The sequence below is a fragment of the Rickettsia endosymbiont of Cantharis rufa genome (assembly GCF_964026445.1).
In the GTDB taxonomy this organism is placed as follows: Bacteria; Pseudomonadota; Alphaproteobacteria; order Rickettsiales; family Rickettsiaceae; genus Rickettsia.
Genome location: NZ_OZ032150.1, coordinates 346,030 through 576,715, shown reverse-complemented (window position 1 = coordinate 576,715; position 230,686 = coordinate 346,030). Strand labels below are relative to the sequence as shown.

The following is a 230,686-nucleotide window of genomic DNA, read 5'->3' as shown; positions in this document are numbered from 1 at the left end:
TCATCGGAACTCTTATTGAACGTATAGCCTTTTAATATTCACATCTGTAAAATGGAGGTGCGACCAATTCATCAATAGAGATTTCGGGTAATAGTGTCTTGAACGGCATTTTTAAATTGCTAAATTGTCTATTATTATTTTATTATTAATTGCTAAATTGTACCAATTATGGTACATTATTACAATGCTCAATATATCAAAAACTCTTACAAAGAAGAAAAGGGGTGGAGCTATGAATAAAATTAATCCAAAACATTTAGATTCTAATTTTGATGATTTTCTTGATAAAATTGGAATATTAGAAGAAGTGGCAGTAATAGCTCATAAGCGTATTCTTGCAGAGCAAATTATGGAGCAAAAACATATAACAAAGTCAGAAATGGCAGAAAAAATTGAAACTAGTAGATCAGCTGTAGATAGATTTTTAAACCCTAATAATCCTAATGTTACCCTTGATACTTTAGACCGCGCTGCTATAGCTCTAGGAATGAAATTAAATATTTCTTTAAGCTAATGAATTTCGATTTTTCAGGGCTGTTTTGATTAAATCATCAATAGAAATTTCGGGATTTTGGATAATGAGCCCCTGCACGGTGTTTTGGGCTTCAAACCTAGAAAAGCCTAGATTTACTAAAGCTTTTATTACTTCGTTACTTGCGACGGGGGTGATATTTTTGATATTTAAGCTATCTTTAATAATAGCAGGGCCACTTGATATTTTTGCTACTTTACCTTTCAGCTCTAACACTATACGCTCGGCAAGTTTAGCTCCTACTCCTGATATTGCTTTAAACATATCTTTATCTTCATTATTTATAGCAATTTGGATATCCGCAGGCGTAAGTCTTGATAAGATAGACAAAGCCATTCTTGTACCTATACCGTTCACGGATTGCAGTAAATTAAAAAAACTCTTCTCTTCTAGAGTCAAAAAACCGTAAAGATGGATATGTTCCTCTCTAACATGGGTTTCGATAAATAGTTTGTAAAACTCCCCTTCAGCAAGTTTACCTAAAGTCTTACCCGGGGCATAGACTAAGTACCCTACCCCGTTTACGTCAATTATAACGTAATCATCACCTTGGGAATCAATCTTACCACTTAATTTACCGATCATATAATTATTTTTTCTTTCTACTATATATTAAAACTAACATCGGTAAAGCAGTAATAATTGCAGCTAAAATATAATGAATAACGGGCGGTCTATCCATCATATGACATTGCCCGTCATTAGGAATCGTTTGAGCCAAAATCATATAAGCAACTATTACCGTTATCGCTATATATAAAAAAGTAAGGAGCAAATATTTTATAAAATTTTTCATGTCAATAATCTATAATATTTATACAATGGTAGTCTAGCATATTGATAATAATATCAATAAAAAACTATAAAGCCAAGAGCTGGTTTATTACAATAAGTAGAACACTTATAAAGGTATTAGAAGCGTCTAAAAGTCCAGAGTCAAACGAAGCTATTGATAAAGAGAAAAGAGAACAAAAACTTGAACAACAACTTAAAGAAGAATATCGAAATCTTTCTTATCTTGAAGCTGGATGGGTAACTCTTGGCATAAACACCGGTAATAAAAAATATGATGATTTAAATAAAGAATATTTAGAACTACAATTACCACTTGCTGATAATAATTTAGGCATAATGCAAAGAATTACGGCGGCAGTCGAAGATGGTGCTAGTGCATTACAATTTACATGGGAAGAAGCACAAGTTCTGCCAGATCTTATAACAGAATATAATAACCTGAAAGATGCCAAAAATGCGGCTAATCAATCAAGCTCTATTGAAGCTACTAGCAAGATGATAGCGGACGCAGCACCTCTTATAAAAAAAAGTTTCTTCTATTTTACATTCTGAATCGATATCTAATGCGTCAAAAGAAACCATCTTGCAATCTACTGTTGTGCTATACGTACTTACACCAATTTTAAATAAAAGACTTGCTAAGGTAACTAAAAAAAACTTTCAGACCTCAGAGCTAGAAAAAATAAATGTGTTAGGGGGATTAAGCCCTAGATTCTTCAGGGAATTAACTACATTAGGAGTAGATTTAGCATCTAATGCACTAAGTGGTGATTTAAATCCAAAAGTACAAGAAGTATATAAAAATATTAAACAAAAAAAAACTCCCGGGTCTCAGGCAAATATATTAAAGAACATCCATGACATTATCACTTCAGATAAAGTAAATCCTCTTCTTAAAGAAAATCTAGTAGAATTTTTAAAAAAGCCTGAGAATCAAAAAGAATTAACTCAGGTTAAAGAAAATATTTTAAACAACAAAGTACAAAAATTCGTTGCACCTGAATTTCTTAAAAATACCATAGAACTGATTGCAAATTCTAGTGATAAATTAATAGAAAGTACTCCATTTGCTATAGAAGCTTTTAGGTAATTTAAAGAAAACCAACTTTGAACTAATACCAACCTAGGACTAGAGGGAGTAAACACTGAATTAAAAAAAGAGTTATTACAGGCAAAAAAACTGAAGTAATAAAGTTAGTAAATAATGCTAAAAAAGCTATCGATAATTTAGCTCCTATATTAAAAGAGGAGCTTCCTAAATACCTAGATACTAATAAACAAGATATATTGAGTATATTAGGTAATCCTATAGTAGCAGAAAAAATAAAATCATCGGCCATAAAACCGGAACTCATACGTAAAGCCCTAGATACATCAATGCTTTTTTAGCAGGCGCTTTGCCCTCGTTTACTAAGCTTGCTAGCCCTAGCCTCGCTGAAAGTGAGAAAGTTGCTGATATAATACAAAAAGCCCAGTTAATTAAATCACTTCCAAAAGAAGAAAAATCAAAAGAAGTAAAAGGATTGATTAATTCAGTAATACAACTACAAAATGATAGTTCAGAGATAAAGAAAGTTATTCAACAAGAGCTTCTTGAACTGTTAGAAAAACATGCTAATACTTTAGGACCAGTAGTAAATTAGTTCCTAAAAGAAACTTCTATAGGACAAAAATTAAAATTAGGTTGAGAAAAGCTAGTTAATATAGCAAGTGAACATGCTCCTGACTTAATTAATATTGCTGATAAATTTAGTAAGGGTAAATATATTTCTATGATAGGATCAGTATTAAAGTTATCAACAGATCCAAAAGTTTTAGGAGTGATTGCAGAAAGTGCAATTAATTTAGGAAAATATAAGGTACTTGAACCGAACACAGCCAAACTGTTAGAAAAAGAGGAGAAGAAAGCAAACAAACTAGCCGAACTAGATAATAAAGCGTTGTTGCATGACTCGAAGTAGGTATTGTTACGTGGATACTACCTGTCATTGCGAGGAGGTATTGTTGCGTGGACCGATAAAACCCACTGTGTCACCCCGTGGCTTGACCTATAGTACTGGACATTTTTTAAAAAGCCCTCGGTGTCATTCCCGCGGAAGCGGGAATCAAGGGTAAAACGAGATAAATTGAGCTTTTGAAAAATCTTAATTTCAAAGATTTTTTACTTTTCAAATTAAGCTTTAAGAAGGCTTTAAAGTAATGGATTCCCGCCTTCGAGGGAATGACATAGAATAAAAATTGTTCGGTACTATAGGCTTGACCGCGGGGTCCATAAAAACAATAAAAAATACTAATAATTTTAGTATTTTTCTGGATCCCGTGGTCAAGCCACGGGATGACAGCGGTGAAATTGATTCACACAACAGGACTTCGCCTTTGCGGAAATGACATTAAAAACTACACAAACTTATAATAAGTCTGATTCTTATCACCTTTACTTATTAAAAGTTTATGTTCTAAACCGTAAATTAAATCTCTACTAGCCGTTGCCGTAGAAATATTTTTATGTACAACTAATATAATCTTTTCTAGAAAACCATTTATCCATTAAATTAACCTTGGCAAATTCCATTCTGGCTAAAGGAGTACTCGCTTCATATACTACATTATTACTATATAATCTTAATGTTACAACTATTTGATTAAGCATAAACTCGATAAATAACGTTGATTCACCGAGTTTATAACATTTGCTTAAGACACTATAATATTCGTTTTGATTATTTCTAATTAAACTTTCAACGGAAATATGCTCAAAAATTTTATTAGTTTGCATTAATAATAATTGTTGCCATAACCTACCGATGCGTCCATTACCATCTGAAAAAGGATGAATAAACTCAAACTCATAATGAAATATACAAGCCTTAATTATTCCGGAAGTACCGTCATTTTTATTTATAAAATCAAATAAATCCTGCATTAATAAAGTGGTCGCGCCCCCGTATTGCAGCTTAGCATGAATAGTCTATAATCCTCAAACAGTAATAAGAGAGAATTATAGTTAAGGAGTTATGACAAGAATATATGTTAAGTGTAGATCAAGAATAGATGTTAAGTGTAGATATTATAACGACACAGAAAAAGTAGTAAAGGCGGGATATTCAATTTCAAAACAACAGAGATATCAATGCAAGCAGTGTAATCGATATTTTTAACTGTAATATATTAATAATGCCTCTAAGCCTGGAGTCAAGACTCAGATAGTAGATATGTCAATCAATGGCTCTGGAGTTAGGGATACAGTAAGAGTATTAAAAGTGGGTATCAATACGGTTATCCGTGTTTTAAAAAAATCTAGCGTTAAAAAAGATAAATCATTCTATCAATACGATAGAAGTAATTATTGCTCCTGAAATAGATGAACAATGGTCTTATGTACAGAATAAATCCAAACAAAGATGGCTTTGGTATTCTTTGGATAAGATTTTGTTAAAAGTAGTTGCTTATACTTTTGGTACAAGATGTGATAGCACATCAGAATCATTACTGAAAAAAACCGGAGGATTTTAAGGTTACTTTTTACTTTACAGATGGATGGGGAAGTTATGCTAGGTTATTAGATCCCAAAAAACACATTGTTAGTAAAAAATATACTCAACGGATAGAACGGGGTAACTTAAATCTTAGAACAAGATGCAAAAGACTGACACGTAAAACAATTTGTTTTTCCAAGTCATTGGATATTCATGATAAAGTCATCGGAACTCTTATTGAACGTATAGCATTTAATATCCACATCTGTAAAATGGAGGTGCGGCCCCCACTACCCAATCCCTCTCGATTGTAGTTTTCCCCAAATCCTTCGCTAGTTCATCATTCTGTTCCTTAAGTCTATTAATTTGCTCTTGATATTCACTAACTACCTTGGCTGGCTCAAATGCTATCGCTGCATTTGATAAAACTACTTCTTTCAATGTGATATGCTATTGCTGCTAACCTCATATTTAGATGATAACTGTGATATTGTTACATCCTCTTTTAATAATTCTAACACTATCCTTGTCTTCTCTTTAGCACTGAAATTCCGTATCTGTTTTCTTGTCATTTTATATCCTATAAGTTATTGCCTGCATTCTAACTTATTACCAAGATACACCAACTATTTTTTGTCCAATTTTTTCAGTTCATTATAGATATCTCTGTTGTTTTGAAATTGAATATCCCGCCTTTACTACTTTTTCTGTGTCGTTACAATATCTACACTTAACATATATTCTTGCCATAACTCCTTAACTATAATTCTCTCTTATTACTGTTTGAGGATTATAGACTATTCACGCTAAACTGCAATACGGGGGCACGACCGCATTATTTACTTCTAAAATATCTTTTTCAGGAGCGAGCACGCGCTTGCCGTTTATTATATCGGTTATCTGCTCTACGCTTAAACTATTTCCTTCAATTGCTAAAGAAGAATGGATAGTTTTAATTTGATTATTTTTGCGAAGTTTTACAGGTTGAGAGTATAGCGTGCTACCTGCTAAAATACCGAGCTCATAAGAAATATCTTGTGGTAATCCCAAGATTTTACTAGTTATTTGAAAAGGTGTTTGTTGTTCATGATATGATACTATCACTGTCTATATTATTTGATACAATTAATAAGACTATCTGCCACAATATCCTCCATCACTCCGATTTTACGGTCTTTTAATTCAACGATATTATTTGCGGCTTTTTTAGGACCGATTATAATTTGATAAGGCGAGCCGATAAGGTCGTGCGTAGCGAATTTACTGCCGGAACGTGCTTCGGTATCGTCATACAATACTTCTATATTTTGATCTGATAACTCTTTATAAGCTTTTGCCGCAAGCTCTACGCATTTACTATCATGAATATTTAAATTAATTAAAGAAACTTTAAAGGGAGCAATGCTAGAAGGCCATATGATACCTTTCTCATCACAATTTGCTTCTATGATAGCCGCCACTAACCTTGAAATACCTATGCCGTAAGAACTCATTTCAACAGGAGTAAGTTTACCATGCTCATCATTAATAAGAGCATTCATATTAACCGAATATTTTGAGCCAATATAAAAAATATGCCCAACTTCTATCCCTTTACTGCTAGTTATTTCTTGTCCAGATATAGGTAATTTATTCACGTCATGCTTTTCTTCGACGGCTGCGTACCAGCCTTTAATTTCCTCTACATCAATATCAGAATTATCTTTTAACGCCTTAAATCTTTTATCGTAATAAATAGTACTTTCACCAGTTTCAGCAATAATATGAAATTCATGGCTTAAATTACCGCCTATCGGACCATTATCAGCAATAACAGGAATAGCAAATACGCCTAAATCCCTGAAAGTATTAATATAAACCTTATACATTTGATTATAAGTTTTTACGGCATTTTCTTCGTTTATATCAAAAGAATAAGCATCTTTCATAAGAAACTCTCGTCCTCTCATAACACCAAAACGTGGTCTAATCTCATCACGAAATTTCCATTGGATATGATAAAGGTTTTTTGGCAAATCCTTATATGACTTAATATTATGACGAAAAATATCCGTAATCATATCTTCGTTAGTTGGGCCAAATAGTAAGGTATTATCGTGACGATCTTGAAATTTTAACATTTCCTTACCGTAATTATCAAAACGCCCCGATTCCATCCATAAATGTGCCGGTTGAATGCAAGGCATTAAGACTTCTAAAGCTCCCGCTTTATCCATATTCGAGCGTACTATATTCTCGATATTCATAAGTACCTTTAAACCGAGTGGAAGCCAAGTATAAATCCCTGCTGCTTGTTGTCTAATCATTCCGCTTCTAAGCATTAATTTATGCGAAGTTACTTGAGCTTCACTTGGTTCTTCCTTTAAAACAGGCAAAAAATATTTTGATAATAACATAGAATTTTTTTAGTTTAATATATAAGCTTGTCATTCTGCGACTCCATATATCATTCTCGCGGAAGCGGGAATCCAGGGTAAAGCGTGATAAATCGAGCTTTTAATTTTAAAAACTTACCGTATTTATGTTTTTTTCTGGATTCCCGCTTTCGCGGGAATGACATCTGTATCCACACAATACCACACAGGAATGACATCACACTATAACAACAAATCACGGCATGATAAAATCGTATTCTACTTTTTAGCAGTAAGGTTTAAAAACTCATGACGATATTTCTGCTGCTCAGCAAATATACCCGTATAATGCATTGTATTCATAAAGCTATTATCTTGCATAACACCGCGCATTGACATACAGCTATGCAGAGCAGAAATCTTAACGGCAACGCCAAGCGGCTTTAAATTCTCTTGCACACTTTCTGCTATCTGTACCGTCATTTTTTCTTGAATTTGTAATCTTTTAGAAAAAACATTTACTATTCGTGCTAGCTTACTTATGCCAACAATGCAATTATCGGGAATATAAGCTATATGTACCGTACCGTTAAAAGGCAACATATGATGTTCGCAAAAAGAGGCGAATCTTATGCCTTCCAACGAAATAAAATCTTGAAAATTACAAGTATCGTAAAATTTTGTATTTAATATTTCCGCTACATCCTTTTCATAACCGGAAAATATTTCCGTATAGCTGTTAATGACCCTATCAGGCGTTTTAAGTAACCCTTCTCTATTTGGATCTTCGCCGATAAATTTTAATAATGTTCTTACCGCTTCCTTAGCTTCTTCTCTAGACGGTTTGGTCATATTCTAATTTTATGCTTTTAAAAAACATTACTTTAACACAAATATATACAAACATCAAGCCGCCTACTATAGAAATCAACCCTCCCCCGCCCATCATTCCCATTAATAGCTTAGCTGACATCGGCATAACGCTATTTGGATCCTTACGCATAACCCCGTAACCACCAGCAAGTGCCAGCCCGACTATATGCAGAATCTGCCCGAATGTTAGGAGGTAGACGGCTATACTCATTATGTCATTCCTGCGTTTCTTTATATCATTCCCGCGGGAGCGGGAATCCATTCTTTCTAATATTTTTTTCTGGATTCCCGCTCCTGCGGGAATGATATTTATACCCAAATAACTATACCCCATGCAAGCAATACTGATCCCTACTATAGAGCCATGATAATGAGCAGGAATTACTACGTTTATACCTGTGATATTCATTGCAATAAGCCCACCGAGTAAGAATAAAGTAATGGAGCAAAGTAAGGTGGTTTTGATTACTTTGTCATTTGATGTCATTCCCGCGAGAGCGGGAATCCATTCTTTTTTTTCTAGATTCCCGCTCTCGCGAGAATGACATAAAGGTGCGTGGAAATAACACACTAACTCAATCCCCATACCGACCAAACATAAAACAGGAGCAATGCCGCCTAGATATTTCATATGATTTGTATAGAATTCTTTAAATGCTCCGTCGATAATGTCATAAGACACATGGCCGAATATAGTAATAATACCAAAAATGAAATTCAAATAAAGTGAGAATAGATAAAATTTTTGGAATTTTAATTCTCTAGCTATTAACTCTCTAAATAAAATAACCCAAATAAATATTAATATTTGGGTATATATAAATTGTAATAAATGACCACCGCTCCAAAAAAGTAATTCATAATAAAATTCTATCTCAATTGGAATAATTTCAATAATATTTTGCAAGCCGTTATAAGACCATCCAAAACAAACGAAACTTAAAATAAACATTATAATAGTTGATAATATGGTAAAATTAACTAGACTATTTAAGTTCGTCCAATCGAAGAGGTATAAAATATTTATTGCATATAATATCAGCGTAACGCCAAATAAGCTTAATCCCCAAATAAATATTATATTCTCAAGCATTGGTATATAATTATTAATCACCGGATTATGCCCTGCTATTGGGGAAATAGCGATCAGGAGAGTAGATAGAGAAGCGAGTTTGCACAGTATGTCGTTCCCGCGGAAGTGGGGATCTAGAAAAAAAAGAATAGGTTCTCGCTTTCGCGGGAATGACATAGAGGATTGCGGGTATGACAAAGACCAAACACTAGCAGTAATAGACAATAACCAAATTAATACTGACAAATTAACATGAATAATTAAAGCGGATTTGAAAATATGCGGATTCGGAAAAAAGCTTGATAATTGTGGGGTACGTAATACCACTAAAATAATTGAGTATAAACCTGCAAGCCCCAAGGATAAAATACCAAGTTTGAGCCAAGAATTAGTTAAGCTATTATTTCGTAATTGAGTAGTGAAATTCATGATAATAAAAAAAATCCTCTTGATTAAAATTCAATTTATTAAGAAATTAACTATTTTTCTTGTAAAAATAAAAGAATTTGTATATAATGCAATACTATAAAATATATTATTGATAGTAGCGTATTATCACCTGCTATTATTTTTTTACCTTATTGCAATTACTTAATTCTTTCTTAAATTTAATATCTTAATAGGGTAAAAATATGCAGAAATAATACTACAAGGTTATGACCTAGGAGGCTTACATAATCAAGAAAATATAGCAACTGTTTATAAAGAAAAAGATATACTGACTTATCTTAATCAAAAAACTCTTTCGGCTAGAGAAATATTTATTTATGCTCGCGGCAATCAGTATTTTTCTGAAGAAAATTTACTTTCACCACCAAATTTAAAATTAGCTCTAAAGAATGATGCTAGTGAATTTGCTCAAAATACAGAAGAAAGTAAACCTAATATTGCACATATATTTTCCTACCATTCAGGTACTGCTCAACATAATATACAAGATGTTAAAGGAAATATTGTGGTGTGTACTTATGCTCCTGCCACTCACACCACAAACGGTTATATAAATGAGTTATTATTTAATATAAAAAAATAACTTTGATAATTTAAATGACTTTATCGTAAAAAATTTACCCTTATTAACAGCGATCGGTTTTGGTATTAGCTATAGCTAGATGACGTTGTATATCCTCTTATTTTTGATAATAGCCTTATCAAAACAATGGATATGACTAGTTTTTCTACATTTTTGCAAGAACAATATATAAAAGTACACGAATTTTATACAAATCTTCAAGGAAAATTTGCGGGTGAACATCCGGAATTATTTCCTGAGTATAATTTCTCTCATAAAATGTCCTACTCAGCAGAAGAATTAAAAAAAGCTTTTAATATAATATTGAATTTAAATAGTGAGAAGTTAAGCTTGCCTGAAATAGAACATCTTCTAGGCCGCACCTCCATTTTGCAGATGTGGATATTAAATGCTATACGTTCAATAAGAGTTCCGATGACTTTATCATGAATATCCAATGACTTGGAAAAACAAATTGTTTTACGTGTCAGTCTTTTGCATCTTGTTCTAAGATTTAAGTTACCCCGTTCTATCCGTTGAGTATATTTTTTACTAACAATGTGTTTTTTGGGATCTAATAACCTAGCATAACTTCCCCATCCATCTGTAAAGTAAAAAGTAACCTTAAAATCCTCCGGTTTTTTTCAGTAATGATTCTGATGTGCTATCACATCTTGTACCAAAAGTATAAGCAACTACTTTTAACAAAATCTTATCCAAAGAATATCAAAGCCATCTTTGTTTGGATTTATTCTGTACATAAGACCATTGTTCATCTATTTCAGGAGCAATAATTACTTCTATCGTATTGATAGAATGATTTATCTTTTTTAACGCTAGATTTTTTTAAAACACGGATAACCGTATTGATACCCACTTTTAATACTCTTACTGTATCCCTAACTCCAGAGCCATTGATTGACATATCTACTATCTGAGCCTTGACTCCAGGCTTAGAGGCATTATTAATATATTACAGTTGAAAATATCGATTACACTGCTTGCATTGATATCTCTGTTGTTTTGAAATTGAATATCCCGCCTTTACTACTTTTTCTGTGTCGTTACAATATCTACACTTAACATCTATTCTTGCCATAACTCCTTAACTATAATTCTCTCTTATTACTGTTTGAGGATTATAGACTATTCATGCTAAGCTGCAATACGGGGGGCGCGACCTGCTTTCTTATAATCTAGCATATTAACCTCTTAATTTTTTTGTGGATTATATAGAAAAAAATTGATAATATCAATAGATAATTAATTTTTTAATGTTATTTAATAAGTAAGTAAAACTCAACGTCATTATTTAGCGATATTGGCTTTATTGCATGACTCGAATTCTTAATATCTCCTCTGCGAAAATAAAGCTTTGTTATGCAGATACTAAATCATCATGAGATAAGTGACTAAAAGAAGCGCGGCAATTACGAAAAAGTCGATCCATGCGGGCAATGCTAAATTGTATGTTTGAATATTAAGAAAAAGTATAATGGATTTAGTGGTGGGTTTGAGAAGACTTGAACTTCTGACCTCACGCTTATCAGGCGTGTGCTCTAACCAGCTGAGCTACAAACCCACAATTAAAGGATATTGTGGATGTGGTGAGCTCGCCGGGATTCGAACCCGGGACCCTTTGATTAAAAGTCAAATGCTCTACCAACTGAGCTACGAGCTCTTAAATATATTTGTACCTGATGTCGTCCCCGCGTAGGCGGGGATCCAGAAAAATAACTTCAATATTGATACAGAAGTTACATGTTTGTATAGAATAAACCTATAAAAACAAGTTTTTTATAGGTTTTACTGGATTCCCGCCTACGCGGGAATGGCATATAAATGAGTTATGCAATAACACCAGCAAGGCTACAGGATGACACCTAAGCATAAAATATATTCAAAAATTATGTTTTACTTTATCGCCGAAAAAGGCTAATCTGTCAACAATTATTTTTTAATTTAAATATAGGCAGTTTATGCGGCATCAGGACGTGGCTATAATTATTCCCTCAAGACTAAGTTCAACTAGGCTTAAACAAAAACCTTTACAACTTATCGGCTCTATAACTTTAATCGAGAGAGTATTTAAACAAGTAATTCAGGCGGACTTTGAACATACATACGTTGCGACCGACTCGGAAGAGATAGCAAACATTATTAAAAAAGCTGGGGGGAAAGTAATATTCACGGATAGTGCTATCCCAACCGGTACTGACCGTACTTACGAAGCTTTTAAATTAATTCCAAATAATCAAAATATTAATTACATAGTTAATGTACAGGGAGATATGCCTTTCATTGAACCTAGCTCTATTTTGAAAATTATAGAGTATTTAAAAAACAGCGAATACGATATTGTTACACCGGTAGTAAAAGTAGATAGGGGATCAGTGGAAGCTAGTAGTAATATTACCGTAGCCGTTGACTCGGCGGGGAAAGCATTGTATTTTTCGCGTAGTCTTATTCCAAACGGTACAGAAGAATTTTTATATCATGTAGGCATGTATGGCTTTCGTAAAAGTGCTTTAGAAAAATTTGTATCTCTTAAGCCAACTTTTTTAGAAAAAACAGAACGTTTAGAACAATTACGTATTCTTGAAAATGGTATGACTATAGGTACATGTCTAGTTGATAATGTTCCTATTTCCGTAGATACGGAAGAAGATTTAAAAAAAGCAATAAAATTTTACGAAAATATTAGTAAAATAGGTTTATAATAAATAATGGTACGTTTCATTTTTGTTACCGGCGGCGTTGTTTCGTCACTCGGTAAAGGTCTAACCGCCGCATCTCTTGCTATGCTATTGCAAGCGAAAGGATTTAAAGTGTGCGTACGAAAACTAGATCCATATCTTAATGTTGACCCCGGAACTATGAATCCTCACGAACACGGAGAAGTATATGTAACGGATGACGGAGCAGAAACCGATCTAGATCTTGGGCATTATGAACGTTTTACCGGAGTTTCCTCATGCAAGTTTGATAGCATAACGACAGGAGCGATATACTCAAAATTACTTAAAGATGAACGTCTAGGAAATTACACCGGCGTCACTGTTCAAGTTATCCCGCATGTTACGAATATAATAAAAGATTTTATACTCTCAAGCACCAAGGGTTTTGATTTTATTATTTGTGAAATAGGCGGTACGGTTGGTGATATTGAGGGTTTACCGTTTTTTGAAGCTATAAGGCAAATCGGTAATGAATTAAAAAGCAGAAATTGTTTATTTATTCACTTAACATTATTACCTTATGTTAAAACCGCCCGTGAATTAAAAACAAAACCTACTCAACACTCAGTTAAGGAATTACGCTCTATAGGTATTTCGCCTAATATGTTATTGTGTCGTGCAGAACGTAACATTTCAAAACGTGAAATGGATAAAATAGCTTTATTTTGTAATATAGAGTCTGAACATGTTATTCCAGCAATAGATCAAAAAAATATATATTTAGTACCGATTGCATATCACAATTCAGGTCTTGACAATAAAGTATTAAAATTTTTTAATACTAATGTTATGCCGTCTAAATTAGATAAGTGGTATGAGATAATTGATAGGCTGAAAAATTCTAACTCTAAAGTAAGAATTGCTATAATAGCTAAATATCATAAATTAAAAGATGCTTATAAATCAGTAATCGAAGCACTTGACCATGCCGGTATTTATTATAAATATAAAATTGATCTAGTATGGATAAATGCTGAAAGTCTAACTGAAGAGGGTATTAATAAAAAATTATTAGGCGTGGATGGAATTTTAGTTCCGGGAGGATTTGGAGAACGAGCAACTGAAGGAAAAATTATAGCAATAAAATATGCTCGCACTAATAACATACCTTTTTTAGGTATATGTCTCGGTATGCAACTTGCGATGATTGAAATAGCTCAAAATTTAATCGGTATTAAAGATGCAGTAACGGAAGAATTTAAAGTAGACGGTACAAAAATTATTGAGAAAATAAATAAAAGCTGTGAAAACTCGAAAATAACTATAGAAAATGTAAAAAAGACTATGCGGCTCGGTTCTTACCCTTGTAGTTTAATACCGAATACGATTGCAGCTAATGCTTATAACAAACTTGAAATAAACGAAAGACATCGTCATAGATATAAATTAAACAATGATTTTCAAAATATTTTTGAAAAAAACGGGATAGTATTTAGCGGTTTTTCTGAAGATAAACAAATTGTAGAAATAATTGAATTACCTTTTTTAAGATGGTTTGTGGGAGTACAATTTCATCCCGAGTTTAAATCTAAGCCATTTGAAGCTCATCCGTTATTTATTCAGTTTGTTAAAGCTGCAATTGAGTATACTCAGAAATAAAATAAAAAAGAGTTACACAAAGTTCAACGAGTATAAAAATAATCAACAATATATGGGGTTATTTTAAAAGACCTTGACATAATTTTTATTATAATCTAGGTTGCATTAGATTTCTTTCTAAATTCGCTTATAAGAAGGAATTTGAAGGAGACACGGAACACAGAACCACAGCGTACACACTAGTACACGAGGATTCGAGTACCGGATCGACGTACAAATTACCTCTAGAAGTAGAGTTTGGGAAGAAATCTAAAAAAATAAGCTCATAGTAAATTAATGGGTACCGTGAATTCTAATTTCACAATGTGGAACAGGGCGAGAAATAGTAGATTTAGACATATCGTATGGCCGATTAGATCGTATGAATTAACCAAATTCATTCCGATGGCTTTACTAATGTTCTTTATCTTACTTAATCAAAACTTAGTTCGTAGTATTAAAGATAGTTTTGTTGTTACCTTAATTAGCTCAGAAGTATTGAGTTTTATTAAACTTTGGGGTGAAATGCCCATGGGTATTTTATTTGTTATTCTTTATTCTAAACTCTGTAATATTATTACTACAGAGCAGGTTTTTAGAATAATTACCGGTACTTTTTTATTTTTCTTCGCAATTTTTGGTTTTGTTCTATTCCCATATAGAGATTTCTTCCATCCCGATCCTGAGTTAATCAAGCACTATACAACACTTCTTCCTCATTTAAAATGGTTTTTAATAATTTGGGGGCAGTGGAGTTTAGTATTATTTTATATTATGGGGGAACTATGGCCAGTAATAGTATTTACCCTTTTATATTGGCAGCTTGCAAATAAAATTACTAAAATCGAAGAAGCACCAAGATTTTACTCATTTTTTACTTTATTTGGACAAACTAATTTACTTATCTCAGGAACTATAATTATTTATTTTGCTAAGAGCAATCATTTCTTACTACCTTTATTTTCCCATCTGCATGATTCAAATGAGATTCTTTTAAAATCATTCATTACGGTTATTTTAATATCCGGATTAATTTGTCTAGCTCTCCATAAATTTATTGATAAGTCAGTTGTAGAAACCGACAAAAATATTAAATTTAAAAATCAAAGAACAGATGTATTAAAATTAAGCTTAGTCGAAAGTGCGAAAGTAATATTAACTTCTAAATATCTTGGCCTTATTTGTCTTCTTGTAATGTCTTATTCTATGAGTATTAGCTTAATAGAAGGGTTATGGATGTCAAAAATAAAACAACTTTACCCTACAACAAAAGATTTTATTTCATATCACGGTGAAGTGTTTTTTTGGACAGGAGTACTTACTTTAGTTAGTGCATTTTTAGGGAGTAGTTTAATTAGAATATGCGGTTGGTTTTGGGGAGCTATTATAACACCAATTATGATGTTTGGAGCAGGCGTTATGTTCTTTTCATTTACAGTTTTTGAAAATCACTTAGAAAATATCGTAAACACTCTTGGCTATAGTTCACCGCTTGTTGTTATAGTTTTTATCGGCGGGCTTTGGCATGTACTTTCTAAATCCGTAAAATATTCGCTTTTCGATGCTACTAAAGAAATGGTTTATATTCCACTTGATAGTGAAATGAAAACTAAAGGTAAAGCAGCTGTTGATGTGATGGGTACTAAAATCGGTAAATCCATAGGTGCTATTATTCAATTTATATCTTTTAGCATTTTCCCAAACGCAGTACATAACGATATAGCCGGATTATTAATGTTTAGCTTTATTATCGTATGTCTATTATGGCTATACGGCGTAAAAGTTTTATCGAAACATTATAATAAGATGATACAACACTAAACTCTTACTAAGAGCGGTTCATGATTTAATATAATATGCTCGATAAATGTAGCAACACTAATAATATACCCAATTACATACTTATCTCTCCGGATATTAGTACCCAATTCCTATCACAATATGTAGAAACGTCTTCAATAGATTCAAATATATCTTTCAGAGAAATAGAGTAAGAGGAGTCGAGTCTTGAACCTCTATTCTATCTATATGAAAAAAAACGTTGCCCCTCGTTAATCCAGCCCGATTCTTTTAAATAATTTTCTAAATTTGTAACTGCTTTGCACATTGACTCTCCTGGTTTAGATACGAAAGAAACACATCCTTTTATCATTTCTTTAATAAACTGCTTTGTAGGAGACATATTTACTTCTTTAAATCCACTATTTTTATGCTGTTCAAATAATAGTTTTGCATGCTTTTTATTACTATAGTTTTTTTTTGAAACTGATGCTTAATTCCGTCACCATGCACAATAAAAAATTCAATAGATGGCTTTATATGATCACATAGATAATCTATTGTACCTTGCTTTGATACTGCCGTAAAATCAGGTGCTACTTTTATTGGAGCTACTTTTACCATAGAAAATAAATTTGTTAGGTTTAAAAGCATAACTAATCCGAGTAATTTCATAATTAAATCCTAAATATTAAAAGACATTAATTAGGGAGATTACTGGAAATTAAAAAAGTTATTACTAATTATTAAAATATATATTATAAATATTTAATAATTGTGATTTTTAAAACAAGTAATTCTTTATAGTTTTAGTATTTTTTGAATCCTCGCTTTTGCAGGGGGTTTTGTTATAACGCTGAGTTTTGAAATTCCTCTCCTGCTAATTCTGTATCAAGCAAATCAAAAGCCTCATCCAAATAATTACTTACCTCATTTTCTGACTCTACTTCCGAATAATCTTCGACTAACCCTAGATTTTGACAAATAGTAACAAGTTTAGCTTTTAAAGCATAACTCTCTTGATTTTCAATATAATCTAATATTATTTTTGAAACAGCTTGGCTACTATCTTTTGCTTTTTCATATTTATTTTTTAGGTTCTGTAATCTATCAACATATACTCTTAACGTCTCTACTTCTTTACTTTGATATATTAAGCCTTCTATTTTTTCAATTCGTTTTATTAGCCGCTCTGCCTTTTCATGCGGTTCTTTACATTGTCTTACTAAATTTGCTTTTGTAAAATTAGTATTAGTATTAGTATGTATTAATAGTGAAAGAATAATTTTGTTTTCTACTGAGTTACGACCACAGTAATGTAATATTTCACTCATCTGTTTATAGTCATTCACCCTAGCATCATATTCAAGTAACATTTTGGCTTTTTCAAAATTACCTGTAACATCTAAAGCAGTATTACCATTCTCATCTTGTATATTAGGATCAACATTTTTTTGAAGTAACTCTTTGAGGTTTGCTAAGTCAGTTACATAATGTAGGGTACTTTTGTTTTTTGCGCTATCTACCACATCAAAACTAACATCTTTACTGTTCTTACTATTAAGATTATTGTTAATACTAATACGTAAATCATGAAACACATCTGGAGCGGTTTTGCATTTTTTTGTATTACCCCCCCTTCCTATACAGGATTTAAAAACATTTATTAACTTAGAAATTTTAGGCATAGTTATCTTCTTTTTTTGATTATTTTATTAAAATTTAATATTTCATGGTATTTCGTTGACTCGGCATTATGTTAATCTATTTTAATGAAGTCAATGTAATTAGTTAATTTTTATAAATTAATCAATTAACCATATAATTTTTAAAATTTAAAAATTCTTTTTTCTTCAATCTATTTGTAATATAGTAAATAGGTATATTTAATTATTGTAGAGGGGCGAATGAAAAAAAATCCAAAAATCTCATTAATAGGAGGCGGTAACATAGGTGGTACGCTTGCTCACTTAATTAGCCTTAGAGAACTCGGTGATATCGTATTATTTGATGTGGCTGAAGGGGTACCGCAAGGAAAAGCATTGGATCTCATGCAAGCCGGAACTTTGCTAGGCTCTGATAGCCAAATAAAAGGTACAAATGACTATAAAGATATTGAAGGGTCTGATGCCATAATTATTACTGCCGGTTTACCAAGAAAACCAGGAATGGGTAGAGACGATTTAATTAGCATTAACACCGGTATTATGAAAAATGTTGCAGAGAATGTTAAAAAATACACTCCTGATGCCTTTGTAATAGTAATTACTAACCCGCTTGACGTTATGGTATATGTCATGCTTAAAGAAAGCGGACTACCTCATAATAAAGTGATAGGTATGGCAGGCGTACTTGACTCATCAAGATTTAACCTTTTTCTTGCTGAAGAATTTAAAGTTTCGGTAAACAGCGTTAATAGTATAGTTCTCGGCGGTCACGGTGATGCGATGGTACCTCTTGCAAAATATTCTACAGTATCGGGCATACCGCTACCTGACTTGATAAAAATGGGCTTATCGAGTAATGAGCGTATTGAAAAAATAATCGATCGTACTAGAAACGGCGGTGGTGAGATTGTTGCATTACTTAAAAAAGGTTCTGCTTATTATGCACCCGCAGCCTCAGCAATAGAAATGCTTGAAGCATATTTAAAAGATAAACGTCAGATTCTAACTTGCGCCGCTTATTTGCAAGGTGAGTACGATGTACATGATTTATATGTTGGCGTGCCTATTATTATAGGTAAAGAAGGAGTAGAAAAAATAATAGAACTACAGTTAACTAAAGAAGAGAAAGCATTATTCGATAAATCAGTCGAGGGAGTTAAAAAACTCATTGAGACGGTGAAATAAATTATAAGGTTATATTTTTAAACATAATTGAAGCACAAATGCAACAAAATTTAAAATATTGAATTAATACTAATTATTAGTATTGTTAATTTAACATAAATGGTATTACAGTTTGGTTTATTTTTATTAATGGAGGAAAATTATGAAAAACAAAAATGAATTAGACAGGCTAATAAGAAATCTTTATTTAATAAAAAACACTAATTTAAATAATATTTTAGAAGCAGATAAATTAGCTATAGCACATACAACCAACTTCATAGAAGCTCTAATAAATAAAATAGATCCTAGAGCACCAGGACCTTATGTTTCTCAGCAAAAGGCTAATTTCAAAGTAGCAAATGATAAAAATATACAAGGGGGGCAGAAAGAAATTTATTTAAAAAACCTACCTATTAGTATCGGTAAAGTTGAAGGCTTTAAGGAAGACGAAAAAGGTAGGAAAACAAAGGCTCAACTCGACGTCCTAGTATCCCCCTCAGATTTTTCAGAATTATTAAGACTAAGTAATTCATTACCGGTCACTAAAGAACAAGGACTAGAAATAACAGACAATATTAATCTATTACAATTGATGGAAGAAATTGTTCAGAAAGTAGGTAAAAAGAACTTAAATATACAGCAAGATACAAAAGTACTTACCTCTCAAAAAAATGAGCAAGCTATAACACACGGTCAACAAAAAGTAGAGCTTAACCTTAAAGAAGAGATAATAAAGCTAAGGGAAGCAGTTCAAGAGACAACCAAAAATCCAACTAATAACGAAGAATTTAATAAGACATCAAAAGAAATTTTAGATTTGATTAATAATATTAACTCTCATCAACCCGCTAGATTACAGGCAGCTAGAAATAAAATCCTGAGTAGCGGAAAAAGTCCTAATACTAAAAATACAAAAATAGCGGGATTTTTTCTTGAACAACATGAATGGGATAAATTTCAAGAATTAAGAGAAAGATTACAAAAAATAAAGGAGCCTAGAGAAAAATTAGATGAAATGAAAAATTTTTATGATGTGATTAATTCATTAGATAAAAATATCATTCTAGGATTAATGAAAGAGAGACAAAAAGTTCAACAAGCTTCCAATCAAAAAGCACAAGAGATTATAAGAAGTAAATTTTTATACCTCGATAATGCTCAGGATTTTTCAGACGGTTTACAAAATTTATTTGAGGAGTTAAAAAATAAAGAAGAGGCAGGGGAACAAGAACTTATAGAAACTTCTAAGGATATACTCAGTAAAAGTATATCAGTAAATAAAAATTACTTTCGTAATACTGATAATTCAAGCGAATTAGATTTGCAATATAAGATGCTGTTAATAGATCATGCAGATAATATCTCTCAAAATATAAAGGAGACTCTAGTCTTATATGCCGGAAGTAATAACGATAATAAGATTGATATATTATCTAAAGAATTAGCAAATAAATTTAAAAATATATCAAATTTAATAAAGCAAAATGAATCGGTGCTACAAAGAGAAACAAGTAAATATTCTCCTTCTTTAGAAACTATGCCTGAAGATTCTGTACCTGAGTTGTCACCGGCAATAGTACATTCCTCAACAGAATTTTTTGCAAAATTGGAAAACTCATTCAATGAACTAGAACAATTCACTGATAAAATATTAATAGATGCCGGCAAATCTTATACACAACAAGCAAATATTAATCCTAAATCTAATAATGTTTCTAGATCTTCTTCTATTGATTCGGGAATCGGCTCAAGTCAAGAAGAACTGTCTACTACATTTGGAAAAAGCAGCTCTACTAATTTAATTGAGGCTCTTGATTTAGCGCAGGCGAAAATTTTATCAAATTCAAATACAGCAAAAGATAAGTTAACGGCAATAAAAGAATTACAAAAATCTACCCAACAAAAAGAAGTAAGTAATGAAAGACTTACTCAGGAGGAAATAGATAATATTTACAAGACACTAGGTATATTTGAAGAAATTAAGGAATATGAAAAGAGTGAAAATACACGTGAGCCTCGCATATTAAATAAAAATTATTATAAGCTAACTGATCCTCGTGAGGAGCGTAGAAGCGATAATGTCGCTTTAGAGTGGGATGATACCGGAATGTTAACTACTGACAATGATTTAGAGTGGGATGATACCGGAATGTTGCCTCCTTCCCAAAGTAGTGCCGTTTTAGACAAATTAAAAGAAGCAGTAGACGGTTATATATCCGAGCTACAAAATGAAAAGCTATCTAAAGAAACAACTCCGAAACAGGTTAATATAGATAATGTTTTACCTAAAATACGCGACTTGTTTAATGATGAGTTATCTAAAGAAACAACTCCGAAACAGGTTAATATAGATAATGTTTTACCTAAAATACGCGACTTGTTTAATGATGAGTTATCTAAAGAAACAACTCCGAAACAGGTTAATATAGATAATGTTTTACCTAAAATACGCGACTTGTTTAATGATGAGTTATCTAAAGAAACAACTCCGAAACAGGTTAATATAGATAATGTTTTACCTAAAATACGCGACTTGTTTAATGATGAGTTATCTAAAGAAACAACTCCGAAATACACTAAACAATCAACCCAAGATAAACCTAAAATATCCACAGGAGCAGTTATCGGTCTAAAAGATAGAATAGCAAAATTTGAAGTAGACTCTGATAGCAAAATCAAAAAATACTGGACAGAAGAAAAGAAACAGACTGTAGAGAAACATTCTCAATATACTCAAGATAAAGATACTATATATCATACAACACCTAAAAAATTGAATATTAACGAAATAACTCATGATTTTAAGTTAAAAGATAACACAAAAGACTTAAAAGATAAGTTTGAAGAAGGCTTTGGTAGTAACATAACAAGATACTGGACATCACCGGAGGAATGGGATAAATGGAAGAAAGAGAAGCAGAAAGGTACAGGGAAAGAGAATGAGCTAATAAGATCTCGTACAAAATTCGCAATAGAGCATTCTAAATATGCTCAATCTAAAGATAATGCACCTAAAAGGCAAATTAAGACTTATATAGAAGCTAGTGAAGATATACATATAAAGGAAGGTAATACACAAAGCTTAAGAGACAAATTTGAAAACTTAGCAAAAGAAGCGAGGCAAATTGGAACACAGGCACAGCAAAAATCCAAATCTTCGAGTAATCCTAGCATAAAACCTACAGGTCGCGGTAAAGACGGAAGAAATATCTAAAGCAATTGATGTTATTCTTGTTTTTGGGTCTGCTGCGTAACTCGTTTATGTCATTCCCGCGTAGGCGGGAATCTAGTAAAACACATAAAAAAATAAGTTTTTTATGTGTTTATTTTGTCAATATTAAGACTATTTCTAGATTCCTGCTTTCGCAGGAATGACATCGGGTAGGTTTTTCGATCCATGCAAGGATAACATTCTACGTAAAACCAATACTGTACTAGTTAATATTACAAGCAAAAATATGAAAAAGCTTAAAGTTAGGGATAGCGACTTAAAATTTTGCCATAATAACATGCTAAAGAAAGGAGTAGTTGAGGATAGAATAATACCACCAAAAGAATGAGATAAACTATAAAGCCTCATTTTAATATTAGTCTTAAATAAAGATTGAACAATAATTTGTAGCGGCACCGCATAAAATGCTGCAAGCCCTATTAATATAACGGGACAGAGAATATTAAATATTTGTTTATATAGCATTATTTGCATTCCTAAAGCAACAATAATGCTGGCAAATAAAGCCCATGCAATCTGTCTTAAAGGATTTATTTTATCGGCAAGTAATCCTGCAAAAACGGCTGATATTCCATAAGTAATAATAAGAGCTATATTTATAAATTTTATTTCAGGATGATTTATAAAAGCTATTTTTGCTAAAAAAACTCCTAAGAAAATTACCAAAAAGTGGTACGCTCCTCCGATGGCACCATTTACTAGTAATGCTATTATAAAAGATAGTTTATTATCTTTTATAATTTGCCACACGGTACTTTTTGATGACGCTCTTAAAAACCCGCTACTTTCTTTAAAAAATCTTCTCATCAAAATAGCAAATAAGCCGAATATTGCACCAATAAGAAAATTAAACCGCCATAAATACAGGATACCGGGATTACTAGCGTAATAATAAGCTATAGCCGCAAGTAATGCACCTATTTGACTACAACATGAAACTATCCCTATATTTAAATTTTTCCTATTATTTCCTGTTTGTTCAGCTACATAAACCTTTATTCCATCAACTTCTCCGGCAAGACTTGCTAAAAATACCATTCGGCATAATGTTAGTATTACTGTAGCAAAAATACCTATCATCTCAAAGGAAGGGGTAATAGCAATTAATCCGGTAGAAATGCTACTTATGAACATGGATATTTTGATAGATTTAGTACGTCCGTATTTATCTCCGATAAATCCAAAAATTAAAGACCCTAAAGGTCGTACTATAGCAGCTGCACTAAGAACGGCAAAAAAACCAAGTAGCTGCTTATCCTGCTCTATATTAGGCAAAAAACTTTGTGCAAGAATACTAGCCGATAAACCGAATAAAGCATAATCGTAATAACGGATGATCGTTGTAAAAAATGCAACTAAAAGGGCTGGGTTGAACATATAATATTTTCTTTTTGCGGCAACATCATATGATACCAACTCTTTAGGCTGTGTGAAAGAAAATTAATTTAATATATTTTACTATTGTAGTTTTAATTATAATATTTTATATTTGGTGTATATTTAATTTTAACTATTTAAAGAATATGCACTCAGAGTACAGAGTTGCTATATCTGAAAATGACAAAATAAATATTCCTGCAAAAATTCGTGATCAATTGCATCTTTCTTCAGGAGATCAGTTAATGCTAATACTTGATAAAGGATTAACATTAATTCCTCTAAAAAATAAAATTAAAGAATTTCAAGCATTAGTAAAGGCTCTGTCCAAGTAATCATACGCGTCATGTTAAGGAGTGTTTATAAGTTTAAGAGAAGATAAAGTAGATTTTTTTGTTTTCCTATATTTATCTTTTAAACAAAAATTTACCCAAGCTATTCGTAAATTTTTAAAGAAGTGGTAGCGCCCCCGTATTGCAGCTTAGCATGAATAGTCTATAATCCTCAAACAGTAATAAGAGAGAATTATAGTTAAGGAGTTATGGCAAGAATAGATGTTAAGTGTAGATCAAGAATAGATGTTAAGTGTAGATATTGTAACGACACAGAAAAAGTAGTAAAGGCGGGATATTCAATTTCAAAACAACAGAGATATCAATGCAAGCAGTGTAATCGATATTTTTAACTGTAATATATTAATAATGCCTCTAAGCCTGGAGTCAAGACTCAGATAGTAGATATGTCAATCAATGGCTCTGGAGTTAGGGATACAGTAAGAGTATTAAAAGTGGGTATCAATACGGTTATCCGTGTTTTAAAAAAATCTAGCGTTAAAAAAGATAAATCATTCTATCAATACGATAGAAGTAATTATTGCTCCTGAAATAGATGAACAATGGCCTTATGTACAGAATAAATCCAAACAAAGATGGCTTTGATATTCTTTGGATAAGATTTTGTTAAAAGTAGTTGCTTATACTTTTGGTACAAGATGTGATAGCACATCAGAATCATTACTGAAAAAAAACCGGAGGATTTTAAGGTTACTTTTTACTTTACAGATGGATGGGGAAGTTATGCTAGGTTATTAGATCCCAAAAAACACATTGTTAGTAAAAAATATACTCAACGGATAGAACGGGGTAACTTAAATCTTAGAACAAGATGCAAAAGACTGACACGTAAAACAATTTGTTTTTCCAAGTCATTGGATATTCATGATAAAGTCATCGGAACTCTTATTGAACGTATAGCCTTTTAATATCCACATCTGTAAAATGGAGGTGCGACCAACTTCCTGATTTATTTTTGATATAAGGCAGTTAGATATAGCATGAAAAATTATAATGCCACATAGCTTAGCATAAAGCTCACATAATGCCCTAGATGAATCACTTTTTCCTTTAAGAGATTCTATTTAAAATGACTTTTATATAACCTAAATAATAACTCAATTTGCCATCTTGCTCTATATATCGTTGCTATATGCTTGATACTGACTTGACTCTCAGGAATATTAGTAATAAATATTGACCAATCAAGTAAATTTTGATTTCTTTGAGAAGACTTATAGCCACGTGCTTTTGCAAGTGTATTCGCCTTCCTTTTCCTGATATCAGATTGTTCTTTTGTAAGCTTATGGCAGACGATCCTAACCGGTAGTAATGATTCCTTGCTAAGTAAAATATCACCTTGTCAAAAAGTTACTTTCTCTAATAACTCAAGTAAATCTAATTTATTTCTAGCTCTATCATATATATTAGTATCAGTCTTGTAACGACTAATAAAATAAGCGCCTTTAGCACTTAAGGAACTAAAAGACTTAGGAACAAAATACCCTAAATCTGCTATCAATAAATCATTAGGATTAATATCCTGTAAATAATCTTTATAACCTTGATCTGATCGTGCCCCCGCAAGAATATCTATGTTACTTATTGTTTGTGTTGAATAATTATATAATGTGCAGCTTGATCGAAGCTTTTACTCTACGCTCATGATCCTTAAATCCTGACCCATGCCCCTTATATAATCTTTCCATATTGTCGGGCAATTTTATATTGCTGCTATCAAGTAACTTAACGTTATTAAATTTCTGTAATATCCCGCAATCAAGCTTAAAACTATTTGCAAATAAACCGATATTTTCTCATACATACTCCTCATAAAATCCACTGCAGAGTTACTAAATCTGAAATCTAGGCCTTGCTTACTTATTATTACTGATTCTTCATGTAATAATTGACACATTCTTTCTATGTTACAATCAGCATCACTCAAATTACCCAATACTAATGCTTGTGCAAACGAACAGCCGGTTAATCCTCTTCTCCCCTTGATAAAACCGCTGCTAATTGCAACTCTGATAGCTGTTTCTGTTAAAAACTCTTTGACTCTATTCGGTAGTTTTGTTATATTTTTCATTGTATAAGTCCCTGGCCGCACCTCCATTTTGCAGATGTGGATATTAAAAGGCTATACGTTCAATAAGAGTTCCGATGACTTTATCATGAATATCCAATGACTTGGAAAAACAAATTGTTTTACGTGTCAGTCTTTTGCATCTTGTTCTAAGATTTAAGTTACCCCGTTCTATCCGTTGAGTATATTTTTTACTAACAATGTGTTTTTTGGGATCTAATAACCTAGCATAACTTCCCCATCCATCTGTAAAGTAAAAAGTAACCTTAAAATCCTCCGGTTTTTTTCAGTAATGATTCTGATGTGCTATCACATCTTGTACCAAAAGTATAAGCAACTACTTTTAACAAAATCTTATCCAAAGAATATCAAAGCCATCTTTGTTTGGATTTATTCTGTACATAAGGCCATTGTTCATCTATTTCAGGAGCAATAATTACTTCTATCGTATTGATAGAATGATTTATCTTTTTTAACGCTAGATTTTTTTAAAACACGGATAACCGTATTGATACCCACTTTTAATACTCTTACTGTATCCCTAACTCCAGAGCCATTGATTGACATATCTACTATCTGAGTCTTGACTCCAGGCTTAGAGGCATTATTAATATATTACAGTTGAAAATATCGATTACACTGCTTGCATTGATATCTCTGTTGTTTTGAAATTGAATATCCCGCCTTTACTACTTTTTCTGTGTCGTTATAATATCTACACTTAACATCTATTCTTGATCTACACTTAACATCTATTCTTGTCATAACTCCTTAACTATAATTCTCTCTTATTACTGTTTGAGGATTATAGACTATTCATGCTAAGCTGCAATACGGGGGCACGACCTCATTTTTCGACCGCTGTTGACAAGGTAGAGTTAGATTTAAGAGAGTCAGCAATTAATTTCGCACCTTCAACCCCTATTTGGTTACCATAAAGATAAAGAGTTGTACCGTCCTTTCTTAGGCTATCAGCTTGCACCTGTAATCCTCTTTTTTCTAGAAATTCTATTAATCTCTCATGCGGCGTTTTTGTTGCTGCTACTTCTTGCGGTACTTTCAATTTAAACATAATTATATCCTTATTAAATTCTATAAATCTAATATTTTATTAAAAATTAGCTTATAGATAGAATCTAAATGGAGAGTTTTAAGAATGCAATAGAAATTTAATTAGAGGTATGAATAGATGAGTTGAGGTTGTTTTAAGAAGAATACAAAGTTAGTTGTTATAATATTTAAAATTCGGGGTTTATAAAGAGATTTAATATAAAAATTAGACATTTTGAAACATACAGGGAGTATTTAAGGTTTTTGCTGAATTTCAAAAAGCTTTGAAACACTTATAGGAACTGGTGGAGATGAAGGGAATCGAACCCTTGACCCTCTGCGTGCAAAGCAGATGCTCTACCCCTGAGCTACATCCCCGATTATTTATTGGTGAGGTCTTTGGAAGTGAAAATATTAAGATAAACTTTTAACTAGCCCCCAAGGTAACGGTTGTCCGTGACTCCCTACGACTAAATCTCCGGAAGATTCATATTCGGCAGCGAGAAAAGAATTTTGAGCAGCAATAAGCTTTACCGGTTTGATTTTCTGACCGTTATGAAAATATTCTTTCGCTTGTTCCCTAGATGTCGGGTTATTTTTGGAAGCGGTTTTTGCTTTAGCTTTAGACATATACTATTAATTTTTTTCTTAAACTTGTGAGGAATATAAAACTTTTTCCTAAACTTGTCAATAACTACCGTCAATTATTATTTGGCATTTCCTAGAAAAAGTTACGTCATTGCGAGAAGAATTACAATGCAACTCGACGGAGCAATCCAGTTAAAAATTCTGATTTATAGAATTTTTTTAATCTTTTTCTGGATTGCCGCGTTGCTTCGCTCCTCGCAATGACGGTTCGGATATCCACGCAGCCTACTGCTGCTCGCAATGACGTTTTGATATCTACACAAGCAAGCCTTTCATAGGAATAACACCCGCTCTCCTTACTGATTAATTCTTGCTGCACAGATTCTTTAGAATATTTCTTTCAACTTTTCTACTCTATCGATTAAATATAAAAGCTGTTCTTTTGTAATTTTATAGTTTTTATCATATCTCGCATCAACATATGCTTTTTGAAGAAACTCAAAACATTCTTTTTGTTCGGGAGTTGCTATAGGAAACACTTGCAATAACTTACTATTATAATTTTTTGCCATACTCCCTAATTCTTCTATATCATGCAATTTAGGTTTATAATTAGAAAAAACTAATAAGATAGTGCTATACAAACTTTCGGTAGCTTGATGTAGTTAAAAGCGCATTTATTTAAATTACCTTTTAGTAAAATATTATGAACATCAATAAGACATTCATTAGCATGTTTAAACCATTCTTTATGGTAATCCTTAGCAATTTCTTTCAACTCGCTCCAAGGTAAATCTTTAGCTTCGCTTAAGGTAAATTCCTCGCTATCGTATAAAAGAATACCTTCTTTTTTTATATCCGTATAAAAATAACGTCCTTTTTCTAACTGCCTATTTACTTCATCTGTTGATTCAAGAATTGGTCGCACCTCCATTTTGCAGATGTGGATATTAAAAAGCTATACGTTCAATAAGAGTTCCGATGACTTTATCATGAATATCCAATGACTTGGAAAAACAAATTGTTTTACGTGCCAGTCTTTTGCATCTTGTTCTAAGATTTAAGTTACCCCGTTCTATCCGTTGAGTATATTTTTTACTAACAATGTGTTTTTTGGGATCTAATAACCTAGCATAACTTCCCCATCCATCTGTAAAGTAAAAAGTAACCTTAAAATCCTCCGGTTTTTTTCAGTAATGATTCTGATGTGCTATCACATCTTGTACCAAAAGTATAAGCAACTACTTTTAACAAAATCTTATCCAAAGAATATCAAAGCCATCTTTGTTTGGATTTATTCTGTACATAAGGCCATTGTTCATCTATTTCAAGAGCAATAATTACTTCTATCGTATTGATAGAATGATTTATCTTTTTTAACGCTAGATTTTTTTAAAACACGGATAACCGTATTGATACCCACTTTTAATACTCTTACTGTATCCCTAACTCCAGAGCCATTGATTGACATATCTACTATCTGAGCCTTGACTCCAGGCTTAGAGGCATTATTAATATATTACAGTTAAAAATATCGATTACACTGCTTGCATTGATATCTCTGTTGTTTTGAAATTGAATATCCCGCCTTTACTACTTTTTCTGTGTCGTTATAATATCTACACTTAACATCTATTCTTGATCTACACTTAACATATATTCTTGTCATAACTCCTTAACTATAATTCTCTCTTATTACTGTTTGAGGATTATAGATTATTCATGCTAAGCTGCAATACGGGGGGCGACCAAGAATTATTGATATGCGTGAGTCATATGGGATAATTTGAGGCTTTATTACCCCTGTCTTTTTTAATTTTGTGTATATTGTATCTTTTAATCTTAAAGCAATATATCCTTTATATTTACCTTTCTTCAGGATTATCAAAATATCAGTATCACTGTGATAACCGTTAGGTAAATCACGCACCCAATCGCCTCTAGCAAACGAACCATATAAGGTAATCATAGCGATTTTATTTTGTGCAATATCTAAAATTTGGCTTACTATATAATTAAGTCTAACTAGGATATGCAGAGATCGATCGGGTAAAGTTGTTTTCATCGTTATTGCTCAACAAATATAGATTTTGTCATTGTAAGCACTAGTCGTCATTACGAGGAAATTACGGAAGTAATTGACGAAGCAACCCAGTTAAAAATGAATAGCATTTTTTGTTATTTTTCTAGATTGTCACATCGCTTCGCTCCTCGCAATGACGGTTCGGATATCCACACAACAATGCCTCACGGGAATGACATAGAGTAAAAATCGTAGGGTATTATAGGTCTTCATCTACTCATTTGCACCATGACAATATTTATATTTTTTGCCTGAACCGCATGGGCATGGCTCATTACGAGATACCCTACCCCAGCTAGTATGGTCTTCAGGGTTTCTAGCTTTAGGGTCAATACGTGATATAACAGGTTTAAGATCGGTCTCAATGCTACTTCCTGCATTATATTTACTAAATGCCGGATCTTCCCGACTTTCTTGCATATTTTTCTGGAGCTTTTTATGCTCAAGCGAAACATCTTCTTTTTGAATATGCTTTAAGTCGATATGGAAGTGATATACGGTTTGAACAAGTAATTCTTTTAAATTATTAAGCATCTGCTCGAATAAATTAAACGCTTCTCTTTTATATTCGCTAAGAGGGTCTTTTTGTGCATAAGCTCTAAGTGATATACCTTGTCTTAAATGATCTAAGCTATATAAATGATCTTTCCAAACTTGATCAAGATTCGTTAGCAAAATATATTTTACGGCATTATGCATTAACTCGCTACTATAAGCTTCTTCTTTCGACTTATATATATCATGAGCCATTTGTATAACGACTTTGGTAATTTCTTCTTCCGTTACGTCATTTTTACTTATTAAACTATGATCAAATTTTATAGAAAAGACCCGATGTAATTCTACGCTTAAATTTTCTATATCCCAATCTTCTCTGTAAGACCCTGTCGGCATGAAAGTTAGTACTATCTTTTTGGCTAGTTCCTCGGTAGCATTATTTAAGAAACCATAATTATCTTTGGATTTGATAATTTCGGTGCGTTGCTCATATATTATTTTACGCTGGTCATTCATTACATCATCAAAACGTAATAAATTTTTACGTAACTCGTAGTTATGCCCTTCTACTTTTTGCTGAGCTTTCTCAAGTGAGCGACTGATCATTGGATGGTGGATAGCCTCTCCGTCTTTTAGTCCGAGCGTTCTAAGAACCCCTGATATACGATCCGATGCAAAAATACGCATTAAGTCATCATCAAGCGATAGGAAAAATTTAGTCTTACCAGGATCACCTTGTCTCCCTGATCTTCCTCTTAGCTGATTATCTATCCTGCGGCTTTCATGCCTTTCCGTACCTATCACAAATAACCCGCCTGCTTCAATAACCTGCTTTTTTTCTTCAGCAATTTGGGCTTTTATTTCAGCTATTTTAGCTTCATAACTATGATCTTTATCTAGCTGCTCTATTAACATCTCAGGGTTACCGCCAAGCATAATATCAGTACCACGCCCAGCCATGTTGGTTGCAATCGTTACCGCCTTAAACCTGCCTGCTTGAGCAATAATAAAAGCTTCCTGCTCATGGAACTTAGCATTTAATACTTTATGAGGGATTTTTTCTTTATTTAAAATGTTTGAAAGTTCTTCTGACTTTTCTATGCTTATCGTACCGACAAGTATAGGCTGACCCCGATCGTAACAATCTTTAATCAGTTTTAAGATAGCATCATATTTTTCTTTTTTACTGCCGTAAATTTCATCATCAAGATCAAGCCTTGTTACCTTATTATGGGTTGGAACTGCAACCACATCGAGGTTATATATGTCTTTTAGTTCCGGTGCTTCGGTCATAGCCGTACCGGTCATACCCGATAATTTAGGATAATTGCGGAAGTAATTTTGGAAAGTAATAGATGCCAAAGTTTGGTTTTCATTTTGAATCTTCACATTTTCTTTTGCTTCTAACGCTTGATGTAGCCCCTCTGAATATCTACGCCCTTCCATTACACGACCGGTAAACTCGTCTATAATCATTACTTTACCGTCTCTTATTAAATAATCTACATCAACAGTAAACATATTATGAGCTCTTAAGGCTTGGTTAACATAATGTACTAAAGTCAAATTCTCAAAATCATATAAACCGGAATCAGATTTTATAATATCCTCTTTACTTAAAAGCGATTCTATATGCGTAATGCCTGTTTCCGTTAAATTGATAGTCTTTAACTTTTCATCTCTTTCAAAATCGCTTGCATTAAGCATGCGTATAATTTTATCAATTTTACCGTATAATTCTGAATTATCATTAACCGGACCCGATATAACAAGCGGCGTTCTAGCTTCATCTATTAAAATCGAATCAACTTCATCGATAATAACAAAATTAAAAGGACGAAGTACTCGCTCTTGTATGCTATACTTCATATTATCTCTTAAATAGTCGAAACCGAGTTCATTATTTGTTGCATGGGTAATATCGGCATTATAGGCAGCTCGTTTTGCTTCATCAGGCATACCGCCAACAATACATCCAACCGATAAATCTAAAAAATTATAAATTTTACCCATGGAGGCAGAATCACGGCTTACTAAATAATCATTCACGGTTACAATATGCACTCCTTTTTCGGTCAAAGCATTTAAGTAAGCAGGAAGCGTTGCAACTAAGGTCTTACCCTCACCGGTACGCATCTCGGTAATCACGCCTCGATGTAATATAAGGCCTCCTATAAGCTGGACGTCAAAATGACGCATACCGCAAACTCTTCTAGCTGCTTCCCTAACTACTGCAAATGCTTCATATACTATATCATCTAAAGTTGCTCCGTTTTTAAGCTTTTCTTTAAACTCCGCAGTTTTATTCTTTAACTCCTCATCCGATAATTTTTGTATAATAGGCTCAAGCGAGTTGATTTTCGTAATCTCGGAAAATAGTTTTTTTACATTACGATCATTCGCTGTACCGAAAAGTTTTTTTAATATAGAAAGCATTAAAATCCTTAAATAATATTTTGTATTTAAAATATAGGTGATTTTACAAAATTATCAAATAATTAATGCCCTCAATATTGAGCAACCCGTAATTTTACTACATAAATATTTGTAAATTATTATTAATAAATAAAATATTATCAAATAGCTGTTGACGGTTGGGCATTATTTTTATAAAATTTAAGCTTATGTTAAACACAATATATGAGTCATAAATGAAAAAATTATCTGTTATATTTTTATCAGTTAGCATGCTGTCCGGTATTGCTTTTGCCGATACAAAAGATAAAGTAGTAGCTACCTATAAAGGCGGTGAAGTGAAAGAATCACAAGTTATGAAAGAATTTAAGCCGCAGCTTAATCTTCAATCAGGTGAAACAATCAAAAACTTTGATGATTTTCCGCCGCAGGATCAGGAAAAATTAATAAAAATTTATGTTAATAACCTTTTATTAAAAGAAGAAGTTGCTAAGTCAAATATTACTTCTTCTAAGGAATTTCAAGAAAAACTTGAAAACGCAAAAAATCAATTAGCTCAACAAGAATTACTAGCAAATTACATAAAATCTAATATTACAGACAAGATATTCGATGACGAGTATAATAAATATGTCGGTAATCTTAAAGGTAAAGAGCAGATACAAGTTGCTCATATTTTAGTTAAGTCCCAAAAAGAAGCTAATGATATTAAAACCAGATTAAGCAAAGGTGAAAATTTTGCTAAACTTGCAGAAAAGCTATCTATTGATAAAGCTTCAGGTGCAAATGGTGGAGTTATAGGTTACATTCTATTAAATCAACCAGGACAGTTAGTACCGGAATTTGAAAAGAAAGCTTTTGCTTTAAAAGTAAACGAAGTTTCAGCTCCCGTAAAAACCGATTTCGGTTGGCATATTATCAAAGTACTTGAGAAAAAGTCCGTGCCTATCCCGACAAAAGAAGAAGCAAAAGTAACTATTGATAATATATTAGCTTCAGAAATACTAAAGAAATATATTTCTGATTTAGAAGCTAAATCTGATTTAAAAATCATATTACCTAAAGCAGATAGCAAAGCCGGAGGGTAATTTATTTAATATCATTCCTGCGAAAGCAGGAATTCAGGGTAAAGAGAGATAAATCGAGCTTTTAATTTTGAAAATCTATTGTGTATGTACCGTTTAATTACTGGATTCCCGCTTTCGCATGAATTAAAATGATGACATAGGGTTCGCACAACAACGTCTCTATGCAAGCATAACGTTATAACTCCCCCTCAATCACAGCAAATGCTACACATACAGGGTAATCATCAGAAAGAGAAAGGTGAATATTAAAAGAAGGGTATTTTTTTGTATAGTTTGAACTAACTTCTACTATAGGCTTGCCTAAATCATCATTTAGTATAGTAATATCTTTAAAGTTTATGCCCTGACCGATTCCGACCCCAAAAGCTTTACTAACAGCTTCTTTAGCAGCAAAACGTTTTGCTAAAAAGGTAGCATGACTTGTTTTATCTAATAAAGTAAACTGTCTTAATTCCCTTGAGGCTAGAATTCTTTTAGCAAAAAGTTTCGGATATGAATGTAATATTTTTTTGATTCTAGGAATTTGTACTATATCAGTACCGATACCGATAAGCATTTACTTATCTGTATCATAATCTTCATCACTTTCATCAATAAAGATTTGATCATCTAAATCAGAGTAATCATCATTTATACAAACTTCAGCTAAATATTCATTAAATTTTTCTTCTACATCTTCTGATTCATCTTGATTAACAAGAGGTTCTATCATAGTTCTTGTACGTAGACTGTTTATTAAGTCTTGTTCTAACTGTTCTACCGATACTTTTCCGGCAGCAATTCTACGTAGTGAAATAACAGGAGGTTTATCACGCTTTTCTTTTTTGGTTTGACTAGCTTCTACTTTATAATTTAATAATTTAGCATATCTAGTTGCTAAGACAACAAGCCTAAACCTATCAGGTATAACTTTATTACAATCTTCTGCCGTAATTCTTGCCATAATTTTTCTCCGTTAACATAATGAATTTGCTGGCTTTATGTTGTACCAGACATTTTTAAAAAGCCCTTGATGTCATCTCTACGAAAGTAGGGATCCATGCTAAAAAATCTTGATTTCAAAGATTTCTTTATTCTATATTTTTTTTAAATAAGTCTTCTTAAAGCTTTGTTTAACTGGATTCCTGCTTTCGCAGGAATGACATCAACTCAAACCGCACAATAATAAACAAGCTATATTATACTCTTTTTATATCTGCACCGCAATTACTTAATTTCTTTTCTAAATCTTGGAATCCACGATCTAAGTGATATATTCGGTGTAGTACGGTTTTGCTATTAGTACTAAGACCGGCGAGTATTAGTGATACTGAAGCTCTAAGGTCACTTGCCATAACTTTTGCCCCCTTTAGCGTTTCAACACCTCGGACGATAGCCTTATTACCTCGCACAGTTATATCTGCCCCCATTCTACACAACTCCGGTACATGCATAAAACGGTTTTCAAAAATATTTTCGGTGATCATTGAAACACCGTTACTAATCGCCATAAGACTCATAAATTGTGCTTGCAAATCGGTAGCAAAGCCTGGGTACGGATTGGTTTCTAAATCAACTGAGTTTAGCTTCCCTTCATAAGTTACTTGAACCCCGTTATCGATCGGTACAACTTTTATACCGGTTTCGATAAGTTTTAAAGCTATATTTTCTATAATATGATAATCAATCCCACAAATTTTTAAGTCACCTTTAGTAATTGCTGCTGCGAACATATAAGTACCGGCTTCAATACGGTCAGAGAGTACCCTATAACTCGCTTTATTTAATGAATCTTTACCCTTAATTGTTATTTCACTAGTGCCGACACCTGTAATATCTGCTCCCATTTTAATAAGGCAATTACATAAATCAACTATTTCCGGCTCCCGGCCGCAATTAAAAAGCAGTGTCTCGCCTTCTGCTAAAACAGCCGCAAGTATTGCATTAATAGTAGCCCCGACGGAAACTTTATCAAAAACAAAATGAGTACCTTTCAAGCGTCCTTTACTTGAAGCATTAATATAACCGTCTTCAATTTCAATTGTAGCCCCCATAGACTTTAAAACCGCAATATGCAAATCTACTTGCCTTGCTCCGATAGCACAACCGCCCGGAAGTGATACTTTTGCTTTACCGTATTTAGTAAGCAAAGGGCCAAGCACCCAAATCGATGCTCTCATTTTACGAACTATTTCATAATCTGCGGTAAAGTTATTTATACTTCCGGTATTAATTATAAGTTTAAATTCATCTTGGTGTTCTACTATTTCAATATCTGCTCCATGACTTCTTAGCAAGTTTTTCATAGTACTAACATCCGTTAACTTTGGAACGTTAGTAATGTGCAGTTTATCGGTAAGAATAGAAGCTGTCATAATAGGTAGCACGGCATTTTTAGCACCGCTAATATTAATACTACCTCTGAGAGGTTTACCGCCGTGAATAATTAATTTTTGCATAAGTTTTATAAAAATGTTTCCGGTGTCACCCCGTGGCTTGACCACGGGGTCCAGCATAAAGCAAGATAAATTAAGTTTTTAATTTTAAAAATTTACTATATTTAGACTTTTTAAGTACTGAATCCCGTGGTGGGGCCACGGGATGACGCTGATTATCTTTAAAGGATACAGCTAAATATCAATCGCTTCAGACAAGATGAATTTAGGGGATAGCCTGCGCAGCGTACAAAAAGTACGTGAGCACAGGCTATACCCACAAAATTCGCTTATGTCAAGTGATTGAGATGACGCTGTACTATACATCCAAATTCACGACGTTTAAAGCATTCTCTTGGATAAATAATCTACGAGGTTCAACAACATCACCCATTAAAGTAGAAAAAATCACCTCTGCATCGTCTTCTTGAGCAACTCTTACTTGTAATAAAGTTCTTCTGTCAGGGTTAAGCGTAGTGTCCCATAACTGATCGGAATTCATCTCACCAAGTCCTTTGAAACGCTGAATGCTTATACCCTTTTTTCCGCACTCTATAATAGTATTTAATAGCCTACTCGGTGTTAAAATATCAAATTCTTGATTTTTTACCGTAAGCTTTAATTGCTTATCAAATATATCAAAAATTGTTAAAGCAAGCTTTGATATTTGTATAAACTCAAATGATTCCAACTGCTCTTTCAACAATATTTTACTTTCTTTTAAGCCTCTGCTAAAACGGAAGAACTCTATTTTATTTTCATGTTTTAAAACTTCCCAATTAGTTTTATCAGGCGACTCTTCTAAGCTATTTAAAGCATCTAAAGCTTTTTTAAGGCTTAAATCACTTTCAACCTCAAATATTTTATTATTAAGTAAGTCATTAATTGCAAGAATTTCAGTAATTGAGCGATTAAATTTTTTGCTAGCATGATCAAGCAAGTCGTTAAACTTTACTACTTTACTAATTAGCTCTTCTAAATTATCACCTACCAACTTCTCTTTACCGTCTAGAGTTAAGGTTGCATCATTGATAGTTGATTTTATCAAATAATCTTGCAAAGCTTGCTCATTCTTTAAATAAAGCTCGGCTGCTCCTTTTTTCACTTTATAAAGAGGTGGCTGTGCTATATATAGATAACCTTTATTTATTAGCTCCGGCATATGACGATAGAAAAACGTAAGCAGCAAAGTTCTAATGTGCGATCCATCAACATCAGCATCGGTCATAATAATAACTTTATGGTATCTAAGTTTTTCAAGTGAAAATTCTCGCTCAACACTAATTCCAAGAGCCGTAATTAACGTACCGATTTGATCAGAACCAAGCATTTTATCAAATCTTGCACGTTCAACATTTAAAATTTTACCACGTAGAGGTAATATAGCCTGAATTTTACTATCCCTACCCTGTTTTGCAGTACCACCCGCAGAATCTCCCTCAACTATAAACAGTTCTGAAGCTGCCGGATCTTTTGAATGGCAATCCGCAAGTTTACCTGGCAAATTTGATACTTCTAAGACTGATTTTCTTCTAGTTAGCTCTCTTGCTTTTCTAGCAGCTTCACGAGCGTTAGCTGCTTCCATAATCTTGTTTATAATTAGCTTAGCTTCGGCAGGATGCTCTTCAAACCATTCGAGTACTTTAGTATAGACGGCATTTTCAACAACCGGTCGTACTTCGGAGCTTACTAGCTTATCCTTTGTCTGAGAGGAAAATTTAGGATCGGGAACTTGAACTGATAATACACAACACAATCCTTCTCGAATATCTTCGCCACTGAAATCATTTTTAGTTTTTTTGTTAAGACCTGTGTTATTAAGATAAGAAGTAACCGCCCTAGTTATACCTGATTTAAAAGCACTGAGATGCGTACCGCCGTCACGCTGCCTAATATTATTAGTAAAACATAAAATATTTTCATGATAAGAATCATTCCAATGCATGGCAAGCTCAACTCGTATACCTGAGTCTGGATTATCACCATTAACTATTATACATTGATGAACGGTATGTTTGGCTCTATCTATATATTTCACATAGGCTTCTATACCACCCGTATAATAAAACTCTGTTTCCTTAGCTTCTTCAAAGCGGTTATCGACGAGTAAAATCTTTATTCCTGAATTTAAAAAAGCAAGCTCCCTTAAACGATGTTCTATAGTTGCAAAATCAAATTCTATATTGGTAAATGTTTCTACAGAAGGGAAAAAAGTAACTTCCGTACCCTTTTTATCAATATTTTCTTTGACTAGCGCAAGCGGAGCTTCTGTTATTCCGTTGTTAAATCTAATTAAGTATTCCTTATTATTACGCCAAATACGCAGCTCAAGCCATTCAGAAAGAGCATTTACTACAGATACACCAACGCCGTGCAAACCACCGGAAACTTTATAGGAGTTCTGGTCAAACTTACCGCCAGCATGAAGCTGCGTCATAATTACTTCAGCTGCCGATATTCCCTCTTCTTCGTGAATTTCAACAGGTATACCTCGTCCATTATCGGATACGGTAACCGAGCCGTTTTTATTTAAGGTTACCTGTACTAAATCACAATAACCAGCAAGCGACTCATCGATAGCGTTGTCGACTACTTCATAAATCATATGATGTAGACCAGACCCATCACCCACGTCACCGATATACATTCCAGGTCTTTTCTTTACCGCTTCAAGACCTTTTAAAACCTTTATAGAATCAGCACCATATGATGATTCATTAAATTTTTCTTCAATTTCCGACATAATCCGACACAATATTTATTTGTTGCTAGAAACAATAAAAATAACTATAATGTAACTTATTAGAATAGTAAAGTTTCTTGATTTAAAATTAGTGGGATTATCTCACCGATGTCATTCCCGCGTAGGCGGGAATCTAGTCTAAGGTGAGATAAATCGAGCTTTTAATTTAAAATATTTACCGTTTTTATACTTTTTTTCTGAATTCCCGCTTCCGCGGAAATGACACTGAAACAATACCAAATTAATGAAATAACAATGAATACATTAAAGTTAAAAAATATTTTCGATGTAATGGATGATTATGACGTATTTTTATTTGATCTTTGGGGAGTAATAATCGAAGGAGGACATACCTACCCTAATGTTGTACAAAATATTAATAAACTTATTGAACGGAAAAAAGTATATTTTGTCACTAATGCTCCACGAAATATTTTTTCACTTCATCGAACAATTAAATCTTGGGGATTAAATGCAAAGCCGGAAATGATCATTAGCTCAGGTGAAATAGCAGTAGAAATGATTTTAGAAAGCAAAGAGCGCTTCGGTATTGAAAAACCGGTAATATATCATTTGGGACATTTAGAAAATGATATATTAAATGGCATACAATGCCCTATTACCTATGATATCAACAAAGCTAATATTTTCCTAATGACTATTTACAGGGATGAAAACGAAAATTTAGATTTAAACGAGTTTGATGAATTATTTAAAATCGTCATAGAACGTAAAATGATCAATATATGCGCTAACCCTGACCTTGGAATAAATCAGCTCGGTGTTTATAGATATTGCAGCGGCTATTATGCCGAAAAAATAAAGCAACTTGGCGGACAAGTAATTTATAGCGGCAAGCCGCATGCAGAAATATATAGCAAGGTTTTTAAAGAATGTCATAGTACCTCTAAGGAACATATTTTAATGATAGGGGACACTTTTTACACTGATATACTTGCAGCAAATCGCCTCGGTATAGACTCCGCCCTAGTGTTAACCGGAAACTCTAGAGAATATCATATTAATTTTGATAATATTGAGAAAAAACTAGTTAGCTTAACAAAAGCTGCTGTTAAGCAATCTATTATACCTAGTTTTGTTGTGAGTTTGTCGTAGGGTTGTCATCGTGAAGAGGCATTATATGTCATTCCTGCGAAAGCAGGAATCCAGAATAAAGCGAGATAAATCAAGCTTTTAATTTTAAAAATTTGCTGTATTTATGCTTTTTCTCTGGATTCCCGCTTCCGCGAGCATGACATAAAAAGATAAAAATGGCATCAAAACCCTATTGATATTATCCTCATAATCTGCTATAGAGTAAAACTTAAGCGGTCGTGGCGAAATTGGTAGACGCGCAGCATTGAGGGTGCTGTTCTGTAAAAAGATTGGAAGTTCAAATCTTCTCGACCGCACCATTCGCCGGTTTTTCACAAAGTCAAATTAGCGACTTCTTGCTGTGGGCTGCTCTTTTCTTTGTTCTGAGATCATTGCTCTAAAATTTTTCTGTTTTGGTACTTCGGATTTTATATTTACTCCTAGCTTTTTCTTATTAGCAAATGTTTGCGCCGATTGTACAAATGATGCGAGGATTTTTTTATCACGTATCATTTCTTCAACTGAATATGTAAGCTTTCGTTCAGACACTTCAGGATGAAATTGAAGGGTACGAATTGGAGCTCCAAACTGTGATTCCGTTGCTTCTATTTCTCCATGTTTGGTGGTAGCTGTTACTTTTAGCAATTCTTTTTTATCTATCAATCTATCTTTTCCACCTACTTCTTTTACTATATTATTATGACTACCCCAAAAACTTTGACCAGATATTTCTTTTACGATAGAATTCGTTTTTATTATTGATGCTAATTCTGAAGTAGGCTCAATAATCATAGAATCGTGTTTATGATAAGGCATATCAGTTATTTTGCCTTTAAGATAGGTATTAATAACTTGATGCCCCCGCAAATTCCCATTATGGGTATCCCTTTTTTATTGCTACTTCTACCATAATTGTTTCAGCAAGAGAACGTGCAAAATTAAATTTGCCATCTTCTGAGGTTACTTCTCCCCCAAATTGCTTAGCTACTTCCGGATTAACTGAAAAATTATTACCGGGAATTACTAAAGCATCCTTGTCAGCTAAAAGTTCTTTTGCTTTTTTCTCACTTCATTTATTACCTCTTCGTTAATCTTCTTCTCTTTATTAGCTGAGTCAGGTATTATTTTTCTATAATCAATATATTCTAGATCTCCACCTTGATAAATAAGCTTATTTTTTACTTCATTTTCAACTTCTCCCCCCAACTTGGGAATTATAGCTTAATACAATTTTAGGTATCGGTGGTAAATCTTCAAAACACTCTGTTTTTGTAATTCTTGTATATGCAGTATCATTAAGCTCTTCTGCGCGTTTAGTTAATACCTCGGAAATTTTCGTATTTTCTAATAATTTGCTCCAATATAAAGGGGTATTTCCAGCCTTATCGGTTAATATTCACTGTGTGATTAGATTTTAAATAATGATCTAGACATTTATCAAATACCTCTTTCTTTCCTTGTTGTGCTGGTAAACATCAAAAGAGTTTCACCGTTACTATTTTTTAAATTAAAGATTTTTTCTACTGTTTGTTCTTTAGTATTTTCTATAAATAGTAGAGCTATATCTACATTTCCTTTATGCCCCAATAGAATATCTGGAGCAGTATCACCGTTTTTATTCGTAAGCTCAATATCAGCATTTTTATCTATTAAAGACCTAATAATGTCTAAATCTTTAGTCTTTATGGCTGAAAATAAAATTGGAGCACCATCTTTATCCACTTGGTTAACGTCGACTCCTTTATCTAATAAAGCCTTAACCATCTTCACTTTTTCTTACTTTATAGCTCTTAAAATAATGGGATTTCTCTCTAAGTCCAATGCATTGGGATTAGCTCTTTTATTTATTAAAGCATTGAATATATCTAAGTTATTGCTATTTATAGCTTTTAGAGGAATAGGATTTTTGCCGGGAGGTTGAAAGTTAGGGTCAGCTCCTTTATCTAATAAAGCATTAAGGATACCTAACTTCTTTGTTGCTATAGCCTTTAAAATTATATGGTTTCCCGCTTCATCCAATGCATTGGGATTAGCGCCGTAATCTAATAAAGCATTAACAATATCTAAATTTTTATTGCTTATAGCAGAATAAATACAAGGATTATCATTTTTCATCTAATGTATTAGGATTAACCCCTGCTTGTAATAACTTTTGAACCTTTTTTAAATCGCTATCCTGAATTTCCTCAATCAATAACTCTTTCTGTTTATTCATAATTCCCCCTTTTAATATCCTAGAGGGTATCAGTAAATAAATTTTAACCGATAATTTAATTCTTTTCGACTAGCAATTATAAGATTTTTTTTGAAATAGGGACTGTTATTTCTGTAAAAATCTTATCAATTTTCGCTAAAAAAGCTCTTTAATTATTAATTAAATTTAATCTACTGATACCCTTTTAATAAGAATATATTAATTTAAGGATATAATTAATATATTAGAGATGTCAATATTATTCAACATGGATCGTTTGCTAAATAAAAACTATTGCTTATTTGTACTCTGTGATTTATATTGATTATCAAATTGTACACCACTTTGCGTTATACCTAACTAAATCAGTTTTAAATAATTATAACAAGTATACTCCGAAGTAAAATGAAGAGTTGGTATACGAAGATCAACTTCAAAAAGAGCAAGGAATCCACAAGACGAGGAACGGAGCGTATACTTAATACGTGAGTATCGTAGCTCTTGTAGGATGACGTAGCCAATTTTTGAAGTTCTATCTTAGTATATAAGATAAACTATTAGGTAAATAGGTTATGCCTAATTTCAATATATTTAAAAGCATCTTACCTGATCATCACGATCAATTTGCTGAGATTTTTGATCAAATTAACGATCTGATTGAGGATCACAATTATGATGCTGCTGCAAACAGACTGACCAAGCTTCATTATGCCGATTTAGCAGATTTCTTAGATAATCTTAACAATAAAACATACAGGGTAATTATTCCTTTATTACAGGATGAAATTAAGCCCGAAACTCTAGTATCGTTAAATGCTTATAGTAAGCCTCTAATAATAGAAACTTTAGGCATAAAAAAATCTGCAGAGTTAATTAATAAACTAGTTATAGAAGATGCTATTGAAGTAGTAATTGATCTAGACGATGATATAAAAGACCTTATCCTAGATAATCTCACTGAAGAAAAAAAACACCAAATTACCGTAGGTTGTACATACCCTGAAAATACGGTAGGTAGAGTAATTGAGCGAGATTTTATTAATCTTCAAGAAGGATGGACGGTCGAAGAATCATTAAATTTTATCAAGAACGTAAAACATGACTTTTATGCTGCAATCGTCACAGATAATAAATTACGCCCTATCGGTATTATTTCTCTCAGTACGCTAATTAAGCACAAAAAAAATGAATTAATAAAAGATTTGATGAACAAAGGTTTTAAGCTCGCAGATGCTTTTACCGACTTAAATGAACTAAGTTTTATTTTTAGACAATATGCTTTAACTATTGTACCGGTAGTAAATAAAAGCGGTAAGCTAGTCGGTAGCGTATCAATCGATAATATAATTTATATTATCGAAGAACAAGCTGAAAAGGATATATTATCATTAAGCGGGGTACACACTCAAGATACTTTCTTCAATGTATTTTATACCGTTAAACATCGTTTTCCTTGGCTGTTTGTTAATCTAATCACTGCCTGCATGACCTCGCTTATAATTAACCATTTTAACGATACTATTGCAAAACTTGTAACGCTTGCAGCCACTATGCCTATCGTAGCTTCAATGGGTGGAAATGCCGGAACACAAGCTATGACCGTTACGGTTAGAGCCCTTGCTAATAAGGATATCCATTATAATAATGTCAATAAAGTTATATTAAAAGAAATAGCCGTATCGGCTTTTAACGGTTTTGTACTTGCAATTATCGGAGCAGGACTTAGCTTTGTGATGTTGTTTGATTTAAATCTTAGTGTAATTTTTGCTATTGCAGTTATTTTAAATTTCTTAGTAGCCGGATTATTCGGCTCTGCTATTCCTATAGTACTGCATTATTTTGATATCGACCCCGCTGCAGGCTCCGGCGTATTCCTAACAACCATAACCGATGCCTTAGGTTTCTTAACTTTCTTAAGCCTTGCTCATATTTTTTTAGTGTAATTGTTTATTAGATATCTTTCCAAACCAGCTTATAGAGAAGAATTTAAAGGAGACAACTCAGTACCGCAGCGTACGTAGAAGTACGTAAGGATGCGAGTCTAGACTCGACGTATAAATACCTCTAGAAGCGAGGTTTGGAAAGATATTTATTCAAATAAAAATATGTGGTCGTGCCTCCGTATTGCAGTTTAGCATGAATAGTCTATAATCCTCAAACAGTAATAAGAGAGAATTATAGTTAAGGAGTTATGGCAAGAATAGATGTTAAGTGTAGATCAAGAATAGATGTTAAGTGTAGATATTGTAACGACACAGAAAAAGTAGTAAAGGCGGGATATTCAATTTCAAAACAACAGAGATATCAATGCAAGCAGTGTAATCGATATTTTTAACTGTAATATATTAATAATGCCTCTAAGCCTGGAGTCAAGACTCAGATAGTAGATATGTCAATCAATGGCTCTGGAGTTAGGGATACAGTAAGAGTATTAAAAGTGGGTATCAATACGGTTATCCGTGTTTTAAAAAAATCTAGCGTTAAAAAAGATAAATCATTCTATCAATACGATAGAAGTAATTATTGCTCCTGAAATAGATGAACAATGGCCTTATGTACAGAATAAATCCAAACAAAGATGGCTTTGGTATTCTTTGGATAAGATTTTGTTAAAAGTAGTTGCTTATACTTTTGGTACAAGATGTGATAGCACATCAGAATCATTACTGAAAAAAACCGGAGGATTTTAAGGTTACTTTTTACTTTACAGATGGATAGGGAAGTTATGCTAGGTTATTAGATCCCAAAAAACACATTGTTAGTAAAAAATATACTCAACGGATAGAACGGGGTAACTTAAATCTTAGAACAAGATGCAAAAGACTGACACGTAAAACAATTTGTTTTTCCAAGTCATTGGATATTCATGATAAAGTCATCGGAACTCTTATTGAACGTATAGCCTTTTAATATCCACATCTGTAAAATGGAGGTGCGATTAAATATGTGTATATTACAGCAAGCAGTAACTATAGCTCCAAGACATTTACATATACCACAACTTGTATCATGGTTTTCAAAATCGGTAATATTATTAACATTATTCTCATAAGATACGTGATTATCTCTCTGTATGTTCTGATTATTATTATTAATATTCGACTCTTTGAACAATAAATTTGCAACAGTAAATATTAACTCACCCTGTGATGCAGTTAGATTAGTATTATTTAGGAGCTAGCTTGTGCATACTCTTGTACTTCTAAACTATTACGGTTTGACATAGTTACATTTTGACTTTAGAATTAATATTTTAAATTATATAATAATAATCTTTAATCTGCAGCTATTTATTATTGCAATTTTTTAATTAATAGCTCACTAATTATAATTAGAGGCTATCTGTAAATAAAGTTTATGGAAGATTTAAACCCTTGGAAAGAAAAGTTTGAAATTTGTGTTTATAGTAAAAAACTACTTGATAAACTCAAATCTTTAAATACTAAAGTAAAAAATCCTATAGATATCCTTGAAATCAAAAAAGGTATCTACTATTCCCGCAAATATCACGGTTCTCAGATGCGTCAATCAGGCGAGCCTTATTATTCACACCCGATTGAGGTAACAATTATGCTTGCTGAATTTGTAGCTGAAGAAGCCCCTAAACTTTATAACGTTATTATGCTGCAAGCCGCTTTACTTCATGATACTATTGAAGACACCGAATTAACTGAAGAAGCAATTACCGAAATTTTTGGACTGGAAGTAGCAAAACACGTAGAGGGTCTAACTAGAATTAAATCTTACGGAAAGATAAGTAGCGGAGAAAGCTTAAACTTATTAATTAAAGAGAAAAGATACAATACAGCATTAATAAAATTATTTGACCGAATTCATAATGTACAAACTTTGGGGGTTAAATCACCTGAGAAAGCTAGAAAAATTATTGAAGATACTTTAATAAATTTTCTTTTGGTCGCTGCTAATATAAATTATAGATTAGAACGAGAATTTGCTGAGTTATGCCTAAAAGTTTTTAATATCGAACTTGAAAGACAAAAAGCTTTTTCTAATAATAAGTCTCTGCTTCCTCCTCTAGCTTTATAAAATGATTTACTCCAAATGTATAACCGATTAGAATTGGAATAATAAAGAATAATAATCCCCAGTGATTAAAATAATCTATCAAGTAAATTGTTCCAAAAGAAGAAACTGCAAACATTAAAGCTCTTGATAAAGCAAATATAAAACTACCGCATGTAAAACGTTTTAATACCGGAAATCTTGCATAAAACACTGCACCTGCCGGAAAAGTAGTAGGTGCAAATACTGCAATAAATAATTGGAATAAAAGTAATTCGATAGTAGTTGAAATATTATTTAGTAAGATAGGGGACATAATAGCTACAATAGAAAATATTATTAATCTTACTTTGAGGATTTTTAAAGGATGTATTTTACAAACCACATAAGTAACAATTATTGTACTTATTAATTCTGTACCACAAACAATAAAATTTTGATGAATTACTTGGGCAGCACTGTAATTAAATGAGTTTTTTAGCATATTACCGCAATAAATATAAACAATATAAAACCATAACGGGGCTCCACAGTGTATAAAAAAGAAGGCTATTGCTGTTGTTTTATTAATTTTTTCACTCCAAATAGGGCTTGATTTTAGCCGATTACTGTCTATCCCCGCTTGTGCTACAGTTTTCTTTATTCGTCTTTTTGCATCAATGAAATCCGGAGTCTCTCTAAGATTTGTCCTTGCAACAGCACCAACTATAGCAATAGCTGCTCCAAACCAAAATGCAATACGCCAGTCAAATCCAAAAGAAGTAACAAGCGTTCCTACTGCCAATGCCACAGTTGCACCTAAAGTTACAAAAACAACAAGCGAGGCCACCACCCAATAACGTTGAGGAATTTTTGTCATTTCAGTTAGATAAAGCTCAGCCCCTACTACCTCTCCCATAGAAGACATACCCTGAGCGATCCGACACGCAGTTACTACAAAAGTTGCCGTAATACCAATTTCCGCATAAGTTTTCAAATTAGCCATTATAAGACAACAGAGCGACATTAAAAAAGTTGTAATAATAACCGTTGCCTTACGACCTATAGTATCTCCTATCCAACCGAATATTAAAGCGCCGATAGGTCTAAATACATATGTGGAGCAATATGCAATGGCAGAATATAGAGAAGCAGCTCGTGCATCGGCTTCAGGAAAAAATAGCTCGTTAAGAAGTACCGCCATATGTACATAGAGCATAAGATCAAAATATTCAAGAAATGTGCCTATCGATAGTAGCCCTATAGCTTCTTTTTGATTACTGGCTAAACTTTTTTGCTCTTTTGTGTAACTCAACATATTTTCTTTACAAATTAGTTAAAATTAATAAAGAATTATACTGTTTTATATAAAAGCAAAAGTCAATTTAAAAAAAATTAGATCTTAAGTTATGAATCCGATAACTTTAGTACAATATCTTTTTGAACGATGCCAATAAATTTCTAATTTAATACTTGCAATTTATCTTATAATTACTTATATTCAGATTCGCTTAGATTAAAAAGCACTAGGGGCGTTTTAATGTAATTAATTTTGATCCCCTTAAACTTTTTATGTTAAAACGCCGTTATTAGAAGGTATCGGTAAATAAATTTTAACCGATAATTTAAGCGGGTGTAGCTCAGGGGTAGAGCGCTACCTTGCCAAGGTCGAAGTCGAGGGTTCGAATCCCTTCACCCGCTCCAGTGATTTTTCCCGTTTTATGTCATTACCGCGTGGCGTTGTTGCGTGTATACCAAAACCGTCATTGCGAGGGTCGAAGCGACGCCGCAATCCAGAAAAAGATTAGAAAAACTCTATGAATCAGAATTTTTAACTGGATTTCTTAGTCGAATTACTACGTAATTCTTCTCGCAATGACGAAAAATCAGTCTAGGCAACAACACCCTTTCGCAAATGACATCAGTAAGTTTATCATAAATTCAATCTTCTAAACTATATTTTTTCTTAATATCTTCTAATAAAATTACTTCTTTTTCCCTTTCTATACGTGATAAAGCAATTAATAAATCAGCTTTTTCTTCTGTATAATTTTTTACATCAACGATTTTAGTTGTCTTAGATATAATTAGTTTTTGATTATTTATAACTAGCATAAACTATAATTAACTTATACATTATTTATTTTACCCTTGCATTAAAGCGTTTAGCTAGCTATTTTTATTCTATTGAATTTTTTATATTTGGTAATTTAAAGGAAGTAACATATGTCAGCAAGTACGCAGGATAATCAGGTAAACACTAACGATACCATAGAAATACAGGAAACTGAGGTAGTGCCTGTAGAAACAAGTTCTCTACAATCGGGGTTAACAAGCTTAATACCGATGGTTTTAATTTTTGCCGTATTTTACTTCTTATTATTACGTCCACAAGAAAAACGTCGCAAGGAAAGAGAGAAGCTAGTCGGCGAAGTTAAAAAAGGCGAAGAAGTTCTAACAAATAGCGGCATTTACGGTATTGTGACTAAAGTAAATGAAAATGATAATAATATTGAAATCGAGATAGCCAAAGATGTACGTATTAAAGCTTTAAAAAGTGCTATTGTTGATATAACCAGTCGCTCAAAAGATGTTCCGGTAAAAAAAGAAGATGATAAAGATAATAAAAAGGATAAGAGGGTAAGCGGTGCAAAATCTTCCTAAATGGAAAATTTTTCTTTCTATTATATGTACAATATTTGCGATTATTTGTGCTTTACCTAATTTCATGCGGGTAAACTATAAGTTTCTGCCTCATGATTCAGTAAATCTAGGTCTTGACCTTAGAGGAGGAGCTCATTTATTACTCGATGTTGATTTTGATGCCTATTTAAATGATTCAATGGAAAATCTATCTGATAATTTGCGTAAAAATTTCCGTGACGATAAAATCGGTTATAAAAATCTGTTAGTTAAACAAAATAGCATCCAATTAGAATTAAGAACGCCTAAGGAATTAAAGCAGTTAAAGAAAATAATTAACAAAATTGATTCTGAAATTATAGTCGAAGTTAGTGAAAATAAAATAAAGCTTAGTTATAGTGAATCTAGGTTAAATGACTTACTTAATAAGGTAGTAGACCAATCTATTGAAATCGTTCGTATGAGAGTTGATAGTACCGGCACTAAAGAACCAACACTACAGAAGCAAGGCGATAAGCATATATTACTGCAAGTTCCAGGAGAAAAAAATCCTTCTTACCTGAAGAATATATTGGGAAAAACTGCAAAACTAACTTTTCATTTAGTTGATGAAAATGCCAATATCGAAGAAGCAGTAAAGGGACATGTTCCGGTAGGTTCAATGCTAGTTAAGGGAGATAGCGAAAGTCATGATGGGTATTCTGTAGTTATAAAGAAAAAAGTTGTTTTAGGTGGTGATCAACTGACCACGGCTTCAGCTTCTTTTGACCAAAATTCGCAAGCAGTAGTTGCTTTTTCTTTCAACAATTTAGGTAGTAAAATATTCGGTGAAATAACTAAAAATAATACCGGTAAACGCCTGGCTATAGTTTTAGACAATAAATTACTAAGTGCTCCAACGATAAATGGAGCGATTATGGGTGGAAGCGGTATAATAACAGGAGATTTTACCGTTGAGTCTGCAAATGAGCTTGCACTATTATTGCGAGCCGGTTCTCTTCCTGCCCCACTTAAAATTATTGAAGAGAGAAGTATAGGTCCAAATTTGGGAGCTGATTCTATAGAGTCGGGTAAAAAAGCAGGACTTATAGGATTTATAGCCGTTTGTATATTTATGATTTGGTCTTACGGTGTACTTGGTTTATTTGCCAATATAGCCTTAAGCCTTGCATTATTATATATTCTAGCCTTACTTTCACTTTTCCAGGCTACTTTAACTCTGCCTGGAATTGCAGGAATAATACTAACTATGGGCATGGCTGTTGATGCTAATGTATTGATTTACGAAAGAACTAAAGAAGAATTGCATAAAGGGGTTTCTAATCTTTATGCAATTAGAACCGGTTTTGAATCAGCGTTTGCTACTATCCTTGATTCCAACTTAACTACTCTAATCGTTGCTTTTTTACTTTATATATTTGGAGTAGGTGCAATAAAAGGTTTTGCCGTTGCATTAACGATCGGAATTATATCTTCAATGTTTTCGGCGATTGTCATCACTAAATTGTTAATAGATATTTGGGTAAAATATTTTAAACCTAGAAAGCTAGGGCTTGTGTAAGAATAACCAAAATGTCATAATTTTAAACTTCTTGGAAGAAAAAATTATACTCCTGTGAAATGAAGAGTTGGTATACGAAGTTCAACTTGAAAAAGAGCAAGGAGTCTGTAGGTCGGAGGAGCGGAGCGTATACTAAACGTTCAGCATCCGGGGACTTACAAAGACGACGTAGTCAATTTTTTAAGTTCAACGAGTATATTTATGAAAATGCAGTCAAATGTAATAAAAATAATTATAGTAATTAGCTTATTAATAGGAGTAGGAGCATTATATTTATTGCTATCTTTAAAAACTCCCGACAAACCACTTGCCGGTCAAGTTAATATTTACGAAGATAACGTAAAAATCGGTGGTGATTTTGAATTAATAGATCAAAACAATGAGGTATTTAGCAGTGACAGATTAAAGGGTAATTTAAGTCTCATTTACTTTGGATTTACCTCTTGTCCTGACATATGCCCGACTTCTCTAAATAAAATGACAGGGATTGTAGAAATTTTAGGTAAACATAGAATAGATCTCGTACCTGTTTTTGTTACTATTGACCCAAAACGTGATACTCCTATAGTACTTAAAGAATATTTAAAACATTTTCATCCCAAATTTATAGGTCTTACCGGTAATGAGGAGCAAATAAAAGATGTAACTGATAAATTCAAGGTTTTCTATGCTCGTGTAAATAGTGACGATGACGACCCAAACTATATGCTCGATCATTCATCTTTTACCTATTTAATGGATGCGAACGGAAAATATCTGAAACATTTCTATTTAGATTCTTCGCCTAAGGAGATTATGGAATTTTTGAGAAATGAATAATTATATATCGGTAGCATATTTATTTACCTTTTTGGCCTTAACGATATTGTTAATAGTAAGTTTTTTAAATTATAGATTATTGAGAAAGCAAGAAAAATTTGATGCAAAAGAGAGTAAGAAATAGATTAATAACAATAATTATTTGTTTCTGCTCAGCAGCCCTTGGAATTAGTATAATACTTTATAATTTAGAGAATAATATAGTATTTTTTTTGCCACCGTCAAAAATTAATGAAATAGAACAGGGTAAGGAATTGAGAGTTGGTGGGCTTGTTAAAACAGACTCAATAACTAAAATTGCCGCTGATAAGGTAAGTTTTGTTATTACCGACAATATTAAGGATTTAGAGATATTATATCAAGGTGTACTCCCTGCTCTATTTCGTGAAGAACAGGGAATTATTGCTATCGGACAATTATCGGATGGAAAATTTATAGCAAGACAGTTACTAGCAAAACATGATGAGAATTATAGACCTCCGAGTTAAAGCACTAGGTGTCATACCGTGGCTTGACCACGGTATCCATAAAAACAACTTAAAACACAAGTTGTTTCAATATTTTTAACTGGATGCCGTGGTCAAGCCACGGCATGATAAAAACAAAACAAAACACATGTTCATAGATAAAATCAAAGCAAAAACAAATAATGACGAAATAAACGTAATTATCGAAATTCCGATGAATAGCTGTCCAATCAAGTACGAATTTGACAAAGAATCAGGGGCGGTTTTTGTTGATCGCTTTATGCAAACTAGCATGAGCTATCCGTGTAATTACGGTTTTATTCCTCATACTCTTTCAAATGACGGTGATCCGGTAGACGTACTTGTCGTAGCTCATCATCCGGTAGTACCTGGGTCGGTTATAAAATGCCGAGCAGTCGGCGTATTAATGATGGAAGACGAATCAGGACTTGATGAGAAGATTATCGCAGTACCAATCTCAAAGCTTGATATTACTTTCGATCATATCAAAGAGCTAGATGATCTATGTGAAATGCTCAAGAAACGTATCGTTCATTTCTTTGAGCATTATAAAGATTTAGAGAAAGGTAAATGGACTAAAGTTACAGGCTGGGAAAATAAAGCAAAGGCTGATAGCTTGATTAATGAAGGGATAGATGGGGCTATAATAGCAAGTTGTAAAAATTAGTATTTATAAGCATTGCTGTTTGGCTTTCTATGTAATTCCCGGGAAAGCGGGAATGACATCAGGAAAATTTAAGATAAAAAATGAACAGTGACTGAATTCTTACATAACGCAACTAATAGAGAGGAATTTGAAGGAGACACTTCACCCCGCACCGCAGCGTACACTTTAGTATGTGAGGATGCGAGTACCGGATTGACGCACAAATTACCTCTAGAAGCAAGTTATGCAGGAAATCAATTATTTCGTTCAGGAATCATAGTAGCTTTCTTTACATTAATTTCTCGTATATTTGGCTTAGTACGTGAGCAATTCATTGCATCATTGTTTGGCTCTACACTTATGGGTGATAGTATTAATGTTGCTTTCAAATTACCAAATCTATTTAGAAGAATTTTTGCAGAAGGTGCATTATCAAGCGTATTCATTCCTATTTACAATGAAAAAATGCTGATCTCTAAAAAAGCTGCTAATAATTTTTCAGGCGAGGTATTTACTCTTCTACTTCTGACATTAATAATCATAGTGGCATTAATGCAAATTTTTATGCCGCAATTAATGCTGTTTATTGCTCCTGGTTTTCACGGTAAAAAAGAAAAGTTTGAGCTTACGGTATTTTTATGCCGAATTACTATACCTTATTTAATATTTGTTTCATTAACGGCTCTACTTGGAGGAATATTAAACTCCGTAAAGAAATTTGCCGCATTTGCTTTTTCACCAGTTATTTTAAGCGCGTGTGTAATAATTTTTACTTTAATGTTTGATAATTACATAGAAGCTCCTATCTCAATCAGCCTATCTTTAATAATTGCCGGAATATTACAAGTCTCTTTTATGTTTGTCTGCGTGAAAAGAGTAAATTTAAACTTTCCGATAATTTTTAACACAAGCGACCCTGACGTAAAAAAGCTTTTGATTAGTATGGGACCGGCGACCATTAGCTCCGGCGTACAGCAATTAAACCTTTTCATATCCCAATCTATTGCTAGCTTTATTGAAGGTGCAATTTCGATATTATCTTACGCCGACCGAATATATCAATTTCCTTTATCAATAATAGGTACTAGCTTCTCTACTATATTGCTACCAGAGCTGTCAAAAATCTATGGATCAAATGATCTAGTAGCTGCAAAAAAAATACAGAATAATGCTATTAGAACGGGATTATTGTTATCACTACCTGCTACATTCGGTATTATAATTCTATCTCATCCTATCATTAACATAATATATGAAAGAGGTGTTTTCACAAGCCAAGATACTACAAATACAGCCGAAGCCATTTCTGCGTTTGCTCTTGGACTTCCTGCTTTTATTTTGGCAAAAATCTTAACTCCTATTTTTTATGCTAACGGTGATACTAAAACGCCCCTCAAAATTACTTTATTTTCAATTATAATTAATACCGGTATGAATTTGCTGCTAATGGATTCTTTAAAGCATATCGGCATTGCGATTGGTACATCTATTGCAGCATGGTATAATCTAGGTTTATTATATAGCTATATTACAGAACAAAATAAACTACATATAGAAGACGGAATAAAACTTTTTTGCGGTAAAATTTTATTAAGCTGCATAATAATGTCTATTATAATTACTTTAATAAAGCATTATTGTTTAGAATATTTTTATTCGGAATATTTACTGATTAAAGTCTGCATGCTAGGCAGTACAATTGCAGTTGGAATGGGAGCATTTTTCGGCACGGCATATTTATTAAAACTTGGTAATTATGGTTATAACAAGAAATAAGTCAAACTATCAGGATCTGCTAAAAACCTTAGCTATTATGGCTATGGTCATTGATCATATGGGTTTATATCTATATCCTGAATTAACGATTATGCGGATCATAGGTCGCACAGCTATGCCGGTTTTCTGCTTTTTTGCCGGTTATAATTTTCATGATAAGCCAAAAACTAGAATAATAATACTCGGTGTTTTGCTACAAATATATACTACAATATTGTTTAAACAATTTATTACTACAAATATTCTAATATCTATCTATTTAGGTCAATGTTACATTTATTATTTCCACAAGTCTTTAACTCGCTTTTTCTATAGCGGCTATTGTCATGTGATTATAATGACAATATTGTTTTATATTAGCTGGGCTTTGATTGACTACGGTACTCTTGTAATTGCTATAATGATACTTGGATTTATTACAAAGCATGAGCCGGCAAACTTAAAGCTTTGTTGTTTTATAACAATTTTTACTTCTGTCGTGCATTCCACCATTTTCACTCTTGCAATTCCTTTTAGTGATTTTAATTTTTCAAATACTGAGTTAATTTTAGACCTAATCCTCTTAACAGTTACATATATATTAATAATAAAGGATTATCCACAAAAAATAGCTATAAATTTAAAATGGGTAAGCCGTAATGTTTTATATATCTATTGCATCCAAATTATGATTTTACAATTTATATTTATATATAGCTAAGCCTCTATAAAACAGTTACGTCATGTACTTTTCGAAAAGCGTGTCTACATCACAGAGATATTTTCTTCTCCTAGATTTAGCTTAAAACTATTCTGGTTCAATGGGATTTAGATCAGGGGAATAAGGCGGTAAGTACTCTAATATATGACCGGCTTTTTCTATCATAATTTTTAAATTTGGACTTTTATGAAAACTTGCATTATCCATTACAACTACTGAATTATGGGGTAATTTAGGTATTAAATCCTGTTCTACCCAAGCGTTAAAAATAGCAGTATTAACATTGCATTCAAAAATTGACACAGTCAGCAATGATTTATCTATTAACGCCCCTATAACATTAGTTCTTTTTGACGGATGCCAATCATGGATACCATAACATCTCTGACCTTTTACTGAATACCCATGGGTCCTAGGAGCACTACGGACAAAACAGCTCTCATCGGTAAATACGATCACTTTCTCTTCCGCTTTATACTTTTTGATCTTATGCTGAAATTCTAGCCTCTCTTCTTCTTTTGCCTTCGGATGTCTTAAAGCTTTTTTTATACGTAATATTTAACTTATTTAATGCTTTATGTATCCCTGATTTACTAACTCCTAACCGCTCAGCCCTTTCATATTGGTATGCATCACTATATTGCTCTACGCCTACCTTCAATCTATCAAGCGGTATTTTTGTTGAATCTTTATTTCTACTTCTTAAGGGCGATATTCTTTTTGTCCATACAAATACTCTATTCTTTCCTATTCCAAAACGTTTTGATATTGATGCAAAACTCATCTTCTTTTTTTTCTTGATTGCTGAAACTTTCTTTCTAAAGTCTACTGAATATGTTATTACAATGATTTATTTTAATTACTCCATCTTATTGTAACTGCTTTATAGAGGTTTGGTTATAAATACACATATGGTTTTAAAAATTGGTAGGTAAACATTAATAATTAGTGACAACGATTCTAGATTAATATTAATATATATTTTAAGTAGATGAAAAAAAACCAGTATACGAAGATCAACTGGGGAAAGAGCAAGGAATCCACAAGACGAGGAACGGAGCGTATAATAACGTGAGTACCCTCGTCCTTGTAGGATGACGTAGTCAATTTTTGAAGTTCTATCTTAGTATACATGATATTGATATTAACTATATGAATGTAATTGATCGTTTAATTTTAGATAATGAAACATATAAAAAACAATTTAGAAAAAATAAACTCTTTGAAATTAAGTTAGATAATACCCTACAAAAAAATAAATTTCTTAAACATTTTTGGATTTGGTCAGACGAATTTCAGAAAATGGTATTAGCAAGGGTAGTATTTTCAGAAACAAAAGAATTTAAACAACTTGCGTGGGAGCATCTCGCCGATGAATTTGGACATAATGTAGAATTATCACAAAATCTAGAAAATGATGAAGCCTCAGACTCTATTTTTGAGGCTTTAGGTTCATGGTTTACGCTAAAAATGATGACACTTGGAGATGGCGAAAGAGCCGTTCTGGTCCATTTAGTAATAGAGTCTTGTGCTACTATATTTTATGAAAAGCTAGGATCAATATTTCTTAATCATAGAGCATCAAAACATTTCAAAACACATATGCACCTTGATCCTGAACATGAACAAATGGGAATAGATTTATTAAAACGAATAAATATTAATGACTCTTCTTTACTCACTATTCAAAGAAAAGGCTGGGATATGATTGAAGCTTTATTTACTAGACTCGCTGAAATCACTCAGGACTGATTTTATCCTCGCAAAACTTGTTTTACAATATTCGGTTCTTTTTCAATGATTTTAAGAAGTAATTTTGCAGCTCCTGTAGGTAATCTTCTTCCTTGTTCCCAGTTTCTTACGGTTGCTACGCTAATACTGAAAGTTATGGCAAATTGCTGTTGGGTTAACTGCAATTTTTCTCTTGCCTCATGAACATCAACATCAGGTAATGAAATGCTATGCTTTTTTTACTTTTAGTTTACCTTTAGCATATGATAATGCCTCTTGCATTCCTATTAATATACTTTTCTCTGTTTGATTAAGTTTTTTATTATTCATTTTTACCTCTATTCATATATAATTTTATCAGCCCTTCACTGAGTATTTTTAATTTATTACAACTATCCTGACTAATGTTTTCTTCTTTACTTTTTATAAGACCGGTTATTAAAAATACCAGCATATTTTCATTATAGAAAAAATAAATTATCCTTATACCGCCACTTTTTCCTTTATTATTACTACCTAGAGCAAACCTCAATTTTCTTATTCCACCCTCACCCTTTATAATATCCCCCTGCTCAGGATTAGCAGCAATATAATTTACTATTTCCATGCATTCTTTTTCATCTAGAGAAGTTTTGGCAAACTTTTGAAATTCAGGAAGCTCAACAACAGTAATAAGTTTTATGCTCATAGAAGCAATAGTACGCCGCTAGCGCACAAAAATCAATAAATATTTTTATAAATAGTGAAAATATAAACTAATTAATTGACATTTAAATCCATTATATGTATACCACTAGAGCTTATTTATATGGTTAAAAATATTTAATATTTAACTATATAAATGTTAACAATATTAAGGGATTAAGTTATGCTAATACTAAACATACTAAAAGCAGCACCAAAGTACATTTTCAATAAACTTATTTATAGCCACGATTTAGCTGTTACTATGCGTTCTTACAGCGCTTTAAATATAAAGCTAGATGAAGCTTTCAAAACTGCACTACAAACTAATTCTTACAAAACTGCAAAACTACTACTTTCATCAGATAAGCTTGATCTTAATTATAAAGATTCTGGGGGAAATTCACACTTAATGAATATACTTCAATCACAAAATACTACGATACTGAAAAATTACTTTAGCAAAATAGGAGAAGCTGGTGTCAAATTAGAAAATAGCGGCATTAGTGAAGCTTTAAATATTGCTCTAAACGATAAAAAAGTTGTAAGTGTTTTTTTGAAAGGATTAACAAAGCTTAATAAGCTTGACCAATTACAAACTCAATCCTTAGATCATAATTCTCCTGATAAAACAGATGAAGTTTTTTCTACTGATAACATAACTTCATCAGCTCCACCAGCTTATGAGACAATTCAGAATAGTTCCTTACATTCATGTGAAATGCTTGGAAAAGAAATGCTCGAGGTACATCAAGAGTAGCAAAAAATAATATAATACTAATGGTTTTTAGTATTATAAACTGGATGCCGTGGTCAAGTCGACCTTGTTGCATGGCTCGAAAAATCTACTCGATGTCATCCCCGCGAAAGCGGGGATCCAGCATAAATCGAGATACATCGAGCTTTTAATTTCAAGAATTTGCTGTATTTATACTTATTTTTCTGGATTCCCGCCTGCGCGGGAATGACAGCGAAAAGTACTGGATTCCTGCTTTCGCAGGAATGACATAGTGATGGCAGCTATAGTTTTCCAGAAAGTTAATAATAGACGATATTAACAGTAGGGATAAAAATGCCGGATATAGAGCCAAAGATATATCCAGCTGAATTTAAAGAATCAGCGATTAGATTAGCTATTGAGTCTAAGCAACCTTTTGCTCAAACAGCTAGAGAACTAGGAATTACGAAGTATAGTCTATATAATTGGGTTAATAAACATTCAAAACTCAAGGAAGTAATGAGATATGAAGAACATCTGTATGATGAATTAAGGAGATTGAAGAAGAACTAGATAGAGTAACACAAGAACGTGATCTATTAAAAAGGCTGCCGCGTACTTTGCAAAAGAATCCCAATAAGGTACGCATGGATAAAGGAAAACAGAGGTAATTTTTCCATTTCTGCTATGTGTAAATTTATGAAAGTATCACGTAATGGTTATTATGAATGGTTAAATAATCTTGGATGTAATAGGGTTAAAGAAGGTAATGAATTAACAAACAGAATTGAAATTATCTTTAAAGAAGGTAGAGGTAATTATGGAACTAGACCTATTAAAAAGGAACTATCACGGCAAGATATAACTGCTAGTAGGAGACGCATTGCAAGACTAATAAAAGAAGCTAATTTGCTATGTAAAACTAAACGTAAATTTAAAGCCATTACTGACTCTAATCATAATAAGCAAATTGCTCCTAATTTATTAAATAGAGAGTTTACAGTTTATGCTGCTAATTGTTATTGGGTTGGAGACATAACCTATGTGCCAACTGGTGAAGGCTGGCTATATTTAGCAACTGTTATTGATCTATTTTCTAGAAAAATTAGGTCGCACCTCCATTTTACAGATGTGGATATTAAAAGGCTATACGTTCAATAAGAGTTCCGATGACTTTATCATGAATATCCAATGACTTGGAAAAACAAATTGTTTTACGTGTCAGTCTTTTGCATCTTGTTCTAAGATTTAAGTTACCCCGTTCTATCCGTTGAGTATATTTTTTACTAACAATGTGTTTTTTGGGATCTAATAACCTAGCATAACTTCCCCATCCATCTGTAAAGTAAAAAGTAACCTTAAAATCCTCCAGTTTTTTTCAGTAATGATTCTGATGTGCTATCACATCTTGTACCAAAAGTATAAGCAACTACTTTTAACAAAATCTTATCCAAAGAATACCAAAGCCATCTTTGTTTGGATTTATTCTGTACATAAGGCCATTGTTCATCTATTTCAGGAGCAATAATTACTTCTATCGTATTGATAGAATGATTTATCTTTTTTAACGCTAGATTTTTTTTTAAAACACGGATAACCGTATTGATACCCACTTTTAATACTCTTACTGTATCCCTAACTCCAGAGCCATTGATTGACATATCTACTATCTGAGCCTTGACTCCAGGCTTAGAGGCATTATTAATATATTACAGTTAAAAATATCGATTACACTGCTTGCATTGATATCTCTGTTGTTTTGAAATTGAATATCCCGCCTTTACTACTTTTTCTGTGTCGTTATAATATCTACACTTAACATCTATTCTTGATCTACACTTAACATATATTCTTGTCATAACTCCTTAACTATAATTCTCTCTTATTACTGTTTGAGGATTATAGATTATTCATGCTAAGCTGCAATACGGGGGCGCGACCGACAGATCATAGAAACCATATGACAAAACCAATACCAAATGGGGATAATATATTTAAATTAAACCAACTCGTTTAATTGCGATTTAGCAAAGAGTTTTATTTGAAAATTAACAAAATCCAAATTATTTTTTGAGCCTATCTCTGCGAATTTATGAGCTTTAAGTAGTAAATCATAATCAGCAGTTAAATCGGCAAAAAAAGAACTCGATTTCACCACTTTGTTTAACTCCTAAAATCTCACCGCTACCTCGAAATTTTAAATCCTGCTCAGCGATATAAAACCCATCGTTGGTTCGTTTCATTATCTCAAACCTGCCTCGCGCAACTTTTCTTAGTCGCTTTGGGTTATATAGTAATATATAATATGACTGCAAATTACCTCGCCCTACTCTACCTCTAAGCTGATGAAGCTGAGCGATACCAAACCGCTCGGCATTTTCGATGATAATCAAGGTTGCTTCAGGTACATCTATTCCGACTTCAATAACGGTAGTTGCAACTAATATCTTAATTTCACCTTCTTTAAACTGCTTCATTATTTGGTCTTTCTGCTCATTCTTCATCTTACCGTGAATAATACCGGTATAACCTTGGTAAATATTCTCAATCGAATCAAAGCGGTTCATCACATCAATTAATAAGCTATCCTCTTCTTCCTCCGTTGTCATCCCGTAGCTTGACCGCAGGATCCAGTCAAAATTACTAGCATTATAAGTTGTTTTTTGGATACCGCGATCAAGTCGCGGTATGACATCAGAGGGTTTTCCCTGCTCTATCAATGGACATATCCAATATACCCTCTCACCTGCAATAAGCTTCTTATTTATTGCTTCTATAATATGCTCTATCTTGTTAACGGACATGGTATTTGTAGCAATAGGTAAACGATTTTTTGGCTTACGCATTAGCTTTGAGATAGTCATATCACCGAACATAGTGAGTGCTAAACTTCTTGGAATCGGCGTTGCGGTCATAACTAAAACATCAGGATTTACCCTCCTATTTATTAGATTCAGACGCTATTGAACCCCAAATCTATGCTGCTCATCAATAACTATATAACCTAGCTTATTAAAACTTACTTTTTCTTGAAATAAAACATGAGTTCCAATTAATATATCAATCTCACTGGTTTCAAGCTGCGTCATAATATTTTTGCGAGCTGGGCCAAGGATTTTACCCGTAAGTAACGAGGCTCTTATATTAGTATTTTTTAAAGCTCTAACAGAAAACTCATAATGTTGATTAGCTAGCAAATCGGTTGGAGCCATAAGAGTTGCTTGAAACCCTGCTTTTACCGTATTCACCATCGTCAGCAGAACTACTAAAGTTTTACCGGAACCAACATCGCCTTGCAGTAATCTCATCATTTCTACTTTATCACTTTGATCAAGCTCTATTTCTTCTATAACCTGTTTTTGGTAAGAGGTTAACTCAAACCCTAGCTCATTTAATATATTTGATTGAATATCTGCAGCTTTATGGCAAATATTACCTTGTTTTCTGGCAATTTGCGTGCGAACGTTCAAAAGAGAAATTTGGTTAGCGATTAGCTCTTTAGCGGCTAATTGTTTATATATGTCATTCCCGCGAAAGCAGGAATCTATTACTTTTTTTTCTGGATTCCCGCTTTCGCGGTAATGACATAGAGGGCGGGAATGACATAACCCATGCAAAATCTCTAAACTCTCCAATATAACATTCAAATAATCTTTTACCTATTTATCTTCCAGCCCCCTACATTTCTCCTCGAATATCTCTATTATTTTTATGATATACGAATATAACTGTTTGTTACTAAGTAAATATGTCAGAGAGTAAATAGGCTCTATTTCTTTTGCTAGTTTAGGATTAGTAATAAATTCAGGATGAGAAATTTGTAAATAATGATAAAAAATTGTACCTTTCCACTGATGATATGAGAAGTATCTACTTTCAGCTTATTAAAAATAAACGGTGGTGGCTTATGAAAGAACACTAATAACAAAGAGCCAGTATCATTGCTAGCCGTAATCTTTAACGACTGATTACTTTTTTTTGGTAAACTAATACTCTCAATTACAATTTTCGTTTGGATTATTTCACCGTCTCTAACTTCAGTTAAATTAGGTGATAATATTTTATTTTGATATGAAACAGGTAGATAGAGCAATAAATCACGGATATTGTTAATGCCAAGCCTCTTAAGAGCAGATACGGTATCTTCACGTATATTGATGAACGTTTTTACAGAAGAAAATAAAAATTTTCTAGAGCCGCAAATATATTTTTTGCTTAAAATCATAGTAACTATGAATTATAATCTAATATATAATCAGGTCAATTTTAATTCAAGCCTGCTCAATGTCATTCCCGCGAAAGCAGGAATCCGGAATAAGGCGAGATAAATAGGGCTTTTAATTTCAAGAATTTTTGAATACTGCTACAAGCTCGCGGTATAACAAATTTGACAAAAATTATAAATCTAATTTTAACCCTGCTCTAACTATAGCTGAAGATTTTAAAGGCATACCTTCGATAAAGCCAGCTGTTTTATAACCACCTGATCCAACTATTTTAAAGGTTTCATTTAAGCTAAGCTCAAAATTAGCAGCTTCATCAAGTCCACCTTGCCTACAACTCTCTTTTAAAGGAGTAGCGGTTAACATTTTAGGCTGATTCCAAAACGCTGCTCCTAAACCTAAAGAAATAAAATCAAATTTAACTAGGTTATTTGCTTTAACTCCGACACCGTAAGACTTAAATTTCTGATTTTTACCGTAATTAGCAAGTAAGCTGAATATATTTATCATCAATAACGAAATGATTCACTAAACCACGCTTTAAACCATATGGATCAAGTATCGCTCTTGTAGCCGGTAAGTACTTTACTCCGCCAAGATCAAACATAGGTATATTATTAAGATCTTGATTCATTATAAATGAATAATCGAAATAAACTAAAAATTGATCAAATAAATCTAAATAAGCGTAAGAACGTATCTTATTTTAATAATATAATTTTTGCCATATATGGAGTTAATCGCTTTTACATAGGCATTTATATCATTACCGCTTTTATCTTTGCCATCAAACTTAGTACTAAAATATAACTTACTTGATCTAGTCTTGTCCATAAATAACCTATGCCGTAAGTAGTATTAATTTTGTTACTTGCCATATACCTATCTTTAATATTTTCAGATAGTAAATAGCTTGCTTGAATCCCCCTAGTATCTATAGCAATTTGTTTATGAACTTGCAAAGAATTAAAGTCTTTAGCTTTAAAATATGTTGTGCTCTCAAAATGATCTACTTCATATTTTGTTACTTTTGAGCCAAACTCTCTTGCTCGCCCGTCATGACCTCCTATTTCATGGTTACTTGCCATAACCCAAGATGTAGCAGTAAATCTTGTGATATAACTTAAGATATTCATAGCTATATTATCTGAATCAGAAGATACAGCATCATCTAGCTGACGATATACTTCAATCAATGACATAGCGGCATCGCTACTCGCTCTTGAGGACATATCTTTATCATAAGTAACTACATAGCTATAACCTTTTTTAGAACTTTCTTGAACTGTCATATCATAGTCAATATTTGACGCATTCGCTGACAGCGAAAAAAGACATGTAGAAATAGTTAAATTTAATTTACTTAATTTATACTTATTATTAATTTTTATTAATTAGAAGTAGTATAATATGTAGTACTTTAAATTTGTAAAGTATTTTTTTAATATACTAAACTTATGTATGTCCTTGACTTCTTTTGAAAATCCCCCTAATTTCTTAAATAATAAATATTAAATGATTTAAAATTTATGAATAAAATCTATTCTTCGGCTGAAGCTGCCCTTGAAGGATTACTTTACGACGGCATGACCATAATGTCAGGCGGATTCGGTCTATGCGGTATTCCTGAAAATCTAATAAATACTTTACTTAACAGCAATGTTCAAAATTTAACAGTTATCAGCAATAATTGTGGTGTTGATAATTTTGGACTTGGACTTCTTCTTCAAGCCAAGCAAATAAAAAAAATGATCTCTTCTTATGTTGGAGAAAATAAAATTTTTGAGCAACAATATCTTGATAAGGTTTTAGAACTTGAGCTAAACCCCCAAGGAACTTTAGCTGAGCGAATTAGAGCAGCCTGCATGGGAATTCCAGCCTTTTATACTAAAACAGGTATAGGTACAATAGTCAAGGAAGGTAAAGAAACAAAGGAATTTAACGGCGAAAAATATATAATGGAAACAGCACTTCAAGCTGACCTCGCTATTATTAAAGGCTTTAAAGCTGATAAAAGCGGCAATGTGATTTACAATAAAACCGCAAGAAACTTTAATGCAGTCATGGCGGGAGCAGCTAAAATCACAATTTGTGAAGTAGAGGAAGTAGTTGAAACAGGTGAACTTGATCCTGATCATATTCACACACCCAATATTTTCATACAAAGATTAATAGTAGGTGAGAAGTATGAGAAGCGTATTGAGCAGTTAACCATAAGGAAAAAATAAGATATGGCTTGGAACAAGGAAGAAATTTACCGAATAACCGCAGAGGAGCTTAAAGACGGGTTATATGTCAATCTTGGTATAGGTATGCCTACGCATGTTGCAAACTATATTCCTAAAGGAATGAATGTAATATTTCAAAGCGAGAATGGTATGCTTGGTATGGGACCTTTTCCTTATAAAGGGGAAGAAGATCCTGATTTGATTAATGCCGGTAAACAAACTATCACTGCGTTACCCGAAAGTAGCTATTTCGATAGTAGCTTTTCATTCGGCATGATTAGAGGTTCGCATGTCGATTTAACTATTTTAGGGGCTATGCAAGTTTCACAAAAAGGTGATCTTGCCAACTGGACTATCCCAGGCAAAATGGTTAAAGGCATGGGTGGTGCTATGGATTTGGTCGCTAACACCAAAAGAGTAGTTATTATAATGGAGCATAATGCAAAAGACGGCGGAGCTAAATTATTAAAAGAATGCAGCTTTCCGTTAACAGGCAAAAAAGTAGTTAATAGAATAATTACCGATCTTGGAATTTTTGATATTGATAAAGATGAGATGGTATTAGTTAGAAAAGCCGACGATGTTACTATTGAGGAAATAAAGTCTAAAACTGAAGCTGGGTTTATAGTTAATTTATAGTGGGAGTTCCTGTCATTGCGAGAAAAATTACGAAGTAATTTGACGAAGCAATCTCAGGCATTTTATACTGCTTTATGGGATTGCCACGCTCCTTTCAGTCACTCGCAATGACGATTTATTATATTTATTTACATGGAGAATAAAATGGTTAAAGTAGCTATCGTATATTATAGTGGGTATGGTCATACTGCAAAAGTAGCCGAAGAAATAAGTAAGAGTATTAAAGAAATAGGAGCAAATATTTCTTTGATACAAATAAATAAAGATAAACATGATAATATCGATTGGGATTTATTAGACAATGCAGATGCTATAATTTTTGGAGCTCCAACTTATATGGGTAGTTTAGCTGGTCCGTTTAAAATATTTATGGAGGTTACTTCCACAAGATGGACACAGCAAAAATGGAAAGATAAAATAGCTGCAGCTTTTACTAATTCTGCTTCTTATTCAGGCGATAAGTTATGCAGTATTCAACAATTATTTCATTTTGCAATGCAGCATTGTATGATTTGGGTTGGACAAGCTGAAGCTGCTCCTAATTTTGCCGATCATGAGATGCCTGATCCTGATAAAATTAACCGCTTAGGTAGTTGGTCAGGACTTATGACTCAATCTAACCACAAATCCTCCCCTGATATTACTCCTACAAAAGGTGATTTACTGACCGCTAATTTATTTGCAAAAAGAATAGTTGAAATAACTAAGAAGTTTAAGGAATAGAACCCAAATCGTCTTTGCGAGCGATCGTAGGGAGCGTGGCAATCTCATGAAATAATAACAAACTCCTGAGATTGCGGACGTACAAATTACTTTGTAATTTTCCTCTCAATGACGGAAAAACCGATCCACGCAACACAATGCCTCGCGGAAATAACATCGAGTAATTTTTAAGAGCTATGCGACAAAGCTCTTTCGCAGGAAGAACGTACAAGCTGCGTAACAACACCTTCTCAAAAATCCTAATTAACTTCTGACAAATGATGGTTTTTGTGAACTTCTATTACTTAGAATTTTTTGAGCATGCGTAGTCATTTTAGCATCTCGTTCTCCTCTAGTTTTTAGAGTTTTTAGTTTATTACTACTAACACTAGTATCACTAATCCATCCAGAGTCGCTTTCGCTACCACTTTTTTCACTATCGCTATCTTTTTTTGCTAAGTTTATTGTATTTAATCTTTGCTTTAGAGCGTCTAGCATATTAGGTGATTTTTCAGCATTAACCTTACTTTCATATTTAGGAATCGGTTTACCGTCCTTATCATATTCAACTTTATTTAGTTTTATTCCTGTTCGTATTGTCTCTAGGTGTTTCATTGTGTCTATTTCAGGACGTGGTTGATTTTCCAATGTTTTAACCGTAGTAGCTTCTATAGGCTTAGATAATGTCTCAGTCTGAGCCGGAATCATAGTGGCCATAGGTGGTGGTGGTGGTATATTATTTTGCGATAAAGGGGGAGACGGTGGTGGAATGTTATTTTCCAAAGGTTTAGCGAGAGGCAAGGTTGTTAATATTGATTCCTTTTTTGGAGTCATATGACTTGCAAGACTACTTACTATCTTTTGTAACTCCTCATTGTCAGGCAACTTTGCAATTATATCATTAATATTTCTTCCTTTATTTTCAATTAATTCCTCGAATTTATGCTTCGTTTTATATAACTGTTCGTCAATCTTTCTGATTGTTTTAGTGTTACTTTCTTTGTTTTTCGCCAAGACCTGTTCACTATTATTTACAAAAGCATTTTTAACATTTTGCCAAATATTATTTAATTTTTCAAAAAATGTATAAGGTATTTCTTCTCTAATTTCAGCAACCTGTTTTTGTATTTCTTTAAGTTCTTTGATATTGGAATTTTCGGATATTAAATTTTTGATGCTTTGTTTTGTAGCATTTAGACTATTAAGTTGATTTTCTAGCTCTTCACCATTAGAAGAATATAAAGGTTTAACCATAGTTAACGGACCAAACTTCTCTGACCTAGCAGCATATTTATTGGTAAATAATGCTTCTAGCCTACCACGTTGTTCTGTGGATAAATCTTTTTTAGCTAATTCATCAAAGTTTTTTCTAACTTCTTGTTGTAATTCTTGTTTTAAAGGACCAGATTTATCGGCTATGGATAGTATGGTATTATCTATACGCTTTAATACATTGTCATTTCTCTGTATTGCTTCGTTTGTTAACCGTTCTTCACTTTTTATAAAATTATACTTTACATTAGAAACTACTTTTACAAGTCTCTTAAACCAAGGCGGTGATTTAGTATGCTCTTTTTCTAGCTCTTTGACTTCTTTTTGTATTTCGATTAATCCCTGCAATTTCTTATTTTGTTCGCATAATTCGTTTACTTGGCTTAATATAGTATTTAAAGCATTATTTTCTTGTGCTAATAATTTATTTATATCTATTTCTTTAGTCATACCATACACCCACTATAAATTAATGTCGGTATTATAGTAAATTTCTTGTACGAAAGCAAGGAGAAAGTTAATTTATGTTAAGATATTACTTAGAAAAAATTGTTTTATAGTGTAGTTTGGCCTTTCGATGTTATTCCTGCGAGGCATTGTTGCGTGGATATAAAAAAAGCACTTGGTGTCATACCGTGGCTTGACCACGGTATCCATTAAAATAACTTAAATACCGATAATGTTAGTATTTTTAACTGGGTTCCGCTACAAGCTCGGCGTTGTTGTATGATTCGAGAAACCTGCTCTATGTCATTCTCGCGAAGACGGGAATGACACCAAAACTTTAGATCAACTGTTTTTAGGCAATGACGCGTTAATATTCAACGTAATTTTAAGGATGATAAACCTATGAGAGCAAATATAACTGAAATAATCCAAAATCTTATGACAACTTTTGATTCTGCCCAGCCGTGCTTTTCAAAATGATGATGCAGCGGGGCCATTTTAAATATTCTTTTTCCTTTAGTAGCCTTAAAATAATATACCTGTAAAATTACAGATGCCGTTTCAATAACAAATAAGCCACCGACTATGCTCAAAACTATTTCATGCTTAGTAATGACGCTAATAATCCCAAGTACGCCTCCGAGACTTAAACTACCAGTATCGCCCATAAAAACTTCTGCTGGTTGTGCATTAAACCACAAAAACCCAAGACAGCTACCGACTAGTCCCGCACATAATATTGTTAACTCTCCGGTATTCGGTATGTAAGTTAGTTGCAAGTAATTCGAGTAAATTAGATTTCCTGCTAAATAACTTATTAAAGCAAAAGAGCCGGCGGTAAAAGCAATTGGAACCGTAGCAAGCCCGTCAAGCCCATCCGTTAGATTAACGGCATTAGAAGAGCCTACTATAACGAATATAGCAAAAACTATATAAAAATAACCGAGATCCAAGCTTAAATTTTTAAAAAACGGTACGTTGAGTAAATGACTTGGATTTTTATCGGTATATTCTAGTAAAATACATATGATTAAACTAATAATTCCTTGTAGTAAAAGTTTATTTTTTCCCCTTACACCGTAATGGTTATTTTTAGTTACCTTTGCATAATCATCCATAAATCCTATAATACCGAAACTAATAAAACCAAATAATGTAATCCAAATATATTTATTAGTTAAATCGGCAAGTAATAGAGTAGAAAGACAGCTAGACAAAATAATCATAATACCCCCCATAGTCGGAGTACCTGCTTTTGTTTTGTGTGACTCAGGTCCATCTGAACGTATAGGCTGGCCGTGTTTTTGAAGGGTTCGTAAAAATTTTATTAATATCGGACCCGTAATAAAGCTAAGGCTTAAAGTTATAATAATAGCAAGACCACTACGAAAAGTAATATAGTGAAATAAATTAGCTATATGTGAATTATGGATGTGAGGAAGTAAAAGATTGTATAACATTTGTAGATTTAAAAGTATATTTTGATGTTGTTCATTGTTGCGTGGACAAACCGTCATTGCGAGGAGCAAAGCGACGTGACAACCTCATCAAACATCCTGAGATTGCTTCGTCAATTACTTCGTAAATTCCTCGAAATGACGTAAAAACCAAACCACACAATATTAGGAATATCCTAGTGGATTTATTTATAATAATCAACAATCTTATTGAGTTTTATACCTCTTGATCCCTTTATTAATATAAGTTCATTATTTTTAAATAAATCCGTGGCATGCGTAATTAATTCGTCAGCATTTTTAAAGTATTTTTTATCTATTTTGGAAGGTAGCAAATCATAAATATATTTAGTATTTTCCCCTACTAAAAAAACCTTAGAACAATCTGTAGCTAGTATATAAGGTACTAGCTCTTTATGTAATGCTTCTGAATTTTGTCCAAGCTCTAGCATATCACCTATTATAGCCGTTTTATTATCGGCAGACACTTGTTTTAAATATTCTAATGCGGCTTTCATTGACTGCGGGCTTGCGTTATAGTAATCACAAATTATACGACAATTTTGTATATTGATAATTTCCCCTCTTCCTTTAGTAGGAGAAATATTTGCTAAATGATTTGCAGCTATCTCTACATTTTTACCTAATATATCGATAATTAAAAGTATACCGGTATAATTTTCGGCGAAATGCCTAGGAATGAACGGTATAGTTATCTCTAAGGGCTTATTATTTATCTTATATTTTAAATGGACTTGCTCTCCTAGGTTTTCATATAAGGTTAATTCTGCTGATGTATTGTGTGTTGTGCCCAAGCTATATACGTTATCAATAGATAGATTTTTTAATATCGATAATATTGTGTTATAGCAATTAGTATCGGCATTAGTAATGGCAATATCATTTTTACTAAAATTTTCAAAAATCTCGCATTTAGCTTCTGCTATCTCTTCAAGCGAGTTAAAAAATTCTAAATGTGCTTCTGAAACATTAGTAATCATAGCAATATTCGGCTTTAATATTTGAGTAAGCTCTCTTATTTCGCCCTTATGGTTCATGCCAAGCTCAAAAATAGCATATTCTGTATCATCAGGCATCGAGGCAAGGTTTATAAGTAATCCCAAACGGTTATTAAAGTTGCCTCTACTTGCAAAAACTAGGAAATCATATTGTAATAATATTTTCAGTACTTCTTTGGTAGAGGTTTTACCGACACTACCGGTGATAGCGATAAATTTAGCTTTTGAATTATTACGTTTATACAAAGCCATTTTTTGTAGAGCTTCAAAACAATCATCAACTAAGATAATTTTGTTTTTATCTACTATATCTATATGCTTACTAACGATTACGGTACCTGCTCCTTTATCTATTGCATCTAGGACATAATCGTGACCGTCGCCGTTACTTTTAAGTGCTATGAATAAATCACCTTTTTTAACGTCTTTAGAATTAAATTGTGCCTTATTGCAATTGATAGAATTAGATATTGTTATACCTAGTGCTTTACTTAGTGTTTCAGAGTTCCAGATCATATGTTAGTTTACAGCGTCATGCCGCGACTTGATCGCGGCATCTTTTAAAGTTTTTTGGATACCGATCAAGTCGCGATATGACACTAATGTGCCTTTAATATACTTCCTCACAACTTCAGCATCATTAAAAGGTAATTTCTTATCACCTATAATTTGGTAATTTTCATGACCTTTGCCGGCAATTAATAAAATATCGTTTTGTTTTAAATTATTTATACCGTATTTAATAGCTTCTTCTCTGTCAGCTATCTCTATATAATTTGCTTTATCTATACCGTCTATAATTTCAGCTCTAATGAGCTTTGGGGCCTCAAGACGTGGGTTATCATCGGTAATTATAACATGATCGGCAAGTTTTACAGCTATTTGCCCCATAAGACTTCTCTTTGTTTTATCACGATTACCACCGCAACCAAAAACTACGCTTAGCTTACTATCACGTAATTTAATATTTTTCAGCTCCGCTAAAGCTTTTTCAAGAGCATCGGGAGTATGAGCGTAATCAATAAATATATTAGTATTTTCTATATGCTGCATTCTGCCTTTTACCGGTTTAACTTTCGTTAAAACATCTATAACTTGCTCAAAAGCAAAACCAGTATAATGTATGCTCAGTAACGTAATTAATAAATTGCTAGCCTGAAAGCTAGCGATTATCGATGTATTAAAATTATATTCTTTATTATTAAATGTAAAATTAATGTCCTGTCCTCTTAAAGAGCTATTAATTTTACTTATTTGTAAATCACCTTTTCCCCCAACAGTGATAAATTTAATATTATGGTTATGTAGATAACTTTTAATGAATTCTATTTCTTCTATATCGGAATTTAATATTGCGATGCCATTTGGTAATAAATAATTTATAAATAATTTCAATTTTGCTAATAAATAATTTTCTTTTGTATGGTGATAATCAAGATGATCCTGACTGAAATTAGTAAAACATGCGATATTTACTCTTTCTTTCCCAAGTCTTGCTTGCTCAAGACCATGACTCGAAGCTTCAAAAGCTAAATATTCTATACCTGCTTCAGCTAGATTATGAGCAATTTTTCTAAAGCTTAAATAATCAAGTGTTGTCAACTCCGGTACATCATTTATAAGATTATCACAACCAAAAATTTCTACCCCTATTGTACCTATAGATACTGCTTTCTTCCCAAGTAATGAATATGTTTGAGCTATGTAGGATACTACCGAGCTTTTACCGTTAGTACCTGTTACTGCTATCATACTCTTTGGTTTTTTAGGATAGAAGATTTCTATAGCTTCATATAAAGCTGCTTGTACATCTTCTACATAAATTACTTTATCTATGGTAGTATTTTTTTCATTATCTGTAATTACCAACGCTGCCGCCTGATTTAAAGCATCATTTATAAAATCGTTTCCATCAACACTTTGTCCCTTAATGGCAAAAAAGACGTCTTTATCCTTAACGGTTTTAGAATTAATCGACAAACCTTTTACGTTATGTTGTTGGAATAATTGTTTTAGGTTATGGGGCATGTTTATTATGTTATTACATGGTTGTACACTTCTCGATGTCATTCCCGCGGAAGCGGGAATCCAGAAAAAAGTATAAATACAGCAAATTTTTGAAATTAAGAGCTCGATTTATCTCGCTTTGTGTTGGATTCCCGCTTGCGCGGGAATGACATGGGAGAGTGTAGGAAGTAGCATAATTATACCTACACCTCCGACAAATTCCAAAGTAACTGATTTGCCTCGATAATTATATTTTTATCTACTAATTTTTTGATAAATATCAATTTATTATCCGGTTTGATTTTTGCCTGATTAGAGTAGCTACTCACGAATTTTAAAATTTTATCAGTCATATCGGCGTTTTTATAAAATTTAATCACAAACCCGTTATCTCCTGAATCTAAATTCTCAATATTTAACTTAGAGCATAATAGTTTTATTTTTACAATATTAAGTAAATTATTGAATTCAATCGGTAGTGATCCAAATCTATCAATCATCTCATCTTTAAATTTCTCTACTTCTATCTCATTACTTAAATTACCTATTCTTCTATATAATCCGAGTTTAAGAGCTGAATCAGATACATAGTTATCAGGGATAAAGACGGATAATCCTAAATTAATAGTTGGGATAAATTGTTGTTCTGAAACAACCGGTTCATCTTTAAAAAGAGCTATTTGTTCTTCCAACATTTCTTGATATAGTTCAGTGCCTACTTCTTTAATTTGCCCAGATTGCTCTTCACCGATTAAATTACCGAAACCTCGTAAATCCGCATCATGACTTGCAATAGTAAAACCTGAACCTAAAGCACAGCTATTTTGTATTATCTTTAAGCGTCTTAAGGAGTGCGAGGTCATTTTTTTATGACTTTCTACTGTTAAATAAGCATAGCCTCGCATTTTAGCCCGACCTATCCGACCACGCAATTGGTAAAGCTGACCAAGACCCAGCATATCTGCTTTATGTATGATCATGGTATTTGCCTCAGCTATGTCAATTCCTGACTCTATAATAGTAGTTGAGACTAGTATATCGAATTTGCCGGCATAAAACTCGCTCATGACCTCATCAATTTTATTAGGAGTCATTTTTCCATGAGCTATTTTATAGCTTAATTCCGGTACAATTTGTTTAAGTTGTTTCTCTATACTTTCAATATCTTTAATTCGAGGAACTACATAAAAACTTCTTCCCCCTCTAAAATGTTCACGTAATAATGAATCTCGGATAATAACCGGATCAAACGGCATAACTGCCGTACGCACCTCTAGCCTGTTTAGAGGCGGTGTTGCAATAATGCTTAATTCTTTTAAACCTGTCATTGACATTTGTAGCGTTCTAGGAATCGGTGTTGCCGACATTGCAAGTACGTGAGTGGAAGATTTTAACTGTTTTAAAAATTCTTTTTGACTGACACCGAAATGCTGTTCTTCATCGATTATTAATAATTTCAGATTAAAGAATTTTGTATTTTTATGTAATAAGGAATGAGTACCTATTATTATATTTATTTTACCGCTTTCAAGCTCTGATCTTACAATTTTCGCTTCTTTAGAGCTAATAATGCTAGATAATTGTTTGATATTTAAACCAAAACCCTTGAACCTTTCTATGAACCTTAAAAAATGCTGACTACATAAAATAGTTGTCGGTACAACTACGGCTACTTGAGGTAAATGTTCATTTAAAGATTTTGCTACCATAAAAACGGCACGCATTGCTACTTCTGTTTTACCAAACCCGACATCACCGCATATTAACCTATCCATTAACATACCGCTTCTTAGATCTTCTCTAATATCGTTTATAGCGGTTAATTGGTCTTCTGTTTCGCTAAAAGGAAAATTAGTACAAAATTTATCATATTCTTCAAGGTCAAATTCAACGGAAGCACTGGTATTAAGTTTTCTTTTAGCTGCTATTTGTATTAAATGCAGTGCTATCTCTTTTATACGGTTTTTAAGTTTTGCTTTACTTCTTTGCCATGAGACGCTACCAAGTTTATCAAGCTCCGCATTATCATTGCCGTATTTCTTTATTACCTCTATATTTTCAACCGGTGTATATAATTTATCATTACCGGCATATAAGATCTTTAAAAAATCATGCAGTTTGCCTTTGATTTCTAAAGCTTCTAGCTTTAAAAACTGCCCTATTCCATGATCTTTATGAACAACAAACTCGCCTTCTGCTAAATTATCAAGCTCTAGTAAAATGTTTTTAAGTTTTTTGTTAGTGTTTGTAGAGCTAGATTTTTCTTCTAATAATTCGCTAGCGGTAATAAATAAATATTCGCAAGTAATAAAGCTTTGGTTTAAAGGTAGTAATGCAATATTTATTACGTTTATTTTGGCTTCTCTTAAGTATTCTATCTCATTATAAGTATATTCGTAATTTGTAATTATGCTTTTAATTCGCTCAAAGCTACTTAAAACGCTTGAGCCTATAATAATTTTTTTACGAGAATTAGCTCTGATGACTTCAAATAATTTATCAAAAACCATTTTCTTTTCTATAAAACTTGTAGAGCTAATATTTTCAATTAAGCTAGCTTGCTCGGAATTTTCATAACTAATTAATATATTATTTTTTTGTTCGAGTAATCCTATTATTTCGGAAGCAGTAAAATATAAGCTAGTTGGCGTCAAAGTAGGATAGAAACTATTAAATTTAAGTTTATTCGCCTCTGATCTTGCCGAATAAAAATCATTATAACTATGCTCAAACTCTAAAATGGCTTGTTTTGACAGATTATCGAATATAAAAATAGGATCGTTTAGGTAATCTACTAAGTTAGAGCAGGAATCATAAAATAACGGGAGTAATTGTTCATATCCCGAAAATTTTCTTCCCGATATTACCGCCTCATATAAAGGATTATCAGTATGATTAACTCCAAAACTTCGTAAGTAATTATTCTTAAAATTAATTATAGTTTCAGTGTTTAAAACTATCTCGTTTGCAGGACTAATAACAAGTTCTAGGCAGGATTTAGTAGAAATTTGCGTATCAATATCAAATTCTTTGATCGATTCAATATAATCCCAGCTAAAATTAACTCTATAAGCTTTAGGACCGGGCAGTATTATATCAATAATTTCGCCTCTAACTGCAAACTCCCCGACATCGATGCTACTCGCATTTCTCGTAAAACTATTTTCTACTAGAAACATAGCAAGCTCATCCGTAGTAAATTTTATTTTAGGAGATAATTTCAAAAAATATTTAGAAAAAAAATCTTTTGGGGGTAATTTGTTTAATAAGCTTGCTGCATGAGTGATAAGTACTTTACCGTTACTATTTGTTGCTAGCTTAGTTAATATTTCTGCACGTCTAGATAAAATATTAGGACTTGGAGACGCATGATCGTAGGGTATAGTATCGTAGTTAGGAAAATAATAAATATTTTCATTGGAAGAAAAAAATAATGCTTGCTTGTATAATTGCAACGCCTCCTCTTCATTATTTGTAACTACGATAAAATCTTGCTTAGGGTTCTTAGTAAAATTATCGATTGCAAAGAAAGATTTGGCAGTTGCCGGAAATTTTTGTTGTAACATTCTATAGGGGTTTATATTTTTGCTATTTCGCTTAATTTATTTATTATTTCGGTATCTAGATTAGAAGGAATAGAAGATTTTTTAGTAATCCAAGTATAAAGATCATTATCATTTTGATCAAGTATTAAAGTATAGCTTTCAAGTTTTTTTTTATCCATCAAGAATAAGTACTTTTCGGCAAAGCTACTAAGTATATAGTCCATTTCTTTACAGCCGCGATTTTTACTACGATAAAGAAGTTTTTTTTGTAAAGAGTTTTTATTTAATTTATTCATGTTATAAAACCTTGCAAAAATTTTTTATAATAATATTATTAAAATTATCAGATACCAAGATCATTTTAAAAATGCTTAAATAATTAAGCACTCTAATAAATCCATTCTACATGGATAAAATTCTATTAATTTTATTATCAATAAAAGCTATCAAAGCGTACAAAAAATATGTTAGTTCAAAATATCTGTTCTACAAAAGCTTATGATATCGTGGCTTCAAACGATAATGCTTTTCTTGTGGATGTTAGAACGAAAGAAGAATGGCAGCAGGTGGGCATACCTTGCCTAAAAAATAAAGATAAAGTGATTTTTCTAAGCTGGCAACTATCACCTTTTATGGAAATAAATAGAAATTTTGAAGATAATTTTTTATCTAGCATTAGCGATAAAATCTATGCGATAGACTCCTTACAAACGTCCGCTAATAAGGATAAATTTGAAGAAAACACTTCACCTAGCACCGCAGCATACACAAAAGCATGTGAGGATGAGGGGTTAGGATTGACATACAAATTACCCTTAGAAGGAAGTTATGCAAAAAGTCTAATAATATTTTTTCTATGTCGTTCAGGATATAGGTCATTTATTGCGGCAAATTTTGTAGCTAATATGGGCTATAAAAATTGTTATAATATTAGTGATGGTTTTGAAGGAAATAATCAAAATAAGGGTTGGAAACAAAATAACTTACCGTGGCAGTTTTAAGTGAATACTAATCAGATAATTTTAACAGATCAAGGTGATAATTATGTAAATGTCTGGGGTCATGTGGCTCAGGATCTTTACAATCATTACGGCGAAACCCTATATAATAGTTGGTTCAGTAAAGTCAATTTTATAGAATCTTCCTTAAATACCGTTATTCTTTGTGCACCTACTAATTTTGTTAGAGATTGGATAAAATCAAAATACTCCGTGGTCATATTGCAACTATTTCAACATTATAACAATACCATTAAATCGGTTGAAATAATTACTAAAGAGTTACCTGGAACAGCTCAAACGATTATAGAGCTACCTACTAAGACTTTTGCCGATATCGGCAGCAGCGAGCTTAACTCGGAAAATATCTTTTCAACTCTTGACGTGCGTTTTACTTTCGATAATTTTGTGGTTGGAGCCCCTAATGAGCTGGCTTATGCTGCTGCAAGAGCAGTTGCAGAATCATCCGGTGCCGTTTCTGAATCTAATCCGCTTTTTCTATATGGCGGTGTAGGACTTGGGAAAACACATTTAATGCACGCAATCGGTTGGTATATCAAACAAAATAATCCGAGTCGTAAAGTAATATATATGTCGGCTGAGAAGTTTATGTATCAATTCGTTAAAGCATTACGTAATAAAGATGTGATGTCATTTAAAGAAAAATTCCGCTCGGTTGATGTATTAATGATCGATGATATTCAGTTTATTTGCGGTAAAGATAGTACGCAGGAGGAATTTTTTCATACCTTTAATACGCTGATTGATAATAACCGTCAAATGGTTATTTCTTGCGATAGATCTCCTTCAGATTTAGATAATATTGAGGACCGAATTAAATCTCGTCTTGGATGGGGCTTAGTTGCCGACGTTCATAGTACTACTTATGAACTACGACTCGGTATTCTAGAATCTAAAATTGAACAAATGAATGTTAAGATACCAAAAGACGTAATTGATTTTTTAGCATCTAAAATCGTTTCAAACGTTAGAGAACTTGAAGGAGCTTTGAATAAAGTAATTGCTCATTCTAATTTTACTCTAAAAGAAATAACACTAGAAAATACACAAAATATCTTGCGGGATTTACTGCGTTCTAATGAAAGAATAATTATCGTCGAAGATATTCAGAAAAAAGTAGCAAATCGTTACAATATTAAATTATCCGATATGTCTTCTACTCGGAGGTCACGAGAAGTTGCAAGGCCACGTCAAATAGCCATGTATCTTAGCAAAGCATTGACACCGAAAAGTTTAGCTGATATCGGCAAAAAATTCGGTAAGAAAGATCACACAACAGTTATGCATGCTATTAAGAAAATAGAAGAATTACTGGAGAGCGATATAGAACTTCGTGAAGAGATTAACTTACTGATGAAAATATTACAGAACTGAATAAAGTACCGTGGTCAATCTGGTGTTGTTGCGTGAATATAAAAAAGCACTCGGTGTCATACCGTGGCTTGACCACGGTATCCAGGAAAAACAACTTAAAATACTAAAATTTAGTATTTTAAACTGGATTCCGCTACAAGCACAACTGGAAACCACACAACAGTGCCACACGGGGATGACATCAATGCCAAAAAACCTAATTCAATCCAAGAAATCTTTTTAAAATTATCCGGAAAATACCGGGTTAAAAGAATTATAGGTAATCACGGTTACGTTGAGGGGGGTAGCATACTTCCTGCCTGAAAGTTTAAATGAATTAATATACAAAGAGAGGTTGAAAATTCATTATAACAACTACGATCATCAAATCCCCGCTAATAAAGAATATAGATATATTTTAGAAAAAAAATAATATTGTAAAATATTTTGCCGAAGCAGAAAATAATTTATTTTATCGCTTAGATTTTATAGATGATTCAAGATCTATAGGTAGCCATTTATGCGACAAAGACGAATATAACGCTACCTATATATTTATAAACCGTGATTCATTTTGCTTAAATTATAAAATCTTTGGACCTAAAAAAGACTATAATATTAATACTATTTTTAATCGTATGTAATATTAGCATCTTCTCCCATTAGTTTAGAATATTCTTTCATACTATCGTTTATAGCTGTAGTTTCCAAAGTTTGATTACTATCATAATCATTTTCACCATCTATATTTTTTCCTTTAGAAAAGGAAAGTTTCGATCTCTTTCTAGGAGTAATAGTTTGATTAAATTTTAAAGTAACATCTTGTAATACATCCTTGGTATATTCGAGAGCATCCATGTCATACCATTCTTTTACTTTAGCGCATAAAATTTGCAAAATTTCAGGTAGGATTTTTTTATCTCTTTCTTAAGAGACGCTCGTTTTTGAGCCAAAAACCCTTCCATATTTTTTAAGCTCTCAGTAAATTCCAAATAGGTTATCTCGATTAAATCCTTTAAATCTCTCGAGGAATCCTTTTTTTCAAGCAGTTTAGTTTTTGTAAGCTTTAAATTGCGTTCTCCTTTATTGTTTACTTCAAGAATTAAAATAGTTAAATTTTGGTCTAATGAATTTAACAAATTCGTAGGGCAATGTTCTAATTTATTAACTTGTTCTAAGAAATATTTGATATCATTAAGGCTTATATTATCTATGTTTTTACCCTTATTAAACTGTATTGCAGCTCTAACGCTTAAGCTTTGCGCTATATTTTCAAATTTAAAATTATTTAATTTTTCGCTAAGCCATTTTATTAAAATATTACCTTCTTTGATAAGTAATAGATTGCCGTTTTGTACATTTGTAATGTCATAATCAATAGAATGAGAATTTGGTAATACAGATTTATAGTTTTTAATTATACCCCTTGTTTAAGCAACGGCATGCTCTATAGACATAGGAAAAAGTTCTTTATCAGATAGAAATATCCCATCTTTGTCAATAAGCTCTAAAAACATCGGATCTGTAAATAAGGTCGCATTATTTCTATGCATCTCGACTGTAAACAGTAAATGCGTTAACTTTTCAGCAAAATAATTGAGCTTCCGAGATAATTCTTCTATATTTCGTGTTGATTCTTTAGCATGTATAACTTCGAATATACGCTTTATAATAGCATGTTTATATTCAGCTTCTTTCTCAAACTTAGATAAAATTTCATCATATTTTCCTAAGTCCGGCACATCGGTTTGTATATTACCGGTTTTATAATGTACTAGATGATTAATTGTAAAAGTTTCTTCTCTAGTATTTGATATCTTACATATAGTAGATAAAGCACCATTTGTTCCTTCTAAAATCCGATGCTTTAGCTGATTTTTATTATTCCTGTCAATCATTTCAGCAAAAGCTAAAAGTTCTTGAGAATTATCTATTGTAAAATTTAATGGATTCTTACTTATGTTTTTTAAGTTGATATTACTGTTTTGTAATTCTTGTAATAATATTTTTTTAGCATAATTCGCGGTAATATTCTTATTTAAAGTAAATATCTTAGGAAGAAAGTGATTCGGACTAAATACAGAATACAGTAGCTGTAGATAATCCTAATCACTTATATTTTCTTTGTTATCATCTTTAAATAATTTATTAAAATGTTTATTAAAAGCAGTTTTAATAATATTAAAATATTCTGCGTAATAATCATTATCTACAACTAATATTTCAGATGTTATTTTTTTATAAATATTTCTAATAATAGAATATTTAGAAAATCCATCAGCTAAATTATGTAATATTAAGGCAAGTCCAAGTTTTAGATCTTCAGAATCATTTATATAATTAATGTTTGGTATATTTTTTAATAAAAAATCGAGATATTTTGGTAAAATATAATTTTCTTTTGTCTCTTCATCAGAGGAGCTATCAAAATTTTCGCGTTTTAGTGTCATTATTTATACATCTCCAATAGCAAATTACATGAGTAATTTGCTATTGATTTAAAAGTTGCAAGAATCGGGGTTTGAAGCGATTCTTCACTCCGATTTCAAAATAACATATATAATTAATTCGTGCAAAAAGCAGAAACCGCTATTCGCATTATAGTAGAATTAGTATTAAATTATTCAGAGAAATATATTCCAAGAAGCGAGATTAAAGTTTTGTTTAAAGTATCTAGACTTGAAGTATATAGAGTGTCTGCAGTATGTGCATGAAACTCATCTTTATTTAATAATAAATCATCTATAATATTCAAAGTTTCGCCCGTGGTACCTTCAAAGCAATTTTTAAGCGCTAAGATTTTAGTAATACTATTATCCTTAAAACACTTAAGTAATTTTTGTTTTACATAAATAATTTTACCCCCTTCATTAGCAATACTATCAAGCTTTGGTCGATCTTACTCATCATTCTATTTACTTCTGCAGCTAATAACTCAGGGTTTACATTCCTATAGCTAACTAACATATTTCATACCGTTATAGTTATAATATTAGCTATATACTAAAATATTAATCATTAATCAGGTATTTTGTACTAATAGTTACAATTTTTTTCATAAGCTAAATTTTATTAAGATTTCTGAATGAGTTTTGTTGATAAAGGTTAATTTTTATTGTATTATGCTCTCTTAGTATTTTTGAAAGGTGATTATGATAGATATAAACGATAATAAGAAGATTAGCCTAGCACTATTAGAAGGCGGTGGAGTAAAAGGGGATATCCATTTAGAAAAACTAAAAATAATGGAGCAAGTAACCGGTAAGCCTATTTGCGAGATATTCGATTTTACCGGAGGGACCAGTGTTGGAGGGCTTATCCCTATTTTACTTAATTTACCAGATCCTACTAATCCTGGAAAGCCTTTATTCAGTGCAGAGCAAGCTCAAGAACTGTTTGAAGAAATGGCACACGATATTTTTCCAGAAGGATTAACTTTTAGAAAATTTTGGAGTTTTAACGGCTTATTCAGCTATAAATTTTCTTCTGAACCATTGGTAAAGCTGTTGAAAGAATATTGTAAGGATTATACCCTAAACGACTTGATTGGTGATGTTGTAGTTACAGGTTATGATCTAAATAATAAACAAAATCCTCTTATGACTTTTTCTACTATAGAGTCTAGGAAAAGCGAAGATAGCAATTATTACCTTTCAGATATAATACAAGGGATCACTGCGGCACCTGGATATTTTCCTAGCCATACTTTCAGTAATATAACCAATACTAAATTACATAAAATTATTGATGGTGGAGTATATGCTAATGACCCAACTTTACAAACATGGAAATTATTAAAAGAAAATAACTATAGCATAGACAACGCTTTGTATTTATCATTAAAAGAAGAAAATAACGATGATTATCAAACTGTTTGTTGCGGTGGGGGGATAATAGAGCTATTAAAAAATAATATGCCTGGTAAAATATTAGAAGCAACACAACAAGCTGATGAAATAACTGCTCAAAGAATTTTTGGCGATAAGTTAATAGAAATAACTACTCATATTCCAGAAAAACATGCTGATATGAGTAATTCTAGTACTGAAAACCTTCAAGCACTAAAAGAATTTGCTAAAAAATCTATATATGAAAGCTCTACCTTTAGAGATGCACATTATAATGAAAAGTTTAAGGAAGCTATTGATAAAATAATAGCTAATTATAATGCAAATAACCCTAACAACCAAATTGTTATAAATGATTCTTATAAAGGGTTATTCCATATTAAAATTTCCAATAACAACCTTGACGAAGGTTTTACAGAAGAAGAGAATATAGAAAACAACAATGAGGTAATTAATAAACCGATAACTCAGTCTCTAGACTCTGATGATGAAGGTTTTGAAGACGATAATGTATGGTATGAAAAAGAAGAATTAGTAAGAGTTGCAGAAAATTATTTAAGCAATTTAATTGAAAAAAATCCAGATATAAAGGAAGATGTGTATGCTTTTTTAAATCGAGTAAAAAATTGTTCATCAGAGGAAATAAAGGAAATCATCGGAAATGAGAATATTACCTTTACACAAGCAAGTTTGAAATGGCAAAATGAGCAAAATAACCTTGATGTATTTAATAGCTGTAGTATGGAAACATTAAAAGAGGATATTACTCTTGAGGGTGAAGAACATACAGATGATGTACCGGGTTATAATGAGATTGTAGCGTAATGATTTTTGGCACTCATAATTTTCTTAATATTATTCCCGCTTTCGTCATTGCGAGCGACTAAAAGTGTTGTTGCATGGCTCAAAAAATCGGCTCGATGCCATTCCCGCGGAGGCGGGAATCCAGAAAATAACTTCAATATTGCTACAGTAGTTACACATTTGATGAAATAAATATATAAAAACTTGTTTTTTATATATTTTACTGGATTCCCACCTCCGCGGGAATAACATAAAACGAGTCGCGCAGACAACGCCCACAGCTGCTCATAATAACAGTTTCTATCTTTAGTTTAGGAACACCTGACTTTTTCTTATATAAAACCCAAATACAGTGAAATGCAGCAGCAGGGCTAATACTTAAGATTAATCATAATAAAGCAAAATTGCTTATTGTTTCGGCATGTATTTGAGACACTATATATGTTATGATTGCAATTAGTACATAATATATTGCACCGAATATAGATCCTGCTGTACCTGTTACTTTAGCGTAATCCTCAAGAGCATAACAAAGTGTCATAGGGATAAGTAGATTATGCCCAACCATATGAATCATCATCGGCGCAAATATCATAACGATTGCAAGACTATGACTCGCTGAAACAACCTCCAATATAAAAGCATTTATCGCAAATAGTATACAACCGCACAGACTAAAAATAAATCCTAAACCCGTAACTTTTTTATCGTGTACATGACGTTTTTTTATTAAATATCCTCCTAAAAAAAACCCTTCCGAAGATAACGGCAAAAGATAATAAAAACGCTAATTTACCGTAAAAAGATGAAGAAACTTTCATTTTATCAATAAAAATAAAAGGAGATTCTATGAAAAAAAACCATAATATATGCCGTTAAACGCACCAATAATAAAAGCATATAACCAAAGAATTTTATCTTTAGTAATTACCCGCAAGACCTAAAAATATTTACTGCTTTGTAAAAAATTTATATAAGAATTTGTTTCAGGTAGTACTTTATAATATAAAGCTAATAATATAGTACCTGCAAGACTGAAAAATACAAAAACATAATGTCAGCTTGAATATTCTATAATATATAACCAAACCTCTATAAAGCAGTTACAATAAGATGGAGTAATTAAAATAAATCATTGTAATAACATATTCAGTAGACTTTAGAAAGAAAGTTTCAGCAATCAAGAAAAAAAAGAAGATGAGTTTTGCATCAATATCAAAACGTTTTGGAATAGGAAAGAATAGAGTATTTGTATGGACAAAAAGAATATCGCCCTTAAGAAGTAGAAATAAAGATTCAACAAAAATACCGCTTGATAGATTGAAGGTAGGCGTAGAGCAATATAGTGATGCATACCAATATGAAAGGGCTGAGCGGTTAGGAGTTAGTAAATCAGGGATACATAAAGCATTAAATAAGTTAAATATTACGTATAAAAAAAGCTTTAAGACATCCGAAGGCAAAAGAAGAAGAGAGGCTAGAATTTCAGCATAAGATCAAAAAGTATAAAGCGGAAGAGAAAGTGATCGTATTTACCGATGAGAGCTGTTTTGTCCGTAGTGCTCCTAGGACCCATGGGTATTCAGTAAAAGGTCAGAGATGTTATGGTATCCATGATTGGCATCCGTCAAAAAGAACTAATGTTATAGGGGCGTTAATAGATAAATCATTGCTGACTGTGTCAATTTTTGAATGCAATGTTAATACTGCTATTTTTAACGCTTGGGTAGAACAAGATTTAATACCTAAATTACCCCATAATTCAGTAGTTGTAATGGATAATGCAAGTTTTCATAAAAGTCCAAATTTAAAAATTATGATAGAAAAAGCCGGTCATATATTAGAGTACTTACCGCCTTATTCCCCTGATCTAAATCCCATTGAACCAGAATAGTTTTAAGCTAAATCTAGGAGAAGAAAATATCTCTGTGATGTAGACACGCTTTTCGAAAAGTACATGACGTAACTGTTTTATAGAGGCTTAGCTATAGCCTCCTATAGATGAACCGAGTGAAGGGGTAAATAACAGCCACGGCGATAAACTAGCATAGACATATGATAACTCCAAACCTTGATAAGAGTCTCTAGCCATAGCCCGCCCGATAACTGACCCCACACTTACACCGAAAGCTTGTACAGAACGAGCTATCATCGGCATTTCTATATTAACTGCAAAAATGCTAACAATTGAAGATACAACATAAATAAAAAGCCCTAAAAGAGCTATAGGTCTTCTGTTGTAAATATCTGATAATCTCCTCAGTGTTAATATATACCAAGAGCAAATCCTAGAAAATATAATGTAGACATGACCTGAGTGATACCACCGTCAATATCAAAATATTTGGTTAAACTCGGTAATCCTGAAGTATAAATTGTCTCTGTAGTCGGTGATAAAATAAATAAGCATAGGGGCATCCATGCCGGAATTTTTGCAATAATTTTCATAAGTTTTATAATACTACATTTTTATGTCATTCCGTTGATCGCACATGAGTGTCAATTTAAAGGAAAAAACCTCCGATGTCGTTCTCGCGTAGGCGGGAATCCAGTGCTTTAAAGCTTTTTAAAAGCTTTGTTTGAAGAGTAAAAATCTTGCGGCTCTGTCCAAGTAATCATACGCGTCAAGTTAAGGGGTGCTTATAAGTTTAAGAGAAGATAAAGTAGATTTTTTTGTTTTCCTATATTTATCTTTTAAACAAAAATTTACCCAAGCTATTCGTAAATTTTTAAAGAAGTTTTTCAACTTATTTATCGATTTTTTAAACGTCAAAGTTAGTTCTGGTACTCGCCTTTTAAATTCTAGAAAAGCCTTAGTCATGCTAACTTCCTGATTTATTTTTGATATAAGGCAGTTAGATATAGCATGAAAAATTATAATGCCACATAGCTTAGCATAAAGCTCACATAATACCCTAGATGAATCACTTTTTCCTTTAAGAGATTCTATTTAAAATGACTTTTATATAACCTAAATAATAACTCAATTTGCCATCTTGCTCTATATATCGTTGCTATATGCTTGATACTGACTTGACTCTCAGGAATATTAGTAATAAATATTGACCAATCAAGTAAATTTTGATTTCTTTGAGAAGACTTATAGCCACGTGCTTTTGCAAGTGTATTCGCCTTCCTTTTCCTGATATCAGATTGTTCTTTTGTAAGCTTATGGCAGACGATCCTAACCGGTAGTAATGATTTCTTGCTAAGTAAAATATCACCTTGTCAAAAAGTTACTTTCTCTAATAACTCAAGTAAATCTAATTTATTTCTAGCTCTATCATATATATTAGTATCAGTCTTGTAACGACTAATAAAATAAGCGCCTTTAGCACTTAAGGAACTAAAAGACTTAGGAACAAAATACCCTAAATCTGCTATCAATAAATCATTAGGATTAATATCCTGTAAATAATCTTTATAACCTTGATCTGATCGTGCCCCCGCAAGAATATCTATGTTACTTATTGTTTGTGTTGAATAATTATATAATGTGCAGCTTGATCGAAGCTTTTACTCTACGCTCATGATCCTTAAATCCTGACCCATGCCCCTTATATAATCTTTCCATATTGTCGGGCAATTTTATATTGCTGCTATCAAGTAACTTAACGTTATTAAATTTCTGTAATATCCCGCAATCAAGCTTAAAACTATTTGCAAATAAACCGATATTTTCTCATACATACTCCTCATAAAATCCACTGCAGAGTTACTAAATCTGAAATCTAGGCCTTGCTTACTTATTATTACTGATTCTTCATGTAATAATTGACACATTCTTTCTATGTTACAATCAGCATCACTCAAATTACCCAATACTAATGCTTGTGCAAACGAACAGCCGGTTAATCCTCTTCTCCCCTTGATAAAACCGCTGCTAATTGCAACTCTGATAGCTGTTTCTGTTAAAAACTCTTTGACTCTATTCGGTAGTTTTGTTATATTTTTCATTGTATAAGTCCCTTAGCGTTACAGTACTAATACCTATACTCTTTACCTCCTTTTTTAAGTAGCGCTTTTTTCTAAATTTCTTGCAAATTGCTTACTGCCTTTCCTTAACTTGACGCGTGTGCTTATTTGGACAGAGTCGAGGAAGTATTCTTTCGAGGATTTTTACAAAGAACATTACAAAATCTTTTTCAGCATATTTCAGAAAGATTCAGGCAAGATAAATTTAAAGGCGAGTCTGCACAGCGTATAAAAATACGTGAGCACAGACGAGTCCTGCAAAATTCGCTTGTATCAAGCTTTATGAATTATGCTGTACTGAAATAGCAAATTTTAGCTGTTATTATGGGATCTATAATACATGGACTCGCTCATTTTCGAGGCGGTTTGATATATAGCTTTAACCATTATATGCAGCTTCTTTTCCGGTTACACATATTACAAAACCAATAAAATATTATGCTCTATGATAGTCCATTTTGATCTCAATCTATTCCATATATTATTATTTACCTACCCTGCACTTAAAATATTATGAAATAAATCTAATTTCATAATTCTGATGCCATCCCTGCGAAAGCAGGGATTCAAAAAAAATAACTTCAATATTGATATAGAAGCTATATGGTTTTACTAGATTCCCGCTTCCGCGGGAATGACATAAGCGAGCCATGCAACAACGCCAACACCTAGCGGGGATGATATCGCACGCTTTTTGCGGGCTATGCAATAAGGCTACAACTTACTCGGATCAAAGCTGAAATTAATCTCTTTCCAATGGTTAAAACGTGCAGGGTCGAGATTTTCGATGAGACTTGCCTGCCATACCGCTCTAATTGCGTTATCCGCTAAAGCTTCACAAACGCTAGCCGGAATATTAGGACAGACTCTTTCTTTAACTTTTGCCTGCTCAACATTCCCTGCTTTATCTAGCGTAATGCTAATAATGACTTTTACTTTATTATTACCTCTAACCCCTGCCGGTATATTACTCCAATGTCTTTCAATCTGCCTTTTTATCAAAGATGTTTCGCTATCAGAAAGAGGCGGCCCATCCGTATAAACCCCTTTAGCTTCTTTTGCATTATCAGCTTTTTTTGATCTTTGATGCTTATTGGATTTTACATTATCGCCTTCTGAAGATTGCTCTAAATTCTTCAGCAGGGAATCAAGTTCGTCGGTTTTAGGTTTTTTTTTCTTTACCTCTTTTGGTTTCTCTTCAGGCTTTTTGACAACTACTTCTTTTTTTTTCTCTTCGGGCTTCTTCTTTTCTTCTGCTTGTTTTTTTTCCTCTTCTTTGGGCTTTTCCTCCTTTACTTCTTCTTTCTTCTCAGGTAATGCTTCTTTTACTTCTTCAGACTTTGGTTCTTCTATAGGTTTTTTCTCTTCTATTTTTGGCTTTTCCTCTACTGTTTTAGCCTCAGTTTCTTTTGCTTTTTCTTCTTTAGGTAAATCTTGCTGTGGCTCTTCCTCTTTTGGCTTACTCTGATCAGACTTTTTAGCATCTTCGTTTTCTATAGGGGCTTCTTTTTGTTTTGTTGTCGTTATAATATTTGATTTATCACTAACAGGTAACATTTCAAAAGTTATCGTTTGCTCTTCCGATAATTTTTCAAAAAGCGACGGCATGCCAAATAAAAAGAAATGTAAAAGAAGTGAATGTAGGGCAATAGAGCAGCTAAGGAAAACCGTGAAATTATCCTTATTTTGATTACTTTTCATTATTTTTAATATTTGAAATAAGAGCTACACGAGAAAAGCCGGCAACATGAATTTCGGCAACTATCTCTACTACCTGTCCATAAGAAACATTTCTATCGCCTCTTACAAAAATTCTAGCATCCTTTTTTTCTTTAGTAATATTTGCAAGCTTGTCAGTTAAATGTGTTCTTTCTATTGGAGTTTCAAGCAAGAAAATTTCGCCTTTATTATTGATAGTAACAACTAAAGGCTCATCCTGACCTGAGATCGGACTTGAATTTGTTTCCGGTAAATCCACATTTACACCTGAAACGAGCATTGGAGAAGTGATCATAAAAATAATTAAGAGTACTAACATCACATCAACAAGCGGTGTGACGTTAATTTCACTAACAACGGCTCTTTTGTTTTTTCTATTACTTCCGACAAGCTTTATAGCCATTACATCTTCTCCTGATCAATTGCCTTGGAAAGTATAGAATTTAGTTCGCTACTAAAATCTTCAATTTTATTATTGATAAGAGTAATACGGGAAATAAGATAGTTGTAAAAAATTACTGCCGGAATAGCTGCAAATAAACCGATAGCCGTTGCAAGCAACGCCTCGGCGATTCCAGGAGCTACTACGGCAAGCGAAGTATTTTTTGAAGTAGCAATCGACTGGAAGCTGTGCATAATTCCCCAGACAGTGCCGAATAAACCCACAAAAGGAGCGCTTGATCCAACGGTTGCCAAGAAGCTTAAATTCTTTTCAAGCTTTTCGACTTCCCTATTTTGAGCTAAGTACATTGTACTTGTTATACGCTCTTTATGATTATTTTTTAACGCATCGGAAAGCCCTTTAGTGCTTAAGCTTTTACACTCATCCATAGCGGATACGAATATTAAAGCTAGCGGATTATTAACCGATCTTTTTATGCTTTCATATAATTGCTCCAACACTCCACCGGACCAAAACACATTTTCAAAGCTCTTCATTCTTCGCTGCACTTGTCCTAGCTTAAATATTTTATCCAAAATAATAGCCCATGACCAAATGGAGGCAATAAGCAACATTAGCATAACCGACTTACCGATAATATCGGAAGAACTTATTAAAGAAAAAATCGATAAATGATCTTGCGCAACAATTTCTAAGCTATCGCTAATATTAGTATCTGCACTCATTGAATATAAATTGATTAATTATTCTAAAATTAAATAATATATTTATATTTTACTTTTGTCATTAGGTTATGTGAAAAATTTTTCGTCATTGCAAAGGAAGGGCTTTATTGCATGACTCGTTTTATGTCATTCCCGCGAAGGCATTGTTGCGTGGTTCGGTAAAATCCACTGCGTGATCTATCAACACTTTTCCGGACAGTTGTTTAAGTGCAATTTTGTATCTCTTCATATCTTACTGGTGATAAATAATCGTTAGCAGAATACATTCTGATACGGTTATAAAATACCTCTATATATTCAAATATGGCATATTTTGCTTCCTCCTTAGTTTTAAATTTATATTGATACATTAATTCTGTTTTTATAGTATGAAAGAAACTTTCAGCAACAGCATTATCCAAGCAATTTCCTTTACGACCCATACTCTGTTTGATACCATGTTGTTTTATAATTTTTAAATGACTATCAGAACAATATTGACTACCTCTATCAGTATGCCAAATAAGCCCTTTTGCTGGTTTACGTTGCCATATTGGGTCGTGCCTCCATTTTGCAGATGTGGATATTAAAAGGCTATACGTTCAATAAAAGTTCCAATGACTTTATCATGAATATCCAATGACTTGGAAAAACAAATTGTTTTACGTGTCAGTCTTTTGCATCTTGTATAATGAACTGAAAAAATTGGACAAAAAATAGTTGGTGTATCTTGGTAATAAGTTAGAATGCAGGCAATAACTTATAGGATATAAAATGACAAGAAAACAGATACGGAATTTCAGTGCTAAAGAGAAGACAAGGATAGTGTTAGAATTATTAAAAGAGGATGTAACAATATCACAGTTATCATCTAAATATGAGGTTAGCAGCAATAGCATATCACATTGAAAGAAGTAGTTTTATCAAATGCAGCGATAGCATTTGAGCCAGCCAAGGTAGTTAGTGAATATCAAGAGCAAATTAATAGACTTAAGGAACAGAATGATGAACTAGCGAAGGATTTGGGGAAAACTACAATCGAGAGGGATTGGGCAGTGGGAAAGCTAAGAAGCTTGGATTTATTAAATAGAAAGAGTCTTGTAGAGTCCAAGCTAGGACAATTACCAAAGACAAGACAATGTGAATTATTAGGGGTTAACCGTTCTTCAGCATATTATAAAGTACAAGAGGTTAGTAGCTATAATATAAGTATATTAAATAGAATAGATGAGATATATACAGATAATCCAGAATTTGGATATCGTTATATATATCATCAATTATTAGAAGATGGGTATAAGATAGATCGAGATCGAGTACTAAAATATATGAGATTAGTTGGTATTGAAGCGATATATCCTCATAAAAAGAAACTCACTACCATCAAAGATGGTGAGCATAAAATATACAGCTATCTACTTGATAAATTCTGGATTAAAACAGATAAGACTAAGAAAGTAGTTGTTCCTACTGCCAATGAGGTTTGGAGCGGAGATATTACATATATTCGCACTAAAGGCGGCTTTATGTATCTAACAGCCATTATAGATTGGCATAGCAAAGCCATATTAAGCTATAAACTGTCGAATAGTATGGATGGACTATTAGTTACTGATGTATTGAAGGAGGCATTAAGTAAGTATCAAGCTCCGCAGATTTTGAATAGTGATCAGGGTAGTCAATATACTAGCAATGATCATATAAGTATTCTTAAAAGTCATGATATACAGATATCAATGAATGGTAAGGGCAGAAATATTGATAATATTGTTATTGAGCGTTTCTTTAGGACACTGAAATATAATTGTATATTTATTAATGATTATCAAAATATAGGAGAACTTAAAGAGGGTATCAATGATTATATCAGTAAATATAATTATCAGAGATTTCATTCAAGTATTGGGTATAAAAAACCCATGAATGTATATCTCGATAGTATACAACATCATACACAAATAGCAGCTTAATTTTGAACAAAATTACCAAGTACATTGTTCATATATTTTGTCTTGATTTTTCAGGTCATTATACTTTACACGCAGTGCTAACGCTGCCTAGTTGCCTTGCAAGTTCTAATAATCCTAACTATATTTAGTTTGTGGGTATGTAGATAACTTCTCAGTTATCTACATACCCACAAACTCTTCTAATTTCAATCTTAATATGTCAGATCAAATCTGAAGGTTTACAATAAAGTGCCATCTTCTGCATCACATATCCCCATTATATGTACCACAGCATGATCATGCGGATGATTTTCAGATGTAGTAATACCTTCTTTCATTATCTCATCAAATATATTTACTTGAGAGTAGTCAGTGACATTACTGCTTATATATCCTTCTAAACTCTTTTCAAGTTTTTCTGTATTAGTAGTAGCAGATTTTAATTGTTGCTCCATTTTTTGGAATTCCATTAACAGGTCTGTGCCATTTTCATCCTTTAATTTCAGACCTAGTTCTTTACTGTCTTTTAATGCGATCTCTAAAATATCATAATTTTCAGCCGAAAAAATATAACGAAAAGATTGTGATATCTGATGTACAGAGAGTTCTGGTAGTGCATCTTGAATGGTCTGAATTATTAGTCTTACTTGTTGTGTTAATTCTTGCGTGGGCTGAACATTATCAATATAATACTTAAGTATTGCATTGCGTTCATTATCTTGTAAACAAGAATGGTGTGATGTAACATGTGTAGTTTTTACTAGTGTTTCATAGCAATCCTGCTCATACTTTTCACTTAATTTTTGCTCCATAAGTATTATGCTGTTATCATTATAAGCACATTTCCTAGAGATTTGCTCCTTAATTGCTTCTATCTTCTCCTTTATTACTTCTTCATATCTTATTGCACGTTCAATCTCAATTAATTTATCTTCTATAATATTCTCTCTAATAGGCATATAGCTAGATGAGTGTAGAATTGTTGAGGTAGGAGTAGCCGTTACTGATTGAATACTATCCTCAGTATTACTTACTTTTTTAAATGCTGTTGCGGCTTGTGTGATGTAATCTACATTACCTCTTAATGTGAGTTCATTATATAAAACTGGATCCATCATAAAATTTAAGCGCTCTAAAAGTTCATTTATTGTATACTGATGGTCAATGCGCTGATTACTTACCTTAAAATTAAAAACTAAATCTTTGTCTAGTAAGCTTGGGTTTTGGTTAGTTACCGCTTTGATTTCTGTAATTAAATCCAAAATGTTTTGTCTCGATGGTGAGGGCGTGCTATCCTCAGTATTACTTACTTTTTTAAATGCTGTTGCGGCTTGTGTGATGTAATCTACATTACCTCTTAATGTGAGTTCATTATATAAAACTGGATCCATCATAAAATTTAAGCGCTCTAAAAGTTCATTTATTGTATACTGATGGTCAATGCGCTGATTACTTACCTTAAAATTAAAAACTAAATCTTTGTCTAGTAAGCTTGGGTTTTGGTTAGTTACCGCTTTGATTTCTGTAATTAAATCCAAAATGTTTTGTCTCGATGGTGAGGGCGTGCTATCCTCAGTATTACTTACTTTTTTAAATGCTGTTGCGGCTTGTGTGATGTAATCTACATTACCTCTTAATGTGAGTTCATTAAATAAAACTGGATCCATCATAGAATTTAAGCGCTCTAAAAGTTCATTTATTGTATACTGATGGTCAATGCGCTGATTACTTACCTTAAAATTAAAAACTAAATCTTTGTCTAGTAAGCTTGGGTTTTGGTTAGTTACCGCTTTGATTTCTGTAATTAAATCCAAAATGTTTTGTCTATAACTGGGCATAATATACCTCACTCTTCTTTTAATATTAAAATAAAAAACCATGTTTCATGGTAAAATATTATTAGATTCATAATAAGTCAAGCAATAAATTAGGCATAGTCAAGTTAAGTAAGGGTAATCCTCCCCAAAAAGAATCGATAAAAGGAGTAGAATTCTTGTGCGATAATTATCTTGACTATCAAATATTATAATGACCTGAAAAATCAAGACAAAATATATGAGCAATGTACTTGGTAATTTTGTTCAAAATTAAGCTGCTATTTGTGTATGATGTTGTATACTATCGAGATATACATTCATGGGTTTTTTATACCCAATACTCGAATGAAATCTCTGATAATTATATTTACTGATATAATCATTGATACCCTCTTTAAGTTCTCCTATATTTTGATAATCATTAATAAATATACAATTATATTTCAGTGTCCTAAAGAAACGCTCAATAACAATATTATCAATATTTCTGCCCTTACCGTTCATTGATATCTGTATATCATGACTTTTAAGAATACTTATATGATCATTGCTAGTATATTGACTACCCTGATCACTATTAAAAATCTGCGGAGCTTGATACTTACTTAATGCCTCCTTCAATACATCAGTAACTAATAGTCCATCCATACTATTCGACAGTTTATAGCTTAATATGGCTTTGCTATGCCAATCTATAATGGCTGTTAGATACATAAAGCCGCCTTTAGTGCGAATATATGTAATATCTCCGCTCCAAACCTCATTGGCAGTAGGAACAACTACTTTCTTAGTCTTATCTGTTTTAATCCAGAATTTATCAAGTAGATAGCTGTATATTTTATGCTCACCATCTTTGATGGTAGTGAGTTTCTTTTTATGAGGATATATCGCTTCAATACCAACTAATCTCATATATTTTAGTACTCGATCTCGATCTATCTTATACCCATCTTCTAATAATTGATGATATATATAACGATATCCAAATTCTGGATTATCTGTATATATCTCATCTATTCTATTTAATATACTTATATTATAGCTACTAACCTCTTGTACTTTATAATATGCTGAAGAACGGTTAACCCCTAATAATTCACATTGTCTTGTCTTTGGTAATTGTCCTAGCTTGGACTCTACAAGACTCTTTCTATTTAATAAATCCAAGCTTCTTAGCTTTCCCACTGCCCAATCCCTCTCGATTGTAGTTTTCCCCAAATCCTTCGCTAGTTCATCATTCTGTTCCTTAAGTCTATTAATTTGCTCTTGATATTCACTAACTACCTTGGCTGGCTCAAATGCTATCGCTGCATTTGATAAAACTACTTCTTTCAATGTGATATGCTATTGCTGCTAACCTCATATTTAGATGATAACTGTGATATTGTTACATCCTCTTTTAATAATTCTAACACTATCCTTGTCTTCTCTTTAGCACTGAAATTCCGTATCTGTTTTCTTGTCATTTTATATCCTATAAGTTATTGCCTGCATTCTAACTTATTACCAAGATACACCAACTATTTTTTGTCCAATTTTTTCAGTTCATTATACTCCTATTTTGTCGCGCCAACAACTCTGTTTTTAATATTGACTCAAGGAAATCCGTATAACTTGAGTCTTCTTTACTAGAGGACTGTGCGATATCAAAATAATTTTCAGCTACCTGAACAAGATTTAATGAGTGGCACATCTCTGCTATACGTTGGTGCTGCAGGTTCATAATGCCTCCAATATATCTAGTATACGCATAGGGAATGCTGCAAAGAAACTGTAGAAAATCGTTCTTCTTTACCTTCCATAATCTCTAATACCGCAGGATGACTACCGCTATAATCCAATGGTAGTGGTTGAGGAGTACTCCTCTCAGACTTTAATCTTTTTACAGGTATTTCACCTGTGGTGCCATGCACACGCATATTCGCTATATCTCGCAGCCATTTTAGCACCTCTGAATTTGCAGTATCCACATCCAACACTAGCTCTGCTGTTTTTAATTTTGTCACTAATGGGTTATAAAAGCTTTCTCTGAGATATCTATTAAATCGCTCAACCTTGCTCTTGGTTTTTGCTTGATAAGGTCTACACACTCTTAAGCGGAAACCATAATGTTTTGCAAAATCTAGCATTCCTTTATTAAAAAGATGTATGTCAAGACCATACGTATCTCTACCCAGTATTACTGTTTTCATATTGTCATAAAGCACTTCTTTTGGTACTCCGCCAAAATATTCAAATGCACGCTTATGGCATTCTATTAACGTTACAAGCTTCTCATTAGTAACAAATTCCACATAACTTGCTCGACTATATCCTAATTGTCGGGCAATTTTATATTGCTGCTATCAAGTAACTTAACGTTATTAAATTTCTGTAATATCCCGCAATCAAGCTTAAAACTATTTGCAAATAAACCGATATTTTCTCATACATACTCCTCATAAAATCCACTGCAGAGTTACTAAATCTGAAATCTAGGCCTTGCTTACTTATTATTACTGATTCTTCATGTAATAATTGACACATTCTTTCTATGTTACAATCAGCATCACTCAAATTACCCAATACTAATGCTTGTGCAAACGAACAGCCGGTTAATCCTCTTCTCCCCTTGATAAAACCGCTGCTAATTGCAACTCTGATAGCTGTTTCTGTTAAAAACTCTTTGACTCTATTCGGTAGTTTTGTTATATTTTTCATTGTATAAGTCCCTTAGCGTTACAGTACTAATACCTATACTCTTTACCTCCTTTTTTAAGTAGCGCTTTTTTCTAAATTTCTTGCAAATTGCTTACTGCCTTTCCTTAACTTGACGCGTATGGTCCAAATAAGTGTGTAAGCTTTCTCAAAGGACTATATTCTATTTCTTCATCCAGCATCTTGATTACTCGCTCTGATAGAGGTGGTACTGATGGTTAATATTGGCTTAATATGCTGCATGTCAAAGTTCTCAAACCTTACTATACTACTTAATATTAATTCTTCGTTTCTAGTGATGTTTTGCATGCCTATTAATCCTCTCTATCATAGTAATTCGCTGCTATATTCTTCTAGCTCTGGGTCGCGCCCCCCCGTATTGCAGCTTAGCATGAATAGTCTATAATCCTCAAACAGTAATAAGAGAGAATTATAGTTAAGGAGTTATGGCAAGAATAGATGTTAAGTGTAGATCAAGAATAGATGTTAAGTGTAGATATTATAACGACACAGAAAAAGTAGTAAAGGCGGGATATTCAATTTCAAAACAACAGAGATATCAATGCAAGCAGTGTAATCGATATTTTTAACTGTAATATATTAATAATGCCTCTAAGCCTGGAGTCAAGACTCAGATAGTAGATATGTCAATCAATGGCTCTGGAGTTAGGGATACAGTAAGAGTATTAAAAGTGGGTATCAATACGGTTATCCGTGTTTTAAAAAAATCTAGCGTTAAAAAAGATAAATCATTCTATCAATACGATAGAAGTAATTATTGCTCCTGAAATAGATGAACAATGGCCTTATGTACAGAATAAATCCAAACAAAGATGGCTTTGATATTCTTTGGATAAGATTTTGTTAAAAGTAGTTGCTTATACTTTTGGTACAAGATGTGATAGCACATCAGAATCATTACTGAAAAAAACTGGAGGATTTTAAGGTTACTTTTTACTTTACAGATGGATAGGGAAGTTATGCTAGGTTATTAGATCCCAAAAAACACATTGTTAGTAAAAAATATACTCAACGGATAGAACGGGGTAACTTAAATCTTAGAACAAGATGCAAAAGACTGACACGTAAAACAATTTGTTTTTCCAAGTCATTGGATATTCATGATAAAGTCATCGGAACTCTTATTGAACGTATAGCCTTTTAATATCCACATCTGTAAAATGGAGGTGCGACCGAGGATTTGATTGTTACGGTACAATTTCTAAAAAAATTTATGATAGATTTGATAAGAGTAAAATTACGTCTTTTGTTTCTGCTTTAAAAAAGGAATAATATATCACAAACACGGAGTAAACGGGGTTAAACTTATTAAGGAAAATGCTTTTAAAGCTAAGTGGGACTGCGATGACCGACTATTTACGAATATATTATATTTTAACGAACAAGGGTTATTATTAAATTTTGATGAGTACGGTAACCATGCTGAAGTAAAAAAGTTTATTAGCGGTCATCATTTGGGGTTTTATAATGCGGAGTAATATATTATGTCATTCCCGCGTAGGCGGGAATCCATGGTAAAGCGAGATAAATCAAGCTTTAATTTTAAAATTTTACTGTATTTATATTTTTTTCTGGATTCCCGCCTCTTCTGGAAGGCGTTGTTGGGTGGGCCGGTAAAACCCACCGCGTCGCCCCGTAACTTGACCACGGGGTCCATAAAAACAATAAAAAGCACTAATAATTTAAGTGTTTTAAACTGGATCTCGTGGTCAAGCCACGGGATGGCAGAGGTGAAATCGGTTCACGCAACAATGCCCCGCGGGAATGACATCGAGTTTTAAAAATGCTTAAAACTTAGGGTAATTTTGTAGCAGAGCTTAAATAATCATTACCGTATTTCTCAATATAATCATCATATTTACCTTTGAAATCAACAATATTTTTCCTATGAGAAAGAGCAATAATCCTTGTTGCTATGGATTTTGCAAAGTCACGGTCGTGCGTTACTAATATTACTGTACCCTCAAAATCAATTAAAGCTTTTTTAAGGGCTTCTCTTGATTCTATATCAAGATGGTTTGTCGGTTCATCAAGAACCAAAATATTACTTTTTTCCAGCATCATTTTAGCAAGTAATAATCTTGCTCCCTCACCACCGCTTAAACTTAAAATATTTTTATTCACTTCATCACTACGGAATAATACTTGTCCAAGCGTATTTCTAATAGTATTTTCTGTTTCCTTTTCAGATTGCTTTTTAAGCCAATCAATAATACTAATATTTTCATTAAGTAGTTCATGATGGTCTTGAGCGAAATAAGATATTTGTGATTCATACCCCCATTCATAACTACTTTGTTCTGCTGATATTTTATTCATTAAGATTTTTAATAACGTAGATTTACCGATACCGTTTGCACCGATAATAATAATTTTTTCCCCTCGTGATGCGTTAAAACTAACCTTATTTAATATTTGCTTATCCTCAAAGCTTTTAGTTATTTGATCGATTTTTAATACTAATTTTCCTGATGATCTTAGTTGTTTAAATCTAAATAACGGACTAATTCTTGAAGATTTCTGTATATCCGGCAATTCTATTTTCTCTAGCTGCTTTTCTCGGGAGGCACTTTGCCTTGCTCTTGTCCCTGCTCTAAATTTATCGATCCAAGCCTGCATATTTTCTATTTTCTTTTCTAAAAAATTTCGCTCGCTTAACTTCTGAGCAGCTATTATCTGCTTTTCTTGAACAAAATTATCATAATTGCCGGTGTATAGTTTTATTTCTCCATAATCTATGTCCAAAATATCCGTTGCAACATTATTTAAAAAAGCTAAATCGTGCGATATAAAAATTAATATCCCCTTAAAAGAGTTTTTTAAATAATTCTCAAGCCAATATATTGAAATAATATCAAGGTGGTTTGTCGGTTCATCGAGTAGTAAAATATCGGGATTATTAAATAAACTTTGTGCGAGTAACACACGAAGCTTATAACCTCCTGACAATGCAGAAAGCGGCTCATAATGATATTTTTCGGCTATTCCAAGACCTACAAGCAAACTAGCTGCAAAAATTTCAGCAACATAACCGTCATTATCATATATTATTTGCTCAAGTTCACCGAGCCTATATCCTGCTTTTTCATCACATTCTTGCTGCTTTAATATTTCTTTTTTCTCTTGCAAAGCTTGCCCTAATTCTTTATTCCCTGCTATTACCGTATCTATAATCTTAGTATTTTCATAAAGAAACTGATCTTGTTTTAAACAACCTACTTTAGAGTTTTTTGGTATGCTAATCTCACCGAAAACCGGCCCCTCTTCCTTAGTCAAGACTTTGAAAAAAGTTGTTTTACCTGCTCCGTTTGCTCCAATAAGACCATATCGTTTGTTATTTTTAATATGTAAATTTACTTCGGTAAATAGTATTCTGGCACCATAACTCATGGCTAGATCGTTTATAATAATCATATTCTCAGATGTCGTGGTTAAATATCATTGTTGCATGGATCAAACTTTTTATGTCATTCCTAGCTAAAAGCGGTATTGTTGCATAGCTCGAAAAACCCATTCGATGTCATCCCCGCGTAGACGGGGATCCAGAAAAATAACTTCAATATTGATATAGAAGTTACATATTTGACAAAACAGACATATAAAAAAACAAGTTTTTTATATGTCTTACTGAATTCCTGCTTCCGCGAAAATGGCATAAATCGAGCCATGCAATAACGCCGCTAGAAGCGGGAACCCAGAAAAAAATGATAATACAAAGAAAATTTAGTATATAATTTGCTTAAAAAAAACTAGATTCTTGCTTTCGTAGGAATGACATTGAACGCTTTTTTCGAACCGTGAAGCAAAGCCTTTGATCGCTCGGCAATAACATAAATTACCGTTATAATCAGGATAATAGCAGCTATTATACAATACAGACAAGCTACAGCATGGCAATAAGAAATCTTATTTCTTCAATAATTCAACAGCTTTTGCAAAATCTGTTATATATTCTTCTTCTTTTTCTAAATCTTTAAGTTTGAGGCTATTATTTGCCTGCTCTTCGTCACCTATAAAAATAATAAATTTAGCGTTTTCATTTAAAGCACGCTGCATTCTTTTAGCTATTTTACCTAGAGGTTCTATGATAGTAGCAATATTTTGTGTTCGCAATTTATCTACAATTTCTAAAGCATAGCAAATATTATTTTCGCCTATAGGTAATACAAATACCGGCTTTACTTCAGATACATTATATTTCCGCATCAAAGCAATACGCTCAATACCGGCAGCAAAACCGATAGCCAGTACATCATCTTTATTACCCATGATTTTAGCAAGCCCGTCATATCGACCACCCGCAAGAATAGTAGATTGCGAACCAAGCTTTTTCGTAGTAAATTCAAAAGCAGTATGGCAATAATAATCAAGCCCCCTAACTAAACGTGGATTTATGCTATATTTCACGCCTAAAATATCTAGATATTTTATTAACTCATCAAAATATTCTTTGGATTCATCAGTATGATACTCAAATAGAACTGGAGCATTTGTTATTATTTTCTGATCAATTTCGCTTTTAGAATCAAGTATCCGCATTGGATTTTTGATCAACCTTATTTTACTTTCTTCCGATAATTGATCTTTAAAATCATTTAGATATTCTATTAATTTTTGCTGATAAACGCTTCTTGACTGGCTACATCCAAGAGAGTTAAGCTCTAAGGTAGTATCCTGCTCTATTTCGAGTGCTTTAAGTATATCTACTGCTAACTTCAAAGTTTCGGCATCGGTTATTGCTCCTTTAGCACCAATATACTCGTAATTTAGTTGGTGGAATTGTCTTTGACGCCCTGCCTGCGGTCTATCATAACGAAAAACAGGACCTGCAAAAAAGAGCTTTAAAGGTAATTTATGTTGTAAGCCGTTTGAGATAAAAGCCCTAATGATGCCGGCAGTAAATTCAGGTCTTAGTGCTACGGATTCATTACTTTTATCTAAAAAGCTGTAGATTTCTTTACTGATTACGTCAGAACTCTCACCCATTGAGCGATTAAAGACTTTGGTATATTCAAGGATTGGGGTACTCATTTGCTTATAGCTGTACAATACTCCTATATCCCTTGCTTTATTAATTATATAGTCGTAAACTTTATAATCATCCGGCAAAAGATCTTTCATTCCTCGGAGTGGTTGCAGCTTTTCAGTCATTTGGTTAAGTTTGTTTTGTTGTGTGGCGTGATTTTTTTTTGCAGTGTCATCCCGCGACTTGATCGCGGGATCCAGTTTAAAATACTAATAATATTAGTATTTTAAGTTTTTTTCTGGATACCGTGGTCAAGCCACGGTATGACAACAATCCTAGTTCTGCTCTTTTTTCATAAAAAATGATCTTACAATATATAAAACAAATATTGTAATAAACCAATATATTAATGCCCGACCTGCTGTTAATAGATTAAATTCACCGTCATATATTTGAATAAATAATAAATACGCACAAGCTATTAAGATAAACGGAACAATAATAAATATTAAGGGACATTTAAAAGGTCTTTGAGCGTCAGGTAATCTTATCCTAAATAACACCACTATTATTGTAACGGTTATATAATCAATAAGTGCTCCCATCGAAGTTAATTGTGTTAATAATTCCGTAGAACAAAACCCTCCAAGGATAGCGGCTAAAGAAGCAAATATTATAATCGTAATATATGGGCTATCATATTTAGGATGTAGTTTTGCAAAACTTTTCGGTAATAATCCGTCACGTGCTATAGCATAAAAAATACGAGAAATACCGTAAATATTCATCATTAACACCGTCATCATACCGCAAATTGCACCGGTTGCAACAATAGCCGAACCAATCTTACTGTTATTAATAGTTAATGCATATGCAAGCGGTTGATCATTATTTAGCTGATCAAAAGGAGCTATACCCGTAACAAGCCCTGCCATTACCACATATACTATAGTAGTTAAAACAAGCGATCCAATTATACCAATCATTATATCGCGTTTTGGATTTTTACACTCTTCAGCAGCGGTTGCAATCGTTCCAAAACCTGTAAAAGCTAAGAATAAGATAGATGAACCAACCAAAACATTACTAAAACCGAACGGCATAAAATTGCTCCAGTTAGTAGCATCGAAATGCGGAGCAGCTGCAAGTACAAAGACAAATATTGCTGCCATCTTTACAAAAACTAAAATAGCATTTAACCTTTTACTATCCTTAGTACCTAAATATAAAATAAATCCAATAAATACTGAAATTAAAAACGCCGGTAGATTTATTATACCACCATTTGTCGGTACCGTAGTTAATGCTTTTGATAAATTGATTCCACCTGCTTCAAGTATTCCTTGTGCATAACCTGACCAACCAGCGGCTACTATTCCCGCAGCTACACCAAGCTCCAATATTATAACACTACCGATCATCCAAGCAAATACTTCGCCAAATGCTACATAAGAATATGTGTAAATACTTCCTGAAGTCGGAAGCATAGCTGCAAGCTCAGTATAAACGAGGGCTACGAAAATACATGTAATACCTGCAATTGCGTAAGATACCATTACAGCAGGACCTGAGTATTTAGCAGCAATTATACCGGTAACGACAAATACACCGGTACCGATCATAGCACCAAGACCTAGCAATATTAAATCAAATGCTCCAAGCGTTTTACTAAGACCGCTTGAACTACCTACCTCTTTTACTGATTCAAAACTTTTCTTCTTAAAAAAACTCATTTAGTTTCTCCTGTTTTTAGTGAGCTTATTTTGTATTGTCTAATGTAATAATTTTTCCGTCATTGCGAGAAACATAGTGACGAAGCAATCTCGTGCCAAAATCCTGAGATTGCCACGCTCCTTTCAGTCGTTCGCAATAACGCAATTACCTTATATCCCTAGTAATCCATCCGCCGCCAAGTACTCTTTCACCTGCATAAATAACGCATGCTTGCCCGGGGGCGACAGCTTTTTCTTCGGATAAAAATTTTACTTTCATTTTATCATCGACGAGTTTACTTATTTCGGCGTGGCGTGGTGGTCTTGTTGAGCGGATTTTAACAGCTACTTCTAGCTTTTCATTATCTTTAATCTCATCTGCAAGCCAATTAATATCTTTAATTATAAATTCTTGCACGTTTAATGCGGACACCGGTCCTACATATACTACATTGTCCTTAGGGTCAATCTTTACTACATATAAAGGTTCGCTGTAAGCTATACCAAGTCCTCGACGTTGCCCTATAGTGTAATTAATTATACCGCTATGCTCTCCTAGCTCAAATCCGTTTACGTGAATAATTTTACCGCTTTCACTACTACCCGGACGTATTTTATTTATTACGCTCTTATAATTTCCATCAGGTACAAAACATATATCTTGGCTGTCGGGTTTATTTGCTATCTCAAGTCCAAATTTATTAGCTAATCTTCTTGTTTCATCTTTAGTAAGCCCCCCTAAAGGAAAACTTAAATATTCTAACTGCTCTTTAGTGGTAGTAAATAAAAAATAGCTTTGATCTTTTACCGGATCAAGTCCCGTATGTAGCTCAGCTCCGTAATCACCGTTTATTTTTCGTACGTAATGACCAGTAGCAAGCTGACCTGCTCCAAGCTCCTTAGCCGTTTTAATTAGATCCCTGAACTTTACCGATTTATTACATTGAACGCATGGAAGCGGTGTTTCACCTTGTAAATAGCTATCGACGAAATTATCTATTACCGACTCTTTAAATTTGCTCTCGTAATCAAGTACGTAATGAGGAATACCAAGCTTGTTTGCTACCATTTTAGCATCGTAAATATCCTGACCGGCACAACAGGCATTTTTCTTCCCTACTGCTATACCGTGATCATATAGCTGCAGCGTAATACCTATTACATTATACCCCTGCTCATGCAACATTGCGGCAACTGCCGAACTATCAACTCCGCCTGACATTGCAACAACTACAGTAGACTGCTTATCCCCTAAATTAATCATAAGAACCTAAAACAAACAGCAAATTATACTAGATTTATAATTAAATTACAACACTATCTTTTAGTATATTAAAATGCTATAGTCGGTGTTGTTTAAAAAGGATTGATTAACACTCCGATGTCATTCTTAGCTAAGAGCGGAAAAGCTTTGTCGCATGGATTGAAAAACCTACTCGATGTCATTCCCGCGTAGGCGGGAATCCAGAACAATAGCTTCAATATTGCTACCGAAGTTACGTATTTGATATAATAACCATATAAAAACTAGTTTTTATATGGTTTTACCGGATTCCCGCCTACGCGGGAATGGCATAAATCGAGCCATGCAACAGCGCCAAAGCAAGAAAAACAAAATGCTTCAAAGAATTCAAAAATCATATGTTATTTAAAATATTATATAAAGCAGTTATTACATTAGCTCTAATTTATTTCGTACTGATTATTTTGGAATATGCACGTCAAGGTTTTATTAATGACTTATCATTACAAAAAGTAGATTTATCTATTCAAAATTCTATAAAAGAACCTATTTATTTAGTCTCATATGCCGATGGACCTGAATATGTTTATCGTAATCAGAATGCAATCACTCATTATGCGATTAATAAAGGTACAGATTTCATATTTAACTATAAGAAAAAGCATATTAATCAAGCATTTATAGAAAAAAACCAAGAAATTTTTAATGAACCTGCAGGAGCAGGTTTATGGCTATGGAAACCTTATATTATACTTGAAACAATGAAAAATGCACCGGAAGGAGCTATTATAGTATATTTAGATTCGGCTTTTGTTATCAAGCAGCATATCAATAATTTAACAAATCTTTTAGGCGATAATGATGTATTACTAGTACATGATCGCGATCGTAAAAACGGTAGCTTTGTTAAAGGTGAAACTTTTGTTTTAATGGATTGTCTGAACGAAGAATGCAGAAATAATGATCATATTTGGAGTGCCGTTATTATTGTGCGTAATACCGAGCTTTCTCGTTCTTTTATTGAGAAATGGCTAAAAAGTTGCGAAGATATTAGAATTCTTTCAGGTAAAGATTATAATATTTACCCTAATTATGATGAATATAAATGGCATCATTCCGATCAATCGGTACTTAGCCTTATATATCACAAAAATCCACAGTCGATTAAAGTAATAGAATATGAAAAAACAATACTTTTTTTATCTTGGTTTCACCGTAAATATTCAAATAGCTCACCGTTAAAACCTTGGTATAGCATATACGGTATAGATTCTATAATTAACTTTAATACTAACGGCAAAGTGTTACCTTCTACTGCTCTTATAAACACTCCGCTTGTAGTTAGGCTGCGTAAGTGGATTATAGAACATCAATGATGGGGCAGATGTTGTTGCATAACTTCAAAATCGTCATTGCGAGTACTCGAAGAGTGCGTGGCAATCTCATGAAATAATAACAAACTCCTGGGATTGCTTCGTCAATTACTTACGTCATTTCCTCGAAATGACGATATCTCTCGTACTTTAAAAAAACTGTAAGAGAGGGTAAGTACTTTTACGTCTTGCATTTCAGGGTCAAGCTCAAAATCTTTATCTATATAAAACGTAACTGGCATTAAGACTTTTTCGCCGGCTTTTAACAACTGTTCTTCAAAACAAAAACAATGAATTTTTACAAAATATTTTCCTGCTTTATTTGGGGTGACATTATATACGGACGTCCCTATTATATCGTTATTGCTTAAATTTTCCGTTTCATAGAACACTAGAGTATTCTGCCCAGGAACAATTTTCACTCTTTGTTGTCTTGGGATAAAACGCCAAGGTAAGTTTTTATCAACATTAGCATCAAACTCAATAATTATAGGTTTAGTGCCTTTTATCTTGGAATATACACTCACCGTTTCTTTTGCCGTTGTACCTCCATACCCCGTAACTTTACAAAACAAATTATAGATAGGTACGGAAGCAAAGCTTAGTAACATCATACTAATTATTAGTCCCAGCAAGGAAAAAGCTAGATTCTTATTAATTTTTTTAGACATTGTTTGATTTTATTTAAAAATACTCTAGAAAAAGTTTATTTTAGATCATATATGTGTTAGTATAAAGAAAATTAGTTAGTGAGGTTAGTAATGACTAATAATATTAATGCATTAGCAATTTCTAGTGAATCAGGGTTTTATAGTTATTTACAGAAAATCAATAAAATTCCGTCACTTACGCAGGAAGAAGAATTTTTATTAGCTAAATCCTATTTAGAAGAAAATGATTTAGAGGCTGCACATAAATTAGTAACTAGCCATCTTAAGCTTGTGGCAAAAATTGCAAGCGGTTATAGAACTTATGGTCTTCCTGTTACTGAACTAGTTTCAGAAGGTAATATAGGTTTAATGCAGGCAGTAAAAAAATTCAATCCTGAACTTGGTTTTCGCCTATCAACATATGCTATGTGGTGGATTAAAGCCGCTATCCAAGAATATATATTAAAATCTTGGTCATTAGTAAAAATGGGAACAACGGCTGCACAAAAAAAATTATTCTTTAGCCTTAACAAAATTAAGCGTAAAATTACTAATTTATACTCAAGGGCTATTACGGCTGATGATTTTGTCCAAATAGCAGATGAACTCGGTGTTTCGGTTAATGAAGTTTCCGAAATGAATAGTAGAATTTCAGGTCCTGACTTATCGCTAAATAACGCTATAAATAGTGACGATGCAGAATCGGGAGAGCTAATAGAGCTGCTACCTGAATCACGCCCAAGTCCTGAGGCTATGGCTATTAGTAGGCAAGATTCTACTAGTAAAAAGAAGTTACTAACAAGTGCTATGAAAGTTTTAAACGATAGAGAACTCCGTATTTTAACAGAGCGTAAATTAATAGATACTCCTAAAACTCTAGATATTCTAAGCAATGAGTATAATATTTCTAAAGAACGCATTAGACAAATAGAGAATACGGCTTTTGAGAAAATAAGAAAGTTTATTTTAAACCATAGTAGTCAAGTAGCTTAATATCATTCCCGTTGTTGTATGGCTCGTTTAATGTCATTCCCGCAAAAGCGGGAATCCAGTAAAGTAAAGCTTTTAAAAAAAGCTATACTTTACAAAACTATGTAATAAAAAATCTTTAGGATTAGGATTTTTTTAGCCTGGATCCCCGCTTTCGCGAGGATGACATCGAGTGAGATTTCTCTTAAATTACCCCTCATGCGCTTTCGCAGAAATGATATCAATTCAGCACACCTGACCATTCAGGATCGGAAGCATCCGCCGGTGTTATAATTTCTCTTTCATTATGACCTGTTAGATCAATTGCAAAAATTTTGTTTTTTCCAGGAGCTTTAGCTCTTGATGGCCAACCTTTAGCATACATAATAACTCGTCCATTAGGTGACCAACAAGGGCTTTCGACTAAATACCCGCTTGTTATTATCCTTTCGCTATTTTCGCCTTCTTGTGAACATGCTTTCATAATTCCGATGTTAAAGGTTTTTCCTTCAGCCCCTTTAATACTTTTAGTAAATACTATATAGTCTCCTCGAGGCGACCAGCTAGGAGCAGTGTAAGAACCTCCACCAAAACTAATACGCTCTACATTACCCCCATCTGAACTCATGATATATAATTGAGGAACACCACTTCTATCGGAATTAAACACAATTTTTTTACCATCCGGTGAATAGCTAGGAGAGGTATTAATACCAAAACCATCAGTTAATTTATGAAGTCGTTTGGTAGCAAGATTAATTTCATAAATATGGGTTGAACCGTTTTTGGCTATCGACATTACGGCTTTTTTGCCATCCGGTGAAAATCTAGGAGCAAAAGATATACCGGCAAAATCGACTACTACGCTTTCTTTGCCTGTTTTTAAGTCTTTTTCATAAACAAGTGCTCTTCTTTTAGTTGCGTATGAAACATAAAAAATCTTATCCGCTGAACGAGCAAATCTTGGTGTTAATACTAGTGACTTTCCATTAGTAAGGTATTTATTATTAGCCCCGTCATAATCCATCAAAGCAATTCTTTTTATTTTCGGCAAAGAAGTACTTTCTGATACATATACTATTTTACTGTCAAAATAACCGAAATCACCAGTAATTTTTTCATAAATTTTATCGGCAATTTTATGTGCTGCTCTTCGCCATAGATTTTCCGGTACTTCAAAAATTTCACCGGCAAGCTGTTTTTCAAGCAACGTATCCCATAATATAAAACTAATTTTAAGCTTACCGTCTTCAAGCTTTTTAACTTCACCGTTTACTAAAAGACTAGCATTAATTTGACGCCACGCAGCAAAAAGCGGCTTATATTCTATCCCTGTCCTCTCTTCTATAAAAGAGGTAGAAGAAATAGGACGAAATAATCCCGAAAGCTTCAAATCATTAGAGATAACTTTAACCACATCGTAACTTACTACGTCATCGACAGAACTATCGGCATCAAATTTATTTACTGCTATAGGCGTGGGATCAGCTCGCCCATGCTCAATATTTATTGTTTCAAGTGCATAGCCGGTAAAGCTAAATAATAGTGATAGTATAAGATGTATAATATTTCTCACTCAAAATACTCCTTTTATCAAATTCCGTTATAGTAATGGTATTTTATGTCATTCCTGCGAAATGAAGAATTGGGATACGAAGATCAACTTGGAGAAGAGCAAGGGGTCTGTAAGCCGGAGAGCGGAGCGTATACTTAATACGTGAGCATCTGAGAACTTACAAAGACGATATAGCCAATTTTTCAAGCTCATCGAGTATCCATTAACCAAAAATCCTCATCAATTCTTCCCATTCTCTTTTAGTCATACCGCTAGTCTCATGAGTCACTTTTTCACCGTTTATCATTCTTTTAATTACGTCCAAACCTTTACGTGAAATACTTACTCCCTGCAAACGATATTCCTCAAAAGCTTCATAGGTAAAAGGAACCCAAGCTTTGACTATCTCAAGCATTTTTTTGGCATAAACTCTAATTTCATATTGTGCGTGAGGGTCGGCTCGCAATCTTAAGAAATGAAGTAGATTATGTAAATTAATCTTCCAATACCATTCAGTATAATAATTTAAAGTTAAATTCATACGGGCAAGCTCTCTTGCTATCCCTGTAGTATTCTCATCTATAATATTACCCCCTTCATCGGCATTCATCAACTCCTTATAATGCCCGTAACACTGCTTAGCATCTTCTTCTAAAATTGCAAGGACCTTTTCAGCCACTTCTTTCGGTAAGCTACCCCCTTCCCTACATTGTTTATTTACGGCAGATTGGGAAGCAATATTTGCCGGTTCGGGCAAATAAAATTCGTTGCCTAAAATAGAGTATCTTGCCGAATATTCATTAACGCTAGCCGTTCTATGCCTAATCCATTGCCTTGCAATAAATATCGGTAGTTTAATATGAAATTTGATGTCACACATCTCAAAAGGGGTGGTATGGTAATGACGAAGCAAGTAGTTTATCAGCCCTTTATCTTGGTTTAATTGTTTCGTACCCTTACCGTAAGATACACGAGCTGCTTGTACTATAGCACTATCATCTCCCATATAATCGATAACTCTAATAAACCCGTGATCTAACACTTTTATAGGCTCGTATAAGATTTCTTCTAGTGCCGCAACTGTTGCTCTTTTTGTAGTGTTGTGCATTCTATTTATCCTTTATGTATTTCTTTAAATTAACCTTTTCGATGTCATTCCCACGTTGTTGTATGGCTCGTTTTTTGTCATTCCTGCGAAAGCAGGAATCCAAAGTAAAACGAGATAAATTGAGCTTTTAAAAGCTTTAAAGTATTGGATTCCCGCTTTCGCGGGAATGACATCGATCCTTAAGTTGACACCCATACACTTCTGCAGGAATGACATAAAGTTATGACAAATAACTATATAAATTTTTACCGTTTCTTTTTAGCCATAATTTTGCCGGTTGGTACTGAGGATATATCTCCTCAACTAATTGCCAAAAGTTTTTACTATGATTCATTTCCTTTAAATGCGCCATTTCGTGAGCTATAAGATATTTCAGTACTTCAAAGGGGAAAAAAACTACTCGCCAATTAAAAGCAAGATTCCCTTTACTACAGCAACTCCCCCAACGACTAACATTTTTCGTTATTCTAATATTGGAATAAGTCAAATTATGTTTTTTGGATATGTTCTCTACTATTATTTTTATTTCTGCTAATAATTTCTTTTTAAGAAATACTTCTATACTAAGTTTTTTTAGTACTATACTGCAATACACTTCTAACGTAGAATCATTTAGTTTTATCTGATTTTTAGACGAATCAATATGTATTATTTCATAAGATTTACCCAAAATAGAAATCTTATCTTCATCCTTTGGGATCTCGGTTACATTACGGCGTAATTTTTGCCTAATCCAGTATTCTTTACTTAACAGAAAATTATGACCTTTTTCAGCTTTTGCCTTAAGAGGCAATACAAGCTCTGCTCCTTTGGGCGTAATTCGAATGACTATATTTTTAGCTTTGCTACTCCTCCTTACTATAACATTTCGAGGTTCACCGTATTTGGTAAGAGTAATAAAATCTTCCATTTAAAATTCTATATACTTACTAGGATCAACTGCAACTTTGTTTTTACGCATTGCAAAATATAACTTATGTTCCACATGTCCGATAACATTATTTCTAGCAACTTTATCACCTTTTTTAAGCAATAAATCGTCTAAACTTGCATATGCTACTTCTAAATCATCTTTATCTAATTTAACTATTACTAAATTACCGAATTGTTTGTTAAAACCTGAATATATTACTGTTCCTGCAGCTATCGATTTAACTTCGCTATATTCTTTAGCCGCAATATCTATCCCTTTATTTTTTCCGGCTTTAAACTCAGTAATAACTACCCCGTTTAACGGCTTTGCAAAATTTAACTGTTCTATCTCTTCTTCGTCTTCATTACTAGATGTAGGGATCTCAATAGCATCATTATCATCTTCTATAATTTCTGCTTTTGGTTCTTCGAGTATACCGCTAACTTTTTCTGATGTGGGAGTATCTTCCATAGTTCTTTGAACTATCAGCCCCTCATCGTGGTCTAGTCCAGTAGGATTATTATTTGCAGTAATAGCCCCTATTTTATACTCAATTGGAGCAGGTGGCTGATCAACGCAAGCAACTAAACAAAAACATATAATAGTACCAAGTGCAACAGGATATTTCATATATTCAACAAAATTATTATTTATATTAGCTAATAGATTATACTTATTATATAATTCTTATCATTATTTTCCATCAAAAAAAATTAATTATGAAAAATTACGATATTGTTATAGCTAGTGATCATTCAGGTTATGAGCTAAAGTCTAAAATTATCAATTATTTAGAACAGAAATCTCTAAAGATTTATAACTGCGGAACGAATAATACACAAACCGTTGATTATCCTGATTATGCTAAGAAAGTAGTAGATATTATTATTGAAAAATTAGCACCTATCGGTATTTTAATTAGTGATACGGGAATTGGTATGTCTATAGCTGCTAATCGTAGCTCAGAAATAAGAGCTGCTTTGTGTAACGATATATTAACTACCGAAAATGCTAAAGCTCATAATGACGCTAATATTTTGATATTGGGAGCAAAAACCATAGATCACAAAATAGTATTTGATATTATAGATAGGTTTTTAACCACTAAATTTGAAGGCGGTAGACATAGCACTCGCTTATCAAAGATAAAGTAATTTTATAAACTATTAGGTACTGTGAAGATTTTTAAAAAGTTGTTGCACAAACATTCATGATGTCATTCCTGCGAAAGCAGGAATCCATAAGACTATTTAATTAAATCTTTCCACTCAGGATTAGTTTTTTCTATCAGTTCTATTTTTCAACTACGTTTCCATTTTTTTAAGTTTTTTTTCTCTAGTAAGTGTTTCTTTAATATCAGTAAACTCTTCTGTATAAACAAGTTTTGTAATATTATACTTTGAGGTAAAACCTTTTATTATTTTTTGTTTATGTTCATAAGCACGATGTATTATATTGGTCGCACCTCCATTTTACAGATGTGGATATTAAAAGGCTATACGTTCAATAAGAGTTCCGATGACTTTATCATGAATATCCAATGACTTGGAAAAACAAATTGTTTTACGTGTCAGTCTTTTGCATCTTGTTCTAAGATTTAAGTTACCCCGTTCTATCCGTTGAGTATATTTTTTACTAACAATGTGTTTTTTGGGATCTAATAACCTAGCATAACTTCCCCATCCATCTGTAAAGTAAAAAGTAACCTTAAAATCCTCCAGTTTTTTTCAGTAATGATTCTGATGTGCTATCACATCTTGTACCAAAAGTATAAGCAACTACTTTTAACAAAATCTTATCCAAAGAATATCAAAGCCATCTTTGTTTGGATTTATTCTGTACATAAGGCCATTGTTCATCTATTTCAGGAGCAATAATTACTTCTATCGTATTGATAGAATGATTTATCTTTTTTAACGCTAGATTTTTTTAAAACACGGATAACCGTATTGATACCCACTTTTAATACTCTTACTGTATCCCTAACTCCAGAGCCATTGATTGACATATCTACTATCTGAGCCTTGACTCCAGGCTTAGAGGCATTATTAATATATTACAGTTAAAAATATCGATTACACTGCTTGCATTGATATCTCTGTTGTTTTGAAATTGAATATCCCGCCTTTACTACTTTTTCTGTGTCGTTATAATATCTACACTTAACATCTATTCTTGATCTACACTTAACATCTATTCTTGCCATAACTCCTTAACTATAATTCTCTCTTATTACTGTTTGAGGATTATAGACTATTCATGCTAAACTGCAATACGGGGGTGCGACCACATATAAAAAAGTTGTTTTTTACATGTTTATTTTATACTAAGGTTTATTTTTCTAGATTCCTGCTTTCGCAGTAGTGACATTAGGGGCATGCAACTCATCCTCCTTTTTCAACCAATATTTACTACAGGCGAAAAAATTAGGATTAATGAAATTTTCTTTACCGTAAGTAACTTCTTTTCCATCGCAACCTAAAATATTACCGCCGCCGGCTTTAATTAAAGCATGACCTGCCGCTATGTCCCACTCCATAGTTTGACCAAATTTAGGGTATATATCGGCTTCACCTTCAGCAATTAAGCATAGTTTAATTGAACTGCTTATTGCATTTATTTTACCAAATGAATATTTACTTAAAAATTCTTTAGTAGCTTCATTTGAATTATAAAAGCCTATTACGGCATTAAAGTTCTCATGTTTAAATTCATGATTAGCAAATATTTCTCTAGAATTCTGTTCAATTTTTAAACGACCGTTTACATCGGTATAATATAGCTTTGCTATTTCAGGATGATATATCAAGCCGATAGTCGGAAGGCCGTTTTCAATAAGTCCTATATTTATCGTATATGTACTTTTGCCGTTTACATAACTTCGAGTCCCGTCAATAGGATCAATTAACCAAAAAGTATCACTATTTAATATAGGTAGCGGCTGCTCTTCACATACTATAGCTATTTGAGGGGTTAAGACTTGTAAAGCCTGATAAATTACTTTACTGATTTCCTTATCAGCATTAGTAACGAAAGAACCATCTGATTTAGTATCAACTAATATTCCTGATTTTTTTATATCTAATGCAATCTTACCGGTATTAATAATTAAATCTTTTAGAGCAGCTATTAGGTTATTATTCATATTATTTATTAAATGCGAATAGCGAATTATTGCAGATGTTCGATATCATTCCTGCGAAAGCAGGAATCCAAAGTAAAGCGAGATAAATCGAGCTTTTAATTTTAAAAATTTGCTGTATGTATGCTTTTTTCTGGATTCCTGCTTTCGCAGGAATGACATTAGCAGCTCAGCAACAAAGATTTTCTCAATAAAATATTACTTATGTAATTTGCTATCGGGAATGTTTAACATTTTTGCGGCTATATCATCCTCTAGCCACTGACCGGTATTTAGAAGTGTAGATTTCTGCAACTCAGCAATTTGATGATCAGGTGACCCCGGTAACATTTGCCAGCCTAAATACTCAATCCCGTAATATTCTATATCAACCATTCTTAAATAAGAGTCCATATTTTCTAGATCTTTTTTATTATTTGCAAAAATTACTATTTTCGTAGGTTGCTTTGGTATAATTTTTAAGAACTCTATAAGAGTTTTTACTTTATTTATATTACCGGTAAATATTATACCTAAATAAAAAATAGGAGCTCCAGCATCACTTGGATTAAATCTAAATACATCTTTATTATTAACTTTATTAGTAAAATTAATATTAAGTCCGTAAAGTAAGGTATATAACCATCCTTCATAATTTTCAATTAAATTACATGGGGATGTTATTTCCTGAAGACCTAAAACCGTTGCACCTTGCTGTTTCATCTTATTAATTAAATCTACCCATTTAGATTCAACAAGCATCATTTGACGTTGCTCTATCAATTGTGCAATGGTTTTATTAACTGATGAATTAGCCACTGCAAGACTATATAAATATTTAGTAAAATTTATATAAGAATTATCTTGGTATCGAAATAATTTGGATTTCGGTGCTATAATAGTATTATCTATATTTACAAGTACCAGCGTGTCTACATCCATCTTTGGTAATAAATTTTTCATTGTTACCGAATCTACAGAGTAAGTAGGAATAATTTGACCATAACTTACACACGAAATAATTAAGCAAAGCAAACTCAATAAAACTTTATTCACTTTTGTCATAAGGATTTTTACCTTTTGCATTATTATTCTTTAAAGGTGGATTATTTCTTTTTACTTTATTTATTTGAGGTATTAAATCATTAATTAGTTTAGTATAATTTGCTACATTTTGATTTCCTTCAGTATTGCTATTATTATAATGATAACCAATAAATAATATATTAGAACTATAACTATTAAGTTGAAATTCCATTGATTTTAATAATTCTATATTGCTGCTAATCATTATAAAAGCTTTGGGAATAAATCTTATTTGAATAAGGAATTTAAAAATTATTTCTGCTTCCGGTATGTTATTACCTGTCAATATGCCTTTATAAAATACCGGATAAGTATTAGCAAAACTGTTTAAATTGTTAAAAATAACATAATTATTGTTTGGAAAACTATTTGAAAAATCAATATTGAAATTTTTCTTTAAATAATCGGCAAACCATATTTCAAATTTAGGAATATTATTAAAATTACCGGTAAAGCCATCATTTACTGCTATTATAGGGATTTTACTATTACTTATTTCATTTACAAAATTTGGAAAATCAGATTCTTGTAATTCTTTCTTATAACTATCATTAGTTAAAATCAATTGATCTATATAAATAGCTTTTGGATTTTTATTAATATTATGCAAAAGAGGAGCTAGTGTAAGATAAATATCTTTATCAATTTGTCCACCGGTAGGAACTAAAGACTTAAACAAAAATTCATCTAAAGCCGTTACTACTAATAAATCCTGCGGCACATAATTTTTATTATAATTCTCATCAAAATCTTGTTTTATTTTATCTAAACTATCTATTTCTATAATCTCTGCACGAGCTATAGATGCAATAAATAATATTAGAATAAATATATATTTTTTAAACATTTACGGTTTCCTGCGTTTCTATGTCATTCCCGCGTAGGCGGGAATTCAGTACTTTTAAAACTTTTTAAAAGCTTGGGTTATCTCGCTTCACGCTGGATTTCCGCCTACGAGGGAATGACATCGAGTAGGTTTCTCGAGCCATGCAACTAAAGTTCCGCTTTTAGCTAGGGATGACATATATTAGTGTTACCATATCACAATGCTAATATCAATCCATATTAACTTATAATACGGTAAATATGTTTGGAAGTTTTTTTAGCTCGATTGGTAGCGGCATAGGAAATGCATTTGATGGCGGTATATTTTCAAGCATAGGAAGATTTGCCAGTAAAATGCTTGGTGAGTATTTAGATCAACTAAATCATAAACCGATAGAATAAGACAATTATTACATGAAGAATCAGTAATAATAAGTAAGCAAGGCCTAGATTTCAGATTTAGTAACTCTGCAGTGGATTTTATGAGGAGTATGTATGAGAAAATATCGGTTTATTTGCAAATAGTTTTAAGCTTGATTGCGGGATATTACAGAAATTTAATAACGTTAAGTTACTTGATAGCAGCAATATAAAATTGCCCGACAATTAGGATATAGTCGAGCAAGTTATGTGGAATTTGTTACTAATGAGAAGCTTGTAACGTTAATAGAATGCCATAAGCGTGCATTTGAATATTTTGGCGGAGTACCAAAAGAAGTGCTTTATGACAATATGAAAACAGTAATACTGGGTAGAGATACGTATGGTCTTGACATACATCTTTTTAATAAAGGAATGCTAGATTTTGCAAAACATTATGGTTTCCGCTTAAGAGTGTGTAGACCTTATCAAGCAAAAACCAAGAGCAAGGTTGAGCGATTTAATAGATATCTCAGAGAAAGCTTTTATAACCCATTAGTGACAAAATTAAAAACAGCAGAGCTAGTGTTGGATGTGGATACTGCAAATTCAGAGGTGCTAAAATGGCTGCGAGATATAGCGAATATGCGTGTGCATGGCACCACAGGTGAAATACCTGTAAAAAGATTAAAGTCTGAGAGGAGTACTCCTCAACCACTACCATTGGATTATAGCGGTAGTCATCCTGCGGTATTAGAGATTATGGAAGGTAAAGAAGAACGATTTTCTACAGTTTCTTTGCAGCATTCCCTATGCGTATACTAGATATATTGGAGGCATTATGAACCTGCAGCACCAACGTATAGCAGAGATGTGCCACTCATTAAATCTTGTTCAGGTAGCTGAAAATTATTTTGATATCGCACAGTCCTCTAGTAAAGAAGACTCAAGTTATACGGATTTCCTTGAGTCAATATTAAAAACAGAGTTGTTGGCGCGACAAAATAGGAGTATAATGAACTGAAAAAATTGGACAAAAAATAGTTGGTGTATCTTGGTAATAAGTTAGAATGCAGGCAATAACTTATAGGATATAAAATGACAAGAAAACAGATACGGAATTTCAGTGCTAAAGAGAAGACAAGGATAGTGTTAGAATTATTAAAAGAGGATGTAACAATATCACAGTTATCATCTAAATATGAGGTTAGCAGCAATAGCATATCACATTGAAAGAAGTAGTTTTATCAAATGCAGCGATAGCATTTGAGCCAGCCAAGGTAGTTAGTGAATATCAAGAGCAAATTAATAGACTTAAGGAACAGAATGATGAACTAGCGAAGGATTTGGGGAAAACTACAATCGAGAGGGATTGGGCAGTGGGAAAGCTAAGAAGCTTGGATTTATTAAATAGAAAGAGTCTTGTAGAGTCCAAGCTAGGACAATTACCAAAGACAAGACAATGTGAATTATTAGGGGTTAACCGTTCTTCAGCATATTATAAAGTACAAGAGGTTAGTAGCTATAATATAAGTATATTAAATAGAATAGATGAGATATATACAGATAATCCAGAATTTGGATATCGTTATATATATCATCAATTATTAGAAGATGGGTATAAGATAGATCGAGATCGAGTACTAAAATATATGAGATTAGTTGGTATTGAAGCGATATATCCTCATAAAAAGAAACTCACTACCATCAAAGATGGTGAGCATAAAATATACAGCTATCTACTTGATAAATTCTGGATTAAAACAGATAAGACTAAGAAAGTAGTTGTTCCTACTGCCAATGAGGTTTGGAGCGGAGATATTACATATATTCGCACTAAAGGCGGCTTTATGTATCTAACAGCCATTATAGATTGGCATAGCAAAGCCATATTAAGCTATAAACTGTCGAATAGTATGGATGGACTATTAGTTACTGATGTATTGAAGGAGGCATTAAGTAAGTATCAAGCTCCGCAGATTTTTAATAGTGATCAGGGTAGTCAATATACTAGCAATGATCATATAAGTATTCTTAAAAGTCATGATATACAGATATCAATGAACGGTAAGGGCAGAAATATTGATAATATTGTTATTGAGCGTTTCTTTAGGACACTGAAATATAATTGTATATTTATTAATGATTATCAAAATATAGGAGAACTTAAAGAGGGTATCAATGATTATATCAGTAAATATAATTATCAGAGATTTCATTCGAGTATTGGGTATAAAAAACCCATGAATGTATATCTCGATAGTATACAACATCATACACAAATAGCAGCTTAATTTTGAACAAAATTACCAAGTACATTGCTCATATATTTTGTCTTGATTTTTCAGGTCATTATAATATTTGATAGTCAAGATAATTATCGCACAAGAATTCTACTCCTTTTATCGATTCTTTTTGGGGAGGATTACCCTTACTTAACTTGACTATGCCTAATTTATTGCTTGACTTATTATGAATCTAATAATATTTTACCATGAAACATGGTTTTTTATTTTAATATTAAAAGAAGAGTGAGGTATATTATGCCCAGTTATAGACAAAACATTTTGGATTTAATTACAGAAATCAAAGCGGTAACTAACCAAAACCCAAGCTTACTAGACAAAGATTTAGTTTTTAATTTTAAGGTAAGTAATCAGCGCATTGACCATCAGTATACAATAAATGAACTTTTAGAGCGCTTAAATTTTATGATGGATCCAGTTTTATATAATGAACTCACATTAAGAGGTAATGTAGATTACATCACACAAGCCGCAACAGCATTTAAAAAAGTAAGTAATACTGAGGATAGTATTCAATCAGTAACGGCTACTCCTACCTCAACAATTCTACACTCATCTAGCTATATGCCTATTAGAGAGAATATTATAGAAGATAAATTAATTGAGATTGAACGTGCAATAAGATATGAAGAAGTAATAAAGGAGAAGATAGAAGCAATTAAGGAGCAAATCTCTAGGAAATGTGCTTATAATGATAACAGCATAATACTTATGGAGCAAAAATTAAGTGAAAAGTATGAGCAGGATTGCTATGAAACACTAGTAAAAACTACACATGTTACATCACACCATTCTTGTTTACAAGATAATGAACGCAATGCAATACTTAAGTATTATATTGATAATGTTCAGCCCACGCAAGAATTAACACAACAAGTAAGACTAATAATTCAGACCATTCAAGATGCACTACCAGAACTCTCTGTACATCAGATATCACAATCTTTTCGTTATATTTTTTCGGCTGAAAATTATGATATTTTAGAGATCGCATTAAAAGACAGTAAAGAACTAGGTCTGAAATTAAAGGATGAAAATGGCACAGACCTGTTAATGGAATTCCAAAAAATGGAGCAACAATTAAAATCTGCTACTACTAATACAGAAAAACTTGAAAAGAGTTTAGAAGGATATATAAGCAGTAATGTCACTGACTACTCTCAAGTAAATATATTTGATGAGATAATGAAAGAAGGTATTACTACATCTGAAAATCATCCGCATGATCATGCTGTGGTACATATAATGGGGATATGTGATGCAGAAGATGGCACTTTATTGTAAACCTTCAGATTTGATCTGACATATTAAGATTGAAATTAGAAGAGTTTGTGGGTATGTAGATAACTGAGAAGTTATCTACATACCCACAAACTAAATATAGTTAGGATTATTAGAACTTGCAAGGCAACTAGGCAGCGTTAGCACTGCGTGTAAAGTATAATGACCTGAAAAATCAAGACAAAATATATGAACAATGTACTTGGTAATTTTGTTCAAAATTAAGCTGCTATTTGTGTATGATGTTGTATACTATCGAGATATACATTCATGGGTTTTTTATACCCAATACTTGAATGAAATCTCTGATAATTATATTTACTGATATAATCATTGATACCCTCTTTAAGTTCTCCTATATTTTGATAATCATTAATAAATATACAATTATATTTCAGTGTCCTAAAGAAACGCTCAATAACAATATTATCAATATTTCTGCCCTTACCATTCATTGATATCTGTATATCATGACTTTTAAGAATACTTATATGATCATTGCTAGTATATTGACTACCCTGATCACTATTCAAAATCTGCGGAGCTTGATACTTACTTAATGCCTCCTTCAATACATCAGTAACTAATAGTCCATCCATACTATTCGACAGTTTATAGCTTAATATGGCTTTGCTATGCCAATCTATAATGGCTGTTAGATACATAAAGCCGCCTTTAGTGCGAATATATGTAATATCTCCGCTCCAAACCTCATTGGCAGTAGGAACAACTACTTTCTTAGTCTTATCTGTTTTAATCCAGAATTTATCAAGTAGATAGCTGTATATTTTATGCTCACCATCTTTGATGGTAGTGAGTTTCTTTTTATGAGGATATATCGCTTCAATACCAACTAATCTCATATATTTTAGTACTCGATCTCGATCTATCTTATACCCATCTTCTAATAATTGATGATATATATAACGATATCCAAATTCTGGATTATCTGTATATATCTCATCTATTCTATTTAATATACTTATATTATAGCTACTAACCTCTTGTACTTTATAATATGCTGAAGAACGGTTAACCCCTAATAATTCACATTGTCTTGTCTTTGGTAATTGTCCTAGCTTGGACTCTACAAGACTCTTTCTATTTAATAAATCCAAGCTTCTTAGCTTTCCCACTGCCCAATCCCTCTCGATTGTAGTTTTCCCCAAATCCTTCGCTAGTTCATCATTCTGTTCCTTAAGTCTATTAATTTGCTCTTGATATTCACTAACTACCTTGGCTGGCTCAAATGCTATCGCTGCATTTGATAAAACTACTTCTTTCAATGTGATATGCTATTGCTGCTAACCTCATATTTAGATGATAACTGTGATATTGTTACATCCTCTTTTAATAATTCTAACACTATCCTTGTCTTCTCTTTAGCACTGAAATTCCGTATCTGTTTTCTTGTCATTTTATATCCTATAAGTTATTGCCTGCATTCTAACTTATTACCAAGATACACCAACTATTTTTTGTCCAATTTTTTCAGTTCATTATATACTTTGTGCTTCCCCCCATGAACCAAAGATTAGAATTAGATACTCATGCTTCAATTTATTTTCTTTACATTTCATAGTATTTTCCATATTTAAAATAAAAGTAATTAAGGACGATAATGCATTGTGGATGCTATTAAATTCTTATCCTCGGTCGCGCCCCCCGTATTGCAGCTTAGCATGAATAGTCTATAATCCTCAAACAGTAATAAGAGAGAATTATAGTTAAGGAGTTATGGCAAGAATAGATGTTAAGTGTAGATCAAGAATAGATGTTAAGTGTAGATATTATAACGACACAGAAAAAGTAGTAAAGGCGGGATATTCAATTTCAAAACAACAGAGATATCAATGCAAGCAGTGTAATCGATATTTTCAACTGTAATATATTAATAATGCCTCTAAGCCTGGAGTCAAGACTCAGATAGTAGATATGTCAATCAATGGCTCTGGAGTTAGGGATACAGTAAGAGTATTAAAAGTGGGTATCAATACGGTTATCCGTGTTTTAAAAAAAAATCTAGCGTTAAAAAAGATAAATCATTCTATCAATACGATAGAAGTAATTATTGCTCCTGAAATAGATGAACAATGGCCTTATGTACAGAATAAATCCAAACAAAGATGGCTTTGGTATTCTTTGGATAAGATTTTGTTAAAAGTAGTTGCTTATACTTTTGGTACAAGATGTGATAGCACATCAGAATCATTACTGAAAAAAACTGGAGGATTTTAAGGTTACTTTTTACTTTACAGATGGATGGGGAAGTTATGCTAGGTTATTAGATCCCAAAAAACACATTGTTAGTAAAAAATATACTCAACGGATAGAACGGGGTAACTTAAATCTTAGAACAAGATGCAAAAGACTGACACGTAAAACAATTTGTTTTTCCAAGTCATTGGATATTCATGATAAAGTCATCGGAACTCTTATTGAACGTATAGCCTTTTAATATCCACATCTGTAAAATGGAGGTGCGGCCACAAGTTTAAATCAAGTGACTATAACCACTTCTTTTTCTTAAAATATTTATAAGGTATAATTATAGATAATAGCATTAAAAGTAAGGCTATAGGGTAACCGTAAGGCGACTTAAGTTCAGGCATTACTTCAAAATTCATACCGTAAATACTAGCTATTAAAGTAGGTGGCAGGAAAAATATAGTAACCAACGAGAAAATTTTAATAATATTATTTTGCTCAATAGCGATCATACCTAGTGCTGCATCTAAGGTTCTAGCAATCTCACTAGATATAAACTGCGAAAAATTAATAATTGAGTCTACGTCTCTTGATAAAGTATCTAATAGGTCTTTAGACGATTTATTTTGAGTTATTTGCGGAGATTTTAAAATATATTGAATAGCCATAGTTAAAGAAAATAAACATTCTCGGCTTTTAGAAAGCAAATCACCTTTTTGACCTATTTTCTTTAATACATTGGTATGATCTATACGTAAATCATTTATATTATTATCCAATATAAGACGTCCGTAATCATCAATATCCATACTAACTGACTGTACAACATTCGATAATTTAGTCACCATATTACGAAGCAACATAAATAAAACATGCTCTGCACTATATTTATATGTCAACTGTTTGGCAAATTTAGCTATACAATCATTGAAAGAGATTAAGTCTACATAACGAACGGTAATTAGATAATTCTTATGCAGAATAAATACTATAGAATGTGTTTCCGGAAATTTTGCTTCTTTATTAACTAGTTCAGTTATGGTTAAATATAGGGCATCATTTTCAGTATATAGCCTTTCTGAAATCTCAATTTGAGATATGTCCTTTAATGTCGGTATCTCTATATTTAATGAGGCTTTTATTAGCGTTCTTTCTTCATCAGTTATATTAAATAAATCAATCCATAATGTAGATTCATTAATAATATATTCTTCAGTTTTTACTATAGAATTATTTTCCTTTAAATATGAGGTGATCATATAATCTCAAATATATTTTTGTAGAGATTAACAAACTTCAGTATTTAAAGCAAACGCTAGATGTCATCAGGAACATTATTTTTTCCTAGCTGCTCTACTTTGGTTTGTTCACAAATCTCGTATATTTTATTGCAGCTATTTTTATTAGTAAAAGCAGGAAGCCTATTAACAAAGAACTTGTACCATTCATTATTATCCAATAGATTAATGTTTTGTTCTTCCGGCTTACCTCCGACTATTATATTTGATTTATTCGCATTTCATTTTGAAGTAAAATAGCTGGTGTGATATTTTCATTATTTTTAATATTTATATCCGCACCGTTTTCTAATAAAATTCTTATGACTGATGAATAGTCTGAAGCGACTGAGTATAATAGAGCCGTATTACCTAAAGAATTTAGATGATTAATATTAATTCCATTAGCTATTAAAAAAGTTATAAGTTCTATATTCCCCCCTAAGCTATCTAAAATTACTAAATATAAAGTATTATTTTCTCCTTTTTTATCTACGGCAGTAATGTCTAACTCAAGCAATGCAGCAATAATTTTCCCCCAGCCCTCTTGATCCTTAAGTTTTTCTAGTAAGAATTTAATATTATCATGATATTAAATAAAGAGTTGATTCGCAATTAATTTATAACTCTAGGATAAATATGTAAAGTAAAAAGAGCTATGGAACTGTTAACAAAATAAATTGCAAAGAGTGAAAAAAGCGTTAAAAGTAATTGAGTCAAAAAGAGGTTTATAGTCAATTCAGTTGAATTCGCATACAAGGAGCGAGGAGCACAAACTCTATAAATAGTAGGAGAGTGACGAGTGGTACAATAGGTGAGTTTAAATCAATTGACTATATGAGTTATTTTTTTAGCAAAAGTTAATAAGGTTTTTAAGAGAATAATTATTCATGTTTCAAAAAAACCTTATAATTTCTACCACAAAGAAACATAATTAGATTATTTTAGGAATCTTCACAGACTGAATCTTATATTCAAAAAATAGTTTTTTAAGCAAAAATTGGTATTGCTAACTAGCGAGAGATAATGATAAAAAGCTCGATGTCATCCCGCTATTTATTCATGGGATCTAAAAAATACCTAAACATTTAGTATTTTAAGTTATTTTCCTGGATACCGTGGTCAAGCCACGGTATGACATCTCTCTTTAGTTAGCAATGCCCTAAAATTTATTTCTCACAAGGAGTAATATTTTCCATTGCTACTAAATAATGAGAAGGATATTTTTTATATGATCTACTTAATGCATCCACAATAAACCCTGGCCAAAACAGCGCATTAATAAGAGTTACACTATTAAAATTATCTCCAACAGCAATATTAAGTTGTTTGTATCCTTCTTTTTTACAATCAATTAACACTGCACCTGAGATTCTCCGTACCTTTACTATCCCTGGATTATTTGGCAAGACATAACTTCCTCCTGTTCCATCAGTAACGGTACATACTACATTTTCTAAAACAGCGTTATTCTTAGTATCTATAACTTTAACATGAGTATCTTGGATCGTACCGGAAAAAATTGTAGCACAACCACTTAAGATTATAGTACTCATTAATAAAGTAACAAGTTTATAAAGTTTCATTTTATATTTTTAAATTAATTATTTAGTACTTTTATCTTATTGATAATTAATAGCTATAGCAGAACTGCTAAAAGTAGCTTTATTGTATGGTTTGAAAAAGATGTTATGAAGACTTTTAGGAACTATAGAAGAAATTGCTTAGTAATTAAAAGTAAACGATTAGTTAAAGATAGTGACAGTAAATGTTTGGACTGAGTAACTACTTATATAAATATAAGTAATATACTAATTTAGTCTTTAAGGAGGTAATCCAGCCGCAGGTTCCCCTACGGCTACCTTGTTACGACTTCACCCCAGTCGCTAATTTTACCGTGGTTGGCTGCCTCTTGCGTTAGCTCACCACCTTCAGGTAAAACCAACTCCCATGGCGTGACGGGCAGTGTGTACAAGGCCCGAGAACGTATTCACCGCGGCATGCTGATCCGCGATTACTAGCGATTCCAACTTCATGCTCTCGAGTTGCAGAGAGCAATCCGAACTGAGATGTCTTTTAGGGATTTGCTCCACGTCACCGTCTTGCTTCCCTCTGTAAACACCATTGTAGCACGCGTGTAGCCCAACCCGTAAGGGCCATGATGACTTGACGTCGTCCCCACCTTCCTCCGGCTTATCACCGGCAGTTTTCTTATAGTTCCCGGCATTACCCGCTGGCAAATAAGAATGAGGGTTGCGCTCGTTGCGGGACTTAACCCAACATCTCACGACACGAGCTGACGACAGCCATGCAACACCTGTGTGCGGTCCAGCCGAACTGAAGGAAAGCATCTCTGCGATCCGCGACCACCATGTCAAGGGTTGGTAAGGTTTTTCGCGTAACATCGAATTAAACCGCATGCTCCACCGCTTGTGCGAGCCCCCGTCAATTCCTTTGAGTTTTAATCTTGCGACCGTACTCCCCAGGCGGAGTGCTTAATGCGTTAGCTGCGAAACCGAGAGAGATTCTCCCGATATCTAGCACTCATCGTTTACGGCGTGGACTACCAGGGTATCTAATCCTGTTTGCTCCCCACGCTTTCGTGCATCAGCGTCAGTTGTAGCCCAGATGACCGCCTTCGCCACCGGTGTTCCTCCTAATATCTAAGAATTTCACCTCTACACTAGGAATTCCATCATCCCCTACTACACTCTAGATTAGTAGTTTTGAAAGCAATTCCGAGGTTAAGCCTCGGGCTTTCACTTCCAACTTACTAAACCGCCTACGCACTCTTTACGCCCAGTAATTCCGAACAACGCTAGCCCCCTCCGTCTTACCGCGGCTGCTGGCACGGAGTTAGCCGGGGCTTTTTCTGCAAGTAACGTCATTATCTTCCTTGCTAAAAGAGCTTTACAACCCTAAGGCCTTCATCACTCACTCGGTATTGCTGGATCAGGCTTTCGCCCATTGTCCAATATTCCCCACTGCTGCCTCCCGTAGGAGTCTGGGCCGTGTCTCAGTCCCAGTGTGGCTGATCATCCTCTCAGACCAGCTACAGATCGTAGGCTTGGTGAGCCATTACCTCACCAACTACCTAATCTGACGCGGGCTCATCCATCAGCGATAAATCTTTCCTCCGTAGAGAATATACGGTATTAGCTTTTATTTCTAAAAGTTATTCCGTACTGATGGGAAGATTCCCACGTGTTACTCACCCGTCTGCCACTAACTAATTGGAGCAAGCCCCAATTAGTCCGTTTGACTTGCATGTGTTAAGCATACCGATAGCGTTCGTTCTGAGCCAGGATCAAACTCTCAAGTTTGATTCTGTCTATTTTTACTTTAAAAAACTGACAGGTTTAATTATCACTATTGTGATATGTACATGTTTACTGTCACTATCTATATCTAATTATTTACTTTTAAAAACAGCTGCGACTTTTTTTCATTTATCGCTTTGGATAGGTGTAGTTATATGCAATATAATCAGACCTGTCAACTACAATTTTGAAATTATTTTATTTTTTTATTTTTGTTTTGTATATCTAATCTAGATCTTTCTTTCGTCGGTTATAATCATTGCAAAACTTCAGTTAAAATATAGTTAAATTTGCCATTAACATCTAATGCTCTTTATAATATATCCGCTGTTTAAATACCTATCTCAATCATAATTTATGTGTTCATCTACAATATTATGAATAATTTGTAGGTTTTTAATGGCATTTATATATTGATCAATTCCAAGGATAATTTTTTGAAGGTTTAGCTAAAGCTAAAGGTCGAGATATACGAAACGACAAATGAGGAGCTAGTATCGGTAGCCATTTTTGTTCTATTAGAACTTTATCAGCTTTGTTTATTATTTGTTTTCACATTAGGTGATAAATAGTTGATTCTAAATTTTCTTTAAGAATTATTCTCTAGTAAAACACTACATTTCCAAACGCCCAGCCTTTAAATTCAGTTCTTTTAAATCAAATTTTATATCGATTATTGCCCCCTCTTCTTCCCTATTTGCAATATCTAAAACACCGCAATGCTCCTCAACTATCCTTTTAACTATAGCAAGTCCTACCCCCATGCCTTTACTACTGGTTGTTACATAGCTTTCGGTAGCTTTACCTATTAGCTCAGGCGGGAATCCTTTACCGTTATCTATTACAATGACGCTAATAAAATCGTCTTTAGCATTTATAGTAACTTCTATTTTTCCGGCTTCTCGCCCTTCTATCGACTCTTCTGCGTTTTTCAATAAATTAATCATAACTTGATTTATTTGAGTAGCATCACACATAAAATCAAACTGATCTACATTAGATTCAAATTTATACAAAATATTATCATTAAGTAATTTACGTGCTTCAACGATGTGTTTAACTAAATAAACTAACTCACTTTTCGTAAATTTAGGAGCAGGAAGACGTGCAAAAAGAACAAATTCAGACACTATATTTTTAATATCGTTAGTATGGCGAATAATCATTTTCAAATAATTTTCAAATTCCGCTCTTTCTTTTATTTCCGGACTAAATTTCTTAAGCAGCCTTTCAGAAGCAAGCAAAATAGGAGTTAGCGGGTTTTTAATCTCATGAGCTACTTTTTTTGCAACATCCGACCAAACCATCGCCCGTTGGGCTATAACTAAATCACGTTGCTGGCGGGAAAGCTGCTTAATCATTCTATTAAATGCGGTATAAAGCGTTCCTATTTCGTCTTTATCCACTTCACTTTCAGACACTTGTACCGTTAAATCACCGTCTTTAACTTTGTCGGTTGCAGTAACTAATTTTTTAATAGGATTTACTATTTTAGCAGTAAATATGACCCCCAAAATTATAGCTACAAAAAGAAGTAACAAGGCAATAAAGATAAACATTATAGAGAACTTAATTTGTATATTATCTATTTCATTTTTAAGACTATTATACTCGGCAGCCGCTCCGTTAGTTGCGTCTATATGATCGATAATTTTATTATCTACTAATCTACCGACCAATAAATATACGTCATTATATTCTTTTAATTTAATCAGCATCCTTATTTTTGTCGGATCGGATTTTACTTCCACCGGTTCACCTAAATTAGCTTTTTTAATTAAATGTGCAGGAATAGTTGCAAATGATAGTGAAAAACTTAAATAACTATTAGCTACTATGGTATTGGTAGATTTATTTAAAACTATAGCTTCATCAAGCGAACGCATCTCCGCTTCGGTATTAAGCGTTTTAGTAAACAAAACAGGATTATGAATTAAATCGTAATACATATCGCCTAGATCTTCGGCAACGGCTAAAGCAGTTTCTTTTAGCTGTAGTTTATGCTCGGCAATATAAGATTCGGCAACTATTACGGATTGATCAAGAACCGTAGAAATCTTTTTATCAAACCAAACCTGAACACTGAGATTAAAAAAATAAACAGAAGATACCGAAACAATTATAGTTGGAATAGCAGCAACTAAACTGAAGGCAATTACAATACGATTTTGTAATTTAGAACTATCGTTATTATTATTTTTAGTAAAAAATTTTTGAGTTAGTAAAATACCTAAAATCAAAAAAATTGCTAAATCAACCAATAAAAATCCAATAATCGTACTAAAATTCTTCGATTCTAAAGATATTACATAAAAAGTAGCACAGGCAAAAATAACGGCAGACGCTATTAAAGTAAGAATTAGTACTCTACTAGAGAAATAAGAACGTAGATTTTGTTTAAGATAACTAAGCATAGATACTGTTTATATGACTATAACAGTTCTTTATAGCATAAAAAAAGCTAGAAATATAAATATTTCTAGCTTTAATTTGGTATAGAATTGTTTGAAATTTTATTCATCAAACATTTTTTTACGAGCAAATTTTCTTATTCTTCTCGCTGCTTCTTGCTCTTTACGAACTCGTTTCGCTGAAGGCGGTTCATAATAACGCTGTTCTTTCATCTTACGAAAATAAAGCTCTCTTTGTAGCTTTTTCTTAAAATTCTTAAGCGTATTATCACAATTACCGGCGTGAACATTTACTAGTATCACTAAAATTACTCTCCTTAAAAGATATTATAGATTTGGACAACAGCTTATATTATCTATATAATAAGTTATAATGTCAAGGTTAAAAATATGAACATTCAAGAAGAACACTATATCAAAAAATTAAGCTTTGTGCAATCTTTATTAGAATTATTACCGTTTAATGAATGGAATAGTAAGCTACTTGAAGAAGTAGAGGAAACATGCGGCTTTGCAAAAGGTTATGCTTTAATAGTTTTTCCAGAAGGTTTATCTGAAATAATAGAATTTTTTGAGAGCTATCTGGACAATATTCTGCTAGAAAATTTAGTCAAGATAGAGGAACCGGCAAAAATGAGAGAAAAAATATCCTTAGTCGTAAAGATTAGGGTTAAAACCGTGCTTCCTATTATTCATAGTAAGAATGCCACTTATTTTGCATTAAACCCAATGCAGGGAACTGAAGTTGCATTCCGTAGTTGTGATGTTATTTGGCGTTATGCCGGCGATAAATCTCTTGATTTTAATTACTACACTAAAAGAGGATTATTGCTCTCAGTTTATGTTTCATCTATTCTTTTTTATATCCAAGACGAATCGGACAATTATATTGAAACTGATAAATTCATTGAAACTTCTGTAGAGAATATAGTAAAAACTTTCTCACAGATGAAAAAATTACTCGACCCTTCAAATATTCCTATAGTTAGAATGTTTACGTAGATATAAGGAAAAATGATAACTTAGGTTGGCTTTACTCTATCATTTTACCAAAGTTAAGATAAACTTCTTATCCTAACTTTGCGTTACAATTAAGTTACAATATTGTTTTGATTCGATAATTCACATAATATGAAAACTCAAGTTATAGAAGAATGTTCTAATAAAGAACATGATAGAACATTAGTTAACAATCAAGCTATCCCTATAAGTTATTTCGGTAAGAATTCAAAAACAATAGAGATACTTTTCTCTGAGCTTGCTAAAACGTATACAAATAATTTAGATCTTCAGGAGAAGATAAATGATGACAAATATTATCCTTATACAACAGAAAAGAAATATGTAGGTTTAAAAGAAATCGCCTATAACGAAGAACAACAATATTTAGAAAAAGAGTTTATAGAAGAAACTAAACAAATCGAGCCGAAGCCAATATATACTTCTCCATCTAGGAAAAAATTAAAAACTTATGATGATATTTCTTTAGCAAAACCAATTTATATATCCAACCATTTAAATTATAACGTATGTATGAGGCAAATTAAAGGCTATGAGCCAATTTATAAAAAAGTACGGATAGAGAAAGAAGCGATAAAAAGTCGTACTGTTACTAAATGCAAGAATGTACCTGAATATAAGGAGATTCAAGTAAAAAAAATTTAATGAGGTGAGATATAATGAAGATATTAGTAGTACAAAGATAGCTATAAAGAATTTAATATTTAAAATTTGTGATTTTCTAGCTCTTATGAAAACTATTAATTTAGAGCAAAAACAAAAGCTTCCACTAAATTTAAGTAATAAAGTAGAAAGCGATGCTAAAGCACAGTGCCTTAACGATTTAACAAAATATACTGGGGTCGAAGTAATGTTTAAATATCTAAATGAAGAGTGGGAATATTTAGAATATGAAGCACAAATATTATCGGCTTATGAAGCTGAGACGATAGGTAATAACTAGTAGTAAGATGAATTGAGCTAGACAAAATTCTACATCATCTTTTAATAGACTTCTTGCGTAATTAAGCTTATGTGAGGAATTTGCAGGAGACACGAAACACAGGACCGCAACGTAGTAAATCTACGCGAGGGTCCGGCTATCTTCCCGACGTACAAATTACCGCTAGAGGTTAATTACGCAAGAAGTCTAATCTGTAATACATCTTACTACTTTCTTAAATACCTTAAAAATTCTTGTATTATTACCTCTCTTGCATATAATTAAGATATTTTTAAAAATAATTTCTAAAACAATGACAAATACTAAATATTATCCTGAGGTTAGCTCAAATGCAGATTTTGCAAGCTTAGAGCGAGAGATTCTAAAATTTTGGCAAGACAATGATATATTCCAAAAATCTATTGATGATAGGAATGGAGAGTCAGAATTTATTTTTTATGACGGACCACCCTTTGCAAACGGTTTGCCGCATTACGGTCACTTGCTTACCGGCTTTATTAAAGACGTATATACTAGATACCAAACCATAAAAGGTAAGAAAGTCGAGCGTCGCTTTGGCTGGGACTGTCACGGTCTTCCTGCTGAAATGCAATCAGAGAAAGAACTTGGCATTTCGGGGCGTCTTGCAATAACTAATTTCGGTATAGATAAGTTTAACGCTCATTGCAGAGCTTCAGTAATGAAATATGCCGGTGAGTGGGAGCAATACGTAATACGTCAAGCAAGATGGGTGGATTTTAAAAATTCTTATAAAACGATGGATAAGAATTTCATGGAATCCGTTCTTTGGGCATTTAAAGAACTATATAATAAAGGGCTATTATATGAATCTATGCGGGTGATGCCTTACTCGTGGACATGCGAAACACCGCTTTCTAATTTTGAAACAAGGCTTGATAATTCTTATCGTGAGCGGGCAGATAAAGCTGTAACGGTGAGTTTTGTACTATGTCATCCTAAAAACATAACCGATGTCATTCCCGCAAAAGCGGGAACCCAGGAAAAAATGGTTCCCCGACTACGCGGGGATGACATGGAATTTCGCGGGGATGGCATTAAAGGGGGTGGTGATTATAAAGAATATCGAATCCTTGCTTGGACGACGACGCCTTGGACATTACCGTCGAATCTTGCCTTAGCAGTAGGCAATGATATTGATTATGCGTTAGTTCCTAAAGAAAATATTTGTTATATAATAGCCATCTCTTCCGTCTCTAAATATACTAAAGAATTAGGGCTTAGCGGTGAAGAAAATTTTGAGATAATTAAAGGTTCGGAGCTTCAAGGATTGAGTTATAAGCCTTTATTCGACTATTTCAAGGATCATCCAAACAGCTTCAAGATATTTGCCGGCGATTTCGTGGTTGAGGGTGACGGCACAGGTGTTGTTCACATGGCTCCTGGCTTTGGGGAAGATGACCAAATACTTTGCGAATCAAAAGGCATCGAACTTGTTTGTCCTGTTGACAATAGCGGTAAATTTACCAAAGAAGTTCCTGGTTTAGAAGGCTTGCAAGTATTCGATGCAAATGACAAAATAATAATCAAACTGAAAGAGCAAGGAAATTGGATAAAAACCGAGCAGTATATTCATAATTATCCTCATTGCTGGCGAACAGATACGCCTCTTATATATAAGGCCGTTCCATCGTGGTATGTAAAGGTTACACAGTTTAAAGATAGAATGATAGAGTTAAATCAGCAAATAAATTGGATTCCACATCACGTTAAAGATAATTTATTCGGTAAGTGGCTTGAAAATGCCCGTGATTGGTCGATAAGCCGTAATAGATTTTGGGGAACGCCTCTGCCTGTATGGAAGTCTGATGATCCAAAACATCCACGTATAGATGTTTACGGCTCTATAGAGGAATTAGAGAAAGATTTTGGTGTTAAAGTTTCTGATTTACATCGCCCATTTATCGATGAATTGACAAGACCGAACCCCGATGATCCAACCGGTAAGTCAACAATGCGTAGAATCGAAGATGTATTTGATTGCTGGTTTGAAAGCGGCTCAATGCCATACGGGCAGGCCCACTACCCTTTTGACAATAAAGAGTGGTTTGAAGATCATTTTCCGGCTGATTTTATAGTTGAGTATTCAGCTCAAACGCGGGGTTGGTTCTATACTTTAATGGTGCTATCTACCGCTTTATTTGATCGTCCACCGTTTTTAAATTGTATATGCCACGGTGTAATTTTAGACGCTACCGGTCAAAAACTTTCAAAACGTCTTAATAACTATGCCGATCCGCTAGAACTATTTGATAAATACGGCTCGGATGCCTTAAGAGTTACGATACTCTCTTCAAACGTCGCTAAAGGTCAGGAGTTGCTAATCGATAAAGACGGAAAGATGGTATTTGATACGCTTCGCCTATTCATCAAACCTATTTGGAATACTTACCATTTCTTCACGATGTATGCTAATGCCGATTCGCTTAAAGGTAAGCAGGAGTTTAGCTCTAAAAACGTGCTTGATGTTTATATATTATCTAAGCTTAAAATAGCAGTAAGTAAGATTGAAGAGAGCTTAGATAATTTTGATACGCAAACAGCTTATTATGCAGTTTCAGAATTTTTTGAAGTATTGAATAATTGGTATGTAAGACGAAGCCGAGCAAGATTTTGGAAAAGCGAAAAAGATGCAGATAAGCAAAATGCTTATAATACTCTGTATTCATGTTTAGAGACCATGGCTATTGCGATGTCTGCACTAGTGCCTATGATTTCGGAAGCGATATATAAGGGGTTAACTGGGACGGTAAAAACCGAAATATGTCATCCCCGTGTAGGCGGGAATCCAGAAAAAAAACAAAATCATTCTGTGGTTGTTTCAGAATTTAATAAACAGATGCTGAAACAAGTTCAGTATGATAGGATGGATTCCCGCCTACGCGGGAATGACGTAGGTGACACCCTATCAGCGCCTCGCAATGATGAGACTAGCGTCCATCTATGCAACTACCCCAATCTCTCAAACTTTGAGGTAAATCATGAGCTGGTTGCTACTATGGATAACGTACTTGATATTTGCAGTAATAGCTTGTTTATCCGAAGCAGCGAAAATGTCAGAGTAAGGCAGCCGCTTGCTAGTATAACTATTATCAGTAAACATAATGATAAACTTAAAGATTTTGAAGATTTAATTAAAGATGAAATTAATGTTAGGGCAGTAATTTATCGTAATGATTTAGAGAATTATGCAAACAAAAAATTATCGATTAATTTCCCAATGCTTGGTAAACGTCTTCCCGCTAAAATGAAAGACATTATAGCCGCTTCTAAAAAAGGTGAGTGGGAAGCTACCGCTGGCGGTTTAGCTATATGCGGCGAGACTTTAAATAGTGATGAATATAAGCTAGTTTTAGAGCCATATTCACATATCAAAGGAGCAGCAAGTTTTGAGAATAATAGTAGTTTGTTAATACTTGATTTAGAGCTAACACCTGAGTTAATAGAAGAAGGATACGCAAGAGACGTTGTACGCTTCATACAACAAGCTCGTAAAGATGCTGATTTCTCTATAACTGACAGAATTTTAATTGATATAGATTTGCCAAAAATAACTAATATTTACGGCGACTTCATTAAAGGGCAAACCTTAGGCGAATTTGCTAAAGATTTTACTCCTGATCATATTAGTGAATTAGAATTAGGGAATCATCAAACACAGCTAAAGATTAAGAAAGTATAGTAAATAGTTAATTTACTTATATTTGGTTAATATCTTGTATTGATAATTTACCTTTATTACTATATAGTACTCACGCTATAAATTAATTTAAGGTAAATTATCATGAAAAAAAATCCTCTTTAGCTCCGGGGAAAAGGCTCTAAGATTAAAAGCCGCCTAGGAACTAATATCACGAAAACTACTAAAACAGAACATATAGTAACTCAAGAGTATCTAAAACAATATTTTGATACGCCTCATCCTACAGACGGAACAGCATTAAATATTATAGCTAGCTTAGATGATCCAAATTAAAATAAAATAAATCTTATAGGTAACCTTGTATTGGATGGAGCAAATAAATACAAAGCATTGGAATTTGCACTTAAAAACAATAATAAACAAGTTGATTATTTAATTGAACATCTTAATATTGATATAATGGACTCAATACGAAATAAAAATTTAACTTTAGTAAAGTATTTTATTGAGGAAAAAAGAAGCGATGTTAAGTCGCACCTCCATTTTACAGACGTGGATATTAAAAGGCTATACGTTCAATAAGAGTTCCGATGACTTTATCATGAATATCCAATGACTTGGAAAAACAAATTGTTTTACGTGTCAGTCTTTTGCATCTTGTTCTAAGATTTAAGTTACCCCGTTCTATCCGTTGAGTATATTTTTTACTAACAATGTGTTTTTTGGGATCTAATAACCTAGCATAACTTCCCCATCCATCTGTAAAGTAAAAAGTAACCTTAAAATCCTCCGGTTTTTTTCAGTAATGATTCTGATGTGCTATCACATCTTGTACCAAAAGTATAAGCAACTACTTTTAACAAAATCTTATCCAAAGAATACCAAAGCCATCTTTGTTTGGATTTATTCTGTACATAAGACCATTGTTCATCTATTTCAGGAGCAATAATTACTTCTATCGTATTGATAGAATGATTTATCTTTTTTAACGCTAGATTTTTTTAAAACACGGATAACCGTATTGATACCCACTTTTAATACTCTTACTGTATCCCTAACTCCAGAGCCATTGATTGACATATCTACTATCTGAGCCTTGACTCCAGGCTTAGAGGCATTATTAATATATTACAGTTAAAAATATCGATTACACTGCTTGCATTGATATCTCTGTTGTTTTGAAATTGAATATCCCGCCTTTACTACTTTTTCTGTGTCGTTATAATATCTACACTTAACATCTATTCTTGATCTACACTTAACATCTATTCTTGCCATAACTCCTTAACTATAATTCTCTCTTATTACTGTTTGAGGATTATATACTATTCATGCTAAGCTGCAATACGGGGGCAGGACCCGATGTTAATGCTACTTATTTTGGTTCTAATCTACTAAGCCTTGCCGCCGGTTTGGCAGAACCTCACAAAACAGATATTACATATTATCTTTCAATAAAAGGAGTAACTTATTTAAACATAACCTTAGAGGAAGCAAAGCAAGCCGGTCAAAATGCAACTAATCTTCGCAAGCAAATCTTTTTTAAAGCAATAAACGAAGACAAACTTGAAGTAATTAAAAAATTTGTTGAAATATATGGTTTTGATGTTAATACTGAATATTATTCTAACACACCGTTAAGTACCGCAATTAATTTAAAAAGTAAAAAAGAAGTTGTAAAGTGTCTTATCTCTAAAAAAGCTGATACAAATGCTGCTATGTCAGTAGTAGCTACAGAAGGCAATCTAGACGGAATTAAACTATTATTAAATGCAGGAGCAAAAATTAACGATACTGATAATGAGTCACCTTTAATGCTTGCATCGGAACATAGACACGTCTCAGTAGTTAAATATTTACTCGAACACGGTGCTGACTATAATGTCAAAGGATGGGAAAGAGATAACTTAAATAGTGATGTATCGTCTCAACTAACTAAAATCACTGAGATTTCTACATTGTGTAAAAAAGCTAACAATACTAATACTCAAAAAATATTAGATAAAATATCACTAACCAGTATCTCATCAAATTATGACGGATATAGGAATTTATCACCGGAACAAATAGAGTAACAATTCTCTAAATTCAAAAAGCAACTAAAGCAAGATTTACAAAATTTTGTAGAAATTAACGCACTATTAGAAGATTATTCTAGCGGGAGAAAAACTCAAATAAATACATATATTGTAGTAGATGACGAGGGTTATGTTTCTGACCATAAATTTAAAACTATAGATGAAGCACCTAAACCAATAAAATAGATTCTAGATTAGAGCATACCCCTTCTCAATCAGGTATATTCAATACTTTTTCTCTTGAGGAGCTTAATAAGCTCGATGAAAATCAAACTTCTCTAGGCGATGATATAAAAAATACAAAAAATATATTTAACTCTGGGTTTGAAGGTTAGCTCAATTTGATTTCTGCAATAAGATTACTTTGTTTCATGACTCTTATGTCATTCTCGCGAAAGCGGAAATCCAGTTAAAAACACAACATTATAGTATTTTAAGTTGTTTTTATGGATATTGTAGTCAAGCCATGGTATGACACCCAGTGCGTTTTTAGAGCCACGCGACAAGACCAATAATAAGAAAGACACATTCGCGACAAAGCTTAAAATTTACAGCTGAAAAGAAAAAAATACTGTCTCTGCTATAATTTTTTTAAATTCAAATTATAAAAATAAAATAGAGGACCTCTTGCACATTTATTGGATACACATATATTACCACGAAACATGGTTATCCCATTTAATGGTAATATATATTTTTATAAAAAATCTAATTATCATATAGAGGGAATATGTCTAATCCACATCTTACGAAAGGAAGTAGTCATTTTAAGACTGGTAGGTATAAAGAAGCTATAGAAGTTTACGGCAAAATAGGTAAAAGTAGTAAATCTTATCCTTATGCTCTGTTTAATATAGGAAAGTGTTACTTTAAACAAGAAAAATTTATAGAAGCTATAAAATATTATAGCCAGATCCCTAATAACCACTCACTTTATAAAAGTGCTTTATTTAATTGCGGTAGTTCTTTTTACAATCTAGATAAATGCCCTAAAGCTATAGAAATGTATAGTAAAATACTTAAAAGCTCTAATTATTATCAAGAGGCACAATATTATTTAGGAGAGTATCATTTTAAAGCTATGGAAATGTCTGATAAGGTAGACAAATCAACGATTTCATATATTGAGAAAAATTTTAACTTAATTGAATATATATCCTCGAGGAAGAAACTAACTTTAATATTTTATGTATTGGACAAAGTTTTGACTTAATTAATATGGAGATATCTGAATAAATGAATATAGTAAACTGCTTTCTATAGTTGCATGGGTAGGCTTTTCCCTCATTGCGAGAAAGCGTTGTTGCGTGAACACTTATGTCATTCCTGCGAAAGCAGGAATTTATCATAAAGCGAGATGAATCGAGCTTTTAATTTTAAAAATTTACTATATTTATACTTTTTTTCTGGGTTCCCGCTTTCGTAGGAATGACACCCGGTGCGTTTTTAGAGCCACGCGACAATACCCGCTCGCAATGGCGATATGATAGTATATCAAGCAAACTCCAATAATATCTGTCCTCTTACAACATTATCCTTTTCATTTACAAAAATCTTGGCTATTTTTCCGTCTCTTTCGGCAAGAAGTAGATTTTCCATTTTCATAGCAGTTAAAACCATAATTTCTTGTCCTGCTATTACTTGCTGTCCTTCTTTTACCTTTATCGCAACAATTTGACCACTTAGAGGCGCTACAAGTTCGGGGTTTTCTTCTACCACTACTTTTGAGACCATCAATGCTTCAAGTTCGGATATACGGGGAGAGCGTACAAATGCTTTTACGCTAATACCTGCATGTGATAATAGATAACCGGTTCTGATATTCTCAATTTTCACATTTGTCTTTTTGCCATTAATTATAGCTGTAAAAAGTTCATTACCTAAATTCCAGTTACTACGAATATATATTCGGTCGCTTTCGTGACGTATATTATAGCCGTTTTCAACAGGTGTAATTAAGACGGGAAATAGTTTATCATCAATAGTTACCACCCACCTTGTACCTATTTTGTTAGCCTGATTGTTAATATTACCGGAAATTAAAGAAGCCCGTCTTTGTTCCGATATATAAATAAAAATAGACGTTGCTAAAAATACGGTAGTTACTTCTGAAGTTAGACTTGCCCCTGAAAAACCATCCGGATATTCTTCTTGGATAAAAGCAGTAGAAATATTACCGCTAACAAAGCGAGGATGCAGCATTACTGCTTCTAAGAAACTGATATTATGAGAAATACCGTTAATGATATACGAGCTTAAAGCAGAACGCATGACCTCGATTGCCTCTTCTCGCGTTTCACCGTAAGTACATAATTTTGCAATCATCGAATCATAAAACATACTTACTTCACCGCCAAGCCCGATACCTGTATCTATCCGGATATTAGGACTCTTTGCAGGTTCGGAATAAGCAGTAATTCTACCGCTAGACGGCAAGAAACCTCGACTTGGATTCTCAGCACAAATTCGTGACTCAAATGCCCATCCTTTTAATTTTACGTCATCTTGGGTAAATGATAATTCTCTACCTGCAGCAATTTTTATCATCTCTTCAACGATATCTACGCCGGAAATTAATTCGGTAACAGGATGCTCAACTTGCAGTCTTGTATTCATTTCTAAAAAATAGAAATTTTTATCATTGTCTACTATGAACTCAACTGTACCTGCCGAATAATATCCAACTTTTTGAGATAAAGAGATTACCTGCCGATACATTTCTTGTCTTATATCTTCGGTGATAACGGAGCTAGGTGCTTCTTCAATCACCTTTTGATGATGACGTTGTATAGAACATTCACGCTCTCCAAGACATACGCTATTACCATACTGATCGGCAAGCAGCTGAATTTCGATATGCCGGGGCGTCTGAATCAATTTCTCAATAAATAATCTATCATCACTAAAACTATTCCCTGCTTCAAGCTTTGCCGATTCAAAGGCATTTGCCATTTCAGCGGGATTATTCACCACTCTCATACCACGCCCGCCACCACCGGCGGCGGCTTTCACTATTACCGGGAAGCCTATTTCTTTCGCAATATCTATCGCTTGTTTAATGTCATTTATAGCTCCCATATAACCGGGAACTGTACTAACGCCCGCCTCTATTGCAATTTTCTTTGCTTCGATTTTATCACCCATTTTCTTAATGGTTGTAGCACTAGGACCTATTAAAACTACTCCTTCTCTTTTGAGAATATTGGCAAAATTCGGATTTTCCGATAAAAAACCGTATCCTGGATGTACTGCACTTGCTCCACTTTCGCGAATCGCCGAAATAATATTTTTAATAGACAAATAACTTTCTGTTGCAGGGGAATCACCTATATAGTAAGCTTCATCCGCATGTTGTACATACATTGAATTGGTATCGGCTTCCGAGTACACAGCAACCGACTTTATACCCATATTTTTTAAGGTGCGTATTATCCTAACGGCGATTTCGCTACGGTTAGCAATTAAAATTTTATCAAATAATGATTTAGTCATAGTTTTTTGTATCCTAATGTCATCCCGTGGTTTGACCACGGAGTATTGTGTCACAGGCTGTATTCTGAGATCCCGTGGTCAAGCCACGGGATGACAGCTAAAGCGGCAAATTATCATGTTTCTTCCAAGGTAATTCTACTTTTTTAGTACGCAAGAAATTTAACGCTTTACATATTCTCCATCTAGTATTTTGCGGTCTTATAATATCATCCAAATATCCCCTAGATGCCGCAACAAAAGGTGAAGTTACTACTTTTCTATATTCATCGATTTTTTGTTTTTTAGCTTCAGGGTCTTTACATTCTTCCTTAAATATTATTTCGGCCGCCCCCTCTGCACCCATAACGGCGATTTCAGAATTAAACCAAGCATAATTTATATCACCTCTAAGATGCTTAGAATTCATAACTATGTAAGCACCTCCATAAGCCTTACGGGTAATTACGGTAATTTTTGGTACCGTAGCTTCCGCATAAGCATATAAGAGCTTAGCACCGTGCTTAATAATACCATCATGCTCTTGAGATGTACCGGGTAAGAATCCAGGTACATCAACAAGGCTTACTATAGGAATATTAAAAGCGTCACAAAATCTAATAAATCTTGCTGCTTTTCTTGAGGCGTTTATATCTAAACATCCTGCTAAATGCAAAGGCTGATTAGCAACAAAACCTACCGGATAGCCTTCCATATAGCCAAAGCCAATAATGATATTCTTAGCAAAATCAGGTTGTAATTCAAAAAATTCCCCCTCATCAACTATACGCTCAACAAGCTCTTTCATATCATAAGGCTTATTAGGAGTGTTAGGTATTAACGTACTAAGAGACATATCGACTCTATCGGCAGGATCAACAGTCGAACGAACGGGAAGAGGACTACGATTGGATGACGGCAAGAAATTAAAGAACTTACGAATTTCGAGCAATGCTTCTATATCATTGTTGAATGCAAGATCGGCAACACCGCTTTTAGTAGTATGCATCCTAGCACCACCTAGTTTTTCTTGGCTTACTTCTTCACCGGTAACGGTTTTTACTACATCAGGACCGGTTACAAACATATAAGAACTATTCTTAACCATAAATATAAAATCGGTTAAGGCAGGAGAATATACCGCACCGCCGGCACAAGGTCCCATAATTAAAGTAATTTGCGGGATAACACCAGAAGCTAAAACATTACGCTGAAATAATTCACCATATCCGGCGAGAGCGTCAACCCCTTCTTGAATTCTTGCTCCCCCTGAGTCGTTAATACCGATTACGGGAGCACCGGTTGCTATAGCTTGATCGATAATATCGCAGATTTTCTTAGCATGATATTCGCCGAGAGAGCCCCCGAGTACGGTAAAATCTTGGCTATAAATAAATACCAACCTACCGTTTATCGTACCGTGTCCCGTTACAACGCCGTCACCCAGAAACTTTTTATCCTGCATCCTGAAATTATCGCATCTATGTGCTACAAACATACCTGTTTCGGTAAAGCTATTCGGATCTAATAATACTTCTATCCGCTCTCGTGCGGTTAATTTACCTTTTTGATGTTGTGCGTTGATCCTAGCTTCACCACCCCCTTGCCTTGCAATATTTTTTCTTTCATCCAGTAGCTCAGGAGAGATTATATTACTTTGATTCATAGATATTTATAGTTTTATTTTCAAAATACCCATAATATAATATATTAATGCTAATGTGAAAAGATAATTATTTATGTCGTCTACCGAAGATACTAAAGAAAAACCGAAAAAAGCCAAACCGGCAGCTAAATTTAATAATTTATCAACTGCTTTAAAAAGGAATTTACAAAGAAGGAAGAACTTGACAAAAAAAACTAATGAAGAAAAAATTGATACTGTAATAGATAAATAATCTTTAGGGTAATAAAGTATGAGCTTACATGAAGTAATAATTAAAATCAGTAAAATTTTTTCTCTTTTTATTCCCAAACAAGACACAGGAGAATCTAATAATGATATTCCTGCTAATAGAGAAGCAATGTGTGATTATTATGAAGATTTAAATAATCCTCATTAAAAAGTATTTATCCGTAGCAATTTAACATATTAATATAAATTGCTAAAATTTGGATAGTTTAGGTTTTGTTGCGTAGATACCTTAACCGTCATTGCGAGTAGGGACATAGTCCCGACGTGGCAATCTTGTCAAGCATCCTGAGATTGCTTCGTCAAAATTTTCAATTTTTTCTCGCAATGACGTTTTGAATCTAAAAAAATTGACATTTAAAATATTTTATATCATGGACACAAACAAATTATATCTTTTCAAAGATAGGCGATTCTTACCAAATTTTATAATACAATTAGGCGGTTGTCTTAACGATAATATATTAAAAAATGCTCTAGTAATCCTTATAACTTATGGTGTTGCCGGTTCTTTAAGTAAATATAATAATCTACTAGTTTTAATTGCTAATGCTACTTTTGTATTACCTTTTATAATATTCGCAAGTATAGCAGGACAAATTGCTGATAAATACGAACGTGCAAATCTTATTAAAATTATCAAGATTTGTGAAATCGGTATAATTGCCTTTGCAATTTATGGATTTCATCATAATAATCTGCTAATTTTGTTTTGTTCTATTTGCTTAATGGGTATACATTCCACTTTTTTTGGTCCGATCAAATATAGCGTATTACCCGATCATCTAAATAAAGATGAACTACTTGGAGCTAACGGCTTTGTTGAAGCCGGAACTTTTATTAGTATTTTTATCGGTACTATAATTGGTAGCTATTATACAATCAGCAATAATTTTATAATTTACTCCTTAATTACCATCGCCTTTCTCGGCTTCATTACAAGCCTTTTTACACCAAAATCTAAAAATGCAAATCGTGATATTAAAATAAATTTTAATATCATAGATGAAAGCATAAATATGATTAAATATGCTAAGGCGAAAAAACAGATATATTTAGCTATACTTGGTATTTCATGGTTTTGGTTTATCGGAGCTGCTATAATTTCACAAATACCTTTACTTGCTAAGATAACTTTTAAAGCCGATGAGAATGTTGCTAACTTATTTTTAGCGGTTTTCTCCCTTGGTGTTGGTGTCGGGTCGTTTTTATGTAGCAAAATATTTGAAGATGAAATTACCGTTAAATATCTATTTATTTCGGCACTAGGTATTAGTATTTTCGGTATCGATTTATTCTTTGCAAGTAGAATTAGTTCAGTTAACTCCGAACCTACTCAGTTAAAAAGTATTTTGGTATTTTTGTCTAAAAGGCATAATTGGCGAATAGTTATCGATTTATTTTTCTTAGCAGCAATAGGTGGATTATATATCGTTCCCCTTTTTGCAATATTACAGCATTACGCAAACCCTGCTCATCGTAGCCGAATTATTGCTGTTAACAATCTTATAAATTCCATTTTCATGGTGGGATCAACAATTATTCTATCTCTATTATTTTATCTAAATTTCACTATACCTTGGATTATATTATTTATTAGCCTAGCTAATATAGTTGTCACTATATATATTTATCGCTTAATACCTGAGGTTAAAATTATTCCGTTTAAACTATTGCGAAAAATATTCCAAATCTGTTTTGATCTTATGTATAAGGTTGAAGTTAAAGGACTTGAAAATTTTCAAAAAGCAGGTAAAAAAGTAGTTGTTGTTGCTAATCATATTTCATATCTTGACCCTCCCCTAATCGCTACTTACCTAAAGGAAGAAATGACTTTTGCAATTAGTCCCGATATACAAAAAATATGGTGGATTAAGCCGTTTTTACGTATGGCAAAAACTTTGCCGGTTGATCCAAGTAATCCAATGGCAATAAAGACTTTAGTAAAAGAAGTACAAAGAGACCAGAAAGTAGCTATCTTTCCTGAAGGTAGAATAAGCGTTACCGGCTCTTTAATGAAAATTTACGAAGGTCCGGGAATGATTGCCGATAAAGCCGGTGCTACCGTTTTACCAGTTAGAATAGATGGAACTCAATTTACTCATTTATCAAAATTAAAAAATATATTAAAAAGAAAAATATTTCCTAAAATTACTATAACCATTTTACCGCCGGTAAAATTTGCTAATATGGATGCCGCAAGTAATCAAGAGCGACGCAGTTATATAGCCAGAACTCTTTATGATATCATGGCTGAGATGGTGTTTGAAAGTTCGGACTATAAAAATACTTTATTCTCATCTCTTATAGAAGCTGCTAAAATTCATGGGTTTAAGAAAAAAATAGTTGATGATTTTGAAAATAATGCGGTTACTTATCGAGATTTAATATTAAAATCTTTTATTCTAGGTGATTTAATCAAAACGAACAACATCTTTGGCAGAAATTTAGGCTTAATGTTACCTAATACCACGAATACGTTAATTGCTTTTTATGCTATGCAATCTATCGGTTATGTTCCTGCTATAATTAATTGGAGTAGCGGCATAGGTACTATTATTAACTGCTGTAAACTTGCACAAATTAAAGTAATTTACACTTCAAAACAATTTATCGAGAAAGCAAATTTACATGAATTAATAACTAACTTATTAGATTTCGGTATTAAAATAATATATTTAGAGGATTTTAACAATCAGATTAGTACAGCTTTGAAACTAAAAGCAAAAATAGGAAGTTATTTTGCACAAACTTATTACAATTATTTTTGTCGTAATCGTGATGACAAAAAACCGGCCGTAATAATTTTTACTTCAGGTACTGAAGGTGAACCTAAAGCCGTATTACTATCTCACAGAAATTTACAAACTAATAGATATCAAATAACTGCTAAAGTACCTTTTAGCCCTGAAGATATAGTATTTAACTCCTTACCTTTATTTCATTGTTTCGGTCTTGGAGGTGCAATTATTACAACTTTAAACGGTATTAAGCTGTTTCTATACCCCTCTCCGCTAAATTATCGCAGTATTCCTGAAATTATATATGATGTCGGAGCAACTATATTAATTTCTACAGATACTTTTTTAAACGGTTATGCTAATTACGCTCACCCATATGATTTTTACTCATTACGCTATATATTTGCCGGTAGCGAAAAATTAAAAGAATCTACAAGACAATTTTGGCTTAATAAATACGGTATACGTATTTTTGAAGAATATGGGATTACAGAAGCCGCACCTATTATAGCTTGTAATACCCCTATGCATAATAAAGCAGGCACAGTCGGAAGATTATTACCGAAAATTGATTATAAACTTGAGAAAGTAGAGGGAATAAATGAAGGAGGCCGTTTATTCATTAAAGGTCCTAATATCATGCTTGGTTACTTGGACTTAGAAGGTCACCATACTTATAAAGAATGGTACGACACAGGCGATATAGTCAAAATCGATTCTGAAGGATATATAACAATTTTAGGACGTTTGAAACGCTTTGCTAAAATAGCGGGGGAAATGATACCTCTTACAAAAATTGAAGAGCTTGCAAGTGAAATTGACCCTGACTCTCTGCATGCTGCTATTTCTGTCCCCGACAAAACACACGGGGAAAAGATTATTTTATTTACTACCGGCTCCGGTGTAAATAGTGAAAACTTTGCAGATGTCGTATCTAAAGCTCAAATTTCTTTACTACATTTACCGAGAGTAATTATTATCGATTCAGAAATACCTCTGCTTGCAAACGGTAAGATAGACTATCTTGAAATGCTGAAAAACCACTAGTGTCACCCCGTGGCTTGACCGATGTCGTTGCATGGATACCCGAGTCGTCATTGCGAGCGGCCGTAGGCGTTGTTGCATAGCTCGTTTATGTCATTCCCGCGAAAGCGGGAATTCAGTAATTTAAAGGTTATACACAATAGGTTTTCAAAATTGAAAGCTCAATTTATCTCGCTTTTTTTTGGATCCCCGCCTACGCGAGGATGACATAGAGTAGGTTTTTTGAGTCATGCAATAAGACCGCAACCGTAGGCTGTGTGGCAATCTAGGAAAAATAATAAAAATGCTGTAAATTAGCATTTTTAACTGGATTGCTTCGTCGCATTACTGAGTAATTCTTCTCGCAAAGACGGAAAAACCGACCCACACAATAACGCTGGTCAAGCCACGGGGATTACATTTATTTTTCTTTTGATTAGACCTCTTGCATAACGCAGCCAATAAAGAGAAATTTGAAGAAAACATAGAACGCAGAACCGCAGCGTACACATTAGTACGTGAGGATTCGAGTACCGGATTGACGTACAAATTACCTTTAGAAGCAAGTTATGCAAGAGGTATATTATTGATAGCAGCATTTAAAGCTAATTTAAACCACTTGCCTAATAACTCTTGATCTTCCATAATTTCAGGTAACACCTTCCAATATGATAGAGTTACAAGTTTACCTTTACTTTGATATACAAATGGCTCAGAACCGAAAGATTGAAAATATTCATAAGTGCTTGGATCTGACTTAAAATATAATTCATTGCTCATAATAATTCCTATCATAACACCACCCTTATATATACCATATCCACCAAACATTGGACGAACGGTTACTGAATAATATGGTTCTAACATTTCTTTGACATATTCAGTAAATTCATTTTTGTTCATAATAATTGCTTTAAATACAACAAACTATAGATAAATACCCCTATTATAATGACAATTGGAGTTAAAGGTAGGTCAAAATAGAAAGAGATAAGTGCGGCACAAAAATTAATAAATAAAGAAATAAGAACTGATATTATAATCATCTGAGAGGGGGCGTATGCTATAAATCGTGCAATCATTGCTGGAATAAGTAAAATAGCGGTGACCATAAGTGCTCCGACAATCTTTATAGCAGAAAATACGGACAATGAGAGAAGAAGTAAGAATATTAGCTCAATAATATTAACCTTTAAGCCTTTTATGACTGCAATATCCCTATTGATAATGATAAGGAGAATTTGGTTATAAAAATATACTAAAAAGCTTATAATGGTTACTAGTACTATCCCTAGTATAATTAAATCATTAAAAGATACGGATAAAATATCTCCAAACAGTAAATTTACTATATTATTCTGTGAAGAAGTAAAATAATTGATAACTAAAGCAACAGCCAGCATAAAGCTAGAGATTAAATTGATAACTACATTTTTTTCAGAATTATTTTTAAAGATAAACACAAAAAGAGAAAAAAGAATTGCAACGATTAATCCTGAATATATTAGCGGGAAATGTGCTATGATACTAATGCTAGCTGCTAAAAAACTACTATGAGCAAGCCCATCGCCGAAATATATATAACGTTTCCATAATGCAATACAGCCAAGGGGAGCAAATATGCAGCTAATTAAAATTAAGGCTAGTATTATAAGAAGCATCTATATATTATAAAAATTATGTCTTCAATCGATAAAAAAGAATTAGAAAAATTTGAGAAAATTTCTCATAATTGGTGGAATAAAGACGGGGAATTCGGTATCTTACACCGCATAAACCCTATTCGCCTTGAATATATAATAGAGAAAATAACATCTCATTACAATAATATTTCTAATTTAGAAATCATTGACGTCGGTTGCGGTGGAGGGTTGATTGCAACGCCTCTAGCGGCTCAAGGGTTTAACGTTACGGCTATTGATGCCTTGCAAGGCAATATTGAAACGGCAACCGCTTATGCTAAGGAAAACAGTATAAAGATAAATTATTTACAATCTACTATAGAAGAATTAAAAAGCGATAGGCTATATGATGTGGTAATTTGTCTTGAGGTTATTGAGCATGTAGAAAACGTGCAGCAATTTATACTGAATCTAGTGAAACATATTAAGCCAAACGGTATAGCAATAATCTCTACGATTAACCGCACTAAAAAAGCATATTTGCTTGGTATAATAGCAGCTGAATATATTTTAGGCTGGGTACCGAAAAATACTCATGATTGTAATAAATTTCTGAAACCGTCAGAAATATATGAAATTCTTATGGATACCGATGTTGAAATTAAAGAGCTGAAAGGTTTGGTATATGATATGGCTAAGAATGAGTGGAAATTAAGCGATAATATAGATGTGAATTATTTTATGTGTTTGGGGAGAAAAACGCATTCGGTGCCCAGTATCTTTTAATGTCATCTCGCGACTTGATCGCGGGATCCAGTAAAGATATCCAAACAGCGTACATTGCAAATTGTTTTTCTGGATACCGTGGCCAAGCCACGGTATGACAAAGTTCTGAGTATACATTTAAAAAAACAATATAATGACTAGCGTAATTACTAGATTTGCTCCGTCACCGACAGGGTTTTTACATATAGGTTCGGCAAGAACCGCTTTATTTAACTATTTATTTGCAAGGCATAATAACGGTAAGTTTTTGCTTCGCATTGAAGACACGGATAAAGAAAGATCAACTAAAGCAGCAGTAGAAGCCATATTTTCAGGACTAAAATGGCTAGGCTTAAACTGGGGCGAGGAAGTTATATTTCAGTCCAAACGTAATGATCTTTACAAGGAAGCGGCATTAAAACTACTTGCAGAGAGCAAAGCATATTATTGCTTTACTAGCCAAGAAGAAATAGAAAAACAGCGACAAGAAGCTTTAGAAAATAAACAGCATTTTATTTTTAATAGCGAGTGGCGTGACAAAGATCCATCTACCTACCCGAATGATATAAAACCGGTAATACGCTTGAAAATCTCTCATGAAGGTAGTACAACAATTCATGACACCTTACAAGGCGATGTAGTGATTAAAAACTCGCATATAGACGATATGGTACTACTCCGAGCAGACGGCTCTGCTACTTATATGCTAGCCGTTGTAGTAGACGATCATGATATGGGCATAACTCATATTATTAGAGGTGATGATCATTTAACCAACGCAGCAAGACAAATCGCTATTTATCAGGCTTTCGGCTATGAAGTACCAAGCATGACTCATATACCTCTAATTCATGGAGCAGACGGGGCAAAATTATCCAAAAGGCACGGAGCTTTGGGCGTTGAGGCTTATAAAGATATGGGGTATTTACCGGAAAGTTTGTGTAATTATTTATTGCGTCTTGGTTGGAGTCACGGCGACGATGAAATTATCACAGTAAATCAGGCTATAGAATGGTTTAATCTTGATTCGCTCGGTAAATCACCTTCTAAGCTTGATTTTGCTAAAATGAGTAGCCTTAACGCTCATTACTTAAGAATACTTGATAATGATAGCTTAACTTCAAAAACTGTAGAAATATTGAAGCAAGATTATAAGGTTAGCGAGGAAGAAGTGGGTTATATAAAGCAAGCGATGCAAAGCTTGTTAGTTAGAAGTGAAACATTCCTTGATCTAGCACGACTTGCCGGGATTTATCTCGTAGATTCTCCTATTACTTATGAAGAAGATGCAAAGGAAATTATAGAAAATTGCGATAAGGAATTAATCAAGCAAGTTGTAGAAGGTTTAAACAAGCTTGAGCAGTTTGATAAGGAATCCGTGCAAAATAAATTTAAAGAGATAGCAGCAGCAAACAGCTTAAAGCTGAATGAGCTTATGAAACCGATTAGAGCTTTAATAACCGGCATGACGGCTTCACCTAGCGTGTTTGAGATTGCAGAAATTCTAGGAAAAGAAAATATTTTAAAAAGGCTAGAAATTATATGAAAGATTGTATAAAAAAAATTGCTTTTATTTTTAGCGGGTTATTTATAATAACCGGCACTTTTGTTTTGTATAGCATGGAAAACGTCGACGCATCAACGGCACCAAAAAAGTACGGAGCTTGGACTTTAAACTGTACTCTTAATAATAAGAAAAAACAATTTTGCTTCTTATCACAACAAATTAATAATCTAGAGAAAGATAAAGAGAGGGGAATATTAGCCATTTATCATATAGGATACTTTAATCAGGAACAAGAAGAGAAGAAATTAAAGATAATCGAAATAGTTCCATCAAATGTTCAAATTCCGGCAGGGACTGTTATTAATAGCGGTGACAAACTAATAGCAGCCGGGAAATATGTTGATTGTACAATAAATGGCTGTCAGGCTTTGGCTGTTATTACAAAAGACGATTTAGATATGATTTTATCTAATGATAATTATGTAGAACTAATTACCGCAGACGGCAAACAAGCTAAAATTTCATTTATAAAAGACGGCTTAAGGGAAGGCTTGAAAGCTTTGAGTAGGTAATAATGTGAGAATTTAAGCATTTTGCTACGCTTCGATTTTTCCATCACTCAACTAAGTTCCGTCTACTCTATAAACATTGCTTTTATGGCTTGTTTTTCGTCATTATAAGGAAACTTATAATAGTAAATTGATGAAGCAATCCAGTAAAAAATACTAATAATATTTTTTAATTATTTTTTTGGATTGCCTCATTGTCAACAGCGGTCGAAAAATGATACATAATTTTAATATATACTGTTTGAAAATTGATACAGTATAATAAGAAATCATTTGATATTTAAGTCATAAGATTATCCTCCTGTTTATTAATCACCTCTATTGATACAAGACCAGCTTTCTTTTTATTTCTAAGTCTGAAACTATCCCCTTTAATATTGAGTATCGTGGAATGATGGAGCAGACGATCTAAGATAGCAGCTGTAGGAGCACTATCCTGAGCAAGATTATTGTGCCATTGTCCAAATGGAAGATTACTTGTAAGAATTATACTATCTTTCTCATAACGCTTTGCTATAACCTGAAATAATGGATTAGCTTGTTCCTGTTTTAATGGCAGATACCCAAATTCGTCTACTATGAGTAATTTGTATGGAAGGATGACTTTTTTAAGTATAGCGCCTAGATTTCCCTGATTTAGTCCTGCATTAAGTACGAGCATTAAATCCGCAGCTGTTATAAATTTAGTCTTGATTCCACATTGCGTAGCTGCATAACCAAGGGCAATAGCTATATGTGTTTTTCCTACTCCAGAAGGATCAAGCAAAATAATGTTTTCTTGTCTTTCTACAAAAGATAGGGAACTTAGATTTTCCAGAACCTTGCGTTTGACTCCTGTAGCAAAATCATAGTCAAAATCATCCAGCGTTTTTATAGCAGGAAAGTCTGCCATTCTTGTGAGTATTGATTTACTCCTATTTTGTCGCGCCAACAACTCTGTTTTTAATATTGACTCAAGGAAATCCGTATAACTTGAGTCTTCTTTACTAGAAGGACTGTGCGATATCAAAATAATTTTCAGCTACCTGAACAAGATTTAATGAGTGGCACATCTCTGCTATACGTTGGTGCTGCAGGTTCATAATGCCTCCAATATATCTAGTATACGCATAGGGAATGCTGCAAAGAAACTGTAGAAAATCGTTCTTCTTTACCTTCCATAATCTCTAATACCGCAGGATGACTACCGCTATAATCCAATGGTAGTGGTTGAGGAGTACTCCTCTCAGACTTTAATCTTTTTACAGGTATTTCACCTGTGGTGCCATGCACACGCATATTCGCTATATCTCGCAGCCATTTTAGCACCTCTGAATTTGCAGTATCCACATCCAACACTAGCTCTGCTGTTTTTAATTTTGTCACTAATGGGTTATAAAAGCTTTCTCTGAGATATCTATTAAATCGCTCAACCTTGCTCTTGGTTTTTGCTTGATAAGGTCTACACACTCTTAAGCGGAAACCATAATGTTTTGCAAAATCTAGCATTCCTCGGTCGCACCTCCATTTTACAGATGTGGATATTAAAAGGCTATACGTTCAATAAGAGTTCCGATGACTTTATCATGAATATCCAATGACTTGGAAAAACAAATTGTTTTACGTGTCAGTCTTTTGCATCTTGTTCTAAGATTTAAGTTACCCCGTTCTATCCGTTGAGTATATTTTTTACTAACAATGTGTTTTTTGGGATCTAATAACCTAGCATAACTTCCCCATCCATCTGTAAAGTAAAAAGTAACCTTAAAATCCTCCAGTTTTTTTCAGTAATGATTCTGATGTGCTATCACATCTTGTACCAAAAGTATAAGCAACTACTTTTAACAAAATCTTATCCAAAGAATATCAAAGCCATCTTTGTTTGGATTTATTCTGTACATAAGGCCATTGTTCATCTATTTCAGGAGCAATAATTACTTCTATCGTATTGATAGAATGATTTATCTTTTTTAACGCTAGATTTTTTTAAAACACGGATAACCGTATTGATACCCACTTTTAATACTCTTACTGTATCCCTAACTCCAGAGCCATTGATTGACATATCTACTATCTGAGCCTTGACTCCAGGCTTAGAGGCATTATTAATATATTACAGTTAAAAATATCGATTACACTGCTTGCATTGATATCTCTGTTGTTTTGAAATTGAATATCCCGCCTTTACTACTTTTTCTGTGTCGTTATAATATCTACACTTAACATCTATTCTTGATCTACACTTAACATATATTCTTGTCATAACTCCTTAACTATAATTCTCTCTTATTACTGTTTGAGGATTATAGACTATTCATGCTAAGCTGCAATACGGGGGGGCGACCCTCTAGATCTTCACAAACCATAGCCATTGTCTTAGGTGAAGTTTCTGCACCACGCTTTACTTCAATAGGTGCTTTATCATAATCTTCCTTACTGTTAATAGTAACTGAAGAATGCAGAGATTTTCTATCATACTCTGATTTATTAGGAGCTATTTGGTTATCAACTAGTTTTTTAGTCATATTATTTATATTAATAAAAATTAATATTTACTTTATATAGCTATGTAAAAAAATCACAGGAGTACGATTAGATTTAAAAATTTAGATATAATACTGACGACTTATAATTTATTTGTGCTTAACTATCGATTATTGATAAGTTTTAAAAAATAAATATTCTATCTTTCTAAAATCTTATTAATTTTCTTATAAAAATATTTTATACTGATAATGTACATGTTTATAAAAAATTAGTGGATTTATGGAAGAAATTGATACTTGGCAGAAAAAATTTGAGATTTGTGATTATAGTAAAAAATTAATTGATCGAATTAAATATTTGAATACTATAGTAGACTCACCTGTAGATATAACAGAAATTGAAAAAGGTCTTTATTATACCCGTAAATATCACGCTTCTCAAATGCGTCAATCAGGGGAGCTGTACTATTCTCACCCTATAGAAGTTGCAATCATGCTTGCAGATTTTACGGCTCTCGAAGCTCCTAAACTTTACAAATCATATATGATAAATGTTGCTCTTCTTCATGATACTATAGAGGATACAATACTTACGCATGCTGATATTAGTAAAATTTTTGATAAGAATATTGCCGATAACGTAGAACGTTTAACAAGAATTAAGCCGTACGGTAAAATTAGCTCAGGTGAAATGTTAAATTTATTAATCCAAGAACAAAGATATGATATCGCACTTATTAAAGTATTTGATCGTCTGCATAATTTACAAACTATAAATGCTAAATCTCCGGAAAAGGCTTTAGGAACAGTAGAAGAAACTATAGAAAGTTTCTTGCTCATAGCAGCTTATTTAGAAATACGTACCGTAGAACAACAACTATTAAATGTTTGCACTAATTTTATCAAGCAACATTTCCCTTCGGAACAAAAAGAAATATTTCAAAAAGTCGGTTTACGGAATTTCTTTTTAAAACTTCAAAATAATGCAAAATAAAAATTCAGCTTTACTTGTATTGCTCAATTGTTATATAGCATACATTTACATTTACTTAAGATGGAAGTCGCCTTTCACCTTTTATATTAGACTTCTTGCGTAACACAGCTAATAAGGAGGAATTTGTAGGAGACACGGAACGCAGCACCACAGCGTACACTTTAGTACGTGAGGATACGAGTACCGGTTCGACTCACAAATTACCCTTAGAAGCAAGTTATACAAGAAGTCTATAATATTTTAATACGAATAGTGGGTTATACAATAATTTGCTACTCGCATTATGGGAGTGTTGAAATATAAATTATTTTTGAGGAATTTTTAGACAAAATGCAGGCGAGCACTTAAGCGTACGCGAGGAGCACAGACAAATTTTAACGACAAAATTACCGAAAAGAATCATATTTCAACACTCCTATTATTTTAGCTAGGCTTCTGTGAACATATTCTAATTGATTTTTTATTTTGAGATATTTTTTAGCGAAATTAATAGAATTTTTGAAGAAGTAGTTACTTATATTTTAAAAAAATCTTATAATTTGCAGAAGAAGAGAGTTAAAATAAAAAATCAATTAGAATATGTTCACAGAGTCTAAAAACTATTTTTATATTTCCAGTGTGCAGCCTCACCGCTCTCTGCATGATAATGCATATTATGATCACGTATTTGTATTTCTATTTTATAATTTTCCTCAGTTGCAATAATAGTATGCAAGGATTGATAGCCGTTTGGTTTAGGATTAAGAATATAATTTTTGAATTTATCCTTTTCATACTCATAAAGATTATGAACTACTTTTAAAGCTTTATAACACTTCTCTTCATCTATTACCACTATTCTTATCGCAAAAATATCTGTTAATTCTTCTAACTTTATACCTTTACGATATAATTTATATAAAATTGATATTGGATGTTTGATCCTACCTGTTATTTGAGCAGTAATATCATGTTTAGATAAATTATGATTTAAATGTTTAATAACCCTTTGGAGCAAAACTACCTCCTTAATTTATACTAATTCAGTTAATAGTTATACTTACGAATAACTGAATACCAATTAAAGCAATAAATTTATTAAGTTTTGTTAATATTTCTAATTTATTTGCTATTTTTAGAAATATTAATAAAACTCAGCTTTGGTTGATATTAATAGGAAAAATTGAGATTGTGGCGAGCTTCGCACTACCTACCCTATTATTTGTATCTTTTATTCTAGGTTCTGTGAACATTTTAAATTAACTTACATTTTGAGTTATTTTTTAGCGAAAGTTAATAAGATTTTTGTAGGAATAGTTATTCATATTTCAAAAAAATCTTATAACTTGCAGCAAAAAAAAGAACTATAATTATATTATTTTAGAAATGCTCACAGAATCTAAATTCATATTAATTAGATTTCTTTTAGAACTCTATTTTTTTAAGTTTTACATGTATAGTGAACTCAGACCCATTTTGTGATAGGAGTGAGGGGGTAGAGCCTATATATTAATAGGCAAGACGACGAGCAACGTGCTACAGCGTGAGGATCAGTTCACTATAAAATATAAATTATCTTATTTTAGTCTTTCTTAACTGTATAAATTATAAGATTTTTTTAAATAAGAATAGTAATTTTTCTAAAATCTTATTAATTTTAGTTAGCGTAGTTTAACCAACCAAAAGCTAGAAACTTTTATTACTAATTTTTTAAATTAAATGAATATATACCTCAGGTAAATAAAGAATAGGTACGTAGATCAACTTGGAAAAGAACAAGGAGCTCACAAGGCAAGGAACGCAACGTATACTTAAACGTTCAGTACCACAGATCTTGTAGAACGACGCAGCCAATTTTTCAAGTTCTATCTTAGTATATACATTATAGATTAACCTTGTCTAGAGCTTCAACAAAAAATCTATTCTTAATAATTAAGGCATAAAACCGCTTAAACTCTTTTTTGCTACAAAATTAAAATATTTCTTATGAATCTCACCTAATTCAATATACTTCACTATAGGATTAATACCAAAGGTTGAGCTATTATAATTAATTAAAAAAATATTTGTAATCATTTATTGAAATAATTACATGGCATTCTATATTTTATTTTTTGTGAAAGAGTTTTATTAAAGAATTTATTTTTAAGCGAAGAATCGCTTTAATAGTACTATTTGTATAACTTTTAAGCTTTGTTACATGACTTGATTTTGCCATTGTCATCCCGTGATTTATTCACGGGATCCAGGAAAAAATACTGAAATTATTAGTATTTTAAGTTGTTTTTCTAGATACTATGGCGGGGCCACGGTATGACATCGTATGCTTTTTTGAGTCATGCAACAAAACCGGTTTATTAGACCTATTGTATAACCTATCTTATGGAGATATAGACTTAGAAGTCCATACCGCCCATGCCTCCCATACCACCACGCATTGGTCTAGCATCTTCATTATCATCAGTTTCATCAACAATTAAAGTTTCCGTAGTAATAATTAATGAAGCAACGGAAGCAGCATCTTGAAGTGCAGTACGTACTACTTTAGCCGGATCAATAATTCCTGCTTTAATCATATCAACATATTGCATATCTTGAGCATTAAAACCGAAATTTTTATCCTTATGTTCTAGTAATTTACCAACTACTACACCACCGTTTTCACCTGCATTCTCAACGATTTGTTTTAGAGGGTCTTTTAAAGCCTCTATTACTATTTCAATACCTGCTTGTTGATCCTTATTTTCTATTTTAAGCGTTGTTAAAGTTTGTGAGGCATGAAGTAATGTTACACCACCACCGGCAACAACACCTTCTTCAACTGCAGCCCTTGTAGCAGCTAAAGCATCTTCAACACGATCTTTACGCTCTTTTACTTCAACTTCTGTAGCACCACCAACCTTTAACACGGCAACACCACCGGAAAGCTTAGCTAAACGCTCTTGTAGTTTTTCTTTATCATAATCAGAAGTAGTTTTAGTTATTTGAGATTTAATTTGTAGCACTCTATCTTCAATATCTTCCTTATCACCGCTACCGTCAACAATTACGGTATTTTCTTTAGAAATGGTTACTCTTTTTGCCCTACCTAAACTCTCAATGCTAACATTTTCAAGCTTCATATCTAAATCTTCAGTAATAAGCTCACCTTTAGTTAGGATAGCAATATCTTCCATCATTGCTTTTCTTCTATCACCAAAACCAGGGGCTTTTACCGCTGCAACTTTTAAACCACCACGTAATTTATTGACTACAAGCGCTGTAAGAGCTTCGCCCTCAACATCCTCAGCGATAATTAATAATGGGTGTTGTGATCGTACTACAGCCTCAAGTATAGGTAACATTGGTTGTAAATTTGATAATTTTTTCTCAAATAATAAGATGTAAGGGTTTTCAAGCTCAGCAACCATCTTCTCGGAATTTGTTACAAAATACGGTGATAGATAACCTCTATCAAACATCATACCTTTAACTACTTCAACCTCAAAGCTAAAATTCTTTGCTTCTTCAACAGTTATCACGCCTTCTTTACCGACTTCCTCCATTGCCTTAGCAATTTTCTCACCGATTTCCTTATCGCCGTTTGAAGATATAGTACCGACCTGCGCGATTTCCTCTTGGCTATTGATTTTTTTACTAGATTTTTTTATTTCTTCTACTACTGCATTTACCGCTAAATCCATACCACGCTTTAAATCCATAGGATTATAGCCCGCTGCTACTAGCTTATTACCCTCACGAGCCAAAGCTCTAGCAAGTACCGTAGCTGTAGTAGTACCGTCACCAGCTACTTCTGCAGCTTTTGTAGCAGCTGATTTTAATAATTGCGCTCCTGAATTTCTAATTTTATCTTTTAACTCAATCGATTTTGCAACTGTAACACCGTCTTTGGTAATTTTTGGCGCGCCGAATGATTGTTCGATAAGTACATTTCTGCCTTTTGGACCTAAAGTAACTTTTACTGCATCTGCAAGTATATCAATGCCTTCTAGCATTTGCTCACGAGCTTTTGAGCCGTGTTTAATAAGTTTTGTTGCCATATTTAATTTCTCCTTTTACAAATAAATAATTAATTAATTGTATCGAGGTTCTATGCAGAAAATTAAATTATTTATATTTTTAAATATTTTTTAGCGAAAATTGATAAGATTTTTGATGTGATAGTTATTAATATTTCAAAAAAAATCTTATGATTTACAGCAAAAAAAATAACAAAAATAGATTAATTTAATTTTCTTTTATAGAACCTAGAACATCATTTTCTTTCATAACGATTAGTTTTTCGCCTTTAATTTCAATTTCGGTACCTGCCCACTTACCGTATAAAACTTTGTCACCCACCTTTAACTCTAAAGGATAAACTTCACCTTTTTCATTACGAGTACCTGTGCCTACAGCGGTGACGATACCTTGAATCGGCTTTTCTTTCGCGGTATCAGGAATAATAATTCCGCCTTTAGTTTTTTCTTCTTGTTCGATAGGCTTTATTGCAATTCTATCATGTAATGGTTTAAAAGACATTTTAACCTCCAATTATTAAATCTTCAAATGTACATAACTATATATATTTTATTTTTATTAGTTCAAGGGGAAAGGATAAAAATTTTTTTAATGAACCTCTTTTTTTTTCAAATTCTTCTTTATAAGATTGTCATACGAGATGTCTATTCTTTCTCAAAATCCTCTAAGCTAACGCCATGGTTAGCTTTGCTCCATTTGAAAGGACAAAAAATTATTTCAAATACTGCTTTATATGAAGCTATGGTCTGTAATATAAAATAGCTACCCCATAAAACCAAAGCTATTATATCTTGAAATTTTACTTTTCTGCTTTTTAAAGAATTCTTCAGTATATACAGGACAGTATCATAAAGATATAAAAGTGAAAAAACACTATTAACAAGTCATAAATAATTAATTATGGAATTTTTATTTATGACAATAGAAAATATTATAAAGGGTAAGCTCCAAAAATTATAAGGCATGCCTCCATTTTACAGATGTGGATATTAAAAGGCTATACGTTCAATAAGAGTTCCGATGACTTTATCATGAATATCCAATGACTTGGAAAAACAAATTGTTTTACGTGTCAGTCTTTTGCATCTTGTTCTAAGATTTAAGTTACCCCGTTCTATCCGTTGAGTATATTTTTTACTAACAATGTGTTTTTTGGGATCTAATAACCTAGCATAACTTCCCCATCCATCTGTAAAGTAAAAAGTAACCTTAAAATCCTCCAGTTTTTTTCAGTAATGATTCTGATGTGCTATCACATCTTGTACCAAAAGTATAAGCAACTACTTTTAACAAAATCTTATCCAAAGAATATCAAAGCCATCTTTGTTTGGATTTATTCTGTACATAAGGCCATTGTTCATCTATTTCAGGAGCAATAATTACTTCTATCGTATTGATAGAATGATTTATCTTTTTTAACGCTAGATTTTTTTAAAACACGGATAACCGTATTGATACCCACTTTTAATACTCTTACTGTATCCCTAACTCCAGAGCCATTGATTGACATATCTACTATCTGAGCCTTGACTCCAGGCTTAGAGGCATTATTAATATATTACAGTTAAAAATATCGATTACACTGCTTGCATTGATATCTCTGTTGTTTTGAAATTGAATATCCCGCCTTTACTACTTTTTCTGTGTCGTTATAATATCTACACTTAACATCTATTCTTGATCTACACTTAACATATATTCTTGTCATAACTCCTTAACTATAATTCTCTCTTATTACTGTTTGAGGATTATAGACTATTCATGCTAAGCTGCAATACGGGGGGCGGCCGTCCATACGCTTAATAAATATGTTATTTCTACATTGCGTTGTTGCGTGAATACCTAATCGTCATTGCGAGCGAACGTAGAGAGCATGGCAGTCTCGTCAAATATCCTGAGATTGCTACGTCAAAATTTTCAATTTTTCCTCGCAATGACGGAAAAACTAATCCACGTAGCCACTTTCTAAGACCTGAGCAGCACTTGATTTTGTAGTTTAAATAATTCCGCAGCTCCGCCTTTAGCAAGCTTTAACATTGCTAAAAATTGTTCCTCAGAAAAAGATTCTTTCTCTGCCGTACCTTGTACTTCGATTAAATTACCGTTACCTGCAAACACAAAATTACTATCCACTTCCGCATCACTATCTTCTAAATAATCCAAATCTAGTATCGCCTCACCTTTATATATACCACAAGAAGTAGCTGCAATTTGACTAATTAATGGGTTTACTTTTAAAATTCTCTTTTTCATCAATGATCTAATAGCTAAGTGCAATGCTACGTAGCTCCCTGTTATTGCTGCCGTTCTAGTACCGCCATCAGCATTAATAACGTCACAATCTATAATAATTTGTCTTTCACCAAGTTTTTTTAGGTCAATTATGCATCGCATGCTTCTCGCTATTAAACGCTGTATCTCTTGAGTTCTTCCGCCTTGTTTTCCAAGCGCCGCTTCTCTTTTAATACGCTGGGATGTAGAGCCGGGGAGCATACCGTACTCAGCAGTAATCCAGCCTTGATTTTGCCCACGTAAAAACGGAGGCACGGTAGTTTCGCAAGTAGCACTACACATGACATGTGTATTACCGATTTTAATAAGGCAAGAGTCTTCTGTATTAACAAGCGGTGATAATTCTAATGAAATAGGACGTAATTGGTTGCTTTTTCTTCCTGAGTGTCTCATAATATTAATTTACCATTGAAAAAAATTTTATTATATCTATATATAACTCAAAAAAGAACATAAAAAGTAAATAATATGACAAATGATAATATAGAGAGCCGTAATGAAGAAGAAATTAGCCCTACTATAGAAGCTCAAGTAGTTGATAATGAAGAAATAGCAAGCTTAAAAGCACAAATTGAAGAGCTAAAAGACAGGCTAATTAGAACTACTGCCGAAATAGATAACACAAGAAAGCGTTTAGAAAAAGCACGTGACGAAGCAAAAGATTATGCGATTGCTACATTTGCTAAAGAGCTACTAAATGTTAGTGATAATCTTTCAAGAGCATTAGCACACAAACCGGCAAATCCTGATATAGAAGTCACAAATATTATAGCCGGTGTTCAGATGACTAAAGATGAGCTAGATAAAATATTTCATAAGCATAATATTGAAGAAATAAAACCGGAAATAGGATCGATGTTTGACTATAATTTACATAATGCAATTTCGCAGATAGATAATACAGAGTGTGCACCGAATAGCATTATTACTTTAATGCAATCAGGATATAAGATTAGGGATAGGCTACTTCGCCCTGCTACCGTACAAGTAGTTAAAAAGCCTTAATACTCGAACAACTTCAAAAATTGGCGTTGTCGTTCTACAAGAATTTCTGTTCTCACGTATTAAGTATACGCTTCGGTCCTCGCCTTGTGAACTCCTAGCTCTTTTTGAAGTTGATCTTCGTATAGAAAATTGGAAGAATAATATGAATAGAATCGCTATATTTTGGCTAGTTTTTTTAGGGCTTTTTATAAGCGGTTTTATGCTAATTTCAGACGCCGTAAAACCATTTTTTATCGCGTTTATAATATCTTACTTACTACAGCCTGCTATTGATTTTATTGCATCAGAATTTAAAATATCAAATAAATTTGCATCGAGTATAATTTATCTGATATTTTTGAGCATATTTTTTATAGCACTTACTATTTTAGTGCCGATAATTTATGGACAAATTTTTACTTTTATAAATAATATTCCAAAATATAAAAATTATTTACAGGCAGAAATATTACCTCCTATAATGGCAAAAATTTATTCGATAGAACCGGATATTGCCGATAAAATCAAGAATTCTTTAAGCAATTTTATAAATAGTATATTTACTGTACTTGGCAGTATTGCTAATAATTTTTGGCGTTATACTATTATCACTATTAACATATTTGTTTTATTTTTACTTATACCTATAATATTATTCTATTTCCTACGTGATTGGGCTAAAATTATTGCAAACATGAAATCATTATTACCTATAGGAACTAGACCGAAAATCCTTGAAATATTATCGGCAATTAATAATTTGTTATCTGCTTACATAAGAGGCCAGCTAAATATTTGCTTATTATTGTCTACTTATTATAGTATTGCATTTACCATAATAGGTATTGATCTCGCTCTTTTACTTGGAATTTTAACAGGGTTTTTAGTTATTATTCCTTTCCTTGGTACTTTTATATCGTTTCTTTTAACTCTAATTATCGGCTATTTAACTTTTGGCGTAACTTCCAAATTACTATATATAATGATAATTTATCTGGTCGGAAATATTTGTGAGTCTTATATTTTAACCCCTAAAATTATCGGTGATGAAATAGGGTTGCATCCTCTTTGGATTATATTCTCGATTTTTGCTTGTGGCAGTTTATTTGGAATTATTGGGATATTTTTTGCCATACCTATCGCCGGTATTACTAAAATTTTACTCTTGAATCTAATTAAATTTTATAAATCTAGCAAATTCTATCGAATAGACGGCTAAAAAATTCTTATAACAGTGCGGCAATATATATTTCGGTTTACCATTCCTAATAAATATCATCTTGATGAATTTATTGTTTCTAGTTCTAACTATCAAGCTTATAATATTATACAAAATTGGCAGCACGGCTTTGGCGTTAATCCTTATAAATTCACTTTATTAATCAAAGGACCTTCTTCTTCAGGCAAAACTTATTTAACCAAAATATGGCAAAATTTAAGCAATGCCTATATTATTAAAGATATTTTTTTTAATGAAAAAATTTTAGAGAGATGTAATGCTTTTATCATTGAAGATATTGAAAACTGGCAAGAGTCGGCATTACTTCATATATTCAATATTATTAACGAAAAACAAAAATATCTTTTGCTTACATCGCTTAATAAAAATGAAAATTTTGCATTGCCTGATTTATCTTCACGTATCAAATCGGTACTTAGTATAGTATTAAACTCCCCTGATGATGAGTTAATCAAAACTCTAATATTTAAGCATTTTTCTATTTCTTCGGTAACAATATCTAGGCAGATAATAGATTTTCTTTTAGTAAATTTACCTAGAGAATATGCTAAAATCATAGAAATATTAGAGAATATAAATCAATTTGCCTTAACTTCTAAAAGAAAAATAACCACTTCATTAGTCAAAGAAGTTTTAAGTAATTATAATCGTAAAATATTGTAACTTTTTTCTTGACTTTAAATCTTCTCAATATAATCTTTCTATAAATTAACTTTTTAGAAAAATTGTGTATCGACTTCTTGTAGCTTTTTCTTTTTGCTCTACTTTTATTTTTAGACCCTTAGGAGCTCTATTATTTGGTTGGATAGGAGATAATATAGGTCGGAAATCCACAGTCATTATTACAACTATTTTAATGTCATTTTCTTGCATCGTTATGGCTAATCTTCCTACTTATGCCCAAGTAGGGGATAGTGCTGCTTGGATAGTAACTATATGTCGTATAGTACAAGGTATATCATCTATGGGAGAAAGAGTAGGAGCGGAATTATATTTAACGGAATCTGTCGTAGTTCCTAAGCGTTTTTCTGCCGTAGCATTTGTAGAAGTGTGTGTTAGTTTAGGATTAACGGTAGCTCCTGGCGTAGCAACTTTAGTTACATCTTACAGTTTTAATTGGCGTATCGCATTTTGAATAGGCGCAGGAATTGCATTAATAGGTAGTGCCGCTAGAACTACTTTACGTGAAACACCGGATTTCGTTGATGCTAAACGTAGAATACACGACACAATAAAAGATAGTAATATAATTGATGTAGCAAAAATAAAAAATAATCCTGTATGACAAGAAAAAGTTAATAAGAAAACTGCCATCTATTATTTTTTAATACAACTAGCACAACCTGTATGGTTTTATTTTGCTTATGTTCATTGTAGTAATATACTTAAAGATTCGTTACATTATACCACTGAGGCAGTAATACATCAAAATTTCATTGTTTCTATAGTGAAGTTTTTGTAGCACTGGTGCTTACATGTTTATGCTATAAATTTCATCCGCTAAAAATTTTAAAAACACAATTAATGATATTTTTAGCTTTTATTTTATTTAGTCCATTAATATTAGATAATATAACCCAAGGTTGGCAAATTTTCTTAATTAACTAATTGTAGTTACTTTTTCTCCAAGTGAATTTCCAGCAATCCTGATATTTTACAAAAGTTTTCCGGTTTTTAAACGGTTTACCTATGCTAGCTTTATATATGCTTCTTCAAGAGCTGCTATGTACGTAATTAGTTCTTTTGGGTTTGTTTATTTAACAGAGCGTTTTAATAATTTAGGGTTACTCATGATAGTAATTCCTATCATTACGGGGTATAGCCTCGGTATATCACATTTTAAAAAGCTAGAAGTTGAAGCAGGAAATTATTATTGAATGCGAATAGCGAGTTATTGCATAATTCGCTATTCAGTATAAAATATTAAATATAGAAAATGAAGAACGGCTTTCAACTTTTATATAAATTAGTTATATACTTTATCTCCTTCAGAGAGTTCGGTTTTAATTATTTCAAGTAGAGAAAAAACCTTATGATATTCTTCAAGCTTTTCGTTTATTTTTTGCAGTTCACTTAAAGCGCTACTAAAATCTTCTTTTATTAAATAGGTTTTTATAGCTTTATTCTGCTCTAATGTTTTAAACATAATATCTTGTAACAATTTATTATAGTTATTTTCTAACTTAGATGTATTTGACATAATAATTAATAAGTAACTTTGTATTTTAATACATATATGAATTTTTTAATAACACAATAACTTTTAGTTAGTTTAAGTTATTATTTATCTCTCTTTGCTTTGTTAGACACTGTTAACAGTGTCTAACACTAATTCATGATAAAGATTTACCTTAAATTTGCATTTTAAGTAATTTAATTCTAGATAATTGTTAACAAATTTTAATAATTACCTATTAATCTGTAAACACTTTTCCGGACAGTTGTTTAAGTGCAATTTTGTATCTCTTCATATCTTACTGGTGATAAATAATCGTTAGCAGAATACATTCTGATACGGTTATAAAATACCTCTATATATTCAAATATGGCATATTTTGCTTCCTCCTTAGTTTTAAATTTATATTGATACATTAATTCTGTTTTTATAGTATGAAAGAAACTTTCAGCAACAGCATTATCCAAGCAATTTCCTTTACGACCCATACTCTGTTTGATACCATGTTGTTTTATAATTTTTAAATGACTATCAGAACAATATTGACTACCTCTATCAGTATGCCAAATAAGCCCTTTTGCTGGTTTACGTTGCCATATTGCCATTAATAAAGCATTATGGTCGCGCCCCCCGTATTGCAGCTTAGCATGAATAGTCTATAATCCTCAAACAGTAATAAGAGAGAATTATAGTTAAGGAGTTATGGCAAGAATAGATGTTAAGTGTAGATCAAGAATAGATGTTAAGTGTAGATATTGTAACGACACAGAAAAAGTAGTAAAGGCGGGATATTCAATTTCAAAACAACAGAGATATCAATGCAAGCAGTGTAATCGATATTTTTAACTGTAATATATTAATAATGCCTCTAAGCCTGGAGTCAAGACTCAGATAGTAGATATGTCAATCAATGGCTCTGGAGTTAGGGATACAGTAAGAGTATTAAAAGTGGGTATCAATACGGTTATCCGTGTTTTAAAAAAATCTAGCGTTAAAAAAGATAAATCATTCTATCAATACGATAGAAGTAATTATTGCTCCTGAAATAGATGAACAATGGCCTTATGTACAGAATAAATCCAAACAAAGATGGCTTTGATATTCTTTGGATAAGATTTTGTTAAAAGTAGTTGCTTATACTTTTGGTACAAGATGTGATAGCACATCAGAATCATTACTGAAAAAAACTGGAGGATTTTAAGGTTACTTTTTACTTTACAGATGGATAGGGAAGTTATGCTAGGTTATTAGATCCCAAAAAACACATTGTTAGTAAAAAATATACTCAACGGATAGAACGGGGTAACTTAAATCTTAGAACAAGATGCAAAAGACTGACACGTAAAACAATTTGTTTTTCCAAGTCATTGGATATTCATGATAAAGTCATCGGAACTCTTATTGAACGTATAGCCTTTTAATATCCACATCTGTAAAATGGAGGTGCGACCGCAATGTGGAATCAAGACTAAATTTATAACAGCTGCGGATTTAATGCTCGTACTTAATGCAGGACTAAATCAGGGAAATCTAGGCGCTATACTTAAAAAAGTCATCCTTCCATACAAATTACTCATAGTAGACGAATTTGGGTATCTGCCATTAAAACAGGAACAAGCTAATCCATTATTTCAGGTTATAGCAAAGCGTTATGAGAAAGATAGTATAATTCTTACAAGTAATCTTCCATTTGGACAATGGCACAATAATCTTGCTCAGGATAGTGCTCCTACAGCTGCTATCTTAGATCGTCTGCTCCATCATTCCACGATACTCAATATTAAAGGGGATAGTTTCAGACTTAGAAATAAAAAGAAAGCTGGTCTTGTATCAATAGAGGTGATTAATAAACAGGAGGATAATCTTATGACTTAAATATCAAATGATTTCTTATTATACTGTATCAATTTTCAAACAGTATATATTAAAATTATGTATCATTTTTCGACCGCTGTTGACAACGTCGTTTGCTACAAACTAAGCAAGCGTAATAGCCACTTCAATCGGATGAGAGTAATGAGGATCACCTGACTGACGCATTTGTAAGCTATGGTATTTACGGGCGTAATAAATACCCTTTTTAACTTCTTCTATATCGACTGGGTTTTTTACTTTAGTGTTTAAATATTCAACTTTATCTAATAGTTTTTTAGAGTAAACACAAATTTCAAACTTTTCTTGCCAAGAGCCTAAATCTTCCATAAAAGTTATTTCTTCATTTATTGTTAATAGTTAGTTGGTTACAATTATAGTGAAAATTAAAAATTGTAATAGCAAATAGCTTTTTAATTTTAAATATATTAATAACTTTTGGTTATTTTATATTTTAGCAACTATCATTTTACTTTATTAGCTGTTTTAGCTTTTACTTTCTGCATAATTTATACTTTACTGATTTTTCTTCTGCAAGTTGAAAAACTAGTAAGAATAACAGCAATAAGTAATAATATTTATTTTGAAATCGAGGAAGGAAAACCTATTCAAACTCTGATTTCTACAATTTTTTAATCAAGTAATTTACTATTAGCGATAGATAAAGCTAATTAGCTCAAAAAACTATATATAATTTTAGGTATAGATGCCACTACGAAAATGCGTCATACCGTGGCTTGTGACTACAATATGGCATTGTTACCCGTTATTGAATCATTATTGCGAGCATTTGCTCGGAGCATGGCAATATAGGAGGTGTGGAGAGAAATTAATTTAGTATTTTTTTACTAGATTGCTTCGTTAATTACTTTCTAATTTTCTCACAATGATAAATTAATCTATACTTAGTTAGGAATGCCATTTTACAAAGGTATTGTTTTCCTTGATAGGTTTAACTATTGTAACATTTAAGACTGGGAAGCTTGAGTTTAAGCTTCATTCATTGTTTGATGTTTTTGCTGAAATACTAAAAACTTGCGGTTGGTGGGCGATGACGGACTCGAACCGCCGACACTCTCGGTGTAAACGAGATACTCTACCAACTGAGCTAATCGCCCATATTTTTTATTAATTAGTAAAATAACATTATTTATAATTAATAGGAAGTAGCTATAAATAATATAGCAAAATTGTATTAGTTTTTGCTTTTAAATTACCTATAAAGTTTTATTTACTTTCATTTATACTTTTTATTTGTCTTGATAATCTACTGATTTTTCTTGAGGCGGTATTTAATTTAATTATATTTTTTTTCACACCTTGCATTATCTTAGATTGAGCAACAGATAAAGCTAAGTTAGCATTTTCCTTATTACCAAGACTGATTTCATGTACAACTTTCTTTATAAAAGTTTTTATTGTACTAGTTCTTTTTTTATTGAATAGAGTTCTTTTTACCGTTTGTCTAGCAGCTTTTTTTGCTGAAGAATGATTAGCCATCACTGAGTCCTTTATATTTAATTTTTAATATCTTCATTAGTATCTTGCTGTATATTCCCTTTAGCATTAACATCTCTATCTACAAATTCAATATATGCTATCGGTGCTAAATCACCATAACGGAATCCAGCCTTTATTATTCTAGTATAACCGCCAGGTCTATCTTTATATCTAGCACCTAAAATATTTATAAGCTTTTCTACTACTTTTTTATCTTTTATTTTTGATAAAACGCTTCTTCTTACCGTTAGATTAGCTTTTTTAGCTTTAGTAACTAAAATTTCAATGTAAGGTCTTAATTCCTTAGCTTTTGGTAGAGTAGTTTTAATTTGTTCATGAGTCACAAGTGCTACAGCCATATTAGCGAGCATTGCTTGCCTATGACTACTTGTTACATTTAACTTTCTGCCTTTAATTTTATGTCGCATTTTTATTAGTCCTTAATTATAAGAATCTTCATAACGTTTAGATAATTCTTGAATATTTTCTGGAGGCCAATCCGGTACATCCATACCAAATCTTAAATTAAATTTTGACAGTATTTCTTTAATCTCATTTAAAGATTTTCTACCGAAATTTGGGGTTCTCAGCATATCGGATTCCGTTCTTTTTACTAGATCCCCTATATATATTATATTATCATTTTTCAAACAATTTGCTGACCTAACCGATAATTCCAATTCATCAACTCTCTTAAGTAAATAAGGTGAAAACGGTAAAGCATCAGTTTTAACCTGCTTATCCTCTTCCTGTTCTTCAAAAGAAATAAACAATTGTAATTGCTCTTGTAAGATACGTGCAGCTAAGCCTACAGCCATCTCAGGTAATAAATCACCATTAGTTTCTACAAACATAATTAATTTATCATAGTCGGTAACCTGACCTACTCTAGTATTTTCTACCTTATAAGTAACACTCTTTACCGGATTAAATAAAGCATCTATAGCTATTTCACCAATAGGTAAGTTATCCTCATAACTATTTGTACTAAGTATGTATCCTTTACCAACCTTACAAGTTAATTCTATTTCAAGCTGCTTGTTCTTAGCTAGATTACAAATTACATGATCCGGATTTAGTATTTCTACATCATGCCCTGTTTCAATCATACCCGCTGTTATAACACAAGGTCCTGTTGCTTTTAACTTGATGATGCGTTTTTCCGCAACATGCATTTTTACTTCAATACCTTTAATGTTTAAAATCACTTCCGATACATCTTCTTTAACACCTGGTATAGAAGAAAATTCATGTTCTATACCAGGGATTTTTATAGAAGTGATGGCTGCTCCTTGTAAAGAAGAAAGTAATACTCTTCTCATAGCATTACCGAGTGTTAAACCAAAACCTCTTTCTAAAGGTTCAACTACAATTTTAGCTTTATTATTGGTTTCTGGAAAGTTTTCATAAGCGACTTTATTCGGCTTTATTAAAGTATTCCAATTTTTACTTAACGATAACATTTAATACCTATGATTCTCTTATACTCTTCTTCTTTTTGGCGGTCTTACTCCATTATGAGCAATTGATGATACATCTAAAATTGATGTAACCACAAAATTTTGTCCAAATAAAGCTCTCATTGCCGACTCACGCTGAGCTCCAGGTCCTCCAATTCTAATAGAAATAGTTTTTAGACCATATTCTTTTGCTTTTTCTGATGCTCTATCAATTGTTACTTGAGCTGCATAAGGCGTTGCTTTTCTTGCTCCTTTAAACCCATTACCTCCTGCAGATGCAGAAGAGATAGCATTACCTTGAATATCAGTAAATGTTACTATAGTATTATTAAACGATGCTCGGATATGCACAACACCAAGAGTGATAGTTTTTTTCTTTTTCTTAACTTTAACCGTCTGATTCATTATTTATACTCTATACTTAAACTATTATTTTACAGCTTTTTTCTTTCCGGCTATCGCAATAGCTTTACCTTTTCTAGTTCGAGCATTAGAATGGGTATTCTGTCCTCTCACGGGTAATTTACGTATATGTCTCAGCCCTTGATAACATCTTATATCTTTTTTCTTCTTAATATTAAGTGTAACTTCTCGTCTTAAATTACCCTCAACTTTATATTCACTTTCAATAATATTACGTAAGCTTATTAGCTCTTGATCCGTAAGTTCTTTAACTTTTTTATCCTTCAATATTTTTGCTTTATTACAGATCTCTGATGCCGTAGTAGGTCCAAGACCGTAAATGTAAGTTAAACTCACAACTAAACGTTTATTATCGGGAATATTAACACTTGCAATTCTTGCCACAAATAGTCTCCAAATTTTACTAGTAACTAGAAAATAATATAAAAATCTTTAATAAAGTCAATTTATTTTTAATATTTTCTGTATGTCAATTTCTATTTCTTGTTCATTTTTACTTCCATTAACTATATAAAAATCACCACTATTTTTATAATAATCTATTAACGGATATGTTTCTGTTTTATATACTTTAATTCTTTTTTTTATTACTTCTTCAGTATCGTCTTTTCTATAATCAAATGTACTTGAAACGCAAACATCACATACATTATCAGTTTTAGGCTGCAAGAAGTAACTATTATATATTTTTCCACAATTTTTACAACTATATCTCCCTAAAACTCTTTTAATTAACAAATCATCCGAAACATCAAAATATATTATTTTAATTTCCTCTGTAATAAATGATTCAAAGAATTTCGCTTGCTCTAAATTACGTGGATATCCATCTAATATATAACCATTTTTATATTCAGAGGATAATAAAAAATTTTTGATTACACAATTAACTATTTCATTAGGGATAAGCTCTCCTTGCTTAACATAGTTATTAATTAACTCTGCTTTACTAGTTGATGTTTTAATAATTGTTCTAAATATATCACCGATTGCTATATGTGGTAAATTAATTTTTTTAGCTATCTTTTTCCCTTGCGTTCCCTTTCCGGCTCCTGGAGGACCTAAAAAAATTACTATCACTACTTAAGCTCATTTTAATTTTTTAATTTTACTTTCTTCATTAAACCTTCATACTTACTACTAAATAAGTAAGTTTGAATCTGAGTCATAGTATCAAGTACCACGTTCACTACAATTAAAAAACTTGTACCCCCTAAAGAAAGAGGGATTACATACTTATTCATTAATAGCTCCGGAATTACACATATTACACTCAAATATATCCCGCCTATAACCGTAAGCCTTGTAAGTATATAATCAAAATAATCAGATGTATTTTTCCCAGGTCTTTTACCAGGAATATAAGCACCGTATTTTCTTAAATTATTAGCAGTTTCTTCAGAATTAAATACTATTGCAGTATAGAAAAAACTAAAAAACATAATTAATGCTACATACAATAAAATATATACGGGTTTTCCATGCCCTAAATAATAAGTAAGCATCCTCATAGCTTCTGAATTACTATTAGAAAAATTAGCAAGCGTAGCAGGAAATAGTAAAATTGAACTAGCAAATATTGGGGGTATTACACCTGAAGTATTTAATTTAAGAGGCATATGCGTCGCTTCTCCCCCATAAATTTTATTTCCTACTTGTCTTTTAGGATACTGCACCAATAATTTCCTTTGGGCTTTTTCAAAGAATATAATTATAGCTATTAATACAACTACTCCAATACAAGCAGCTACCGCTATTAAAGGCGACAATACTCCTTTTCTTGATAATTCAAACATGTTAATAACAGCACTAGGTACTCCAGAAATTATACCTATAAATATAATTAAAGATGTACCGTTACCTATTCCGCGTTGTGTAATTTGTTCTCCTAACCACATTAATAGCATAGTGCCTACAACCAAAGTAATTACGGTTGTAATTCTAAAGAAGAAACCTACTAAAATTACTACAGGACCGGTATTTGTTACAATTGATTCTAAACTTAGAGCAACACCGTAAGCCTGAAAAGAAGCAAGCAAAACTGTTAAATATCTCGATAACTGGTTTACTTTTCTTTTACCGACTTCCCCTTCTTTTTTTAAATTTTCCAAAGGTTTATATGCAACTGATATTAATTGGATAATAATTGAAGCAGTAATATACGGCATAATTGCTAAAGCAAAAATAGACATTCTACCTAGCGATCCTCCGGATAGCATATTAAACATTCCAAGTATTCCGGATTGATTCTTTTCAGCCACACTACTTAAAGCAATTGAATCTATACCAGGTATAGGTATAAAAGATCCAAATCTACATACTATAAGAATGAGAATAGTAAAAACGATGCGACTGACTAAATCATTACTGGATTTTTTAGAAAAATTTTGCCCCATATATTATAATAATTTTCCGCCTGCTTTCTCGATTAAATCCTTAGCTTTAGAAGAATACGCATCTAATTTTATTGATATAGGAGAAGCAAAATCATCACTACAAATAGATAATAATTTCACTAACTTCTTATTATTTTTATTATTAATTACTCCAGCTTCTATCAATTTTTCCTTAGTAATGGTATCAGCGGCATTTAAATACCCATTGGCTAATGCTTCTTCAATATTATAAATATTTATTATGTTGTATTTTTTAGTTGAGATACAATTAAATCCTCTTTTAGGTAGTCTTTTTATCATAGGCGTTTGACCACCTTCAAAACCTTTTATTGCAACACCTGATCTAGATTTTTGACCTTTAACTCCTCTACCGCCGGTTTTTCCTTTACCGCTACCAATACCACGCGCTATTCTTTTCTTATTTTTTTTAGCACCTATATTATTATATAATTCATTTAATTTCATTTAAAAACTCTAACTACATATTTTCTATTTTTAACAAATGCTTTACTTTTTCAACCATTCCTTTGATTGAATTAGTATTTTCAAGAGTAACAGTCTTATTAATTTTGTTTAAACCAAGACCAACTAACGTCGATCTTTGATCATACTTACAACCTATAGCACTTTTAACTTGAGTAATTTTTATATTACTGATCTTATTATTCATCACTTCACCTTACTCTGTAATATTATTCATTAACTTGGATATCAGAAGATTTTACAGATATTTCATTTACTTTTTTATCTCTTCTCATAGCAATAGATTTTGGTGACGCAAGTTTATTTAATGCATCAAATGTTGCAGAAATCATTGCATAAACATTAGTTGAGCCTATTGATTTAGCAACAATATCATGAACACCTAAAGAATCAAAAATTGCTCTCATGGAACCACCTGCTATAACACCTGTACCCGCTTTAGCCTTTCTTAAAATCACTTTAGCGGCACCACTTTTACCTACAACATCATGATGAATAGTTCGATTTTGATATAATGGGACTTTCATCATTCTTTTTTTAGCAGCATGCTTTGCTTTTCCTCGGGCTTCGTTTACTTCTTTAGCTTTCCCGTGTCCTGCTCCAACTCTACCTGCTTTGTCGCCGACAACCACATAAGCAGAAAAAGTAAACCTTCTGCCGCCTTTTACTACTTTCGTAACTCTATTTACGTCGACTAGAACTTCGCTTAAAGTCTCTTCATTTTTTTTAACTTTAGACATTATTACTACAACCTATATAACCTAAAATTTTATTTTCTTTCTAACTGCATCAGCGAGAGCTTTTATAACGCCGTGATATTTATAACCGCCTCTATCAAATACCACTTCTTTTATCCCTGCAAAATCAGCTTTTTTTGCTATTTCTTCACCTACTTTTATAGCATTTTCAATATTACAATGAGATTTTTTTAATTTTTTTATTTTCTCATCTAAAGTTGAAGCGGAAGCAATCGTTATAGACTTAGAATCATCAATGATTTGTGCATATATATTTCTACCTGACTTAAATATTGATAATCTAACTCTATCAGATGTTTTAGATATTTTATGTCTTATTCTACTTCTTCTTTTTTCAAATTTTAGCTTAGCACTACGCATATTTAACTCTTAAATTTAATTTTTCTTCCCTTCTTTACGCGGTATAAATTGATTTTCAAATTTAATTCCTTTTCCTTTATAAGGCTCAGGTGGTCTCTGTTTTATAATAATTGAAGCAAATTGTCCTAGCTTTTCTTTATCTGTTCCCTCAAGAATAATAATATTCTGCTTAGGCACATCTATTTTAATATCTGAGGGTATTTCAATTTTTGTGTTATGACTTTTAGCAAGCATTAAATTTAGATATCTACCTTTTACCATTGCCCTATAACCGACTCCGTTAATTTCAAGTTTAAGTTTAAACCCTTCTTTAACGCCGGTAACCATATTAGATATTATGCTTCTTGCAGTACCCCACATAGCACGTGCATTTTTATTTGCGGCTAAAGGTTTTACTAAAAGCTTATTTTCTGCCAATGAAATTGCTATATTACCTTTAAAATTTTTTGATAGCTCGCCTTTAGGTCCAGATATTTTTACTTCTAAATCGTTTAAACCAACTTTTACACCTTCAGGTATAGTAATCGGTAATTTTCCAACGCGTGACATTATTTTTACCTTAAAATACTTTACAAATTACTTCGCCGCCGACATTTTTAATATGAGCCTCTCTATCAGACATAACACCGTAAGAAGTGGAAAGAATATATATACCCATATTATTATAATATCCTTTCAAATCTTTAATAGCAGAGTATACTCTCTTTCCAGGCTTTGATACTTTATGAATTTCGCATATAGAAGCATCACCATTAGCAGAGTATTTTAAAGCTACCTCAGTATAACTAATATTATTTTTCTGAGTAGTTACATAATTTTTTATATAACCTTCTTTTTGCAAAACATCTAAAATTGAAGTTTTAATTTTAGAACTAGGAAAAGAAACATTTATCAATTTACTTTTATAAGCATTTCTAATTCTAGTTAACATATCTGCTACATTATCCGTCATTGACATATATTTACCTATCGACTTTTACCAACTTGACTTAACTACACCGGGAACTAAGCCTCTTCCTATTAATTCCCTAAGCTTATTCCTAGATATACCAAATTTTCTTGTAACACCTCTTGGTCTACCTGTAAGCTCGCATCTATTTCTTATTCTAGTAGATGATGAATTTCTAGGTAATTGTGCGAGCGACATTACTAAAGAAAAACGCTCTTCTAGTGAAATATTTTTATCGTAAATTTTACTTTTTAGTGCTAAACGTTTATTATGCAAGCTTTGTGATTTTTTTTTCCTACTTTCGTTCTTTTTTATTGAACTTACTTTTGCCATTATATATATCCTAAAAATTAATTATAAAAAGGTAAATTAAACCCTGATAACAAAAACTTACTTTCTTTGTCCGTTTTAGCAGATGTAACGATTGTAACATCCATACCCCTTATTGTATCTATTTTATCGTAATTAATTTCAGGAAAGACTATCTGCTCTTTTAATCCAAAAGTAAAATTTCCTTTACCATCAAAACTTTTATAAGAAAAACCGCGAAATTCCTTAACACGAGGTAACGCAACAATTACTAGCCTTTCTAAAAAATCATACATTCTATCTTTACGTAATGTAACCTTACAGCCTATTTTCATATTTTCGCGTAACTTAAAGGTTGCAATAGATTTTCTTGCTAACGTTACGACCGGCTTCTGACCGGAAATCAATGTAATATCAGTTACTGCATTATTAATTACTTTGGAATCGGCTATTGCTTCCCCTACTCCCATATTTATAACAATTTTCTTAATTTGAGGTATTTCGTGTTTATTTTTATAAGAAAATTCTTTTTGTAAGTTTTCAATAATTTTTTGTTGATATAATTCTTTAAATCTTAGCATTATTTACCTTCCTTACCAATAATTTCCCCTGATTTCTTTGCTAATCTAACCTTAGAACCGTCCTCTAAGAATTTAAAAGCTACTTTGGTAGGGCTACCGGTTTTTGGATCGATATGTGCAATATTTGAGATATGTATAGGTAATTCTTTAGTTATTATCCCGCCTTCACTCATTTGATTAGGCTTAGTATGTTTTTTTACTAAATTTACTCCGGAAACAATTACTTTACTGTCCTCAGAAAAAACTTTTAATATTTTGCCTTTTTTTCCTTTGTGCTTTCCGGTAATAACGACAACTTCATCACCTTTTTTTACTTTTAATTTAATCATTTATAACACTTCCTCTGCAAGCGACATTATTCTAACATATTTTTTCGCTCTAAGTTCTCTTGTAACAGGACCAAAAACTCTAGTGCCGATAGGTTCATCTTGTTTATTCAAAAGCACTAATGCGTTTTTATCAAATTTTATTGTACTACCGTCAGGTCTTACTACTCCGGTCTTTGTACGAACGATCACGCCTTTATAAACATCACCCTTTTTAACCTTACCACCGGGTATAGCTTCTTTAACAGATACAACTATAACATCACCCAGCTTTGCCACCATATGGTGAGAGCCACCTAAAACTTTAATACACATAACTTTTTTAGCACCGGAATTATCTGCAACTTCCAGGATGCTCTGCATTTGAATCATAAACTACTTCCAATTTTTAATACATGAGAGATAAAATAAACAATCTACCTTATAAAGTCAAAGATTAAAAACTTTATTCTCCATTTACCACTATCCATGTTTTGGTTTTTGAGATAGGACGACTTTCAATTATACTAACTTTATCTCCTTCTTGATATCTGTTTTCTGAATCATGAGCAGCATATTTTTTAGATACTTTCACGAATTTTTTGTAAATAGGATGCTTAAACTTTCTTTCTACTTTTACTGTAACCGTCTTATCAGTTTTTGAACTTATAACCACGCCTTGTAACACTCTTTTCGGCATTTTAATATTCCTCACTATTAGATCTTTTTGTTAATTCAGTTTTAATACATGCTATAGACTTTTTGACTAACGAAAATCTACTAGTATTTTTTAACTCACCTAAAGCTTGTTGAAATCTTAAATTAAATAATTCTTTCTTTAAAAGACCAAGGTTTTTATAAAGCTCTTCTATCGTTTCAGTAGATAACTTACTTCTTAATAATTTCAAATCATTCATAACGTCTCACTATCCTTGTTCTAACAGGTAATTTTGCACTTGCAAGTTCTAAAGCTCTAAGGGCAATATTTTCTTCTACCCCTTCAATTTCAAACATAATTCTTCCAGGCGAAACTCTAACTGCAAAAAATTCAGGAGAACCTTTACCCTTACCCATTCTTACTTCGGCAGGCTTTTTAGAAACTGGAACATCCGGAAAAATGCGAATCCATAATCTTCCTTGCCTTTTCATACATCTAGTAGCCGCTTTTCTTCCTGCTTCTATTTGTCTTGCAGTAACACGCCAACCGTCTATAGATTTTAGACCAAATGATCCAAAAGCAAGCGCCGTACCTGCTTTTGCTTTTGAAGCAACTCTACCTTTATGAGCTTTTCTAAATTTTTGTTTTTTCGGAGCTAACATTTTAATACTTAAAGTTAATTATATCTTTTATTTTCTGTATATTCACCTTTATAAATCCACACTTTAACCCCTATAACTCCATAAGTCGTTATAGCCTCAGCTGTTGAATAATCAATATCAGCTCTTAAAGTATGTAATGGCATTCTTCCTTCTATATACCACTCGGTTCTAGCAATTTCAGCACCTCCAAGTCGCCCTGAACAACTAACTCTTATACCTTGTCCACCTTGTTTAAATGAAGCCTGAATTGCTGTTTTCATGGCCTTTCTAAAAGAAACTCTTTTTTCAAGCTGTAGTGCTATAGTTTGAGCTACTATAGCAGCATCTATATTAAACTTTCTAACTTCATGAATATTTATATAAACTTCTTTTAAAGAAGTCATTTTCTCGATAGCTTTTTTTAGCTTATCAATTTCACTACCATTTCTACCAATAATTATATTTGGTTTTTTGGCATTAATATTAATTATAATACTTTTATTAGAGGGGCGTTCAATCAAAACTCTGCTAATTTGAGCTTGACTAAAACCCTTATTTATTAAATCTCTAATTTTTAAATCTTGTATAAAAAGAGTTTTATAATGTTTTTCTGCATACAATACGGAATCCCAACCTTTAATTAAAGTCGGCCCGACTCTAAAACCATGCGCACAAACTTTCTGCCCCATTTTAATTATCCTCTTTTTCTGTAACAGTTATATAAAGATTACTAAAAAACTTATTTATTCTAGCTGCCCTTCCTTTTGCTCTAGGCATAACTCTTTTCATCACTAAAGCCTTACCTACCGTCGCTTTAGTAATAACTAACCTATCTATATCTAAACCTAAATTATTTTCGGCATTCGCAACAGCAGATTGTAAGCAATCTTTTACAACTTTTGCAATTCTTTTAGGGGAAAAAGTTAATTGTACCAATGCTTCAGATACTTTCATATTTCTAATAAATGCCGCAACTAGATTTAGCTTCCTTGGACTTACTCTAATAGATTTAGCTTTTGCCGTAGCAAAATTTTTATTTTCCTGTACCATAATAAATCTTTACTTTCTTTTAACTTTTTTATCTGCTCCATGGCCGTGAAATGTTCTAGTAGGGGCAAATTCACCTAATTTTCTTCCAACCATTTCTTCATTTACAGAAACCGGAATAAATTTATTTCCATTATGAACAGAAAAGGTAAATCCAACAAAAATAGGTAAAATTGTTGATCTTCTAGACCAAGTTTTAACCATTTCAGATCTACCTGATTCCATTAATTTTTGAACTTTCTTTATTAAATAACCGTCTACAAAAGGCCCTTTCCATATTGAGCGTGCCATACTAATACCTAATTAATTTAAAATCTATTTTCTTTTCTTTACGATAAATTTTGAAGTACGTTTATTTTTACGTGTCTTCTTACCCTTTGTCGGGAATCCCCAAGGAGTAACAGGATGGCGCCCTCCTGAAGTTTTACCTTCACCACCTCCATGAGGGTGATCTACAGGATTCATCGCTACACCCCTAACATGTGGTCTCCAACCGAGCCATCTATTTCTACCTGCTTTGCCTAAATTAATATTTTTTTGATCCGGGTTAGATATACTACCTATAGTAGCTTTACAATCTAAAGGTATTAACCTAAATTCACCTGATCTTAATTTAATCTGAGCATATCCTGAATCTTTGCCTACTAGATCTACTGAAGTACCCGCAGACCTTGCAATTTGACCGCCCTTGCCAACCTTCATTTCAACATTGTGTAAAGTAGTACCGATAGGAATAAACTTTAAAGGTAAACAATTCCCTATTTTTATATCAGCATCTTGACTTGATATTACTCTATCACCTACAGATAATTTTTGCGGCGCTAAAATATAAGAATATTCTCCGTCTTCGTATTTTATTAAAGCAATAAAAGCAGTTCTATTAGGGTCATACTCTATTCTTTCGACAATAGCAGAAATATCTATTTTATTTCTTTTAAAATCAATAATACGGTATAATTTTTTGTGTCCACCCCCTCTATGCCAAGAAGTAATTCTACCCTGATTATTTCGCCCACCAGTTTTAGATATACCTTTGGTCAAAGATTTTAAAGGTCTACCTTTCCATAAACTAGTTTTATCAACTTGAACTAACTCTCTAAGGGAAGGAGTGATTGGATTAAAGTTTTTTAAAGGCATTTATTTAATTCCTCCAGCAAAATCGATATTATGATCTTTTTCTAATGTAACAATAGCTTTCTTTCTATTGATTTGAGTCCCTATAATTCCCTTAAATCTTTTCTTCTTACCTTTAACGTTTAAAATATTTACTTTTTTAACTTTTACTTTAAATATTTCTTCTATAGCCTTTTTAACGGTAAGTTTTTCAGCAAATTTATCTACATAAAAAGCATATTTATTTTGCCCTGAAAGGGCCGTAGTTTTTTCCGTAATAATAGGTTTTCTAATTAAATCGTAATATTTACAAGAACTCATCTTAACCTCTCTTCTAAAACGCTCACTGCTTCTTGTGATAATAGGACATATTCATGTCGTATTATATCATAAACATTTGCTCCTATTTGTGGAACAATCACAGTATTATAAATATTTTTTGCAGCTAAAGAAAAATTAATATCTACTTTGTCTCCGTCTATTACAAAGAAACTTTTTCCCTGAAATTTGTTTAATATATTTACAAGAGCAGAAGTTTTAGGCTCATCCAGCTTTAAAGAATCTATTACCAATAATTTTCCTTCAGTTAATTTCTCAGATAAAGCATGGATTAAACCGAGTTTTCGTACTTTTTTAGGTAGTTTTGTTGCATGACTACGTACTCTAGGTCCGTGAGCTACACCACCACCACGCATTTGTACCGACCTAAGAGAACCTTGTCTTGCATTACCTGTACCTTTTTGCTTAAAAGGCTTTTTTGTGGTTCCTGATACTTCTGATACTGTTTTAGTTTTGTGGTTACCAGACATTGCTTTAGCTCTCTGCCAATCAATAACCTTCTTTATTATATCATCTCTGATAAATTCAACAGCAAATATATCTTCATTTAAACTAATCTCACCAACTTCTTCATTAGCAAGACTTAATATTTTAGTTTTCATCTTTATTTAACCTTATACAGTCTTATATAAAACTTTTATATAAATAAATTATTGCACGGCGTTTTGTTAATTTGGTAATCTTTAACCTCAACAAACATCTCTAAATATCTATTATACAGTTATTGAAATCTTTTTTATTGCATCTTTTACTGAAAGATACGAATTTTTGTGACCGGGTATACTACCCTGAATCATAATAAGCTTACGCTCTTTATCAACGGCAAATATTTTCAAATTTTGAATAGTAATTTGGTTACATCCCATGTGACCAGCCATTTTTTTGCCTTTGAAAACCTTCCCTGGGTCTTGTCTTTGTCCTGTAGAACCATGCGAACGGTGGGATATCGAAACACCGTGAGAAGCTTCAAGACCTCTAAAATTATGTCTTTTCATACTACCGGCAAACCCTTTACCTATGGTAGTTGCCGTTATATCCACAAACTGTCCCGCCGTAAAATGATCTACTTCTAGACTTGCTGCTATATCAATAAAATTCTCATCAGAGATTCTAAATTCTTTTAATTTAGTTTTAGGAGATATTTTAGCATTAGCAAAAACTTGTTTCATAGGTTTGGTTACTCTAGATATTTTTTTATCTTTTACGCCGATAACTAAAGCGTTATATCCATGCTTTTCTAAAGTTTTATGTCCTACTACTTGACAATCATCAACTTTTACTAATGTTAAAGAAATCCTTTCTCCTTTATCATTAAAAACACTAGTCATTCCAATTTTTTGAGCAATTATACCGGTTCTCATTTATTCCCCACTCTCTAATTCAATCACTACATCAACACCTGCTGCTAAATCAACTTTACTTAAAGCATCAACAACAGCCGGATTCGGATCATCTATAACTAATAATCTTTTATGCTTTCTAATTTCAAATTGCTCTCTTGACTTCTTATGTACATGAGGAGATCTATTTACGGTAAATCTTTCAATTTTTCTAGGTAAAGGAATAGGACCGTTAATGTTAGCAAACGTTCTTTTAACAGCGCTAACTATCTCTTTTGTAGCTTGATCAAGACTACGGTGATCAAATGATTTTAAACGAATTTTGATTTTATTTTTCATTCAGTAAACCTAATATTTAAACAGCAAGATGTTTTTTTAAACATCTTAAAATATAAATACCTATTATTAAAAAATAATAGGTATTTATAAAATCAATTAATTAACTACTTTCGTTACTACACCAGCACCAACTGTTCTACCGCCTTCACGTATAGAGAACTTTAATCCTTCCTGCATAGCAATCGGAGCAATTAACTTAACTTTAAAATTAGCGTTATCTCCAGGCATAACCATTTGCTTATCAGCCGGTAATTCTATCGTACCAGTAACGTCAGTTGTTCTAAAATAGAACTGTGGGCGGTAGTTGTTAGTAAATGGAGTGTGGCGACCACCTTCTTCTTTATTAAGCACATACACTTCGGCTTCAAATTCATCATGAGGCTTTATACTACCCGGTTTTGCAAGAACTTGACCTCTTTGCACTGCTTCTCTCTCTACGCCACGTAATAATATACCAACATTATCACCTGCTTCACCGCTATCAAGAAGCTTTCTAAACATCTCAACACCAGTACAGGTAGAGGTTGTTGTGTCTCTCATTCCAACTATTTCAACTGGCTCCCCGACTTTAATTTTACCAGCTTCTATTCTACCGGTTACAACAGTACCTCTTCCTGAAATAGAAAACACATCTTCTATCGGCATCAGGAAAGGTTTTTCAGTTTCTCTGGTAGGTTGCGGTATATATCTATCCACTGCATTCATTAATTCATTAATAGCTTCTTCCCCTTTAGCTTCTCCATTTAAAGCCTGAAGAGCAGAGCCTTTAATGAAAGGTATTTCATCTCCCGGGAAACCGTATTTTGATAATAATTCTCTTACTTCCATCTCTACTAGTTCTACTAATTCAGGATCATCCACCATGTCTACTTTATTTAAGAATACTACCATAGCAGGTACACCTACCTGTTTTGCTAGTAATATATGCTCTCTAGTTTGCGGCATAGGACCGTCAGCAGCAGAAACTACTAATATTGCACCGTCCATCTGAGCAGCGCCGGTTATCATATTCTTTACATAGTCAGCGTGTCCTGGACAATCTACGTGTGCATAGTGTCTATTTTTAGTCTCATATTCTACGTGTGCAGTAGAAATAGTTATACCCCTTTCTTTTTCTTCAGGAGCAGCATCAATTTGATCATAAGCTGTAGCTTTTGCTCCACCTGTCTTAGCAAGTACTATAGTTATTGCTGCCGTTAAAGAGGTTTTCCCATGATCTACGTGACCAATAGTACCTATATTAACGTGCGGTTTAGTTCGTTCAAATTTTGCTTTTGCCATATTATTACTCTCTACAATTTTTTAGGTTTAATACAAGTTAATTTTTTATAAGTGCATTTTTTTGCTAAATTTATTTGTCATCACTATCTCTGGAGCGGGTGATGGGAATCGAACCCACGCAGCCAGCTTGGAAGGCTGGAACTCTACCATTGAGCTACACCCGCATTGTGGCATTGTTAGTAAAATAATTTCAAAGCTATTTTGTTAGCAGTGCTATATCAATTTTATTTGGATTTATAAATATACATAATTATGTTTTATTTTTAAATAAAAATTAAACATATACACATGAAATTTTTTAAAAAAACGATATGCTTCCCTGAACCATTTAAGTGGTGGAGGGAGAAGGATTCGAACCTTCGAACGCTTACGCGGGCAGATTTACAGTCTGCTGCCATTGACCACTCGGCCACCCCTCCTAAAGAACTTTACTGTATCAAATAGACTAATTCACTGTAAAATACAATATCTAAATTAGTATTAGGACCTAATAAAACTTCTTGCCGAATTATCAAATAAACAAATAGCAACTCGCGCATTTATTTAGTTGTAACTTTCTATAATAAATAGTAGTTTCTGTCAAGAACAAATTACTGGCGGTTTTCAATAAGATGCAAAATAAAAAACTTGATTCTAAAAATTATTATTATATGTATGGGAAACATCCTGTATTTTCTGCTCTTAATAATCCAAAACGTCAAATTGAAAATATTTTATGCACTAGGGAAATTTTTGATGCAAACAAACAATTAATAAGTACCAGATCTTACGGAATTGTTAATAACGATTTTTTATCTAAATTACTAGAAAATCAAGCACATCAAGGAATAGCCGCAAAAGTTAGGCCGATCTTTTCTTATAATCTGGAAGATGTAGACATAAAAGCTCCCAAATGTAAAATTGCGATTCTTGATCAAATAACAGATACACAAAATATTGGAGCAATTATTCGCAGTGCTGCTGCTTTTGATATAAATGCTATAATATTACCTCAAGATAATTCTCCAAATGAAAGCGGAGGCATTGCTAAAGCAGCTTGCGGTACTTTAGAATTAATACCTATTATTAAAGTCACTAACTTACGCTCATGTATGAATTATCTTAAAAAACATGGCTTTTGGATTATAGGTCTAACAGGTTCTGCAAATGACTACTTTACCAATAAATTAATTTCCAACAAAACAGCATTAGTATTTGGTTCAGAAGATAAAGGCATGCGAAGATTAGTCGAAGAAACATGTGATTATTTAGCCAAAATCCCTATTTCTAAGAGAGTAGAAAGTCTTAACGTATCAAATGCCGCTTCTATAATTTTTCACTTATTATATTAGAGGTTATCTGTAAATATATTTTAAAGCTAATTATCTTCTTTTTTGCTGCAAATTATAAGATTTTTTTGAAATACGAATAACTAGTTCCTTCAAAAATCTTATTAATTTTCGCTAAAAAACACTCTTTAAATTATCAATCAAAATATATTTACAGATAACCTCTTAGACATTACATCTAAAAATTTTTTTAATAAATCAAATATTGTTTTTTGTTTACTTCGATATAAATATTTAGTCTACTTATTTATATCGAAAAGTAAATAAGTTCTGTGGAAAAAATCTTATAATTTGCAGCCAAAAAGAACAAAAACAGATTAATTTAATTTTCCATACGCAAGAACCTAAATTTTAAATCATAACTTGGTTATATCAATAATATTTGAGAGAAAGGTCATGAAGAAGGGACAAAATGAACAAATTATCGAGAGTTTTGAAAGACAATTAGATATATTTATAAACGAATTTGCAGAAGAAGCGATAACAAAGGCTATATTAAATAATTTTTTTGATAAAATAATCAATAATCTCAAAAATGAAAGATTAATTAATAATACTATATTTGATATATATCAAGGTAAAGCAGTAATTACTAAACCTATATATTCCGATTATATAGAATCTTCCGAACCTGAACATAACGAACATTGGCAAAAATTTTATAGTTTTAATCGTAATCTTATGATAGAAAGCACATTAGTATTTATTGCTAAGAACCTAAAAAAAGCTTCCTTAAAAGATAAATTATATTGTAGCTTTGCTAAATTAGCTGAGCAATTAGATTTAAACGCAGTAAGTGATCATTTTATGAAAAAAATAGATAATTATATAACATTTAACAAATTATGAAAAATTACAGAACTGAAAGCGATTCTTTTGGAGAAATTCAAATAGAAGAGAAATTTTATTGGGGCGCTCAAACTCAAAGATCTTTAGAAAATTTTAAGATAGGCAAGCAAAAAATGCCCGAAATTTTAATTCGTGCTCTTGCTATTTTAAAAAAATGTGCTGCGAGGGTTAATCATGAGTTTGGCGATTTAGAAGCTAAAATAGCTACAAGTATCGATAAAGCCGCGACTAGAATTCTAAACGGCGAATTTGACGATAATTTTCCTTTAGTAGTTTGGCAAACTGGTTCCGGAACACAAACAAACATGAATATGAATGAGGTAATTGCCTCTATAGCTAATGAAGAACTCACAGGCAAGAAAGGGGGGAAATCACCGATACACCCTAATGATCATGTTAATAAAGGTCAATCTTCTAACGATTCTTTCCCAACCGCTATGAATATAGCGACCGTACTTGCAACTAAGCAGCAACTGATACCGGCTTTGAATAATTTACTCACCTCTTTGCAGGACAAGTCAAAAGATTGGGATAAAATTATAAAAATAGGACGCACTCACTTACAGGATGCGACTCCTCTAACTCTCAAACAAGAATTCTCAGGATATATTACACAAATAGGGTATGCCTTAGAACGTATAGAAGATGCACTAAAAAAAGTTTACTTACTTGCACAAGGCGGAACGGCAGTAGGTACAGGTATTAACTCAAGAATAGGCTTTGATATAAAATTTGCCGGGAAAGTAGCAGAGTTTACCAAACAACCTTTTAAAACGGCTCCTAATAAATTTGAAGCCTTAGCAACTCATGACGCACTAGTAGAATTTTCCGGAACACTTAATACTATAGCAGTTAGCTTAATGAAAATAGCAAATGATGTAAGACTGCTTGGCTCCGGTCCAAGATGCGGTCTCGGTGAGCTGCATTTACCGGAAAACGAACCAGGTTCTTCAATTATGCCCGGCAAGGTCAACCCTACGCAAGTTGAAGCTTTGACAATGGTTTGCAGCCAAATAATGGGAAACCATGTTACGGTTACTATTGCCGGCTCAAACGGTCATCTTGAACTTAACGTATTTAAACCCGTAATAATATATAATATCCTACAATCTATCCAGCTACTATCAGATAGCGTAAATAGCTTTGTTACTCACTGTATTAAAGGATTAGGACCCAATATAGCACGTATTAATGATTTACGCGATAAATCTCTAATGCTTGTAACCGCCCTTAACCCGCATATCGGCTATGATAATGCCGCAAAAATCGCTAAGGAAGCACATAAACACGGAATAACTTTAAAAGCAGCAGCTAAAAAACTAGATCTTTTATCGGGAGAAGAATTTGACAAGGTAGTAGTACCTGAAAAAATGGTTGGACAATCTTAGGTTTTATATAAAAATATTAATTTAAATTATTAATTGTGCTGTACAGAATCTTATAAATAGGTTAGTATTAAATTAGTCCATATTATTATATTACTTATGTGAAACAAAATTTATCTAATCAAATTAACCTACTTGAAGCAAAAACTCATTTTTCCGGTCGCACCTCCATTTTACAGATGTGGATATTAAAAGGCTATACGTTCAATAAGAGTTCCGATGACTTTATCATGAATATCCAATGACTTGGAAAAACAAATTGTTTTACGTGTCAGTCTTTTGCATCTTGTTCTAAGATTTAAGTTACCCCGTTCTATCCGTTGAGTATATTTTTTACTAACAATGTGTTTTTTGGGATCTAATAACCTAGCATAACTTCCCCATCCATCTGTAAAGTAAAAAGTAACCTTAAAATCCTCCAGTTTTTTTCAGTAATGATTCTGATGTGCTATCACATCTTGTACCAAAAGTATAAGCAACTACTTTTAACAAAATCTTATCCAAAGAATATCAAAGCCATCTTTGTTTGGATTTATTCTGTACATAAGGCCATTGTTCATCTATTTCAGGAGCAATAATTACTTCTATCGTATTGATAGAATGATTTATCTTTTTTAACGCTAGATTTTTTTAAAACACGGATAACCGTATTGATACCCACTTTTAATACTCTTACTGTATCCCTAACTCCAGAGCCATTGATTGACATATCTACTATCTGAGCCTTGACTCCAGGCTTAGAGGCATTATTAATATATTACAGTTAAAAATATCGATTACACTGCTTGCATTGATATCTCTGTTGTTTTGAAATTGAATATCCCGCCTTTACTACTTTTTCTGTGTCGTTACAATATCTACACTTAACATCTATTCTTGATCTACACTTAACATCTATTCTTGCCATAACTCCTTAACTATAATTCTCTCTTATTACTGTTTGAGGATTATAGACTATTCATGCTAAGCTGCAATACGGGGGGCGCGACCGGGTGAAGCATTAGCGCCTTATACTATTAAAGAGCTTAGAGATGAAGGCAGAAGATGGGGTAATCGCTCTTTTATATTAGACTGCTCCGTAGCTATTACATGGTGTTTTGAAGATGAAAAAACGAACCTTCGAAATTTGTATTAAATTATTGTATGAAGCATGGAGCTATAGTACCGTATCTTTGGAAACTTGAAATAACTAATATACTATTAGTATCAGAAAAACGCAATAGATTACATATAGCAGATACAGTTAAATTTATAGATTTATATAATTCTCTACCTCTTAACATATCAAATTTTAATTTTTCCATACATGAAATTACACAAACTGCAAGAAGCAACAATCTTACTATATATGATACAACTTATTTGCTAACTGCAATGCATGAAGGACTTTCTATAGCTACTAATGATAAAGCATTAGTCAAAGCATGTTATAATAACGGTGCTCCTCTATTAAAAGAAAATTTATCTTAAATTTTTCATAAAATACTGTGGGAAGATTTAGGCTCTGCGTACGAAAAATTTAATTATTTATATTTTTAGATATTTTTAAGCGAAAATTAATTAGATTTTTGAGGAGATAGTTTTGTTTTCTATTTCAAAAAAATCTTATAATTTGCAGCCAAAAAGCACAAAAATATATTAATTAAATTTTTCTTCACACAGCCTAAATCTTTTATTATACTTAAACACAAATTATATAAATAAAAGATTGTCATGGTTTTAAATATAAAAGCTCCTGAAAATATAGTATTAAAGCCGACCATTACAGTTTTCGGAGTCGGAGGCGCAGGTAGTAATGCAGTAAATAATATGATTAGTGCTAATCTACAAGGTGCTAATTTTGTAGTAGCTAATACCGATGCACAATCGCTTGAGCATTCTTTATGCACTAACAAAATACAACTCGGTGTTTCTACGACTAGAGGTCTTGGGGCAGGCGCTTCTCCTGAAGTCGGAGCCCTTGCTGCCCAAGAATCAGAAAGTGAGATACGTAGTTATCTAGAAAATAGCAATATGGTATTTATTACTGCCGGTATGGGCGGAGGTACTGGCACCGGTTCTTCTCCTGTTATTGCGCGCATTGCTAAGGAACTAGGAATTTTAACGGTCGGAGTAGTAACTAAACCTTTTCATTTTGAAGGCGGTCATCGTATGAAAACTGCTGATAAAGGACTTATTGAATTACAGCAATTCGTTGATACTTTAATTGTAATACCGAATCAGAATTTATTTCGTATTGCTAATGAACAAACGACGTTTGCCGATGCTTTCAAAATGGCAGATGACGTATTACATGCAGGCGTTAGAGGGGTAACGGATTTAATGATTATGCCAGGGCTTATTAATCTTGATTTTGCCGATATTAAAGCAGTAATGAGCGAAATGGGTAAAGCAATGATGGGTACGGGAGAAGCTAGTGGTGAAGATAGAGCCATTAAAGCAGCAGAATCTGCAATTTCAAATCCGCTGCTAGATCATAGCTCAATGTGCGGTGCAAGAGGGGTGTTAATTAATATTACAGGAGGTTCTGACATGACTTTATTTGAAGTTGACAACGCCGCTAATAGAATTAGAGAAGAAGTAGATAACCTTGATGCTAATATTATTTTCGGTTCAACATTTAACCCGGAACTAAAAGGAATTATCAGAGTATCGGTTGTTGCTACCGGTATTGATGCTGATAAAGTACCAACATATAAACCAACAGCTGAAACTACCATTACAGTTCCTGAAGAAGCTTATAATGAAGCTATAGCACAACCTACACAAATAGAAGAAATTCCTGATTTTAACAGCTACAGTACCGAAAATATTGAAATTACCGATTCTCCAATAAATCAGAATTTTACTGTAAATGAAGATGAATTAGGACTACATGTAAACAACTTCAACAAATCTGAAGGAGAAGCACAAAAACCCTCCTTCTTAGGAAAAATATGGGGTTCTCTACGTACTTCAAATAATCAAACTTTAGAACGCAAAAACGTTGTTGTTAGTACTCTAGATCAAGATGATAAAGAGTCTGATATTCATGACATACCTGCTTTTTTAAGAAAGAAACGGGATTAGATTAAAATATGAGTATAATTCTAGAATAACATAAAAAAGAATTATTAAAATAACTGAAGATTCTTCTGCGGATATTACGTTACTGATAGATTATTTAGAAGAGAAATTACGAAATAGAATTGAATCTTATGAACCTAAGCAATTAGAATATTTTAAATTTTTTATAATAAAAAGTTTTGCGGATGAGATTAATAATTCTAAAGGTGATAACAAGTATATCCAAGGGTTATTAGAAACACTACAAGAAATATGGGAGATTTATTCGAAGAAATACTTCAAAGTCAATATACATATAGTTTAGGTATTGGCAACACAACTTATTACACCGAATTAGATTTTACAGAATTAAAACAAAATAATATACTTAATACGGAATTTAGCGAAACCTCTCTTGATCTTAATTTAATAGAAACACTACCTAACTTTTCTAGTGAAAAACAAAAATATAAGGCTAAATCAGTCTTTACAGAATTAAAACAAAATAATTTAGCAAATATATATTTGGAAAAACAGCAATATAACTCTCAAACTATTCTTATTTCAAATATATAAAATAATTACATAAATTATAAACCTTAGAGAAAAGGTTACTATAGAGATATTAAATGATTTGTTATTATTAGATATTCATAATAAACATAATTTTTTAAGTATAGTGAAGAATTAGAAATATATTTTATATTACTGAATAATGAAAGGCTCGCTATGAAGGTTTTTAGTTTAAATAATCAGCCTATACATAAAAACGATAAATTTAAGAATGCTATATTATTTTTAAGTAAAAAAAATAAATGAGTATAGTGAAGTTGACTGTAGTGAGGGTTTTAGTGCTGATATAGCCGACGGTGAAATAAATTCTTCTTATATAACTCCTTTAGGCGAGATAATGGATTTTAATTAAAAAAAATAATCATATGTCAAATAAAATTATACTATTTCTTATATTATGTTTTTTAAATACTCATTTACTAGCTAATACCAATAATCCGTTAAAAGATATTACTCTCTACCCTATACCAGCAGATGACCAAAAGCGATATGTAATTCATTTACCTATAACGCCTAATGAAGAAAAATTGAAAGTAGAATTGCAAGCAACAAAGAATGCGATGAAAGATTGTAATCGTGTTTGGTTTGGCGGTAAGCTGGAAACAAAGACCTTAGAAGGACGGGGATATAATTATTATGTAATAGATCAAGTTAGCGATCACCCTGCTAGTACAATGATGGCATGCTTAAACGTAAAAGCAACGATGCAGCCGGTGAGTGTATTTTTAGGCGACGAAGCATTTTTAAGATATAATAGCAAACTACCTATCGTAATTTATGCCCCAAAAAATGTGGCATTACATTACATTATTTGGCATCAAGATGATGTAATCAATTTTGCAAAGGAGGAATAGCTTCTTAACAGCAATTTAAATACTTTCAGATATCATTCCCGCGAAAGCATTGTTGCGTGGACCGGTTTTTCAGTTATCATCTCGCGAGCCTATAGCAGGATCCAGTTAAAAATACTAACATTATTAGTATTTTCAGTTGTTTTTATGGATACCGTGGCCAAGCCACGGTATGACTACCTTAGTGCTTTTATATCTACGCAACAATGCCTCGCGGGAATGACATAGAAACCTTAGATCAACTATTTTTAAGCAATACAGCATGTTTCAGAAAGCTTCAGATAGGATGAATTTAAAGGTGAGGCCTGGCAGCGTAGAAAACTACGTGAGCACACAAGCAAGTCCTACAAAATTCGCTTGTATCAAGCTTTATGAATTATGCTATACCTAAATTATTCAAAATCTTCTTCTACAGCTTCAACTTCTTGCACTTCCGGTACAAAATGTTTAAGCATTGATTCAATACCGTTTTTTAAGGTAATAGTAGAGCTTGGACATCCATAGCAAGCACCGCGAAGAGCTAATTTAACTATGCCGTTTTCAAAGCCTTTGTATATTATATCACCGCCGTCTTGTGCAACCGATGGACGCACTCTAATTTCAATAATTTCGATAATTTGCTCCTCTATTTCTGAAAGCCCCTCAAGGTTATGATTTACACTATCTGCTTTAGAACTTTCTTCAAAGACAGGAAATCCTGAAACAAAATGATCCATAATCACCATTAAAATTTCAGGCTTTATAACTTGCCAATTACTTTCAGATTTTTTAGTAACGGTAATAAAATCACTACCGAGAAATACTGATTTCACATTATTAATATGAAATAATGATTCTGCGAGTTTGCTTTTTCCTTTTACTTCAGCAAACTCACTAAAAAATACCGGCTGATCACTACTTATTTCTTGTCCCGGAAAGAATTTTATTGCATCGGGATTGGGAGTATCTTCAGTTTGAATAAACATAATTAAATCACACTAATAAATTTGTTGATTATTATAAATCGACAATTTAAATTATACAAGACCTCTTATATATAATCCAAAGTAAAACGAAGAATTGGTATACGAAGATCAACTTGGGAAAGAGCAAGGAGGCTGTAAGCCGAGGAGCGGAGCGTATAATAATACGTGAGCATTCAAGGACTTACAAAGACGACGTAGCCAATTTTTCAAGTTCATCGAGTATATTTAGGTAAATATCTAATTAATATATAAGCCGGTATAAAGCAAAATCCCGAAACTACAAAAAAGTAATTCCACCCAAGATAAGTAGCTGCATAACCCGAAATACTACTAAGTAATATAGTACTAACATAAGTAATAGATGTAATCAAAGCAATCTGAGTTATGCAATATCTGCTACTACAACATTTTAGTTGATAAGAAAAAAACGGCGACATAGTTAAGCCTTTAGTAAATTCTTGAAAAAAGACCGCTATATAAAGACTTGTAATATCGCGATTATAAAAATAAAGAAGTACGAAAGATAGACTAGATAAAGCATGGTATATTAATGCTCTCCTAAGTAAAAAAGAATATTCATATTTTCGACATAAAAATCCGCCTATAAAACCGCCAAATATAGCGGCACACATACCAAAGGCTTTATAGCCAAGAGCTAAATCCTTTTTCGTATAGCCGATATCGAGATAAAACATATTTGGCATAATTGCAAGAAAATTATCTTGAAGACGATATAGAAGCATGAAACTAACAATTATTAACCATTTAGGCTTCTTAATAAAGTCATAAAAAGCATGCCAAAATCTATCAAAATTATTAGCAATCGCCTTATCTTTAAATTTAAGCGGATAGAATATGATTAGCAGTAATGATGGTATACATAAGATCGCCATCACGCGGTAAACCTCTTGCCAAGATATGATAGTAGATAAATATAACGATCCCGAACCGGATATAAGTATACCGATTCTAAAACCGGTAGTACAAGCCGCTTCGCTTATACCCCAATTTTTATTTGTAATCAGTAGCATTTGCGAAGACTGTAATAACATATCGTAAATGGAAGAAAAAAATGCCACAGCTACTAAGCATAAAGCAAATGGTATAAAATTAGTGTTAGGGTTAAAATTTGTTAGAACATACACACAAAAAATACAACTAGCTAAGGCAATAATTAAGCAATATTTATAACCTCTCTTACTTGAAGGAGAAAAACTTATTTTTTCAAGTAAAGGCCCCCATAAAAACTTAAATATATGTATAAAATTAACTAAACTGAAAAGCCCGATAGTGATTTTATCAAAACCGGATTCTCGAAGCCAAAAGGAAAGAGTTGAACCGGTAAGTAAATAAATTAAACCACCAGGAAAAGAAATTATTAATATAAATAAAATATTAAGTATAGATTGAAATTGTGAAAAATTAAAAAGCATGAATTTATCCTCCTTAAATATGCTCTAGGTCATACCATGGCTTGTACCTACATTGCCTGTGTGAATACTAATCCGTCATTGCGAGCGAACCTTGTTGCGTGGATCAATTCTCCTTTTGTCATCCAGCGACTTGATCGCAGGATCCAGTTTAAAATACTAAATTATTAGTATTTTAATTGTTTTTATAAGTCTTCCCAATTAAGTGTGTAAACTTTTTTTCAAAGGCCTAGATTATATCTTTAAATTTTATTAAAAAATGAGCCATAGCCGCATTCCAATTTGATATAGGCATGGACCATTTCTTGGTCATGTAATCAATTGCTAAATACAAGCTTTTAAAAACAGCATTATCATTTGAAAAACACGTTTATTTTTAGTGACTTTTCGGAGTTGACTATTAACGGATTCCACAGCATTAGTTGTGTAAATTATTTTTCGTATTTCTTCAGGGTATTCTAAGAAAATCATTAAATTATCCCAATGAACGTACCAAGATTTAGCAATTTGAGGATACTGTTTACTCCATTTAGATTCAAAAGCCTCTAAAGTGGAAGGTGCTTCTTTTTCTGTGCTAGCTGTATAAATAGGTTTTAAATCACCGGCTAGCTCTTTTCGGTCCTTGTATGATACATATCGTAAACTATTTCTAATTTGATGTACAGTACATAATTGATGCTCCGTCTTTGGAAAAACAGCACTTATAGCTTCAGACATACCAGTAGGGTTATCACTACATGCTATCAGTATGTCTTGCATACCTCTATTTCTCATCTCAGTAAAATTACCAAGCCAAAATTTATCTCCTTCATTCTCACTGGCCCACAATCCTAAAATATCTTTTCTTCCTTCTAAATCAATACCTAAGGCAACATATACCGGTTTATTTATAATCCGCTTATCTTGACGCACTTTTACTATTAAACAATCAAAAAATACTTAGCATATACTGGATCTAATGGACGGCTCTGCCATAGCTTAACATCCTCTATTATATCATCTGTGATTTGGCTAATTAAACTCTCGCTTACATCAGCTCCATATAACTCCTGAAGCTGTAATTTTATATCTAATAAACTCATCCCTTTAGCATACAAAGATAGTACCTTATCATCAAAACCATCAAGTCTTCTTTGACGCTTTGCTACTAATGATGGTTCAAAACTACTATTTCTATCTCTTGGCACTTCAATCTCAACAGCACCATTCTTTGTAATCAGATTTTTTGTGTTATAACCATTACGTGCATTTTGAGCATCACTTTGATTATACTTGCTATATTCTAAATGATTATTCATCTCAGACTGTAAAGCTTTCTCTACAAGACGCTTGGTTAGTTCTTTTAATAAACCATCTTCTTTAAATAAAGTTGATACATCTGTATCATTATTGATCAATAAATCTATCGCTTGATCCATTGCAGCATTTTGTTTCTGTGTCATTGTAATTTCTCTTTTTGTTATATTTTCTTTTATATAACCTTTGAGAATTTTACACACTTATTTGGACCATACGCGTCAAGTTAAGGAAAGGCAGTAAGCAATTTGCAAGAAATTTAGAAAAAAGCGCTACTTAAAAAAGGAGGTAAAGAGTATAGGTATTAGTACTGTAACGCTAAGGGACTTATACAATGAAAAATATAACAAAACTACCGAATAGAGTCAAAGAGTTTTTAACAGAAACAGCTATCAGAGTTGCAATTAGCAGCGGTTTTATCAAGGGGAGAAGAGGATTAACCGGCTGTTCGTTTGCACAAGCATTAGTATTGGGTAATTTGAGTGATGCTGATTGTAACATAGAAAGAATGTGTCAATTATTACATGAAGAATCAGTAATAATAAGTAAGCAAGGCCTAGATTTCAGATTTAGTAACTCTGCAGTGGATTTTATGAGGAGTATGTATGAGAAAATATCGGTTTATTTGCAAATAGTTTTAAGCTTGATTGCGGGATATTACAGAAATTTAATAACGTTAAGTTACTTGATAGCAGCAATATAAAATTGCCCGACAATATGGAAAGATTATATAAGGGGCATGGGTCAGGATTTAAGGATCATGAGCGTAGAGTAAAAGCTTCGATCAAGCTGCACATTATATAATTATTCAACACAAACAATAAGTAACATAGATATTCTTGCGGGGGCACGATCAGATCAAGGTTATAAAGATTATTTACAGGATATTAATCCTAATGATTTATTGATAGCAGATTTAGGGTATTTTGTTCCTAAGTCTTTTAGTTCCTTAAGTGCTAAAGGCGCTTATTTTATTAGTCGTTACAAGACTGATACTAATATATATGATAGAGCTAGAAATAAATTAGATTTACTTGAGTTATTAGAGAAAGTAACTTTTTGACAAGGTGATATTTTACTTAGCAAGGAATCATTACTACCGGTTAGGATCGTCTGCCATAAGCTTACAAAAGAACAATCTGATATCAGGAAAAGGAAGGCGAATACACTTGCAAAAGCACGTGGCTATAAGTCTTCTCAAAGAAATCAAAATTTACTTGATTGGTCAATATTTATTACTAATATTCCTGAGAGTCAAGTCAGTATCAAGCATATAGCAACGATATATAGAGCAAGATGGCAAATTGAGTTATTATTTAGGTTATATAAAAGTCATTTTAAATAGAATCTCTTAAAGGAAAAAGTGATTCATCTAGGGTATTATGTGAGCTTTATGCTAAGCTATGTGGCATTATAATTTTTCATGCTATATCTAACTGCCTTATATCAAAAATAAATCAGGAAGTTGGTCGCACCTCCATTTTACAGATGTGGATATTAAATGCTATACGTTCAATAAGAGTTCCGATGACTTTATCATGAATATCCAATGACTTGGAAAAACAAATTGTTTTACGTGTCAGTCTTTTGCATCTTGTTCTAAGATTTAAGTTACCCCGTTCTATCCGTTGAGTATATTTTTTACTAACAATGTGTTTTTTGGGATCTAATAACCTAGCATAACTTCCCTATCCATCTGTAAAGTAAAAAGTAACCTTAAAATCCTCCAGTTTTTTTCAGTAATGATTCTGATGTGCTATCACATCTTGTACCAAAAGTATAAGCAACTACTTTTAACAAAATCTTATCCAAAGAATATCAAAGCCATCTTTGTTTGGATTTATTCTGTACATAAGGCCATTGTTCATCTATTTCAGGAGCAATAATTACTTCTATCGTATTGATAGAATGATTTATCTTTTTTAACGCTAGATTTTTTTAAAACACGGATAACCGTATTGATACCCACTTTTAATACTCTTACTGTATCCCTAACTCCAGAGCCATTGATTGACATATCTACTATCTGAGTCTTGACTCCAGGCTTAGAGGCATTATTAATATATTACAGTTGAAAATATCGATTACACTGCTTGCATTGATATCTCTGTTGTTTTGAAATTGAATATCCCGCCTTTACTACTTTTTCTGTGTCGTTACAATATCTACACTTAACATCTATTCTTGATCTACACTTAACATCTATTCTTGCCATAACTCCTTAACTATAATTCTCTCTTATTACTGTTTGAGGATTATAGACTATTCATGCTAAGCTGCAATACGGGGGCACGGCCTAGGAAGTTAGCATGACTAAGGCTTTTCTAGAATTTAAAAGGCGAGTACCAGAACTAACTTTGACACTTAAAAAATCGATAAATAAGTTGAAAAACTTCTTTAAGAAATTTACGAATAGCTTGGGTAAATTTTTGTTTAAAAGATGAATATAGAGGAACAAAAAAAAATCTACTTATATTTTCTCTTAAACTTATAAACACCCCTTAACTTGACGCGTATGATTACCTGGACAGAGCCGTTTTTATGGATACCGTGGTCAAGCCACGGTATAACACTGAGCACCTTTTTATATTCACGCAACAATGCCCTGCGAGCGACTGAAATGAGCGTGGCAATCTCAAGATTTTGGCATGAGATTGCTTCGACAAAATTCTCAATTTTTCTTCGCAATGACGTAGATCTAAACTACGATGCTTTACGTTTTTTATTACCGTAATTACCGCCTTCAAAAATTCTTTTACGATTATTACCAGCAGGACTAAATCTTTTATTAGCACTATCAGTTCTTCTACCACCATTAAATGACCTTTTGCGATTATTTTTATTAGTGTTCTTAAATTCACTATGTGGTGTAGATTCACCCTTATTTATTAAACGATCAATAGCACGCCATCTAATAACATCATCAGGCGAGATAAACGATAATGCATGCCCCGTAGCACCTGCTCTACCTGTTCTACCTATTCTGTGTAAATAATCTTCAGGACGCATTGGTAAATCGTAATTAATAACATGCTGTGTATGAGGAATATCAAGCCCACGAGCCGCTAAATCCGTTGCTACCATTATTCTATGATTTGACTTACGGAAAGATGCAATTACTTTTTCACGTCGACACTGACTTAAATCACCGTGTATAGCTTCCGCTTTATGATGTTTATATTTTAACATTTTAGCTAACTGATCTGCAGAACGTTTAGTTTTTACAAAAATAATTACCGATCCTTTTCTGCTACTAAGCTGTTTATTTAATTCACTAAATTTTTCTTTATCGGAAACATGCATTGACTCCTGCTTTATTTCTACTGCTGCTTTATTAGCAGAACCGACCGTAATACGTACAGGATTATTTAGATATTTTTGAGAAAGAGCAATAATATGTTTTGGCATAGTAGCAGAAAACATTAAAACTTGTCTTTTTGCCGGTAAAAATTCGTTGATTTCTTCTAACTGTTCTTTCATCCCCATATCAAGCATTCTATCCATTTCATCAAGCACAGTTATACCTATGCCATCAATTTTTAAGCTACCTCGGTCCAAGTGATCGATTATACGCCCGGGAGTACCGATAATCACTTTTGGATTCTTTTTTAGTTGCATAAATTGCTTAGGCATCGGTTCACCGCCTATCAAAACTGCATTATTTATTTTAAAAGACTTAGTGACTTCGGTCAAAGCACTACATATTTGAGTTGCAAGCTCTCTTGTCGGAACAAGTACTAAAGCAGTAGTTTTATTTTCAATAAATGAATTAATTATAGGAAGCAAATAAGCAAGGGTTTTCCCCGAACCTGTTTGACTAGAAGCAAGTATATCTGAGCCTGACATAGCAACCGGAATCGACTGTTTTTGTATTTCAGTAGCCTTAGTTATATTCATTTTCTCAAGTGCGGTAATTAATTCTTCAGGTAAATTAAAGTTTTTCATTATATAATCCATATATAGTTTTAATCAAAATATGCACATTATTGATTGAACCTCTTACATACCCCATTTCTAAAGATAATTAAGACATCAACTCTGCCTTTTCATCCTCACGTACTTAACTATGTACGTTACGTAAGATAAGTTATGCAAGAGGTCTATTGTATAAAAATAAGTTATAGTAAATTAAAATAACGACTTATATAATTATCCTGAATCAAAAATATGCTTAATTTAGATTAGAAAACCCTAATTAAATATATAAAATGGTAATGAATAATAAAGCTATTCAGAATCTTATTCACGCTAGAATAATAACGTTTAAATTTAAGGTATTCTCATACCCTCTAGCAGAAATAATTTATTATACTTTAAATTATATTATATGGGTTATTATGAGATAAAAACAAAATATTTACTATTTTGATAAAGATGACTAGGCTATCCTAAATTATAAAAAATTTTGGATAGCTGTTGTTGGTATTATAAAATATATTTATTTGATTTTGATGTTAACAGCATAGGCTTTTCCTTGCTTTTCTTCAAGATCAAAAGTTACATTTTGTCCTTCCTCAAGACTATGTAAACCTGCTTGGTCTACGGCTGATTTGTGCACAAACACATCTTTGCCACCATCATTCTGTTCAATAAACCCAAAATTCTTCGTCGAATTATACCACTTAACTTTACCACTTATAGACATAAAAACCTTATATTAGATAGAAATTACTTATTTGAACCTAACTCCGCTTATAATAACTAAAACTTAAATTTAAGCCTACTTAATACAAGAGTCGATAAAAATTCATTATGCAAAACTACCCTATCTTGCGGCATTTGTCAATAAACATGTCAATAACATGCGAGAGAAAGTATTACTTTCTAAAACTAATCTATCATATTATTACTATTTTGTCACTATTTAAGTTAATTATCTAACAAATAATAGTAAAAATGAGCTTATTTTTAACTTTTTCATATTATGTAGTGCTATCTTGTATTATTTAGCCATATAGTAAATTGATTAGCATTTGGTGTTTCGTTACTTGTCGTCTCGCCTATTCCTATAGGTTCTACCCTCGCACTTGTCGCCAAATACCATTAAATTTACTAATATGGCACAGTTAATTTTCATATAAAAATATAAATAATTTAAATTTCCTGCGCAGAACCTAATAAAAGTACTTGCTTTTTTTCGTTTTTTTTATTAATCTGTCACCTTAGAATTAAATACAGTATGCAATATACTGCACACTGAATCTTGCCCGCGTGATGGAATGGTAGACATAACGGACTTAAAATCCGTGGAGCGTAAGCTCTTGCCGGTTCAAGTCCGGCCGCGGGTACCATTCGCCATTTTTAGACAAATTCACCAATGTATCAAAGGGCGAACGCAGCATAAAGTCAAGCTTTTCAGGTTTTAATATTAAGTTCCCAAATATTAAATGCACCGAATGCTTTTTTCGCTCACGCTGGAACTTTTAAATATCTTATAGGTGCTTGAGGCTGTTGATATCAAGGAAATTAGCATTTTTGTAAAGCTATCATCATCTTTATCACGCGTTTCAATTTCCTTTGTTATTTCTTTGCGTTTCCGCTTCAATTCTAATCTTTTTTCTTCGTGTTTCTCTTCGCTTATTTGTCTCTTGATATATAAATTTATTAATTGATGTGTCAACACTTTTCCGGACAGTTGTTTAAGCGCAATTTTGTATCTCTTCATATCTTACTGGTGATAAATAATCGTTAGCAGAATACATTCTGATACGGTTATAAAATACCTCTATATATTCAAATATGGCATATTTTGCTTCCTCCTTAGTTTTAAATTTATATTGATACATTAATTCTGTTTTTATAGTATGAAAGAAACTTTCAGCAACAGCATTATCCAAGCAATTTCCTTTACGACCCATACTCTGTTTGATACCATGTTGTTTTATAATTTTTAAATGACTATCAGAACAATATTGACTACCTCTATCAGTATGCCAAATAAGCCCTTTTGCTGGTTTACGTTGCCATATTGCCATTAATAAAGCATTATTAACCAAATCAGCTCTCATGTTATTACTCATAGACCATCCTATAATTTTTCTAGAAAGATAGATCAATAACAGTTGCTAAATATAGCCAGCCTTCACCAGTTGGCACATAGGTTATGTCTCCAACCCAATAACAATTAGCAGCATAAACTGTAAACTCTCTATTTAATAAATTAGGAGCAATTTGCTTATTATGATTAGAGTCAGTAATGGCTTTAAATTTACGTTTAGTTTTACATAGCAAATTAGCTTCTTTTATTGGTCGCGCCCCCGTATTGCAGCTTAGCATGAATAGTCTATAATCCTCAAACAGTGATAAGAGAGAATTATAGTTAAGGAGTTATGACAAGAATATATGTTAAGTGTAGATCAAGAATAGATGTTAAGTGTAGATATTGTAACGACACAGAAAAAGTAGTAAAGGCGGGATATTCAATTTCAAAACAACAGAGATATCAATGCAAGCAGTGTAATCGATATTTTCAACTGTAATATATTAATAATGCCTCTAAGCCTGGAGTCAAGGCTCAGATAGTAGATATGTCAATCAATGGCTCTGGAGTTAGGGATACAGTAAGAGTATTAAAAGTGGGTATCAATACGGTTATCCGTGTTTTAAAAAAATCTAGCGTTAAAAAAGATAAATCATTCTATCAATACGATAGAAGTAATTATTGCTCCTGAAATAGATGAACAATGGCCTTATGTACAGAATAAATCCAAACAAAGATGGCTTTGATATTCTTTGGATAAGATTTTGTTAAAAGTAGTTGCTTATACTTTTGGTACAAGATGTGATAGCACATCAGAATCATTACTGAAAAAAACTGGAGGATTTTAAGGTTACTTTTTACTTTACAGATGGATGGGGAAGTTATGCTAGGTTATTAGATCCCAAAAAACACATTGTTAGTAAAAAATATACTCAACGGATAGAACGGGGTAACTTAAATCTTAGAACAAGATGCAAAAGACTGACACGTAAAACAATTTGTTTTTCCAAGTCATTGGATATTCATGATAAAGTCATCGGAACTCTTATTGAACGTATAGCATTTAATACCCACATCTGTAAAATGGAGGTGCGACCAAAAATTGCTGCTTCATAAAACTCTTTATATTCTAAAAAAATCTTTCTTAAGAACGCTCCTCAATGCAGTGTGACGCACACGAATAGCAGGATCATTTAGTAGAATGCTTATTCTGTTTTTATAATTTTGATTATCAGGTAAATGAGCAGCGGCCCATTACCTAATTCTAGGGGCAAAATCAGCTATAGCTTTATCAATAAGAGTGTCATCATTAACAATCTCTTCGGTAAGCACTTTCCAACAAAAAGACATACTTCATGAAATGCTTTTTGTATTATTATCAGTAGTTCTCTTTTGTTTTTAGATTTATTAATATATTTAAAAATTTTACTTTGTACTTCTTTTAAGTTGATACGTCTGGTTTTTCCTAACCATTCAATTAAAGTATGATATTTAATTAAATCTATAACGGGAATATTAGGTAGAATTTTTGCTAATATTTTATTCGCTTTAACCCTAACTTCAGGGACCCAATCATTTAAACGAAGAAGAATATATGGTAATATTTCATGAGTAGGAAGTTTTTCAGGTAATTTAATGCTTCTTCGCGTATATAACCGCTGTAATTAAGAGAAGCTACTCCATATAAATGAGCCGCTTCTTCCGGTGCAAAATTTGTAAAACTCTGAAGTTTTTCTTTGCTCCATAAATTATCCGATTCGTAGCCATAATAATAAGAAAAACTAGCATATAGATTAGGCCATATTTTCATTATTTCCGGCTTAATAAGAAGTTTTCTAATCACCGATGCTGCTTTTCGTGAGATTTTATGATTATCAAAAAATATATGATGGATGATATATCTTACATCATAAGGAGTACCGAATTCAGCTATTTGATCTAATGCGTTAAGGTGATCCTTTGCCGTTATTTTTCTAAAAAATCTAATCTTCGTATTTAGCACTAGTAACTGCTTATATACTATTTTTGAATTCATAATCTAATTATTTTTTAAATGGTTTGATTGGTTTACAATAAATTTTTGCAGCGCCAACAGAGACTAATTCTTTTTTCGGATAACGAAGTGCGGTAAGTTTACCTCCAAATACACATCCTGTATCAATATTTATAGTATTATTAAAGCCACCGTGCTTCAGAAACAGGGGGGTATGACCATAAACAGTCAGCGTATTTCCTTAATATTCTTAGTCCCACGAGTAACGAAACAGTAAACCAAACTCATCGATTTCACCGGTGGTTGCACCATACATACAAAATTTACTTATTCGCTCAGAACTACGCCCTAGATCTTTTTCTTTAATGCCGGCATGTGCTACTGCTAATTTTCATCATCTAATATGTAATAGCTATCTAGTTTTCTAAAAATTTTAGATCAGATGCTTTAAATTATGCTTGCTCGTTTTCTAATTGCTCAAGTATTTCCTGAAGTCCATGAGCAATAACAACACTTCATCCCTGAAATTTTCGTTTTAGTTTATCATCATGGTTACCATTAACACAAAAAGCAATAGGTGGGGAAACACTATCCATTACTAAGCGTAATACCTCCGGTGAGTTTGGACCTCGATCTACTAAATCCTCTACGAAAATAATTCGTCTTCCTTGAGAATGAGTAATAATATATTTATTACTTTTTTAATTCTATGACCGAGCTTATCTAATAAGTTTTTTAACTCATCAGAACAACCATGTACATCACCAATAATATCAAACGGCCCTTTTTCATGTTCCTTATTTATCCGCATTAATTGATGTTCAACTTCTTTATTTTCTTATATTTTAATATATCTTTTAAGCAAAAATTAATAAGATTTTAGAAATTTATTTTTTAATAACTTTCTTGTCCTAGATAGAACCTCTGCCTAACACATGAAAAAATACGGGTCGCGCCTCCATTTTACAGATGTGGATATTAAATGCTATACGTTCAATAAGAGTTCCGATGACTTTATCATGAATATCCAATGACTTGGAAAAACAAATTGTTTTACGTGCCAGTCTTTTGCATCTTGTTCTAAGATTTAAGTTACCCCGTTCTATCCGTTGAGTATATTTTTTTACTAACAATGTGTTTTTTGGGATCTAATAACCTAGCATAACTTCCCTATCCATCTGTAAAGTAAAAAGTAACCTTAAAATCCTCCAGTTTTTTTCAGTAATGATTCTGATGTGCTATCACATCTTGTACCAAAAGTATAAGCAACTACTTTTAACAAAATCTTATCCAAAGAATACCAAAGCCATCTTTGTTTGGATTTATTCTGTACATAAGGCCATTGTTCATCTATTTCAGGAGCAATAATTACTTCTATCGTATTGATAGAATGATTTATCTTTTTTAACGCTAGATTTTTTTAAAACACGGATAACCGTATTGATACCCACTTTTAATACTCTTACTGTATCCCTAACTCCAGAGCCATTGATTGACATATCTACTATCTGAGTCTTGACTCCAGGCTTAGAGGCATTATTAATATATTACAGTTAAAAATATCGATTACACTGCTTGCATTGATATCTCTGTTGTTTTGAAATTGAATATCCCGCCTTTACTACTTTTTCTGTGTCGTTACAATATCTACACTTAACATCTATTCTTGATCTACACTTAACATCTATTCTTGCCATAACTCCTTAACTATAATTCTCTCTTATTACTGTTTGAGGATTATAGACTATTCATGCTAAGCTGCAATACGGGGGGGCGGCCCAAATACGTATTGACCCAAAACTCAATGCTATATCTGTCTCGATCATTAAATGGAGCTTTATATTAATTTACTTATAAGCTATCGATTCAATCAAAAAATTTACTCATGTTCTATTAGCGGCATAATAAAATATGTGGTAAATAAATTTCACTCTCGATTGATAAACAAGAAATATTATAATACTGTAACTTGCATTAATTTAATAATAGTCCCAATATGCTTTTTCAATCACTAAATTTATATTCCATCTTAGTTGCAGGTCTTACAGCTACGGTTATCGTTTTTATGCATCAATTATCTTATTATAAACAACAAATTATTAATAAGGATTTAAAGATAATACCGGCATATTTAGATAAGACGTTATTATACCAAATTCTTAATAATAATTGTGATAGATATTCTGCACTTTAAATGATTAAATCATATTTTAAACTGAAAAACGCAAGATCATTATTATATAGAGAGTTTGAGAATGATGAACAATTAAGTGGATTATTTATAGATTCTTTAAACTATTTTATTGATAGTTTTATATCAAGACCCGATAATTAGTTGCATTAAAAAAATATTTAGTATTGAAGATGAACATAACACTATCCATAAATTATATGTGTTTTTAGAGAAAGGTAAAATATCGGACAAAACACATCAGATGCTTATATGTGTTAAAGTGCCTCACATAATGACCATAGACGAAGAAGAAAGCTTAAATACTTTCATACACTTGGCTAAAATAATGTAGATTTCCTGAAAATAAAATCAAAAGCTCAAGAAAGAGGAATAACTAATTTCAAAACTGTTTATTAGAAAATTATTTTAAAAGCACTTGTCATTTCTATTAAATCACAACTAATGATTAAAAATCATTGACTTATTTTAAGTATCTTTATATCGTAATTTACTTAAATGATATTTAAACTCTATCATTAATTTTTAATAAACTTAAGAGATGGTAACGTATGAGAAATAAAGAAGAAGAGGGATTAAATATACTACCTAAGTTTATAATTGATGAAGAGGAAGAAAAACGATTAGAAGCTGAGAACTCTAAAAAAGAACTTAAGCTAATATTAATAACGTTTGTAATCATTTTAACTAGCTTTTTAACTTTTTGTTATTTCTTTTTTAACTATATAGAAGAAAAAGCAGCAGGATATAAATTACAGCAGGAACAAGAAGCAGGAGCAAAAAAAGTGGATAAAGCTAGTGATGAAAACTTATAGCCTTTTAGCAATTCTCAAATAATCTTGAGGGGTAAGATTTTCAGCACGATAATTATCATTGATTTTCAACTGGGTTAATACTTCATGTATATTAGGTACAAGATTTTTCAATGATGATTTGATCATTTTCCGCCGTCCTGCAAAAGCAAGTTTTGTTATTTGCTCAACTTTATTTATTAGGGCAATAGATAGCGGGGTTTCTAAAGGCGTTAGTTTAACTATCGCAGAATATACTTTAGGAGGTGGATAGAAAGCAGTCGGTGCTACGTCAAAGCATTTTTCCACTTTGGCTATTAGTTGACATATTACCGATAATCTACCATATGCTTTAGTTGAAGGAATAGCACAGATACGTTCTACTACTTCTTTTTGTAACATTAGCGTCATATTAGTAATTAGCTGCGCTTCTTTCAGCCATCTAGTTACTAATTCAGTACCTATATGATATGGTAAATTAGAGATTATAGTTACTTTATAATCAATTGATTTGGACTCGCTGATGATGTTGCTCGTCGCACTCCTATTAGTTATAGACTCTACCCTTGGCACCTTGTATCCGAATGAGGCTGAATTTACTATATCATAGCCTAAATCAGTTAAATTTATTTTAAGAGCATCCTTCTTTATAATATCTAAATTAGGGTAATATTCTTTAATCTCATTAAGTAATGGGATACATCTCTCATCTGTTTCTATAACAGTTAAGGATTCAGGATTTTTCTGCAATATTGACCTAGTTAACCCTCCTGTGCCCGGTCCTATTTCTAGCACCCTACTATTTTCCGCAAGGTTACTCGCACGTACAATTTTATCACATAAACTACTGTCAAAGATAAAATTCTGTCCGTGCTTTTTAAGAGGATTAATTTGATGTGAGGATGCATGTTTTGCAATTGAAGGGAGCATAGGGTATGTCAAAAAATAAAGTTTTCTTGTTGCGTGGTTCAAAAATAAAATTCACGCAACAACACCACAGCACGATAGTATATACTCAAATGATTCTAAGAATTGAATTTTGAGAGGTGAGAACCCGCAACCTATACTCTTAATAGGCGAGGATGCGAATCCTTGATAAAATGAAAGAGTAGTTCTTGGAAGCAGAAGGGTATACTAAGACGGCAACATTATTTTTATAGCTGCTTTCTTACGCATATTTTCAAATAGTTTTTGTGCTTTTTGCGAAATCTTTTTATTGGTTAGGAAGTTTACTACATAATTATTCTCATCTTCATTAACATTTAATATTTTCTTATTACACACTAATATTATTTCAAATTTGTTATTTACTTCAAAAACATTACTTGCTTTATCAGGCCCTAAATCCCTTACGATAGTTTGTTTTACATCTTCTATTTTACTAAGCTTATCAGTAATAATTTGCATAGTAGCAAAATTATCATAAAGCGATTTTTTGACGTCGGTACATTTTTTTAACCGATTTTTTAAATTATTCATCTGGGTAAACGCTTTATTGTCTTTATCTTTAGATGTAAATACTTGCATTGAAATTTCTACGTCTTTTTGATCGCTAGATAAAATTGCGACATCTATTTCTTTATTACTTACTTGCACCGACCTTGACAAGCTTGACAAAATATTCATTTTAATCAACTCGGATTTAATTTGAGAAATAAAACTATTAGGATTAACCGATTTGCTTTTTAGATATTGAAGAAGAGAACCGTGAGGCATTTTATTACGATCTTCAATAGACTTGATCGCGTTATCTATTTCTTCTTGCGGAGTTTCTCTATCTCCGGCATATTGAAAAAGCAAAGATTCATCAATTAAGCTCTTGATTGCTAAGTCGCTTAGCTTCTTATCTTGAGCAGGCGTTAGACTCTCAACATTGTTTAGTGCCATAATCATTTTTTTTCTAGCACGAAACTCATTAAGAGTAATAGGTTCATCATTTACGGATGCTACTATATTCGGTAGCGAAGCTTGTGCTACATTAAAAGTGAAAACGACACTAATTATAAGTAGTAATTTATTCATATTTCAAGACTCACATAACTTAATAATTGGAATAGTTTTTTTCGGACAGCAAACAGTCATTGCGAGGAAATTACGAAGTAATTGACGAAGCAATCCAGTTAAAAATGCTAAGTAGCATTTTTTATTATTTTTTCTGGATTGCCACGTCGCTTCGCTCCTCGCAATGACGGTTTGGGTTTCCACGCAGCCTACGGCTGCTTGCAATGACGATTAAGTATCCACACAAACACAATGCTAAACTTACATGTTTAATACTTTTAAACCGATAGAAATAGTCGGTGAAGAAGTAGTTTTTTTAATTCCTCTACTTCCGTCGGCTAGATAATCGGAATAAATCTTTGTAGTAATTCTAACACAATCTTTAGCATATGTCACTCTAATAGTTCGAGTAAGCAAATTTGGAGATCGTCTAGAGAGATCAATACGTGCGCCAAAGCCTATAGTCCAATTTTCCGCTATCTGATAATTTATGTCTCCGTAAAATTGCCGCACTCTATTATTTGAAATCTTTATACTTTCCACGGAGTAATATTTTTTAAGATTTGTAAGTTGAATGAAACTACCTAAAAGGTTAATTTTATCATAGTTAAAATTCCCTCCTACCTCATCTCTGATAGGTCTGAAATATTTATCTTTCCGAAAACTATAAAATAATTCTAAATTATTAGAAATATTACCCAAGATTTGACCAACATTTTCCTTATCATCAGCCGGCAATTCTATACTATATCTTGTATTACGAGATTGTCCTAAAAATAATTTTAAATAATTCTCTTCTTTAGCAATACTAGTATTCAGGCCGTAACTTAATCTATTACTAAAATCATGGCAATCAATACCACTATAACGATTGGATAAAAAGATATTTTTTTCGGATAATTCATACTTAGCAGGATCAATCATAACAAATTTTTTATCTTTCTTAGATAATTTACGTCCCATAGTAAAAGAAACTACCGGCTCAATAAGTAGATTTATCGTTTTTGTTATATTACCTACTAATGGGTAACGCCATAAAGTTTGTAATTCCGGTATATTCCTTTGAAATGATTTACTTTCTCTTGGCTTATCTAAATAAGCTCGTCTAGCAAAATAAAAATCACCTCTATCTTTTGCTACAAAATCGAAAATTTGCCCTGAAGAAGTCAGCGCATTGTACATAAATGATAATTGCAAAGAGGTTCTAGCGAGTTGTTTTCCTATTCTTTCTTTGTACATTAACGTATTATTTTCAACAATGATATTACTGTTGTCGTTATCATTTAAATTTATCACGTTTTTTGTATTGATTTTCGGTAATACTAGCGGATCAATATACTTACTATCATTACTACCTAAGCCTTGAAAACTTAATCCTTCAGCTGAAAAATAATTTGCATCATAAATTTTATTTGCAAATATTCTAGAAGTTAAATATGAAGCATAATTATTATAATAATTTTTCAAATGAGCTTTATCCGATGTACGCTCTACCCTAAAACCATAGTCATAAACTTTATCGGTACTAACAAAATTACCGCTTGCTGTATAATGATAAGAAGAAACTTTGTTATTTTTTACCACTACTCCATCTTTTTTTAGAAAATATGGCAATTTACCGTAACTACCTTGAAAATTTAAATGATCCGTTTCATTAGGACGGTAGCGCCCCTCTAATTCAAAAGTTTGATATTTACTAAAAATTCTTGGGGTGAGAGTAAAATCCATATTGGGCTTTGCGCGTAGATATAACGGTATACCGAATCCTTTGTTTTTTACGTTGGGTACTAATAGCCCTGAAGTTGCAGGAGCCGTAGGAGTAGGGTGGAAAAAATATGGTAAGAAGAAAATCGGTACGCCGTATACTTCAAAAAACACGCTCTTATAAACTATTCTATGCTCTTCTGAATGAATGTAAGTATCCTTGGCAACAATTTGCCAAATAGGGTTTTGATTACAAGTAACATCGCAAGGAGTAAATTCCGCATTATGTAGTTTAAGATTATTTTTATCTATTCTTTCAGCAAGCCTTGCAATTAAAAGATTACTATCACCAGAAAGTAAAATGAATTCCGATATGACACCTTTTTTAAATTCATCTTTTAAAACTGCTTTGTCACCCTCTATTATTCTGTTTTGTTTATCCTTAATTCGTATATTACCTTCTGCCCATAAAATATCATTTTTTATATCATAAAGTAAATTATCTGCCGTTAATGAATACTCATCCGTGATAATTTTTATATTACCTTTAGCATATATCAAATCCTGACTTTCATTATACTCTACGAAGTCGGCTATTATATTGCTTATCTTGATATTTTGACCATTCTTAGAAAGATCGGCAAAACTTACCAAAGAAAATGTTATTATAATAAGCAAGCATATTATTCGCAGTAGCATTTATATTAATAAATATATTTAATAGTACAGCGTCATTCAGGAAGCTTCAGACAGGATGAATTTGAGAGTAAGCCTGCACAGCGTATATTAATACGTAAGCGCAGGCTTAATTCAAAAAATTCTCCTGTATCAGGTTTCCTGAATGACGCTGTGAAAAATAATAGCAAGCTATTAGTAATATATCAAATAATAAAAAATTTTGCTTGCTCTTTTGTAGTGCAAGGTTATTCTATTGGAATGATAACCGTCATTAGCTGATGTCATTCCTTCGTGGATACCTATGTCATTCCCGCGTAGGCGGGGATCCAGTACTTAAAAGTTTTATTTGAAAAGCTCGATTTATCTCGCTTTACCTAGATTCCCGGCCTATACGCGGGAATGACATAGGAATAGGGATAACATCGTTCCTTAAACTAAATGTTACAATGCTAGATAATTTCATTACCTCTCAGGCAACCAACGAATTTTCCGTCAGTGAGATTTCTAATAAAATTAAAGAGTTATTAGAAAATAACTTCGGCTATATCAAAGTAAAAGGAGAGATTTCCGGCTTGAAAATAGCAAGTTCAGGGCATGCTTATTTTAACTTAAAAGAAAATACTGCTATTTTAGCTTGTACTTGCTGGCGTCCTATTCTAGCTAAAATTAAATTTCCGTTAAATGACGGAATGGAAGTGGTAATTAGCGGTAAGCTCTCAAGTTATGCAGGTAATTCACGCTATCAATTATCGGTAGATAATTTGCAACCCGCAGGGCTTGGTGCTATGCTGCAAATTCTAAATGAGCGTAAAGCGAGGCTCGAAAAAGAGGGATTGTTTAATAAAAAGTGTATTCCTATACCTTTTTTACCTGATAAAATAGGTGTTATCACCTCAATAACTGGCGCTGTTATTAAAGATATTATTCACCGAATCCGTGAACGCTTCCCGACTCGTATAATAATATGGCCCGTTAGCGTACAAGGAGAAAATTCCGGTAATGAAATTGCCGAAGCAATTGAAGGGTTCAATAATTTAGAAGAGGCAAGTAAACCGAGTGTTATAATTGTCGCAAGAGGCGGCGGTTCTATAGAAGATCTTTGGTCATTTAACGATGAGATATTAGTGCGTGCCACTTATAACTCAAAAATTCCTATTATTTCCGCAGTAGGTCATGAAGTGGATTATACTTTAATAGATTTAGCAGCCGATAAAAGAGCTCCAACTCCCACTGCTGCCGCAGAATTTGCCGTGCCGGTACGATCTATTTTAAATAATACCCTACAATCTTATGAAAAAGTATTATTAAATAATACTAGCCGATTAATTAAGTATCACGAGCAAAATATAGTAAATTATGATAGAATACGCAGATATCTTGCTTACTATATAAATAATAAGCATCAATTACTGGACGAAACCGGCTTTAATTTACTAGATGCTTTACCCTCTTTTATTAAACTACAAGAAACAAAGCTTAAATCTTTCTCTAAAGAAAAAGTTAACCCTGCTAAAATAATCAATTACAAAATATTAGAATTAACACATCAAACAGCTTATCTATCAAAATCGGCAAATAATACTTTGAAAAACTTTGAGTATAAATTAGAATTAAATAGCACGTTACTTGCAAGCCTTGATTATCATAACGTATTAAAACGAGGTTTTGCTATAGTTAAAGGAGAAGCAGATAATTTTTTATCTTCTAAAATTACTGCTGCGAATGAAAAAGTTTTTAATATTAAATTTTCTGACGGCGAAATTAAAGTAGTTCGTAATTAGAGGGCTTTATTGCATCGCCCTGTTATGTCATTCCCGCGAAAGCGGGAATCCAGCGCAAAGCGAGATAAATCGAGCTTTTAAAAATCTTTAAAGTACTGAATTCCGCTTTCGCGGGAATGACATTGAAGTACGGGGATGGCAATAAAAAACATAATTTTAGAAAATACAGACCATGAAAATTTTAAAGCTTTTTATTTTTATACTCCTCATCTCTAAAAATTTTTATGCTTTAAGCATGGGGGCAAACGAACAACAAGAAACTTTAGAATGCGAGGGGGCAGTCGATAAAAAAACTCTGATAAATGCCTGGTATACAAATGAGCCTTACCAATATTTAATTACTACTTCAAATAATCATATTAACGTTTCCGGTATGGATATGGAATTAATTAATGCTATTGCCACAAAAACAGGCATCAACATTGAGTATAATCAAGATAGCTGGTATCAAGATCAATTAGATATTCAAATCGGCAATGCCGATATGACAGCAGGAGCTAGTTATACCACTGAAAGAAGTAACTATGCTTATTTTTCAAAACCTTATCGTCTCGAAGAATTATCATTATTTATTATTGACCCACTTGCCAAAAAGTTAAATTTCCAAAATGTTAATGAACTAATAGCACAAATACGTTTATTTAATCTTCAGTTAGGAATAGTAAAAGGTACTGTATACGGAGATCCTAAATTTACAGAGTTTTTATATAATGAGAAAAATCAAGATATAATTAGAATATATCAAAATAATATGGAGTTGATAAACGGAATAATCAAGAAAGAAATTGACGGTTTCATTAGCGATAGAATTGTCGGTGCCGTTAATATACTGGGAAGAGCAATAGACAGGAACATAGTAGAAGTTCCTTTAAATATTAAAACTCCTCTACATTTAATGTTTAGCAAAAAAACCGTATCTTTAAATATAGTTGAACAATTTAATTTTGCGATAGATGATTTTCTTGCAAGTAACGAGTATAAAAAAATTATTAGGACCTACATATACCATATTTTATTACCTAAATCTATAGATTCTCGTTGGTGTCATGTTATAGGTTTACTTGGTTGCCTTGCTTTTGCTTTTTCGGGAATTATTTTAAGTAGCAGACAAAATAGTACTTTATTCGGTACATTTTTATTTGCGGTATTACCGTCTATTAGTAGTTGTATAATGCTAGATTTAATAGTAAACCATGATACCGGACATTTAAACTTCTATTTTACTCCTTCTTATTTCTATTATATATTTGTAGTAGTTTTACTCGGTTTTACAATTATTAAGTTATTCAGCTATTATAATAAGCAGATCGCTGAAGATAATTATTTGGAGCAATCATTAGATAATATAGTAGCAATTTGCGATTCATTCGCACAAGCGACTTTTATAATTATAGGAGTTGTAATGGTTATTATTCACAAAATTGAGCCTCTAAGTTTTTGGGGACCGTTTTTTGCTTTCATTACAGCTAATTGTGGTGCAATATTACGAGATTTTATTATGAAAGAAAATTCAATTAAGAGGGTACCAAGAGGAGTTAGTATTGAAATCACCGTATTATGGGGTATAGCTTTTAGCGTATTATTAGATATGTACGGTAGTAATCCAAATTACCATACAATAAAATATTCAATGGTTATAGTAATTTCCGGGGCATTCATTACTAGTCTCTTAGTTTATCATTTTGGTTTTCTTGAGTGGCGATTCCGTAATGAAAAACTAGAGTTAGATACTGAAAAATGAAGATAGCTACTTGGAATATTAATTCCATAAAAACAAGACTCAATTTATTGCGTAATTTTTTATCTAACGAAAACCCTGATATTTTATTATTACAGGAAATAAAGTGCGAAACCGAGAAATTTCCTTTTGATGAATTATCCGATTTACCGTATAATTTTTATGTTCACGGACAAAAATCATATAACGGTGTTGCTATAATTTCAAAATTTCCTGCTGATGAAATAATTAAAGATTTTCCTAATAATTATTGTAGTGATCAAGCAAGATTCCTACAAATAAAATTATCATTACCTATAGGGTTTTGTAATATAATCTCACTCTATGCTCCTAACGGCTCATTTGTCGGTAGCGATAAATTTGCTTCAAAATTAGCATTTTACGATAGTTTTATCAATTATTTATCAACTAAAAAATCTTTTGACGAAAAAACTATCATCGGTGGTGATTTCAATATTGCACCGTTCGATATAGATGTATATTCACCTAAGCTACTTGCTGAAACTACTTGTTTTACTGAGGTTGAGCAAAAAAAATTACGAACTATTCTAAATTCCGGATTTGAGGATTTATATAGAATGGTACTTCCAAGTAAACAAGAATTTTCATGGTGGGATTATAGAGCCGGATGTTTTGAACAAAATAAAGGTATGAGGATTGATATGATCCTTGGTTGTAATAATAGTATTGACTATTTAGAAAATTGCTATATGGATTATAATTTAAGGACTCAAGAAAAACCTTCAGATCATATACCGGTAATTGCTAGTTTTAAAAAATAGCCAGTGAGCGCCATTGCCCGCGTGGATAGGTAAAGCCTACTCGATGTCATTCCGTTGATCGCAGGAATCCAAGAAAAAAGCATAAATACAGCAAATTCTTGAAATTAAAAGCTGAGGTTATCTCGCTTTATGCTGGATTCCTGCTTTCGCAGGAATGACATATGCAATCTATCAGTACAAAAATGATATAGATCACTTTTTAAAAAAATATATGTCTCCAAAATTTATAAAATGTTACGAAAAATATATGACGATTGTCAGTACAATCGGCAATTTTATGTTTTACGTACAAGCTCGTAAGATTTTCACCTGTAAATCTTCGGCTTCTGTTTCTATGCCCGCCTTTACTATAAGTGCTATTGCTTTTTGTAGCTGGCTTATATACGGTATTTTAATAAAAAACACACCTATTATAATAGCAAATATAGTAGGTTTTATAGAGGCATTACTAATTCTCTTAACCATAATAATATATTAACATTAATGACTAGGAAAATTATTGCTTTGGTTGGTCGTCCGAATGTAGGCAAATCAACATTATTCAATCGCTTAAGTATGCGTAAAAAAGCTATTGTTCACGATCTACCGGGCGTTACTAGGGATAGAAAATATACAGACGGCAAAATCGGCTCTTTTGAATTTTTGCTAATTGACACTCCAGGGCTTGAAGAGAATCCGTATGATATGGGTAAACGCCTAATAGAACAAACTACTAAAGCAATTTTAGAGGCAGATTTAATTTGCTTTATGGTTGACGGTAGAAGTGGAATATTACCGGATGATAAATTATTAAGTAATTTTGTCAGAAAATATAATAAACCTGCTGTATTGGTGGTTAATAAATGCGAGAAAGCTTTTGATTTCGATAAAGAATATTATAAGCTCGGATTCGATAGTATGGTCGCTATTTCAGCCGAACATGGCACGGGTTTAATTGATTTATATGATGAGGTTATTGCCAAGTTACCTGAGGAAGAATCAATCGAGACAAATATAGCCGATCCAATTAAAGGGGATTGTTTACAGATAGTAGTTAGCGGCAGACCTAACGCCGGAAAATCTACTTTTATAAATGCTCTTATTAACGATGAAAGGTTATTAACCGGTCCTGAAGCAGGTATTACTCGTGAATCAATTGAGATTGATTGGCAATATAAAAATAATCATATTAAATTGATCGATACGGCAGGACTTCGTAAGAAATCTACTATTACCGAATCACTTGAAAAATTATCGGCATCAGATGCTATTAATAGTATTAAATTTGCTAATACCGTAATTCTAATGATTGATGCTTTAGCTCCTTTAAAACAGCAAGATTTAAATATTGCAAGCCATGTAGTAAATGAAGGAAGAAGCATAGTTATAGTAGTGAATAAATGGGATTTAGTTAAAGAATCTGAAAAAGAAGTATTTCAGGAAGAGTTTTATTACCAAATAACTACTCATTTACCTCAGGTTAAAGGTATTCCAGTGCTATTCATTTCAGCTATAAATAAAAAAAATATTGAACAAGTTTTAGAGGCTTGTCTTAAAATTTATAAAATTTGGAATAAGGAAATAATTACTAGCAAATTAAATGAATGGCTTAATTTCACTACGGAAGCACATCCGCTACCTCTACAAAAAGGCGGTAAAAGAGTACGTGTAAAATATATGACTCAAACAAAAACTCGCCCACCTACTTTCAAATTATTTTCCAATAATCCGAAAAAAATTACCGATAGCTACACACGATATCTAGTAAATAATATGCGTGAAGCTTTCGATATGCCCGGCATTCCTATAAGATTTACTTACGTAAAAACTAAGAATCCGTATGTGTAGTTTAAAATTAAATAATTTACAAAATTTAAATTTACGTATGTACTTGTTTATACAATAAACAAGTACATTATTATGCAAAGTCAAATTAAAAAATGAGGGAATAGTTTAGGTATTAGAATACCTAAATATTTAGCTGGAAAATTACACGTTAGTGAAGGTACATTAGTTAGTTTAAAATTAGTTAATAATAGGGTCGCACCTCCATTTTGCAGATGTGGGTATTAAATGCTATACGTTCAATAAGAGTTCCGATGACTTTATCATGAATATCCAATGACTTGGAAAAACAAATTGTTTTACGTGTCAGTCTTTTGCATCTTGTTCTAAGATTTAAGTTACCCCGTTCTATCCGTTGAGTATATTTTTTACTAACAATGTGTTTTTTGGGATCTAATAACCTAGCATAACTTCCCTATCCATCTGTAAAGTAAAAAGTAACCTTAAAATCCTCCAGTTTTTTTCAGTAATGATTCTGATGTGCTATCACATCTTGTACCAAAAGTATAAGCAACTACTTTTAACAAAATCTTATCCAAAGAATATCAAAGCCATCTTTGTTTGGATTTATTCTGTACATAAGGCCATTGTTCATCTATTTCAGGAGCAATAATTACTTCTATCGTATTGATAGAATGATTTATCTTTTTTAACGCTAGATTTTTTTAAAACACGGATAACCGTATTGATACCCACTTTTAATACTCTTACTGTATCCCTAACTCCAGAGCCATTGATTGACATATCTACTATCTGAGTCTTGACTCCAGGCTTAGAGGCATTATTAATATATTACAGTTAAAAATATCGATTACACTGCTTGCATTGATATCTCTGTTGTTTTGAAATTGAATATCCCGCCTTTACTACTTTTTCTGTGTCGTTATAATATCTACACTTAACATCTATTCTTGATCTACACTTAACATCTATTCTTGCCATAACTCCTTAACTATAATTCTCTCTTATTACTGTTTGAGGATTATAGACTATTCATGCTAAGCTGCAATACGGGGGCGCGGCCAGAAATAGTTTGATTATTAGTACAGAAAAATCTGAATTGGATATATTACTAGACAATATTACTGATTCTAATCGTCATCATGAATTATTAAGTAATGATGAGACTAAAGGTAATGAAACATGGTAAATTATATACCGAAAAAAGATGATGTAGTTTGACTTGATTTTGGGCCGCAAAAAGGTAAAGAAATTCAAAACACACGCCCAGCGGTTGCTTTTAGCTCTTACAAATATAATCTCAAAAGCGGTCTTGCTTTATTTGCCCCTATTACTAGTCAAATAGAAAATTATCCATTTGAAGTGATAATAGATTTTCAGCAAATAAAGGGGGCGGTATTATGTGATCAGGTTAGATCAATAGATTTCAAAGTACGCAAAGCAAATAAAATTTTTAACATTAAATGAAATACTTGTAAATGAAATAATATATAAATTAAAATTACTTTTATAAAATAAAACATTCATTCTATCTATAGCAAGAAGATTACGAATTTTCTATCATCCTTGTAATTTCATAATGATACTTTGAATTTACCATATAATTTTAACAAAATATTAGCAAGATTTTTACTAGAACTCATCTATTTTGCTATATAATTCTTCTAAATGATGCTTTATTAGTCGCAATAACTTCGCTTCAGGGCTTAGGTTTTTCACTGCCCATTTTTTAATCCAAGGTTCGGCTAGCTGCCACATATTAACGTTCTTATCCAACTGTCTACCTATTCCTTCTACCATTATCAAAGTCTTTTGCAATAGCAACAATTCCGGTTGTACTTCCATGCCAAAATCTTCCGTGATTTTAAATAAGTGTGCGAGCAACTTACCTATGGAAATATTTTTCGTAGGCGTTCCTATTATAGGTTCGGTAACTGCTCTACAGCTCCCGGCGAATAAATCTAAATCAGTATTTGAGAGGATGTATCCTGCCCTTAAATGTACTTTAGCAACTAATTTATAATCACGCTTTAAAAAGCCGAATAGACTTTCAGCAACAGCTAAGCGGTCTTTTTCTTTAAGTCTGCCCATAATACCGAAATCAAGCAAAATTATCTTACCTTGCTTATTTACTAAAATATTTCCAGGGTGTAAATCAGCATGAAAAAATCCGTCTCTATAGGCTTGATTGAAAAACATTACGGCAAAATCCTGAGCTATTTTTTTTGGTTTTAAGCCCATTTCCTTTAGCAGCTTGGTATCATATATAGAAGTTCCGTCTAACCACTTGGTAGTTAGTATATTTTCTGATGTTAAATCCCAATATATTTTAGGAATTATCACATTAATATCATTTCGCATATTATCTGTAAGCTCGGAAGCTGCCGCCGCTTCTAACCTTAAATCAAGCTCAAATTTCATAGTTTCGTGAAATTTATCAACTACTTTAATCGGTTTTAGCCTTTTAGCTTTAGAAAATTTTGAAACGATTTTTGCAAGAAAATATAGCAGCTTAATATCACGGTTATATTTTTTATGAATATCGGGACGCAAAATTTTTACTGCAACATACTCACCGGTTGCTAGCCGTGCTTTATGTACCTGAGAGATTGAGGCAGCGGCTATAGGGGTATAGTCGAAGTGTAAGAAAAGGGGGGGCTCATTGCGAGCAGTCGTAGACTGCGTGGCAATCTCTTGTTTATTTGCTGAGATTGCTTCGTCGACATACATATCTCCTCGCAATGACATTATCAACTTTCTTGCCACGCCACTATCAAATGGAGGTAACTTATCTTGTAATAACCTTAAATAATCTGCTATCTCCGCCCCTACTAAATCGACTCTTGTCGAAAGAGCTTGTCCGAATTTAATATAAATGGGTCCAAGGCTACTTAAACAATCTATTAAGCGTTTACCGTAATCTTCGCGTGGTTTTTTGATTAATGATAGCGGAGCAGAAAATAACGCTAATATATAACCGATATACCTAAAATATTTAGGAATTCTAGCGTCAATTAGAATTTGCTTTTTACTAATGATGCGACAAATTCGTATTAAATTAAAAAAATTATAAATCATAATTTATATGCACTATGAATAGCAACTATTCCTCCGTTTAAGTTTTTATAACCGACTTCCTCAAAGCCAGCTTCTTTAATCATTATTCTAAACTCATCTTGTGAGGGGAATAAATCTATACTCTCGACTAAATACTCATATGCCTCTTTATTGCTCGTAATCATTTGACCTATAGTAGGTATAATATTAAATGAGTAAAATTTATAAAAATCTTTTAAGCACCCCTCTTTTACTTTTGAAAACTCAAGACATATAAACTTACCCATTGGCTTTAAAACCCTATATGCTTCCTTTAAAGCCTTATTTATGTCAGGTACGTTTCTAATACCAAACGCTATAGTATAATAATCGAAACTATTATCTAAAAAAGGCAGTTCTTCAGCACTTGCTACAGTAAATTTAAGGTTTTGAGATAAATTAAGATCTATTGCTTTTTTCTTAGCTTGCTTCGACATTTTTTCATTAATGTCGCTTAAAGTTACAGAGATATTATTTCCCCTATCTCTTGCTTTTTTAGCAAGTTTTAAGGCAATATCACCACTACCGCTAGCAACATCTAATATATGAGAGTTGAGATTTGGAATTTGTCTTATAAATTCATCTTTCCATAAGCGATGTAATCCAAAACTCATTAAGTCATTCATTAAATCATACTTATCAGCGACATTAGAAAAAACGTTATTTACTAATCCTTGTTTTTTAGTGTAATCTACTTTTTTAAAGCCAAAATTTGTTTGGTTCATAGTTTTTTATTATAATAATAGTATCAAATGCCAGAGCTTCCTGAAGTAGAAACTCTTAAAAACTCTCTAAAAGATAAGCTAATTGGGCTTGTTATAGAAAATATAGAGTTAAAAAGAGACAATTTGCGTTATAAATTATCCCCGCTTTTAGCTACAGAAATCTTAAATACTAATATACTGGATGTTAGGCGTCGTGCAAAATATTTAATTATAGATTTTAATAATGATTATTCTTTAATCGTTCATCTTGGCATGAGCGGTAGGTTTACTTTACAGCATTCTAACTATGAAGCCACAAAACACGATCATGTAATTTTTGATTTAAGTAACGGTGAGAAGTTAATTTTCAACGATACTAGACGATTCGGTATGATTTATAGTTTTAAAACTGTTCTTTTAGAAAAAGAATTTTTTTATAATCTAGCAATAGAACCGCTTTCTGATTTATTAACACTCGGATATTTAAAAAGCAAATTAATTGCACGAAAAATACCGATAAAAAATTTAATTATGGATAATGGAATTATAGTTGGGGTTGGCAATATTTATGCTTCAGAAAGTCTTCATTTAGCTCAAATTAATCCGGATAAATTAGGTAGCAATTTAAGAGATGATGAAATAGAAAATTTAATTAAATCAATTAGAAAAGTGTTAACTAAAGCTATAACTGCCGGTGGTACTACTCTTAAAGATTTTGTAAACGGCAATAGTAAACCAGGTTATTTTACTCAGCAACTTATGGTTTATGGTAGAGAAGGACAAAAATGCTTGAACTGCTCTGGTACTATTATCAAGACAAAACACTCAGGGAGAGCTACTTTTTATTGTGAAACTTGCCAATATACTTAACATACTTTTTAAAACTATTTATAAAGCATTTATTCAATTAATGTTGTAAAATATATGAAAATAAGCCCGTTGTTATGGCAGGAGGTAACGGTAAAAGATTATGACCACTATCATCTAAGGATAAACCGAAGCAGTTTACGAAAATAGTGGGGGAGCTAACGCTGCTACAAGAATCTTTAAATAGAAGTAAATTTTTAGGAAAACCTACAATAATAACTTCCAAAAAATATGAATTAATTACTAAAAAACAAGCAACTGAGATAAATGTAGAAATAGAATTAATTACCGAGCCTTTACAAAAAAATACTGCCGTTTGCGCTATTATTACGGCATTATCGGCTAAAGCACAAGGGTTTGATACCGTAGTTTTGTTATCTTCGGACCATCATATAGCGGATAATATAAATTACCTTAATACTGTAAATAAAACTTTATATTATGTTAATGAATTCGGTATTTGCACTATAGGTATTCCTATAAATACTATAAGCGCCGAGTATGGCTATATAAACACAGGATTATCAATTGCAGAAAATATTTGTCTAGTTGATCATTTCATTGAAAAACCTATATTAGAGCAAGCAAAAAAATATTTTCAAGGTAATGAATATTTTTGGAATTCAGGAATTTTTGTATACGATATTAACTTCTTCTTAAACTTAGCAATGAATCTTCAGTCTGATTTATTTTGTATTGCAGAAAACTCTTTCAATAATGCTATACAGAACGAAGATACTATAACAATAAATTGTGATGCTTATAACGAAATAGAAACTATTTCTATAGACAACGCCGTAATGGAATATATTTCGGGGATGGTTATGATAAAAGCCGATTTTGCTTGGAACGGTCTCGGTACTTGGCACTCCTTATTATAGGTAAAACACCAAAATATCAACGACAATTATTGTGAGGGGAACGCAGTAACAAGCAATACTACAAACTCTTTCATTAGTTCTAATAATAAATTAACTACCGTAGTAGGTCTTTACAATGTCATAATTATCGATACTATGATGCAGCTATAGTTTTCCAGAAAGTTAATAATAGACGATATTAACAGTAGGGATAAAAATGCCGGATATAGAGCCAAAGATATATCCAGCTGAATTTAAAGAATCAGCGATTAGATTAGCTATTGAGTCTAAGCAACCTTTTGCTCAAACAGCTAGAGAACTAGGAATTACGAAGTATAGTCTATATAATTGGGTTAATAAACATTCAAAACTCAAGGAAGTAATGAGATATGAAGAACATCTGTATGATGAATTAAGGAGATTGAAGAAGAACTAGATAGAGTAACACAAGAACGTGATCTATTAAAAAGGCTGCCGCGTACTTTGCAAAAGAATCCCAATAAGGTACGCATGGATAAAGGAAAACAGAGGTAATTTTTCCATTTCTGCTATGTGTAAATTTATGAAAGTATCACGTAATGGTTATTATGAATGGTTAAATAATCTTGGATGTAATAGGGTTAAAGAAGGTAATGAATTAACAAACAGAATTGAAATTATCTTTAAAGAAGGTAGAGGTAATTATGGAACTAGACCTATTAAAAAGGAACTATCACGGCAAGATATAACTGCTAGTAGGAGACGCATTGCAAGACTAATAAAAGAAGCTAATTTGCTATGTAAAACTAAACGTAAATTTAAAGCCATTACTGACTCTAATCATAATAAGCAAATTGCTCCTAATTTATTAAATAGAGAGTTTACAGTTTATGCTGCTAATTGTTATTGGGTTGGAGACATAACCTATGTGCCAACTGGTGAAGGCTGGCTATATTTAGCAACTGTTATTGATCTATTTTCTAGAAAAATTATAGGATGGTCTATGAGTAATAACATGAGAGCTGATTTGGTTAATAATGCTTTATTAATGGCAATATGGCAACGTAAACCAGCAAAAGGGCTTATTTGGCATACTGATAGAGGTAGTCAATATTGTTCTGATAGTCATTTAAAAATTATAAAACAACATGGTATCAAACAGAGTATGGGTCGTAAAGGAAATTGCTTGGATAATGCTGTTGCTGAAAGTTTCTTTCATACTATAAAAACAGAATTAATGTATCAATATAAATTTAAAACTAAGGAGGAAGCAAAATATGCCATATTTGAATATATAGAGGTATTTTATAACCGTATCAGAATGTATTCTGCTAACGATTATTTATCACCAGTAAGATATGAAGAGATACAAAATTGCGCTTAAACAACTGTCCGGAAAAGTGTTGATAGATCACTATGAATGGTCTTTTAGTTGCCGATAAATCAAAAATGAATAAAATCGAAGAATTAGTAATGAAAGTAGGAGAAAATTAAAGTATGAATCTTGAACAACCTAGAATTTTATTTAAAGCACTCCTTAAAGGAAAATTAAACTCATCACCACATTATGAAATTTATGGGGAAGCTTTTTTCTACAACTTCAGCTTTAAAAAAAAGAAGAACAGTTAGAAGAAATATTAAAAAGCTTAGAATCAGATGTTATGCAGGGCCGTCATGAGGCTTGCTGCATTCTTGTCAAAGTAAATGCAATAGGTTTTTATCAGCAGAAAGATGAGTATAGTGCTGTGTTGTTAACATTGATCGGCTATAAACTGGGAAATCAAGAATGTCAGCAGTTTGTTGCAGCGGCTCCAACAAAATATGCATTTCTTGAGCATACTGCTAATTATTTCGTTCAAAATTATATAGGACGATCTGATATCACTTTTGATGATGCTATATTATCATCTGCTTGCTCCGATACTTTAAATACCTCAATACTAGGAGACCCAAATTATAATAACATGTATAATCTTGGTTGAACATATATTATGATATAATTTATCGCTAATAAGGCTATTGACATAGCGTTATTGCTTATATATCCTATTTTTATGAGGCTTAAACCTGATCATTATAGCTAATCTTATAAACTTCAAAATCTGTAAGTTATAGGAACAACTTAGTAATAAAGAGGTTCATTTTAGTTGAGTTACAACATGGAAAATACTACGGAAAAACAAATAATAATATCTGAATTCAAAAATGATGAGGGTATAGATGAAGAAGAGAGAAAATTAAAAGCAGAAGATTCACGAAAGCAGCTTAAAACAATACTAATAACATTTGGTATTATTTTGACCGGTTTTTTAACTTTTACTTATTTCTTTTTTAATTCCATAGAGGAAAAAGCGGAAGAATACAAACAACAGCAACAACAAAAAACTCAAAAAACTAATAACAATTGAATATTAACTTACCACAATTCTTCTTTAGTTATGATCTTGTTGTATGACTACTATATCATCCCCGCATGGTATTGTTGCTTGGATCAATTTTACCTCTGGTCATCCCGTGGTCAAGCCACGGAGTGACACAGTGAGTTCTACCGTTCTACGCAGGCAGTACCCACTCGTAATGACTATTTTTATATTGCCTTAAGTTTAGGTTACTTGAAATTAGTTTTATCAAAATCATAGATAAAATCTTTGATAATAGGTACTATAAACTGTTTAAATTTACTTCCGCTAAATACCCCGTAATGCCCTACCCCTTTTTGTAAATGATATCTTTTCATTGATTCAGGTATGTTGGGGCAAAGTTTTAAAGCAGCTTTTGTTTGCCCTATTGCTGCAATGTCATCGAACTCCCCTTCAATACCGAGTAAAGCACATTTGGTAATATGTTTTAAATCGATCGGACGCTTCTCAGAAACTAATTTACCTCTTGCTAATGAAAATTGTTGGAATACTTCATCTATAGTTTGTAAATAAAACTCTGCCGGCATATCCATACCTGCTAAGTACTCATCATAAAATTTAATAGTATGATCGGCTTTTTTATAGTCACAATTTAATAGGCTTTGCCATAATTCTAAATGCGAATCCATGTGACGGAACAAGTTTAAACTCATAAAACCGGCAAGCTGGAGGAAGCCAGGATATACTTTTCTTCCATGACCGGGATAATTTGGCGGTACCTGCATTGTAACCATTTTGCAGAACCATTCTAAACTTTTACTTTGAGCAAATTCATTAACTACCGTAGGGTTTTTTCTTGCATCGATAGGACCGCCCATCAAAATCATTGAGCTTGGAACATTTGGACTATTATTTTCCGACATTAAACTAGTGGCAGCAAGCAGAGGTACGGTAGGTTGGCAAACTGCCATAGTGTGAATATTTGATCCCATAAAATTGATAAACTCCATTACGTAATCAATATAATCATCCATATCAAAATGCTCTGCTTCAAGTGGTACATAACTTGCTTCTGTCCAATCCGTAATATACACATTCGTATAAGGTAACAATTCTTGTACTGTTGATCTAAGTAAAGTAGCGTGATGCCCTGCCATAGGTGCTACTATTAATAATTTAGGTAATTCTTTTTTAAAACCTGTTTTTTCAAAATGCCTTAATTCGCAAAAAGGTTTTTTTAGTATAACTTTTTCATTTATGTTATAGGTTTTATCGTCAATTATTGTTTCAAGAATATTAAATTCAGGTTTTTCATATTTTCTAGTCATGCGTTCGCAAAGAGTTAAATAAGCATGCATAATTCTTGCAAAACCGTTATCTTCTAGTGACTCATGTTCATATGCTTCTTTTAGAATTTTTATGCCTAAATGCATTGGGGCAATTTGCGCTCTAAGCCCCTCTAACATATAATATGTATAATTAGTACTTAAATCACAGTTCATCATAATTTATCCCTAAATCTAAAAAATAATTAATATAATCATTTAGTTTAACATCAAAAATTTCTTTAGTAACATTAATTTTAGGATTCACGTCTTAAATTTTTATAGATGCGTGATAATAATGGTCTATGGGACTGTTAACAAAATAGCTTTAATTGATAATTAAATAGGTTTTTTAGCAAAAATTAATAAGATTTTTGCCGGAATAGTTATTCATATTTCAAAAAAATCTTATAATTTGCGGCAAAAAAGATTTTAATTAGCCTTAAAATTATTTTGTTAACAGCCCCATGGCCGTGCCCCCGTATTGCAGCTTAGCATGAATAGTCTATAATACTCAAACAGTGATAAGAGAGAATTATAGTTAAGGAGTTATGGCAAGAATAGATGTTAAGTGTAGATCAAGAATAGATGTTAAGTGTAGATCAAGAATAGATGTTAAGTGTAGATATTGTAACGACACAGAAAAAGTAGTAAAGGCGGGATATTCAATTTCAAAACAACAGAGATATCAATGCAAGCAGTGTAATCGATATTTTCAACTGTAATATATTAATAATGCCTCTAAGCCTGGAGTCAAGGCTCAGATAGTAGATATGTCAATCAATGGCTCTGGAGTTAGGGATACAGTAAGAGTATTAAAAGTGGGTATCAATACGGTTATCCGTGTTTTAAAAAAATCTAGCGTTAAAAAAGATAAATCATTCTATCAATACGATAGAAGTAATTATTGCTCCTGAAATAGATGAACAATGGTCTTATGTACAGAATAAATCCAAACAAAGATGGCTTTGGTATTCTTTGGATAAGATTTTGTTAAAAGTAGTTGCTTATACTTTTGGTACAAGATGTGATAGCACATCAGAATCATTACTGAAAAAAAACCGGAGGATTTTAAGGTTACTTTTTACTTTACAGATGGATGGGGAAGTTATGCTAGGTTATTAGATCCCAAAAAACACATTGTTAGTAAAAAAATATACTCAACGGATAGAACGGGGTAACTTAAATCTTAGAACAAGATGCAAAAGACTGGCACGTAAAACAATTTGTTTTTCCAAGTCATTGGATATTCATGATAAAGTCATCGGAACTCTTATTGAACGTATAGCCTTTTAATATCCACATCTGTAAAATGGAGGTGCGACCGAAAAATTATGCTTAATAGGTATATTATGAATCTTCAATTTGTTCTGAAGATATAATGCAAGTGCATCACATACTTGTGCTTCGGTTATTTTATCTTCTTTATTTGCATTTATTTTAGGTTCTGTGGCTTGTTCATTATTGACATAGTAATCAGGGTTTTGCGAATAATAAAACTTTAGCTTAGGTTTTAGCTCTATTCTAATATTAGGTTCTTGTCTTCGTTCAGCAGAAAGCTTACTACTGCTAATTTCACCTGCATAAATTCCTATAATCTCCTTATCTTTTTCTTCTTGAGTCTTTGCTTCTAACGATCTCTTATTTGTACTTGCATTTGCTTTGAGTCTTGCTTCTTCAATGTGATTTTCTACAATCCATTCAGCTATGCCATAAGATGTGAATTTTTGATCTTCATCTTCTTTTAAAAAACCAATGATGGTATTTTTGCGATCAAATTCCATATTAAATACACTAATAATTGAAATATTATAAAAATACATAATTATTTTAAAAATTTCAACTTTAAATTATTAATTTTGATGATTTTATAAAGTATTATTTATTTACACTATGAGTAAATGAAGAGTAGGTAGACGGAGTTTAATTTGGAAAAGAGCAGGGCATCTTGAAGCCGATAACCGCAGCGTACAACTAGTACGTGAGGATTATCAGCAAGAAACAACGTAGTCAATTTTTCAAATTAAACGAGTATGCTTTTCAAATTTAGAAAATAATGTTTTGAAGTTACGAGTAGTAGTATTTGCCACTTCTTTTGAAGTGATATTTTTGAGTTCGGCGACTTTCTCGGCAACATATTTAACGAAAGCCGGTTCATTTTGTTTACCACGCATGGGGGTAGGAGCTAAATAAGGCGAGTCGGTTTCAATCAATAATCTATCAAGCGGTACATATTTAACTATTTCCTGCAAATCAGTTGCATTCTTGAAAGTTATAATACCTGACATTGAAATATACAAGCCGATATCCAACATTTTTGTTGCTAGATTTTTTGAGGAAGTAAAGCAGTGGATCAGACCAGGAAATTTGCTATTACGAATTTCTGAGGTTAAAATATCTATTGTATCCTTGTCTGCTTCTCTTGTATGAATAATAACGGGTAGGAGTGTACTAGACGCCGCATGTATATGCGCTACTAGCGAATCTTTTTGTAGTTTTTTATCGTAAGGTTCATGATAATAATCAAGACCTGTCTCACCGATTCCAATAATTTTCGGATTCTGGGTTAGCTCTATTATTTCTGAATCCGTAATTAGCCTGCTGCTTTCGTTAATTTCACAAGGATGCACTCCAACACTCGCAAAAACATTTTTATACTTTTCAGCTATTTCTAAAACAATCGGTAAGTCTTCAATTTTAGTGCAGATAGTTTGCATATACTGCACATTATTTTCTAACGCTCTTTGAATGACAGAATCTAGAAGCACCGTGTCATACCGTGGCTTGACCACGGTATCCAAAAAACAACTAGTATTAGTTGTTTTAATATTTTTACCGGATCCCGCTACGAGCTCGCGGGATGACAAGTCAGTAAGTAAATTAAGATGACAATGTGAATCTATTAACATTATCTAGTGTCGATATCATTCCCGCGAAAGCGGGAATCCAGTAAAAAATAATAAAAACAAGGAAAATTATATAAAAATTTAGTATATAGTTTATTTAAAAAAGCTGGATTCCCGCTTTCGCGGGAATGACATCGAGGAAGGCAAGAATGACATAAATGTCTTTTTTTGATCCACACAACGAGACATCTATACAGAGACGAAATAATAAGATTCATACAACACACTCCTCAAATCTTGGGAATATTATAGTAGGTTCTAAAATATTGCTTTCTGCTGTTAAAGCATAATCACGCACTAAATGCTTAAATAAACGTTCTTCTTTATTTACTCCTAGCTGATCAAGCATTTTATTTGCCGAAGTCGGCATAAAAGGCTGAAGCATTATCGCAATATAACGTAAAACTTCGAGTAAAGTATATAATACCTCTAACATCTTATCATGATCAGTTTTTTTCAAATTCCAAGGTGCTTCACTATCAATATAAATATTTGCTTCTTCCGCTAAATTAATAATATTCTCAAGAATTTTATTAATCTCTGTTTTTTCCATCAATAAAATATTCTGCTTGGCAAATTTAATAGCTGTTTTTAAAATTGGCAGCTCATATATTTTATCTATAACACTTTGTGTAAGGAGCGGCACTTTACCATCATTATTTTTATAAACAAAAGCCGTACTACGCTGCAATAAATTGCCGATTTTGTTTGATAGCTCGCTATTGATGCGAGTAATTAAATTACTACGAGCAAAATTACCATCCGCACCGAATGTTATTTCACGCATCAAAAAATATCTAACCTGATCAACACCGAATTCATCAAATAATTTAATTGGATCAATAGTATTCCCAAGAGACTTAGAAATTTTTTGTCCCTCATTCGTCCACCAACCATGAGCCATAATTGTTTTTGGCAGTGGAATTTCGGCAGCCATTAAGAAAGCAGGCCAATAAACGGCATGAAAACGCAATATATCCTTACCGACTACATGTAAATCAGCCGGCCAAAATTTACCATAACTACTTTGTTCACGAGGATAACCGAGTGCCGAAATATAATTAGCCAGTGCATCAAGCCAAACATAAATTACATGTCTGACATCATTTTTGGCATTATTTGAGACTTTTATTCCCCAGTTAAAAGTAGTACGCGATACCGATAAATCTTTCAAGCCTGATTTAACAAAGCTAATTACTTCGTTACGCCTTGACATAGGTCTAATAAAATCAGAGTTTGCTTCATAAAACTCAAGTAATTTATCTTGCCATTTTGAAAGATTAAAGAAGTAACTTGGTTCTTTAATCCATTCAACCGAAGCTCCAGTCGGTGCTAGCCTATCTTCAGTTAGCTCTGACTCATCATAAAAAGCCTCATCCCGCACTGCATACCACCCTTCATAAAACCCCTCATAAATAGCGCCTTTATCTAGTAATTTCTGCCAAAAAATGGCTACGGCCTCTTTGTGCCTATTTTCTGTTGTCCTAATAAAATCATCATTAGAAATATTCATAGTAGTCATCAAATGACGAAAACTCTCAGAGGTCTGATCAGTAAATTTTTGCGGATCGATATTTTTATTAATAGCTGCTTTTTCTACTTTCTGCCCATGTTCATCAGTACCTGTTAAAAACATTACGTCTTTACCACAAAGACGCATAAAGCGAGCAATTACGTCACTTGCGACGCTTGTATATGCGTGACCGATATGGGGAACGTCGTTAACGTAATATATAGGGGTCGTGATATAGTAAGTATTCTTCATAAATGCTTCTTTATTAACTCATGTACTTCAACTGGACTTAAATCTGAAGCTTTAATTGTCTTTATCCTTTCAGGAAATCTATTACTTAATTCTTTAAAGCAATCATAGATTTTTTTATAAAAATCTATACCTTTTACGTCAAATTTATTACTCATATTTCGTAAATTTACTCTCTCAATAGCAGTATCCGGCTCTACGTCAATAAAAAACGTAATATCCGGCATAAGAGGGGGCATTAAAGTTTTGTGCAGATTATAAACTAAATCTATACCGTTTTCCAGCTCTAATCCTTGATAACAGGCAGTTGAGTCAATAAACCTATCGCATATTACAATATATCTCTCTTGCAGAGCTGGTATAATCTTTCGTACCATATGATCATAGCGCGCTGCCATAGCTTGTAATAGCTCGGACATGGGTAATAATTCTTCATGCACTAAAATTTCACGCATTTTTTCGGCAACAGCAGTGCCACCGACTTCACGAGTTAAAATAACAGAAGTATTTTGAGATTTTAAATATTCGTATAGCATTTGAGATTGAGTAGATTTACCGATTCCCTCCCCTCCCTCAAATGTAATAAACTTTCCTTGTTTCAAATTATTCATTAATTACAATTACTTTTAAGCTATAACTTTATAATCATATCTCTTAAAAAAATATTTACAAGGAAGATTACATACTTATAATCCATTATAAATTTTAAATTATTAATATATGAATAATTCATTAAGCAAAAGGGGTTTTTCGATCTTAATCGGTAATGCGATGGATCATTTTGATACTGCGCTTTATGGGTTTCTAGCTCCGTTACTTGCTAGCACTTTCTTCCCGAATCATGATAAAGTTGCAGCCTTAATACTTACCTATAGCGTTCTTGCTACGTCTTTATTTACACGTCCCATAGGATCTTATTTTTTTGGCGTAATTGCTAAAAAATACGGTGGTGTTTTTGCTTTGTCACATTCTTTGATTGGGGTGGCCTTCTCAACTAGTTTGATAGGTTTGATACCGTCTCATGCGCAAATAGGTTGGCTTGCACCGCAATTATTAATTTTGCTTAGAACGTTGCAAGGAGTATATTCCGAGGGTGAATGCGCCATTGCTAAATTATTTATTTTAGAGAATAAAAACGAAGAGGAAGTATTTAAAGCTTCTTACCTTTATCAAACCTCTACTATGGTTGGTATTATTCTTGCTTCATTTATCAGCACTATAGTTTTAAATGTGGAGTATAATGAATATTGGAGGTTATGTTTCATATTTGGCGGGCTTACGGCTCTTATAGGTTATTTTTTGAGAAAGAGTGAGGATTGCACGTCATTGCGAGCGACTAAAAGGAGTATGGCAATCTCAGGAATTTTGCCTGAGATTGCTTCGTCAAAACCTGCAGTTTTTCCTCGCAATGACGTAGTATCGTCACTATTACTCGACTTAAACACAATTTGGAACAACAAACTAAGTATCTTACGTATTAGCTTTGCCGTAGGTTTTTCGTATATGATCTACATAGTACCTTTCGTA

Annotated in this window: 237 protein-coding genes, 9 tRNA genes, 1 rRNA gene and 47 pseudogenes (2 of these 294 running past the window's edge); 115 read left to right on the top strand and 179 right to left on the bottom strand. The window is 32.6% G+C overall.

Features of this window, described 5'->3' with window-relative positions:
- Together AAGD46_RS03210 and AAGD46_RS03205 are read left to right on the top strand one after the other, a co-directional pair.
- Nucleotides 1-35, top strand: a pseudogene (locus tag AAGD46_RS03210) (IS1 family transposase); it begins 684 nt to the left of the window's first position.
- A gap of 197 nt (nucleotides 36-232) precedes the next feature.
- Nucleotides 233-514 carry a helix-turn-helix transcriptional regulator gene (locus AAGD46_RS03205; protein ID WP_341787728.1) on the top strand — a complete coding sequence of 94 codons (282 nt, stop codon included), beginning with the start codon at nucleotides 233-235 and terminating at the stop codon, nucleotides 512-514.
- On the opposite strand, the gene ruvA is transcribed toward AAGD46_RS03205, so the two are convergent.
- A complete protein-coding gene (gene ruvA / locus AAGD46_RS03200) occupies nucleotides 506-1,117 on the bottom strand; it encodes a Holliday junction branch migration protein RuvA (protein ID WP_341787727.1) in 612 nt (203 codons plus the stop codon). The two genes, AAGD46_RS03205 and ruvA, sit on opposite strands and share 9 nt — an antisense overlap.
- 4 nt (nucleotides 1,118-1,121) lie before the next feature.
- On the bottom strand, nucleotides 1,122-1,328 hold the full coding sequence (locus AAGD46_RS03195; protein WP_341787726.1) for a Holliday junction ATP-dependent DNA helicase RuvA: 207 nt from the start codon (nucleotides 1,326-1,328) through the stop codon (nucleotides 1,122-1,124).
- A 41-nt stretch (nucleotides 1,329-1,369) separates the two neighbouring features.
- On the opposite strand from AAGD46_RS03195, the gene AAGD46_RS03190 reads away from it, so the two are divergent.
- Together AAGD46_RS03190 and AAGD46_RS03185 are read left to right on the top strand one after the other, a co-directional pair.
- Nucleotides 1,370-1,879: a hypothetical protein gene (locus tag AAGD46_RS03190; protein WP_341787725.1), complete on the top strand. Its 510-nt coding sequence runs from the start codon at nucleotides 1,370-1,372 to the stop codon at nucleotides 1,877-1,879.
- 46 nt (nucleotides 1,880-1,925) lie between these two features.
- Nucleotides 1,926-2,417 carry a hypothetical protein gene (locus AAGD46_RS03185; protein WP_341787724.1) on the top strand — a complete coding sequence of 164 codons (492 nt, stop codon included), beginning with the start codon at nucleotides 1,926-1,928 and terminating at the stop codon, nucleotides 2,415-2,417.
- Between the two features lie 22 nt (nucleotides 2,418-2,439).
- Here AAGD46_RS03185 and AAGD46_RS03180 read toward each other — a convergent pair whose 3' ends face one another.
- The gene (locus tag AAGD46_RS03180) at nucleotides 2,440-2,682 is read right to left on the bottom strand and encodes a hypothetical protein (RefSeq protein ID WP_341787723.1); all 243 of its coding nucleotides are present in this window, start codon (nucleotides 2,680-2,682) and stop codon (nucleotides 2,440-2,442) included.
- Nucleotides 2,683-2,724: 42 nt separating this feature from the next.
- On the opposite strand from AAGD46_RS03180, the gene AAGD46_RS03175 reads away from it, so the two are divergent.
- Nucleotides 2,725-2,970, top strand: coding sequence for a hypothetical protein (locus AAGD46_RS03175; RefSeq protein ID WP_341787722.1), 246 nt, complete (start codon nucleotides 2,725-2,727; stop codon nucleotides 2,968-2,970).
- A 129-nt stretch (nucleotides 2,971-3,099) separates the two neighbouring features.
- On the top strand, nucleotides 3,100-3,288 hold the full coding sequence (locus AAGD46_RS03170; RefSeq protein WP_341787721.1) for a hypothetical protein: 189 nt from the start codon (nucleotides 3,100-3,102) through the stop codon (nucleotides 3,286-3,288).
- 436 nt (nucleotides 3,289-3,724) lie between these two features.
- Here AAGD46_RS03170 and AAGD46_RS03160 read toward each other — a convergent pair.
- Nucleotides 3,725-4,259, bottom strand: a pseudogene (locus AAGD46_RS03160) (Fic family protein); the annotation flags it as partial.
- Between the two features lie 280 nt (nucleotides 4,260-4,539).
- Between AAGD46_RS03160 and AAGD46_RS08865 the strand changes: the two are divergent.
- The 3 genes and pseudogenes from AAGD46_RS08865 to AAGD46_RS08855 all read left to right on the top strand — a co-directional run.
- The gene (locus tag AAGD46_RS08865) at nucleotides 4,540-4,683 is read left to right on the top strand and encodes an IS1-like element transposase (RefSeq protein WP_341786690.1); all 144 of its coding nucleotides are present in this window, start codon (nucleotides 4,540-4,542) and stop codon (nucleotides 4,681-4,683) included.
- Entirely contained in the window at nucleotides 4,640-4,840 is a 201-nt protein-coding gene (locus tag AAGD46_RS08860) for an IS1 family transposase (RefSeq protein ID WP_410525965.1), read from the top strand. Before AAGD46_RS08865 ends, AAGD46_RS08860 begins: the two co-directional genes overlap by 44 nt.
- 55 nt (nucleotides 4,841-4,895) lie before the next feature.
- Nucleotides 4,896-5,117 (top strand): annotated as a pseudogene (locus tag AAGD46_RS08855) (IS1 family transposase); the annotation flags it as partial.
- Here AAGD46_RS08855 and AAGD46_RS03150 read toward each other — a convergent pair.
- The 5 genes and pseudogenes from AAGD46_RS03150 to AAGD46_RS03130 form a co-directional block, all read right to left on the bottom strand.
- Complete coding sequence (locus AAGD46_RS03150; RefSeq protein ID WP_341787719.1) at nucleotides 5,056-5,244, bottom strand: hypothetical protein; 189 nt, start codon at nucleotides 5,242-5,244, stop codon at nucleotides 5,056-5,058. The pseudogene AAGD46_RS08855 and the gene AAGD46_RS03150 overlap by 62 nt on opposite strands.
- Before the next feature lie 387 nt (nucleotides 5,245-5,631).
- Nucleotides 5,632-5,891 (bottom strand): annotated as a pseudogene (locus AAGD46_RS03145) (Fic family protein); the annotation flags it as partial.
- Between the two features lie 24 nt (nucleotides 5,892-5,915).
- Nucleotides 5,916-7,199 (bottom strand): proline--tRNA ligase, encoded by a 1,284-nt coding sequence (proS, locus tag AAGD46_RS03140; RefSeq protein WP_341787718.1) that lies wholly within the window; start codon nucleotides 7,197-7,199, stop codon nucleotides 5,916-5,918.
- Between the two features lie 237 nt (nucleotides 7,200-7,436).
- Nucleotides 7,437-8,009, bottom strand: coding sequence for a GTP cyclohydrolase I FolE (gene folE, locus AAGD46_RS03135; protein WP_341787717.1), 573 nt, complete (start codon nucleotides 8,007-8,009; stop codon nucleotides 7,437-7,439).
- Nucleotides 7,993-9,531 carry a cbb3-type cytochrome c oxidase subunit I gene (locus AAGD46_RS03130; RefSeq protein WP_341787716.1) on the bottom strand — a complete coding sequence of 513 codons (1,539 nt, stop codon included), beginning with the start codon at nucleotides 9,529-9,531 and terminating at the stop codon, nucleotides 7,993-7,995. Before AAGD46_RS03130 ends, folE begins: the two co-directional genes overlap by 17 nt.
- A 736-nt stretch (nucleotides 9,532-10,267) precedes the next feature.
- Between AAGD46_RS03130 and AAGD46_RS03125 the strand changes: the two genes are divergently transcribed.
- Nucleotides 10,268-10,564 carry a hypothetical protein gene (locus tag AAGD46_RS03125; RefSeq protein WP_341787971.1) on the top strand — a complete coding sequence of 99 codons (297 nt, stop codon included), beginning with the start codon at nucleotides 10,268-10,270 and terminating at the stop codon, nucleotides 10,562-10,564.
- On the opposite strand, the pseudogene AAGD46_RS03120 reads toward AAGD46_RS03125, so the two are convergent.
- The 3 genes and pseudogenes from AAGD46_RS03120 to AAGD46_RS03110 form a co-directional block, all read right to left on the bottom strand.
- Nucleotides 10,531-11,213: pseudogene (locus AAGD46_RS03120) on the bottom strand (IS1 family transposase); the annotation flags it as partial. The gene AAGD46_RS03125 and the pseudogene AAGD46_RS03120 overlap by 34 nt on opposite strands.
- A gap of 406 nt (nucleotides 11,214-11,619) precedes the next feature.
- Nucleotides 11,620-11,696: transfer RNA gene (locus tag AAGD46_RS03115), tRNA-Ile, on the bottom strand.
- Between the two features lie 23 nt (nucleotides 11,697-11,719).
- Nucleotides 11,720-11,795 (bottom strand) — tRNA-Lys (locus AAGD46_RS03110).
- 298 nt (nucleotides 11,796-12,093) lie between these two features.
- Between AAGD46_RS03110 and AAGD46_RS03105 the strand changes: the two genes are divergently transcribed.
- From AAGD46_RS03105 to tlc2, 4 genes and pseudogenes are all read left to right on the top strand, one after another.
- Nucleotides 12,094-12,834, top strand: a complete 741-nt coding sequence (locus AAGD46_RS03105; RefSeq protein WP_341787715.1) for a 3-deoxy-manno-octulosonate cytidylyltransferase — start codon at nucleotides 12,094-12,096, stop codon at nucleotides 12,832-12,834.
- A 6-nt stretch (nucleotides 12,835-12,840) separates the two neighbouring features.
- On the top strand, nucleotides 12,841-14,451 hold the full coding sequence (locus AAGD46_RS03100; protein WP_341787714.1) for a CTP synthase: 1,611 nt from the start codon (nucleotides 12,841-12,843) through the stop codon (nucleotides 14,449-14,451).
- Nucleotides 14,452-14,558: 107 nt separating this feature from the next.
- Nucleotides 14,559-14,702 (top strand): annotated as a pseudogene (locus tag AAGD46_RS03095) (palindromic element RPE1 domain-containing protein); the annotation flags it as partial.
- 25 nt (nucleotides 14,703-14,727) lie between these two features.
- Nucleotides 14,728-16,251, top strand: coding sequence for a nucleotide exchange transporter Tlc2 (gene tlc2, locus AAGD46_RS03090; RefSeq protein ID WP_341787713.1), 1,524 nt, complete (start codon nucleotides 14,728-14,730; stop codon nucleotides 16,249-16,251).
- Nucleotides 16,252-16,450: 199 nt separating this feature from the next.
- On the opposite strand, the gene AAGD46_RS03085 is transcribed toward tlc2, so the two are convergent.
- The 3 genes from AAGD46_RS03085 to AAGD46_RS03075 form a co-directional block, all read right to left on the bottom strand.
- Nucleotides 16,451-16,612: a hypothetical protein gene (locus AAGD46_RS03085; RefSeq protein ID WP_341787712.1), complete on the bottom strand. Its 162-nt coding sequence runs from the start codon at nucleotides 16,610-16,612 to the stop codon at nucleotides 16,451-16,453.
- A 2-nt stretch (nucleotides 16,613-16,614) separates the two neighbouring features.
- A complete protein-coding gene (locus AAGD46_RS03080) occupies nucleotides 16,615-16,863 on the bottom strand; it encodes a hypothetical protein (RefSeq protein WP_341787711.1) in 249 nt (82 codons plus the stop codon).
- 194 nt (nucleotides 16,864-17,057) lie between these two features.
- Entirely contained in the window at nucleotides 17,058-17,897 is an 840-nt protein-coding gene (locus AAGD46_RS03075) for a hypothetical protein (protein ID WP_341787710.1), read from the bottom strand.
- Nucleotides 17,898-18,116: 219 nt separating this feature from the next.
- Between AAGD46_RS03075 and mdh the strand changes: the two genes are divergently transcribed.
- The gene (mdh, locus tag AAGD46_RS03070; protein WP_341787709.1) at nucleotides 18,117-19,061 is read left to right on the top strand and encodes a malate dehydrogenase; all 945 of its coding nucleotides are present in this window, start codon (nucleotides 18,117-18,119) and stop codon (nucleotides 19,059-19,061) included.
- 3,016 nt (nucleotides 19,062-22,077) lie between these two features.
- On the top strand, nucleotides 22,078-22,257 hold the full coding sequence (locus tag AAGD46_RS03065; RefSeq protein ID WP_341787881.1) for a hypothetical protein: 180 nt from the start codon (nucleotides 22,078-22,080) through the stop codon (nucleotides 22,255-22,257).
- 135 nt (nucleotides 22,258-22,392) lie between these two features.
- Here AAGD46_RS03065 and AAGD46_RS03060 read toward each other — a convergent pair whose 3' ends face one another.
- Entirely contained in the window at nucleotides 22,393-23,652 is a 1,260-nt protein-coding gene (locus AAGD46_RS03060; protein ID WP_341787708.1) for an MFS transporter, read from the bottom strand.
- Between the two features lie 146 nt (nucleotides 23,653-23,798).
- Here AAGD46_RS03060 and AAGD46_RS03055 point away from each other — a divergent pair, with 146 nt between their 5' ends.
- The gene (locus AAGD46_RS03055) at nucleotides 23,799-23,987 is read left to right on the top strand and encodes an AbrB/MazE/SpoVT family DNA-binding domain-containing protein (RefSeq protein WP_341787707.1); all 189 of its coding nucleotides are present in this window, start codon (nucleotides 23,799-23,801) and stop codon (nucleotides 23,985-23,987) included.
- Between the two features lie 206 nt (nucleotides 23,988-24,193).
- Nucleotides 24,194-24,913 (top strand): annotated as a pseudogene (locus tag AAGD46_RS03050) (IS1 family transposase).
- 152 nt (nucleotides 24,914-25,065) lie between these two features.
- On the opposite strand, the pseudogene AAGD46_RS08850 reads toward AAGD46_RS03050, so the two are convergent.
- The 14 genes and pseudogenes from AAGD46_RS08850 to secA form a co-directional block, all read right to left on the bottom strand.
- Nucleotides 25,066-25,575, bottom strand: a pseudogene (locus AAGD46_RS08850) (IS4 family transposase).
- Between the two features lie 132 nt (nucleotides 25,576-25,707).
- Nucleotides 25,708-26,076 (bottom strand): hypothetical protein, encoded by a 369-nt coding sequence (locus tag AAGD46_RS03045; RefSeq protein ID WP_341786757.1) that lies wholly within the window; start codon nucleotides 26,074-26,076, stop codon nucleotides 25,708-25,710.
- Between the two features lie 43 nt (nucleotides 26,077-26,119).
- Nucleotides 26,120-26,284, bottom strand: a pseudogene (locus AAGD46_RS08845) (IS1 family transposase); the annotation flags it as partial.
- Nucleotides 26,285-26,441: 157 nt separating this feature from the next.
- Entirely contained in the window at nucleotides 26,442-26,495 is a 54-nt protein-coding gene (locus AAGD46_RS08840; protein ID WP_410525954.1) for a hypothetical protein, read from the bottom strand.
- Between the two features lies 1 nt (nucleotide 26,496).
- Complete coding sequence (locus AAGD46_RS08835; RefSeq protein WP_341786690.1) at nucleotides 26,497-26,640, bottom strand: IS1-like element transposase; 144 nt, start codon at nucleotides 26,638-26,640, stop codon at nucleotides 26,497-26,499.
- A 280-nt stretch (nucleotides 26,641-26,920) separates the two neighbouring features.
- Nucleotides 26,921-27,145, bottom strand: coding sequence for a leucine-rich repeat domain-containing protein (locus tag AAGD46_RS03035; protein WP_341787706.1), 225 nt, complete (start codon nucleotides 27,143-27,145; stop codon nucleotides 26,921-26,923).
- Nucleotides 27,146-27,426: 281 nt separating this feature from the next.
- Nucleotides 27,427-27,501, bottom strand: a tRNA-Ala gene (locus tag AAGD46_RS03030).
- Nucleotides 27,502-27,537: 36 nt separating this feature from the next.
- Nucleotides 27,538-27,753 carry a hypothetical protein gene (locus tag AAGD46_RS03025; RefSeq protein WP_341787705.1) on the bottom strand — a complete coding sequence of 72 codons (216 nt, stop codon included), beginning with the start codon at nucleotides 27,751-27,753 and terminating at the stop codon, nucleotides 27,538-27,540.
- Between the two features lie 344 nt (nucleotides 27,754-28,097).
- A pseudogene (locus tag AAGD46_RS08830) lies at nucleotides 28,098-28,630 on the bottom strand (HEPN domain-containing protein); the annotation flags it as partial.
- Between the two features lie 31 nt (nucleotides 28,631-28,661).
- Nucleotides 28,662-28,826, bottom strand: a pseudogene (locus AAGD46_RS08825) (IS1 family transposase); the annotation flags it as partial.
- A gap of 157 nt (nucleotides 28,827-28,983) precedes the next feature.
- On the bottom strand, nucleotides 28,984-29,037 hold the full coding sequence (locus tag AAGD46_RS08820; protein WP_410525954.1) for a hypothetical protein: 54 nt from the start codon (nucleotides 29,035-29,037) through the stop codon (nucleotides 28,984-28,986).
- Between the two features lies 1 nt (nucleotide 29,038).
- Nucleotides 29,039-29,182 carry an IS1-like element transposase gene (locus AAGD46_RS08815; RefSeq protein ID WP_341786690.1) on the bottom strand — a complete coding sequence of 48 codons (144 nt, stop codon included), beginning with the start codon at nucleotides 29,180-29,182 and terminating at the stop codon, nucleotides 29,039-29,041.
- A 279-nt stretch (nucleotides 29,183-29,461) separates the two neighbouring features.
- Nucleotides 29,462-29,776, bottom strand: a pseudogene (locus tag AAGD46_RS03005) (nucleotidyltransferase domain-containing protein); the annotation flags it as partial.
- A 231-nt stretch (nucleotides 29,777-30,007) separates the two neighbouring features.
- On the bottom strand, nucleotides 30,008-32,728 hold the full coding sequence (gene secA / locus AAGD46_RS03000; RefSeq protein ID WP_341787702.1) for a preprotein translocase subunit SecA: 2,721 nt from the start codon (nucleotides 32,726-32,728) through the stop codon (nucleotides 30,008-30,010).
- A gap of 215 nt (nucleotides 32,729-32,943) precedes the next feature.
- Between secA and AAGD46_RS02995 the strand changes: the two genes are divergently transcribed.
- Nucleotides 32,944-33,795, top strand: a complete 852-nt coding sequence (locus tag AAGD46_RS02995; RefSeq protein WP_341787701.1) for a peptidylprolyl isomerase — start codon at nucleotides 32,944-32,946, stop codon at nucleotides 33,793-33,795.
- 175 nt (nucleotides 33,796-33,970) lie between these two features.
- Here the strand turns inward: AAGD46_RS02995 and acpS are convergent, their stop codons facing one another.
- The 4 genes from acpS to gyrB all read right to left on the bottom strand — a co-directional run bounded on the left by acpS (nucleotide 33,971) and on the right by gyrB (nucleotide 38,952).
- Complete coding sequence (gene acpS / locus AAGD46_RS02990; RefSeq protein ID WP_341787700.1) at nucleotides 33,971-34,351, bottom strand: holo-ACP synthase; 381 nt, start codon at nucleotides 34,349-34,351, stop codon at nucleotides 33,971-33,973.
- Nucleotides 34,352-34,738 carry a DNA-directed RNA polymerase subunit omega gene (gene rpoZ / locus AAGD46_RS02985; protein ID WP_341787699.1) on the bottom strand — a complete coding sequence of 129 codons (387 nt, stop codon included), beginning with the start codon at nucleotides 34,736-34,738 and terminating at the stop codon, nucleotides 34,352-34,354.
- Between the two features lie 235 nt (nucleotides 34,739-34,973).
- Nucleotides 34,974-36,233 (bottom strand): UDP-N-acetylglucosamine 1-carboxyvinyltransferase, encoded by a 1,260-nt coding sequence (murA, locus tag AAGD46_RS02980; protein ID WP_341787698.1) that lies wholly within the window; start codon nucleotides 36,231-36,233, stop codon nucleotides 34,974-34,976.
- A gap of 295 nt (nucleotides 36,234-36,528) precedes the next feature.
- Nucleotides 36,529-38,952 carry a DNA topoisomerase (ATP-hydrolyzing) subunit B gene (gene gyrB, locus AAGD46_RS02975; protein ID WP_341787697.1) on the bottom strand — a complete coding sequence of 808 codons (2,424 nt, stop codon included), beginning with the start codon at nucleotides 38,950-38,952 and terminating at the stop codon, nucleotides 36,529-36,531.
- 255 nt (nucleotides 38,953-39,207) lie between these two features.
- Here gyrB and AAGD46_RS02970 point away from each other — a divergent pair, with 255 nt between their 5' ends.
- Entirely contained in the window at nucleotides 39,208-40,068 is an 861-nt protein-coding gene (locus AAGD46_RS02970) for a TIGR01459 family HAD-type hydrolase (RefSeq protein ID WP_341787696.1), read from the top strand.
- Nucleotides 40,069-40,280: 212 nt separating this feature from the next.
- A tRNA-Leu gene (locus tag AAGD46_RS02965) sits at nucleotides 40,281-40,367 on the top strand.
- A 25-nt stretch (nucleotides 40,368-40,392) separates the two neighbouring features.
- Here the strand turns inward: AAGD46_RS02965 and AAGD46_RS02960 are convergent.
- Nucleotides 40,393-42,262 (bottom strand): annotated as a pseudogene (locus tag AAGD46_RS02960) (ankyrin repeat domain-containing protein).
- Nucleotides 42,263-42,813: 551 nt separating this feature from the next.
- Between AAGD46_RS02960 and mgtE the strand changes: the two are divergent.
- From mgtE to AAGD46_RS02950, 3 genes and pseudogenes are all read left to right on the top strand, one after another.
- Nucleotides 42,814-44,184 (top strand): magnesium transporter, encoded by a 1,371-nt coding sequence (gene mgtE / locus AAGD46_RS02955; protein WP_341787695.1) that lies wholly within the window; start codon nucleotides 42,814-42,816, stop codon nucleotides 44,182-44,184.
- Nucleotides 44,185-44,300: pseudogene (locus AAGD46_RS08810) on the top strand (palindromic element RPE1 domain-containing protein); the annotation flags it as partial.
- Nucleotides 44,301-44,432: 132 nt separating this feature from the next.
- Nucleotides 44,433-45,151, top strand: a pseudogene (locus AAGD46_RS02950) (IS1 family transposase).
- Nucleotides 45,152-45,181: 30 nt separating this feature from the next.
- Here the strand turns inward: AAGD46_RS02950 and AAGD46_RS02945 are convergent.
- A pseudogene (locus tag AAGD46_RS02945) lies at nucleotides 45,182-45,465 on the bottom strand (hypothetical protein); the annotation flags it as partial.
- Nucleotides 45,466-45,598: 133 nt separating this feature from the next.
- Here AAGD46_RS02945 and AAGD46_RS02940 point away from each other — a divergent pair.
- Entirely contained in the window at nucleotides 45,599-46,288 is a 690-nt protein-coding gene (locus AAGD46_RS02940; RefSeq protein ID WP_341787694.1) for an HD domain-containing protein, read from the top strand.
- On the opposite strand, the gene AAGD46_RS02935 is transcribed toward AAGD46_RS02940, so the two are convergent.
- Nucleotides 46,251-47,561, bottom strand: coding sequence for an MFS transporter (locus tag AAGD46_RS02935; protein ID WP_341787693.1), 1,311 nt, complete (start codon nucleotides 47,559-47,561; stop codon nucleotides 46,251-46,253). The genes AAGD46_RS02940 and AAGD46_RS02935 overlap by 38 nt on opposite strands.
- A 311-nt stretch (nucleotides 47,562-47,872) precedes the next feature.
- On the opposite strand from AAGD46_RS02935, the gene AAGD46_RS02930 reads away from it, so the two are divergent.
- Nucleotides 47,873-47,947: transfer RNA gene (locus tag AAGD46_RS02930), tRNA-Gly, on the top strand.
- A gap of 237 nt (nucleotides 47,948-48,184) precedes the next feature.
- Here AAGD46_RS02930 and AAGD46_RS02925 read toward each other — a convergent pair.
- A complete protein-coding gene (locus AAGD46_RS02925; RefSeq protein WP_341787692.1) occupies nucleotides 48,185-48,358 on the bottom strand; it encodes an antitoxin of toxin-antitoxin stability system in 174 nt (57 codons plus the stop codon).
- 111 nt (nucleotides 48,359-48,469) lie between these two features.
- Between AAGD46_RS02925 and yajC the strand changes: the two genes are divergently transcribed.
- From yajC to AAGD46_RS02890, 7 genes are all read left to right on the top strand, one after another.
- Complete coding sequence (gene yajC / locus AAGD46_RS02920) at nucleotides 48,470-48,907, top strand: preprotein translocase subunit YajC (protein ID WP_341787691.1); 438 nt, start codon at nucleotides 48,470-48,472, stop codon at nucleotides 48,905-48,907.
- Nucleotides 48,891-50,447, top strand: coding sequence for a protein translocase subunit SecD (gene secD, locus AAGD46_RS02915; protein ID WP_341787690.1), 1,557 nt, complete (start codon nucleotides 48,891-48,893; stop codon nucleotides 50,445-50,447). Before yajC ends, secD begins: the two co-directional genes overlap by 17 nt.
- Before the next feature lie 201 nt (nucleotides 50,448-50,648).
- Complete coding sequence (locus tag AAGD46_RS02910; protein WP_341787689.1) at nucleotides 50,649-51,266, top strand: SCO family protein; 618 nt, start codon at nucleotides 50,649-50,651, stop codon at nucleotides 51,264-51,266.
- A gap of 101 nt (nucleotides 51,267-51,367) precedes the next feature.
- The gene (gene ccmE, locus AAGD46_RS02905) at nucleotides 51,368-51,754 is read left to right on the top strand and encodes a cytochrome c maturation protein CcmE (protein ID WP_341787688.1); all 387 of its coding nucleotides are present in this window, start codon (nucleotides 51,368-51,370) and stop codon (nucleotides 51,752-51,754) included.
- Nucleotides 51,755-51,881: 127 nt separating this feature from the next.
- Nucleotides 51,882-52,421: an inorganic diphosphatase gene (gene ppa, locus AAGD46_RS02900; RefSeq protein WP_341787687.1), complete on the top strand. Its 540-nt coding sequence runs from the start codon at nucleotides 51,882-51,884 to the stop codon at nucleotides 52,419-52,421.
- A gap of 192 nt (nucleotides 52,422-52,613) precedes the next feature.
- Nucleotides 52,614-54,176, top strand: a complete 1,563-nt coding sequence (gene murJ / locus AAGD46_RS02895) for a murein biosynthesis integral membrane protein MurJ (protein ID WP_410525964.1) — start codon at nucleotides 52,614-52,616, stop codon at nucleotides 54,174-54,176.
- Entirely contained in the window at nucleotides 54,157-54,876 is a 720-nt protein-coding gene (locus AAGD46_RS02890; protein ID WP_341787685.1) for a TraX family protein, read from the top strand. Before murJ ends, AAGD46_RS02890 begins: the two co-directional genes overlap by 20 nt.
- Nucleotides 54,877-54,963: 87 nt before the next feature.
- Here the strand turns inward: AAGD46_RS02890 and AAGD46_RS02885 are convergent, their stop codons facing one another.
- Together AAGD46_RS02885 and AAGD46_RS02880 are read right to left on the bottom strand one after the other, a co-directional pair.
- A complete protein-coding gene (locus AAGD46_RS02885; RefSeq protein ID WP_341787865.1) occupies nucleotides 54,964-55,362 on the bottom strand; it encodes a transposase in 399 nt (132 codons plus the stop codon).
- A gap of 1 nt (nucleotide 55,363) precedes the next feature.
- Nucleotides 55,364-55,660: an IS630 transposase-related protein gene (locus tag AAGD46_RS02880; RefSeq protein WP_341786833.1), complete on the bottom strand. Its 297-nt coding sequence runs from the start codon at nucleotides 55,658-55,660 to the stop codon at nucleotides 55,364-55,366.
- Nucleotides 55,661-56,028: 368 nt separating this feature from the next.
- On the opposite strand from AAGD46_RS02880, the gene AAGD46_RS02875 reads away from it, so the two are divergent.
- Nucleotides 56,029-56,628 (top strand): hypothetical protein, encoded by a 600-nt coding sequence (locus tag AAGD46_RS02875; RefSeq protein WP_341787684.1) that lies wholly within the window; start codon nucleotides 56,029-56,031, stop codon nucleotides 56,626-56,628.
- A 2-nt stretch (nucleotides 56,629-56,630) separates the two neighbouring features.
- Here AAGD46_RS02875 and AAGD46_RS02870 read toward each other — a convergent pair whose 3' ends face one another.
- Both AAGD46_RS02870 and AAGD46_RS02865 read right to left on the bottom strand, forming a co-directional pair.
- A complete protein-coding gene (locus AAGD46_RS02870) occupies nucleotides 56,631-56,792 on the bottom strand; it encodes a hypothetical protein (protein WP_341787683.1) in 162 nt (53 codons plus the stop codon).
- A 137-nt stretch (nucleotides 56,793-56,929) separates the two neighbouring features.
- The gene (locus tag AAGD46_RS02865) at nucleotides 56,930-57,295 is read right to left on the bottom strand and encodes a type II toxin-antitoxin system RelE/ParE family toxin (protein WP_341787682.1); all 366 of its coding nucleotides are present in this window, start codon (nucleotides 57,293-57,295) and stop codon (nucleotides 56,930-56,932) included.
- A 180-nt stretch (nucleotides 57,296-57,475) separates the two neighbouring features.
- Here AAGD46_RS02865 and AAGD46_RS02860 point away from each other — a divergent pair, with 180 nt between their 5' ends.
- From AAGD46_RS02860 to AAGD46_RS02850, 3 genes are all read left to right on the top strand, one after another.
- Nucleotides 57,476-58,051: a hypothetical protein gene (locus AAGD46_RS02860; protein ID WP_341787681.1), complete on the top strand. Its 576-nt coding sequence runs from the start codon at nucleotides 57,476-57,478 to the stop codon at nucleotides 58,049-58,051.
- Between the two features lie 312 nt (nucleotides 58,052-58,363).
- The gene (locus AAGD46_RS02855) at nucleotides 58,364-58,582 is read left to right on the top strand and encodes a transposase (RefSeq protein WP_341786903.1); all 219 of its coding nucleotides are present in this window, start codon (nucleotides 58,364-58,366) and stop codon (nucleotides 58,580-58,582) included.
- A gap of 57 nt (nucleotides 58,583-58,639) precedes the next feature.
- Nucleotides 58,640-59,170 carry an IS3 family transposase gene (locus tag AAGD46_RS02850; protein WP_341787858.1) on the top strand — a complete coding sequence of 177 codons (531 nt, stop codon included), beginning with the start codon at nucleotides 58,640-58,642 and terminating at the stop codon, nucleotides 59,168-59,170.
- Here the strand turns inward: AAGD46_RS02850 and AAGD46_RS08805 are convergent.
- The 7 genes and pseudogenes from AAGD46_RS08805 to AAGD46_RS02825 all read right to left on the bottom strand — a co-directional run bounded on the left by AAGD46_RS08805 (nucleotide 59,148) and on the right by AAGD46_RS02825 (nucleotide 63,524).
- On the bottom strand, nucleotides 59,148-59,381 hold the full coding sequence (locus tag AAGD46_RS08805; protein ID WP_410525955.1) for an IS1 family transposase: 234 nt from the start codon (nucleotides 59,379-59,381) through the stop codon (nucleotides 59,148-59,150). The genes AAGD46_RS02850 and AAGD46_RS08805 overlap by 23 nt on opposite strands.
- Entirely contained in the window at nucleotides 59,368-59,670 is a 303-nt protein-coding gene (locus AAGD46_RS08800) for an IS1 family transposase (protein ID WP_410525927.1), read from the bottom strand. Before AAGD46_RS08800 ends, AAGD46_RS08805 begins: the two co-directional genes overlap by 14 nt.
- A 338-nt stretch (nucleotides 59,671-60,008) precedes the next feature.
- Nucleotides 60,009-61,551, bottom strand: a pseudogene (locus AAGD46_RS02840) (ATP-dependent DNA helicase RecG); the annotation flags it as partial.
- A gap of 120 nt (nucleotides 61,552-61,671) precedes the next feature.
- Nucleotides 61,672-62,234, bottom strand: a pseudogene (locus AAGD46_RS08795) (ATP-dependent DNA helicase RecG); the annotation flags it as partial.
- A 172-nt stretch (nucleotides 62,235-62,406) separates the two neighbouring features.
- A complete protein-coding gene (locus AAGD46_RS02835) occupies nucleotides 62,407-62,742 on the bottom strand; it encodes a hypothetical protein (protein ID WP_341787680.1) in 336 nt (111 codons plus the stop codon).
- Nucleotides 62,714-62,866: a hypothetical protein gene (locus AAGD46_RS02830; RefSeq protein WP_341787679.1), complete on the bottom strand. Its 153-nt coding sequence runs from the start codon at nucleotides 62,864-62,866 to the stop codon at nucleotides 62,714-62,716. Before AAGD46_RS02830 ends, AAGD46_RS02835 begins: the two co-directional genes overlap by 29 nt.
- Before the next feature lie 124 nt (nucleotides 62,867-62,990).
- Nucleotides 62,991-63,524, bottom strand: coding sequence for a hypothetical protein (locus AAGD46_RS02825; protein WP_341787678.1), 534 nt, complete (start codon nucleotides 63,522-63,524; stop codon nucleotides 62,991-62,993).
- Between the two features lie 237 nt (nucleotides 63,525-63,761).
- Between AAGD46_RS02825 and AAGD46_RS02820 the strand changes: the two genes are divergently transcribed.
- The 4 genes and pseudogenes from AAGD46_RS02820 (at nucleotide 63,762) to AAGD46_RS02805 (ending at nucleotide 65,822) form a co-directional block, all read left to right on the top strand.
- A complete protein-coding gene (locus AAGD46_RS02820) occupies nucleotides 63,762-64,460 on the top strand; it encodes a CoA transferase subunit A (protein ID WP_341787677.1) in 699 nt (232 codons plus the stop codon).
- A gap of 3 nt (nucleotides 64,461-64,463) precedes the next feature.
- Complete coding sequence (locus AAGD46_RS02815) at nucleotides 64,464-65,099, top strand: 3-oxoacid CoA-transferase subunit B (RefSeq protein WP_341787676.1); 636 nt, start codon at nucleotides 64,464-64,466, stop codon at nucleotides 65,097-65,099.
- Nucleotides 65,100-65,231: 132 nt separating this feature from the next.
- Nucleotides 65,232-65,564: pseudogene (locus AAGD46_RS02810) on the top strand (flavodoxin family protein); the annotation flags it as partial.
- 42 nt (nucleotides 65,565-65,606) lie between these two features.
- Complete coding sequence (locus AAGD46_RS02805; protein WP_341787880.1) at nucleotides 65,607-65,822, top strand: transcriptional regulator; 216 nt, start codon at nucleotides 65,607-65,609, stop codon at nucleotides 65,820-65,822.
- Between the two features lie 243 nt (nucleotides 65,823-66,065).
- Here AAGD46_RS02805 and AAGD46_RS02800 read toward each other — a convergent pair whose 3' ends face one another.
- The 6 genes from AAGD46_RS02800 to AAGD46_RS02775 form a co-directional block, all read right to left on the bottom strand.
- Nucleotides 66,066-67,523: an Arp2/3 complex-activating protein rickA gene (locus AAGD46_RS02800; RefSeq protein ID WP_341787675.1), complete on the bottom strand. Its 1,458-nt coding sequence runs from the start codon at nucleotides 67,521-67,523 to the stop codon at nucleotides 66,066-66,068.
- Nucleotides 67,524-67,894: 371 nt separating this feature from the next.
- A complete protein-coding gene (mraY, locus tag AAGD46_RS02795; protein ID WP_341787674.1) occupies nucleotides 67,895-68,980 on the bottom strand; it encodes a phospho-N-acetylmuramoyl-pentapeptide-transferase in 1,086 nt (361 codons plus the stop codon).
- Nucleotides 68,981-69,162: 182 nt separating this feature from the next.
- A complete protein-coding gene (locus AAGD46_RS02790; protein ID WP_341787673.1) occupies nucleotides 69,163-70,512 on the bottom strand; it encodes a UDP-N-acetylmuramoyl-tripeptide--D-alanyl-D-alanine ligase in 1,350 nt (449 codons plus the stop codon).
- Between the two features lie 3 nt (nucleotides 70,513-70,515).
- A complete protein-coding gene (locus AAGD46_RS02785) occupies nucleotides 70,516-72,024 on the bottom strand; it encodes a UDP-N-acetylmuramoyl-L-alanyl-D-glutamate--2,6-diaminopimelate ligase (RefSeq protein ID WP_341787879.1) in 1,509 nt (502 codons plus the stop codon).
- Between the two features lie 182 nt (nucleotides 72,025-72,206).
- Nucleotides 72,207-75,569: a transcription-repair coupling factor gene (gene mfd / locus AAGD46_RS02780; protein ID WP_341787672.1), complete on the bottom strand. Its 3,363-nt coding sequence runs from the start codon at nucleotides 75,567-75,569 to the stop codon at nucleotides 72,207-72,209.
- 11 nt (nucleotides 75,570-75,580) lie between these two features.
- Entirely contained in the window at nucleotides 75,581-75,844 is a 264-nt protein-coding gene (locus AAGD46_RS02775; RefSeq protein WP_341787671.1) for a succinate dehydrogenase assembly factor 2, read from the bottom strand.
- Between the two features lie 168 nt (nucleotides 75,845-76,012).
- On the opposite strand from AAGD46_RS02775, the pseudogene AAGD46_RS08790 reads away from it, so the two are divergent.
- From AAGD46_RS08790 to AAGD46_RS02760, 4 genes and pseudogenes are all read left to right on the top strand, one after another.
- Nucleotides 76,013-76,243 (top strand): annotated as a pseudogene (locus tag AAGD46_RS08790) (hypothetical protein); the annotation flags it as partial.
- A 147-nt stretch (nucleotides 76,244-76,390) separates the two neighbouring features.
- A pseudogene (locus tag AAGD46_RS08785) lies at nucleotides 76,391-76,549 on the top strand (rhodanese-like domain-containing protein); the annotation flags it as partial.
- On the top strand, nucleotides 76,550-77,941 hold the full coding sequence (gene dnaA / locus AAGD46_RS02765; protein ID WP_341787669.1) for a chromosomal replication initiator protein DnaA: 1,392 nt from the start codon (nucleotides 76,550-76,552) through the stop codon (nucleotides 77,939-77,941).
- Nucleotides 77,942-78,354: 413 nt separating this feature from the next.
- A complete protein-coding gene (locus AAGD46_RS02760; RefSeq protein WP_341787878.1) occupies nucleotides 78,355-78,564 on the top strand; it encodes a DUF6314 family protein in 210 nt (69 codons plus the stop codon).
- Here AAGD46_RS02760 and AAGD46_RS02755 read toward each other — a convergent pair.
- On the bottom strand, nucleotides 78,551-78,817 hold the full coding sequence (locus AAGD46_RS02755) for a hypothetical protein (protein WP_341787668.1): 267 nt from the start codon (nucleotides 78,815-78,817) through the stop codon (nucleotides 78,551-78,553). The two genes, AAGD46_RS02760 and AAGD46_RS02755, sit on opposite strands and share 14 nt — an antisense overlap.
- A gap of 174 nt (nucleotides 78,818-78,991) precedes the next feature.
- Between AAGD46_RS02755 and AAGD46_RS02750 the strand changes: the two genes are divergently transcribed.
- On the top strand, nucleotides 78,992-79,294 hold the full coding sequence (locus AAGD46_RS02750; RefSeq protein ID WP_341787667.1) for a hypothetical protein: 303 nt from the start codon (nucleotides 78,992-78,994) through the stop codon (nucleotides 79,292-79,294).
- A 56-nt stretch (nucleotides 79,295-79,350) separates the two neighbouring features.
- Here AAGD46_RS02750 and AAGD46_RS02745 read toward each other — a convergent pair whose 3' ends face one another.
- Entirely contained in the window at nucleotides 79,351-79,818 is a 468-nt protein-coding gene (locus AAGD46_RS02745; protein WP_341787666.1) for a hypothetical protein, read from the bottom strand.
- Nucleotides 79,819-80,025: 207 nt separating this feature from the next.
- A complete protein-coding gene (locus AAGD46_RS02740) occupies nucleotides 80,026-80,370 on the bottom strand; it encodes a hypothetical protein (RefSeq protein ID WP_341787665.1) in 345 nt (114 codons plus the stop codon).
- 702 nt (nucleotides 80,371-81,072) lie between these two features.
- Here AAGD46_RS02740 and AAGD46_RS02735 point away from each other — a divergent pair.
- Nucleotides 81,073-82,593 carry a patatin-like phospholipase family protein gene (locus AAGD46_RS02735; protein WP_341787664.1) on the top strand — a complete coding sequence of 507 codons (1,521 nt, stop codon included), beginning with the start codon at nucleotides 81,073-81,075 and terminating at the stop codon, nucleotides 82,591-82,593.
- A gap of 292 nt (nucleotides 82,594-82,885) precedes the next feature.
- Here the strand turns inward: AAGD46_RS02735 and AAGD46_RS02730 are convergent.
- Nucleotides 82,886-83,653, bottom strand: a pseudogene (locus AAGD46_RS02730) (Bcr/CflA family efflux MFS transporter); the annotation flags it as partial.
- Between the two features lie 116 nt (nucleotides 83,654-83,769).
- On the opposite strand from AAGD46_RS02730, the gene AAGD46_RS02725 reads away from it, so the two are divergent.
- Nucleotides 83,770-84,066 (top strand): IS630 transposase-related protein, encoded by a 297-nt coding sequence (locus AAGD46_RS02725; RefSeq protein WP_341786833.1) that lies wholly within the window; start codon nucleotides 83,770-83,772, stop codon nucleotides 84,064-84,066.
- Nucleotides 83,996-84,466, top strand: a complete 471-nt coding sequence (locus AAGD46_RS02720; RefSeq protein WP_341787877.1) for an IS630 family transposase — start codon at nucleotides 83,996-83,998, stop codon at nucleotides 84,464-84,466. The genes AAGD46_RS02725 and AAGD46_RS02720 overlap by 71 nt, the downstream gene beginning before the upstream one ends.
- A 93-nt stretch (nucleotides 84,467-84,559) precedes the next feature.
- Here AAGD46_RS02720 and AAGD46_RS02715 read toward each other — a convergent pair.
- Both AAGD46_RS02715 and AAGD46_RS02710 read right to left on the bottom strand, forming a co-directional pair.
- A pseudogene (locus tag AAGD46_RS02715) lies at nucleotides 84,560-85,020 on the bottom strand (MFS transporter); the annotation flags it as partial.
- Between the two features lie 181 nt (nucleotides 85,021-85,201).
- Nucleotides 85,202-86,529 (bottom strand): annotated as a pseudogene (locus AAGD46_RS02710) (IS4 family transposase).
- Nucleotides 86,530-86,655: 126 nt separating this feature from the next.
- Between AAGD46_RS02710 and AAGD46_RS02705 the strand changes: the two are divergent.
- A pseudogene (locus AAGD46_RS02705) lies at nucleotides 86,656-86,844 on the top strand (palindromic element RPE3 domain-containing protein); the annotation flags it as partial.
- A 417-nt stretch (nucleotides 86,845-87,261) separates the two neighbouring features.
- On the opposite strand, the gene AAGD46_RS02700 reads toward AAGD46_RS02705, so the two are convergent.
- The 5 genes and pseudogenes from AAGD46_RS02700 to AAGD46_RS02680 all read right to left on the bottom strand — a co-directional run.
- A complete protein-coding gene (locus AAGD46_RS02700; protein ID WP_341787662.1) occupies nucleotides 87,262-88,248 on the bottom strand; it encodes an energy transducer TonB in 987 nt (328 codons plus the stop codon).
- Nucleotides 88,238-88,669, bottom strand: coding sequence for a protein TolR (tolR, locus tag AAGD46_RS02695; RefSeq protein WP_341787661.1), 432 nt, complete (start codon nucleotides 88,667-88,669; stop codon nucleotides 88,238-88,240). The genes AAGD46_RS02700 and tolR overlap by 11 nt, the downstream gene beginning before the upstream one ends.
- A complete protein-coding gene (gene tolQ, locus AAGD46_RS02690) occupies nucleotides 88,669-89,394 on the bottom strand; it encodes a protein TolQ (protein WP_341787660.1) in 726 nt (241 codons plus the stop codon). Before tolQ ends, tolR begins: the two co-directional genes overlap by 1 nt.
- 203 nt (nucleotides 89,395-89,597) lie before the next feature.
- The gene (locus AAGD46_RS02685) at nucleotides 89,598-89,816 is read right to left on the bottom strand and encodes an IS3 family transposase (RefSeq protein ID WP_341786758.1); all 219 of its coding nucleotides are present in this window, start codon (nucleotides 89,814-89,816) and stop codon (nucleotides 89,598-89,600) included.
- A 143-nt stretch (nucleotides 89,817-89,959) separates the two neighbouring features.
- Nucleotides 89,960-90,061, bottom strand: a pseudogene (locus tag AAGD46_RS02680) (IS1 family transposase); the annotation flags it as partial.
- A 217-nt stretch (nucleotides 90,062-90,278) separates the two neighbouring features.
- Between AAGD46_RS02680 and AAGD46_RS02675 the strand changes: the two are divergent.
- Entirely contained in the window at nucleotides 90,279-91,343 is a 1,065-nt protein-coding gene (locus tag AAGD46_RS02675) for an IS3 family transposase (protein WP_341787640.1), read from the top strand.
- 218 nt (nucleotides 91,344-91,561) lie between these two features.
- On the opposite strand, the gene AAGD46_RS02670 is transcribed toward AAGD46_RS02675, so the two are convergent.
- The 5 genes and pseudogenes from AAGD46_RS02670 to AAGD46_RS02650 all read right to left on the bottom strand — a co-directional run bounded on the left by AAGD46_RS02670 (nucleotide 91,562) and on the right by AAGD46_RS02650 (nucleotide 95,839).
- The gene (locus AAGD46_RS02670; protein WP_341787659.1) at nucleotides 91,562-93,160 is read right to left on the bottom strand and encodes a hypothetical protein; all 1,599 of its coding nucleotides are present in this window, start codon (nucleotides 93,158-93,160) and stop codon (nucleotides 91,562-91,564) included.
- A 249-nt stretch (nucleotides 93,161-93,409) separates the two neighbouring features.
- A pseudogene (locus tag AAGD46_RS02665) lies at nucleotides 93,410-94,605 on the bottom strand (IS3 family transposase).
- Between the two features lie 74 nt (nucleotides 94,606-94,679).
- A complete protein-coding gene (locus tag AAGD46_RS02660) occupies nucleotides 94,680-94,862 on the bottom strand; it encodes an ATP-binding protein (RefSeq protein WP_341787642.1) in 183 nt (60 codons plus the stop codon).
- A gap of 16 nt (nucleotides 94,863-94,878) precedes the next feature.
- Complete coding sequence (locus tag AAGD46_RS02655) at nucleotides 94,879-95,433, bottom strand: DDE-type integrase/transposase/recombinase (protein ID WP_410525946.1); 555 nt, start codon at nucleotides 95,431-95,433, stop codon at nucleotides 94,879-94,881.
- Between the two features lie 37 nt (nucleotides 95,434-95,470).
- Nucleotides 95,471-95,839 (bottom strand): hypothetical protein, encoded by a 369-nt coding sequence (locus AAGD46_RS02650; protein WP_341786757.1) that lies wholly within the window; start codon nucleotides 95,837-95,839, stop codon nucleotides 95,471-95,473.
- A gap of 211 nt (nucleotides 95,840-96,050) precedes the next feature.
- On the opposite strand from AAGD46_RS02650, the gene AAGD46_RS02645 reads away from it, so the two are divergent.
- The 4 genes from AAGD46_RS02645 (at nucleotide 96,051) to AAGD46_RS08770 (ending at nucleotide 97,001) form a co-directional block, all read left to right on the top strand.
- Nucleotides 96,051-96,242 carry a hypothetical protein gene (locus AAGD46_RS02645; RefSeq protein ID WP_341787658.1) on the top strand — a complete coding sequence of 64 codons (192 nt, stop codon included), beginning with the start codon at nucleotides 96,051-96,053 and terminating at the stop codon, nucleotides 96,240-96,242.
- Nucleotides 96,243-96,480: 238 nt separating this feature from the next.
- Nucleotides 96,481-96,624 carry an IS1-like element transposase gene (locus AAGD46_RS08780; RefSeq protein ID WP_341786690.1) on the top strand — a complete coding sequence of 48 codons (144 nt, stop codon included), beginning with the start codon at nucleotides 96,481-96,483 and terminating at the stop codon, nucleotides 96,622-96,624.
- Nucleotides 96,581-96,679, top strand: coding sequence for an IS1 family transposase (locus tag AAGD46_RS08775; protein ID WP_410525950.1), 99 nt, complete (start codon nucleotides 96,581-96,583; stop codon nucleotides 96,677-96,679). The genes AAGD46_RS08780 and AAGD46_RS08775 overlap by 44 nt, the downstream gene beginning before the upstream one ends.
- 166 nt (nucleotides 96,680-96,845) lie before the next feature.
- Nucleotides 96,846-97,001, top strand: coding sequence for an IS1 family transposase (locus AAGD46_RS08770; RefSeq protein ID WP_410525951.1), 156 nt, complete (start codon nucleotides 96,846-96,848; stop codon nucleotides 96,999-97,001).
- A 650-nt stretch (nucleotides 97,002-97,651) separates the two neighbouring features.
- On the opposite strand, the gene AAGD46_RS02635 is transcribed toward AAGD46_RS08770, so the two are convergent.
- From AAGD46_RS02635 to mnmA, 4 genes are all read right to left on the bottom strand, one after another.
- Nucleotides 97,652-99,271 carry an ABC-F family ATP-binding cassette domain-containing protein gene (locus AAGD46_RS02635; RefSeq protein ID WP_341787657.1) on the bottom strand — a complete coding sequence of 540 codons (1,620 nt, stop codon included), beginning with the start codon at nucleotides 99,269-99,271 and terminating at the stop codon, nucleotides 97,652-97,654.
- A gap of 492 nt (nucleotides 99,272-99,763) precedes the next feature.
- Nucleotides 99,764-101,008 (bottom strand): histidine--tRNA ligase, encoded by a 1,245-nt coding sequence (gene hisS / locus AAGD46_RS02630; protein WP_341787656.1) that lies wholly within the window; start codon nucleotides 101,006-101,008, stop codon nucleotides 99,764-99,766.
- 150 nt (nucleotides 101,009-101,158) lie between these two features.
- Nucleotides 101,159-102,556, bottom strand: coding sequence for an amino acid permease (locus AAGD46_RS02625; RefSeq protein ID WP_341787655.1), 1,398 nt, complete (start codon nucleotides 102,554-102,556; stop codon nucleotides 101,159-101,161).
- A gap of 145 nt (nucleotides 102,557-102,701) precedes the next feature.
- Entirely contained in the window at nucleotides 102,702-103,799 is a 1,098-nt protein-coding gene (mnmA, locus tag AAGD46_RS02620) for a tRNA 2-thiouridine(34) synthase MnmA (RefSeq protein ID WP_341787654.1), read from the bottom strand.
- 377 nt (nucleotides 103,800-104,176) lie between these two features.
- Between mnmA and AAGD46_RS02615 the strand changes: the two genes are divergently transcribed.
- On the top strand, nucleotides 104,177-105,154 hold the full coding sequence (locus tag AAGD46_RS02615; protein WP_341787653.1) for a hypothetical protein: 978 nt from the start codon (nucleotides 104,177-104,179) through the stop codon (nucleotides 105,152-105,154).
- A gap of 101 nt (nucleotides 105,155-105,255) precedes the next feature.
- On the opposite strand, the gene AAGD46_RS02610 is transcribed toward AAGD46_RS02615, so the two are convergent.
- The gene (locus AAGD46_RS02610; RefSeq protein WP_341787652.1) at nucleotides 105,256-105,822 is read right to left on the bottom strand and encodes a cytochrome c oxidase assembly protein; all 567 of its coding nucleotides are present in this window, start codon (nucleotides 105,820-105,822) and stop codon (nucleotides 105,256-105,258) included.
- Nucleotides 105,823-105,912: 90 nt separating this feature from the next.
- On the opposite strand from AAGD46_RS02610, the gene rpoH reads away from it, so the two are divergent.
- Nucleotides 105,913-106,794, top strand: coding sequence for an RNA polymerase sigma factor RpoH (gene rpoH, locus AAGD46_RS02605; protein WP_341787651.1), 882 nt, complete (start codon nucleotides 105,913-105,915; stop codon nucleotides 106,792-106,794).
- Between the two features lie 217 nt (nucleotides 106,795-107,011).
- Here rpoH and tolB read toward each other — a convergent pair whose 3' ends face one another.
- From tolB to AAGD46_RS02580, 4 genes are all read right to left on the bottom strand, one after another.
- Nucleotides 107,012-108,346 (bottom strand): Tol-Pal system beta propeller repeat protein TolB, encoded by a 1,335-nt coding sequence (gene tolB, locus AAGD46_RS02600; RefSeq protein ID WP_341787650.1) that lies wholly within the window; start codon nucleotides 108,344-108,346, stop codon nucleotides 107,012-107,014.
- A gap of 202 nt (nucleotides 108,347-108,548) precedes the next feature.
- Complete coding sequence (gene thyX / locus AAGD46_RS02590) at nucleotides 108,549-109,433, bottom strand: FAD-dependent thymidylate synthase (protein ID WP_341787649.1); 885 nt, start codon at nucleotides 109,431-109,433, stop codon at nucleotides 108,549-108,551.
- Between the two features lie 220 nt (nucleotides 109,434-109,653).
- Entirely contained in the window at nucleotides 109,654-110,343 is a 690-nt protein-coding gene (locus tag AAGD46_RS02585) for a M48 family metallopeptidase (RefSeq protein WP_341787648.1), read from the bottom strand.
- Nucleotides 110,344-110,976, bottom strand: a complete 633-nt coding sequence (locus tag AAGD46_RS02580; RefSeq protein ID WP_341787647.1) for a M23 family metallopeptidase — start codon at nucleotides 110,974-110,976, stop codon at nucleotides 110,344-110,346. It lies immediately after the preceding gene.
- Between the two features lie 89 nt (nucleotides 110,977-111,065).
- Between AAGD46_RS02580 and rpiB the strand changes: the two genes are divergently transcribed.
- A complete protein-coding gene (gene rpiB / locus AAGD46_RS02575; protein ID WP_341787646.1) occupies nucleotides 111,066-111,500 on the top strand; it encodes a ribose 5-phosphate isomerase B in 435 nt (144 codons plus the stop codon).
- Between the two features lie 146 nt (nucleotides 111,501-111,646).
- Here the strand turns inward: rpiB and AAGD46_RS02570 are convergent.
- The 7 genes and pseudogenes from AAGD46_RS02570 to AAGD46_RS02550 all read right to left on the bottom strand — a co-directional run bounded on the left by AAGD46_RS02570 (nucleotide 111,647) and on the right by AAGD46_RS02550 (nucleotide 115,400).
- A pseudogene (locus AAGD46_RS02570) lies at nucleotides 111,647-111,800 on the bottom strand (GIY-YIG nuclease family protein).
- A gap of 102 nt (nucleotides 111,801-111,902) precedes the next feature.
- A pseudogene (locus tag AAGD46_RS08765) lies at nucleotides 111,903-112,067 on the bottom strand (IS1 family transposase); the annotation flags it as partial.
- An 88-nt stretch (nucleotides 112,068-112,155) separates the two neighbouring features.
- Nucleotides 112,156-112,209 carry a hypothetical protein gene (locus AAGD46_RS08760; RefSeq protein ID WP_410525954.1) on the bottom strand — a complete coding sequence of 18 codons (54 nt, stop codon included), beginning with the start codon at nucleotides 112,207-112,209 and terminating at the stop codon, nucleotides 112,156-112,158.
- Nucleotide 112,210: 1 nt separating this feature from the next.
- On the bottom strand, nucleotides 112,211-112,354 hold the full coding sequence (locus tag AAGD46_RS08755) for an IS1-like element transposase (RefSeq protein WP_341786690.1): 144 nt from the start codon (nucleotides 112,352-112,354) through the stop codon (nucleotides 112,211-112,213).
- Between the two features lie 333 nt (nucleotides 112,355-112,687).
- Nucleotides 112,688-113,491: a 3'(2'),5'-bisphosphate nucleotidase CysQ gene (locus tag AAGD46_RS02560; RefSeq protein ID WP_341787645.1), complete on the bottom strand. Its 804-nt coding sequence runs from the start codon at nucleotides 113,489-113,491 to the stop codon at nucleotides 112,688-112,690.
- A 195-nt stretch (nucleotides 113,492-113,686) separates the two neighbouring features.
- Complete coding sequence (locus tag AAGD46_RS02555; RefSeq protein ID WP_341787644.1) at nucleotides 113,687-114,553, bottom strand: DUF2608 domain-containing protein; 867 nt, start codon at nucleotides 114,551-114,553, stop codon at nucleotides 113,687-113,689.
- Entirely contained in the window at nucleotides 114,516-115,400 is an 885-nt protein-coding gene (locus AAGD46_RS02550) for a DUF2608 domain-containing protein (protein WP_341787643.1), read from the bottom strand. The genes AAGD46_RS02555 and AAGD46_RS02550 overlap by 38 nt, the downstream gene beginning before the upstream one ends.
- A 239-nt stretch (nucleotides 115,401-115,639) precedes the next feature.
- Between AAGD46_RS02550 and AAGD46_RS02545 the strand changes: the two are divergent.
- The 6 genes and pseudogenes from AAGD46_RS02545 to AAGD46_RS02525 all read left to right on the top strand — a co-directional run.
- Nucleotides 115,640-115,777: pseudogene (locus AAGD46_RS02545) on the top strand (host specificity protein); the annotation flags it as partial.
- 5 nt (nucleotides 115,778-115,782) lie between these two features.
- Nucleotides 115,783-115,985: pseudogene (locus AAGD46_RS08750) on the top strand (IS4 family transposase); the annotation flags it as partial.
- Nucleotides 115,985-116,563: pseudogene (gene istA / locus AAGD46_RS02540) on the top strand (IS21 family transposase); the annotation flags it as partial. The pseudogenes AAGD46_RS08750 and istA, both read left to right, overlap by 1 nt.
- Before the next feature lie 16 nt (nucleotides 116,564-116,579).
- Nucleotides 116,580-116,762 (top strand): ATP-binding protein, encoded by a 183-nt coding sequence (locus AAGD46_RS02535; RefSeq protein ID WP_341787642.1) that lies wholly within the window; start codon nucleotides 116,580-116,582, stop codon nucleotides 116,760-116,762.
- A gap of 74 nt (nucleotides 116,763-116,836) precedes the next feature.
- Nucleotides 116,837-118,032: pseudogene (locus AAGD46_RS02530) on the top strand (IS3 family transposase).
- Nucleotides 118,033-118,449: 417 nt separating this feature from the next.
- Complete coding sequence (locus tag AAGD46_RS02525) at nucleotides 118,450-119,328, top strand: hypothetical protein (RefSeq protein WP_341787641.1); 879 nt, start codon at nucleotides 118,450-118,452, stop codon at nucleotides 119,326-119,328.
- 218 nt (nucleotides 119,329-119,546) lie between these two features.
- On the opposite strand, the gene AAGD46_RS02520 is transcribed toward AAGD46_RS02525, so the two are convergent.
- Nucleotides 119,547-120,611, bottom strand: a complete 1,065-nt coding sequence (locus AAGD46_RS02520) for an IS3 family transposase (protein ID WP_341787640.1) — start codon at nucleotides 120,609-120,611, stop codon at nucleotides 119,547-119,549.
- Nucleotides 120,612-121,260: 649 nt separating this feature from the next.
- Here AAGD46_RS02520 and AAGD46_RS08745 point away from each other — a divergent pair.
- Both AAGD46_RS08745 and AAGD46_RS08740 read left to right on the top strand, forming a co-directional pair.
- Nucleotides 121,261-121,563, top strand: coding sequence for an IS1 family transposase (locus AAGD46_RS08745; protein WP_410525927.1), 303 nt, complete (start codon nucleotides 121,261-121,263; stop codon nucleotides 121,561-121,563).
- The gene (locus AAGD46_RS08740; protein WP_410525955.1) at nucleotides 121,550-121,783 is read left to right on the top strand and encodes an IS1 family transposase; all 234 of its coding nucleotides are present in this window, start codon (nucleotides 121,550-121,552) and stop codon (nucleotides 121,781-121,783) included. The genes AAGD46_RS08745 and AAGD46_RS08740 overlap by 14 nt, the downstream gene beginning before the upstream one ends.
- Before the next feature lie 49 nt (nucleotides 121,784-121,832).
- Here the strand turns inward: AAGD46_RS08740 and AAGD46_RS02510 are convergent, their stop codons facing one another.
- From AAGD46_RS02510 to rpsU, 6 genes are all read right to left on the bottom strand, one after another.
- Nucleotides 121,833-122,792 carry a magnesium transporter CorA family protein gene (locus AAGD46_RS02510; protein WP_341787639.1) on the bottom strand — a complete coding sequence of 320 codons (960 nt, stop codon included), beginning with the start codon at nucleotides 122,790-122,792 and terminating at the stop codon, nucleotides 121,833-121,835.
- Between the two features lie 238 nt (nucleotides 122,793-123,030).
- Complete coding sequence (locus tag AAGD46_RS02505; RefSeq protein ID WP_341787638.1) at nucleotides 123,031-123,330, bottom strand: ankyrin repeat domain-containing protein; 300 nt, start codon at nucleotides 123,328-123,330, stop codon at nucleotides 123,031-123,033.
- A gap of 649 nt (nucleotides 123,331-123,979) precedes the next feature.
- Nucleotides 123,980-124,396, bottom strand: coding sequence for a hypothetical protein (locus AAGD46_RS02500; protein ID WP_341787637.1), 417 nt, complete (start codon nucleotides 124,394-124,396; stop codon nucleotides 123,980-123,982).
- A 238-nt stretch (nucleotides 124,397-124,634) separates the two neighbouring features.
- Nucleotides 124,635-126,133: ribosomal RNA gene (locus AAGD46_RS02495) — 16S ribosomal RNA — on the bottom strand.
- A 611-nt stretch (nucleotides 126,134-126,744) separates the two neighbouring features.
- Nucleotides 126,745-128,544, bottom strand: a complete 1,800-nt coding sequence (locus tag AAGD46_RS02490) for a PAS domain-containing sensor histidine kinase (protein WP_341787636.1) — start codon at nucleotides 128,542-128,544, stop codon at nucleotides 126,745-126,747.
- A gap of 99 nt (nucleotides 128,545-128,643) precedes the next feature.
- Nucleotides 128,644-128,844, bottom strand: a complete 201-nt coding sequence (gene rpsU / locus AAGD46_RS02485; RefSeq protein ID WP_341787635.1) for a 30S ribosomal protein S21 — start codon at nucleotides 128,842-128,844, stop codon at nucleotides 128,644-128,646.
- Nucleotides 128,845-128,931: 87 nt separating this feature from the next.
- Between rpsU and AAGD46_RS02480 the strand changes: the two genes are divergently transcribed.
- The 4 genes from AAGD46_RS02480 to ileS all read left to right on the top strand — a co-directional run bounded on the left by AAGD46_RS02480 (nucleotide 128,932) and on the right by ileS (nucleotide 134,204).
- On the top strand, nucleotides 128,932-129,543 hold the full coding sequence (locus AAGD46_RS02480) for a COQ9 family protein (protein ID WP_341787634.1): 612 nt from the start codon (nucleotides 128,932-128,934) through the stop codon (nucleotides 129,541-129,543).
- 129 nt (nucleotides 129,544-129,672) lie between these two features.
- The gene (locus tag AAGD46_RS02475; protein WP_341787633.1) at nucleotides 129,673-130,206 is read left to right on the top strand and encodes a hypothetical protein; all 534 of its coding nucleotides are present in this window, start codon (nucleotides 129,673-129,675) and stop codon (nucleotides 130,204-130,206) included.
- A 4-nt stretch (nucleotides 130,207-130,210) separates the two neighbouring features.
- Nucleotides 130,211-130,504: a hypothetical protein gene (locus AAGD46_RS02470; RefSeq protein WP_341787632.1), complete on the top strand. Its 294-nt coding sequence runs from the start codon at nucleotides 130,211-130,213 to the stop codon at nucleotides 130,502-130,504.
- Between the two features lie 292 nt (nucleotides 130,505-130,796).
- Entirely contained in the window at nucleotides 130,797-134,204 is a 3,408-nt protein-coding gene (gene ileS / locus AAGD46_RS02465; RefSeq protein ID WP_341787631.1) for an isoleucine--tRNA ligase, read from the top strand.
- 589 nt (nucleotides 134,205-134,793) lie between these two features.
- On the opposite strand, the pseudogene AAGD46_RS08735 reads toward ileS, so the two are convergent.
- The 3 genes and pseudogenes from AAGD46_RS08735 to AAGD46_RS08725 all read right to left on the bottom strand — a co-directional run.
- A pseudogene (locus AAGD46_RS08735) lies at nucleotides 134,794-134,889 on the bottom strand (IS1 family transposase); the annotation flags it as partial.
- Between the two features lie 55 nt (nucleotides 134,890-134,944).
- Entirely contained in the window at nucleotides 134,945-135,100 is a 156-nt protein-coding gene (locus tag AAGD46_RS08730; RefSeq protein WP_410525963.1) for an IS1 family transposase, read from the bottom strand.
- 1 nt (nucleotide 135,101) lies between these two features.
- Nucleotides 135,102-135,245 carry an IS1-like element transposase gene (locus AAGD46_RS08725; RefSeq protein WP_341786690.1) on the bottom strand — a complete coding sequence of 48 codons (144 nt, stop codon included), beginning with the start codon at nucleotides 135,243-135,245 and terminating at the stop codon, nucleotides 135,102-135,104.
- A 251-nt stretch (nucleotides 135,246-135,496) separates the two neighbouring features.
- Between AAGD46_RS08725 and AAGD46_RS02450 the strand changes: the two genes are divergently transcribed.
- A complete protein-coding gene (locus AAGD46_RS02450; protein WP_341787629.1) occupies nucleotides 135,497-136,240 on the top strand; it encodes an ankyrin repeat domain-containing protein in 744 nt (247 codons plus the stop codon).
- 733 nt (nucleotides 136,241-136,973) lie between these two features.
- Nucleotides 136,974-137,456: a tetratricopeptide repeat protein gene (locus AAGD46_RS02445; protein ID WP_341787628.1), complete on the top strand. Its 483-nt coding sequence runs from the start codon at nucleotides 136,974-136,976 to the stop codon at nucleotides 137,454-137,456.
- 281 nt (nucleotides 137,457-137,737) lie between these two features.
- On the opposite strand, the gene AAGD46_RS02440 is transcribed toward AAGD46_RS02445, so the two are convergent.
- Complete coding sequence (locus tag AAGD46_RS02440) at nucleotides 137,738-139,735, bottom strand: acetyl/propionyl/methylcrotonyl-CoA carboxylase subunit alpha (RefSeq protein WP_341787627.1); 1,998 nt, start codon at nucleotides 139,733-139,735, stop codon at nucleotides 137,738-137,740.
- 97 nt (nucleotides 139,736-139,832) lie between these two features.
- Nucleotides 139,833-141,377 carry an acyl-CoA carboxylase subunit beta gene (locus AAGD46_RS02435; protein WP_341787626.1) on the bottom strand — a complete coding sequence of 515 codons (1,545 nt, stop codon included), beginning with the start codon at nucleotides 141,375-141,377 and terminating at the stop codon, nucleotides 139,833-139,835.
- 73 nt (nucleotides 141,378-141,450) lie between these two features.
- On the opposite strand from AAGD46_RS02435, the gene AAGD46_RS02430 reads away from it, so the two are divergent.
- From AAGD46_RS02430 to AAGD46_RS02420, 3 genes are all read left to right on the top strand, one after another.
- Entirely contained in the window at nucleotides 141,451-141,609 is a 159-nt protein-coding gene (locus AAGD46_RS02430; protein WP_341787625.1) for a hypothetical protein, read from the top strand.
- An 18-nt stretch (nucleotides 141,610-141,627) separates the two neighbouring features.
- On the top strand, nucleotides 141,628-141,774 hold the full coding sequence (locus AAGD46_RS02425; RefSeq protein WP_341787624.1) for a hypothetical protein: 147 nt from the start codon (nucleotides 141,628-141,630) through the stop codon (nucleotides 141,772-141,774).
- A gap of 223 nt (nucleotides 141,775-141,997) precedes the next feature.
- Nucleotides 141,998-145,411 carry an acyl-[ACP]--phospholipid O-acyltransferase gene (locus tag AAGD46_RS02420; protein WP_341787875.1) on the top strand — a complete coding sequence of 1,138 codons (3,414 nt, stop codon included), beginning with the start codon at nucleotides 141,998-142,000 and terminating at the stop codon, nucleotides 145,409-145,411.
- Between the two features lie 543 nt (nucleotides 145,412-145,954).
- Here the strand turns inward: AAGD46_RS02420 and AAGD46_RS02410 are convergent.
- Together AAGD46_RS02410 and AAGD46_RS02405 are read right to left on the bottom strand one after the other, a co-directional pair.
- A complete protein-coding gene (locus AAGD46_RS02410; RefSeq protein ID WP_341787622.1) occupies nucleotides 145,955-146,290 on the bottom strand; it encodes a TfoX/Sxy family protein in 336 nt (111 codons plus the stop codon).
- Nucleotides 146,287-147,048 (bottom strand): metal ABC transporter permease, encoded by a 762-nt coding sequence (locus AAGD46_RS02405; RefSeq protein ID WP_341787621.1) that lies wholly within the window; start codon nucleotides 147,046-147,048, stop codon nucleotides 146,287-146,289. Before AAGD46_RS02405 ends, AAGD46_RS02410 begins: the two co-directional genes overlap by 4 nt.
- Before the next feature lie 18 nt (nucleotides 147,049-147,066).
- Here AAGD46_RS02405 and ubiG point away from each other — a divergent pair, with 18 nt between their 5' ends.
- The 3 genes from ubiG to AAGD46_RS02390 all read left to right on the top strand — a co-directional run bounded on the left by ubiG (nucleotide 147,067) and on the right by AAGD46_RS02390 (nucleotide 149,853).
- Nucleotides 147,067-147,795: a bifunctional 2-polyprenyl-6-hydroxyphenol methylase/3-demethylubiquinol 3-O-methyltransferase UbiG gene (gene ubiG / locus AAGD46_RS02400; protein WP_341787620.1), complete on the top strand. Its 729-nt coding sequence runs from the start codon at nucleotides 147,067-147,069 to the stop codon at nucleotides 147,793-147,795.
- A 133-nt stretch (nucleotides 147,796-147,928) separates the two neighbouring features.
- Nucleotides 147,929-149,320: a glutamate--tRNA ligase gene (gene gltX, locus AAGD46_RS02395; RefSeq protein ID WP_341787619.1), complete on the top strand. Its 1,392-nt coding sequence runs from the start codon at nucleotides 147,929-147,931 to the stop codon at nucleotides 149,318-149,320.
- The gene (locus AAGD46_RS02390; RefSeq protein ID WP_341787618.1) at nucleotides 149,317-149,853 is read left to right on the top strand and encodes an invasion associated locus B family protein; all 537 of its coding nucleotides are present in this window, start codon (nucleotides 149,317-149,319) and stop codon (nucleotides 149,851-149,853) included. The genes gltX and AAGD46_RS02390 overlap by 4 nt, the downstream gene beginning before the upstream one ends.
- 277 nt (nucleotides 149,854-150,130) lie before the next feature.
- Here AAGD46_RS02390 and istB read toward each other — a convergent pair.
- The 6 genes and pseudogenes from istB to AAGD46_RS02370 form a co-directional block, all read right to left on the bottom strand.
- Nucleotides 150,131-150,932: pseudogene (istB, locus tag AAGD46_RS02385) on the bottom strand (IS21-like element helper ATPase IstB).
- 118 nt (nucleotides 150,933-151,050) lie between these two features.
- Nucleotides 151,051-151,341, bottom strand: a pseudogene (locus AAGD46_RS02380) (IS21 family transposase); the annotation flags it as partial.
- Between the two features lie 32 nt (nucleotides 151,342-151,373).
- Complete coding sequence (locus AAGD46_RS08720) at nucleotides 151,374-151,607, bottom strand: IS1 family transposase (RefSeq protein ID WP_410525955.1); 234 nt, start codon at nucleotides 151,605-151,607, stop codon at nucleotides 151,374-151,376.
- 88 nt (nucleotides 151,608-151,695) lie between these two features.
- Nucleotides 151,696-151,749 carry a hypothetical protein gene (locus AAGD46_RS08715; protein ID WP_410525954.1) on the bottom strand — a complete coding sequence of 18 codons (54 nt, stop codon included), beginning with the start codon at nucleotides 151,747-151,749 and terminating at the stop codon, nucleotides 151,696-151,698.
- 1 nt (nucleotide 151,750) lies between these two features.
- Nucleotides 151,751-151,894, bottom strand: coding sequence for an IS1-like element transposase (locus AAGD46_RS08710; RefSeq protein WP_341786690.1), 144 nt, complete (start codon nucleotides 151,892-151,894; stop codon nucleotides 151,751-151,753).
- Between the two features lie 238 nt (nucleotides 151,895-152,132).
- Nucleotides 152,133-152,354 carry a hypothetical protein gene (locus tag AAGD46_RS02370; protein WP_341787617.1) on the bottom strand — a complete coding sequence of 74 codons (222 nt, stop codon included), beginning with the start codon at nucleotides 152,352-152,354 and terminating at the stop codon, nucleotides 152,133-152,135.
- Nucleotides 152,355-152,595: 241 nt separating this feature from the next.
- On the opposite strand from AAGD46_RS02370, the gene AAGD46_RS02365 reads away from it, so the two are divergent.
- Nucleotides 152,596-153,309 (top strand): HD domain-containing protein, encoded by a 714-nt coding sequence (locus AAGD46_RS02365; RefSeq protein WP_341787616.1) that lies wholly within the window; start codon nucleotides 152,596-152,598, stop codon nucleotides 153,307-153,309.
- Between the two features lie 95 nt (nucleotides 153,310-153,404).
- On the top strand, nucleotides 153,405-153,545 hold the full coding sequence (locus AAGD46_RS02360; RefSeq protein WP_341787615.1) for a palindromic element RPE1 domain-containing protein: 141 nt from the start codon (nucleotides 153,405-153,407) through the stop codon (nucleotides 153,543-153,545).
- 356 nt (nucleotides 153,546-153,901) lie between these two features.
- Here AAGD46_RS02360 and AAGD46_RS02355 read toward each other — a convergent pair whose 3' ends face one another.
- The 8 genes from AAGD46_RS02355 to rph form a co-directional block, all read right to left on the bottom strand.
- Nucleotides 153,902-154,306 (bottom strand): bifunctional (p)ppGpp synthetase/guanosine-3',5'-bis(diphosphate) 3'-pyrophosphohydrolase, encoded by a 405-nt coding sequence (locus AAGD46_RS02355; RefSeq protein WP_341787614.1) that lies wholly within the window; start codon nucleotides 154,304-154,306, stop codon nucleotides 153,902-153,904.
- A 914-nt stretch (nucleotides 154,307-155,220) separates the two neighbouring features.
- On the bottom strand, nucleotides 155,221-155,364 hold the full coding sequence (locus AAGD46_RS02350; RefSeq protein ID WP_341787613.1) for a hypothetical protein: 144 nt from the start codon (nucleotides 155,362-155,364) through the stop codon (nucleotides 155,221-155,223).
- Nucleotides 155,365-155,684: 320 nt separating this feature from the next.
- Nucleotides 155,685-157,328 carry a chaperonin GroEL gene (gene groL, locus AAGD46_RS02345; RefSeq protein ID WP_341787612.1) on the bottom strand — a complete coding sequence of 548 codons (1,644 nt, stop codon included), beginning with the start codon at nucleotides 157,326-157,328 and terminating at the stop codon, nucleotides 155,685-155,687.
- A gap of 187 nt (nucleotides 157,329-157,515) precedes the next feature.
- The gene (locus AAGD46_RS02340) at nucleotides 157,516-157,809 is read right to left on the bottom strand and encodes a co-chaperone GroES (RefSeq protein WP_341787611.1); all 294 of its coding nucleotides are present in this window, start codon (nucleotides 157,807-157,809) and stop codon (nucleotides 157,516-157,518) included.
- A 488-nt stretch (nucleotides 157,810-158,297) separates the two neighbouring features.
- Nucleotides 158,298-158,531: an IS1 family transposase gene (locus tag AAGD46_RS08705; protein ID WP_410525955.1), complete on the bottom strand. Its 234-nt coding sequence runs from the start codon at nucleotides 158,529-158,531 to the stop codon at nucleotides 158,298-158,300.
- A gap of 88 nt (nucleotides 158,532-158,619) precedes the next feature.
- Nucleotides 158,620-158,673: a hypothetical protein gene (locus AAGD46_RS08700; RefSeq protein WP_410525954.1), complete on the bottom strand. Its 54-nt coding sequence runs from the start codon at nucleotides 158,671-158,673 to the stop codon at nucleotides 158,620-158,622.
- Nucleotide 158,674: 1 nt separating this feature from the next.
- A complete protein-coding gene (locus AAGD46_RS08695; protein ID WP_341786690.1) occupies nucleotides 158,675-158,818 on the bottom strand; it encodes an IS1-like element transposase in 144 nt (47 codons plus the stop codon).
- A gap of 455 nt (nucleotides 158,819-159,273) precedes the next feature.
- A complete protein-coding gene (rph, locus tag AAGD46_RS02330; RefSeq protein WP_341787610.1) occupies nucleotides 159,274-159,993 on the bottom strand; it encodes a ribonuclease PH in 720 nt (239 codons plus the stop codon).
- Between the two features lie 75 nt (nucleotides 159,994-160,068).
- Between rph and grpE the strand changes: the two genes are divergently transcribed.
- The 5 genes from grpE (at nucleotide 160,069) to AAGD46_RS02305 (ending at nucleotide 163,701) form a co-directional block, all read left to right on the top strand.
- Complete coding sequence (grpE, locus tag AAGD46_RS02325; protein ID WP_341787609.1) at nucleotides 160,069-160,605, top strand: nucleotide exchange factor GrpE; 537 nt, start codon at nucleotides 160,069-160,071, stop codon at nucleotides 160,603-160,605.
- A 142-nt stretch (nucleotides 160,606-160,747) separates the two neighbouring features.
- Nucleotides 160,748-161,803, top strand: coding sequence for an AI-2E family transporter (locus AAGD46_RS02320; protein WP_341787608.1), 1,056 nt, complete (start codon nucleotides 160,748-160,750; stop codon nucleotides 161,801-161,803).
- A 15-nt stretch (nucleotides 161,804-161,818) separates the two neighbouring features.
- Nucleotides 161,819-162,487: an HdaA/DnaA family protein gene (locus AAGD46_RS02315; RefSeq protein WP_341787607.1), complete on the top strand. Its 669-nt coding sequence runs from the start codon at nucleotides 161,819-161,821 to the stop codon at nucleotides 162,485-162,487.
- A gap of 64 nt (nucleotides 162,488-162,551) precedes the next feature.
- The gene (locus AAGD46_RS02310; RefSeq protein WP_341787606.1) at nucleotides 162,552-162,959 is read left to right on the top strand and encodes an MFS transporter; all 408 of its coding nucleotides are present in this window, start codon (nucleotides 162,552-162,554) and stop codon (nucleotides 162,957-162,959) included.
- A 589-nt stretch (nucleotides 162,960-163,548) separates the two neighbouring features.
- Nucleotides 163,549-163,701 carry a proline/betaine transporter gene (locus tag AAGD46_RS02305; protein ID WP_341787605.1) on the top strand — a complete coding sequence of 51 codons (153 nt, stop codon included), beginning with the start codon at nucleotides 163,549-163,551 and terminating at the stop codon, nucleotides 163,699-163,701.
- 89 nt (nucleotides 163,702-163,790) lie between these two features.
- Here AAGD46_RS02305 and AAGD46_RS02300 read toward each other — a convergent pair whose 3' ends face one another.
- Both AAGD46_RS02300 and AAGD46_RS02295 read right to left on the bottom strand, forming a co-directional pair.
- The gene (locus tag AAGD46_RS02300; RefSeq protein WP_341787604.1) at nucleotides 163,791-164,024 is read right to left on the bottom strand and encodes a hypothetical protein; all 234 of its coding nucleotides are present in this window, start codon (nucleotides 164,022-164,024) and stop codon (nucleotides 163,791-163,793) included.
- 245 nt (nucleotides 164,025-164,269) lie between these two features.
- A complete protein-coding gene (locus AAGD46_RS02295) occupies nucleotides 164,270-164,605 on the bottom strand; it encodes an IS3 family transposase (protein WP_341787603.1) in 336 nt (111 codons plus the stop codon).
- A 97-nt stretch (nucleotides 164,606-164,702) separates the two neighbouring features.
- Here AAGD46_RS02295 and AAGD46_RS02290 point away from each other — a divergent pair.
- Both AAGD46_RS02290 and AAGD46_RS02285 read left to right on the top strand, forming a co-directional pair.
- A pseudogene (locus AAGD46_RS02290) lies at nucleotides 164,703-165,421 on the top strand (IS1 family transposase).
- 73 nt (nucleotides 165,422-165,494) lie between these two features.
- A complete protein-coding gene (locus AAGD46_RS02285; protein ID WP_341787874.1) occupies nucleotides 165,495-165,875 on the top strand; it encodes an ATP-binding protein in 381 nt (126 codons plus the stop codon).
- 105 nt (nucleotides 165,876-165,980) lie between these two features.
- Here AAGD46_RS02285 and AAGD46_RS02280 read toward each other — a convergent pair.
- The 33 genes and pseudogenes from AAGD46_RS02280 to AAGD46_RS02120 all read right to left on the bottom strand — a co-directional run.
- Nucleotides 165,981-166,202, bottom strand: a pseudogene (locus AAGD46_RS02280) (guanosine polyphosphate pyrophosphohydrolase); the annotation flags it as partial.
- A gap of 712 nt (nucleotides 166,203-166,914) precedes the next feature.
- A tRNA-Val gene (locus tag AAGD46_RS02275) sits at nucleotides 166,915-166,990 on the bottom strand.
- Nucleotides 166,991-167,099: 109 nt separating this feature from the next.
- Nucleotides 167,100-167,372 carry a 30S ribosomal protein S20 gene (rpsT, locus tag AAGD46_RS02270; protein WP_341787602.1) on the bottom strand — a complete coding sequence of 91 codons (273 nt, stop codon included), beginning with the start codon at nucleotides 167,370-167,372 and terminating at the stop codon, nucleotides 167,100-167,102.
- 17 nt (nucleotides 167,373-167,389) lie between these two features.
- Complete coding sequence (gene rplQ / locus AAGD46_RS02265) at nucleotides 167,390-167,800, bottom strand: 50S ribosomal protein L17 (RefSeq protein ID WP_341787601.1); 411 nt, start codon at nucleotides 167,798-167,800, stop codon at nucleotides 167,390-167,392.
- Between the two features lie 12 nt (nucleotides 167,801-167,812).
- Nucleotides 167,813-168,835, bottom strand: a complete 1,023-nt coding sequence (locus AAGD46_RS02260; RefSeq protein WP_341787600.1) for a DNA-directed RNA polymerase subunit alpha — start codon at nucleotides 168,833-168,835, stop codon at nucleotides 167,813-167,815.
- An 18-nt stretch (nucleotides 168,836-168,853) separates the two neighbouring features.
- A complete protein-coding gene (rpsK, locus tag AAGD46_RS02255; protein WP_341787599.1) occupies nucleotides 168,854-169,237 on the bottom strand; it encodes a 30S ribosomal protein S11 in 384 nt (127 codons plus the stop codon).
- 24 nt (nucleotides 169,238-169,261) lie between these two features.
- On the bottom strand, nucleotides 169,262-169,639 hold the full coding sequence (rpsM, locus tag AAGD46_RS02250) for a 30S ribosomal protein S13 (RefSeq protein WP_341787598.1): 378 nt from the start codon (nucleotides 169,637-169,639) through the stop codon (nucleotides 169,262-169,264).
- A gap of 57 nt (nucleotides 169,640-169,696) precedes the next feature.
- A complete protein-coding gene (locus AAGD46_RS02245) occupies nucleotides 169,697-170,335 on the bottom strand; it encodes an adenylate kinase (protein WP_341787597.1) in 639 nt (212 codons plus the stop codon).
- A 14-nt stretch (nucleotides 170,336-170,349) separates the two neighbouring features.
- Complete coding sequence (gene secY, locus AAGD46_RS02240; protein WP_341787596.1) at nucleotides 170,350-171,651, bottom strand: preprotein translocase subunit SecY; 1,302 nt, start codon at nucleotides 171,649-171,651, stop codon at nucleotides 170,350-170,352.
- Nucleotides 171,652-171,654: 3 nt separating this feature from the next.
- Nucleotides 171,655-172,116 carry a 50S ribosomal protein L15 gene (rplO, locus tag AAGD46_RS02235; protein ID WP_341787595.1) on the bottom strand — a complete coding sequence of 154 codons (462 nt, stop codon included), beginning with the start codon at nucleotides 172,114-172,116 and terminating at the stop codon, nucleotides 171,655-171,657.
- Nucleotides 172,117-172,129: 13 nt separating this feature from the next.
- On the bottom strand, nucleotides 172,130-172,321 hold the full coding sequence (gene rpmD, locus AAGD46_RS02230) for a 50S ribosomal protein L30 (RefSeq protein ID WP_341787594.1): 192 nt from the start codon (nucleotides 172,319-172,321) through the stop codon (nucleotides 172,130-172,132).
- A gap of 22 nt (nucleotides 172,322-172,343) precedes the next feature.
- Nucleotides 172,344-172,874, bottom strand: coding sequence for a 30S ribosomal protein S5 (gene rpsE, locus AAGD46_RS02225; protein ID WP_341787593.1), 531 nt, complete (start codon nucleotides 172,872-172,874; stop codon nucleotides 172,344-172,346).
- A 21-nt stretch (nucleotides 172,875-172,895) separates the two neighbouring features.
- Nucleotides 172,896-173,252 carry a 50S ribosomal protein L18 gene (gene rplR, locus AAGD46_RS02220; protein WP_341787592.1) on the bottom strand — a complete coding sequence of 119 codons (357 nt, stop codon included), beginning with the start codon at nucleotides 173,250-173,252 and terminating at the stop codon, nucleotides 172,896-172,898.
- 15 nt (nucleotides 173,253-173,267) lie between these two features.
- On the bottom strand, nucleotides 173,268-173,801 hold the full coding sequence (gene rplF / locus AAGD46_RS02215) for a 50S ribosomal protein L6 (RefSeq protein WP_341787591.1): 534 nt from the start codon (nucleotides 173,799-173,801) through the stop codon (nucleotides 173,268-173,270).
- 10 nt (nucleotides 173,802-173,811) lie between these two features.
- Nucleotides 173,812-174,210, bottom strand: coding sequence for a 30S ribosomal protein S8 (rpsH, locus tag AAGD46_RS02210; RefSeq protein WP_341787590.1), 399 nt, complete (start codon nucleotides 174,208-174,210; stop codon nucleotides 173,812-173,814).
- A gap of 18 nt (nucleotides 174,211-174,228) precedes the next feature.
- Nucleotides 174,229-174,534 carry a 30S ribosomal protein S14 gene (gene rpsN / locus AAGD46_RS02205; RefSeq protein WP_008580947.1) on the bottom strand — a complete coding sequence of 102 codons (306 nt, stop codon included), beginning with the start codon at nucleotides 174,532-174,534 and terminating at the stop codon, nucleotides 174,229-174,231.
- Between the two features lie 17 nt (nucleotides 174,535-174,551).
- Nucleotides 174,552-175,091: a 50S ribosomal protein L5 gene (gene rplE / locus AAGD46_RS02200; protein WP_341787589.1), complete on the bottom strand. Its 540-nt coding sequence runs from the start codon at nucleotides 175,089-175,091 to the stop codon at nucleotides 174,552-174,554.
- Nucleotides 175,091-175,420 (bottom strand): 50S ribosomal protein L24, encoded by a 330-nt coding sequence (gene rplX, locus AAGD46_RS02195; RefSeq protein WP_341787588.1) that lies wholly within the window; start codon nucleotides 175,418-175,420, stop codon nucleotides 175,091-175,093. Before rplX ends, rplE begins: the two co-directional genes overlap by 1 nt.
- A complete protein-coding gene (rplN, locus tag AAGD46_RS02190; RefSeq protein ID WP_008580952.1) occupies nucleotides 175,421-175,789 on the bottom strand; it encodes a 50S ribosomal protein L14 in 369 nt (122 codons plus the stop codon).
- 73 nt (nucleotides 175,790-175,862) lie between these two features.
- Entirely contained in the window at nucleotides 175,863-176,096 is a 234-nt protein-coding gene (gene rpsQ, locus AAGD46_RS02185) for a 30S ribosomal protein S17 (protein WP_341787587.1), read from the bottom strand.
- Nucleotide 176,097: 1 nt separating this feature from the next.
- Nucleotides 176,098-176,313, bottom strand: a complete 216-nt coding sequence (gene rpmC, locus AAGD46_RS02180) for a 50S ribosomal protein L29 (protein ID WP_341787586.1) — start codon at nucleotides 176,311-176,313, stop codon at nucleotides 176,098-176,100.
- Nucleotides 176,306-176,716 (bottom strand): 50S ribosomal protein L16, encoded by a 411-nt coding sequence (gene rplP / locus AAGD46_RS02175; protein WP_341787585.1) that lies wholly within the window; start codon nucleotides 176,714-176,716, stop codon nucleotides 176,306-176,308. The genes rpmC and rplP overlap by 8 nt, the downstream gene beginning before the upstream one ends.
- A gap of 14 nt (nucleotides 176,717-176,730) precedes the next feature.
- The gene (rpsC, locus tag AAGD46_RS02170; protein WP_341787584.1) at nucleotides 176,731-177,384 is read right to left on the bottom strand and encodes a 30S ribosomal protein S3; all 654 of its coding nucleotides are present in this window, start codon (nucleotides 177,382-177,384) and stop codon (nucleotides 176,731-176,733) included.
- A 1-nt stretch (nucleotide 177,385) separates the two neighbouring features.
- Complete coding sequence (gene rplV, locus AAGD46_RS02165; RefSeq protein ID WP_341787583.1) at nucleotides 177,386-177,745, bottom strand: 50S ribosomal protein L22; 360 nt, start codon at nucleotides 177,743-177,745, stop codon at nucleotides 177,386-177,388.
- A gap of 9 nt (nucleotides 177,746-177,754) precedes the next feature.
- A complete protein-coding gene (gene rpsS, locus AAGD46_RS02160) occupies nucleotides 177,755-178,033 on the bottom strand; it encodes a 30S ribosomal protein S19 (RefSeq protein WP_341787582.1) in 279 nt (92 codons plus the stop codon).
- A gap of 24 nt (nucleotides 178,034-178,057) precedes the next feature.
- On the bottom strand, nucleotides 178,058-178,879 hold the full coding sequence (gene rplB / locus AAGD46_RS02155; protein ID WP_341787581.1) for a 50S ribosomal protein L2: 822 nt from the start codon (nucleotides 178,877-178,879) through the stop codon (nucleotides 178,058-178,060).
- Entirely contained in the window at nucleotides 178,880-179,176 is a 297-nt protein-coding gene (gene rplW, locus AAGD46_RS02150) for a 50S ribosomal protein L23 (RefSeq protein ID WP_341787580.1), read from the bottom strand. It abuts the gene before it with no gap.
- Entirely contained in the window at nucleotides 179,173-179,796 is a 624-nt protein-coding gene (gene rplD, locus AAGD46_RS02145; RefSeq protein WP_341787579.1) for a 50S ribosomal protein L4, read from the bottom strand. The genes rplW and rplD overlap by 4 nt, the downstream gene beginning before the upstream one ends.
- A 111-nt stretch (nucleotides 179,797-179,907) precedes the next feature.
- Entirely contained in the window at nucleotides 179,908-180,555 is a 648-nt protein-coding gene (gene rplC / locus AAGD46_RS02140; protein ID WP_341787578.1) for a 50S ribosomal protein L3, read from the bottom strand.
- Nucleotides 180,556-180,873 (bottom strand): 30S ribosomal protein S10, encoded by a 318-nt coding sequence (rpsJ, locus tag AAGD46_RS02135; protein ID WP_011270629.1) that lies wholly within the window; start codon nucleotides 180,871-180,873, stop codon nucleotides 180,556-180,558.
- Nucleotides 180,874-180,969: 96 nt separating this feature from the next.
- On the bottom strand, nucleotides 180,970-182,154 hold the full coding sequence (gene tuf, locus AAGD46_RS02130) for an elongation factor Tu (RefSeq protein WP_341787577.1): 1,185 nt from the start codon (nucleotides 182,152-182,154) through the stop codon (nucleotides 180,970-180,972).
- Between the two features lie 90 nt (nucleotides 182,155-182,244).
- Nucleotides 182,245-182,318 (bottom strand) — tRNA-Gly (locus AAGD46_RS02125).
- Between the two features lie 169 nt (nucleotides 182,319-182,487).
- Nucleotides 182,488-182,573 (bottom strand) — tRNA-Tyr (locus AAGD46_RS02120).
- Between the two features lie 192 nt (nucleotides 182,574-182,765).
- Between AAGD46_RS02120 and rlmB the strand changes: the two genes are divergently transcribed.
- The 4 genes from rlmB to AAGD46_RS02100 all read left to right on the top strand — a co-directional run bounded on the left by rlmB (nucleotide 182,766) and on the right by AAGD46_RS02100 (nucleotide 185,961).
- Nucleotides 182,766-183,485: a 23S rRNA (guanosine(2251)-2'-O)-methyltransferase RlmB gene (gene rlmB, locus AAGD46_RS02115; RefSeq protein ID WP_341787576.1), complete on the top strand. Its 720-nt coding sequence runs from the start codon at nucleotides 182,766-182,768 to the stop codon at nucleotides 183,483-183,485.
- Between the two features lie 393 nt (nucleotides 183,486-183,878).
- A complete protein-coding gene (locus AAGD46_RS02110) occupies nucleotides 183,879-184,331 on the top strand; it encodes a hypothetical protein (protein ID WP_341787575.1) in 453 nt (150 codons plus the stop codon).
- A complete protein-coding gene (gene fumC, locus AAGD46_RS02105; RefSeq protein ID WP_341787574.1) occupies nucleotides 184,328-185,719 on the top strand; it encodes a class II fumarate hydratase in 1,392 nt (463 codons plus the stop codon). Before AAGD46_RS02110 ends, fumC begins: the two co-directional genes overlap by 4 nt.
- A gap of 98 nt (nucleotides 185,720-185,817) precedes the next feature.
- A complete protein-coding gene (locus AAGD46_RS02100; protein WP_341787573.1) occupies nucleotides 185,818-185,961 on the top strand; it encodes a hypothetical protein in 144 nt (47 codons plus the stop codon).
- Here AAGD46_RS02100 and AAGD46_RS02095 read toward each other — a convergent pair.
- A pseudogene (locus AAGD46_RS02095) lies at nucleotides 185,905-186,623 on the bottom strand (IS1 family transposase). The gene AAGD46_RS02100 and the pseudogene AAGD46_RS02095 overlap by 57 nt on opposite strands.
- Nucleotides 186,624-186,859: 236 nt before the next feature.
- Between AAGD46_RS02095 and AAGD46_RS02090 the strand changes: the two are divergent.
- The 4 genes from AAGD46_RS02090 to eco all read left to right on the top strand — a co-directional run bounded on the left by AAGD46_RS02090 (nucleotide 186,860) and on the right by eco (nucleotide 190,188).
- A complete protein-coding gene (locus AAGD46_RS02090) occupies nucleotides 186,860-187,186 on the top strand; it encodes a type II toxin-antitoxin system VapC family toxin (RefSeq protein ID WP_341787572.1) in 327 nt (108 codons plus the stop codon).
- 243 nt (nucleotides 187,187-187,429) lie between these two features.
- Entirely contained in the window at nucleotides 187,430-188,785 is a 1,356-nt protein-coding gene (ftsZ, locus tag AAGD46_RS02085; protein ID WP_341787571.1) for a cell division protein FtsZ, read from the top strand.
- A gap of 249 nt (nucleotides 188,786-189,034) precedes the next feature.
- Entirely contained in the window at nucleotides 189,035-189,337 is a 303-nt protein-coding gene (locus tag AAGD46_RS02080; protein WP_341787570.1) for a hypothetical protein, read from the top strand.
- Between the two features lie 362 nt (nucleotides 189,338-189,699).
- Nucleotides 189,700-190,188, top strand: a complete 489-nt coding sequence (gene eco, locus AAGD46_RS02075; protein WP_341787569.1) for a serine protease inhibitor ecotin — start codon at nucleotides 189,700-189,702, stop codon at nucleotides 190,186-190,188.
- 389 nt (nucleotides 190,189-190,577) lie between these two features.
- Here the strand turns inward: eco and AAGD46_RS02070 are convergent, their stop codons facing one another.
- The 3 genes and pseudogenes from AAGD46_RS02070 to AAGD46_RS02055 form a co-directional block, all read right to left on the bottom strand.
- On the bottom strand, nucleotides 190,578-191,150 hold the full coding sequence (locus tag AAGD46_RS02070) for a NifU family protein (RefSeq protein ID WP_341787568.1): 573 nt from the start codon (nucleotides 191,148-191,150) through the stop codon (nucleotides 190,578-190,580).
- Between the two features lie 212 nt (nucleotides 191,151-191,362).
- The gene (locus tag AAGD46_RS02060) at nucleotides 191,363-192,583 is read right to left on the bottom strand and encodes an MFS transporter (protein ID WP_341787566.1); all 1,221 of its coding nucleotides are present in this window, start codon (nucleotides 192,581-192,583) and stop codon (nucleotides 191,363-191,365) included.
- Between the two features lie 226 nt (nucleotides 192,584-192,809).
- Nucleotides 192,810-194,022, bottom strand: a pseudogene (locus tag AAGD46_RS02055) (IS256 family transposase).
- A 188-nt stretch (nucleotides 194,023-194,210) separates the two neighbouring features.
- On the opposite strand from AAGD46_RS02055, the gene AAGD46_RS02050 reads away from it, so the two are divergent.
- Together AAGD46_RS02050 and AAGD46_RS08690 are read left to right on the top strand one after the other, a co-directional pair.
- Nucleotides 194,211-194,579: a hypothetical protein gene (locus tag AAGD46_RS02050; RefSeq protein ID WP_341786757.1), complete on the top strand. Its 369-nt coding sequence runs from the start codon at nucleotides 194,211-194,213 to the stop codon at nucleotides 194,577-194,579.
- 117 nt (nucleotides 194,580-194,696) lie between these two features.
- Nucleotides 194,697-195,221, top strand: a pseudogene (locus tag AAGD46_RS08690) (IS4 family transposase).
- Between the two features lie 112 nt (nucleotides 195,222-195,333).
- Here AAGD46_RS08690 and AAGD46_RS02045 read toward each other — a convergent pair.
- From AAGD46_RS02045 to AAGD46_RS02035, 3 genes and pseudogenes are all read right to left on the bottom strand, one after another.
- Nucleotides 195,334-196,091: pseudogene (locus AAGD46_RS02045) on the bottom strand (IS1 family transposase).
- A gap of 488 nt (nucleotides 196,092-196,579) precedes the next feature.
- On the bottom strand, nucleotides 196,580-197,821 hold the full coding sequence (locus AAGD46_RS02040; protein WP_341787565.1) for a DEAD/DEAH box helicase: 1,242 nt from the start codon (nucleotides 197,819-197,821) through the stop codon (nucleotides 196,580-196,582).
- Nucleotides 197,822-198,314: 493 nt separating this feature from the next.
- A complete protein-coding gene (locus AAGD46_RS02035; RefSeq protein WP_341787564.1) occupies nucleotides 198,315-198,521 on the bottom strand; it encodes a cold-shock protein in 207 nt (68 codons plus the stop codon).
- 560 nt (nucleotides 198,522-199,081) lie between these two features.
- Between AAGD46_RS02035 and AAGD46_RS02030 the strand changes: the two genes are divergently transcribed.
- A tRNA-Leu gene (locus AAGD46_RS02030) sits at nucleotides 199,082-199,167 on the top strand.
- A 92-nt stretch (nucleotides 199,168-199,259) separates the two neighbouring features.
- On the opposite strand, the gene AAGD46_RS02025 is transcribed toward AAGD46_RS02030, so the two are convergent.
- From AAGD46_RS02025 to AAGD46_RS02015, 3 genes are read right to left on the bottom strand one after another with little or no spacing between them, the layout of a single operon-like run.
- A complete protein-coding gene (locus AAGD46_RS02025) occupies nucleotides 199,260-199,541 on the bottom strand; it encodes a hypothetical protein (protein WP_341787563.1) in 282 nt (93 codons plus the stop codon).
- The gene (locus AAGD46_RS02020) at nucleotides 199,516-199,896 is read right to left on the bottom strand and encodes an IS3 family transposase (protein ID WP_341787562.1); all 381 of its coding nucleotides are present in this window, start codon (nucleotides 199,894-199,896) and stop codon (nucleotides 199,516-199,518) included. The genes AAGD46_RS02025 and AAGD46_RS02020 overlap by 26 nt, the downstream gene beginning before the upstream one ends.
- Nucleotides 199,897-199,915: 19 nt before the next feature.
- A complete protein-coding gene (locus AAGD46_RS02015) occupies nucleotides 199,916-200,152 on the bottom strand; it encodes a hypothetical protein (RefSeq protein ID WP_341787561.1) in 237 nt (78 codons plus the stop codon).
- A gap of 53 nt (nucleotides 200,153-200,205) precedes the next feature.
- Here AAGD46_RS02015 and AAGD46_RS02010 point away from each other — a divergent pair.
- A pseudogene (locus AAGD46_RS02010) lies at nucleotides 200,206-200,972 on the top strand (IS1 family transposase).
- Between the two features lie 460 nt (nucleotides 200,973-201,432).
- Here the strand turns inward: AAGD46_RS02010 and AAGD46_RS02005 are convergent.
- The 6 genes and pseudogenes from AAGD46_RS02005 to AAGD46_RS08670 all read right to left on the bottom strand — a co-directional run bounded on the left by AAGD46_RS02005 (nucleotide 201,433) and on the right by AAGD46_RS08670 (nucleotide 203,348).
- Nucleotides 201,433-201,891, bottom strand: coding sequence for a hypothetical protein (locus AAGD46_RS02005; protein ID WP_341787560.1), 459 nt, complete (start codon nucleotides 201,889-201,891; stop codon nucleotides 201,433-201,435).
- Between the two features lie 473 nt (nucleotides 201,892-202,364).
- The gene (locus tag AAGD46_RS08685) at nucleotides 202,365-202,505 is read right to left on the bottom strand and encodes a metallophosphoesterase (RefSeq protein WP_410525962.1); all 141 of its coding nucleotides are present in this window, start codon (nucleotides 202,503-202,505) and stop codon (nucleotides 202,365-202,367) included.
- Complete coding sequence (locus AAGD46_RS02000; protein ID WP_341787559.1) at nucleotides 202,496-202,660, bottom strand: hypothetical protein; 165 nt, start codon at nucleotides 202,658-202,660, stop codon at nucleotides 202,496-202,498. The genes AAGD46_RS08685 and AAGD46_RS02000 overlap by 10 nt, the downstream gene beginning before the upstream one ends.
- Nucleotides 202,661-202,889: 229 nt before the next feature.
- Nucleotides 202,890-202,982: pseudogene (locus AAGD46_RS08680) on the bottom strand (IS1 family transposase); the annotation flags it as partial.
- Nucleotides 202,983-203,047: 65 nt separating this feature from the next.
- Complete coding sequence (locus tag AAGD46_RS08675) at nucleotides 203,048-203,203, bottom strand: IS1 family transposase (RefSeq protein ID WP_410525961.1); 156 nt, start codon at nucleotides 203,201-203,203, stop codon at nucleotides 203,048-203,050.
- Between the two features lies 1 nt (nucleotide 203,204).
- Nucleotides 203,205-203,348: an IS1-like element transposase gene (locus AAGD46_RS08670; protein ID WP_341786690.1), complete on the bottom strand. Its 144-nt coding sequence runs from the start codon at nucleotides 203,346-203,348 to the stop codon at nucleotides 203,205-203,207.
- Nucleotides 203,349-203,845: 497 nt separating this feature from the next.
- Between AAGD46_RS08670 and AAGD46_RS01990 the strand changes: the two are divergent.
- Together AAGD46_RS01990 and AAGD46_RS01985 are read left to right on the top strand one after the other, a co-directional pair.
- Nucleotides 203,846-204,374, top strand: a pseudogene (locus tag AAGD46_RS01990) (hypothetical protein).
- Nucleotides 204,375-204,591: 217 nt separating this feature from the next.
- Nucleotides 204,592-204,855: a hypothetical protein gene (locus AAGD46_RS01985; RefSeq protein WP_341787558.1), complete on the top strand. Its 264-nt coding sequence runs from the start codon at nucleotides 204,592-204,594 to the stop codon at nucleotides 204,853-204,855.
- Here the strand turns inward: AAGD46_RS01985 and rsmA are convergent.
- The 3 genes from rsmA to AAGD46_RS01970 form a co-directional block, all read right to left on the bottom strand.
- Nucleotides 204,850-205,761: a 16S rRNA (adenine(1518)-N(6)/adenine(1519)-N(6))-dimethyltransferase RsmA gene (rsmA, locus tag AAGD46_RS01980; protein WP_341787557.1), complete on the bottom strand. Its 912-nt coding sequence runs from the start codon at nucleotides 205,759-205,761 to the stop codon at nucleotides 204,850-204,852. The two genes, AAGD46_RS01985 and rsmA, sit on opposite strands and share 6 nt — an antisense overlap.
- A 204-nt stretch (nucleotides 205,762-205,965) precedes the next feature.
- The gene (locus tag AAGD46_RS01975; RefSeq protein WP_341787556.1) at nucleotides 205,966-206,853 is read right to left on the bottom strand and encodes a SurA N-terminal domain-containing protein; all 888 of its coding nucleotides are present in this window, start codon (nucleotides 206,851-206,853) and stop codon (nucleotides 205,966-205,968) included.
- A 240-nt stretch (nucleotides 206,854-207,093) separates the two neighbouring features.
- A complete protein-coding gene (locus AAGD46_RS01970; protein WP_341787555.1) occupies nucleotides 207,094-209,235 on the bottom strand; it encodes an LPS-assembly protein LptD in 2,142 nt (713 codons plus the stop codon).
- Nucleotides 209,236-209,660: 425 nt separating this feature from the next.
- On the opposite strand from AAGD46_RS01970, the gene xseA reads away from it, so the two are divergent.
- From xseA to der, 5 genes are all read left to right on the top strand, one after another.
- Nucleotides 209,661-210,995 (top strand): exodeoxyribonuclease VII large subunit, encoded by a 1,335-nt coding sequence (xseA, locus tag AAGD46_RS01960; RefSeq protein WP_341787554.1) that lies wholly within the window; start codon nucleotides 209,661-209,663, stop codon nucleotides 210,993-210,995.
- A gap of 172 nt (nucleotides 210,996-211,167) precedes the next feature.
- Nucleotides 211,168-212,736 carry a transporter substrate-binding domain-containing protein gene (locus AAGD46_RS01955; RefSeq protein ID WP_341787553.1) on the top strand — a complete coding sequence of 523 codons (1,569 nt, stop codon included), beginning with the start codon at nucleotides 211,168-211,170 and terminating at the stop codon, nucleotides 212,734-212,736.
- Nucleotides 212,733-213,515 carry an exodeoxyribonuclease III gene (gene xth, locus AAGD46_RS01950; protein WP_341787552.1) on the top strand — a complete coding sequence of 261 codons (783 nt, stop codon included), beginning with the start codon at nucleotides 212,733-212,735 and terminating at the stop codon, nucleotides 213,513-213,515. The genes AAGD46_RS01955 and xth overlap by 4 nt, the downstream gene beginning before the upstream one ends.
- A gap of 211 nt (nucleotides 213,516-213,726) precedes the next feature.
- A complete protein-coding gene (locus AAGD46_RS01945) occupies nucleotides 213,727-213,993 on the top strand; it encodes a SemiSWEET family sugar transporter (protein WP_341787551.1) in 267 nt (88 codons plus the stop codon).
- 5 nt (nucleotides 213,994-213,998) lie between these two features.
- Nucleotides 213,999-215,342, top strand: a complete 1,344-nt coding sequence (gene der / locus AAGD46_RS01940) for a ribosome biogenesis GTPase Der (RefSeq protein ID WP_341787550.1) — start codon at nucleotides 213,999-214,001, stop codon at nucleotides 215,340-215,342.
- 181 nt (nucleotides 215,343-215,523) lie between these two features.
- On the opposite strand, the gene AAGD46_RS08665 is transcribed toward der, so the two are convergent.
- From AAGD46_RS08665 to AAGD46_RS08655, 3 genes are all read right to left on the bottom strand, one after another.
- Complete coding sequence (locus AAGD46_RS08665) at nucleotides 215,524-215,718, bottom strand: IS1 family transposase (RefSeq protein ID WP_410525960.1); 195 nt, start codon at nucleotides 215,716-215,718, stop codon at nucleotides 215,524-215,526.
- A gap of 166 nt (nucleotides 215,719-215,884) precedes the next feature.
- Complete coding sequence (locus AAGD46_RS08660; protein ID WP_410525954.1) at nucleotides 215,885-215,938, bottom strand: hypothetical protein; 54 nt, start codon at nucleotides 215,936-215,938, stop codon at nucleotides 215,885-215,887.
- Between the two features lies 1 nt (nucleotide 215,939).
- Complete coding sequence (locus tag AAGD46_RS08655; RefSeq protein ID WP_341786690.1) at nucleotides 215,940-216,083, bottom strand: IS1-like element transposase; 144 nt, start codon at nucleotides 216,081-216,083, stop codon at nucleotides 215,940-215,942.
- A 468-nt stretch (nucleotides 216,084-216,551) separates the two neighbouring features.
- On the opposite strand from AAGD46_RS08655, the gene AAGD46_RS08650 reads away from it, so the two are divergent.
- Entirely contained in the window at nucleotides 216,552-216,767 is a 216-nt protein-coding gene (locus tag AAGD46_RS08650; RefSeq protein ID WP_410525959.1) for a type II toxin-antitoxin system PemK/MazF family toxin, read from the top strand.
- Between the two features lie 165 nt (nucleotides 216,768-216,932).
- On the opposite strand, the gene ubiB is transcribed toward AAGD46_RS08650, so the two are convergent.
- Both ubiB and ubiE read right to left on the bottom strand, forming a co-directional pair.
- Complete coding sequence (ubiB, locus tag AAGD46_RS01930) at nucleotides 216,933-218,378, bottom strand: 2-polyprenylphenol 6-hydroxylase (protein WP_341787549.1); 1,446 nt, start codon at nucleotides 218,376-218,378, stop codon at nucleotides 216,933-216,935.
- Nucleotides 218,375-219,121, bottom strand: coding sequence for a bifunctional demethylmenaquinone methyltransferase/2-methoxy-6-polyprenyl-1,4-benzoquinol methylase UbiE (ubiE, locus tag AAGD46_RS01925; protein ID WP_341787548.1), 747 nt, complete (start codon nucleotides 219,119-219,121; stop codon nucleotides 218,375-218,377). Before ubiE ends, ubiB begins: the two co-directional genes overlap by 4 nt.
- A 27-nt stretch (nucleotides 219,122-219,148) precedes the next feature.
- On the opposite strand from ubiE, the gene mutM reads away from it, so the two are divergent.
- The 6 genes and pseudogenes from mutM to AAGD46_RS01895 all read left to right on the top strand — a co-directional run bounded on the left by mutM (nucleotide 219,149) and on the right by AAGD46_RS01895 (nucleotide 223,214).
- Nucleotides 219,149-219,970: a bifunctional DNA-formamidopyrimidine glycosylase/DNA-(apurinic or apyrimidinic site) lyase gene (gene mutM / locus AAGD46_RS01920; protein WP_341787547.1), complete on the top strand. Its 822-nt coding sequence runs from the start codon at nucleotides 219,149-219,151 to the stop codon at nucleotides 219,968-219,970.
- Nucleotides 219,971-220,032: 62 nt separating this feature from the next.
- Nucleotides 220,033-220,848 (top strand): annotated as a pseudogene (locus AAGD46_RS01915) (mannose-1-phosphate guanylyltransferase); the annotation flags it as partial.
- Nucleotides 220,849-221,044: 196 nt separating this feature from the next.
- Complete coding sequence (locus AAGD46_RS01910) at nucleotides 221,045-221,263, top strand: transposase (protein ID WP_341786903.1); 219 nt, start codon at nucleotides 221,045-221,047, stop codon at nucleotides 221,261-221,263.
- Between the two features lie 57 nt (nucleotides 221,264-221,320).
- Entirely contained in the window at nucleotides 221,321-222,190 is an 870-nt protein-coding gene (locus AAGD46_RS01905) for an IS3 family transposase (protein ID WP_341787868.1), read from the top strand.
- A 277-nt stretch (nucleotides 222,191-222,467) separates the two neighbouring features.
- The gene (locus AAGD46_RS01900; protein WP_341787546.1) at nucleotides 222,468-222,788 is read left to right on the top strand and encodes a hypothetical protein; all 321 of its coding nucleotides are present in this window, start codon (nucleotides 222,468-222,470) and stop codon (nucleotides 222,786-222,788) included.
- Between the two features lie 177 nt (nucleotides 222,789-222,965).
- Nucleotides 222,966-223,214 carry a hypothetical protein gene (locus tag AAGD46_RS01895; RefSeq protein WP_341787545.1) on the top strand — a complete coding sequence of 83 codons (249 nt, stop codon included), beginning with the start codon at nucleotides 222,966-222,968 and terminating at the stop codon, nucleotides 223,212-223,214.
- 200 nt (nucleotides 223,215-223,414) lie between these two features.
- On the opposite strand, the gene AAGD46_RS01890 is transcribed toward AAGD46_RS01895, so the two are convergent.
- Entirely contained in the window at nucleotides 223,415-224,671 is a 1,257-nt protein-coding gene (locus AAGD46_RS01890) for a polyhydroxyalkanoate depolymerase (protein WP_341787544.1), read from the bottom strand.
- A 371-nt stretch (nucleotides 224,672-225,042) separates the two neighbouring features.
- Here AAGD46_RS01890 and AAGD46_RS01885 point away from each other — a divergent pair.
- Nucleotides 225,043-225,787: pseudogene (locus tag AAGD46_RS01885) on the top strand (IS1 family transposase).
- Here AAGD46_RS01885 and AAGD46_RS01880 read toward each other — a convergent pair.
- The 4 genes from AAGD46_RS01880 to tmk all read right to left on the bottom strand — a co-directional run bounded on the left by AAGD46_RS01880 (nucleotide 225,784) and on the right by tmk (nucleotide 229,770).
- Nucleotides 225,784-226,314, bottom strand: coding sequence for a hypothetical protein (locus tag AAGD46_RS01880; protein WP_341787543.1), 531 nt, complete (start codon nucleotides 226,312-226,314; stop codon nucleotides 225,784-225,786). The pseudogene AAGD46_RS01885 and the gene AAGD46_RS01880 overlap by 4 nt on opposite strands.
- Nucleotides 226,315-226,509: 195 nt before the next feature.
- The gene (locus AAGD46_RS01875) at nucleotides 226,510-227,400 is read right to left on the bottom strand and encodes a TatD family hydrolase (protein WP_341787542.1); all 891 of its coding nucleotides are present in this window, start codon (nucleotides 227,398-227,400) and stop codon (nucleotides 226,510-226,512) included.
- Between the two features lie 211 nt (nucleotides 227,401-227,611).
- Nucleotides 227,612-229,162: a methionine--tRNA ligase gene (gene metG, locus AAGD46_RS01870; RefSeq protein WP_341787541.1), complete on the bottom strand. Its 1,551-nt coding sequence runs from the start codon at nucleotides 229,160-229,162 to the stop codon at nucleotides 227,612-227,614.
- Nucleotides 229,159-229,770, bottom strand: a complete 612-nt coding sequence (gene tmk / locus AAGD46_RS01865; protein ID WP_341787540.1) for a dTMP kinase — start codon at nucleotides 229,768-229,770, stop codon at nucleotides 229,159-229,161. Before tmk ends, metG begins: the two co-directional genes overlap by 4 nt.
- Before the next feature lie 109 nt (nucleotides 229,771-229,879).
- Here tmk and AAGD46_RS01860 point away from each other — a divergent pair, with 109 nt between their 5' ends.
- Nucleotides 229,880-230,686: the 5' portion of an MFS transporter gene (locus AAGD46_RS01860; protein ID WP_341787539.1), read on the top strand. The gene runs 483 nt beyond the window's last position; 807 of the gene's 1,290 nt are visible here — the first part of the coding sequence; it begins with the start codon at nucleotides 229,880-229,882; the stop codon falls past the right edge of the window.

Coding starts and splice junctions, on each gene's coding strand:
- ubiG (WP_341787620.1), top strand. CDS start 147,067: ATGTCTTCAATCGATAAAAAAGAATTAGAAAAATTTGAGAAAATTTCT.
- AAGD46_RS02940 (WP_341787694.1), top strand. CDS start 45,599: ATGGAAGATTTAAACCCTTGGAAAGAAAAGTTTGAAATTTGTGTTTAT.
- rpsC (WP_341787584.1), bottom strand. CDS start 177,384: ATGGGGCAGAAAGTTTGTGCGCATGGTTTTAGAGTCGGGCCGACTTTA.
- AAGD46_RS02370 (WP_341787617.1), bottom strand. CDS start 152,354: ATGACTAAAAAACTAGTTGATAACCAAATAGCTCCTAATAAATCAGAG.
- AAGD46_RS02060 (WP_341787566.1), bottom strand. CDS start 192,583: ATGCTTTTTAATTTTTCACAATTTCAATCTATACTTAATATTTTATTT.
- AAGD46_RS02725 (WP_341786833.1), top strand. CDS start 83,770: ATGAGTTTTGCATCAATATCAAAACGTTTTGGAATAGGAAAGAATAGA.
- AAGD46_RS03075 (WP_341787710.1), bottom strand. CDS start 17,897: ATGCCTAAAATTTCTAAGTTAATAAATGTTTTTAAATCCTGTATAGGA.
- AAGD46_RS02000 (WP_341787559.1), bottom strand. CDS start 202,660: ATGCGGATAAATAAGGAACATGAAAAAGGGCCGTTTGATATTATTGGT.
- AAGD46_RS02610 (WP_341787652.1), bottom strand. CDS start 105,822: ATGTCTAAAAAAATTAATAAGAATCTAGCTTTTTCCTTGCTGGGACTA.
- mraY (WP_341787674.1), bottom strand. CDS start 68,980: ATGTTATACAATCTTTTACTTCCTCACATCCATAATTCACATATAGCT.
- AAGD46_RS02410 (WP_341787622.1), bottom strand. CDS start 146,290: ATGAACAAAAATGAATTTACTGAATATGTCAAAGAAATGTTAGAACCA.
- AAGD46_RS02580 (WP_341787647.1), bottom strand. CDS start 110,976: ATGAAATATCCTGTTGCACTTGGTACTATTATATGTTTTTGTTTAGTT.
- AAGD46_RS02390 (WP_341787618.1), top strand. CDS start 149,317: ATGAAAGATTGTATAAAAAAAATTGCTTTTATTTTTAGCGGGTTATTT.
- gyrB (WP_341787697.1), bottom strand. CDS start 38,952: ATGTCGGAAATTGAAGAAAAATTTAATGAATCATCATATGGTGCTGAT.
- AAGD46_RS08800 (WP_410525927.1), bottom strand. CDS start 59,670: ATGTCAATCAATGGCTCTGGAGTTAGGGATACAGTAAGAGTATTAAAA.
- hisS (WP_341787656.1), bottom strand. CDS start 101,008: ATGACTGAAAAGCTGCAACCACTCCGAGGAATGAAAGATCTTTTGCCG.
- rpmD (WP_341787594.1), bottom strand. CDS start 172,321: ATGAATAATAAGATCAGTAATATAAAAATTACTCAAGTTAAAAGTGCT.
- AAGD46_RS02865 (WP_341787682.1), bottom strand. CDS start 57,295: ATGAGCATAAAACTTATTACTGTTGTTGAGCTTCCTGAATTTCAAAAG.
- tolR (WP_341787661.1), bottom strand. CDS start 88,669: ATGGCTATAAAGCTTGTCGGAAGTAATAGAAAAAACAAAAGAGCCGTT.
- AAGD46_RS01910 (WP_341786903.1), top strand. CDS start 221,045: ATGCCGGATATAGAGCCAAAGATATATCCAGCTGAATTTAAAGAATCA.
- tmk (WP_341787540.1), bottom strand. CDS start 229,770: ATGAATAATTTGAAACAAGGAAAGTTTATTACATTTGAGGGAGGGGAG.
- AAGD46_RS02070 (WP_341787568.1), bottom strand. CDS start 191,150: ATGTTTATTCAAACTGAAGATACTCCCAATCCCGATGCAATAAAATTC.
- AAGD46_RS02830 (WP_341787679.1), bottom strand. CDS start 62,866: ATGAATCAAGATCTTAATAATATACCTATGTTTGATCTTGGCGGAGTA.
- AAGD46_RS02445 (WP_341787628.1), top strand. CDS start 136,974: ATGTCTAATCCACATCTTACGAAAGGAAGTAGTCATTTTAAGACTGGT.
- rpsN (WP_008580947.1), bottom strand. CDS start 174,534: ATGGCAAAAGTAAGTTCAATAAAAAAGAACGAAAGTAGGAAAAAAAAA.
- AAGD46_RS02935 (WP_341787693.1), bottom strand. CDS start 47,561: ATGTTGAGTTACACAAAAGAGCAAAAAAGTTTAGCCAGTAATCAAAAA.
- ubiE (WP_341787548.1), bottom strand. CDS start 219,121: ATGAACCAAACAAATTTTGGCTTTAAAAAAGTAGATTACACTAAAAAA.
- AAGD46_RS02550 (WP_341787643.1), bottom strand. CDS start 115,400: ATGTTTAAAAAATATATATTTATTCTAATATTATTTATTGCATCTATA.
- rplN (WP_008580952.1), bottom strand. CDS start 175,789: ATGATTCAAATGCAGAGCATCCTGGAAGTTGCAGATAATTCCGGTGCT.
- AAGD46_RS02685 (WP_341786758.1), bottom strand. CDS start 89,816: ATGGGTCGTAAAGGAAATTGCTTGGATAATGCTGTTGCTGAAAGTTTC.
- AAGD46_RS08815 (WP_341786690.1), bottom strand. CDS start 29,182: ATGTCAATCAATGGCTCTGGAGTTAGGGATACAGTAAGAGTATTAAAA.
- AAGD46_RS03105 (WP_341787715.1), top strand. CDS start 12,094: ATGCGGCATCAGGACGTGGCTATAATTATTCCCTCAAGACTAAGTTCA.
- AAGD46_RS02320 (WP_341787608.1), top strand. CDS start 160,748: ATGAATAGAATCGCTATATTTTGGCTAGTTTTTTTAGGGCTTTTTATA.
- AAGD46_RS08865 (WP_341786690.1), top strand. CDS start 4,540: ATGTCAATCAATGGCTCTGGAGTTAGGGATACAGTAAGAGTATTAAAA.
- mutM (WP_341787547.1), top strand. CDS start 219,149: ATGCCAGAGCTTCCTGAAGTAGAAACTCTTAAAAACTCTCTAAAAGAT.
- AAGD46_RS03035 (WP_341787706.1), bottom strand. CDS start 27,145: ATGTTTAAATTGAAAGTACCGCAAGAAGTAGCAGCAACAAAAACGCCG.
- rplV (WP_341787583.1), bottom strand. CDS start 177,745: ATGGTACAGGAAAATAAAAATTTTGCTACGGCAAAAGCTAAATCTATT.
- folE (WP_341787717.1), bottom strand. CDS start 8,009: ATGACCAAACCGTCTAGAGAAGAAGCTAAGGAAGCGGTAAGAACATTA.
- AAGD46_RS02650 (WP_341786757.1), bottom strand. CDS start 95,839: ATGAAAAATATAACAAAACTACCGAATAGAGTCAAAGAGTTTTTAACA.
- AAGD46_RS02735 (WP_341787664.1), top strand. CDS start 81,073: ATGATAGATATAAACGATAATAAGAAGATTAGCCTAGCACTATTAGAA.
- AAGD46_RS03100 (WP_341787714.1), top strand. CDS start 12,841: ATGGTACGTTTCATTTTTGTTACCGGCGGCGTTGTTTCGTCACTCGGT.
- AAGD46_RS02805 (WP_341787880.1), top strand. CDS start 65,607: ATGATTTGGGTTGGACAAGCTGAAGCTGCTCCTAATTTTGCCGATCAT.
- AAGD46_RS08695 (WP_341786690.1), bottom strand. CDS start 158,818: ATGTCAATCAATGGCTCTGGAGTTAGGGATACAGTAAGAGTATTAAAA.
- AAGD46_RS02560 (WP_341787645.1), bottom strand. CDS start 113,491: ATGAATAATAACCTAATAGCTGCTCTAAAAGATTTAATTATTAATACC.
- AAGD46_RS02855 (WP_341786903.1), top strand. CDS start 58,364: ATGCCGGATATAGAGCCAAAGATATATCCAGCTGAATTTAAAGAATCA.
- AAGD46_RS02785 (WP_341787879.1), bottom strand. CDS start 72,024: ATGCCCCATAACCTAAAACAATTATTCCAACAACATAACGTAAAAGGT.
- AAGD46_RS02670 (WP_341787659.1), bottom strand. CDS start 93,160: ATGCCCAGTTATAGACAAAACATTTTGGATTTAATTACAGAAATCAAA.
- AAGD46_RS02740 (WP_341787665.1), bottom strand. CDS start 80,370: ATGACACTAAAACGCGAAAATTTTGATAGCTCCTCTGATGAAGAGACA.
- AAGD46_RS02800 (WP_341787675.1), bottom strand. CDS start 67,523: ATGACTAAAGAAATAGATATAAATAAATTATTAGCACAAGAAAATAAT.
- rplC (WP_341787578.1), bottom strand. CDS start 180,555: ATGAGAACCGGTATAATTGCTCAAAAAATTGGAATGACTAGTGTTTTT.
- AAGD46_RS01900 (WP_341787546.1), top strand. CDS start 222,468: ATGCAGGGCCGTCATGAGGCTTGCTGCATTCTTGTCAAAGTAAATGCA.
- AAGD46_RS02970 (WP_341787696.1), top strand. CDS start 39,208: ATGAATACATTAAAGTTAAAAAATATTTTCGATGTAATGGATGATTAT.
- AAGD46_RS02025 (WP_341787563.1), bottom strand. CDS start 199,541: ATGAAGAGATACAAAATTGCGCTTAAACAACTGTCCGGAAAAGTGTTG.
- AAGD46_RS02615 (WP_341787653.1), top strand. CDS start 104,177: ATGTTATTTAAAATATTATATAAAGCAGTTATTACATTAGCTCTAATT.
- AAGD46_RS03045 (WP_341786757.1), bottom strand. CDS start 26,076: ATGAAAAATATAACAAAACTACCGAATAGAGTCAAAGAGTTTTTAACA.
- AAGD46_RS03085 (WP_341787712.1), bottom strand. CDS start 16,612: ATGTCTCCTACAAAGCAGTTTATTAAAGAAATGATAAAAGGATGTGTT.
- metG (WP_341787541.1), bottom strand. CDS start 229,162: ATGAAGAATACTTACTATATCACGACCCCTATATATTACGTTAACGAC.
- AAGD46_RS02015 (WP_341787561.1), bottom strand. CDS start 200,152: ATGCTAAGCTGCAATACGGGGGCGCGACCAATAAAAGAAGCTAATTTG.
- AAGD46_RS03025 (WP_341787705.1), bottom strand. CDS start 27,753: ATGTCTAAAGCTAAAGCAAAAACCGCTTCCAAAAATAACCCGACATCT.
- secY (WP_341787596.1), bottom strand. CDS start 171,651: ATGGGGCAAAATTTTTCTAAAAAATCCAGTAATGATTTAGTCAGTCGC.
- yajC (WP_341787691.1), top strand. CDS start 48,470: ATGTCAGCAAGTACGCAGGATAATCAGGTAAACACTAACGATACCATA.
- mfd (WP_341787672.1), bottom strand. CDS start 75,569: ATGTTACAACAAAAATTTCCGGCAACTGCCAAATCTTTCTTTGCAATC.
- AAGD46_RS03125 (WP_341787971.1), top strand. CDS start 10,268: ATGACTAGTTTTTCTACATTTTTGCAAGAACAATATATAAAAGTACAC.
- AAGD46_RS01985 (WP_341787558.1), top strand. CDS start 204,592: ATGAGAAATAAAGAAGAAGAGGGATTAAATATACTACCTAAGTTTATA.
- AAGD46_RS02995 (WP_341787701.1), top strand. CDS start 32,944: ATGAAAAAATTATCTGTTATATTTTTATCAGTTAGCATGCTGTCCGGT.
- AAGD46_RS02430 (WP_341787625.1), top strand. CDS start 141,451: ATGTCGTCTACCGAAGATACTAAAGAAAAACCGAAAAAAGCCAAACCG.
- AAGD46_RS03060 (WP_341787708.1), bottom strand. CDS start 23,652: ATGTTCAACCCAGCCCTTTTAGTTGCATTTTTTACAACGATCATCCGT.
- rplW (WP_341787580.1), bottom strand. CDS start 179,176: ATGAGTTCTTGTAAATATTACGATTTAATTAGAAAACCTATTATTACG.
- AAGD46_RS02480 (WP_341787634.1), top strand. CDS start 128,932: ATGAACATTCAAGAAGAACACTATATCAAAAAATTAAGCTTTGTGCAA.
- AAGD46_RS08725 (WP_341786690.1), bottom strand. CDS start 135,245: ATGTCAATCAATGGCTCTGGAGTTAGGGATACAGTAAGAGTATTAAAA.
- AAGD46_RS02555 (WP_341787644.1), bottom strand. CDS start 114,553: ATGCAAAAGGTAAAAATCCTTATGACAAAAGTGAATAAAGTTTTATTG.
- rpsQ (WP_341787587.1), bottom strand. CDS start 176,096: ATGCCGAAAAGAGTGTTACAAGGCGTGGTTATAAGTTCAAAAACTGAT.
- groL (WP_341787612.1), bottom strand. CDS start 157,328: ATGGCAACAAAACTTATTAAACACGGCTCAAAAGCTCGTGAGCAAATG.
- rplQ (WP_341787601.1), bottom strand. CDS start 167,800: ATGCGACATAAAATTAAAGGCAGAAAGTTAAATGTAACAAGTAGTCAT.
- rpsJ (WP_011270629.1), bottom strand. CDS start 180,873: ATGAAAAATAAAATCAAAATTCGTTTAAAATCATTTGATCACCGTAGT.
- tolQ (WP_341787660.1), bottom strand. CDS start 89,394: ATGAGTGCAGATACTAATATTAGCGATAGCTTAGAAATTGTTGCGCAA.
- AAGD46_RS02745 (WP_341787666.1), bottom strand. CDS start 79,818: ATGATTGACAGGAATAATAAAAATCAGCTAAAGCATCGGATTTTAGAA.
- grpE (WP_341787609.1), top strand. CDS start 160,069: ATGACAAATGATAATATAGAGAGCCGTAATGAAGAAGAAATTAGCCCT.
- rlmB (WP_341787576.1), top strand. CDS start 182,766: ATGCAAAATAAAAAACTTGATTCTAAAAATTATTATTATATGTATGGG.
- secA (WP_341787702.1), bottom strand. CDS start 32,728: ATGCTTTCTATATTAAAAAAACTTTTCGGTACAGCGAATGATCGTAAT.
- rph (WP_341787610.1), bottom strand. CDS start 159,993: ATGAGACACTCAGGAAGAAAAAGCAACCAATTACGTCCTATTTCATTA.
- AAGD46_RS02790 (WP_341787673.1), bottom strand. CDS start 70,512: ATGATCTGGAACTCTGAAACACTAAGTAAAGCACTAGGTATAACAATA.
- rplR (WP_341787592.1), bottom strand. CDS start 173,252: ATGCGTAGTGCTAAGCTAAAATTTGAAAAAAGAAGAAGTAGAATAAGA.
- AAGD46_RS08745 (WP_410525927.1), top strand. CDS start 121,261: ATGTCAATCAATGGCTCTGGAGTTAGGGATACAGTAAGAGTATTAAAA.
- fumC (WP_341787574.1), top strand. CDS start 184,328: ATGAAAAATTACAGAACTGAAAGCGATTCTTTTGGAGAAATTCAAATA.
- AAGD46_RS08710 (WP_341786690.1), bottom strand. CDS start 151,894: ATGTCAATCAATGGCTCTGGAGTTAGGGATACAGTAAGAGTATTAAAA.
- AAGD46_RS08655 (WP_341786690.1), bottom strand. CDS start 216,083: ATGTCAATCAATGGCTCTGGAGTTAGGGATACAGTAAGAGTATTAAAA.
- AAGD46_RS02305 (WP_341787605.1), top strand. CDS start 163,549: ATGTACGTAATTAGTTCTTTTGGGTTTGTTTATTTAACAGAGCGTTTT.
- AAGD46_RS02835 (WP_341787680.1), bottom strand. CDS start 62,742: ATGATAAATATATTCAGCTTACTTGCTAATTACGGTAAAAATCAGAAA.
- rpsH (WP_341787590.1), bottom strand. CDS start 174,210: ATGTCAATGACGGATAATGTAGCAGATATGTTAACTAGAATTAGAAAT.
- AAGD46_RS02110 (WP_341787575.1), top strand. CDS start 183,879: ATGAAGAAGGGACAAAATGAACAAATTATCGAGAGTTTTGAAAGACAA.
- AAGD46_RS02365 (WP_341787616.1), top strand. CDS start 152,596: ATGGAAGAAATTGATACTTGGCAGAAAAAATTTGAGATTTGTGATTAT.
- AAGD46_RS01890 (WP_341787544.1), bottom strand. CDS start 224,671: ATGATGAACTGTGATTTAAGTACTAATTATACATATTATATGTTAGAG.
- AAGD46_RS02625 (WP_341787655.1), bottom strand. CDS start 102,556: ATGAGTTTTTTTAAGAAGAAAAGTTTTGAATCAGTAAAAGAGGTAGGT.
- rpsE (WP_341787593.1), bottom strand. CDS start 172,874: ATGTCTAAAGTTAAAAAAAATGAAGAGACTTTAAGCGAAGTTCTAGTC.
- murA (WP_341787698.1), bottom strand. CDS start 36,233: ATGCAAAAATTAATTATTCACGGCGGTAAACCTCTCAGAGGTAGTATT.
- rpsS (WP_341787582.1), bottom strand. CDS start 178,033: ATGGCACGCTCAATATGGAAAGGGCCTTTTGTAGACGGTTATTTAATA.
- AAGD46_RS02450 (WP_341787629.1), top strand. CDS start 135,497: ATGCTAAGCTGCAATACGGGGGCAGGACCCGATGTTAATGCTACTTAT.
- AAGD46_RS03180 (WP_341787723.1), bottom strand. CDS start 2,682: ATGAGTTCCGGTTTTATGGCCGATGATTTTATTTTTTCTGCTACTATA.
- ubiB (WP_341787549.1), bottom strand. CDS start 218,378: ATGATTTATAATTTTTTTAATTTAATACGAATTTGTCGCATCATTAGT.
- AAGD46_RS03170 (WP_341787721.1), top strand. CDS start 3,100: ATGATAGGATCAGTATTAAAGTTATCAACAGATCCAAAAGTTTTAGGA.
- rplX (WP_341787588.1), bottom strand. CDS start 175,420: ATGATTAAATTAAAAGTAAAAAAAGGTGATGAAGTTGTCGTTATTACC.
- tuf (WP_341787577.1), bottom strand. CDS start 182,154: ATGGCAAAAGCAAAATTTGAACGAACTAAACCGCACGTTAATATAGGT.
- AAGD46_RS02820 (WP_341787677.1), top strand. CDS start 63,762: ATGAATAAAATCTATTCTTCGGCTGAAGCTGCCCTTGAAGGATTACTT.
- AAGD46_RS02050 (WP_341786757.1), top strand. CDS start 194,211: ATGAAAAATATAACAAAACTACCGAATAGAGTCAAAGAGTTTTTAACA.
- AAGD46_RS03205 (WP_341787728.1), top strand. CDS start 233: ATGAATAAAATTAATCCAAAACATTTAGATTCTAATTTTGATGATTTT.
- AAGD46_RS02490 (WP_341787636.1), bottom strand. CDS start 128,544: ATGCTTAGTTATCTTAAACAAAATCTACGTTCTTATTTCTCTAGTAGA.
- AAGD46_RS02340 (WP_341787611.1), bottom strand. CDS start 157,809: ATGTCTTTTAAACCATTACATGATAGAATTGCAATAAAGCCTATCGAA.
- AAGD46_RS02440 (WP_341787627.1), bottom strand. CDS start 139,735: ATGACTAAATCATTATTTGATAAAATTTTAATTGCTAACCGTAGCGAA.
- eco (WP_341787569.1), top strand. CDS start 189,700: ATGTCAAATAAAATTATACTATTTCTTATATTATGTTTTTTAAATACT.
- AAGD46_RS02525 (WP_341787641.1), top strand. CDS start 118,450: ATGATGGATCCAGTTTTATATAATGAACTCACATTAAGAGGTAATGTA.
- AAGD46_RS08835 (WP_341786690.1), bottom strand. CDS start 26,640: ATGTCAATCAATGGCTCTGGAGTTAGGGATACAGTAAGAGTATTAAAA.
- xth (WP_341787552.1), top strand. CDS start 212,733: ATGAAGATAGCTACTTGGAATATTAATTCCATAAAAACAAGACTCAAT.
- rplP (WP_341787585.1), bottom strand. CDS start 176,716: ATGTTAGCTCCGAAAAAACAAAAATTTAGAAAAGCTCATAAAGGTAGA.
- thyX (WP_341787649.1), bottom strand. CDS start 109,433: ATGCACAACACTACAAAAAGAGCAACAGTTGCGGCACTAGAAGAAATC.
- acpS (WP_341787700.1), bottom strand. CDS start 34,351: ATGCTTATCGGTATCGGTACTGATATAGTACAAATTCCTAGAATCAAA.
- AAGD46_RS02475 (WP_341787633.1), top strand. CDS start 129,673: ATGAAAACTCAAGTTATAGAAGAATGTTCTAATAAAGAACATGATAGA.
- AAGD46_RS02500 (WP_341787637.1), bottom strand. CDS start 124,396: ATGAAACTTTATAAACTTGTTACTTTATTAATGAGTACTATAATCTTA.
- AAGD46_RS01880 (WP_341787543.1), bottom strand. CDS start 226,314: ATGTATTTTTATAATATTTCAATTATTAGTGTATTTAATATGGAATTT.
- AAGD46_RS02585 (WP_341787648.1), bottom strand. CDS start 110,343: ATGGAAGATTTTATTACTCTTACCAAATACGGTGAACCTCGAAATGTT.
- AAGD46_RS02635 (WP_341787657.1), bottom strand. CDS start 99,271: ATGATTATTATAAACGATCTAGCCATGAGTTATGGTGCCAGAATACTA.
- AAGD46_RS02285 (WP_341787874.1), top strand. CDS start 165,495: ATGCTCGTACTTAATGCAGGACTAAATCAGGGAAATCTAGGCGCTATA.
- gltX (WP_341787619.1), top strand. CDS start 147,929: ATGACTAGCGTAATTACTAGATTTGCTCCGTCACCGACAGGGTTTTTA.
- AAGD46_RS03055 (WP_341787707.1), top strand. CDS start 23,799: ATGCACTCAGAGTACAGAGTTGCTATATCTGAAAATGACAAAATAAAT.
- rpiB (WP_341787646.1), top strand. CDS start 111,066: ATGAAAAATTACGATATTGTTATAGCTAGTGATCATTCAGGTTATGAG.
- proS (WP_341787718.1), bottom strand. CDS start 7,199: ATGTTATTATCAAAATATTTTTTGCCTGTTTTAAAGGAAGAACCAAGT.
- AAGD46_RS01875 (WP_341787542.1), bottom strand. CDS start 227,400: ATGTTAATAGATTCACATTGTCATCTTAATTTACTTACTGACTTGTCA.
- AAGD46_RS03195 (WP_341787726.1), bottom strand. CDS start 1,328: ATGAAAAATTTTATAAAATATTTGCTCCTTACTTTTTTATATATAGCG.
- AAGD46_RS02300 (WP_341787604.1), bottom strand. CDS start 164,024: ATGTCAAATACATCTAAGTTAGAAAATAACTATAATAAATTGTTACAA.
- AAGD46_RS02295 (WP_341787603.1), bottom strand. CDS start 164,605: ATGGCAATATGGCAACGTAAACCAGCAAAAGGGCTTATTTGGCATACT.
- AAGD46_RS02405 (WP_341787621.1), bottom strand. CDS start 147,048: ATGCTTCTTATAATACTAGCCTTAATTTTAATTAGCTGCATATTTGCT.
- AAGD46_RS01975 (WP_341787556.1), bottom strand. CDS start 206,853: ATGAATAAATTACTACTTATAATTAGTGTCGTTTTCACTTTTAATGTA.
- AAGD46_RS03080 (WP_341787711.1), bottom strand. CDS start 16,863: ATGCTTTTAAACCTAACAAATTTATTTTCTATGGTAAAAGTAGCTCCA.
- rplF (WP_341787591.1), bottom strand. CDS start 173,801: ATGTCACGCGTTGGAAAATTACCGATTACTATACCTGAAGGTGTAAAA.
- AAGD46_RS02925 (WP_341787692.1), bottom strand. CDS start 48,358: ATGCTAGTTATAAATAATCAAAAACTAATTATATCTAAGACAACTAAA.
- rplB (WP_341787581.1), bottom strand. CDS start 178,879: ATGCCTTTAAAAAACTTTAATCCAATCACTCCTTCCCTTAGAGAGTTA.
- AAGD46_RS02435 (WP_341787626.1), bottom strand. CDS start 141,377: ATGAATCAAAGTAATATAATCTCTCCTGAGCTACTGGATGAAAGAAAA.
- AAGD46_RS02080 (WP_341787570.1), top strand. CDS start 189,035: ATGGGAGATTTATTCGAAGAAATACTTCAAAGTCAATATACATATAGT.
- rpsK (WP_341787599.1), bottom strand. CDS start 169,237: ATGAATCAGACGGTTAAAGTTAAGAAAAAGAAAAAAACTATCACTCTT.
- ftsZ (WP_341787571.1), top strand. CDS start 187,430: ATGGTTTTAAATATAAAAGCTCCTGAAAATATAGTATTAAAGCCGACC.
- rpoZ (WP_341787699.1), bottom strand. CDS start 34,738: ATGGCAAGAATTACGGCAGAAGATTGTAATAAAGTTATACCTGATAGG.
- mnmA (WP_341787654.1), bottom strand. CDS start 103,799: ATGATTAATTTAGGGGATAAGCAGTCTACTGTAGTTGTTGCAATGTCA.
- rplE (WP_341787589.1), bottom strand. CDS start 175,091: ATGCTAAGATTTAAAGAATTATATCAACAAAAAATTATTGAAAACTTA.
- AAGD46_RS02425 (WP_341787624.1), top strand. CDS start 141,628: ATGAGCTTACATGAAGTAATAATTAAAATCAGTAAAATTTTTTCTCTT.
- AAGD46_RS02510 (WP_341787639.1), bottom strand. CDS start 122,792: ATGATCACCTCATATTTAAAGGAAAATAATTCTATAGTAAAAACTGAA.
- rpsT (WP_341787602.1), bottom strand. CDS start 167,372: ATGGCTAATCATTCTTCAGCAAAAAAAGCTGCTAGACAAACGGTAAAA.
- AAGD46_RS02035 (WP_341787564.1), bottom strand. CDS start 198,521: ATGTCTATAAGTGGTAAAGTTAAGTGGTATAATTCGACGAAGAATTTT.
- AAGD46_RS02775 (WP_341787671.1), bottom strand. CDS start 75,844: ATGAATAAATTAAATAAAAACTCTTTACAAAAAAAACTTCTTTATCGT.
- AAGD46_RS02020 (WP_341787562.1), bottom strand. CDS start 199,896: ATGAGTAATAACATGAGAGCTGATTTGGTTAATAATGCTTTATTAATG.
- xseA (WP_341787554.1), top strand. CDS start 209,661: ATGCTAGATAATTTCATTACCTCTCAGGCAACCAACGAATTTTCCGTC.
- AAGD46_RS02090 (WP_341787572.1), top strand. CDS start 186,860: ATGAAGCATGGAGCTATAGTACCGTATCTTTGGAAACTTGAAATAACT.
- tlc2 (WP_341787713.1), top strand. CDS start 14,728: ATGGGTACCGTGAATTCTAATTTCACAATGTGGAACAGGGCGAGAAAT.
- rpoH (WP_341787651.1), top strand. CDS start 105,913: ATGACTAATAATATTAATGCATTAGCAATTTCTAGTGAATCAGGGTTT.
- ppa (WP_341787687.1), top strand. CDS start 51,882: ATGTTCATAGATAAAATCAAAGCAAAAACAAATAATGACGAAATAAAC.
- AAGD46_RS02645 (WP_341787658.1), top strand. CDS start 96,051: ATGGTTAATATTGGCTTAATATGCTGCATGTCAAAGTTCTCAAACCTT.
- AAGD46_RS02350 (WP_341787613.1), bottom strand. CDS start 155,364: ATGATTACAAATATTTTTTTAATTAATTATAATAGCTCAACCTTTGGT.
- der (WP_341787550.1), top strand. CDS start 213,999: ATGACTAGGAAAATTATTGCTTTGGTTGGTCGTCCGAATGTAGGCAAA.
- AAGD46_RS03130 (WP_341787716.1), bottom strand. CDS start 9,531: ATGAATTTCACTACTCAATTACGAAATAATAGCTTAACTAATTCTTGG.
- AAGD46_RS01970 (WP_341787555.1), bottom strand. CDS start 209,235: ATGCTACTGCGAATAATATGCTTGCTTATTATAATAACATTTTCTTTG.
- AAGD46_RS02890 (WP_341787685.1), top strand. CDS start 54,157: ATGGTTATAACAAGAAATAAGTCAAACTATCAGGATCTGCTAAAAACC.
- rpmC (WP_341787586.1), bottom strand. CDS start 176,313: ATGAATGATTTGAAATTATTAAGAAGTAAGTTATCTACTGAAACGATA.
- AAGD46_RS02700 (WP_341787662.1), bottom strand. CDS start 88,248: ATGAAAAGTAATCAAAATAAGGATAATTTCACGGTTTTCCTTAGCTGC.
- ccmE (WP_341787688.1), top strand. CDS start 51,368: ATGCAAAAGAGAGTAAGAAATAGATTAATAACAATAATTATTTGTTTC.
- ruvA (WP_341787727.1), bottom strand. CDS start 1,117: ATGATCGGTAAATTAAGTGGTAAGATTGATTCCCAAGGTGATGATTAC.
- AAGD46_RS01955 (WP_341787553.1), top strand. CDS start 211,168: ATGAAAATTTTAAAGCTTTTTATTTTTATACTCCTCATCTCTAAAAAT.
- AAGD46_RS02860 (WP_341787681.1), top strand. CDS start 57,476: ATGCTAATACTAAACATACTAAAAGCAGCACCAAAGTACATTTTCAAT.
- AAGD46_RS02535 (WP_341787642.1), top strand. CDS start 116,580: ATGAACCTGCAGCACCAACGTATAGCAGAGATGTGCCACTCATTAAAT.
- mgtE (WP_341787695.1), top strand. CDS start 42,814: ATGCCTAATTTCAATATATTTAAAAGCATCTTACCTGATCATCACGAT.
- AAGD46_RS02040 (WP_341787565.1), bottom strand. CDS start 197,821: ATGAAAAACTTTAATTTACCTGAAGAATTAATTACCGCACTTGAGAAA.
- AAGD46_RS08670 (WP_341786690.1), bottom strand. CDS start 203,348: ATGTCAATCAATGGCTCTGGAGTTAGGGATACAGTAAGAGTATTAAAA.
- AAGD46_RS08755 (WP_341786690.1), bottom strand. CDS start 112,354: ATGTCAATCAATGGCTCTGGAGTTAGGGATACAGTAAGAGTATTAAAA.
- AAGD46_RS02420 (WP_341787875.1), top strand. CDS start 141,998: ATGGACACAAACAAATTATATCTTTTCAAAGATAGGCGATTCTTACCA.
- rsmA (WP_341787557.1), bottom strand. CDS start 205,761: ATGCTCCCTTCAATTGCAAAACATGCATCCTCACATCAAATTAATCCT.
- AAGD46_RS02910 (WP_341787689.1), top strand. CDS start 50,649: ATGAAAATGCAGTCAAATGTAATAAAAATAATTATAGTAATTAGCTTA.
- AAGD46_RS02825 (WP_341787678.1), bottom strand. CDS start 63,524: ATGACAGTTCAAGAAAGTTCTAAAAAAGGTTATAGCTATGTAGTTACT.
- rplO (WP_341787595.1), bottom strand. CDS start 172,116: ATGAAATTAAATGAATTATATAATAATATAGGTGCTAAAAAAAATAAG.
- mdh (WP_341787709.1), top strand. CDS start 18,117: ATGAAAAAAAATCCAAAAATCTCATTAATAGGAGGCGGTAACATAGGT.
- ileS (WP_341787631.1), top strand. CDS start 130,797: ATGACAAATACTAAATATTATCCTGAGGTTAGCTCAAATGCAGATTTT.
- AAGD46_RS08780 (WP_341786690.1), top strand. CDS start 96,481: ATGTCAATCAATGGCTCTGGAGTTAGGGATACAGTAAGAGTATTAAAA.
- AAGD46_RS02260 (WP_341787600.1), bottom strand. CDS start 168,835: ATGTTATCGTTAAGTAAAAATTGGAATACTTTAATAAAGCCGAATAAA.
- rplD (WP_341787579.1), bottom strand. CDS start 179,796: ATGAAAACTAAAATATTAAGTCTTGCTAATGAAGAAGTTGGTGAGATT.
- AAGD46_RS01945 (WP_341787551.1), top strand. CDS start 213,727: ATGTCTCCAAAATTTATAAAATGTTACGAAAAATATATGACGATTGTC.
- AAGD46_RS02660 (WP_341787642.1), bottom strand. CDS start 94,862: ATGAACCTGCAGCACCAACGTATAGCAGAGATGTGCCACTCATTAAAT.
- AAGD46_RS02005 (WP_341787560.1), bottom strand. CDS start 201,891: ATGAATTCAAAAATAGTATATAAGCAGTTACTAGTGCTAAATACGAAG.
- AAGD46_RS02815 (WP_341787676.1), top strand. CDS start 64,464: ATGGCTTGGAACAAGGAAGAAATTTACCGAATAACCGCAGAGGAGCTT.
- AAGD46_RS02880 (WP_341786833.1), bottom strand. CDS start 55,660: ATGAGTTTTGCATCAATATCAAAACGTTTTGGAATAGGAAAGAATAGA.
- AAGD46_RS02875 (WP_341787684.1), top strand. CDS start 56,029: ATGAATGTAATTGATCGTTTAATTTTAGATAATGAAACATATAAAAAA.
- AAGD46_RS01895 (WP_341787545.1), top strand. CDS start 222,966: ATGGAAAATACTACGGAAAAACAAATAATAATATCTGAATTCAAAAAT.